Origin of the sequence: Gemmobacter nanjingensis (assembly GCF_014652195.1) — a bacterium.
GTDB classification, from domain to species: Bacteria; Pseudomonadota; Alphaproteobacteria; order Rhodobacterales; family Rhodobacteraceae; genus Gemmobacter; species Gemmobacter caeni.
This window is the reverse complement of sequence record NZ_BMYI01000002.1, coordinates 335203-563850: the sequence shown is the minus strand read 5'-3', so window position 1 is coordinate 563850 and position 228648 is coordinate 335203. Positions and strand designations below refer to the sequence as shown.

Annotated in this window: 210 protein-coding genes and 5 tRNA genes (1 of these 215 only partly in view); 108 read left to right on the top strand and 107 right to left on the bottom strand. The window is 64.7% G+C overall.

From position 1 onward, the window contains the following. Positions 1 to 382 precede the first annotated feature (382 nt). The 5 genes from IE126_RS07735 to IE126_RS07715 all read left to right on the top strand — a co-directional run bounded on the left by IE126_RS07735 (position 383) and on the right by IE126_RS07715 (position 2626). Positions 383 to 838, top strand: coding sequence for a hypothetical protein (locus IE126_RS07735; RefSeq protein ID WP_189380623.1), 456 nt, complete (start codon positions 383 to 385; stop codon positions 836 to 838). 67 nt (positions 839 to 905) lie between these two features. Next, entirely contained in the window at positions 906 to 1466 is a 561-nt protein-coding gene (locus tag IE126_RS07730; protein ID WP_189380622.1) for a hypothetical protein, read from the top strand. A 125-nt stretch (positions 1467 to 1591) separates the two neighbouring features. Further along, the gene (locus tag IE126_RS07725) at positions 1592 to 1780 is read left to right on the top strand and encodes a hypothetical protein (protein ID WP_189380621.1); all 189 of its coding nucleotides are present in this window, start codon (positions 1592 to 1594) and stop codon (positions 1778 to 1780) included. Next, on the top strand, positions 1780 to 1941 hold the full coding sequence (locus tag IE126_RS07720) for a hypothetical protein (protein WP_189380620.1): 162 nt from the start codon (positions 1780 to 1782) through the stop codon (positions 1939 to 1941). Before IE126_RS07725 ends, IE126_RS07720 begins: the two co-directional genes overlap by 1 nt. 100 nt (positions 1942 to 2041) lie before the next feature. Continuing rightward, positions 2042 to 2626: a hypothetical protein gene (locus tag IE126_RS07715; protein WP_108126729.1), complete on the top strand. Its 585-nt coding sequence runs from the start codon at positions 2042 to 2044 to the stop codon at positions 2624 to 2626. Between the two features lie 387 nt (positions 2627 to 3013). Here IE126_RS07715 and IE126_RS07710 read toward each other — a convergent pair. After that, positions 3014 to 3088, bottom strand: a tRNA-Gln gene (locus tag IE126_RS07710). A gap of 141 nt (positions 3089 to 3229) precedes the next feature. After that, positions 3230 to 3304, bottom strand: a tRNA-Gln gene (locus IE126_RS07705). An 82-nt stretch (positions 3305 to 3386) separates the two neighbouring features. Here IE126_RS07705 and IE126_RS07700 point away from each other — a divergent pair. The 3 genes from IE126_RS07700 to IE126_RS07690 all read left to right on the top strand — a co-directional run bounded on the left by IE126_RS07700 (position 3387) and on the right by IE126_RS07690 (position 7222). Then, positions 3387 to 4565, top strand: coding sequence for a BaiN/RdsA family NAD(P)/FAD-dependent oxidoreductase (locus IE126_RS07700; RefSeq protein ID WP_108126731.1), 1179 nt, complete (start codon positions 3387 to 3389; stop codon positions 4563 to 4565). Between the two features lie 118 nt (positions 4566 to 4683). After that, positions 4684 to 5379, top strand: a complete 696-nt coding sequence (gene rpe / locus IE126_RS07695; protein WP_189380619.1) for a ribulose-phosphate 3-epimerase — start codon at positions 4684 to 4686, stop codon at positions 5377 to 5379. 79 nt (positions 5380 to 5458) lie between these two features. Further along, positions 5459 to 7222, top strand: coding sequence for a SulP family inorganic anion transporter (locus IE126_RS07690; RefSeq protein WP_229825303.1), 1764 nt, complete (start codon positions 5459 to 5461; stop codon positions 7220 to 7222). Here the strand turns inward: IE126_RS07690 and IE126_RS07685 are convergent, their stop codons facing one another. Next, entirely contained in the window at positions 7223 to 8407 is a 1185-nt protein-coding gene (locus IE126_RS07685) for an NAD(P)/FAD-dependent oxidoreductase (RefSeq protein WP_189380618.1), read from the bottom strand. 210 nt (positions 8408 to 8617) lie between these two features. Here IE126_RS07685 and IE126_RS07680 point away from each other — a divergent pair, with 210 nt between their 5' ends. Next, positions 8618 to 9400, top strand: a complete 783-nt coding sequence (locus IE126_RS07680; RefSeq protein ID WP_158640433.1) for a helix-turn-helix transcriptional regulator — start codon at positions 8618 to 8620, stop codon at positions 9398 to 9400. 4 nt (positions 9401 to 9404) lie between these two features. Here the strand turns inward: IE126_RS07680 and IE126_RS07675 are convergent, their stop codons facing one another. From IE126_RS07675 to rpsB, 3 genes are all read right to left on the bottom strand, one after another. Continuing rightward, positions 9405 to 9845, bottom strand: a complete 441-nt coding sequence (locus IE126_RS07675) for a hypothetical protein (protein ID WP_189380617.1) — start codon at positions 9843 to 9845, stop codon at positions 9405 to 9407. Between the two features lie 115 nt (positions 9846 to 9960). Further along, positions 9961 to 10869, bottom strand: coding sequence for a translation elongation factor Ts (tsf, locus tag IE126_RS07670; protein WP_054303587.1), 909 nt, complete (start codon positions 10867 to 10869; stop codon positions 9961 to 9963). A gap of 70 nt (positions 10870 to 10939) precedes the next feature. Continuing rightward, the gene (gene rpsB / locus IE126_RS07665; protein ID WP_108126741.1) at positions 10940 to 11704 is read right to left on the bottom strand and encodes a 30S ribosomal protein S2; all 765 of its coding nucleotides are present in this window, start codon (positions 11702 to 11704) and stop codon (positions 10940 to 10942) included. 309 nt (positions 11705 to 12013) lie between these two features. Between rpsB and IE126_RS07660 the strand changes: the two genes are divergently transcribed. From IE126_RS07660 to IE126_RS07650, 3 genes are all read left to right on the top strand, one after another. Then, a complete protein-coding gene (locus IE126_RS07660) occupies positions 12014 to 12904 on the top strand; it encodes a PfkB family carbohydrate kinase (protein WP_108127379.1) in 891 nt (296 codons plus the stop codon). After that, positions 12901 to 13818 (top strand): pseudouridine-5'-phosphate glycosidase, encoded by a 918-nt coding sequence (locus tag IE126_RS07655; protein ID WP_189380616.1) that lies wholly within the window; start codon positions 12901 to 12903, stop codon positions 13816 to 13818. Before IE126_RS07660 ends, IE126_RS07655 begins: the two co-directional genes overlap by 4 nt. A 62-nt stretch (positions 13819 to 13880) precedes the next feature. Continuing rightward, entirely contained in the window at positions 13881 to 14597 is a 717-nt protein-coding gene (locus IE126_RS07650) for a DUF502 domain-containing protein (RefSeq protein WP_108126743.1), read from the top strand. Here IE126_RS07650 and IE126_RS07645 read toward each other — a convergent pair. Next, positions 14568 to 15602 carry a patatin-like phospholipase family protein gene (locus IE126_RS07645; protein WP_054303718.1) on the bottom strand — a complete coding sequence of 345 codons (1035 nt, stop codon included), beginning with the start codon at positions 15600 to 15602 and terminating at the stop codon, positions 14568 to 14570. The two genes, IE126_RS07650 and IE126_RS07645, sit on opposite strands and share 30 nt — an antisense overlap. A 37-nt stretch (positions 15603 to 15639) precedes the next feature. Then, positions 15640 to 16413, bottom strand: a complete 774-nt coding sequence (locus IE126_RS07640; protein ID WP_108126745.1) for a 3-hydroxybutyrate dehydrogenase — start codon at positions 16411 to 16413, stop codon at positions 15640 to 15642. A gap of 293 nt (positions 16414 to 16706) precedes the next feature. On the opposite strand from IE126_RS07640, the gene IE126_RS07635 reads away from it, so the two are divergent. Next, complete coding sequence (locus tag IE126_RS07635; protein WP_054303582.1) at positions 16707 to 18524, top strand: extracellular solute-binding protein; 1818 nt, start codon at positions 16707 to 16709, stop codon at positions 18522 to 18524. Between the two features lie 249 nt (positions 18525 to 18773). Here the strand turns inward: IE126_RS07635 and IE126_RS07630 are convergent, their stop codons facing one another. Continuing rightward, positions 18774 to 19397, bottom strand: coding sequence for a helix-turn-helix domain-containing protein (locus IE126_RS07630; protein ID WP_054303581.1), 624 nt, complete (start codon positions 19395 to 19397; stop codon positions 18774 to 18776). A gap of 66 nt (positions 19398 to 19463) precedes the next feature. Here IE126_RS07630 and IE126_RS07625 point away from each other — a divergent pair, with 66 nt between their 5' ends. The 4 genes from IE126_RS07625 (at position 19464) to IE126_RS07610 (ending at position 24606) form a co-directional block, all read left to right on the top strand. Next, positions 19464 to 20978 carry a class I adenylate-forming enzyme family protein gene (locus IE126_RS07625; protein WP_189380615.1) on the top strand — a complete coding sequence of 505 codons (1515 nt, stop codon included), beginning with the start codon at positions 19464 to 19466 and terminating at the stop codon, positions 20976 to 20978. Beyond that, positions 20975 to 21613 (top strand): DsbA family oxidoreductase, encoded by a 639-nt coding sequence (locus tag IE126_RS07620; protein WP_189380614.1) that lies wholly within the window; start codon positions 20975 to 20977, stop codon positions 21611 to 21613. Before IE126_RS07625 ends, IE126_RS07620 begins: the two co-directional genes overlap by 4 nt. Positions 21614 to 21615: 2 nt before the next feature. After that, complete coding sequence (locus IE126_RS07615; protein WP_054303578.1) at positions 21616 to 22812, top strand: Bcr/CflA family efflux MFS transporter; 1197 nt, start codon at positions 21616 to 21618, stop codon at positions 22810 to 22812. A 135-nt stretch (positions 22813 to 22947) separates the two neighbouring features. After that, the gene (locus IE126_RS07610; RefSeq protein WP_189380613.1) at positions 22948 to 24606 is read left to right on the top strand and encodes a calcium-binding protein; all 1659 of its coding nucleotides are present in this window, start codon (positions 22948 to 22950) and stop codon (positions 24604 to 24606) included. 47 nt (positions 24607 to 24653) lie between these two features. Here the strand turns inward: IE126_RS07610 and mfd are convergent, their stop codons facing one another. Then, positions 24654 to 28121, bottom strand: a complete 3468-nt coding sequence (gene mfd, locus IE126_RS07605; protein WP_189380612.1) for a transcription-repair coupling factor — start codon at positions 28119 to 28121, stop codon at positions 24654 to 24656. 52 nt (positions 28122 to 28173) lie between these two features. Continuing rightward, positions 28174 to 28698 carry a component of SufBCD complex gene (locus IE126_RS07600; protein WP_189380611.1) on the bottom strand — a complete coding sequence of 175 codons (525 nt, stop codon included), beginning with the start codon at positions 28696 to 28698 and terminating at the stop codon, positions 28174 to 28176. Positions 28699 to 28868: 170 nt separating this feature from the next. On the opposite strand from IE126_RS07600, the gene hemB reads away from it, so the two are divergent. Together hemB and IE126_RS07590 are read left to right on the top strand one after the other, a co-directional pair. After that, complete coding sequence (hemB, locus tag IE126_RS07595; protein ID WP_054303717.1) at positions 28869 to 29867, top strand: porphobilinogen synthase; 999 nt, start codon at positions 28869 to 28871, stop codon at positions 29865 to 29867. A 134-nt stretch (positions 29868 to 30001) separates the two neighbouring features. After that, the gene (locus tag IE126_RS07590; protein ID WP_108126758.1) at positions 30002 to 30550 is read left to right on the top strand and encodes a lipid-binding SYLF domain-containing protein; all 549 of its coding nucleotides are present in this window, start codon (positions 30002 to 30004) and stop codon (positions 30548 to 30550) included. 83 nt (positions 30551 to 30633) lie between these two features. On the opposite strand, the gene IE126_RS07585 is transcribed toward IE126_RS07590, so the two are convergent. Beyond that, a complete protein-coding gene (locus IE126_RS07585; protein ID WP_054303573.1) occupies positions 30634 to 31503 on the bottom strand; it encodes an NAD(P)-dependent oxidoreductase in 870 nt (289 codons plus the stop codon). Positions 31504 to 31582: 79 nt separating this feature from the next. Between IE126_RS07585 and IE126_RS07580 the strand changes: the two genes are divergently transcribed. Beyond that, the gene (locus IE126_RS07580) at positions 31583 to 34048 is read left to right on the top strand and encodes a penicillin acylase family protein (protein ID WP_189380610.1); all 2466 of its coding nucleotides are present in this window, start codon (positions 31583 to 31585) and stop codon (positions 34046 to 34048) included. Between the two features lie 231 nt (positions 34049 to 34279). Further along, entirely contained in the window at positions 34280 to 35317 is a 1038-nt protein-coding gene (locus IE126_RS07575) for a hypothetical protein (protein WP_189380609.1), read from the top strand. A 40-nt stretch (positions 35318 to 35357) separates the two neighbouring features. Here IE126_RS07575 and hflX read toward each other — a convergent pair whose 3' ends face one another. The 10 genes from hflX to dusB form a co-directional block, all read right to left on the bottom strand. After that, positions 35358 to 36632 (bottom strand): GTPase HflX, encoded by a 1275-nt coding sequence (hflX, locus tag IE126_RS07570; protein ID WP_308429973.1) that lies wholly within the window; start codon positions 36630 to 36632, stop codon positions 35358 to 35360. Between the two features lie 62 nt (positions 36633 to 36694). Further along, the gene (gene hfq / locus IE126_RS07565) at positions 36695 to 36928 is read right to left on the bottom strand and encodes an RNA chaperone Hfq (protein WP_054303569.1); all 234 of its coding nucleotides are present in this window, start codon (positions 36926 to 36928) and stop codon (positions 36695 to 36697) included. Positions 36929 to 37065: 137 nt separating this feature from the next. Further along, on the bottom strand, positions 37066 to 38580 hold the full coding sequence (locus IE126_RS07560; protein ID WP_054303716.1) for a potassium transporter TrkG: 1515 nt from the start codon (positions 38578 to 38580) through the stop codon (positions 37066 to 37068). A 17-nt stretch (positions 38581 to 38597) separates the two neighbouring features. Beyond that, entirely contained in the window at positions 38598 to 39974 is a 1377-nt protein-coding gene (gene trkA, locus IE126_RS07555; RefSeq protein ID WP_054303568.1) for a Trk system potassium transporter TrkA, read from the bottom strand. Positions 39975 to 40065: 91 nt separating this feature from the next. Beyond that, positions 40066 to 40419: a hypothetical protein gene (locus tag IE126_RS07550; protein WP_189380608.1), complete on the bottom strand. Its 354-nt coding sequence runs from the start codon at positions 40417 to 40419 to the stop codon at positions 40066 to 40068. 1 nt (position 40420) lies between these two features. Next, positions 40421 to 41830, bottom strand: a complete 1410-nt coding sequence (gene ntrX / locus IE126_RS07545; protein ID WP_054303566.1) for a nitrogen assimilation response regulator NtrX — start codon at positions 41828 to 41830, stop codon at positions 40421 to 40423. Then, a complete protein-coding gene (locus IE126_RS07540; protein WP_189380607.1) occupies positions 41827 to 44073 on the bottom strand; it encodes a sensor histidine kinase NtrY-like in 2247 nt (748 codons plus the stop codon). The genes ntrX and IE126_RS07540 overlap by 4 nt, the downstream gene beginning before the upstream one ends. 123 nt (positions 44074 to 44196) lie before the next feature. After that, a complete protein-coding gene (locus IE126_RS07535) occupies positions 44197 to 45561 on the bottom strand; it encodes a response regulator (RefSeq protein ID WP_108126772.1) in 1365 nt (454 codons plus the stop codon). Continuing rightward, positions 45561 to 46664 carry a two-component system sensor histidine kinase NtrB gene (locus IE126_RS07530; RefSeq protein ID WP_054303563.1) on the bottom strand — a complete coding sequence of 368 codons (1104 nt, stop codon included), beginning with the start codon at positions 46662 to 46664 and terminating at the stop codon, positions 45561 to 45563. Before IE126_RS07530 ends, IE126_RS07535 begins: the two co-directional genes overlap by 1 nt. Further along, on the bottom strand, positions 46661 to 47641 hold the full coding sequence (gene dusB / locus IE126_RS07525; protein ID WP_189380606.1) for a tRNA dihydrouridine synthase DusB: 981 nt from the start codon (positions 47639 to 47641) through the stop codon (positions 46661 to 46663). The genes IE126_RS07530 and dusB overlap by 4 nt, the downstream gene beginning before the upstream one ends. Positions 47642 to 47839: 198 nt before the next feature. On the opposite strand from dusB, the gene IE126_RS07520 reads away from it, so the two are divergent. From IE126_RS07520 to IE126_RS07510, 3 genes are read left to right on the top strand one after another with little or no spacing between them, the layout of a single operon-like run. After that, positions 47840 to 48964: a bifunctional 2-C-methyl-D-erythritol 4-phosphate cytidylyltransferase/2-C-methyl-D-erythritol 2,4-cyclodiphosphate synthase gene (locus IE126_RS07520; RefSeq protein WP_189380605.1), complete on the top strand. Its 1125-nt coding sequence runs from the start codon at positions 47840 to 47842 to the stop codon at positions 48962 to 48964. Further along, positions 48961 to 49458, top strand: coding sequence for a phosphatidylglycerophosphatase A family protein (locus IE126_RS07515; protein WP_189380604.1), 498 nt, complete (start codon positions 48961 to 48963; stop codon positions 49456 to 49458). The genes IE126_RS07520 and IE126_RS07515 overlap by 4 nt, the downstream gene beginning before the upstream one ends. After that, complete coding sequence (locus IE126_RS07510; protein ID WP_108126778.1) at positions 49455 to 49937, top strand: CinA family protein; 483 nt, start codon at positions 49455 to 49457, stop codon at positions 49935 to 49937. The genes IE126_RS07515 and IE126_RS07510 overlap by 4 nt, the downstream gene beginning before the upstream one ends. Here the strand turns inward: IE126_RS07510 and IE126_RS07505 are convergent. After that, positions 49899 to 50978, bottom strand: a complete 1080-nt coding sequence (locus IE126_RS07505) for an AI-2E family transporter (RefSeq protein ID WP_158640434.1) — start codon at positions 50976 to 50978, stop codon at positions 49899 to 49901. The two genes, IE126_RS07510 and IE126_RS07505, sit on opposite strands and share 39 nt — an antisense overlap. 12 nt (positions 50979 to 50990) lie before the next feature. After that, entirely contained in the window at positions 50991 to 51452 is a 462-nt protein-coding gene (locus IE126_RS07500) for a type II toxin-antitoxin system RatA family toxin (RefSeq protein WP_054303557.1), read from the bottom strand. A gap of 68 nt (positions 51453 to 51520) precedes the next feature. Here IE126_RS07500 and hpt point away from each other — a divergent pair, with 68 nt between their 5' ends. The 4 genes from hpt to IE126_RS07480 all read left to right on the top strand — a co-directional run bounded on the left by hpt (position 51521) and on the right by IE126_RS07480 (position 53698). After that, positions 51521 to 52066, top strand: a complete 546-nt coding sequence (hpt, locus tag IE126_RS07495; RefSeq protein ID WP_054303556.1) for a hypoxanthine phosphoribosyltransferase — start codon at positions 51521 to 51523, stop codon at positions 52064 to 52066. Continuing rightward, positions 52063 to 52557, top strand: coding sequence for a mismatch-specific DNA-glycosylase (locus IE126_RS07490; protein WP_054303555.1), 495 nt, complete (start codon positions 52063 to 52065; stop codon positions 52555 to 52557). The genes hpt and IE126_RS07490 overlap by 4 nt, the downstream gene beginning before the upstream one ends. Then, entirely contained in the window at positions 52554 to 52727 is a 174-nt protein-coding gene (locus IE126_RS07485) for a hypothetical protein (protein ID WP_170120515.1), read from the top strand. Before IE126_RS07490 ends, IE126_RS07485 begins: the two co-directional genes overlap by 4 nt. A gap of 83 nt (positions 52728 to 52810) precedes the next feature. Then, positions 52811 to 53698: a c-type cytochrome gene (locus tag IE126_RS07480; protein ID WP_189380603.1), complete on the top strand. Its 888-nt coding sequence runs from the start codon at positions 52811 to 52813 to the stop codon at positions 53696 to 53698. Positions 53699 to 53771: 73 nt separating this feature from the next. On the opposite strand, the gene lipA is transcribed toward IE126_RS07480, so the two are convergent. After that, positions 53772 to 54722 carry a lipoyl synthase gene (lipA, locus tag IE126_RS07475; protein WP_054303554.1) on the bottom strand — a complete coding sequence of 317 codons (951 nt, stop codon included), beginning with the start codon at positions 54720 to 54722 and terminating at the stop codon, positions 53772 to 53774. A gap of 105 nt (positions 54723 to 54827) precedes the next feature. Here lipA and IE126_RS07470 point away from each other — a divergent pair, with 105 nt between their 5' ends. Then, positions 54828 to 55508, top strand: a complete 681-nt coding sequence (locus tag IE126_RS07470) for an aquaporin (RefSeq protein ID WP_108126782.1) — start codon at positions 54828 to 54830, stop codon at positions 55506 to 55508. 32 nt (positions 55509 to 55540) lie between these two features. On the opposite strand, the gene IE126_RS07465 is transcribed toward IE126_RS07470, so the two are convergent. Continuing rightward, positions 55541 to 56662: a DUF6456 domain-containing protein gene (locus IE126_RS07465; protein ID WP_189380602.1), complete on the bottom strand. Its 1122-nt coding sequence runs from the start codon at positions 56660 to 56662 to the stop codon at positions 55541 to 55543. 230 nt (positions 56663 to 56892) lie between these two features. On the opposite strand from IE126_RS07465, the gene IE126_RS07460 reads away from it, so the two are divergent. Beyond that, positions 56893 to 57186, top strand: coding sequence for a DUF6477 family protein (locus tag IE126_RS07460; protein WP_108126786.1), 294 nt, complete (start codon positions 56893 to 56895; stop codon positions 57184 to 57186). Positions 57187 to 57255: 69 nt separating this feature from the next. On the opposite strand, the gene IE126_RS07455 is transcribed toward IE126_RS07460, so the two are convergent. After that, positions 57256 to 58806, bottom strand: coding sequence for a trimethylamine methyltransferase family protein (locus tag IE126_RS07455; protein WP_189380601.1), 1551 nt, complete (start codon positions 58804 to 58806; stop codon positions 57256 to 57258). Positions 58807 to 59061: 255 nt separating this feature from the next. Here IE126_RS07455 and guaA point away from each other — a divergent pair, with 255 nt between their 5' ends. The 9 genes from guaA to IE126_RS07410 all read left to right on the top strand — a co-directional run bounded on the left by guaA (position 59062) and on the right by IE126_RS07410 (position 67519). After that, complete coding sequence (gene guaA / locus IE126_RS07450; RefSeq protein ID WP_054303549.1) at positions 59062 to 60621, top strand: glutamine-hydrolyzing GMP synthase; 1560 nt, start codon at positions 59062 to 59064, stop codon at positions 60619 to 60621. Beyond that, positions 60618 to 60896 carry a putative quinol monooxygenase gene (locus tag IE126_RS07445; protein ID WP_189380600.1) on the top strand — a complete coding sequence of 93 codons (279 nt, stop codon included), beginning with the start codon at positions 60618 to 60620 and terminating at the stop codon, positions 60894 to 60896. The genes guaA and IE126_RS07445 overlap by 4 nt, the downstream gene beginning before the upstream one ends. Positions 60897 to 60968: 72 nt before the next feature. Continuing rightward, positions 60969 to 61862: a DMT family transporter gene (locus tag IE126_RS07440; RefSeq protein WP_189380599.1), complete on the top strand. Its 894-nt coding sequence runs from the start codon at positions 60969 to 60971 to the stop codon at positions 61860 to 61862. A 98-nt stretch (positions 61863 to 61960) separates the two neighbouring features. Next, the gene (locus tag IE126_RS07435) at positions 61961 to 63130 is read left to right on the top strand and encodes an OmpP1/FadL family transporter (RefSeq protein ID WP_054303546.1); all 1170 of its coding nucleotides are present in this window, start codon (positions 61961 to 61963) and stop codon (positions 63128 to 63130) included. Between the two features lie 116 nt (positions 63131 to 63246). Next, a complete protein-coding gene (locus tag IE126_RS07430; protein WP_189380598.1) occupies positions 63247 to 64116 on the top strand; it encodes an ATPase in 870 nt (289 codons plus the stop codon). Positions 64117 to 64140: 24 nt separating this feature from the next. Next, a complete protein-coding gene (gene metA / locus IE126_RS07425) occupies positions 64141 to 65064 on the top strand; it encodes a homoserine O-acetyltransferase MetA (protein ID WP_054303544.1) in 924 nt (307 codons plus the stop codon). Next, positions 65057 to 66001: an alpha/beta fold hydrolase gene (locus tag IE126_RS07420; RefSeq protein ID WP_229825301.1), complete on the top strand. Its 945-nt coding sequence runs from the start codon at positions 65057 to 65059 to the stop codon at positions 65999 to 66001. Before metA ends, IE126_RS07420 begins: the two co-directional genes overlap by 8 nt. A 29-nt stretch (positions 66002 to 66030) precedes the next feature. Then, on the top strand, positions 66031 to 66912 hold the full coding sequence (ppk2, locus tag IE126_RS07415; RefSeq protein ID WP_189380596.1) for a polyphosphate kinase 2: 882 nt from the start codon (positions 66031 to 66033) through the stop codon (positions 66910 to 66912). Beyond that, complete coding sequence (locus IE126_RS07410; protein ID WP_189380595.1) at positions 66905 to 67519, top strand: TetR/AcrR family transcriptional regulator; 615 nt, start codon at positions 66905 to 66907, stop codon at positions 67517 to 67519. The genes ppk2 and IE126_RS07410 overlap by 8 nt, the downstream gene beginning before the upstream one ends. Here IE126_RS07410 and IE126_RS07405 read toward each other — a convergent pair. From IE126_RS07405 to IE126_RS07385, 5 genes are all read right to left on the bottom strand, one after another. Beyond that, on the bottom strand, positions 67513 to 68523 hold the full coding sequence (locus IE126_RS07405; protein WP_189380594.1) for a capsular polysaccharide export protein, LipB/KpsS family: 1011 nt from the start codon (positions 68521 to 68523) through the stop codon (positions 67513 to 67515). The genes IE126_RS07410 and IE126_RS07405 overlap by 7 nt on opposite strands. Beyond that, the gene (locus tag IE126_RS07400) at positions 68523 to 69623 is read right to left on the bottom strand and encodes an ABC transporter ATP-binding protein (protein WP_189380593.1); all 1101 of its coding nucleotides are present in this window, start codon (positions 69621 to 69623) and stop codon (positions 68523 to 68525) included. The genes IE126_RS07405 and IE126_RS07400 overlap by 1 nt, the downstream gene beginning before the upstream one ends. Further along, positions 69620 to 70429 carry an ABC transporter permease gene (locus IE126_RS07395; RefSeq protein ID WP_054303539.1) on the bottom strand — a complete coding sequence of 270 codons (810 nt, stop codon included), beginning with the start codon at positions 70427 to 70429 and terminating at the stop codon, positions 69620 to 69622. Before IE126_RS07395 ends, IE126_RS07400 begins: the two co-directional genes overlap by 4 nt. Continuing rightward, positions 70426 to 71316: an ABC transporter permease gene (locus IE126_RS07390; RefSeq protein WP_054303713.1), complete on the bottom strand. Its 891-nt coding sequence runs from the start codon at positions 71314 to 71316 to the stop codon at positions 70426 to 70428. The genes IE126_RS07395 and IE126_RS07390 overlap by 4 nt, the downstream gene beginning before the upstream one ends. Before the next feature lie 313 nt (positions 71317 to 71629). Beyond that, positions 71630 to 73033: an aminotransferase-like domain-containing protein gene (locus IE126_RS07385; protein WP_054303538.1), complete on the bottom strand. Its 1404-nt coding sequence runs from the start codon at positions 73031 to 73033 to the stop codon at positions 71630 to 71632. A gap of 84 nt (positions 73034 to 73117) precedes the next feature. Here IE126_RS07385 and IE126_RS07380 point away from each other — a divergent pair, with 84 nt between their 5' ends. Continuing rightward, entirely contained in the window at positions 73118 to 73330 is a 213-nt protein-coding gene (locus IE126_RS07380) for a DUF1127 domain-containing protein (RefSeq protein WP_054303537.1), read from the top strand. A gap of 138 nt (positions 73331 to 73468) precedes the next feature. Here the strand turns inward: IE126_RS07380 and rpsI are convergent, their stop codons facing one another. The 4 genes from rpsI to IE126_RS07360 form a co-directional block, all read right to left on the bottom strand. Beyond that, positions 73469 to 73954, bottom strand: a complete 486-nt coding sequence (gene rpsI / locus IE126_RS07375) for a 30S ribosomal protein S9 (RefSeq protein WP_054303536.1) — start codon at positions 73952 to 73954, stop codon at positions 73469 to 73471. Positions 73955 to 73956: 2 nt separating this feature from the next. Continuing rightward, a complete protein-coding gene (gene rplM / locus IE126_RS07370) occupies positions 73957 to 74421 on the bottom strand; it encodes a 50S ribosomal protein L13 (RefSeq protein ID WP_054303535.1) in 465 nt (154 codons plus the stop codon). A 261-nt stretch (positions 74422 to 74682) separates the two neighbouring features. Next, positions 74683 to 75468 (bottom strand): SseB family protein, encoded by a 786-nt coding sequence (locus IE126_RS07365; protein WP_189380592.1) that lies wholly within the window; start codon positions 75466 to 75468, stop codon positions 74683 to 74685. Beyond that, positions 75455 to 76060, bottom strand: coding sequence for a uracil-DNA glycosylase family protein (locus IE126_RS07360; RefSeq protein ID WP_189380591.1), 606 nt, complete (start codon positions 76058 to 76060; stop codon positions 75455 to 75457). The genes IE126_RS07365 and IE126_RS07360 overlap by 14 nt, the downstream gene beginning before the upstream one ends. A gap of 109 nt (positions 76061 to 76169) precedes the next feature. Between IE126_RS07360 and IE126_RS07355 the strand changes: the two genes are divergently transcribed. From IE126_RS07355 to kdsA, 4 genes are all read left to right on the top strand, one after another. Then, a complete protein-coding gene (locus tag IE126_RS07355) occupies positions 76170 to 77381 on the top strand; it encodes a Na+/H+ antiporter NhaA (RefSeq protein ID WP_054303532.1) in 1212 nt (403 codons plus the stop codon). Positions 77382 to 77535: 154 nt separating this feature from the next. Then, positions 77536 to 78195: an ABC transporter ATP-binding protein gene (locus tag IE126_RS07350; protein WP_054303531.1), complete on the top strand. Its 660-nt coding sequence runs from the start codon at positions 77536 to 77538 to the stop codon at positions 78193 to 78195. 79 nt (positions 78196 to 78274) lie between these two features. Beyond that, on the top strand, positions 78275 to 79849 hold the full coding sequence (locus IE126_RS07345; RefSeq protein ID WP_308429972.1) for a capsule biosynthesis protein: 1575 nt from the start codon (positions 78275 to 78277) through the stop codon (positions 79847 to 79849). A gap of 10 nt (positions 79850 to 79859) precedes the next feature. After that, positions 79860 to 80690, top strand: coding sequence for a 3-deoxy-8-phosphooctulonate synthase (kdsA, locus tag IE126_RS07340; protein WP_189380590.1), 831 nt, complete (start codon positions 79860 to 79862; stop codon positions 80688 to 80690). Between the two features lie 61 nt (positions 80691 to 80751). Here the strand turns inward: kdsA and IE126_RS07335 are convergent, their stop codons facing one another. Together IE126_RS07335 and IE126_RS07330 are read right to left on the bottom strand one after the other, a co-directional pair. Then, the gene (locus IE126_RS07335; protein WP_229825299.1) at positions 80752 to 81756 is read right to left on the bottom strand and encodes a TDT family transporter; all 1005 of its coding nucleotides are present in this window, start codon (positions 81754 to 81756) and stop codon (positions 80752 to 80754) included. Positions 81757 to 81837: 81 nt separating this feature from the next. Further along, a complete protein-coding gene (locus IE126_RS07330; RefSeq protein ID WP_189380589.1) occupies positions 81838 to 82629 on the bottom strand; it encodes a phytanoyl-CoA dioxygenase family protein in 792 nt (263 codons plus the stop codon). A gap of 86 nt (positions 82630 to 82715) precedes the next feature. On the opposite strand from IE126_RS07330, the gene IE126_RS07325 reads away from it, so the two are divergent. After that, entirely contained in the window at positions 82716 to 83606 is an 891-nt protein-coding gene (locus IE126_RS07325) for a LysR family transcriptional regulator (RefSeq protein ID WP_189380588.1), read from the top strand. A gap of 39 nt (positions 83607 to 83645) precedes the next feature. After that, complete coding sequence (gene speB / locus IE126_RS07320; RefSeq protein ID WP_054303526.1) at positions 83646 to 84605, top strand: agmatinase; 960 nt, start codon at positions 83646 to 83648, stop codon at positions 84603 to 84605. Here the strand turns inward: speB (IE126_RS07320) and IE126_RS07315 are convergent. From IE126_RS07315 to IE126_RS07290, 6 genes are all read right to left on the bottom strand, one after another. After that, positions 84594 to 85373 carry a GNAT family N-acetyltransferase gene (locus tag IE126_RS07315; RefSeq protein WP_189380587.1) on the bottom strand — a complete coding sequence of 260 codons (780 nt, stop codon included), beginning with the start codon at positions 85371 to 85373 and terminating at the stop codon, positions 84594 to 84596. The two genes, speB (IE126_RS07320) and IE126_RS07315, sit on opposite strands and share 12 nt — an antisense overlap. Positions 85374 to 85517: 144 nt before the next feature. Further along, entirely contained in the window at positions 85518 to 86603 is a 1086-nt protein-coding gene (locus IE126_RS07310; protein ID WP_189380586.1) for an ABC transporter ATP-binding protein, read from the bottom strand. A 13-nt stretch (positions 86604 to 86616) separates the two neighbouring features. Next, a complete protein-coding gene (locus tag IE126_RS07305) occupies positions 86617 to 88236 on the bottom strand; it encodes an alpha-glucosidase (RefSeq protein ID WP_189380585.1) in 1620 nt (539 codons plus the stop codon). 7 nt (positions 88237 to 88243) lie between these two features. Continuing rightward, positions 88244 to 89371, bottom strand: coding sequence for a carbohydrate ABC transporter permease (locus IE126_RS07300; RefSeq protein ID WP_108126824.1), 1128 nt, complete (start codon positions 89369 to 89371; stop codon positions 88244 to 88246). Beyond that, positions 89371 to 90363, bottom strand: a complete 993-nt coding sequence (locus IE126_RS07295) for a carbohydrate ABC transporter permease (protein ID WP_054303521.1) — start codon at positions 90361 to 90363, stop codon at positions 89371 to 89373. Before IE126_RS07295 ends, IE126_RS07300 begins: the two co-directional genes overlap by 1 nt. An 81-nt stretch (positions 90364 to 90444) precedes the next feature. Then, positions 90445 to 91794: an ABC transporter substrate-binding protein gene (locus IE126_RS07290; protein WP_189380584.1), complete on the bottom strand. Its 1350-nt coding sequence runs from the start codon at positions 91792 to 91794 to the stop codon at positions 90445 to 90447. Between the two features lie 246 nt (positions 91795 to 92040). On the opposite strand from IE126_RS07290, the gene IE126_RS07285 reads away from it, so the two are divergent. The 3 genes from IE126_RS07285 to IE126_RS07275 are packed head-to-tail and all read left to right on the top strand — an operon-like array spanning position 92041 to position 95377. Next, positions 92041 to 93066 (top strand): LacI family DNA-binding transcriptional regulator, encoded by a 1026-nt coding sequence (locus tag IE126_RS07285; RefSeq protein WP_054303710.1) that lies wholly within the window; start codon positions 92041 to 92043, stop codon positions 93064 to 93066. Next, positions 93059 to 94375 carry a GH1 family beta-glucosidase gene (locus IE126_RS07280; protein ID WP_229825296.1) on the top strand — a complete coding sequence of 439 codons (1317 nt, stop codon included), beginning with the start codon at positions 93059 to 93061 and terminating at the stop codon, positions 94373 to 94375. Before IE126_RS07285 ends, IE126_RS07280 begins: the two co-directional genes overlap by 8 nt. Positions 94376 to 94426: 51 nt before the next feature. Next, entirely contained in the window at positions 94427 to 95377 is a 951-nt protein-coding gene (locus IE126_RS07275) for a glucokinase (protein WP_054303520.1), read from the top strand. Positions 95378 to 95430: 53 nt separating this feature from the next. Here the strand turns inward: IE126_RS07275 and IE126_RS07270 are convergent, their stop codons facing one another. The 13 genes from IE126_RS07270 to IE126_RS07210 form a co-directional block, all read right to left on the bottom strand. Next, positions 95431 to 96216, bottom strand: a complete 786-nt coding sequence (locus tag IE126_RS07270) for an FAD binding domain-containing protein (protein WP_054303519.1) — start codon at positions 96214 to 96216, stop codon at positions 95431 to 95433. 10 nt (positions 96217 to 96226) lie between these two features. Then, positions 96227 to 98599 carry a xanthine dehydrogenase family protein molybdopterin-binding subunit gene (locus IE126_RS07265; RefSeq protein ID WP_189380583.1) on the bottom strand — a complete coding sequence of 791 codons (2373 nt, stop codon included), beginning with the start codon at positions 98597 to 98599 and terminating at the stop codon, positions 96227 to 96229. A gap of 58 nt (positions 98600 to 98657) precedes the next feature. Further along, on the bottom strand, positions 98658 to 99143 hold the full coding sequence (locus IE126_RS07260; RefSeq protein ID WP_189380582.1) for a (2Fe-2S)-binding protein: 486 nt from the start codon (positions 99141 to 99143) through the stop codon (positions 98658 to 98660). Between the two features lie 40 nt (positions 99144 to 99183). Then, on the bottom strand, positions 99184 to 99705 hold the full coding sequence (locus tag IE126_RS07255) for a CoxG family protein (RefSeq protein ID WP_054303516.1): 522 nt from the start codon (positions 99703 to 99705) through the stop codon (positions 99184 to 99186). Between the two features lie 73 nt (positions 99706 to 99778). After that, a complete protein-coding gene (locus tag IE126_RS07250; protein WP_054303515.1) occupies positions 99779 to 101998 on the bottom strand; it encodes a hybrid sensor histidine kinase/response regulator in 2220 nt (739 codons plus the stop codon). Between the two features lie 6 nt (positions 101999 to 102004). Continuing rightward, positions 102005 to 103138 carry an FIST N-terminal domain-containing protein gene (locus tag IE126_RS07245; RefSeq protein ID WP_189380581.1) on the bottom strand — a complete coding sequence of 378 codons (1134 nt, stop codon included), beginning with the start codon at positions 103136 to 103138 and terminating at the stop codon, positions 102005 to 102007. Between the two features lie 7 nt (positions 103139 to 103145). Continuing rightward, positions 103146 to 103823: a response regulator transcription factor gene (locus IE126_RS07240; RefSeq protein ID WP_054303513.1), complete on the bottom strand. Its 678-nt coding sequence runs from the start codon at positions 103821 to 103823 to the stop codon at positions 103146 to 103148. A 99-nt stretch (positions 103824 to 103922) separates the two neighbouring features. Next, positions 103923 to 105554, bottom strand: a complete 1632-nt coding sequence (locus IE126_RS07235; protein WP_189380580.1) for an alpha-D-glucose phosphate-specific phosphoglucomutase — start codon at positions 105552 to 105554, stop codon at positions 103923 to 103925. After that, a complete protein-coding gene (glgX, locus tag IE126_RS07230; protein WP_189380579.1) occupies positions 105551 to 107668 on the bottom strand; it encodes a glycogen debranching protein GlgX in 2118 nt (705 codons plus the stop codon). Before glgX ends, IE126_RS07235 begins: the two co-directional genes overlap by 4 nt. After that, on the bottom strand, positions 107665 to 109095 hold the full coding sequence (gene glgA / locus IE126_RS07225) for a glycogen synthase GlgA (protein WP_189380636.1): 1431 nt from the start codon (positions 109093 to 109095) through the stop codon (positions 107665 to 107667). The genes glgX and glgA overlap by 4 nt, the downstream gene beginning before the upstream one ends. 143 nt (positions 109096 to 109238) lie before the next feature. Then, on the bottom strand, positions 109239 to 110513 hold the full coding sequence (gene glgC, locus IE126_RS07220) for a glucose-1-phosphate adenylyltransferase (protein WP_189380578.1): 1275 nt from the start codon (positions 110511 to 110513) through the stop codon (positions 109239 to 109241). 30 nt (positions 110514 to 110543) lie between these two features. Then, positions 110544 to 112739: a 1,4-alpha-glucan branching protein GlgB gene (gene glgB, locus IE126_RS07215; protein ID WP_189380577.1), complete on the bottom strand. Its 2196-nt coding sequence runs from the start codon at positions 112737 to 112739 to the stop codon at positions 110544 to 110546. A gap of 21 nt (positions 112740 to 112760) precedes the next feature. Next, positions 112761 to 115175: a glycogen/starch/alpha-glucan phosphorylase gene (locus tag IE126_RS07210; protein WP_189380635.1), complete on the bottom strand. Its 2415-nt coding sequence runs from the start codon at positions 115173 to 115175 to the stop codon at positions 112761 to 112763. A gap of 304 nt (positions 115176 to 115479) precedes the next feature. Here IE126_RS07210 and IE126_RS07205 point away from each other — a divergent pair, with 304 nt between their 5' ends. After that, the gene (locus tag IE126_RS07205) at positions 115480 to 115914 is read left to right on the top strand and encodes an RrF2 family transcriptional regulator (protein ID WP_054303508.1); all 435 of its coding nucleotides are present in this window, start codon (positions 115480 to 115482) and stop codon (positions 115912 to 115914) included. 5 nt (positions 115915 to 115919) lie between these two features. Here IE126_RS07205 and IE126_RS07200 read toward each other — a convergent pair whose 3' ends face one another. The 3 genes from IE126_RS07200 to IE126_RS07190 form a co-directional block, all read right to left on the bottom strand. After that, entirely contained in the window at positions 115920 to 116984 is a 1065-nt protein-coding gene (locus IE126_RS07200) for a dipeptidase (RefSeq protein ID WP_189380576.1), read from the bottom strand. A gap of 63 nt (positions 116985 to 117047) precedes the next feature. Beyond that, positions 117048 to 117443, bottom strand: coding sequence for a Cu(I)-responsive transcriptional regulator (locus tag IE126_RS07195; protein WP_054303506.1), 396 nt, complete (start codon positions 117441 to 117443; stop codon positions 117048 to 117050). Then, positions 117440 to 119860 (bottom strand): heavy metal translocating P-type ATPase, encoded by a 2421-nt coding sequence (locus IE126_RS07190; protein ID WP_189380575.1) that lies wholly within the window; start codon positions 119858 to 119860, stop codon positions 117440 to 117442. Before IE126_RS07190 ends, IE126_RS07195 begins: the two co-directional genes overlap by 4 nt. Positions 119861 to 120050: 190 nt before the next feature. On the opposite strand from IE126_RS07190, the gene IE126_RS07185 reads away from it, so the two are divergent. The 3 genes from IE126_RS07185 to IE126_RS07175 all read left to right on the top strand — a co-directional run bounded on the left by IE126_RS07185 (position 120051) and on the right by IE126_RS07175 (position 121071). Beyond that, a complete protein-coding gene (locus IE126_RS07185; RefSeq protein ID WP_054303504.1) occupies positions 120051 to 120254 on the top strand; it encodes a heavy-metal-associated domain-containing protein in 204 nt (67 codons plus the stop codon). Positions 120255 to 120483: 229 nt separating this feature from the next. After that, the gene (locus IE126_RS07180; protein ID WP_158640436.1) at positions 120484 to 120621 is read left to right on the top strand and encodes a hypothetical protein; all 138 of its coding nucleotides are present in this window, start codon (positions 120484 to 120486) and stop codon (positions 120619 to 120621) included. Between the two features lie 102 nt (positions 120622 to 120723). Next, entirely contained in the window at positions 120724 to 121071 is a 348-nt protein-coding gene (locus IE126_RS07175; protein ID WP_189380574.1) for a TfoX/Sxy family DNA transformation protein, read from the top strand. Between the two features lie 46 nt (positions 121072 to 121117). On the opposite strand, the gene ndk is transcribed toward IE126_RS07175, so the two are convergent. Beyond that, positions 121118 to 121540, bottom strand: coding sequence for a nucleoside-diphosphate kinase (ndk, locus tag IE126_RS07170; protein ID WP_054303502.1), 423 nt, complete (start codon positions 121538 to 121540; stop codon positions 121118 to 121120). A gap of 206 nt (positions 121541 to 121746) precedes the next feature. Here ndk and IE126_RS07165 point away from each other — a divergent pair, with 206 nt between their 5' ends. The 5 genes from IE126_RS07165 (at position 121747) to IE126_RS07145 (ending at position 125996) form a co-directional block, all read left to right on the top strand. Then, a complete protein-coding gene (locus tag IE126_RS07165; protein WP_054303501.1) occupies positions 121747 to 122016 on the top strand; it encodes a hypothetical protein in 270 nt (89 codons plus the stop codon). Positions 122017 to 122061: 45 nt separating this feature from the next. Continuing rightward, positions 122062 to 123915 (top strand): ABC-F family ATP-binding cassette domain-containing protein, encoded by a 1854-nt coding sequence (locus IE126_RS07160; protein ID WP_189380573.1) that lies wholly within the window; start codon positions 122062 to 122064, stop codon positions 123913 to 123915. A 128-nt stretch (positions 123916 to 124043) separates the two neighbouring features. Next, positions 124044 to 124664: a nitroreductase family protein gene (locus IE126_RS07155; RefSeq protein ID WP_054303499.1), complete on the top strand. Its 621-nt coding sequence runs from the start codon at positions 124044 to 124046 to the stop codon at positions 124662 to 124664. Between the two features lie 83 nt (positions 124665 to 124747). Next, positions 124748 to 125365 (top strand): MarC family protein, encoded by a 618-nt coding sequence (locus tag IE126_RS07150; protein ID WP_054303498.1) that lies wholly within the window; start codon positions 124748 to 124750, stop codon positions 125363 to 125365. Positions 125366 to 125423: 58 nt separating this feature from the next. Next, positions 125424 to 125996 (top strand): retropepsin-like aspartic protease family protein, encoded by a 573-nt coding sequence (locus IE126_RS07145; RefSeq protein WP_189380572.1) that lies wholly within the window; start codon positions 125424 to 125426, stop codon positions 125994 to 125996. On the opposite strand, the gene IE126_RS07140 is transcribed toward IE126_RS07145, so the two are convergent. Together IE126_RS07140 and IE126_RS07135 are read right to left on the bottom strand one after the other, a co-directional pair. Beyond that, positions 125986 to 126459, bottom strand: coding sequence for a DNA polymerase III subunit chi (locus IE126_RS07140; protein WP_189380571.1), 474 nt, complete (start codon positions 126457 to 126459; stop codon positions 125986 to 125988). The two genes, IE126_RS07145 and IE126_RS07140, sit on opposite strands and share 11 nt — an antisense overlap. Positions 126460 to 126463: 4 nt before the next feature. Then, entirely contained in the window at positions 126464 to 127933 is a 1470-nt protein-coding gene (locus IE126_RS07135; RefSeq protein WP_189380570.1) for a leucyl aminopeptidase, read from the bottom strand. A gap of 159 nt (positions 127934 to 128092) precedes the next feature. On the opposite strand from IE126_RS07135, the gene lptF reads away from it, so the two are divergent. From lptF to rsmA, 6 genes are all read left to right on the top strand, one after another. Continuing rightward, entirely contained in the window at positions 128093 to 129214 is a 1122-nt protein-coding gene (gene lptF / locus IE126_RS07130) for an LPS export ABC transporter permease LptF (protein WP_054303495.1), read from the top strand. Next, entirely contained in the window at positions 129211 to 130305 is a 1095-nt protein-coding gene (gene lptG, locus IE126_RS07125; protein WP_108126856.1) for an LPS export ABC transporter permease LptG, read from the top strand. Before lptF ends, lptG begins: the two co-directional genes overlap by 4 nt. Then, on the top strand, positions 130305 to 132467 hold the full coding sequence (locus IE126_RS07120) for an LPS-assembly protein LptD (RefSeq protein WP_189380569.1): 2163 nt from the start codon (positions 130305 to 130307) through the stop codon (positions 132465 to 132467). The genes lptG and IE126_RS07120 overlap by 1 nt, the downstream gene beginning before the upstream one ends. A gap of 53 nt (positions 132468 to 132520) precedes the next feature. Continuing rightward, entirely contained in the window at positions 132521 to 133729 is a 1209-nt protein-coding gene (locus IE126_RS07115) for a peptidylprolyl isomerase (protein WP_189380568.1), read from the top strand. Between the two features lie 3 nt (positions 133730 to 133732). After that, complete coding sequence (pdxA, locus tag IE126_RS07110) at positions 133733 to 134710, top strand: 4-hydroxythreonine-4-phosphate dehydrogenase PdxA (RefSeq protein ID WP_054303490.1); 978 nt, start codon at positions 133733 to 133735, stop codon at positions 134708 to 134710. 62 nt (positions 134711 to 134772) lie between these two features. Next, positions 134773 to 135612, top strand: a complete 840-nt coding sequence (gene rsmA, locus IE126_RS07105; protein WP_108126862.1) for a 16S rRNA (adenine(1518)-N(6)/adenine(1519)-N(6))-dimethyltransferase RsmA — start codon at positions 134773 to 134775, stop codon at positions 135610 to 135612. Positions 135613 to 135637: 25 nt separating this feature from the next. Here rsmA and IE126_RS07100 read toward each other — a convergent pair whose 3' ends face one another. The 9 genes from IE126_RS07100 to IE126_RS07060 all read right to left on the bottom strand — a co-directional run bounded on the left by IE126_RS07100 (position 135638) and on the right by IE126_RS07060 (position 144327). Then, complete coding sequence (locus tag IE126_RS07100; RefSeq protein ID WP_108126864.1) at positions 135638 to 136423, bottom strand: DUF4167 domain-containing protein; 786 nt, start codon at positions 136421 to 136423, stop codon at positions 135638 to 135640. Between the two features lie 234 nt (positions 136424 to 136657). Next, the gene (gene prmC / locus IE126_RS07095) at positions 136658 to 137491 is read right to left on the bottom strand and encodes a peptide chain release factor N(5)-glutamine methyltransferase (RefSeq protein ID WP_189380567.1); all 834 of its coding nucleotides are present in this window, start codon (positions 137489 to 137491) and stop codon (positions 136658 to 136660) included. Then, entirely contained in the window at positions 137488 to 138543 is a 1056-nt protein-coding gene (prfA, locus tag IE126_RS07090; protein ID WP_189380566.1) for a peptide chain release factor 1, read from the bottom strand. The genes prmC and prfA overlap by 4 nt, the downstream gene beginning before the upstream one ends. Positions 138544 to 138574: 31 nt before the next feature. Further along, positions 138575 to 139048 carry a DUF1499 domain-containing protein gene (locus tag IE126_RS07085; protein WP_229825292.1) on the bottom strand — a complete coding sequence of 158 codons (474 nt, stop codon included), beginning with the start codon at positions 139046 to 139048 and terminating at the stop codon, positions 138575 to 138577. After that, positions 139045 to 140010, bottom strand: a complete 966-nt coding sequence (gene speB / locus IE126_RS07080; RefSeq protein ID WP_189380565.1) for an agmatinase — start codon at positions 140008 to 140010, stop codon at positions 139045 to 139047. The genes IE126_RS07085 and speB (IE126_RS07080) overlap by 4 nt, the downstream gene beginning before the upstream one ends. 114 nt (positions 140011 to 140124) lie before the next feature. Then, positions 140125 to 140619, bottom strand: a complete 495-nt coding sequence (locus IE126_RS07075) for a Dps family protein (RefSeq protein ID WP_189380564.1) — start codon at positions 140617 to 140619, stop codon at positions 140125 to 140127. A gap of 81 nt (positions 140620 to 140700) precedes the next feature. Next, a complete protein-coding gene (locus IE126_RS07070; RefSeq protein ID WP_189380563.1) occupies positions 140701 to 142107 on the bottom strand; it encodes an aminotransferase in 1407 nt (468 codons plus the stop codon). A gap of 160 nt (positions 142108 to 142267) precedes the next feature. Further along, positions 142268 to 143110: an isocitrate lyase/PEP mutase family protein gene (locus IE126_RS07065; protein ID WP_189380562.1), complete on the bottom strand. Its 843-nt coding sequence runs from the start codon at positions 143108 to 143110 to the stop codon at positions 142268 to 142270. A gap of 53 nt (positions 143111 to 143163) precedes the next feature. Next, positions 143164 to 144327, bottom strand: a complete 1164-nt coding sequence (locus tag IE126_RS07060; RefSeq protein ID WP_054303480.1) for a M20 aminoacylase family protein — start codon at positions 144325 to 144327, stop codon at positions 143164 to 143166. Positions 144328 to 144455: 128 nt separating this feature from the next. On the opposite strand from IE126_RS07060, the gene mazG reads away from it, so the two are divergent. The 3 genes from mazG (at position 144456) to IE126_RS07045 (ending at position 147521) form a co-directional block, all read left to right on the top strand. After that, positions 144456 to 145250 (top strand): nucleoside triphosphate pyrophosphohydrolase, encoded by a 795-nt coding sequence (gene mazG / locus IE126_RS07055; RefSeq protein WP_229825317.1) that lies wholly within the window; start codon positions 144456 to 144458, stop codon positions 145248 to 145250. Positions 145251 to 145376: 126 nt separating this feature from the next. Then, positions 145377 to 146378 (top strand): Fe(3+) ABC transporter substrate-binding protein, encoded by a 1002-nt coding sequence (locus tag IE126_RS07050; protein ID WP_189380560.1) that lies wholly within the window; start codon positions 145377 to 145379, stop codon positions 146376 to 146378. A 195-nt stretch (positions 146379 to 146573) separates the two neighbouring features. Next, complete coding sequence (locus IE126_RS07045; protein ID WP_189380559.1) at positions 146574 to 147521, top strand: nucleoside hydrolase; 948 nt, start codon at positions 146574 to 146576, stop codon at positions 147519 to 147521. On the opposite strand, the gene IE126_RS07040 is transcribed toward IE126_RS07045, so the two are convergent. Continuing rightward, the gene (locus tag IE126_RS07040) at positions 147518 to 148567 is read right to left on the bottom strand and encodes a sensor histidine kinase (protein WP_189380558.1); all 1050 of its coding nucleotides are present in this window, start codon (positions 148565 to 148567) and stop codon (positions 147518 to 147520) included. The two genes, IE126_RS07045 and IE126_RS07040, sit on opposite strands and share 4 nt — an antisense overlap. Before the next feature lie 80 nt (positions 148568 to 148647). Here IE126_RS07040 and IE126_RS07035 point away from each other — a divergent pair, with 80 nt between their 5' ends. After that, positions 148648 to 149013, top strand: a complete 366-nt coding sequence (locus tag IE126_RS07035) for a hypothetical protein (protein ID WP_054303475.1) — start codon at positions 148648 to 148650, stop codon at positions 149011 to 149013. On the opposite strand, the gene iolB is transcribed toward IE126_RS07035, so the two are convergent. From iolB to IE126_RS07005, 6 genes are all read right to left on the bottom strand, one after another. Then, the gene (gene iolB, locus IE126_RS07030; protein WP_189380557.1) at positions 148998 to 149804 is read right to left on the bottom strand and encodes a 5-deoxy-glucuronate isomerase; all 807 of its coding nucleotides are present in this window, start codon (positions 149802 to 149804) and stop codon (positions 148998 to 149000) included. The genes IE126_RS07035 and iolB overlap by 16 nt on opposite strands. 75 nt (positions 149805 to 149879) lie before the next feature. Then, positions 149880 to 150776 carry a myo-inosose-2 dehydratase gene (gene iolE / locus IE126_RS07025; protein ID WP_189380556.1) on the bottom strand — a complete coding sequence of 299 codons (897 nt, stop codon included), beginning with the start codon at positions 150774 to 150776 and terminating at the stop codon, positions 149880 to 149882. Between the two features lie 10 nt (positions 150777 to 150786). Then, positions 150787 to 152661 (bottom strand): 3D-(3,5/4)-trihydroxycyclohexane-1,2-dione acylhydrolase (decyclizing), encoded by a 1875-nt coding sequence (gene iolD, locus IE126_RS07020; RefSeq protein WP_189380555.1) that lies wholly within the window; start codon positions 152659 to 152661, stop codon positions 150787 to 150789. Further along, entirely contained in the window at positions 152658 to 154565 is a 1908-nt protein-coding gene (locus IE126_RS07015) for a bifunctional 5-dehydro-2-deoxygluconokinase/5-dehydro-2-deoxyphosphogluconate aldolase (RefSeq protein WP_189380554.1), read from the bottom strand. The genes iolD and IE126_RS07015 overlap by 4 nt, the downstream gene beginning before the upstream one ends. 85 nt (positions 154566 to 154650) lie before the next feature. Then, the gene (locus tag IE126_RS07010; protein ID WP_054303470.1) at positions 154651 to 155481 is read right to left on the bottom strand and encodes a MurR/RpiR family transcriptional regulator; all 831 of its coding nucleotides are present in this window, start codon (positions 155479 to 155481) and stop codon (positions 154651 to 154653) included. A 155-nt stretch (positions 155482 to 155636) separates the two neighbouring features. Further along, the gene (locus IE126_RS07005; protein WP_054303469.1) at positions 155637 to 157007 is read right to left on the bottom strand and encodes a class II 3-deoxy-7-phosphoheptulonate synthase; all 1371 of its coding nucleotides are present in this window, start codon (positions 157005 to 157007) and stop codon (positions 155637 to 155639) included. Between the two features lie 143 nt (positions 157008 to 157150). Between IE126_RS07005 and IE126_RS07000 the strand changes: the two genes are divergently transcribed. Continuing rightward, a complete protein-coding gene (locus tag IE126_RS07000) occupies positions 157151 to 158173 on the top strand; it encodes a GlxA family transcriptional regulator (RefSeq protein WP_054303468.1) in 1023 nt (340 codons plus the stop codon). A 7-nt stretch (positions 158174 to 158180) separates the two neighbouring features. Here the strand turns inward: IE126_RS07000 and IE126_RS06995 are convergent, their stop codons facing one another. Further along, positions 158181 to 158573 carry a DUF805 domain-containing protein gene (locus tag IE126_RS06995; protein WP_189380553.1) on the bottom strand — a complete coding sequence of 131 codons (393 nt, stop codon included), beginning with the start codon at positions 158571 to 158573 and terminating at the stop codon, positions 158181 to 158183. A gap of 65 nt (positions 158574 to 158638) precedes the next feature. Further along, positions 158639 to 159742, bottom strand: a complete 1104-nt coding sequence (locus tag IE126_RS06990; protein WP_189380552.1) for a PQQ-dependent sugar dehydrogenase — start codon at positions 159740 to 159742, stop codon at positions 158639 to 158641. Positions 159743 to 159981: 239 nt separating this feature from the next. On the opposite strand from IE126_RS06990, the gene IE126_RS06985 reads away from it, so the two are divergent. The 7 genes from IE126_RS06985 (at position 159982) to IE126_RS06955 (ending at position 168370) form a co-directional block, all read left to right on the top strand. Continuing rightward, complete coding sequence (locus tag IE126_RS06985) at positions 159982 to 161166, top strand: ABC transporter substrate-binding protein (protein ID WP_054303466.1); 1185 nt, start codon at positions 159982 to 159984, stop codon at positions 161164 to 161166. Positions 161167 to 161293: 127 nt separating this feature from the next. After that, positions 161294 to 162085 carry an ABC transporter ATP-binding protein gene (locus tag IE126_RS06980; protein WP_189380551.1) on the top strand — a complete coding sequence of 264 codons (792 nt, stop codon included), beginning with the start codon at positions 161294 to 161296 and terminating at the stop codon, positions 162083 to 162085. Then, on the top strand, positions 162078 to 162788 hold the full coding sequence (locus IE126_RS06975) for an ABC transporter ATP-binding protein (RefSeq protein ID WP_054303464.1): 711 nt from the start codon (positions 162078 to 162080) through the stop codon (positions 162786 to 162788). The genes IE126_RS06980 and IE126_RS06975 overlap by 8 nt, the downstream gene beginning before the upstream one ends. 3 nt (positions 162789 to 162791) lie before the next feature. Beyond that, positions 162792 to 163802, top strand: a complete 1011-nt coding sequence (locus IE126_RS06970; RefSeq protein ID WP_189380550.1) for a branched-chain amino acid ABC transporter permease — start codon at positions 162792 to 162794, stop codon at positions 163800 to 163802. Next, positions 163802 to 165103, top strand: coding sequence for a branched-chain amino acid ABC transporter permease (locus tag IE126_RS06965; protein ID WP_189380549.1), 1302 nt, complete (start codon positions 163802 to 163804; stop codon positions 165101 to 165103). Before IE126_RS06970 ends, IE126_RS06965 begins: the two co-directional genes overlap by 1 nt. Positions 165104 to 165255: 152 nt before the next feature. Continuing rightward, positions 165256 to 167676 (top strand): GcvT family protein, encoded by a 2421-nt coding sequence (locus IE126_RS06960; protein ID WP_189380548.1) that lies wholly within the window; start codon positions 165256 to 165258, stop codon positions 167674 to 167676. A 160-nt stretch (positions 167677 to 167836) separates the two neighbouring features. Beyond that, complete coding sequence (locus IE126_RS06955) at positions 167837 to 168370, top strand: nucleotidyltransferase family protein (protein WP_189380634.1); 534 nt, start codon at positions 167837 to 167839, stop codon at positions 168368 to 168370. Positions 168371 to 168377: 7 nt separating this feature from the next. Here the strand turns inward: IE126_RS06955 and IE126_RS26265 are convergent, their stop codons facing one another. From IE126_RS26265 to ypfJ, 4 genes are all read right to left on the bottom strand, one after another. Next, positions 168378 to 173813, bottom strand: coding sequence for a Hint domain-containing protein (locus IE126_RS26265; RefSeq protein ID WP_189380547.1), 5436 nt, complete (start codon positions 173811 to 173813; stop codon positions 168378 to 168380). Between the two features lie 443 nt (positions 173814 to 174256). Next, complete coding sequence (locus tag IE126_RS06945) at positions 174257 to 177127, bottom strand: Hint domain-containing protein (RefSeq protein ID WP_189380546.1); 2871 nt, start codon at positions 177125 to 177127, stop codon at positions 174257 to 174259. An 877-nt stretch (positions 177128 to 178004) separates the two neighbouring features. Continuing rightward, positions 178005 to 178088 (bottom strand) — tRNA-Leu (locus tag IE126_RS06940). Positions 178089 to 178145: 57 nt separating this feature from the next. After that, positions 178146 to 178994: a KPN_02809 family neutral zinc metallopeptidase gene (gene ypfJ, locus IE126_RS06935; RefSeq protein ID WP_054303458.1), complete on the bottom strand. Its 849-nt coding sequence runs from the start codon at positions 178992 to 178994 to the stop codon at positions 178146 to 178148. A 131-nt stretch (positions 178995 to 179125) separates the two neighbouring features. Between ypfJ and IE126_RS06930 the strand changes: the two genes are divergently transcribed. Together IE126_RS06930 and IE126_RS06925 are read left to right on the top strand one after the other, a co-directional pair. After that, positions 179126 to 179707, top strand: a complete 582-nt coding sequence (locus tag IE126_RS06930) for a YqaA family protein (RefSeq protein WP_189380545.1) — start codon at positions 179126 to 179128, stop codon at positions 179705 to 179707. A gap of 21 nt (positions 179708 to 179728) precedes the next feature. Beyond that, complete coding sequence (locus IE126_RS06925) at positions 179729 to 180193, top strand: disulfide bond formation protein B (protein WP_189380544.1); 465 nt, start codon at positions 179729 to 179731, stop codon at positions 180191 to 180193. A 77-nt stretch (positions 180194 to 180270) separates the two neighbouring features. Here IE126_RS06925 and IE126_RS06920 read toward each other — a convergent pair whose 3' ends face one another. Next, a complete protein-coding gene (locus IE126_RS06920) occupies positions 180271 to 181434 on the bottom strand; it encodes a deoxyguanosinetriphosphate triphosphohydrolase (RefSeq protein ID WP_054303704.1) in 1164 nt (387 codons plus the stop codon). 109 nt (positions 181435 to 181543) lie between these two features. Between IE126_RS06920 and IE126_RS06915 the strand changes: the two genes are divergently transcribed. Continuing rightward, positions 181544 to 181891 (top strand): HesB/IscA family protein, encoded by a 348-nt coding sequence (locus tag IE126_RS06915; RefSeq protein WP_054303703.1) that lies wholly within the window; start codon positions 181544 to 181546, stop codon positions 181889 to 181891. Between the two features lie 20 nt (positions 181892 to 181911). Here IE126_RS06915 and IE126_RS06910 read toward each other — a convergent pair whose 3' ends face one another. The 3 genes from IE126_RS06910 to IE126_RS06900 form a co-directional block, all read right to left on the bottom strand. After that, positions 181912 to 182808 (bottom strand): DMT family transporter, encoded by an 897-nt coding sequence (locus IE126_RS06910; protein WP_189380543.1) that lies wholly within the window; start codon positions 182806 to 182808, stop codon positions 181912 to 181914. Then, entirely contained in the window at positions 182808 to 183899 is a 1092-nt protein-coding gene (locus IE126_RS06905; protein WP_189380542.1) for a DUF6902 family protein, read from the bottom strand. Before IE126_RS06905 ends, IE126_RS06910 begins: the two co-directional genes overlap by 1 nt. A 77-nt stretch (positions 183900 to 183976) precedes the next feature. Further along, positions 183977 to 184231 carry a hypothetical protein gene (locus tag IE126_RS06900; protein WP_108126918.1) on the bottom strand — a complete coding sequence of 85 codons (255 nt, stop codon included), beginning with the start codon at positions 184229 to 184231 and terminating at the stop codon, positions 183977 to 183979. A 350-nt stretch (positions 184232 to 184581) separates the two neighbouring features. Here IE126_RS06900 and xth point away from each other — a divergent pair, with 350 nt between their 5' ends. After that, the gene (gene xth, locus IE126_RS06895) at positions 184582 to 185391 is read left to right on the top strand and encodes an exodeoxyribonuclease III (protein ID WP_054303452.1); all 810 of its coding nucleotides are present in this window, start codon (positions 184582 to 184584) and stop codon (positions 185389 to 185391) included. Between the two features lie 21 nt (positions 185392 to 185412). After that, the gene (locus tag IE126_RS06890; RefSeq protein ID WP_189380541.1) at positions 185413 to 187203 is read left to right on the top strand and encodes an SLC13 family permease; all 1791 of its coding nucleotides are present in this window, start codon (positions 185413 to 185415) and stop codon (positions 187201 to 187203) included. On the opposite strand, the gene IE126_RS06885 is transcribed toward IE126_RS06890, so the two are convergent. Together IE126_RS06885 and dksA are read right to left on the bottom strand one after the other, a co-directional pair. Continuing rightward, positions 187179 to 188363, bottom strand: a complete 1185-nt coding sequence (locus tag IE126_RS06885) for an FAD-dependent monooxygenase (protein ID WP_054303702.1) — start codon at positions 188361 to 188363, stop codon at positions 187179 to 187181. The genes IE126_RS06890 and IE126_RS06885 overlap by 25 nt on opposite strands. 89 nt (positions 188364 to 188452) lie before the next feature. After that, on the bottom strand, positions 188453 to 188875 hold the full coding sequence (dksA, locus tag IE126_RS06880) for an RNA polymerase-binding protein DksA (RefSeq protein ID WP_054303450.1): 423 nt from the start codon (positions 188873 to 188875) through the stop codon (positions 188453 to 188455). A gap of 332 nt (positions 188876 to 189207) precedes the next feature. On the opposite strand from dksA, the gene IE126_RS06875 reads away from it, so the two are divergent. The 8 genes from IE126_RS06875 (at position 189208) to IE126_RS06840 (ending at position 195933) form a co-directional block, all read left to right on the top strand. Beyond that, complete coding sequence (locus IE126_RS06875) at positions 189208 to 189729, top strand: hypothetical protein (RefSeq protein WP_189380540.1); 522 nt, start codon at positions 189208 to 189210, stop codon at positions 189727 to 189729. A gap of 79 nt (positions 189730 to 189808) precedes the next feature. Then, positions 189809 to 190648 (top strand): AAA family ATPase, encoded by an 840-nt coding sequence (locus tag IE126_RS06870; protein ID WP_189380539.1) that lies wholly within the window; start codon positions 189809 to 189811, stop codon positions 190646 to 190648. Positions 190649 to 191465: 817 nt separating this feature from the next. Beyond that, complete coding sequence (locus tag IE126_RS06865; protein WP_189380538.1) at positions 191466 to 192860, top strand: DUF2927 domain-containing protein; 1395 nt, start codon at positions 191466 to 191468, stop codon at positions 192858 to 192860. 72 nt (positions 192861 to 192932) lie between these two features. After that, positions 192933 to 193097: a hypothetical protein gene (locus IE126_RS06860; RefSeq protein ID WP_054303446.1), complete on the top strand. Its 165-nt coding sequence runs from the start codon at positions 192933 to 192935 to the stop codon at positions 193095 to 193097. 4 nt (positions 193098 to 193101) lie between these two features. Beyond that, on the top strand, positions 193102 to 194283 hold the full coding sequence (locus IE126_RS06855) for a vWA domain-containing protein (protein WP_189380537.1): 1182 nt from the start codon (positions 193102 to 193104) through the stop codon (positions 194281 to 194283). After that, positions 194280 to 194618 carry a hypothetical protein gene (locus IE126_RS06850; RefSeq protein WP_189380536.1) on the top strand — a complete coding sequence of 113 codons (339 nt, stop codon included), beginning with the start codon at positions 194280 to 194282 and terminating at the stop codon, positions 194616 to 194618. Before IE126_RS06855 ends, IE126_RS06850 begins: the two co-directional genes overlap by 4 nt. Beyond that, positions 194615 to 195229 carry a DedA family protein gene (locus IE126_RS06845; RefSeq protein ID WP_054303443.1) on the top strand — a complete coding sequence of 205 codons (615 nt, stop codon included), beginning with the start codon at positions 194615 to 194617 and terminating at the stop codon, positions 195227 to 195229. Before IE126_RS06850 ends, IE126_RS06845 begins: the two co-directional genes overlap by 4 nt. A gap of 14 nt (positions 195230 to 195243) precedes the next feature. After that, positions 195244 to 195933, top strand: a complete 690-nt coding sequence (locus IE126_RS06840; RefSeq protein ID WP_189380535.1) for a M48 family metallopeptidase — start codon at positions 195244 to 195246, stop codon at positions 195931 to 195933. Here IE126_RS06840 and IE126_RS06835 read toward each other — a convergent pair. The 3 genes from IE126_RS06835 to IE126_RS06825 form a co-directional block, all read right to left on the bottom strand. Continuing rightward, the gene (locus tag IE126_RS06835; protein ID WP_189380534.1) at positions 195930 to 196481 is read right to left on the bottom strand and encodes an RSP_2648 family PIN domain-containing protein; all 552 of its coding nucleotides are present in this window, start codon (positions 196479 to 196481) and stop codon (positions 195930 to 195932) included. The genes IE126_RS06840 and IE126_RS06835 overlap by 4 nt on opposite strands. After that, on the bottom strand, positions 196481 to 197674 hold the full coding sequence (locus IE126_RS06830; protein ID WP_189380533.1) for an RSP_2647 family RNA methyltransferase: 1194 nt from the start codon (positions 197672 to 197674) through the stop codon (positions 196481 to 196483). Before IE126_RS06830 ends, IE126_RS06835 begins: the two co-directional genes overlap by 1 nt. 70 nt (positions 197675 to 197744) lie before the next feature. Then, a complete protein-coding gene (locus IE126_RS06825; protein WP_054303439.1) occupies positions 197745 to 198413 on the bottom strand; it encodes a DUF6778 family protein in 669 nt (222 codons plus the stop codon). Between the two features lie 265 nt (positions 198414 to 198678). On the opposite strand from IE126_RS06825, the gene edd reads away from it, so the two are divergent. Together edd and eda are read left to right on the top strand one after the other, a co-directional pair. Continuing rightward, on the top strand, positions 198679 to 200484 hold the full coding sequence (gene edd, locus IE126_RS06820) for a phosphogluconate dehydratase (protein ID WP_189380532.1): 1806 nt from the start codon (positions 198679 to 198681) through the stop codon (positions 200482 to 200484). A gap of 108 nt (positions 200485 to 200592) precedes the next feature. Next, the gene (gene eda, locus IE126_RS06815) at positions 200593 to 201234 is read left to right on the top strand and encodes a bifunctional 4-hydroxy-2-oxoglutarate aldolase/2-dehydro-3-deoxy-phosphogluconate aldolase (RefSeq protein ID WP_189380531.1); all 642 of its coding nucleotides are present in this window, start codon (positions 200593 to 200595) and stop codon (positions 201232 to 201234) included. Positions 201235 to 201237: 3 nt separating this feature from the next. Here the strand turns inward: eda and IE126_RS06810 are convergent, their stop codons facing one another. The 4 genes from IE126_RS06810 to IE126_RS06795 form a co-directional block, all read right to left on the bottom strand. Continuing rightward, the gene (locus IE126_RS06810; protein ID WP_054303436.1) at positions 201238 to 201456 is read right to left on the bottom strand and encodes a hypothetical protein; all 219 of its coding nucleotides are present in this window, start codon (positions 201454 to 201456) and stop codon (positions 201238 to 201240) included. Between the two features lie 111 nt (positions 201457 to 201567). Next, a tRNA-Asp gene (locus IE126_RS06805) sits at positions 201568 to 201644 on the bottom strand. A 31-nt stretch (positions 201645 to 201675) separates the two neighbouring features. Beyond that, positions 201676 to 201752 (bottom strand) — tRNA-Asp (locus tag IE126_RS06800). A gap of 112 nt (positions 201753 to 201864) precedes the next feature. Continuing rightward, the gene (locus IE126_RS06795; RefSeq protein WP_108127411.1) at positions 201865 to 202803 is read right to left on the bottom strand and encodes a pirin family protein; all 939 of its coding nucleotides are present in this window, start codon (positions 202801 to 202803) and stop codon (positions 201865 to 201867) included. A gap of 131 nt (positions 202804 to 202934) precedes the next feature. Here IE126_RS06795 and IE126_RS06790 point away from each other — a divergent pair, with 131 nt between their 5' ends. The 15 genes from IE126_RS06790 (at position 202935) to IE126_RS06720 (ending at position 219258) form a co-directional block, all read left to right on the top strand. Next, positions 202935 to 203135, top strand: coding sequence for a hypothetical protein (locus IE126_RS06790; RefSeq protein WP_054303700.1), 201 nt, complete (start codon positions 202935 to 202937; stop codon positions 203133 to 203135). A 67-nt stretch (positions 203136 to 203202) separates the two neighbouring features. Further along, entirely contained in the window at positions 203203 to 203703 is a 501-nt protein-coding gene (locus tag IE126_RS06785) for a DUF4405 domain-containing protein (RefSeq protein WP_108126940.1), read from the top strand. A gap of 126 nt (positions 203704 to 203829) precedes the next feature. Continuing rightward, positions 203830 to 205326, top strand: a complete 1497-nt coding sequence (locus tag IE126_RS06780) for a 4-hydroxyphenylacetate 3-hydroxylase family protein (protein ID WP_189380530.1) — start codon at positions 203830 to 203832, stop codon at positions 205324 to 205326. Positions 205327 to 205342: 16 nt separating this feature from the next. After that, positions 205343 to 206476 carry an aromatic ring-hydroxylating oxygenase subunit alpha gene (locus tag IE126_RS06775; RefSeq protein ID WP_054303433.1) on the top strand — a complete coding sequence of 378 codons (1134 nt, stop codon included), beginning with the start codon at positions 205343 to 205345 and terminating at the stop codon, positions 206474 to 206476. A gap of 28 nt (positions 206477 to 206504) precedes the next feature. Then, positions 206505 to 207773: a flavin-containing monooxygenase gene (locus tag IE126_RS06770; RefSeq protein WP_189380529.1), complete on the top strand. Its 1269-nt coding sequence runs from the start codon at positions 206505 to 206507 to the stop codon at positions 207771 to 207773. Positions 207774 to 207787: 14 nt separating this feature from the next. Further along, on the top strand, positions 207788 to 208204 hold the full coding sequence (locus IE126_RS06765) for a RidA family protein (RefSeq protein ID WP_054303431.1): 417 nt from the start codon (positions 207788 to 207790) through the stop codon (positions 208202 to 208204). A gap of 155 nt (positions 208205 to 208359) precedes the next feature. Then, positions 208360 to 209034 carry a DUF1028 domain-containing protein gene (locus IE126_RS06760; RefSeq protein WP_189380528.1) on the top strand — a complete coding sequence of 225 codons (675 nt, stop codon included), beginning with the start codon at positions 208360 to 208362 and terminating at the stop codon, positions 209032 to 209034. Next, the gene (locus tag IE126_RS06755; protein ID WP_189380527.1) at positions 209027 to 210523 is read left to right on the top strand and encodes an aldehyde dehydrogenase; all 1497 of its coding nucleotides are present in this window, start codon (positions 209027 to 209029) and stop codon (positions 210521 to 210523) included. Before IE126_RS06760 ends, IE126_RS06755 begins: the two co-directional genes overlap by 8 nt. A 44-nt stretch (positions 210524 to 210567) precedes the next feature. After that, positions 210568 to 211521: a LysR family transcriptional regulator gene (locus tag IE126_RS06750; RefSeq protein ID WP_108126949.1), complete on the top strand. Its 954-nt coding sequence runs from the start codon at positions 210568 to 210570 to the stop codon at positions 211519 to 211521. A gap of 189 nt (positions 211522 to 211710) precedes the next feature. After that, positions 211711 to 213792 carry an oxidoreductase gene (locus IE126_RS06745; RefSeq protein WP_189380526.1) on the top strand — a complete coding sequence of 694 codons (2082 nt, stop codon included), beginning with the start codon at positions 211711 to 211713 and terminating at the stop codon, positions 213790 to 213792. Positions 213793 to 213795: 3 nt separating this feature from the next. Then, positions 213796 to 214866 (top strand): ABC transporter ATP-binding protein, encoded by a 1071-nt coding sequence (locus IE126_RS06740; RefSeq protein WP_108126953.1) that lies wholly within the window; start codon positions 213796 to 213798, stop codon positions 214864 to 214866. Beyond that, positions 214863 to 215741, top strand: a complete 879-nt coding sequence (locus IE126_RS06735; protein ID WP_108126955.1) for an ABC transporter permease — start codon at positions 214863 to 214865, stop codon at positions 215739 to 215741. The genes IE126_RS06740 and IE126_RS06735 overlap by 4 nt, the downstream gene beginning before the upstream one ends. Beyond that, entirely contained in the window at positions 215734 to 216525 is a 792-nt protein-coding gene (locus IE126_RS06730) for an ABC transporter permease (RefSeq protein ID WP_108126957.1), read from the top strand. Before IE126_RS06735 ends, IE126_RS06730 begins: the two co-directional genes overlap by 8 nt. A gap of 29 nt (positions 216526 to 216554) precedes the next feature. After that, positions 216555 to 217583 carry an extracellular solute-binding protein gene (locus tag IE126_RS06725; RefSeq protein ID WP_108126959.1) on the top strand — a complete coding sequence of 343 codons (1029 nt, stop codon included), beginning with the start codon at positions 216555 to 216557 and terminating at the stop codon, positions 217581 to 217583. 52 nt (positions 217584 to 217635) lie between these two features. Then, on the top strand, positions 217636 to 219258 hold the full coding sequence (locus tag IE126_RS06720) for an amidohydrolase (protein WP_189380525.1): 1623 nt from the start codon (positions 217636 to 217638) through the stop codon (positions 219256 to 219258). Between the two features lie 33 nt (positions 219259 to 219291). On the opposite strand, the gene IE126_RS06715 is transcribed toward IE126_RS06720, so the two are convergent. Further along, complete coding sequence (locus tag IE126_RS06715; RefSeq protein WP_189380524.1) at positions 219292 to 219960, bottom strand: NnrU family protein; 669 nt, start codon at positions 219958 to 219960, stop codon at positions 219292 to 219294. A gap of 75 nt (positions 219961 to 220035) precedes the next feature. Here IE126_RS06715 and IE126_RS06710 point away from each other — a divergent pair, with 75 nt between their 5' ends. Then, complete coding sequence (locus IE126_RS06710; protein ID WP_189380523.1) at positions 220036 to 220782, top strand: sirohydrochlorin chelatase; 747 nt, start codon at positions 220036 to 220038, stop codon at positions 220780 to 220782. 45 nt (positions 220783 to 220827) lie between these two features. On the opposite strand, the gene mog is transcribed toward IE126_RS06710, so the two are convergent. The 8 genes from mog to IE126_RS06670 form a co-directional block, all read right to left on the bottom strand. Further along, positions 220828 to 221358 carry a molybdopterin adenylyltransferase gene (gene mog / locus IE126_RS06705; RefSeq protein WP_189380522.1) on the bottom strand — a complete coding sequence of 177 codons (531 nt, stop codon included), beginning with the start codon at positions 221356 to 221358 and terminating at the stop codon, positions 220828 to 220830. Continuing rightward, positions 221355 to 221855, bottom strand: a complete 501-nt coding sequence (locus IE126_RS06700; protein WP_189380521.1) for a DUF2478 domain-containing protein — start codon at positions 221853 to 221855, stop codon at positions 221355 to 221357. Before IE126_RS06700 ends, mog begins: the two co-directional genes overlap by 4 nt. A gap of 77 nt (positions 221856 to 221932) precedes the next feature. Beyond that, entirely contained in the window at positions 221933 to 222982 is a 1050-nt protein-coding gene (locus tag IE126_RS06695; RefSeq protein WP_189380520.1) for an ABC transporter ATP-binding protein, read from the bottom strand. Beyond that, entirely contained in the window at positions 222982 to 223773 is a 792-nt protein-coding gene (locus IE126_RS06690) for an ABC transporter permease (protein ID WP_054303416.1), read from the bottom strand. Before IE126_RS06690 ends, IE126_RS06695 begins: the two co-directional genes overlap by 1 nt. Further along, entirely contained in the window at positions 223770 to 224645 is an 876-nt protein-coding gene (locus IE126_RS06685) for an ABC transporter permease (RefSeq protein ID WP_054303415.1), read from the bottom strand. Before IE126_RS06685 ends, IE126_RS06690 begins: the two co-directional genes overlap by 4 nt. A gap of 97 nt (positions 224646 to 224742) precedes the next feature. Then, positions 224743 to 225843: an ABC transporter substrate-binding protein gene (locus IE126_RS06680; protein ID WP_189380519.1), complete on the bottom strand. Its 1101-nt coding sequence runs from the start codon at positions 225841 to 225843 to the stop codon at positions 224743 to 224745. A gap of 273 nt (positions 225844 to 226116) precedes the next feature. Further along, entirely contained in the window at positions 226117 to 227514 is a 1398-nt protein-coding gene (locus IE126_RS06675) for an aspartate aminotransferase family protein (protein ID WP_189380518.1), read from the bottom strand. Positions 227515 to 227625: 111 nt separating this feature from the next. Then, a complete protein-coding gene (locus IE126_RS06670; RefSeq protein ID WP_054303412.1) occupies positions 227626 to 227895 on the bottom strand; it encodes an usg protein in 270 nt (89 codons plus the stop codon). 232 nt (positions 227896 to 228127) lie between these two features. Between IE126_RS06670 and gyrA the strand changes: the two genes are divergently transcribed. Continuing rightward, positions 228128 to 228648, top strand: partial view of a DNA gyrase subunit A gene (gene gyrA, locus IE126_RS06665; protein ID WP_407646000.1) — the 5' portion only. It continues 2164 nt past the right edge of the window; 521 of the gene's 2685 nt are visible here — the first part of the coding sequence; the start codon lies at positions 228128 to 228130; the stop codon falls past the right edge of the window.

The following is a 228648-nucleotide window of genomic DNA, read 5'->3' as shown; positions in this document are numbered from 1 at the left end:
CTGAAATGCCGCACAAAAGGCCTGATAGAAGACCGCACTCGATCACACCTCAGGAAGCGTCAAAAGCAACTTGCATCACGGGCGGCAACCATAGAAGGGGGCGCAGTCCGCGACCGACCGGGGGAGGGCTTTGGAACAGGGTCTGAATCTGCGGAGCTCTTATGACCGGGGAAGGGTTTGGGTGTTCGTGTCGTTTTGCACGTTACTTAGTTTATATGTTATACAAGAAACATAATACTTAGAATGTTCTTATATACGGGCAAAACGACACGCTTTTCCTTCCCCGGCCATAACGTCAGTAACGGGCAAAACGACACGAATTTTCTTGTGCCGTCCCGGCGGGTATCATACTGTTATACCATTGCCCGCACAGGAGTAGCGCATGACCACAAACCTTATCCGTATCCCCGAGGAACACGCGGACCAGCTTCTCCAGATCGCCGCCGCCGAAGGCAAGACCATCGTGGAAGCCCTTTCCGGCATGATCCGCGCCAAGGTGGCCGAAGGCGTCATTCCCGCCGCCGTTCCCGGTATCAACGTCGCCAAAACGGGGGACGTTATCACCATCAAGACGGCGCGCGGTTTTGAAGCCGCTGTCCCGGTGAACCAAGGCCCGACGCTGGCCGACCTCTTGAAGAACCCCGGCGCAGCCTCCGACCCCGAGCGCAAGAAACGGTGGATTGAAGGTCTGGCCGCGATGTCCGGCATCAAGGTCAAGCGGTCTGGCAATAGCCTGACCCTGATTAACCCCATGACTGGCCGCGAGTATGCGCTGGCCCTGACTGTGGCCGCTGCTGTGGCGGATCAGATCGAACAGGAAGCGAACCGCGCGGCCTGAACGAAAACAGGGGCCACCGCGCCAACGGTGAACCCCTGAGAAGCCTTCATATTGCATGGAAGAACATATGCGGAATCCCGCTGAATCACAAGATGAATGGGAAGATGATGAGGGCCGCATCTGGCCCGTGGTCAAACTGACCGCCTATGACCGCCGCAGGAACGAACTGCGCGAGTTGGAGGCGAAGCGCGATGCCCTAGAGGCAAAGAGTGATCTGGACGACCGGGAACGCCAGACCCTCGCCACGCTGATTCCGGTAATAGCCAAGGCGCAGGAACGCTTTGAGCGTGAAGGTAAGCGCGCAAAGGAAGACCTTTGGCGCAAGCGCCGTGGTGTAGATGAATGGCGCGCGGGCGAGGGGCGCGACGATTACAACGCGAAGCGCCGAAAGGTGCGCCATCATCCGAATGCGGATTTGTCCGACATGACGCCGGATCAGAAGGCGCAGTATGAACGCGACCGCCGTTCGGATGCAAACTGGTTCAAGCGCCAGCGTGAAAAGGGCGTGAACGAAGCGGCCATCACGGCAGCCTATGCGGAACGGCTGGAAGTCAGGCGGCGGGAACGCGAGGAACGGGCAGAAGACGAAGCCGCCATGGCCGACATTCGGCGCCGGGCGATTGTCTGAAATAGCTATCCGGCTACCTAGCTGGATAGCTATATAACATATTGAAAATAAACAAATATGCCTCTTGACGGCGGATTCGTCGCCCGCCTAGGTTCCCGGTGCCGAGCAACACAAGGAACCCGACAATGCCGCACTTTATCCCCGATACCGCCTATGACCGCCTGCTGTCTGATCTGGCCGGGGCCTTCATGGCCGCCGCCACCAGCACCGGCACCGACCTGCGCGACAAGCTGGCCGAGGTGCTGGCCGCTGCGGACGTTCTGCCTGAGGCTTGCCGGGGGAATTTTGCGGAAGGGGTGGCGGTGGCGGCGTGATGGAAAGTTTTCAAAACGACTGTAATTTAGTCTGTTCACTGAAAATTCTGCCGCATATGGGGGCGAAAAATAAAAAACAGCCAAAAACGCAAAATCTTGAAATTGCCTACGGCAGAAAAATTCTGGCTCGTGCAGTCACGAATCACGGCAAAATGCCCTGACAGACGGCGGAAGGCCAACCCGGCCTCGGAAACTGAGAAGGCTTCCGCCCCTGTCCTGAGACTATCGACTACCAAACGCAATCAGACATGAGGTTCTGAAATGAACATTAAACTTTCGTCCATCACTGAAACCAACATCCAGAAGGAGGCCGATATGGCTATGGATAACACGAACACGCCCGAAACCGCAACCGCCGAGGCGGGCCACTTGGAGGCCGTCTATGGCGGTGGAACTCGGTTCGTCATGCGGGACGTCGCCTTTGATATGCTGTTGGACATGGACAGCCTTCAAAGTGCTGTGCGTCAGGCCTTGTGTGGCATCACGAACGGAACCACCGAAGCCTTTCTTGAGGTGTTTTCCGAATCCGAACATGCTGTCCCGGTGTATGAATTTTTTGTCGGTGAAACCGGCAAGTTTATGTTTGAACTGCGCGAGGCGACTGTGAAGGCCTTGACCCGGTCCGATACCGCCGCGCAGGCAGAGCTCGCGGATGTGCTGGTGCACTGGAATATTCTGCCGGAACGTCTGGCGGAGCTTTATCGCGCGACTGAGGAGGCCGAGCGTCTGGTGAATGACTTGGCCGAGAAGGCGCGGGGCGGCTCTGATATCGCGCTCGTGGCGCTTCTTACGGCTAAGGAATCTTGTCTGGCTATGGTCGCTGATATTGAGAAGCTGGCGGCCTGACCGCGACCAAAACGGGCGCCTTCACTGGCGCCCGTTTTTCTTTCCATCCCAACCGACATTCCTCGGCCCGCGCGTATGAATAGGTATGCGGTGGACACGCCGGGCCGAGGCTTCTGGCCGAATGTGTTGCGATCAGTCGGAAAGTGCGCGGGTCTATTCACGCCCATCAACCCCGACATTGCACGGCGGCAAAGTTCTCCGCTGCGCGGTGCCAGTTCTGGTTCGTTTCAAACCAATGGGAAGGGCGGGGCGTTTGCCTCGCCTTTTTCTTCATCCCGTGGAGAGTCGCAACTGTGGTTCCCGGCCCATGTGGAACACCCACAAGACTGTAACACATGGCGACACGGCCATGTTATTAAGTCTTTGATTTTAAAGGGAAAATTTGATTGGCTGGGGTGCTAGGATTCGAACCTAGGTATGGCGGTACCAAAAACCGCTGCCTTACCACTTGGCGACACCCCAACCGTGGGGCGGTGTTTAGTCAAAGCCGCGCCCCCTGACAAGAGGGTCTGAAAGGAATTTCGAAAGTTTTGTGAAATATGAAGGACTTGCGGGCCAAAGTTAAGTCTTTGGTGCACTGGGCAGGTCATACTGTGGAGGATTTGGCTGGGGTGCTAGGATTCGAACCTAGGTATGGCGGTACCAAAAACCGCTGCCTTACCACTTGGCGACACCCCAACCGTGCGGCGGTGTTTAGCCAAGCTTCGCGGAGGGTGCAAGAGGCTTTTGCAGGCTTTCCGACCTGTGCTAAGCCGCCCGCATGACCGAAGTGGATGCAATCATTCTTGGGGCCGGGGCGGCCGGGCTTTTTGCCGGGATCGAAGCGGCGCGGCGAGGCCGTCGCGTGCTGGTGGTCGATCATGCGAAGGCTGCGGGCGAGAAGATTCGCATCTCGGGCGGCGGGCGCTGCAACTTTACCAATCTCGACATCCGGGCCGAACGCTTTCTGTCGAGGAACCCGCATTTCGCGCTGTCGGCGCTGAAACGTTATACCCAATGGGATTTCATCGCGCGGCTGGATGCGGCGGGAATCGCCTGGCATGAAAAGACGCTGGGGCAGTTGTTCTGCGATGGCTCGGCCACTCAGATCGTGCAAATGCTGACCCGGCATCTGGCCCAGGCGGGTGGCATGCTGTGGCTCGGGACAGAGCTGGGGGCGGTGACGCGGGACGGGCCGGGTTTTCGCGTCGAGACCGCGCGCGGCGCGGTGATGGCGCAAAGCGTGGTGGTGGCGACGGGCGGCAAGTCGATCCCGAAGATGGGCGCGACCGGCTATGGCTATCGCATCGCCGAGAGCTTCGGTCTTGGGCTGGAAGAGACACGCCCGGCGCTCGTGCCGCTGACGCTCGCCGCGCAGGAGCTGGAGCGGACGAAGCTGCTGTCCGGCACGGCGGTGACCGGCAGCGCCAGCCATGGCCGCACGCGGTTCGACGAGGCGGTGCTGTTCACCCATCGCGGGCTGTCGGGGCCTGCGATCCTCCAGATCAGTTCCTATTGGCGCGAAGGTGATGCGATCACGCTGGACCTCGCAGGCGGTCAGGATGCCGGTGCGGTGCTGCGCGCCCAGCGGCAAAGCGGCGGGCGTATCGCGCTGCGCACGGCGCTGGCGCGGGTCGTGCCGGAAAAGCTCGCGCGGTATCTGGAGGAAGCTTCGGGCCTGACTGGCAATCTGGCCGATCAGCCGAACGCGGCGCTCGACCATCTGGCAGCGCTGGTCCATGCGCATCGCATCACGCCGGTGGGCAGTGAAGGCTATCGCACCGCCGAGGTGACGCTGGGCGGGGTCAGCACCGATATGCTGGATGCCCGCACGATGGAGGCGAAGGCTGTACCGGGGCTCTATTTCATCGGCGAGGTTGTGGATGTGACCGGCTGGCTGGGCGGCTACAATTTTCAATGGGCGTGGTCGTCGGGCTGGGCGGCGGGTCAGGTTATTTGAATCTGATAATGATGATTATGTAATATAAACTATCATGCGAAGCCTGAAAACCCTGTAACACTTGCATTCCGGCCCGGCGAAGGCCAAAGAACGATCAGCAGCCACAAGGACCGCGCCCATGACCTTCTCCCGCGCCATCAAGATCGCCCCGTCGATCCTTTCCGCCGATTTCGCCAATTTCGGTGCCGAATGCGAAGCCATCGAGGCGCAAGGCTGCGACTGGGTGCATGTCGATGTGATGGATGGACACTTCGTTCCGAATCTGACTTTCGGGCCAGCCACTTGCGCGGCGATCCGCAAGCACATCAAGGGCGTGATGGACGTGCATCTGATGATCGCGCCGGTCGATCCTTACATCGATGCTTTCGCCCAGGCCGGTGCCGATGTGCTGACCGCGCATCTTGAGGCCGGACCGCATATCCACCGCACGCTTCAGGCGATCCGCGCGCATGGCATCAAGGCGGGTCTGGCGCTGAACCCGGCGACCGGGCTGGATAGCCTGTCTTATCTGCTCGACATGGTGGATCTGGTCTGCGTGATGACGGTGAACCCCGGCTTTGGTGGCCAGAAGTTCATTCACAGCCAGGTCGACAAGGTGCGCGCCCTGCGCGCCATGATCGGCGACCGGCCGATTCACATTGAAATCGACGGCGGTGTAACACCGGAAACCGCGCCTTTGGTGGCGGCAGCCGGGGCTGATGTTCTGGTCGCGGGTTCGGGCGTGTTCAAGGGTGGCTCGGTTGCTAATCCGGCGCCCTATGGCGAGAATATCCGGGCCATCCGTGCCGCGGCTGAGGCCACCCGGCAAGCCTAATACATATTCAATACTTGCAATGTGATTTTTCCGGGGCTATTCCGGCCTGATCTGCCGTTCCGGCATGACGGAGTCTGCGATGCGCCTGAATCCACGCCGCTATCTGCCGATCCTGGATTGGGGATCGCGCTACACCGCCGAGACGCTGGGCAATGACCTGCTGGCGGCGGTGATCGTGACGATCATGCTGATCCCGCAATCGCTGGCCTATGCGCTGCTGGCGGGCCTGCCGCCCGAGGTCGGGCTTTACGCCTCGATCGCGCCCCTGGTGCTTTACGCGCTGTTTGGCACCTCGCGGACGCTGGCGGTCGGCCCGGTCGCGGTCGCGAGCCTGATGACGGCGGCGGCGGTGGCGCCGCTGGCGGCACAAGGCACGCCGGAATACCTTGGCGCGGCGGTGGCTCTGGCGATGCTGTCAGGCTTGATGCTGCTGGCGATGGGTGTGCTGCGGCTGGGGTTTCTGGCCAATTTCATCAGCCATCCGGTGATTTCCGGCTTCATCACCGCCTCAGGCATCCTGATCGCCGCCGGGCAACTTCCGCAGATCCTTGGCGTTTCAGCACGGGGCGAGACGCTGCCGCATCTGCTGTCCTCGCTCTGGGCAAAACTGGGTGACACCAAACCTTCTGCCCTCATGATCGGCGGCGCGGTCATCGCTTTCCTGTTCTGGAGCCGCACGCGGCTGAAACCCTTGCTGATCGCGCGGTTCAACCTCAGCGCAAGGCTGGCGGGCGCGCTGTCGCGCGCGGCGCCCATTCTGGCCGTGGCGCTGACCATCCTCGCGGTCAAGCTGTTCGCCCTGACGCTGCCGGTGGTGGGCGACATCCCGCGTGGCCTGCCCGCGCCCACCCTGCCCCCGTTCGACCCGGTTCTGTGGTCACAGATCGCGGTGCCCGCGCTGCTGATTGCGCTGGTCGGCTATGTGGAGACGATCTCGGTCGCGCAGACGCTGGCCGCCAAACGCCGTCAGCGTATCGACCCGGATCAGGAGCTGATCGCGCTGGGCGCCGCGAATGTCGGCGCCGCCGTCTCGGGCGGCTTTCCGGTGACGGGCGGTTTCGCGCGATCTGTTGTGAACTTCGACGCAGGCGCCGAAACCCCGGCGGCGGGCGCCTTCACCGCCGTGGGCATGGCCGCCGCCACACTGTTCCTCACGCCGCTGCTGGCCGATCTGCCGAAAGCCACGCTGTCGGCCACCATCATCGTCGCGGTGCTGAGCCTCGTCGATCTGGGCGCCCTGCCCCGGACCCTGCGTTACAGCCGCGCCGATTTTGCCGCCATGCTGGCGACCATTCTGGTGACGCTGGTTCTGGGGGTGGAAACCGGCATCAGCGCCGGGGTGGCGCTGTCGCTGGGGCTGCATCTGTGGCGGTCATCGCGCCCGCATGTCGCGGTGGTGGGTCAGGTGCCGGGGACCGAGCATTTCCGCAATATCGACCGGCATAATGTGGTGACGGCGACCGATGTGCTGTCGATCCGCATCGACGAAAGCCTTTACTTCCCGAATGCGCGCTTTCTGGAAGATCGCCTTTTGGCCGAAATCGCCGATAACCCCGGCCTGCGCCATATCGTGCTGATCTGCAATGCGGTGAATGTGATCGACAGTTCGGCGCTGGAGACACTGGAGGCGCTGAACGCCCGCCTGCGCGACGGCGGCGTGACGCTGCACCTGTCCGAGGTGAAAGGCCCGGTGATGGACCGCCTGTCGCGCAGCCATTTCCTGCACGAACTCAGCGGCCGGGTTTTCCTGACGCAGTATGATGCGATGGTGGCACTCGCACCCGCCCTCACCGCAGAAACCCGCGCGGCGGCACGGGTGGAAACGGCGAAGGCGGCGCGCTGATCAGACCACCGCGCGTTCGCGGAACGGGCGGTTTTCCAGCATCCGCGCGACCGACAGGTCGCTGAGGTCGATGCTCTGCCAGCCGCCGGTCAGCAGATGTTCGGCGATGCCGCGCCCGACGGCGGGCGATTGTTGCAGCCCGTGGCCGGAAAAACCGTTCATCAGAAAGAGGTTCGGCAGTTCAGGGTGCGGCCCGAGAATCGCGTTCTGATCCAGCGTGTTATAGGCGTAATGCCCGACCCAGTGGCGCACCACCTTCACCGCGTCGAACCCCGGCGCGCGATTGTAAAGCTGCTCCCAGATGACATCCTCGAACAGATGCAGGTCGGGGTCGAAATCATCCGGATCGCAGGGGCCATCGTCCTGCGGTACGGTGGCGGTGATCCAGTGTTCATGCTCGGGGCGCAGATAGTAGCCCGCATCCACCAGCAGGGGCGCCTCTGGGTGGCGGGCGTTCGGCGCGTCAATTACGAAGACGGTGCGCTTGCGCGGCTCCACCGCCAGATCGAGGCCTGCCCAGCGGCAGATCTCGGCCGCGCGGGTGCCGGCGGCATTGATTGCGGCGGCGCAGGCGATGGTGCCGCGCTTTTCCAGCGTCACCGCCGTTACCCGCCCGCCTTCCACCGTCAGCCCGGTGGCGCGGTCGGTCACGAACTCCGCCCCCTGCGCCCTTGCCGCCGCGCGGAAGCCTGCGAGCAGGCCCATATTGTCAAACCAGCCTTCATCGCGGCTGCCGAAAGAGCCTGCGGTGATGTCGTCCACCTGCATCCAGGGGAACCGCGCCTGCACCGCCTCGGGGGCCAGCACCTCGGTCGCGGCGCCGTGGGCGCGCTGCATCGCGGCCACTTCCTCAAGGATCATCCGCCCCTCGTCGCTGTGGCTGAGGAACAGATAGCCGTTTTCCCTCAGACCCAGCGAGCCAACGCCCGCCTCGACCCCAAGGCTTTCGCGGAAATCACGGATGAAGCCCACGCCAAAACGCGAGATTTCCACATTCACCGCCGTGGTGAATTGCTGGCGGATCGAGGCGACGGAAAGCGCGGTGGAGGCTTGTGCGAAGCTGGTGTCACGCTCCGCCACCAGAACACGCAGGCCGGGCTGCATCCTGGTCAGCCAGAACGCTGCCGAAGCGCCCATGACCGCGCCGCCAATGATGATCACATCATACCGATCCTGCTGTTCCATTGCCTGCCTCTGCACTGTTTGGCCCGTGCTATCGCAGTCCGCCTGCCGCTGCCAGCCCATCCGCGACATGCCCCGCTTGCCCGCGCCAGTCATAAACTTTTGATTGAACGGTCAGTATTTCGCGCGCATATGCCCGTGGGAAGGTCGACAGGCCGCAGTGGAACAGGCAGCCTTGAAACAGATGACTCGGACCTTGCGAAAGGCATGCTGGTGACGCGGATTCTTGACCTGCTGAACGGAATCGCGACGGCCAAACAGACGGCTGAAGTCTGGTCCATGGCGACCGGATTCTTTGCCGATCTCGGTTTTGCCCGCGTGAACTACGGCTTCAGCCGGTTCCGGCACGGGGCCTCAATGGGGCGGCCAGAGGATATGCTGTTTCTCAGCACCTTTGACCCCGGCTATGGCCAGATGTATTTCGGGGGCGGCTTCTATGCCCGCACGCCGCTCTATCGCTGGGCGCTGGAGCATGACGGGCTTTGCACCTGGCGCTGGGTGGCCGAACGTCACGCCGCAGGCCAGCTTGCGCCGGACGAGGCGCAATCGGTGGCGCAGAATGCGGCGCTTGGCCTGACCGCAGGCATCACCATCAGCTTCCCTGAGGCCAGCCCGCGCCAGAAGGGTGCGTTGGGTCTGGCCGCTGACCCAGGACTGAACCATGACGATGTGGATGCGGTTGTCGCAGGCGAAGGCGCTGCCTTGCAGGCCGTTGCCCATGCGATGCATCTGCGCATCTGTCACCTGCCCTTCACTCCGCAGCGCCGCACGCTTTCGCAGCGCCAGCGCGAGGCGCTGGAATGGGTGGCCGAGGGCAAGACCACGCAGGAGGTCGCGCAGCGCATGGGGGTTTCCGTCGCCATGGTGGAAAAGCACCTGCGGCTGGCCCGGCAGGCGCTCAATGTGGAGACCACCGCCCAGGCCGTCGCCAAGGGCACCCTGCTGAACGAAATCCTGCATCACCGCCTGTCGCCGGTTCTGCGCGCAGCGGAATAGGCGCTTACGGAAGAAGGCTGGTGCTGAAAGACTGGTTCAGGCGTTTGGACGCTTCGGTCATAGCGGCCAGCGGATGCCTCAGGAACCCTGCAAGCCCCGCGCCGGAAAAAACCACGCCGACATCCGTCGCCTTGCGCCCGCGCCGATCCAGCACGCAGGTCAGAACGCCCGCCGTATCGCCGTAGCGGCTGTGAAACTGCACATCCGGCCAGGTGCCGACCACCACGGTCGATGTTTCAAGGAAGGTGACCATCTTGGTCAACCGGACCCGGCGCAGCCCTTCATATTGCGGAAAGATCGCTTTCTGGAAGGCCGAGACACAGGCCTCGTCGCGTGCCTTCCAGTCAGCGGCACGGAGGCTGTAATCGCGCTTCACCGTGACTGTATCCGCAAGGGCAGAACTGGCACAGAAAGCGGCTGCAAACAGAAGGATGGAAAAGCGCAACGGGAAGCTCCGGCCAGGGAATCGCACACATGCACTATCGTCACCGGCGGGCCGCTGTCACCTGCAAAAGAAAACGGCGCCCGAAGGCGCCGTTTCTGTCGGTCTGGAAACCGGATCAGCCCTGAAGCGCCTTGGCAACTTCGGCGGCGAAATCCTCTTCCTTCTTCTCGATGCCTTCGCCGACGGCGACGCGGGCATAGCCGGTGATTTCAACGCCAGCCTCTTTCGCCGCAGCTTCCACGGTCAGGTCGGGGTTGATCACGAAGGCCTGACCCAGCAGCGTGTTCTCGGCGAGGAACTTCTTCATCCGGCCGGGAATGATATTGTTGTGGATCACCTGCTCGGGCTTCGGCTTGGCCGAAGTGGCGTTTTCTTCCAGCGCCTTGGCGGTCTGCACAGCCAGTTCACGCTCCAGCACGGTCGGGTCCAGCGTGGCTTCCGACAGCGACAGCGGCGCGGTGGCGGCGATGTGCATGGCGAATTGCTTGCCGATGGCCTGCGCCTTGGCAGCATCACCTTTCAGCGCGACCAGCACGCCGATCTTGCCCATGCCTTCGGTCGCGGCATTATGGACGTAGGAGACGACGGTATCGCCTTCCAGAACGTGCAGACGACGCAGGGTCATGTTCTCGCCGATACGGGCGATGGCATTGGTCAGCACCTGTTCCACGGTCTCGCCGTTCAGATCAGCGGCTTTCACCACTTCGATCGACTCGCCGGTTTGCAGGGCAACCTTGGTCACTTCGCGCACGAGGTTCTGGAAGTCCTCGTTCTTGGCCACGAAGTCGGTTTCCGAGTTGATCTCGACAGCCACGCCGCGGCCATTGCTGACGGCGACGCCGATCAGGCCCTCGGCCGCCACGCGGTCGGCCTTCTTGGCGGCTTTCGCCAGACCCTTGGTGCGCAGCCAGTCAACGGCGGCTTCCATGTCGCCATTGGTCTCGGTCAGCGCCTTCTTGGCGTCCATCATGCCCGCGCCGGTCGACTCGCGGAGCTCTTTCACCATCGCTGCGGTGATCGTCATGTGTATTCTCCCAGAAACGGATGATCCCGACGGGCTATGCGCCCGCCGGGTAACGTCTGTGCGACAAAGCTCAGGCTTCGGCGGCAGCCTCTTCCTCGGGCGCTTCTTCCAGCGCGCCAAGGTCGACGCCGGCGGCGCCAAGCTGAGCCGACATGCCGTCAAGCGCGGCACGGGCCATCAGGTCACAGTAGAGCGAGATCGCGCGGGCGGCGTCGTCGTTGCCCGGGATCACATAATCCACGCCCTTGGGCGAGCAATTGGTGTCGACCACGGCCACGACCGGGATGCCCAGCTTCTGTGCCTCGAGGATCGCCAGATCCTCTTTACCCACGTCGATGATGAACAGCAGGTCCGGCACGCCGCCCATTTCACGGATGCCGCCCAGCGAAGCCTGAAGCTTGGCCTGCTCGCGTTCCATGTTCAGACGCTCTTTCTTGGTCAGACCTTCGGCGCCGGTGGCCAGCAGTTCGTCGAACTGCTTCAGGCGCTGGATCGACTGCGAAACGGTCTTCCAGTTGGTCAGCGTGCCACCGAGCCAGCGGTGGTTCATGTAGTATTGCGCGCATTTCTCGGCGGCTTCGGCGATCGGCTTCTGGGCCTGACGCTTGGTGCCGACGAAGAGGATGCGGCCGCCCTTGGCCACGGTATCGCGCACGACTTTCAGAGCCTGGTCCAGCATCGGGACGGTCTGGGTCAGGTCGACGATATGGATGCCGTTGCGGTCGCCGTAGATGTACTGACCCATCTTCGGGTTCCAGCGCTGGGTCTGGTGGCCGTAGTGAACGCCAGCTTCAAGCAGCTGACGCATGGAAAACTCGGGGAGCGCCATGTCCATTTCCTTTCCGGTTTGCGCCTCGGCGAAGCCTTGAGGGATCTCTCCCAACCGGCGGACCCGCGGGGATGTCTCCCCCGAAAGCCCAAGCCTCGCCTGTGAAGTGCGCCGCCTTTAGCGCCTGTGCCGGAGGATTGCAACCCCTTGCCCGGCTTTCGCGCCTCTGGCACCTGTCGGATGCCTCCGGCGGGGATATTTTTGCCAAGATGAAGACACACCGTCCTCCGCTTTCATCTTGGCCTTAAATATCCCCGCCGGAGGCTCCCGCAAGCGTCACTTGCGCAAAGGCCGGGCTTGGGCGACAAGGCAGACATGACACCTGACATCCTTTGCATCGGTTCGGTCCTGTGGGACATCATCGGCCGCTCGCCCGCCGTCATGCGGGTAGGATCGGACGTGCCGGGCCGCATCACCCGGCTGCCGGGCGGCGTGGCCATGAACATCGCCATGACACTGCGCCGTTTCGGGCTGGTGCCGGGTCTGATCACCGCCATCGGCCGCGATGCCGAGGGCGAGGAGCTGGTGGCCGCCTGTGCCCGGATGGGCATGGTGACCGATCATATCTACCGCTCCGAGGATCTGCCGACCGACCGCTACATGGCGGTCGAGGGCGCAAACGGGCTGGTGGCGGCAATTGCCGATGCGCATTCGCTGGAGGCGGCGGGCGACAAGATCCTGCGGCCGCTTTCAGATGGACGCCTGGGCAGTGCATCCGCGCCCTGGGCCGGGCCGATCGCGCTGGACGGCAACCTGACCGAGGCGCTGTTGTCCGAAATCGCCGCTTCGCCGCTCTTCGCCCTGTCGGACCTGCGGGTCGCCCCCGCGAGCCCCGGCAAGGCCGAACGCCTGCGCCCGCTGATGGCGCATCCGCGCGCGACGCTTTATGTCAATCTGGAGGAAGCGGGGCTGCTTTGCGCCGCCGAATTCGCCGCTGCCCCCGCGGCGGCCGAAGGCCTGCTGGCCCGCGGCGCGCATCGGGTGCTGGTCACCGATGGCGGGCGGCCATGTGCTGAAGGCAAGCGGGGCGCTGGCGTCATCTCGGATCGCCCGCCCGAGGTGCTGGTGACGCGGATCACCGGCGCGGGCGACACCTTCATGGCCGCGCATATCGTGGCCGAACAGCGCGGCGCCAGCCGCGAACAGGCGCTGGCCGCCGCCCTGCGCGCCGCCGCCATCTATGTATCAGGAGAAATCGGATCGTGACCCTGCCGCTGACATTCACTCCCGAGGTCCGGGCCGCGCTGGACGAGGGCCGCCCCGTGGTGGCACTGGAATCCACCATCATCACCCATGGCATGCCGTTCCCACAGAATGTGGAAGCCGCCCGCGCGGTGGAGGCCGAAGTGCGTGCGCATGGCGCCGTGCCCGCCACCATTGCGGTGATGGACGGGCGCATCCACATCGGGCTGTCTGATGCGGCGCTGGATGCGCTGGGGCAAGCTCAGGGTGTCATGAAACTCAGCCGCGCCGATCTGGCGGCCTGTCTGGCCATGGGGCGCATGGGGGCAACCACGGTGGCTGCCACCATGATCTGTGCCGCGCTGGCGGGGATCGAGGTCTTTGCCACCGGCGGTATCGGCGGCGTGCATCGCGGCGCCGATACCAGCTTCGACATTTCCGCCGATCTGCCGGAATTCGCACTGACTGCGGTGACTGTGGTGGCAGCCGGAGCCAAGGCCATCCTCGACCTGCCGAAAACGCTGGAAGTTCTGGAAACCCAGGGCGTACCGGTCATCGCCTATGGTCAGGATGCCTTCCCCGCCTTCTGGTCCCGCGATTCCGGCCTGCGCGCGCCCCTGCGGATGGACAGCGCGGCCCAGATCGCGGCGGCACAGGTGATGCGCGGTCAACTGGGCCTCTCCGGCGGGCAACTGGTGGCCAACCCGATCCCGGCCGAGGCGGAAATCCCGCTGGACGAGATCGGCCCCGCCATCGAAACCGCGCTGGCCGAGGCCGAGGCGCAGGGCATCGCCGCCAAGGAGGTCACGCCCTTCCTGCTGGACCGCATCTTCACGCTGACCGACGGCCGCTCGCTGGATGCCAATATCGCCCTTGTTCTGAACAATGCCCGGCTTGCTGCGCAGATCGCGGGCGAAATCGTCCGCCTGCGGGCGTAACGCAGCGGCAAACGGTTGAAACCGCCGCGCGCAGCACCATGCTCGCGCGGCAGGAGTGCCCGATGACCCCCGATCAGCCCACCGAACCCCACCGCCGCCGCAGCCTGTTTGCCGGACTTCGGGCCAGCTTCCTGACCGGGCTGGTCGTGGTTCTGCCCATCGGGCTGACGGTCTATCTGGTCTATGCGGTGATTGGCTGGATCGACAGCTGGATCATCCCGCTGATCCCGCACAACTGGCGCCCCGAGGCGCTGATGGGGTATTACTTCGGCCCCGGCATGGCCTATCCGGTGCGCGGCGTCGGCGTGGTGGTGTTTCTGCTGTTCACCATCCTTGCCGGATGGGTGGCCAAGGGCCTGATCGGCCGCACGCTGATCGCCCGGACCGAGGCGCTGGTCGACCGGATGCCGGTCGTCCGGTCAGTCTATGGCGGGTTCAAGCAGGTCACGGAAACCTTCTTCGCCAAATCCGAGCGCAGCTTTGATCGCACCTGTCTGGTGGAGTTTCCCCGCCCCGGCTGCTGGGCCGTGGGATTTGTCGCCACCACGGCCAAGGGCGAGATCGCCGCGAAACTGCCGACCGACCGGCAGATGATCGCGGTTTTCGTGGCGCTGACCCCCTTTACCTCGGGCATCCTGCTGTATCTGCCCGAGGAAGATGTGATCCTTCTGGACATGAAGGCCGACGAAGCGGTGAAGCTGATCGTCTCAGCCGGGCTGGTGGCGCCGACCGCGAAAGATATGCGCGCCCTAGCCGAACAGGCCGCGCAGGTCGATTGAGCTTTCGCGGCCGATGCTGGCCTTGTGCCGGTGCAGGAAGCCCGCGCAGGCCTTGCGTCCCGCCGCCTTCAGCCGGGCCAGAAACGCCGGATCGGGGCTGAGCTTGCTGCCCGCGTCGAGTTCATTCATCAGCTTTTCATCCGACACCAGATGCAGGTTGATGTCCTTCATCGCGCCTTCGGGCATCCGCCCCTCGGCAATCAGCCGTTTGACAAAAGCGACCGAACGCAATTCGCCCAGCAGTGCGGCATTGAAACTGATCTCGTTGATCCGGTCCTGAATCTCGACCGGCGTCATCGGGATCGCGTCGCGCCGCAGCGGATTGATGGCGATGACGAGGATATCGTCGGGCAGATGCGGCAGATACAGCGGGAACAGCGCCGGATTCCCGGTGAAACCACCATCCCAGAACACTTCCATCTTGCCGGTCGCAGGATCTTCCAGCTCGATCGCCTGAAAGGCCGTGGGCAGGCAGGCAGAGGCAAGCAGCGTGGCCGGCGAAATCTCGGCGCCAGAGAACACCCGGATCTTGCCGCTGCGCACATTGGTGGCGCTGACGAACAGGTCAGGCCCCGCCGTGGAACAGACATGGGTGAAATCGAAACGCGCCACCACCTCGTGCAGCGGATTCTGCCAGAACGGCCCCCAGGAATAGGGGCTGAAGATTTGCGCCGCGATCCCGGCGGGGGAGACGGGCACCGCCGCCGCAGCGACCTCGGCCATGGCTGTCGCCATGGGAAAGGCCGCCGTGACCCAGCGCGCCACCCGCAGGTTGCCCAGCTGGCCGACATCGGTCCAAAGCCGGTCAAGGCTTTCGCGCGCGGCCTGCGGCCCGCCCTGCAACAGCCCCATCTTCAGCGCGGCCGCATTCAGCGCCCCCGCCGATGTGCCGGTGATCCCCGCGATTTCGATATCCGGCTCTTCCAGCAGCCGGTCGAGCACGCCCCAGGTGAAGGCGCCATGCGCGCCCCCGCCCTGCAAGGCCAGATTGAGGCGCAGCGTCACCGGGCCGCGCCCCTGCCGTTCATCGGGGCAGACTGCATCACATCGCGGTCCAGCCGCCATCGACGCTGATCGTCGTGCCGGTGATCTGGGCTGCGGCTGCGCTGGAGAGGAAGACCACGGTGCCGCCGATTTCCTCAACCGTGGCGAACTGGCGCGAGGGCTGACGGTCCAGCATGACTTCGCGGATCACCGTCTCGCGATCCATGTTGTGCACCTTCATCTGGTCGGGGATCTGCGCCTCGACCAGCGGGGTAAGCACATAGCCGGGGCAGATCGCATTGCAGGTGATGCCCTTGCCCGCGGTTTCCAGCGCCACCGTCTTGGTCAGGCCGACAACGCCATGCTTGGCCGCGACATAGGCCGACTTGAACGGCGAGGCGGTCAGGCCATGCGCCGAGGCGATGTTGACGATCCGTCCCCAGCCCGCCTTGCGCATGCCCGGCAGCGCGGCCGCCGTGGTATGAAAGGCCGAGGTCAGGTTGATCGCGATGATCGCATTCCATTTCTCGACCGGAAAATCCTCGACTGGCGACACGAACTGGATACCGGCATTGTTCACGAGAATATCGCAGCCGCCCGCCTTTTCGATCAGGCCACGGCAATCCTCGGCCTTCGACATGTCGGCGGCGATATAGCGCACATTCACACCATGTTCCGCCGCCAGTTTCGCGGCCAGCGCGTGATCCTCGTCGCGGTCGGTGAAGCTGTTGATCACCACATCGGCTCCGGCTTTTGCCAGTTCGATGGCGGTGCCAAGGCCGATCCCCGAATTCGATCCGGTGACGACCGCCCGTTTTCCCTTCAGCGTCATGTCGCTTCTCCTGTACTGGATACGCCGTCAACATAGGCGTTTGACGCGGCATCGCCAGCCTTTTCGTGCCGCATTGCAGCACAGTCCCGGGAACGTGAAAGCCAAAAAAAACGCCGGCACGAAGCCGGCGTTAAGTCTTTGAGGCAGGTTTCATACAGGCAAGAAACCTATCGAGCAGTGGCCCCTTTATACCGCGTGGCGCCGTGCAGTCCAAGTTAAAAGTTTGAAAATCCACGATTGCCGGAATAGTGTCCGGCCCAAGAAAAACAGGGCTGCGAAGGATTGTCGCCGGAATGATACAGGTTTTTTTCGGGAAATTTCGCGTGATCGCCCTAGCTGCGACGGCGATTCTCGGTGCGGCTCCGGTCTGGGGCGACTCACCCGCACATGGCATAGCTATGTATGGAGAACCTGCCCTCCCACCGGATTTTGTGTCCCTCCCCTATGTCAACCCCGAAGCGCCGAAGGGCGGCCGCATCGTGCTGGGGGAAAATGGCGGCTTCGACAGTCTCAACCCCTTCATCCTCAAGGGGGTGGCACCGCGCTACATCGCGCTCTACAGCACCGAAACCCTGCTGGCGCGCAGCTTTGATGAACCCTTCACCCTATATGGCTTGCTGGCCGAATCCGTGACCACCGATTCGTCGCGCAGCTATGTGGAATTCACCCTGCGCGAGGGCGCGCGCTTTTCGGATGGCAGCCCCGTCACGCCCGAGGATGTGCTGTGGTCTTTTGCGACCCTGGGAACCGAGGGCCATCCGAAATACGCGAATGCCTGGGCCGCAATCGCCAAATCCGAAATCACCGGCCCGCGCAGTCTCCGCTTCACCTTTTCCAGCCCCAACCGCGAATTGCCGCTGCTGCTGGGTCTGCGCCCGGTGCTGAAGAAGGCGCAATGGGAGGGCAAGGATTTCACCGCCTCCACGCTGGAGCCGCCCATTGGGTCGGGCCCCTATGTCGTCGCGGGTCTGGAGCCGGGGCGCTATCTCTCGCTCCGCCGGAACCCCGACTGGTGGGGCAAGGATCTGCCGGTCAATCGCGGACGGCAGAACTTTGATGAAATCCGGGTCGAATACTTCTCGCTCGACACGGCGCAGTTCGAGGCGTTCAAGGCGGGCGAGCTGTCGCTTTATCGCGAAACCAATCCGGTAAAATGGCTGCGCAACTTCGATTTTCCGGCAGTGACACGCGGCGACGTGGTGAAGGACGAAATCCCGCATGGCCGCCCCTCGGGGATCGAGGGTTTTGCCTTCAACACCCGCCGTCCGCTCTTTGCCGATTGGCGCGTGCGTGAGGCGCTGATCCTCGCTTTCGATTTTGAACAGGCCAATACGGTGCTGAATGACGGCGCTCTGCCGCGCATCGCCTCGTATTTCTCGAACTCGCCGCTGGGCATGCTGCCCGACACGCCCGCCGAGGGGCGCGAACGCGCCCTGCTGGAGCCTTTCGCAGGCGATCTGCTGCCCGGCACTCTGGAAGGCTACAGCCTGCCCAGGGGGGATGGCAGCGGCGCCAACCGCAAGAACCTGCGCGCGGCAACCAGACTGCTGGCCGATGCGGGCTGGACCGTGCAGGACGGCACGCTGCGCAACGCGGCGGGCACGGCGTTCAGCTTTGAAATCCTGCTGACCAACGGCCAGCTCGATATGATCGGGGCCGCCAGCATCTATGTCGAATCGCTGAAACGGCTGGGCATCAGGGCGCATGTCACCACCGTGGACAATGCGCAGTATGTCGAGCGGACAAATGCGTTCAACTTCGACATGACGCATTTCATCCGTGCGCTGTCGCTCAGCCCCGGAACGGAGCAGCGGCTTTACTGGGGATCGGCCGCCGCCACCGTGCCGGGATCGCGCAATTGGCCGGGCATCGCGTCGCCTGCTGTGGATGCCCTGATCGACGAAATGCTTTCCACCACCGAACCCGAGGAATTTGTCGCGGCGACACGCGCACTGGATCGTGTGCTTACAGCGGGTAGATATGTCGTGCCGCTGTGGTATTCTCCGGTCGCGCGCGTCGCGCATGACCGCCGCGTCACCCGGCCGGATCCTATGCCGCTTTATGGCGACTGGCCCGAGGTGACGCCGGATGTGTGGTGGCAGGCGCAGTAAGAAACAAGAACGAAGAAACCGAGGCAGAGTGTTATGAATATCTGGAAACTGACGGCGGTTCTGGCGCTGGCTGTTCTGGCGGGCTGCAATACCGTGGATGGCGTGGGCCGCGATATTTCGGGCGGGGCAAACCGGGTCGCAGGCTGGTTCTGACCGGAAATCCGTTGTTGCGAATGTCATGGAACAGGACGGCATCGCGGATGCCGTCTTGCCTTTTGCCATGTGCAACGGGAAAAGGTTGCCCGCTGGTCAGGGCAGCGAGGTGACCCAGAGGATGGTCGCATCCTCATCACTGAGCGAGATCACGTTATGTCCCATGGTCGCGTCATAATAGGCGCTGTCGCCCCGGCGCAGATCCACGGGTTCATAGAATTCGGAATAAAGCCGCACGATCCCGGTGAGGACATACAGGAACTCCTCGCCGTCGTGGCGCACCCAGCCGTCGAACTCCTCTGGTGTGCGGGCGCGGATGGTGGCGCGATAGGGAAGCATCTGCTTTCCCTTCAGCGGCCCCGCCAGAAGTTCGTGTTCATAGGTCGTGGTGGCATGGGCCTGCCCCTCGCCCGCCTTGGTCACTGCAAGACGTCCGTTCACCTGCGCCCGCGCGGGCGGGGTAAAGAGTTGCGGCACCGAAATCGCCAGCCCGCCGGCCAGCTTCTTCAGCGCCTCATAGGTGGGCGACATCTGCCCGTTCTCGATCTTCGACAGGGTTGACCGCGCCAGCCCGGCCCGTTCCGCCGCCTGTTCCAGCGTCCAGCCTTTCGCCTTGCGCAACTCCCGCACACGGGTGCCGAGGTCCAGCGGCTCGACAATCGTCTCCGCTCCGCTTTCGCGGGCAATACGGATCAGCGACGGGGGTTCGTTCCTGCTCATGGCACTGTGCATTACGGCAGGGCGCGGCGTCTTGCAACGCGCTCGCACGGGGAATAGCAAGGCCGGATGTTGTCCCTTACCGATCCTGGCGCGCCGATCCCGGTTCCGGCCGCGTTCAATCTGGCCGCGCATGTTCTTGCGGCAGGTGCTGCCACACCCGACAAGCCCGCGCTTCAGATCGTCCGCCCCACCGGCGCGGAGCGCTGGAGCTATGCGCGGCTGATCGCCGCCGTTCGGGGGGCCGCTACCGGCCTGCTGGCCGAGGGTCTGCATCCCGGCGACCGGGTGCTGCTGCGGCTGGGCAATGAACCGGCTTTCGCTGTGGCCTTCCTTGGCGCCATTGCCGCCGGTCTGGTGCCGGTGCCGACCTCGGCGCAGTTGACGGGAACCGAGATTACCGCGATGGCTTCCCGCCTGTCACCGCGTCTGGTGATCGCGGGGGACGGCGTCGCCCTGCCCGACCTGCCCGATATTCCGGTGCTGCCTGCCGCGCGGCTCGCCGCCATGACCGATCTGCCGCCTGCCGAATGGCACATGGACCGGGCTGACCGGCCCGCCTATATCGTCTTTACCTCTGGCACCTCGGGGCGTCCGCAGGCGGTGGTGCATGCGCATCGCGCTATTCTGGGCCGCGGGCTGATGCACCAGGGATGGGAGGGGCTGGGCCCCGACGACCGTCTGATGCATGCCGGCGCCTTCAACTGGACCTATACGCTCGGCACCGGGCTGATGGACCCCTGGACGGTGGGCGCGACCGCGCTGATCCCCGGTGCCGGGGTGACGCCCGCGCAGTTGCCTCTGCTGCTGAAGCGTTTCGACGCCACGATCTTCGCCGCTGCCCCCGGTGTGATCCGCCAGATGCTGCGCGGCACCCTGCCCGCCCTGCCGCGCCTGCGCCATGGTCTCAGCGCCGGGGAAACCCTGATCCCCGCCCTGCGCAGCCAGTGGCAGGCCGCCACCGGCACCGACCTGCACGAGGCGCTGGGCATGTCGGAATGTTCCACCTTCATCTCGGGCAGCCCCGACCGTCCGGCGCCCGTGGGCTGCGCGGGCTTCCCGCAGGCCGGGCGCCGCATCGCGGTGCTGGGAGACGCTGGCCCGGTGCCGCGTGGCACGCCCGGCACGCTGGCGGTGGGGGCAGATGATCCGGGTCTCATGCTCGGCTATCTGGATGCGCCCGAGGCGACCGAGGCGCGGTTCCGTGGCGGCTGGTTCCTCACCGGCGATCAGGTCTGCATGCGCGAGGATGGCGCCATCACCTATCTGGGTCGCGACGACGACCAGATGAACCCCGGCGGCTATCGCGTCTCCCCCATGGAGATCGAGGCCGCGCTGGCGCATCTGCCGGGCGTCGAGGATCTGGCGGTGACCGAGGTCGAGGTGTCGCCCGGCAACCGCGTCATCGCCGCCTTTTACACCGGCCTCACCGCGCTGGACCCCGCGCCGCTGGAGACCGCCGCCGCCGCGTCGCTGGCCCGTTACAAGCAGCCGCGTATCTGGCAGCAGGTCGCCGCCCTTCCCCGCAACCCCAACGGCAAGCTGAACCGCCGTGCGCTTGCCGCGCTCTGGACCCCGCAATGATCCGTCTCGATGTCTTCGCCGATCCCGTCTGCCCGTGGTGCTATCTGGGCAAGGCCCAGCTTGACCGCGCGCTGGAGGCCAATCCCGACCATCCGTTCACATTGGAATGGCATCCGTTCCAGCTGAACCCCGGCCTGCCCGCCGAAGGGGTGGACCGTGCCGATTACATGCTGCGCCTCTTTGGCACGCAGGAGCGCGCGGTGCAGGCGCATCTGCGGCTGGAAGAGCTGGGCCGCGAGGCCGGGGTCAATTTCGATTTCGCGGCCATCACGCGCGTGCCCAACACGCTGGACGCCCATCGCCTGATGCACTGGGCCGGGTTGGAAGGGCGGCAGGGCGCCGTGATCTCTGCCATGTTCCGTGCTTACTGGCGCGAGGGACGCGATATTGGCGACCGTGCGGTTCTGGCCGATCTGGCCGCAGGCTCCGGGATGGATCGCGCCATGGTCGCCCGGCTGCTGGACAGCGACGCCGACCGCGACACGGTGCTGAGCCGTGATGCCCATGCGCGCGAGCGCGGGGTGAATGCAGTGCCGACCTTCATCATTGCCGATACCTATGTGGTATCGGGCGCCCAGAAGCCCGCATTCTGGGCCGATGTGATCCGCGACATCGCGGAAAGAGGAGACGAGTGACCATGACGACGCGCAGGCTGTCACAACCCGAATTCATCGCCATGATCGCGTTTCTTTTCGCGCTCATCGCCTTCTCCATCGACGCCATGCTGCCCGCGCTGCCGCAAATCGCGCTGGAACTGACGCCCGACGCCACGAACCGCGCGCAGCTGATCGTGACCAGCTTCGTTCTGGGCATGGGGCTGGGCACTTTCTTTGCCGGGCCGCTGTCGGACAGTCTTGGGCGCAAGCGTGTCATCCTCGGGGGGGGAGCGATCTATGCGGTGGCGGCTATCGTCGCGCATTTCGCGCCGACGCTGGAAACCGTGCTGGCGGCGCGCGTGGTACAAGGCATCGGTGCGGCCGGGCCGCGTGTCGTGTCGCTGGCGCTGGTGCGCGACCTCTACAAGGGACGCGAGATGGCGCGGATCGTCAGCTTCGCCATGATGATCTTCACCCTCGTCCCCGCCGTGGCACCGCTGATCGGCAGTTTCATCATCGCGGGCTTCGGCTGGCGCGCGATCTTCCTTGGCTTCCTGTGCTTCGCGGCAGTGCCGCTGCTGTGGCTGACCCTGCGCCAGCCTGAAACGCTGCTGCCTGCCGCCCGCCGACCGCTGAGCGTGCCTGCACTGGTGCAGGCGCTGCGCGAGGTTCTGACCAACCGCATCGTGGTCATCGCGATGCTGGCGCAGACCTTCTGCTTTGCCGCGCTGTTCGGCACGCTGTCCTCGACCCAGCAGATCTTCGACACCACCTTTGGCCGCGCCGAAAGCTTTCCGTTCTGGTTCGCGCTGATTGCCATTCTGTCGGGCAGCGCCAGCGTCATCAACGCCACGCTGGTGGTGCGGCTGGGCATGCGGCTTCTGATCAGCACGACACTGGCCGCGCAGGTCGCCCTGTCGCTGTGTTTTGCCCTGATTTCCGCCAGCGGCCTGCTGCCCCCCGACCTTTACTTCGGTGTCTATGTGTTCTGGACCATCACCGTCTTCATGGTGGCGGGCCTGACGCTGGGCAACCTGAACGCCCTCGCGCTGGAGCCGGTGGGTCATATCGCCGGGATGGCGGCCTCTGTCACCGGCTCGCTGGCGACGGTGGTCGCGGTTGCAATCGCCGCCCCGCTGGGTCTTGCCTTCGACGGCACGCCCGTTCCGCTGGCCTTCGGGGTCTGTGCCCTGACGGCTGCGGGCTTCCTGCTGATGAAACTCATGCCGGGCCGCTGATTGCGGCCCGATTCTTTTTTCCATTCCCGGGCGAGTTTTCTGCGCCCGACAATGATTTTTCACATTTTCGCCCCGCTTGACCATTAACCACAGGGTCACAGGGGCAAGACACATCCATTTTGCAGAGGACAACACATGACGACCATTACCCTCACCGGCTTTCAGGTCGGTTACTCGGCCTCGACTCCGAATGCTATTTCTGCGTCGACCATCGACATCGTGGCGAATACCGGCTTCGGCTTCGAATACAGCTTCGATGCGCCCGTAAGCGGTGACTATTCTTCCATCACCATCACCAAGATCGTCGGTTCGGCCTATGGCGTGAACGTCGACGGCGGGCCGGTCAACCTGAATACCCAGGCGGCCATCGCCGAAGTGAACTGGGGCGGCACGAACTTCACCAAGATCATGCGCGTGACGACCTCGGACGGCAATGACCACTTCTTCGTCATCGACGGTGATGAACTGCCGGCTTTCGCGGATATCAACGCCTACAACGCTTTCCTGGCTGACGCCTATGCCAGCTCGGATGTGAGCGAATGGTCGAGCACCCGTCTCGGGCCGGGCTTCCGTCTGTATCCGAAAAACTTCGACTCGATGTCGGGCACGGCCGAAAACGATCTCATCATCGGGATCGACGGCGTGCATGACTGGAGCGAATCCTATCTGAGCGCGGGCATCGGCGATGACACCGTGTCCGGCACGGTGGGCGATGACAAGCTGCGCCTTGGCTCGGGTGCCGATATTGCGGATGGCCGCGGCGGCAATGACCGTATCTTCGGGGAAGCGGGCAACGACAGCATTAACGGCGGCAGCGGGGCCGATACCGTTGACGGCGGGACCGGCAACGACTCCATCAGTGGTGGCGCCGACAATGACCGTCTGCTGGGCCGGATCGGGGATGACACGATCAGCGGCGATGCTGGCAACGATTATATCCATGGCGGCTCCGGCACCAACCTGCTGGATGGCGGCACCGGCGACGACACCGTGACCGGCGGCAGTGGCGTCGACCAGATCTTCGGCGGCGTCGGCAACGACCGCGTTCTGGCCGGTGGCGGCAGCGATCTGGTGGATGGCGGCGATGGCAATGACAAGCTCAGCGGTGGCTCCGGCAATGACACGCTCTTTGGTGGCGATGGCAACGACACCGTCAGCGGCGGTTCCGGTAATGACGTGATCCAGGGCGGCGCGGGCACCAATACGCTCGCCGGCGATGCCGGGAACGATACGATCAACGGCGGCAGCGATGCCGACAAGATCACGGGCGGCTCCGGTAACGACCAGATCACCGGCCAGTCCGGGGACGATGTGATCAACGGCGACAGCGGCGACGATCAGATCGACGCGGGCCTCGGCAACGATACCGTTCTGGGCGGTGCCGATAACGATACGATGTTCCTGGGCGGCGGCAACGACCGTGGCGATGGTGGCAGCGGCAACGATGCGATCACCGGGGGCAGCGGCACCGATACGCTGATCGGCGGCACCGGCAACGACACGCTGGATGGCGGTTCGGGCGATGACCGGCTGAGCGGCGGTCGCGGTGCCGATACCTTCGTCTTCGGCGACAACGGCGGCTCGGATACGATCACCGATTTCCGCGATGGCGTCGACACGCTGCTGATCGACACCAACCTGGGTGTGTCGAACTTCACCGAACTGCGCGATCTGGGCGAGGCTGTGGGCCGCAACCTCGTGTTCACCTTCGAAACGGGCGACACGCTGACCCTGCGCAATACCAAGATCTCGCAGCTGGCGGGTGACGTGGTGTTCGACGACTTCCTGCTCTGACCGGCAGTCGACAGATGTGAAAGGCCCGGGCCAGCGCCCGGGCCTTTTCATTTGCCCTTCGGTTTCAGGATTTTTTCCGCCAGATCGCGCGCGATGCCGAAGGCGCCGCGGATGCGGTCGCCCTCGGTCGGCCAGTCGACGGCCAGCACGATCTTGTTGCCTGCGACCTTCGCCCCACCGCCCTGCGCCTGCAAATATTCCACCAGCCCCGCCGGATTGGCGAATTTGTCATTGTGGAACTGCACCGTGGCGCCTTTCGGCCCCGCATCCAGCCGCGAGATGCCCGCCTTCTTGCACATCGCCTTGATGCGCACGACCAGCATGAGCGTGTTCACCTCTTTCGGCAGCGGCCCGAAACGGTCGATCAGTTCGGCGGCGAAACCCTCCAGCTCCACCTTGCTCGCCAGATGGCTGAGCCTGCGGTAAAGCCCCAGCCGGATATCCAGATCGGGCACATACTCCTCGGGGATCAGCACGGGAACGCCAAGGTTGATCTGCGGCGCCCATTGATCGTCGACCGGCGCGAGGCCGGTAATCTCGCCCGATTTGATCTTGGAAATCGTCTCCTCCAGCATCTGCTGGTAAAGTTCGTAGCCGACTTCCTTGATATGGCCTGACTGTTCTTCGCCCAGCAGGTTCCCCGCCCCGCGCAGGTCGAGGTCGTGGCTGGCAAGGTTGAACCCGGCACCGAGGCTGTCGAGGCTCGCCAGCAGCTTCAGCCTCTTCTGCGCCTGCGGCGTCAGCGGGCTGCGCGGTTTGGTGGTCAGATAGCAATAGGCCCGGGTTTTCGACCGGCCGACGCGACCCCGGATCTGGTAAAGCTGGCTGAGGCCGAACATGTCGGCGCGGTGCACGATCATCGTGTTCGCGGTCGGAATATCGAGCCCGCTTTCCACGATCGTGGTGGCCAGCAGCACGTCGTATTTCCCGTCGTAGAACTCGTTCATCCGCTCATCAAGATCACCCGCCGCCAGCTGGCCATGCGCCGCGACATAGCTGACCTCCGGCACATGGGTCCGCAGGAAATCCTCAATCTCGGGCAGATCAGCCACGCGCGGCACCACGAAGAAGCTTTGCCCCCCGCGATAGCGTTCGCGCAACAGTGCCTCGCGCAGCGTCACGGTATCAAACTCGCTGACATAAGTGCGGATCGCCAGCCGGTCCACTGGCGGGGTGGCGATGATCGAGAGGTCGCGCACGCCCGTGAGCGACAGTTGCAGCGTGCGCGGGATCGGCGTCGCGGTCAGGGTCAGCACATGCACCTCGGCGCGCATTTCCTTCAGCCGCTCTTTGTGGCTGACGCCGAAATGCTGTTCCTCGTCGATGATCAGCAGCCCGAGGTTCCTGAACTTCACCCCCTTCGCCAGCAGCGCATGGGTGCCGACGCAGATGTCCACCGTGCCATCTTCCAGCCCCTTGCGGGTGGCGGCGGCATCCTTGGCGGAAACGAAGCGTGACAAGGGCCGCACCTCGATCGGGAAGCCGCGGAAGCGTTCGGCGAAGCTGCGGTAATGCTGGCGCGCCAGCAGCGTGGTCGGGCAGATCACCGCGACCTGCATCCCCGCCATGGCGGCGACAAAGGCGGCGCGCATCGCAACCTCGGTCTTTCCGAAACCCACATCACCCACGACCAGCCGGTCCATCGGATTGCCGGCCTCAAGATCCGCCACCACATCGGCGATGGCGTTCAACTGGTCGTCGGTTTCCTGATAGGGGAAGCGGGCGGCAAAGGCCTCCCACGCCGAATGCGGCGCCTCGAGGATCGGTGCATGGCGCAGGTGGCGTTCGGCCGCGATCCGCATTAGCCGGTCGGCAATCTCGCGGATACGCTCCTTGAGCTTTGCCTTCTTCGCCTGCCATGCCCCGCCGCCCAGACGGTCCAGCAACCCGTCCTCATGACCATAGCGGCTGAGGAGTTCGATATTCTCGACCGGCAGATAAAGCTTGGCGTCCTCGGCATAGACCAGATGCACATATTCATGCGGCGGGCCGGGGCGGTTGCGCGGCGGTTCGGGCACGCGCAGGGTTTCCAGACCGACGAAGCGCCCGACACCATGTTCGACATGCACCACCAGATCGCCGGGGCTCAGCGTGCCAAGGTCTTGCAGGAAGTTCTCGGCCCGTTTCTTGCGACGCGGTTTGCCCAGCAGACGGTCGCCCAGCACATCCTGTTCGGAAATCACCGCAAGGCCCGGCGCGGTAAAGCCCTCGTCCAGCGCCCAGACCGCGAGGAACAGCCCGCCCTTGCCTTCCGGCACTGCGCGCAGATCGGCGACTTCAGCGGTGGCCGAAAGCCCCTGATCCTCCATCAGCCCCTTCAGCCGCTCGCGCGCCCCCTCGGACCACGAAGCAATCACCACCTGCCGCTCTGTCCGCAGGCTGCGCACATGATCGGCCAGCGCACCGAACAGGCTCAGGCTTTCCACCTGCCGCTCGGGCGCGAAATTGCGCCCGATCCGCCCGCCCGCATCCAGAACGCCCGGACCGGGGCTTTGCGGCAAAGGCGAAAGCTGGATCACCCGATGCCCGGCAATCGAAGCCTCGAAGGCGGCGTCATCAAGATAAAGCGCCTCGGGCGGGCACGGTTTGTAAACCGTATCCATGCGCCCCTTGACGCCCAGATGCTCACGCCGCGCCTCATATTGATCGGCGATCCCCTCCCAGCGCGACAGCCGTGCGGGTGTCACCTGATCGTCCAGCATGACGCTGGCATCGGGGAGATAGTGGAACAGCGTCTCCAGCCGGTCATGGAACCACGGCAGCCAGTGCTCCATCCCCTGATGTTTGCGGCCCGCGCTGACCGCCTCATACAGCGGATCATCCGTCGTGGCACCGAATTCGATGCGATAGGTCTGGCGGAAGCGGGTGATCGCCGCCTCGTCCAGCATGACCTCCGACACCGGCGCCAGATCGACGGCCGTCAGCTTTTCGGTGGTGCGCTGGCTTTCGGGGTCAAAGCGGCGGATGCCATCCAGCACATCGCCGAAAAAATCAAGCCGCACCGGCCCACCCTCGCCCGGCGGATAGATGTCAACGATACCGCCGCGCAGCGCGTAATCGCCGGGTTCGGTCACGGTGGTCGTCGGTGAAAACCCCATGCGCGCCAGGTAGTCGCGCAAGGCGCCCTCGTTCACCCGTTCGCCCACACGGGCCGAGAAGGACGCCGCCCGCACCACCTCGCGCGCGGGCAGGCGCTGCGTCACCGCGTTCAGCGTGGTCAGCAGGATGAAGCGATCCGCCACCCCATGCGCCAGCAGCGCAAGTGTCGCCATCCGGCGGGCCGAGATTTCGGGATTGGGCGACACCCGGTCATAGGGCAGGCAGTCCCAGGCCGGGAAATCCAGCACCAGCGCATCGGGCGCCATGAAGGCCAGCGCGCGGCGCATCGCCTCCATCCGCTTGTCGTCGCGCGCGACATGCACCACGGCCCGGCCACGCGACAGTTCCTTCGCCAGCAGGCGGGCATCATATCCCTCTGGCGCACCGCCGAGGACGATCTTCATCTGTTCCGACATGAGCCCCGATCTAACCCCTGCGTCGCCGAAGTAAAGCCTTGCCCGGAACCGCCTAGCCCAGAACGCCGATATGCATGTTCTGGTACATCCCCCACAGCGAGGTCAGCAGAATGGCGATCATCCCGATCAGCTGCGTCCCCATCCGCAGATGCACCAGCCGCCGCACCAGCGCCTCGCCCCGGTGGTCGCCATCCGCGATGCGGTGGGCGCTGCGGACCGAAAGGGTCGAGACGACCACCATGGGACAGAACAGACAGAAGGCGGCCTGGGCGAACTCGATCCCGTAGTAAAAGCCCAGAACCACCAGCAGCGTCAGGATGAAGGCCACGAACCCCGCGATCCACAGACCCGAGACATGGGTGATGTAAAGCAGCCGGTTCACATTGACCCGCGCCATCGCCTCCAGATCCTCCAGCGCCTGACCGCCGCTGCGACGCGCGCGCAGCACTAGATCGAAGGGCACCCCCAACACCCAATGGCTTGTCATCGACCATTGCACCGCCAGCATGATCCAGAACCACAGGTTCGAGAATGACCGCATGTCGATCAGTTCGAATATGGTTTCATACCACTGCATGCAACTCTCCGGTCGTGTCCCGCCGTTCGGAAACGGCCGCCCCGGCAAATGGCGGGACTGCGGCATTCCTATCCTTGCAGCGCAGGCTTTTCCATGGCAGGCAGAAAAAAATCCGGCGCGGGGTGGCTGGCCCATCCCCGCAAATCAGGACTTGCCGCAAGGACATGACGATGCATCCCAGCCAGGCCGCCTTTCCCGCCACCCGTTTCCGCCGTGTCCGCCGCACGGAAAGCCTGCGCCGGCTGACACAGGAAAATGTGTTGACAACCAATGACCTGATCTGGCCGATCTTCATTCGCGACGGCGAGAATATCCGCGAACCCGTGATGTCGATGCCCGGTGTCGACCGGCTGTCGATCGACCTCGCGGTGCAGGCGGCGGAAGAGGCGGCGGCGCTTGGCATCCCGGCGCTCTGCCTCTTTCCCTATACCGATCCTTCTGTCAAAACCGAGACCTGCGAAGAGGCCTGGAACCCCGACAACCTGACCAACCGCTGCATCCGTGCCATCAAGGCGGCAGTGCCGGAAATCGCGGTGATGACCGACATCGCGCTCGATCCCTATAACTCCAACGGCCATGACGGCCTTGTGCGCGACGGCATCATCCTGAATGATGAAACGGTCGAGGCGCTGGTCCGCATGGCGCTGGCGCAGGCCGACAGCGGCGCTGACATCCTCGGCCCCTCCGACATGATGGATGGCCGGATCGGCGCGATCCGCGCGGCGATGGAAGCCGCGGGCCACAAGGACGTGGCGATCCTGTCCTATTCCGCCAAATATGCCAGCGCGTTCTACGGGCCGTTCCGCGATGCCGTGGGCGCCTCGGGCGCGCTGAAGGGGGACAAGAAGACCTATCAGATGAACCCCGGCAACAGCGACGAAGCCCTGCGCCTGATCGAGCGTGACCTGCGCGAGGGCGCTGATATGGTGATGGTCAAGCCGGGCATGCCCTATCTCGATATCTGTCGCCGCGTGAAAGACAGCTTTGGCGTACCGACCTATGCCTACCAGGTCTCCGGTGAATATGCGATGATCCGGGGCGCGGCCCTGAACGGCTGGATCGATGGCGAAAAGGCCATGGTTGAAAGCCTTCTGGGCTTCAAACGCGCGGGCTGCGACGGCATCCTGACCTATTTCGCCCCCGCCGTCGCGCGGCTCCTGCGGGCCTGACGGGCGGTCTTTCGCCGGAACCGGCCCTGCCGCCGGTCAAGGGCAAGTGACATGCGCCACCTGATCCGCTATATGTGGATTGGACGGCCCGTCAGAGGCCATGCGGCAGCGCCGCAAGCAATGAGAGGCAGAGCATGATCGACAGACGCACCTTTCTTCTGTGCTCGGGCGCGGCCTTCGCGCTGGGCGCCTGTGGCAATGGCGTGGGCGGGCGTGGCAGCGCCACCATCGACGCCCGTGTGGACGAGACGCGGAACTACCTGTTCAACCGCTACCCCGGCACGCGCGATCTCGCCTCCAAGGCTTACGGCGTGCTTTACATGCCGCTGGTGACCGAGGCGGGCTTCGGGATCGGCGGCGCCTTCGGTCGCGGGGCGCTGCGCATCAATGACGTGACGGTGGATTACTATTCCGCCGCGAAGGCCTCCATCGGGCTTCAGATCGGTGCTCAGCAATATGCCCATGCACTGTTCTTCATGACGCAGGATGCACTCAGCGATTTCCGCCGCTCGCCGGGCTGGGCTGCTGGTGCTGACCTGAAATACGCCACTCCGGAACAGGGCGCCTCCATTGGCAAGGACACGACCGAAATCGACCCGGTGATCGCGCTGGTCTTCGGTCAGGCGGGCCTGATCGCGGGGGCCACGCTGTCGGGCACCAAATACACCCGCATCATCCCGTAAAGCAAAAGGGGCAGGAAAACCCGCCCCATTTGCTTCTTGCCGAAATACTCCGGGGTCCGGGGCAGCGCCCCGGTCCTGTCGGTTCAGTCCCGCGTCAGGCGCCGGATCAGGCTCGACGTGTCATTGCGCCCGCCGCCCATGTTCTGCACTTCCTTGTAGAATTGATCCACCAGCGCGGTAACAGGCAGCGATGCGCCGATCTGGTCAGCGGTTTCCAGACAGATCTTCAGATCCTTGCGCATCCAGTCCACCGCAAAGCCGAAATCGAACTGACCGGCCAGCATGGTCTTGTGGCGGTTTGCCATCTGCCAGCTTCCGGCTGCCCCCTGACTGATCACCTCGACCACCGCCTCGCCGTCAAGCCCCGCCTTCTGCCCGAAGGCCAGCGCCTCCGACAGGCCCTGTACCAGGCCGGCAATGCAGATCTGGTTCATCATCTTGGCAATCTGCCCGGCGCCGCTGTCGCCCAGACGGCGGCAGATGCGGGCATATGCGGCTATCACCGGCTCGGCCCGGTCATATTCGGCCTGGGCGCCCCCGCACATCACGGAAAGCACGCCATTCTGCGCCCCGGCCTGCCCGCCGGACACAGGCGCATCGACGAAGCCCTTGCCTTCCCCGGCGGCGACCGCCGAAAGTTCACGCGTTACCTGTGCCGAAACCGTGGTGTGGTCGACGAAGATCGCACCGCGCTCCATCCCTGAAAAGGCGCCATCCGCGCCAAGGCAGACGCTGCGCAGGTCGTCATCATTGCCGACGCAGGCCATCACGAATTCCGCCCCCTGGGCCGCCGCGCGCGGCGTGGCGCCCCAGCCACCGCCAAATTCCGCAACCCAGGCCTTCGCCTTCGCCTCGGTCCGGTTATAGACCATCACCTCATGGCCCTTCGCCACCAGATGTCCTGCCATCGGATAGCCCATGACCCCAAGGCCGAGAAATGCCACCTTCGCCATCGTGAACCCTCCTGCAATTGCCCCCGGACGCAGGATCGACTAGGAACGCATCTCGGGTTCAAGGTCAAGGACGCGCCCCATGCTCATGGTTTTCCGCTGGATGCTCCGCATTTTCACGGGGCTTGTCGTTCTGGCCGGTCTGGCGCTGGTCGGGGCGTATTATTTCCTTTCGCGGTCCCTGCCGGATTACAACGAGGATTTTACCCTGCAGGGGCTGCATGCCCCGGTCGAAATCGTGCGCAATAATGACAATGTGCCGCATATCTTCGGCTCGGATGACCGGGACGTCTATTTTGCGCTGGGCTTCACCCATGCCCAGGACAGGCTGTGGCAGATGACCATGCTGCGCCGCACCGCGCAGGGGCGACTGTCCGAGGTCTTTGGCAACCGGACCCTGAAGATTGACGAGCTGATGCGGCGCTATGACCTCTATCGTTATGCGACTGAGGCGGTGGCCGTTCAGGATGACCCGACCCGCGCCGCGCTGGAGGCCTATGCAGAAGGCGTCAATGCCTGGATTTCCGAGGTGAATCGCGGCGCCCGCGGGCGTGGGGCGCCGGAGTTCTTCTTTTTCTCGAACGAGATCGCTGCATGGCAGCCCGCCGACAGTCTGGCCATCCTCAAACTGATGGCTTTGCAACTGACGGGCCAGCTGGAGGATGAGGTGATCCGCGCCCGGCTGTCGCTGACCCTGCCGGAACAGCGCCTGCGTGACATTCTGCCCGATGATCCGGGTCAGGCCATCGCCGCCCTGCCCGACTATGCGCAGATCGTGCCCGGCCCCTTCCCGCAGGGCGCCCCGCGCCGCTATGCGGAAGATCCGCTGTCGCCCTTCCCGCGCCGGGGCTTTTCGGGGGCCTCCAATGCCTGGGCGGCGGCTCCGTCACGGGCGGCTGCCGGTGGCACGCTTCTGGCCAATGACCCGCATCTGGGCTTCACGGCGCCGACGCTTTGGTATCTGGCCCGGCTGGAACTGCGCTCGGGCGGTGTGATCGGCGCGACGATTCCGGGCGTGCCCGTCGTGCTTGCGGGCCGGTCCGAGGCTTTGGGCTGGGGTCTGACCACTGCTTATGTCGACGATCAGGATCTGCATATCGAAGAGGTCAATCCCGCCAATTCCGAAGAATACCGCACCCCGGACGGCTGGAAGAAATTCGAAACCCGCCGCACCATCATTCAGGTCAAGGATGCGGCCCCGGTCACCATCACCCTGCGCTGGACCGACAATGGCCCGGTGCTGCCCGGCTCGCATTACGATCTGGCCACTATCACCCCGCCCGGCCATGTCATGTCGCTCAGCTGGACCGCGCTGACAGCGCAGGACACTTCGATGACCGCCGCCATCCGCCTGATGGGTGCAAAAAGCACTGCCGAGGCGATTGAGGCGGGCCGCCTGTTCGTGGCCCCCGCGCAGAATCTGATGCTCGCTGACCGCGAGGGCATCGCCATGCAGATCATCGGCGCGGTGCCGCAACGCGATGCGCGCAACCAGACCCGCGGCCGGATGCCCTCGCCCGGCTGGCTGGCCGAAAACCGCTGGCTCGGAACCTTTCCCTACGAGGAAAATCCGCGCTTCGTGAAACCCGCGACCGGCATTCTGGGCAATACCAACAACAAGACGGTGGACCAGCCCTTCCCCCGGCACCTGTCCTACAACTGGGGCGATACACAGCGCGTGCAACGCTGGCTGACGCTGATGAAGACGCGCGAGGTGCATACCCGTGAAAGCTTCATCGAGGCGCAGCTCGATACCGTCAGCCCGACTGCCCGCGCCATCCTGCCCCTGGTCGGCGCAGATCTGTGGTTCACCGGCGAGGCCGCCCCCGAGGGCACGCCCGAACGGCTGCGCCAGCGCGCGCTGGAACTGATGGCCAAGTGGAACGGCGAGATGAACGAACATCTTCCCGAACCGCTGATCTATCAGGCCTGGATGCGGGCGCTGCAAGACCGGCTGATCCGTGACGAGATCGGGCCGCTGGCGGATTCCTTCACCAAGATCGAGCCGGTGTTCCTGGAACGCGTCTACCGCAATATCGACGGCGCAGGTGCATGGTGTGATGTCATCCAGTCGGCACAGGTGGAGACCTGCACCGACATGGCCCGCATCGCACTGGATCAGGCGCTGCTGGAGCTGTCCGAGAAATACGGCCGCAATCTGGAAAGCTGGCGCTGGGGCGATGTGCATCAGGCGGCCCACGACCATCCGGTGCTGGGGAATGTGCCGATCCTGCGCTATTTCGTGAATATCCGCCAAAGCACCAGCGGCGACGACAATACGCTGATGCGGGGCAGCCCAAAGGGCACCGGCCCCGATCCCTGGCTGAACGTCCATGGTGCGGGTTATCGCGGCGTCTATGATTTCGCCGATCCCGACAGTTCGGTCTTCATCATTGCCACCGGGCAGTCGGGGCACCCGCTCAGCCGTCACTATGACAATCTGGGTGAACGCTGGCGGCGGGGCGAGTACATCCCGATGTCGCTCGACCCGGTTCTGGCCCGCGCGGCCTCGGTCGGCGACAGCCACCTGCGCCCGCCTGCGCCCTGAGCCTCACAAATTAGGGCGGAAATGCGGCGACATTCAGGCGCCACTTTTATCCTGCCTTGCGAACATCGCGCAAGGCATTGATAAAAATGAGAAATTTTCCGTGTCCGATATGGAAACGGACATTTTCCGACTGCCACATGGCGTCCATGCCTTGAATTTGCCACAAACCTCACGGGGGCGCAAAGAGTGACCGGACCTGCAAAGGGCCGCGCTCAGGCTATGGGGACAGTCATGGCAGACAGCAGACTATACGAATACAATCTTGAAGGCGTGAAGTTCACCGCCGAACTCTACATCGGCCAGTCGGGCGAGGTCGAAGCGAAGGTCACGATGCTGGAGGGGCATGCCGACTTCAATACGATGTATTGGGGCGACGATTCCTTCGTGGGCGACAGCGCGACGGTCGACAACCCGAACCACCAGCCGATCGACCTTGAGGCCGCAGGCATCAAGTGTCAGGACGTGCAATTCGACCACGCGCAGAAGATGTCGGCCCCCGGCTTCGAATGGGAAGGCGCGGACAAGCCGACCTATCTGGAAGCGGGCGAAACCGGTTTCGTCACGCTTTCGGGGGAAACCAACCTCGACAATGTGGATGTGCTGGGCTTCTGGGGCACCAACGCCTCGACCCCGGATGGCGAGATGAATGCGGTCGCCGGGGACGGTATTGCGGATTGCGGTGAAGACGACTGCGATCACGACCACGGCGGGGAAGATGACGAGGACGACGATGATTGCGACGGCGGCAAGTCGCATCACGGTGGCAAACATTGCGGTGGCAAGGATGACCACGGCAAGGACGACGATGACGACAAATCCTGCGGTGGCTGGGGCAAGTGGGATCGTGACGACGACCACGGCGGCAAAGGCGGCTGGGGTAAGGGCTCCGACTGGGGCAAAGGTCACGACTGGGGCAAGGGCAACGATTGGGGTAGGGGCAACGACTGGAGCCATGGCGGCAGCTGGGGCAAGGGCGATTGCGGCACCGGCAAGGATGTCGGCTGGGGCAAAGGCGCTTCCTGGGGTAAGGACTGGGGCCATGGCAAGGGCGGCGAGGCCGATTGCGGCGGCAGCAGCAAGGCCCTGGGCTGGTTCAAGCCGCTGGGCGGCGGTCTGGCCTCAAAGTTCATCAACCTCGATCCGGCCAAGTTCTATGAATCCTGCATGACCCAGAAAGATGCGGACGAAGATCAGGACCAGGGCCACCAGAACGAGGATGACGATGATCATCCCGGTGGCGGCCACGGCGGCTGGCACGCCTTCCTGTGACCTGAAACAGAACGGGCGGCCTCCTGGCCGCCCGATTTCATCACAGTTCGCGGTAGCGTTTTTCCTGCCGCGCGGTCCAGCGCACCCGGATGGCCCAGCCCTCTTCGCCCTGCACTTCTTCCTGCACCACGCCTTCGGCATGCAGCCAGGCGCGCCTGCGCCCCTCGGCAAAGCCAAGCATCAGATCACGGTCGGACTTCTCTTCATCAAATGCGCGGCTGACAGCCTCCAGCAGCGTATCAATCCCCTCGCCGGTCAGCGCCGAAACGGCGAAAACCCCGTCGCGCGTGGCACTTTGCGCCAGCAACGCCTCATGCGTGGTGGGGTCCAGCAGATCGAGCTTGTTCCAGACCTCGACCATCGGCGTTTCCGCCTTCACCCCGAGGCTTTGCAGGATATCAGCCACATCCGCTGCCTGTTCGGCGGTTTCGGGATGGGCAATATCGCGCACATGCAGGATCAGATCGGCCTCAAGCACCTCTTCCAGCGTGGCGCGGAAGGCGGCGACCAGTTGCGTCGGCAGGTCCGAGATGAAGCCCACCGTATCCGACAGGATCACCTTGCGCCCCGAGGGCAGCGTGACACCGCGCATCGTCGGGTCCAGCGTCGCGAACAGCATATCCTTGGCCAGCACCTCGGCCCCGGTCATCCGGTTGAACAGCGTCGATTTGCCTGCGTTGGTGTAGCCCACCAGCGCCACCACCGGAAACGGCACCTTGCGCCGGGCACTGCGGTGCAGTTCGCGCGTTTTCACCACCTTTTCCAGCTGGCGGCGAATGCGGATCACCTGATCGTCGATGGCGCGACGATCGGCCTCTTTCTGCGTCTCACCGGGGCCGCCGACGAAGCCGAAGCCGCCGCGCTGACGTTCCAGGTGGGTCCAGGCCCGCACCAGCCGCGTGCGCTGATAGCTGAGCGCCGCTAGTTCGACCTGCAAGACCCCTTCCCGCGTCCGGGCGCGATCCGCGAAGATTTCTAGGATCAGGCTGGTGCGATCCAGCAGCTTGACGCTCCATTCCTTTTCCAGATTGCGTTGCTGGATCGGCGAAACCGGGCCGTCGATCAGCACCAGTTCCACCTCTTCGGCGTGAAACTTCGCCTTCAGTTCGGCCAGCTTGCCCGATCCGAACAGCGTGCCGGGGTGCACACGCGGCAGGCGCACGACCTCGGCCCCCAGAACCTCCATCCCCGGCAGGGCGACGGCGAGCGATTCGGCTTCGGCCAGGCGAAGCTCTGGCAGGCGTCGGGACGATTCCGCCCGGATATCGGGGTGGAGAATCCAGGCACGCGTGGGTTGCGCGGCCGTCTCATGCAGATCAACCCCACCGTCGCGGGACGGCGGGGCGAAGCTGTCTTCATCCTCGGGAAGATCGGAAATCAGTCTTCACCCTCGTAAAGATTGATCGGCGCGCCCGGCATAATGGTGGAAATCGCATGTTTGTACACAAGTTGCGATTGACCGTCGCGGCGCAGCAGAACGCAGAAGTTGTCAAACCAGGTGATAACGCCTTGCAGCTTCACCCCGTTGATCAAAAAGATGGTAACCGGAACCTTCGCCTTCCGGACATGGTTCAGGAAAGCGTCCTGCAAATTCTGTTTATCGGCAGCCATTCTTTATTGCCTTTTTTTGTCGCGCGGTTCTGTCCGCCGCCCCTTCCCAGTCGTTCCGTCAGGCAGCGGAATCAGTATGTCTGGCAAATCTGCCAGATTCCAGCCCCAAAATCAGGCCGTTATCGCCCACATGAACATTACTTCCGCCATTGCTCGGGTGCCAGAAGCGCCAGAAGGGCCAGCGCCTCGACCCGCCCCAGCACCATGGCGAAGCCCAGAACCAGCTTGGCGGGCGTGCCAAGTGCCGAAAACAGAACGGCACTTTCTCCGGCGAAGCTGGCAATCGGTCCGGTGGTGGACAGGGCGGAAATCGCAAGGATCAGTGACTGGTCGAACCCCTGCCCGGTCAGCGTCAGCGCCGCGACAATGACCGCGATTGAAACGGCAAACAGCATGAAGAACACCCAGGCCAGCCGCGCGCCCTCTCCCCGCAGCCGCCGCGCCACCGTGCCCTGCCCGCCGATGGAATGCGGATGGATCAGCCGTTCCATCTCGCGCTGGCCATGGCGGAACAGCGCATAGACCCGCAGGAGCTTTACCCCGCCCGCCGTGGTGGCGACACCGCCACCGATCATCGCAAGGCCCAGAAGGATCAGCCCGTGCGTCTCCAGCCCCGACCAGAGCTGCGCTGCCGCCCATTGCGACGAAGGCAGCCCGGTGGTCGTCAGGAAGGACAGGGTGGTGAAAGCCGTGCCCCAGAGCACGCGCAGAAACGAGACGAGGTTCTGCCCCTCGGCATTCTCGATGGCACCGACCCAGTGACGCAGGAACAGCACGCCTGTGACCACGAAGACGATGGCAGCGGCCATGCGCAGTTCGGGGTCATGCGGCAGGCTGCGGGCGCGCTCGCCCAGGGCCGGGCCGGCCGGATAGGCGCGGCGGGTGATGGCGGGCAACAGGAACAGCGCGATCAGGATCTCGCCCGGAATGCCCGAACCGGAAACACCTGCATTGCCGCCGGGCATGATGCCGCTCGTCGAAACCGTGGCCATCGCCAGACACAGCGCGCGGAACCCGGCCTCGCCCATCAGCACAAGCCCGCACCACAATACCAGTGTGAACCCCGCATAGGCCGGGAAAAGCTGTACCGCGAAGCGGGTCACGCGTTGCGACGGGTCCGCGATGCGGGTGATCTGCGGTGCGCCTGCGCCCGGTGTGCCGCGCCCGGCCAGAACCTCCATCCCGCCAAGGTTCATCGGCAGCAGCACAGCGACGCCCATCAGCAGGATGAAGAAGCCACCCAGCCAGCCGACCAGTGCCCGCCACAGATGCAGCGAATCCGACAGCCTCCCCGGCGTTTCATAAACAGTGGCACCTGTGGTCGTGAAGCTTGACAGCATCTCGAACCAGGCATTGACGAAAGAGGTGTCACGCACCGCCTCGTTCAGCGGAACCGCCAGCATCAGCGGCAGCACCAGATAGGCCCCGACCAGCGCCTTCAGATGGCTGTGCCGGGCATCGCGCGGCTGCCAGTTGGCCGTGGCCAGCGCAATCATGCCGGTCAGGATGGAAAAGATCAGTGCGCCATAAGCAAAGGCGCGCCCCACCGGATAGTCGCGATGGGCAAAGGCATAGGCCGCAGGAACCAGCATCGCAGCCGTCGCAATCCCCATCAGGATCACAAGAAGCGGCAGGTTCAGCAGGCGGCGCATCGGCATCGGCCGCGCCCTCAGAAGAAGTCGATGGAGACTTGCAGCAGCCGCTCCACCTCGGGCACGTCCTTGGCCATGGCAAACATGGCGATGGCATCGCCCTCGTCGATGCGCAGATCGCCAGTGGGCTTCATCACCTTGTCGCCCTTCATCACCGCGCCGACCAGCACGCCTTCGGGAAACTCGATGTCGCGGATCAGCCGCCCGGCCAGCGGCGAAGTGCCCAGAACCTGCGCCTCGATCACCTCGGCCTCGGCATCGCCGATGGAATAGATCGCCCGCACCCGGCCATGCCGGATATGCCGCAGGATCGACGAAACCGTGGTGGCGCGCGGGTTGATATAGGCGTCGATGTCCAGCTCCGCCATCAGGGGCACCAGCGTCGGATCGTTCACCAGCGCAATCGCCATGGGGCAGCCCGCCGATTTTGCCCGGACCGAGACCAGCATGTTGGTCTTGTCGTCATCGGTCACCGCCAGCACCGCATCAGCACGGTCAATGGCGGCTTCCATCAGCAGGTCGATATCCATTCCATCGCCGTTGAGAACGATGGTGCGTTCCAGATTGTCGGCAGCAAATTCTGCGCGGGCGCGGCTTTTCTCGATCACCTTGGCGCGGATGCGGTCGGTTCGTGCCTCCAGCGCTTTGGCGACCTCCAGCCCGACATTGCCGCCACCGATGATGACCACCCGCTCCTGCTTCTTGGCGGCCTTGCCGAAGATATCCAGCGTGCGGCCCACATCGTCGATATGGGTGAAGACATAAATCTGATCTTCCGCGAACAGCTGGTCGCCCGGTTCGGGCGTAAACAGCCGCCCCTGCCGCCGCACGCCCACAACGATGGCGCGCAGGGTGGAAAAAAGCTCGTTCAGCTGCCGCAGCGGCGTGTTCAGCACCGGGCAATCCTCGGCCAGAACAATACCCAGAAGCTGCGCCCGGCCATCAAAGAAGCTTTCTGTATCGAAAGTCGTGGGCGCCGCCAGCCGCTGCATCGCCGCCTCCGCCACTTCCTTCTCGGGGCTGATCACCACGTCGATGGGCAGATGGTCGCGGCGGTAGAGATCGGAATAGATCGCATCCAGATAGTTCTGCGCCCGAAGCCGCGCGATCTTGCGCGGCACGTTGAACACGGAATGCGCCACCTGACAGGTGACCATGTTCACCTCGTCCGAATGGGTGGCGGCGATGATCATGTCTGCATCGCGCGCGCCCGCCCGGTCCAGCACATCGGGATAGCTGGCGAAGCCGGTAATCCCCTGCACATCCAGCGTTTCCGTCGCCCGGCGCACCAGATCGGCGCTCATGTCGACCACGGTCACATCGTTGCGTTCGCCCGAGAGGTGGCGGGCGATCTGCCAGCCCACCTGTCCCGCCCCGCAGATGATCACCTTCATCGGAAACTCCCGGCCCTGATCGGGTCAAGGCATGGCATGGGCGGCCGATGGGGTCAAGAAGCGCGCGGCCCTCCCTGACCTGTGGTCAGGGTCACCGCGTGTGAACCTCGTGCCCCTGCCCGGCTTCGCCTTCGATGCGCCAGACCCCTTCCAGCCGCCCCGGCCCTACCTGTCGCAGCACGCCCAGCAGATGCCCGCCCATGACCGAGCCGATGACCAGCCTGTCACCGTCGATCAGACAGATGCCTGGCATCGGGTTGTCGCCGTCGCCCGCATAGGTCGCGGTGCAGGCGCCGGTCGCGTCAGTGGCCAGTTCCATCACATCGGTATAGGACGAGCCATCCAGATCGGTGCCCGCCACGTCATAGATGCCCGGCAGGATCGGCTCGGCCAGCGCCGCGCCCGCCGTCAGGAAAACCAGACCGAGGCCGAAGGCGCCGCGCATCTCAGTCCTCGCCCTCGTCATCCTCGTCCATCTCGCCCGCGCCGCGCGCCTTGGCGCCGGTCACCACGCCAAGCGATTTCAGCTTGCGATGCAGGGCCGAGCGCTCCATGCCGACGAAATTCGCCGTCCGGCTGATATTGCCACCGAAACGGTTGATCTGGGTCAGCAGATATTCCTTCTCGAACAGCTCGCGCGCCTCGCGCAACGGCAGGGTGGCGAGCTGGCCCCCGATCACCAGCCGCCCGTCATCGCTGCCGCCGCTTTCCTGTCCCGGCAGCTCGCGCGCTTCGATGGGGCCGGAACCGTCACCGAGAATCAGGATGCGCTCGATCACATTGCGCAACTGGCGCACGTTACCCGGCCAGAGCATCGTTTGCAGCATCGCCTCGGCATCCGAGGTCAGCTCGCGCTGCGGCAGGCCCTGGCTGCGGTGGAACATCTCGATGAAATGCCGGGTCAGTTCCGGGATGTCATCGCGGCGTTCCTCCAGCGAGGGCACGGCAATCGGCACCACATTCAGCCGGTCATACAGCTCCTGCCGGAAGCGTCCGGCGGCAATTTCCGCCCGCAGGTCGCGGGTGGTGGAGCTGATGACCCGAAGGTCCACGCGCACCTTGTCTTGTCCGCCCGCGCGGGTGAACTGCTGTTCCACCAGAACACGCAGGATTTTCGACTGGGTGCCCAGCGGCATGTCGGCCACTTCGTCGAAGTAGACAATACCGCCATGCGCCTGCTCCAGAAGCCCCGGTTCGACACCGCGTTCAGGCGTCTCGCGACCGAACAGCACCTCTTCCATCCGCTCGGGTTCGATGGTGGCCGAGGTGACGGTGATGAAGGGCGCACCGGCACGATTGGAATGGGTGTGGATATAGCGCGCCGCCAGTTCCTTGCCCGATCCGGCCGGGCCGGTCAGCATGACCCGTCCGTTCGACTTCGTGACCTTGTCCAGCTGGCCCTTCAGCGCCCGGAAGGCCACTGACCCGCCCAGCATTTCCGACGAGGTCACATCGCGGCGGCGCAATTCGCTGTTTTCGCGACGCAGGCGCGAGGTTTCCATCGCGCGGCTGACTACGACCATCAGCTGATCAATGTTGAACGGCTTTTCAATGAAATCGTAGGCGCCCTGTTTGATGGCCGCCACCGCGATCTCGATATTGCCATGCCCCGAGATGATGACCACCGGCACATCCGGGTTGTCGCGCTTGACGGTCTTCAGAATGTCGATCCCGTCCATCCGGCTGTCCTTCAGCCAGATGTCGAGGATCATCAGCGCCGGTTGTTCGGCATTGATCTCGGCCATGCAGTCGTCGGCATTGGCCGCCAGCCTGACCTGAAACCCCTCGTCGCGCAGGATATCACCGATCAACTCGCGGATATCCCGCTCGTCGTCGACTATGAGAATGCTGCTCATGCGTCCTCCTGGCCTTCCGTGGCCGTTGTTCTGCCCCGTCCGCGTGCCGGCCGCACCGCCCTTGGCAGGCGGATTTCGGCCATGGCGCCGACGTGGGAATTGCCTTCGAACAGCGGGGCATCGGTCAGCACAAGCGCCCCGCCATGTTCCTCGATGATCTTCTTGACGATGGGCAGGCCGAGGCCCGTGCCCTTGTCGCGCGTGGTCACATAGGGCTCGAACAGCCGCGCGCGGTCGGGCGGCAGGCCGATGCCATTATCGGCGATGGTGATATGCGCTTCCTGCGCATCCACCACCAGTGCCACCCGGATTTCCGGGCGGTAGCCTTCGGGCGCGCCCTTCTCGATCAGCCCCTCGACCGCCTCGCCCGCGTTCTTGATCAGATTGGTCAGCGCCTGCCCGATCATGGTGGCATCCAGTTCCATCGGCAGCGGCGTGTCGGGCAGGTTGGCGGTCAGCGTGACATCGGGCAGCCCCATGTCCTGCAACACCACCGCATCGCGGACCAGCTTTACCAGATCGGTTTCGCGCCGGTCCGGTTCGGGCATACGGGCGAATTTGGAAAACTCGTCCACGATCCGGCGCAGGTCATTGGTCTGCCGCACGATGACTTCGGCATACTGGTCAAGGTCGGCCGCCTGATCACCCACCAACGGGCGGAACTTGCGCTTGATGCGTTCCGCCGAAAGCTGGATCGGGGTCAGCGGGTTCTTGATCTCATGCGCGATGCGGCGGGCAACGTCGCCCCAGGCCGCCATGCGCTGCGCGCTGACAAGCTCGGTCACATCGTCGAAGGCCACAACGAAGCCTTCCAGCTTGCCGCTGTCGTTGCGCCGCACGGCCATCCGCACCAGAAGGCTTTCCATGCGGCCATTGCGGGTCAGTCGGATCTCCTCCTGCACCGCCGCGCCGCCGCCCTGGCGCAGCCGGTCGAACAGCGCCGCAAACTCCGGCACCGCCACCGCCAGCGCCATATCCGACTGACCGTCGCGGAAATCGAGCAGCCGCTCCGCCGCGCGATTGACGAAATCCACATCGCCCTCGGCATCAAGGCCGATCACCCCGGCTGTGACGGAGGACAGCACGCTGTCGAACAGCCGCCGCCGCCGCTCCGATTGCCGGTGGCTTTCCATCAGCGCGTCGCGCTGGCCCTTCAGCTCGCGCGTCATGGTGTTGAACACCCGGCCGAGGGTGGCGATTTCGTCGTCGCCCTCCTCCTCGATCACCTGCACGTTCAGGTCGCCCTCGCCCACACGCGCCGCAGCCGAAGCCAGCCGCCCCACCGGCCGGCTGAGCCGTTCGGCAAACCACAGCCCCAGCCAGATCGCCGCCAGAATGAGGATCAGCGCGAACCCCAGATACAGCAGCCCGAATTCGAACAGGATGCGCCCGCGCGCCTTTTCGACCTGCTGATAGAAGCGCACGGTTTCCTTGGTTTCATCCAGCAGGCTCAGCAGATTTCCATCCACCTCGCGCGAGATATAGAGGTAACGGTCGGCAAAGGCATCCAGATGCACCAGCGCGCGGAATTCGTTGTTGTCCCAATCCTGTATAACGACAACCTCACCCTTCTGCGCGCGGGCGATCTCGTCCGGTGCGGGCTTTTCGAAGTCGAACAGATAGGATTTGTCGCCGCGCGTGCGCAGTTCACCACCGCCATCAATCAGGAAGGCCTCGCGCAATCCGCGCTGCACCCGCTCCTGCGCATCGGTCAGCACCGGGCGCAGCTGGTCATCCTCCAGAAAGAAGGTCGATTGCTTCGTGACATTGATATAGGCGGCCAGTGCCTCGGCATCCTGCACCAGCGCCTCGCGGTGTTCCCGTTCATAGGCTTCGGCAGCAGCCATCGAGGCCCCGACCACACGCTGCACCCGATCCGAGAACCAGCCCTCCAGCCCGACATTCACCGTCAGCACGGCGAAGACCGCCACCAGAACCGTGGGGATCAGTGCCACCAGCGCAAAGACCCCGGTCAGTCTGAGATGCAGTGCCGATCCGGCGGATTGCCTGCGGCGATCCGCGATCATGCGCATCACCCGCGCCAGAACGAGGGCGGCAACGACCAGTGCGTAAACAAAATCCGCCAGCAGGATGACCCGCAGGCTGGACGAGCTGGCGCCATCGTTCATCGGCCCAAGGACCAGCAGGGTCGCAATCACCAGCACCGGGGCCAGCACAACCAGACCAAGGGTCATGGCCGTCTGCACCCGCCGCTGTCGCCGCAACCGGGAAAGCCGGATCATCCAGCCGCTGTTCGCCGCAGCGCGCACTCTTGCCCCCAATCCGTCCGGGGCCCTGTGTCCCCGCAGCCATATCTTGCGGCGTGAGTCGGGCAAAACCCGAAAGACACGCCATATGTTGCGGTTTTACATCAGTTTGCGGCGGCGTGTCACGCGAATATCCAGCTCGGTGATCTTCTTGCGCAAGGTATTGCGATTGATCCCCAGAAGATCGGCACATTTCGCCTGATTGCCCCCCGTGGCATCCAGCGCAATCTCGATCAGGGGTGCCTCAACCTCGCGCAGGATCCGGCCATAAACGCCGGGCGGTGGCAGTTGCCCGCCGTGCAGATCGAAGTAGCGCTTCAGATGCCGCGCGACCGAAGCGGACAGTTTGTCGCTTTCGCCGATGCCCTTCATCGGTTCGGGCAGCGGCAGGCTGCCGATGGCCGATTCGACCTCGACGCGGCTGATCTCGGGTTCCGAGGAGGTCACCATCAGCCGCTTCAGCGTGTTTTCCAGCTGGCGCACATTGCCCGGCCAGCTATAGGCCCGCACCAGTTCGCGGGCCTCCGGCGAAAGCCGCCGCACCGCGCCGAAGTCACGCTCGCCCCGCGCAAGGAAATGCTCGGCCAGAAGCGGGATGTCATCCACCCGCTCCCGCAGGCTCGGCACATGCAGCGTTACGCCGCCCAGACGGTAGAACAGATCCTGCCGGAAGGCGCCCGCCTCCATCCGGCCCGCAAGATCGGCCTGCGAGGTTGCCATGATACGCGGCGCATTGTCGCCCAGCATGTCGAGCATACGGACGATGCGTGCCTGGGCCTCGTCATCCAGATCTGCCACCTCGTCGAACACAAGGCTGCCACCGCGCGCCCTGGACAAAAGCGTCGCAGGCCCTTCCAGCCCTTGCAGATCCGCGGCCTGCGCCACCACGAAAGGCATGGTGCGCCGGTCTGAAAAATCGTGGATCGCACGCGCGATGAGGCTTTTGCCGGTGCCGCTTTCCCCGGTGATCAGCACCGCCAGATCGGTGTTCATCACCCGCGCGACCAGCCGGTACAGCGCCTGCATGGCCGGCGTCCGCCCCACCAGCGGAAGGTCGTCGGCGGAATCGCGCGGCGCACTGGCCTGCTTGGCCGGGCGGCGCTTCACATCCAGTGCGCGGGCCGACCGCTTCATCAGATCGGGCAGATCAAAGGGTTTGGGCAGATAGTCGAACGCCTCGGCCTCAGCGGCCTGAATTGCCGTCATGATGGTGTTCTGAGCCGAAATCACGATAACCGGCAAACCGGGCCGCATCCGCCCGATCTTCGGCAGCGCCTCAAGCCCGTTGCCATCGGGCATGATGACGTCCGAAATCACCAGATCGCCCTTCCCCTCTTCGACCCAGCGCATCAGCGTCACCAGCGAGGAGGTCGCATGCACCTTGCACCCCGCGCGGGTCAGTGCCTGGGTCAGCACCGTGCGGATCGTGCGATCATCGTCGGCAACCAGAACCGTACCATCCATCAGCCAGCTTCCTTCTTCTGCAAGTCACGCGGCGCCACGGGCAGCGACACGCGGAATACGGTGCGGCCGGGGACGGAATCGACCCCGATCCAGCCTTCATGTTCGGTCACGATCTTCGACACCAGCGCGAGGCCCAGCCCCGTGCCGTTTTCCTTGCCCGAGACGAAGGGCTCGAAGATCTCGGCGGCGATGCCGGGCGGCAGGCCGGGGCCATCGTCGATGATTTCCACCTGAAGCGGCAGCGCCTTGCCGGTGCCATCCCGGCGGCGCAGGCGCAGCGACAGGTCATAGCGGGTGCGCAGCGTGATCGTGCCCCCCTGCGGCCCCGCCGCCTCAGCCGCGTTCTTGATGAGGTTGAGGAACACCTGCATCAACTGGTCGGGGTCGGCATGGGTCGGCGGCAGCGAGGGGTCGTATTCCTCGACAAAGCGCATCTTGGCGGCAAACCCCATCATCGCCGACTTGCGCGCCCGGTCCAGCGCGTCGTGGATGTTGACCACACGGCGATCCGGCGGACGGACATTGCCGAACTGCTCCACCTGTTCCAGCAGCTTCACGATGCGGCGGGTTTCTTCGACAATCAGATCGGTCAGTTCGCGGTCCTCTGCCGAGAGGCCCATGGACAGAAGCTGCGCCGCCCCGGCAATGCCTGCCAGCGGGTTCTTGATTTCATGCGCCAGCATCTCGGCCATGCCGATCGCTGATTTTGCCGCTGTCTTGGCCGCCCCTGCCCGGCCCAGCCGGTCGGCAATCTCGCGTGGGGAAATCAGCAGCATCAGCACATCGGGGTTGTCGGCCATCGGCGCGATCTGCACCGTGCATTGCACTGGCGGACGCTCGCCCGTCGTCACATCGACATCATTGATGAACAGTGCCGACTGGTTGGCACGGGCCCGCGCGAAAGCCTCGTCCATTTCGGCGTCGATATGAATGCGGTCAAAGACCGGCTGGCCCTTCAGGCTGCGGGCCGAGGCATTGAGAAACAGCTCAGCCGCCGGGTTGGTTTCCAGAATGCCGCTCTTTTCGTCGACCAGCAGCGCCGGAATCGGCATCGAGGCCCAGACGACACCCGGAACCGGATAGGGCTGCCGGTATCCTTTCATGCCGCCGCCCTTTCCTGCTGCCGGAAGGTCTCGCGCAGAGCGCGCGAAACCTGCGCAGGCACTTCGCCGGTGATGATAGGCCCTCGCGCAGCCTCAAGCCCCGCCACTTCCAGATACCAGCCCAGATGCTTGCGCGCGATGCGCAGCCCGAGGTCGACGCCATAGAAGGCCAGCATCGCCTCGTAATGCCCGATCACCAGATCGGCCAGGGCATCGCCCTGCGGCACCTGCGGCAGCGGTTTGCCATAAAGCGCCGCCGCCACCTGCGCCAGCAGCCAGGGTCGCCCCTGCGCGCCGCGCCCGATCATCACCCCATCGGCGCCGGACTGCCGCAGCGCCTCGGTCGCCGCTTCGGCATCCACGATGTCGCCATTGGCGATCAGCGGCACGCTCACCATCTGTTTTACCGCGCGGATCGCCGCCCAGTCGGCCTGACCCTTGTAGAACTGGCAGCGCGTGCGGCCGTGGATGGTGACCATGCGCACGCCTGCGGCTTCGGCCCGCCGGGCAAGTTCCGGCGCATTCATCAGATCATCGTCCCAGCCCAGCCGGGTCTTGAGCGTCACCGGAACCTGCACCGCGCCCACCACCGCCTCGATCAGCCGCAGCGCATGGTCCAGATCCTTCATCAGCGCCGAACCGGAATAGCCGTTCGTCACCTTCTTCGCCGGGCAACCCATGTTGATGTCAATCACGCGGGCGCCCTGTCCCTCGACATAGCGCGCGGCTTCGGCCATCCACCATGGATCACGCCCCGCAAGCTGCACCGAGGTCGCGGCCTCGCCAAAGCCCAGCTCCGCCCGCGCGCGGGCCAGCGGGCGGGCCTGCACGACCTCCTGGCTCGCGACCATTTCGCTTACGACCAGCCCCGCGCCGAACGAACCGACCAGCCGGCGGAACGGCAGATCGGTAATCCCGGCCAGCGGTGCCAGCAGCACCGGAGGGTCAAGCTGGATGTCGGCCAATTGCAGAGGCACCTTGGGCGTTCCTTGTCTGTTAATTCGGCAGCTACCCCTGCCACGGGCGGGTGACAACGGCAAGACGCCGCAAATCTGTGCGGAAAACCGACATCGCACAAATTATAGGCAATTATTAGCCCCGCTGCCACCGCATTGTCAGCACGCGGGCCTTGGCCTATGCAATGCGGCATAGACGTCAGGCCAAGGGAGACCCGCATGACGACAGCCGCCATCATCGTCGCCGCAGGGCGCGGCAGCCGCGCGGGAGGCGAGATTCCAAAGCAATGGCAAAGCCTTGCCGGGCGTCCTGTGCTGGCCCATACGCTCGATGCCTTTGCCGGGCTGCGCCGGGTGCTGGTGATCCATCCCGGGGATCGCGCGAGGGCCGGGGCTTTGGGCAGCGACGCCCTGCTGGTGGACGGCGCCGATACCCGAGCCGGATCGGTGCGCAACGCGCTGGAGGCTCTGGCGGGCAGCGATGTGACCCGCGTGCTGATCCACGATGGCGCACGCCCGCTGGTTTCCCCTGCGCTCATCGCCCGGATCGCCGCGGCGCTGGATCATGGCCCTGCCGCCGCCCCGGCGCTTGCCGTCACCGATGCGCTGTGGCGTGGCGAGGCCGGCGTGGTGAGCGGAACGCAGTCGCGCGAGGGGTTGTGGCGCGCGCAGACGCCACAAGGCTTTCGGCTGGCGGAAATCCTTGCCGCCCATCGCGCCCATCCCGGCGAGGCCGCCGATGATGTGGAGGTTGCGCGTGCAGCCGGTCTGCCGGTTGCCATCGTGCCCGGCGAAGAGGACAATATCAAACTCACCTTTCCCGGCGATTTCGCGCGGGCGGAGGCCATTCTGAAAGGGCGCGGCATGGAGATACGGCTGGGCAACGGTTTTGACGTTCACGCTTTCACCGAGGGCGATCACGTCTGGCTGTGCGGGGTAAAGGTGCCGCATGACAAGGCGCTGCTGGGCCATTCCGACGCCGATGTCGGGATGCACGCGCTGACCGATGCGATTTACGGCGCACTGGCACAGGGCGATATCGGGCGGCATTTCCCCCCGTCGGACCCGCAATGGAAAGGCGCCGAAAGCCATATCTTCCTGAGACATGCCATTGAAATGACGCGCGAAATGGGATTTGTGCTGTCCAACTGCGACGTGACCCTGATCTGCGAACGCCCCAAGGTTGGCCCGCATGCCGAAGCGATGCGTCGCGCGCTGGCTGCGATCATGGGGGTTGAGGTTCACCGCATCAGCGTCAAGGCGACCACTTCTGAACGGCTGGGGTTCACCGGCCGCGAGGAAGGTATCGCCGCCATCGCCACAGCCACGCTGGTGCAGCAATGATCCGGGTTCTGAATACCTTCTTCGGTCTTGGGCTGCTGCGCCCCGCGCCGGGCACCTGGGGCTCGGCCGGGGCCATCGTTCTGGGCGTTGCCATCGACCGATACCTTGGCTTCCCCGCATTGGTTCTGGCCACGATTCTGGTGACTTGTCTTGGTTTCCTCACCTGTCGCGCGGCGCTTGCCGACCGACCGGGCGAAGACCCGTCCGAGATCGTCATCGACGAGGTGGCAGGACAATGGCTCGCCCTCCTGTTCCCCGCCTTCGCCTTCTGGCAGCGCGGGCTGGAGGATTGGGCCGTGACAGCCTATCCCGGCTGGGTCGCGGCCTTCCTGTTCTTCCGCCTGTTCGACATCTGGAAGCCCTGGCTCGTCGGCCGGGCCGACCGGCGCGACGACTGGAAAGGCGTGATGCTGGATGACCTTTGGGCGGGGCTCTTCGCCGGCATCGCAGTCATCATTGCGGCAGGAATCGCCCATGGAGTGCTCATGCGATGAACGTTTCAGATCTTCTTGATCTTGCACGGAAATCCGGTGCGATCCTCGCAACTGCGGAAAGCTGCACAGGCGGCATGATCGCAGTGGCTCTGACCGATATCGCCGGGTCATCCGATGTGTTCGACCGGGGTTTTGTGACCTATTCCAATGCCGCCAAGCAGGATATGCTGGGTGTCCGCGCCGAGACGCTCGCCGCCCATGGCGCAGTGTCAGAGGAGGTCGCGCGCGAGATGGCTGATGGCGCCCGCGCGCATTCCCGTGCCACGCTGGCCGTCTCGGTCACCGGCATCGCCGGACCGGGCGGCTCAGAGTTCAAGCCGGAAGGTCGCGTCTGTTTCGGCCTGTCGCAGGAAGGCCGTGCAACCCTTTCCGAAACCGTGGAATTTGGTCCGCGTGGCCGAGCGGCGGTGCGCGCGGCCACGCGGGATCATGCGCTGGCGCTAATCGCGGCGGCCCTCGCCGATCCGCCCGTCGTTTGACAGCAGGATCGCGGCCGGACGGGTGAAGGGAATCGCGCCCAGAACCGCAAGGATGATCACCGTCATCGGCACAGCGAGCACTGCGCCCGGCAGACCCCAGAGCGAATACCAGGATGCAAGGCTGACCAGCACCATCATCGGGCTGAGGTTGATGCGGCGTCCCATCACATGCGGCTCAATCAGCGAGCCGATGATGAATTGCAGCGCCGACAGGATCGCCATGGTCAGGAAGGCATGCTTCAGATCGCCGGTCTGCGCCAGCGCCATCAGCGAGGGCGCCACCACCCCGGCGGCGGACCCCAGATAGGGCGTGTAGTTCAAGACCCCGATATAGATGGCCCAGAAGCCCGCCAGCTCGATCCCCATGATCTTCAGCCCGAAATAGGACAGCGCGCCGAGGATGATGTTGATGACGGTCTTGACCGCCAGAAAGCCGCCGATCCGGCTGTTTATATCGGTCGACAGCGCGATGAGCTGCGCGGCCCGGTCGCCCTGCGGATAGGCCATGTGCAGCTTCTTCACGAAGCCGGTGTATTCCAGCATCAGGAACGAGGTATAAAGCAGGATCAGCACGATCAGCCCGCCAAGGCTACCCAGGGCGCCCAGCGACTGCCGGGCCACGCCCTGAAGATCGACATTGCTGGTGACAATCTTGCTCAGCCCGCCGGGAATGTGCTTGTCGATCTCGAACCGCGCATCAAGTTCGGCCACCAGACCGAGGATATTGCTGGAATAGGCCGGAAGGCGCTGCACCAGAACCTCGCCATTCGAGCGCAGCGTCGCCACCAGCAGGAAGATCGCCACCACGAACAGTGCGAGCACCGCGCCATGTCGCAGGATCAGCGGCAGACGACGCAGGCCCGGTACCCGGCTCATCCAGTCCACCACCGTCCAGAGCACGAAAGCCACCACCGTGGCAAAGGCCAGCGGCACCAGTACGCCCTGCGCGATGTAAAGCATCCAGACGACAAGCGCGAACAGCCCCACCGCCGCAAATGCCGTGATCACGGCCAGTGGCCGCGTCTCGATGCGTTTGGTCATCATTCCTCCCGTTCAGGCCGTCCGGCCCGGGCCATAAAGTTCCACCGCGCGCCGCTCGAAGGCGCGCACCACCCGCTGCATGGCCTCGTTGAACACAACACCGATAATGCCCTGCAAGATCGCGTTGCGAAACTCGAAATCCACGAAAAACTCCACCTCGCAGCCACCTTCCACATCGCGGAAGGCCCAGTTGCTGCGCATATGGCGGAACGGCCCGTCCAGATATTCGGTGTCGATCCGCATGTCGGCAGGCCAGAGCGTGACCCGGCTGCCGAACCTTTCGCGAAACACCTTGAACGAGATCACCAGATCCGCCTCCATCAGCTCGCCCCCGCCCGCCACAGGCTTGCGCGACCGGATGCGTGCCGCCGCCGTCCAGGGCAGGAACTTCGGATAGGAGCCGACATCCGCCACGAGGTCATACATCTGCTGCGCCGTCCATGGCAGCACCCGTTTCTCGTGATGTGTGGGCATGTCACCCCTTTCCGCGATGGCCTTCCCCCGGTATTGGGAAATGGATGCAGGGAAATCAAGGGGGAGCCATGCCGCAGCGTCCTTATGTGATCGACCAGATGATCTCGGCCAAGGCCATTGCGGCGCGGGTCGAGGCGCTGGCGCGCGAGATCACCACGCATTTTTCCGGCACGGACAAGCTGGTGGTTGTGGGGCTTCTGCGCGGATCTTTCGTGTTCATCGCCGATCTGGTGCGCGAGATCGACCTGCCGGTCGAAGTGGATTTCCTTGAGGCGTCGAGCTACGGAAATGCCATGGAATCCAGCCGGGAAGTTCGAATTCTCAAGGACTTGCGCGGCGAGATTGCTGGCCGGGACGTGCTGGTGGTGGAAGACATCGTCGATACCGGCTTCACGCTGAGCCATGTCGTCCGGCTGCTGCGATCGCGCGAGCCGAAGCGGATGGAGGTTTGCGCCCTGCTTGACAAACCTTCGCGCCGCGAGGTCGATATCCGCGCCACCTGGACCGGATTTGAAATTCCCGATGAATTTGTCGTGGGTTACGGCATCGACTTCGCGCAACGAAACCGCAATCTGCCCTTCATTGGCAAGGTGCGGTTCACCGACCCGGAATGATCCTCCCGGATTACCTGCGCCCCGGCCTGCGGATCGTGTTCTGTGGCACTGCCGCCGGAACCGCCTCGGCCAGGCACGGGCATTACTATGCCGGGCCCGGCAATCGCTTCTGGCCGATGCTGCACGAAACCGGGCTGACCCCGCGTCGGTTGCGGCCTGACGAAGATCACCTTTTGCCGGATTACGGCCATGGACTCACCGATCTGGCAAAAACCGCCTTCGGGCCGGATGCCAGAATTCCGGCGCAAAGCTATGATCCGGTGTCCTTATTCGAAAAGATCAACGATGTTCGGCCCGCCGTTCTGGCCTTCACCAGCCTGACCGCTGCCCGATTGGCGCTGGGTCGCCCCGAAGCCGCCGCAGGCCCGCTGGCCAGCGAAAGCGGCCTGCCCGGAATCCGGCTTTTTGCTTTGCCTTCGCCCTCGGCCCTTGCGAAAAGCCATTTCAGCGCGACACCATGGCATCGGCTGGCAGAGGAAATACGCGGATGAACATGCACTGGCTGCTTCGTATGGCGCGCTGGGCGCGCAATCCTCCGTCAGAGGGACGGGTGAAACTGGTTCTGGGGGTGATTGCGGCCTGTCTGGTTCTTGCCGGGATCGAATGGGTCTGGGGCTGGCCTGACTGGCTGACGACACAGAAAATCCCGCGGATGCCGTGATCACGCAGCCGTGACCATCCCTGCGGGGTGCCGCGACGAAAAATTCGCGCTAGCATGAGCCGGATCATTCGATGGAGACGCCGATGCGCCTGCTGCCCAGCCTCGCTGCCCTCGCCCTGCTTGCCGCCGGGACCGGCTGGTGGCTCACCGCACCGAAGCCGCTGCCCGACAGTACCTTCGCCGGGGTAACCGGGGATGCCACCCATGGTGAACAGGTGTTCACCGCCGCAGGCTGCGCCTCTTGCCACATGGCGCCCGGGGCGGAAGGCGAAGCGCAGCGGGTCCTCAGCGGCGGGCAGCGCTTTGCCTCGCCGTTCGGCACCTTCCTCGCGCCCAATATCTCGCCCGATCCGACACAGGGCATTGGCGGCTGGACGCTGGCGCAATTCGGCAATGCCGTGATGCGCGGCGTGTCGCCCGAGGGCGAACATTACTACCCCGCCTTTCCCTACAGCGCCTTCAACAAGATGACGGTGCAGGATCTGGCAGATCTGAAGGCGTTCATGGATGCTCTGCCGCCCGATGCCACGCCCAGCCTGCCGCATGAGGTGGGCTTTCCCTTCAACATCCGGCGCAGCCTTGGCGGCTGGAAGCTGCTGTTCCTGCGCGACGACTGGGTGATCGACGGCACATTGAGCGAACCCGAAACCCGCGGCCGCTATATCGCCGAGGCGCTGGCGCATTGCGGCGAATGCCACACGCCGCGCAACCTGCTGGGCGGGCTGGAGCGTGGCCGCTGGCTGGCTGGGGCACCCAACCCTTCTGGCCAAGGCACGATCCCCAACATCACCCCCGCGAAACTGGGGTGGAGCGAGGATGAGATCGTCGAATACCTGACCTCGGGCTTCACGCCGGAGTTCGACAGCGTGGGCGGTCATATGGCGCATGTGGTGGAGAACATGAGCCGGTTGCCGGAGAGCGACCGTCAGGCGGTGGCCGCCTATCTGAAGAAAGTGCCCGCATCGGAATAAGGCGCGCTGCCGGAGGAGGGCGCCAAAATTCTTGAGCAAGAATTTTGGCCCCGGCCCCTCTGGCGCGCGCTGCTCAGGCCTGGCTCAGCTTCGCCAGCCGCGCCGCGCGCAGGCGCGCGAAATCGTCACCGGCGTGATAGCTCGACCGGGTCAGCGGCGTGGCCGACACCATCAGGAACCCCTTGCCGAAGGCTGCCTTTTCGTAAGCTGCGAATTCCTCGGGCGTGACGAAACGGTCGACCCGGTGATGTTTCGGCGTCGGTTGCAGATATTGCCCGATGGTCAGGAAATCGACATCGGCAGAGCGCATGTCATCCATCACCTGCCGCACACCCTGTGCATCCTCACCGAGCCCCACCATGATGCCGGATTTGGTGAAGATCGCCGGGTCCATCTCTTTCACCCGCTGCAACAACCGCAGCGAATGAAAATAGCGCGCGCCGGGCCGCACGGTCGGGTAAAGACCCGGCACGGTTTCAAGGTTGTGGTTGAACACATCGGGCTTGGCCTCAACCACGACCTCCAGCGCGCTTGCATCGCATTTCAGGAAATCCGGGGTCAGGATTTCAATGGTGGTCTCGGGTGCGCGATGGCGGATGGCGCGGATGGTCTGGGCGAAATGCTCTGCCCCGCCGTCGGCCAGATCGTCCCGGTCCACACTGGTGATGACCACATGCTTGAGGCCCAGCGTCTGCACCGCATGGGCCACGCGGCCGGGTTCGAACACATCCAGCGCATCAGGGCGGCCGGTCGCCACATTGCAGAAGCTGCATCCGCGGGTGCAGATGTCGCCCATGATCATCATGGTGGCGTGCCCCGCGCTCCAGCATTCGCCGACATTGGGGCAGCCCGCTTCCTCGCAGACCGTGACAAGCTTGTTCGCCTTCAGGATGTCGCGTGTATCCTTGTAGCCCTGCGAAGTGGGCGCCTTGACCCGGATCCACGAAGGTTTCTTCGGCTGCTCCTGATCGGGGCGGTGCGCCTTTTCCGGGTGGCGCTGATCGGGAAGCTTGAGGTCGCGCATCGGATTTTTCCCCCTGACGGCCGCGTGTCACCGGACATAAGCCTTTTGGCACGGGCTGACAACATGTCGTCGGCCCCCGAGGGATTGTAATCAGTGGAGGCTCTCATGCCCAAGAAAATCATTGCCGAGGCTTTCGGCACCATGGTCCTTGTCCTGTTCGGCTGCGGATCGGCCGTTCTGATGGGCGATCACATCGGAATGATGGGAATTGCGCTGGCCTTCGGCCTGTCCATCGTTGCGGCGGCCTATGGGATCGGGGCGATCTCGGGCGCGCATCTCAACCCGGCGGTGTCGCTGGGCATGGTGACGGCGGGGCGGATGCAGATCGGCGCCTTTGTCGGCCATGTCGCGGGTCAGGTCATTGGCGCGATCCTCGGCGCGGCGGTGCTTTATATGATCGCGAGCGGCCGCGCCGGATATTCGATTGCCGTAGACGGGCTGGGGCAGAACGGGTTCGGTCCGGGCTATCTGGGCGAATACGGTCTGGGTGCGGCGCTGGTCTTTGAATTCGTGATGACCTTCATCTTCGTGACGGTCATCCTTGGCGCCACCGGCCCCGGCTCGGTTGCCGGGTTTGCCGGTCTCGCCATCGGCCTGACGCTGGTGGGTATCCACCTTGTCGGCATCAATGTGACCGGCGTTTCGGTCAACCCGGCGCGCAGCCTTGCCCCGGCGCTGTTCGTCGGTGGCAAGGCGCTGGCGGACCTCTGGGTCTTCATCGTGGCGCCTCTGGCGGGCGGAGCGCTGGCGGGTATGGTCAACGCGCTCGGCTTCACCCGCGCCTGAGCGCTGCGTGGGCGGCCCTGCGCGGGGCCGCCTTATCCGATCAGCGGACCGGCGCGGCCATAGGTTTCATCATAATGCCGACGCAGCCGTTGCAGTGCGATCCGCAGTACGATCTTGCCCGAGCGCGCGGCCCAGCCCATGCGCTTTTCCGCGACCTCCAGCCCTTCCAGATGGCAGCAGACCCGCAGCGCGACGTCGCCCAGCCCCGGCCCCAGATCGCGCAGGGCAAGCGCCACGCGATCCCGCGCCGCCAGCGGCGCAGCTGAGCCCGGACGGGGCTCGACCATCTCGCCGGCAGGCAGGAACCCATCCCAGCCCTGCGGGATGCGCCCGCCGATCTGGGCCAGTTCGAAATCCTCGCGCAGGCGTTCCGCCGCCTGCACCAGTTCCGGCTCCAGAAAGGCGCGGCCATCCTTGTCGCGCCGTCGTGCCAGAACCGCGACCGGGCTTTCAGTCAGGGTATAACGCAGGCGCCGCGCCGCCGCGCCACCTTCGGCCTCCACAGGATCGGCAGTGCCAAAGGCTGCGGCAGCTTCGGCCAGACCAAAGACGCCGTGATGCGCCTGACGGCGGCGATCCTCCTCCTCCACCAGCCGTTTCAGCGCCGCGCGGCCCTGGGTGGTGATCTCGTAACTGGTCAGCCGTCCCTGCTTACGCACACCGATCCAGTCTTTCAGCGCGAAGGCCTGTGCCACCGCCCGGTCCAGAACCGCCGTCTGCACCATCTTGCCATCCCGCCCCGTGCGCAGGACAGCAGCCTTTTGCATTTCAGGGGCGATGGCCATGACGGCGCCGGGTTCTGCCATACGGCGCAGCACGCGCCGCGCCTCGCGGTCGATCCCGGCTTCATCCAGTGTGACGGGGGTCGGGCGGATCGGGGCGGTCATCTCGGGGGCGTCCTTTCTGTCGGGGTCCGGGGTTACGGAACCAGCCCCCTGCGCCCGCGCCAGTGCGGCCAGCGCCTCGTCCACCAGCGGATCATCGCGCCGCGCCTCGTAGCGGCGCACCTGACGCATGACGGTCGAGGCTGCAAGCCCCTCGCGCCGTGCCAGTTGCCGCAACGACAACCCGTCCTCGGTGTGGTCGAGATACAGCCGCACGGCATCCGGCAGCCATGCGGGTAGGGTGAAATCGGCACTCAGGTTCGGTTCCATGCTCTTTGTCCTGTGGCCCGCCCCCGGCCACCTGCCCCGTTCTTGGACATATGCAACCGTGGGTGGCTTTGGTTACCCGTTCGTTAACAAAAGCGCCAACGCCGGGATGAGCCGGATAATTGTTTACGATCCATGAACAAAAGCTGCGGCTTCCGCGCGGTGACTCCGGCGATGACGCAACGCGAGGTTGCGCCGTGTCATTGTTTCCAGATCGAACACGGGAGACTGCCATGACCGATTTCCGCGCCCTGCTTGCCGACCTGCGCCGCCCGCGCCTTCTGATCCGCGCCGCCCGCTACGGGATGACGGATTACCGCCGCGACCGGGATCTGAAACGGTTGTTGCGTCAGGACAAGCCACTGGGCCCGGAAAAGACCCTGCCCCGGCTGATCGACGAAGAGGAGCGGCTGGAAAGCATCCGCCGCGCGGGCGATGCCAGCTATTCGCTGAACCAACATATCGAGGTATTGATTGCGCTGATGTCGGAATTGCACCTGTTGCCACGCCCGCAACAATCGATCTGACCGGCCGACAGATGGCAAAAGGGCCGCCCCGTGCCGGGCGGCCCTTCATCGTTTCACATTTCGCGACGATCAGATGAAAGCGTCCGGCTCGGCCGCCTTCTTCTGCGCGACATAGGCGTCCAGCGCCTCGCGGATGCCCTCGTCCAGCGCCGGGGCCTGATAATCGCCCAGCAGCTTCTTCACCCGTTCCGAGGCCAGTTGCTCGGTGTCGCGGGCGCCTTCCTCGTCCCAGGTCTCGAAGGGCTTGTAGTCCAGCAGGTCCGAGCGCCAGAAAGCGGTCTTGAAATTCGCCTGGGTATGGGCGCAGCCGAGGTAATGGCCGCCCGGACCGACCTCGCGGATCGCATCCATCCCCTGCCCGTTTTCGTCCACCGAGACGCCCTTCGCCAGATGGTGCAGCGTGCCAAGCTGGTCGGCATCCATCACGAATTTCTCGTAGCTGGAAACCAGGCCGCCTTCGAGCCAGCCGCAGGCGTGCAGCATGAAGTTCACGCCCGCCAGCAGCGCCATGTTCAGGCTGTTCGAGGTCTCGTAAGCCGCCTGCGCATCCGGCAGTTTCGAGCCGCAGAACGACCCGCCCGAACGGTAGGGCAGCCCCAGACGCCGCGCGAGCTGGCCCGCGCCATAGGTGATATGCGCGGCTTCCGGCGTCCCGAAGGTCGGCGCGCCCGAGTTCATGTCGATCGAGGTCACGAAGGCGCCAAAGATCACCGGCGCGCCGGGACGGATCAGCTGGCTGTAGGCCACGCCCGCCAGAACCTCGGCCAGAACCTGCGTCAGCGTGCCTGCCACCGTAACGGGCGCCATGGCACCACCCACGATGAAGGGCGAAATGATCGCGGCCTGCCCGGCCTTGGCGTAAACCTCCAGCGCCCCCATCATCACGCTGTCAAAGGTCAGCGGGCTGTTGATGTTGATGAGGCTGGTCATCACGGTGTTCTGGTCGACGAAATCCGACCCGAACAGGATTTTCGCCATTTCGACCGAATCCGCCGCACGCACCGGCTCGGTCACAGAGCCCATGAAAGGCTTGTCCGACAGCGTCATATGGGCGTGCAGCATGTCGAGGTGACGCTTGTTCACCGCCACGTCGGTCGGTTCGCAAACCGTGCCGCCGCTGTGGTGCAGCCATTTCGACATATAACCCAGCTTCACGAAATTGCGGAAATCCTCGATGGTCGCATAGCGGCGGCCACCCTCACGGTCGCGCACGAAGGGCGGGCCGTAAACCGGCGCCAGCACCAGCGACTTGCCGCCGATTTCCACATTGCGCTCGGGGTTGCGGGCATGCTGGGTAAAGCTCGACGGGGCGGTGGCGCAAAGCTTGCGGGCCAGACCGCGCGGGATATGCACGCGCTCGCCGCGCACATCGGCGCCTGCCGCCTTCCACAACGCCAGCGCGCCGGGGTTTTCCAGGAAGTTGACACCGATCTCTTCCAGAACGGTTTCGGCATTCCATTCGATGATCTGAAGTGCTTCTTCGTTCAGGATCTCGAAATTCGGAATGTTGCGGCTGATGAAGCGCGCGGTATCGAAGCTGATCCCTGTCCGCTCGGCGCGCCGTGCCGCCCCGCCGCCACCGCCGCGTGCCCGACGCCCTGCCGTTGCCACATCGCTCATGTTCAAACCTCCGAAATGCGCGACCCCGCGCGCCGATCTTGCCCCTATATGCCGCCAAGCCGCGCCCGGCCGCCCCCTGTTTGCGTCGCATCCGTCCCAAAAACGACATCCGGCCCTGTCGTCCCGCCGACAACCGCCCTTTATCCTGGCACAAATATCCCACGGGGGTGCGGGGGTGTGAAACCCCCGCGTTCCGCCACCCGTCACAGGCGATTCCGCCTTGCGATTCTGGCCCTGCAAAGCTAATTCCCGGCCATGACACATCCGCATCAACGCCTCCTGATCATCGACTTCGGCAGCCAGGTCACGCAGCTTATCGCGCGGCGCCTGCGCGAGCTGAAAGTCTATTGTGAAATCCACCCGTTCAACCGCGTGAACGAGGCCTTCCTGAGGGAGTTCGCACCGAAAGCGGTGATCTTCTCGGGCGGCCCCGCCTCGGTCTATGCCGAAGGCGCGCCGATGCCTCCGGCGGGCGTGTTCGATCTTGGCGTGCCGATCCTCGGCATTTGCTATGGCCAGCAGGTGATGATGCACTGCCTTGGCGGCCATGTCGAAGGTGGCCATGGCACCGCCGAATTCGGCCGCGCCAGGGTTACCCCGACGGACGACCGGCTGCCGCTGCTGGAGGGCTGGTTCGCGGAAGGCCCCGAACAGGTCTGGATGTCGCATGGCGACCATGTGTCGAAAATCGCGCCGGGCTTTCAGGTCTATGGCACCTCGCCCAATGCGCCCTTCGCCATTACCGCCGATGTGTCGCGAAACTTCTATGCCGTGCAGTTCCACCCCGAGGTGCATCACACCCCGAAAGGCGCGAAACTCTACGAGAATTTCGTGCGTCTGGCGGGCTTCACCGGCGACTGGACCATGGCCTCCTACCGCGAGGATGCGATCCAGAAGATCCGTGATCAGGTCGGCGACCGCAAGGTGATCTGCGCGCTTTCGGGGGGCGTTGACAGCTCTGTCGCCGCGATCCTGATCCATGAGGCCATTGGCGAGCAACTGACCTGTGTGTTCGTCGATCACGGGCTGATGCGGCTGAACGAGGCCGAGGAAGTCGTGACGATGTTCCGCGAGGCCTACAACCTGCCGCTCATCCATGCCGACGAATCCGATCTGTTCCTCGGCGCGCTGGAAGGCGTGTCCGACCCCGAGGTGAAGCGCAAGACCATCGGGCGGCTGTTCATCGAAGTATTCGAGAAACATGCCAAGGCCATCGGCGGCGCTGATTTCCTGGCCCAGGGCACGCTTTACCCCGATGTCATCGAATCGGTGTCGTTCAGCGGCGGCCCCTCGGTCACGATCAAATCGCACCACAATGTCGGCGGCCTGCCCGAGAAAATGGGCATGAAGCTGGTGGAGCCGCTGCGCGAGCTGTTCAAGGACGAGGTGCGCGCGCTGGGTCGCGAACTTGGCCTGCCCGCCAAATTCATCGGCCGCCACCCCTTCCCCGGCCCCGGCCTCGCCATCCGCTGCCCCGGCGAGATCACCCGCGACAAGCTGGAAATCCTGCGCCGCGCCGATGCGGTCTATATCGACCAGATCCGCAAGCACGGGCTTTACGATGAAATCTGGCAGGCCTTCGCTGCCATTCTGCCGATGCGCACCGTCGGCGTGATGGGCGACGGGCGCACCTATGATTACGCCGTGGGCCTGCGCGCCGTGACCAGCGTTGATGGCATGACCGCCGATTACTATCCCTTCACCCACGATTTCCTTGGGGAAACCGCGACGCGGATCATCAACGAGGTCAAGGGCGTGAACCGGGTGTTCTACGACTGCACCTCGAAACCGCCGGGGACGATCGAACTGGAATGATCCGTCTTCGGGGCCAACTCGTCTGTGTCAGCGATACCGAACGCGCGGCCGTGCTGGCGCATGTGGCGGACCATGTTGCGCTGACGCGGGCCGAGCCCGGCTGTCTGAGCTTCGAGATCGCGGAAACCGACGATCCCTTCGTTTTCGAGGTGATGGAAAGCTTCCGCGACCGTGCGGCCTTCGACGCCCATCAGACCCGCACCCGCGACAGCGCGTGGTTTGCCGCCACGCGCGGCATCCTGCGCGATTTCCGCATCGAGGAAATCGGCGACTGATCCGGTTCGCAGGGCTGGACATTCCCCCCGCCGCGCGCCACCACTTTGCGGCGCGACGGGGAGGAACGGGCGATGCAGCAGCAACAACCGCTGAAGGCGGCGATCTGGATGATCGGCTCGATCCTGTCGTTTACGGCCATGGCCATCGCCGGCCGGGCCGTAGCCGGGGTGCATGACACGTTCGAGATCATGCTCTGGCGCTCGGTCACCGGCATTGTGCTCGTGGTCGGGGGGGCGGCGTTGTTCGGTCGGCTGGGCGAGGTGCAGACCAGGCGCCTGCCGCTGCATCTGGCCCGCAACATCTCGCATTTCACCGGGCAGAACCTGTGGTTCTGGGCGCTGACCAGCATTCCGCTGGCGCAGGTCTTCGCACTGGAGTTTACCTCGCCGCTTTGGGTCGTGCTGCTGTCACCTCTGTTCCTTGGAGAAAAGCTGACCCCGGTGCGCGCGCTGGCAGCGGGACTTGGTTTTGCGGGCGCACTGATCGTGGCGCGGCCGGATTTCGGGGCGCTCAATCCGGGCGTGGTGGCTGCCGCCGCTTCGGCCATCGGCTTTGCCGGATCGGTCATCATGACGAAACAGTTGACGCGCAATGAAAGCCTCGTGTCGATCCTGTTCTGGCTCACACTGATGCAGACCGGGCTGGGCCTCGCGGCCGCCGGGATGGATGGCCAGATTGCCCTGCCGACCCAGGCCACCCTGCCCTGGCTCGTGCTGATCGGTGCCTGTGGCGTCGTTGCGCATCTGTGTCTGACCAAGGCGCTGTCGCTGGCCTCTGCCTCGGTCGTCGTGCCAGTTGATTTTGCCCGCCTCCCGATCATCGCACTGGTCGGTATGGCGCTGTATCACGAAGCGCTTGACGCCTGGGTTCTGGTTGGCGGCCTGATCATTCTGGGCGCAAATCTTTTGAACATCCGGGCGGCCACCCGCGCTAATTTGTCACATCGTAACGTAACGAATCCCTGACGTGGCGTCATTGATTGACCGAAAAGCCCGGCACACCCTAGGCTTTCAGTCAACCGGCGGAGGATGCGGCCGGGTTTCAGGAATGAGGGGAGGACGTCATGAAAAGCATCATGACATCTGTTGCGGCTCTGGCCGCCTGCGCAGGCGCGGCGCAGGCCGGGGGAATTGACCGTTCGGGGCAGCCGATCGGCGTGATTTTCGAGACAGGCAACTACGTCGAACTGAGCTATGGTCAGATCAACCCGAGCGTGACGGGCAACGATCTGGCAATCTATGGTGGCCGTCCGACCGGCAGCGTGGCTGACAAGCACAGCCTGCCCGGACTCGCCCTCAAATACGACTTCAATGACAAGCTGTCGGGCGCCCTGATCTACGATCAGGCTTATGGGGCAGACATCCTGTATGATCCTGCGCAATCGGTGATGCTGGGCGGTACCGAGGCGAAGGTGAACAGCCAGGGCCTGACCGCCCTGCTGCGCTACAAGTTCAACGAGAATTTCTCGGTCCATGGCGGTGTTCGGGCTTCCAAGGCTTCGGGGCATGTGACGCTGAAGGGGCTGGCCTATGGCCCGGCTTTCAACCCGGCGGACCCGACGACCTATCGCTCGCTCAATGGCTATTCCGTCGATCTGGCCGATGACTGGGCCGCGGGCTATGTCATTGGCGCGGCCTATGAAAAACCGGAAATCGCGCTGCGTGTCGCGCTGACCTACTTCTCGAAGATCAGCCACAAGTTCGACTCGGTCGAAACCCTGCCCGGCGGTGCTGCGGCAGCGGCGGGCGCGGCCACGGTGGCCGCCATCACCGAAACCGATACGCCGCAGGCCGTGAACCTCGATTTCCAGACCGGCGTCGCCAAGGATACCCTGGTCTTCGGTTCGGTCCGCTGGGTGGACTGGAGCGATTTTCAGGTGGCGCCGAGCACCTTCTTCGGCCCCACCGCAGGCAGTCTGACCGATCTGGAAGACACCACCACCTACACGCTGGGCGTCGGGCGCCGGTTCAATGAAAACTGGTCGGGGTCGATCTTCGCGACGTGGGAGCCGGGTGGCAGCAAGCTCGTGTCGCCGCTGGCGCCGACGAATGGCTACAAGGGGATTGGTGTCGCGGCGGTCTATACCCGTGACAACATGAAGGTGACCATGGGCGCCCGTTACCTGCGCCTTGGCGATGCGGACCCGGAAACCGGCACGCCCGATGTGGCCCGCGCCAATATGCGCGACAACACCGCCATCGCCGTCGGTGTGAAGGTCGGCTTTACCTTCTGATCACCGGATCATCCCGACCGGAAAGCCCCGCACCCGTTGCGGGGCTTTCTTTTTCGCGTGTATCCGGTTTCGCCCCGCGTTAGGAAGACGGCAAGGATCAAGCGAAGGCGGTTGGAATGATCTACGGCTCGGCACAGGACTGGCGAAAGGCAGAGCGGCGGCGCGTGCTGATGTTCGGCATGTCGGGCCTTGGCAAGACGCATCTGTCTTCGATGCTGCGCGGTGCGGGCGGCTGGTTCCATTACTCCATCGACTACCGGATCGGCACCCGCTACATGGGCGAATTCATCGCCGACAACTTCAAACGTGAAGCGATGAAAGTGCCGTTCCTGCGGGAACTGCTGCTGACGGATTCCGTCTATATCGCCTCGAACATCACCTTTGATAACCTCGCCCCGCTGTCCACCTACCTTGGCAAGCCCGGCAATCCGGCGAAAGGCGGCCTGCCCTTTGCCGAATACATGCGCCGGCAGGACCAGCACCGCGAGGCCGAGGTGGCGGCGCTTCTGGATACCATGCGTTTCATCGACCGCGCCGATGACATCTATGGCTACGGCGATTTCGTCTGCGATTCCGGCGGCTCGATCTGCGAGGTGGTGGACCCGTGGAACCCGGCCGATCCCGTGATGACGGCGCTGTCGCAGAACCTGCTGATGGTCTGGATCAAGGGGTCTGATGCTCATACGGCCGAACTGGTCCGCCGCTTCGACCGGGCACCCAAGCCCATGTATTACCAGCCGCATTTTCTGGAACGAATGTGGGACGAATACCGCAGCATGACGGGCGAGGATGCCATGCAGGTCGACCCGGACGCCTTTGTCCGCTGGACCTATGCCCAGGCTCTTGCCCATCGCCAGCCCCGATATGCCGCCATGGCCGACTGGGGTGTGACGGTCACCGCCGAAGAGGTCGCCGAGGTGCGCGACGAGGCGGGTTTCATCGACCTGATCGCCAGGGCCATTGAAGCGCGCGCCCCGCGCACATAACTGCTCCGCCGAACGGAGAAAGACATGCCGATTACCCTGCCTGAAACCCTGCCCGCCTTCGATGTGCTGAGCCGCGAGGGCATCATGGTCATGAGCCCTGAGCGCGCCGCGCGTCAGGACATCCGCCCCCTGCGCATCGGCCTGCTGAACCTGATGCCCAAGAAGATCCAGACCGAGAACCAGTTCGCCCGGCTGATCGGCGCGACGCCCTTGCAGATCGACTTTCAGCTGATCCGCATGAGCGAACATCAGACGAAGAACACCGCCGCCGAACATATGGAAACCTTCTACCGCCCGTTCTCCGAAGTGGAGGAGACCGGCGAGAAGTTTGACGGCCTGATCATCACTGGCGCGCCCATCGAACATCTGCCCTTCGACGAGGTGACCTATTGGGAAGAATTGCGCCGGGTCTTTGCCTGGACGCAAACCCATGTGCATTCCACCTTCGGCGTCTGCTGGGGTGGCATGGCGATGATCTACCACTTCCACGGCGTGCAGAAACATATTCTGGATCACAAGGCCTTCGGCTGCTTCCGGCACCGCAACCTTGCCCCCGCCTCGCCCTATCTGCGCGGGTTCTCGGATGATTTCGTCATCCCGGTCAGCCGCTGGACCGAGATCCGGCAGCCCGAGGTAGCGGCGCGCCCGGCCTTGCGGACCCTGCTTGGCTCTGACGAGGTCGGCCCCTGTCTGGTTGAAGACCCGGCGCATCGCGCGCTCTATATCTTCAACCATTTCGAATATGACAGCGACACGCTGAAACAGGAATACGACCGCGACGTGGCGCAGGGCACGCCGATCAACGTGCCGATGAACTACTACCCCGACGACGATCCCTCCCGTCCGCCGCTGAACCGCTGGCGCAGCCATGCGCATCTGCTTTACGGCAACTGGATCAACGAGATCTATCAGACCACGCCGTTCAAGCCGGAGGAGATCGGTGCTTGAAAGCCTGATCGCCGGGGGGGCGCTGGCGGCTTTCGGGGCCTTTGGCACCCGCCGCCGTGCCGCCCGGCGCGAGGCACGGCGTAAGGCGGCCTTTCCCCCCCTGGGGCGGCTGGTGACCTTGGAAGGCCACAGACTGCATCTGTTGCAGATGGGCAGCGGTCCCGATCTGGTGATGATCCATGGAGCCAGCGCCAACCTGCGCGAGTTCGCCATGGACCTGGCGCCGCGTCTGGCGGGGCGGTTTCGCATCACGCTGATTGACCGGCCCGGCCTCGGCTGGTCAGATCCTGTGCCGGAAGATACGCCGGGGGAACAGGCGCGCCTGATGCGGCTGGCGGCGGAAAGCGCGGGCGTCGCCCGGCCACTGGTGCTCGGCCATTCCTACGGCGGCGCGGTGGCGCTGGCCTGGGCGTTGCAGGCACAGGTGTCCGGGGTGCTGATGCTGGCTGGGGCCGCGATGCCGTGGGAGGGCGGGCTCGGCTCCTGGTACCGGCTGACCGCCTCTGGCATGGGCCGTGCGCTGGTCATTCCGCTGGTCAGCGCTTTCGTGCCAGCCCGCCAGATCGACCGCAGCATCGCGGCCACCTTCCTGCCGCAACAGCCGCCGCCCGGCTATTCCAAGGCCGCCGGTGTCGGGCTTCTGCTGCGCCGCGACACACTGGCCCGCAATGCGCGTCAGGTGAATGCGCTGCTGCCGCAGATCAGGGCCATGCAACCACAGTACCATACAATTGGCGCGCCTGTAGAAATCCTGCATGGTGACGCCGATACAATCGTGCCGGCCCATGTCCATGCCGGGCCGCTGGCAGCCCTGTTGCCCGATGCGGCGGTCACCCTGCTGCCCGGCCTTGGCCATATGCCGCACCAGACCCACCCCGAGGCTGTCGAGGCCGCCGTGATGCGCCTTGCGGCCCGTGCGGGCCTGCGCCTAGAGTAACCCAGAGTTCGGTATCCGTGGAGACTGTGATGGACCTGCCCTTCGACGGCGCGATCAGCCGCTATTTTAAGGAAGACGCCCCGAAATCGGTGCGCAAGGCCATTGAACAGGGCGGCAAGAATGACATTCTGTCAAAGGGCTATGCCTACCGCGAGGAAATCTCGAAGAAGGACTACGAGGCGCGGATGGAGGCGCTGCAACCGCAGCTCGTACGCCTGCAATCCGACATCAAGGCAACCGGCAAACGGGTGATCCTTGTGTTTGAGGGCCGCGACGCGGCGGGCAAGGGCGGCACCATCAAGGCGCTGACCGAAAACCTCAACCCGCGTGGCGCGCAGGTTGTTGCGCTGTCGAAACCCTCGGACCGCGAAAGCTCGCAATGGTATTTCCAGCGCTATATCGACTGGTTTCCGGCCGCCGGAGAAATGGTGATCTTCGACCGCAGTTGGTACAATCGCGCGATTGTCGAGCCGGTCTTCGGCTTCTGCACCCAGAACCAGAAGGAAGGCTTCTTCCGTCAACTGCCGGAATTTGAACAGATGATCGTGCAGGAGGGCATCACCTTCCTGAAATTCTGGCTGGATGTCAGCCAGCCGGAACAACTGCGCCGCATGCTCGCCCGGGAAAGCGACCCGCTGAAACAATGGAAGCTGTCACCCATCGACGTCGAGGGGCTGACCAAATGGCAGCCCTATTGCGAGGCGATCGCCGAAACCTTCGAACGCAGCCACACCGGCTTTGCCCCCTGGACGGTGATCCGGTCGGATGACAAGAAACGCGCGCGCATCGCGGCAATCCAGACAGTGCTGAACGCACTGGAGTTCAAGGGCAAGGATCGCGGTGCCATCGGCCAGCCCGATCCGGCGATCTGCGGCGGGCCGGAAATGTGGTCTGACGGGGCGGATGACTAAGCGCGGCTATCATCACGGCAATCTGCGGCAGGCGCTGGTCGAGGCGTCGCTGGCGCTGATTGCGGAAAAGAGCCCGCAGGGCTTTACCTTGTCGGAAGCGGCAAAGGCGGCGGATGTGACGCCCGCCGCTGTCTACCGCCATTTCGCGGGGCGGGACGACCTGCTGGCCGAAGTGGCGCGGCAGGGCTATGAGATCTTTGCCGCGCTGATGGAATATGCCTATGACGACGGCAAGCCTTCGGCGCTGGCGGCGTTCGAGGCGACGGGTCGGGCCTATCTGGCCTTCGCCCGCAAATATCCCGGTCACTACATGGCGATGTTCGAAAGCGGGCTGTCGCCGCAGGCTTACCCGGACCTCGCGCTGGCCTCTGCCAAGGCGCGGTCGGTGCTGGAACGGGCGGCCGCGCATCTGTCAGAGCATATGCCGCCCGACCGGCGCCCCCCGGCCTCGATGTTCTCGGCCCATATCTGGGCGATGAGTCACGGCGTGGTCGAGCTGTTCATGCGCGGCAATGGCGCGAAAAGCCCCTTCCCGGCCGAAGACCTGCTGGAAGCCGGGATCGGGATTTATCTGCGTGGACTTGGCCTGTTACGGCCGGATCAGTAGAAACCGGCATCCTGACCAATGCGAAAGCCCTTGGCGCGGATGCGTTCCAATACAATCGGCAGGGCGCGGGGGTGATCCTCGATACAATTCTGCCTGAGGAACCAGGTCAGGAATTTCGCATGCGGCCAGTCGCGTGACATCGCCGCAGCGATGGCCTCGGCCAGTCGCGACGGATCGGTCAGCGTGATTGCGTTCTGCCCGAAATCGGTCTGCCCCGCCAGGACGACCGGCTTGCGATGCAGAAACGCCTCGAACCCCACGGCAGAAGTGACGGTCAGCACGCAGGCACAGACGGCCAGCAGATCGTGGATCGACGCATCGGTGACATAGATGCCCCGCCCCGGATCATGGCGTGCGCGCAGCCAGTCCAGCTCCTCGGGCGTATTGTTCGGATGCGGTTTGATACAAAGCGCGCGGGCGCCCTTTGTGGCAATCGCCGCCTCCACCAGTTCCGGCACTGTCAGGTAATGGCGGTGAAAGCGGGGCGGTTTGAAATCCTGCGCGAACAGCGCAAGGCAGCCCGCAGGCAGATCTTCCCCCCGTTCCGCTTGCGGGAACTTCGAGAAATTGGCGCCGATGAATTGCTCCGCCAGTCGCGCATGGAACTTCTGCGCGAAACGATCCGCCACCAGCCTTTCATCAAAGACACGCAGCCGGTGGCCGGAGTTGTTGCGACTGCCGATTTCATCGAAATACCAGTAGCCCCGCAGATAGCCGGGGACCGAGTGAAAGGCGTTGGGCGCGTATCCCGGCCGGTCTTCCATGAAGACATGCAGATGCCCACCCTGCGCCACCGCCAGGGACGCCCCCTCGGCACTATAGGGCACGACCTCGACGCCCCAGCCAGCCTCCGCCGCATGATCCGCCAGCGCGCCCAACAGGCGAAAGCCGCCACGGCACAGCGTGGCGGCCAGCTTGTCGCGAGCGTGGAAGATCAGCGTCGGCGGCAAGGCGTCCAGACGTGCGCGGGTCAGCCAACTGCCGTCCCGCGCCTGCAAGCGCATCAGCGGAACATCACCAGCGCGCCGGGGCTCCATGCCACGCGGGCACGGGTGGCGATTTCCAGCACCGGGCGGCCAAAGACGTTGCGCATCGAAATCCGCAGCGCCTCGGTGGTGCCATCCAGCTTCACATCGTAATAGGTCATGTCACCGAAATAGACGACCTCCTCGATGGTGCCCATGACCTCGCGGTCGGTGGCGGTCTGGCTGTCGTAGAGGATGGTCAGCGTCTCGGGGCGGAAGCCGACGACAGCGCCCTGCCCGGCCTCGCCCGCCATCACCTGATCGGTGCTCAGCGTCATGCGGCCGAAGCCCTGCGCCTCCACCTCGATGCCGCCCGCGCCTTCCGACAGAACCTCGGCTGGCAGAAAATTCATCGTGCCGATGAAATTCGCCACCTTCCGGCTGTTCGGACGACGATAGAGCGTTTCCGGGTCGGCAAGCTGGGCGATCTGTCCCTCGAACATCACGGCGATACGGTCCGACATGACCAGCGCCTCTTCCTGGTCATGGGTGACCAGAACGAAGGTGATGCCGACCTCGCGTTGCAGCTTGATCAGTTCAACCTGCATCTGTTCGCGGATTTTCTTGTCCAGCGCCGAAAGCGGCTCGTCCAGCAGCAGTACCTTGGGCTTGAGGATCAGCGCGCGGGCCAAAGCCACGCGCTGCCGCTGCCCGCCTGAAAGCGCATGGGCGGCGCGTTTGCCGTACCCCTTCAGGCCCACCATCTCCAGCGCCTCAGCCACAGCCTTGGCCTTTTCGTCCTTTGATCGCGGATCGCGGCGCAGGCCGAAGCCCACGTTTTCCTCGACCGTCAGGTGGGGGAAGATGGCGTAGCTCTGGAAGACCATGTTGGTCGGCCGCTTGTTGGCCGGAACATCGTCCATCTTCTTGTCGTCGATCAGCACCGCACCGGAGGAAATATCCTCGAACCCCGCGATGGTGCGCAGCAGCGTGGTCTTGCCACAGCCCGAGGGGCCCAGAAGCGAGAAGAACTCTCCCGCCTTGATCGTGGCGTTGATCCCGCGCAGGGCGTGGTAATCGCCATAATATTTATGGACGTCCCGGAACTCGATCATGTTCGGCTTTTCGGTCGTGGTCACAGGAAGCCTCCGGTATCCTTGCCGCCCGATTTTGCGATGCCGCGGCGGCGGAAATATTCAGCGATGGTCAGAAGAACGATGGAGATACAGACGAGGATGGTGCCAAGCGCCATCACCGCCGGAACCTTGGCCGGGAAGCGGAACTGCCCGAAGATATAGACCGACAGCACGGTCTGATTGCCGCCAAGGAAATAGGCGATGATGAATTCATCCAGGCTGATGGTGAAGCTGATCAAGAGCGACGAGATGATGCCAGGCATCACCAGCGGCAGAATGATCAGCCGGAAGGTCGAGGCCGGAGTTTCACCCAGATCATAGGCAGCTTCCTCCAGCGAGCGGTCAAGCGACTGGAAGGCCGAGGTCAGGATCGCCACCGCAAAGGGCGTGCAGATCAGCACATGCCCCAGAATGATGGTGAACAAGGACAGCGGCACGCCAATCGCGATCAGCACGACCAGCAGCGCCATCGACACGATCATTTCCGGCAGCACCATGGGCAGCATGATCAGGCCCAGGATGCCGGGCTTGCCCGGAAACTTGTAGCGGGTCGAGGCGCGGGCCGCGAAGATGCCGAGGATGGTGGAAAACACCGCCGCCGAAACCGCGATGGTCAGCGAATTGCGGAAGGCGATGAACAGGGTCTTGTCCGCCCACATCTCGGCGAACCAGTTGGTCGTGAACCCTTGCAGCGGGAAGGCAATGACGCGGCTGTCGTTGAAGGCAAACAGCGGCAGCAGCACGATCGGTGCATAGAGGAAGGCCAGATAGGCCAGCGCGTAAATGCGCAGCGACGGGTTCTTCCTCATTTGCTCTGCCCCCTCAGGAAGCGGCGGTTCAGCAGAAGGAACACCACCGATACCACGGTCACGATCAGCATGGCGGTCACCGCGATGGCCGATCCCAGCGCCTTGTCATTCTGCTTCAGCATGATCGCCTCGATCCGGTTGGCAATCATCGGAAGCTTGCCGCCGCCAATCAGTTCGGGCGTCACATAGTCACCGATGGTCGGGATAAAGACGATGAGCACCGCCGCAATGACACCTGGCATCGACAGCGGCAGCGTGACACGGATGAAGGTCATCAGCTTCGACTCGCCCAGATCCTGCCCGGCTTCCAGAAGCGAGCGGTCGATCTTTTCAAGGCTCACGAAGATCGGCAGGATGGCAAAGGCCGCATAGGCATGGGCCAGCGTCATGATCATCGAGCCGAGCGAATAGTTGATGATGGTCAGTGGCTCGCCGATGATACCAAGGCTCATCAGCCCCGAATTGATCACGCCGTTATAGCCAAGGATCACCTTCCACAGGAAGACGCGGATCAGGTAGGAGGTCCAGAACGGAATGGTGATCAGGAAGATCCACATCGACTTGCGTTCCGGCTTCACATGGAAGCTGACGAAATAGGCCACCGGATAGGCCAGCAACACCGTTACCAGCGTCACTACGCTGGACACCGTCAGCGACCGTATCATCAGCGCCTGGTCGATACGGCCGGTCCAGACCTTCAGGTAATTGTCGAAGGTCAGGCCCGAGGAGAGACCCACCTTGCTGTCGACCATCAAAGAATAAAGCACCACTGCCGCCAGCGGGGCGGCAAGCAGCAGGATCGCATAGATCGCCGTGGGCGATACGAGCGCAAGCCCGTTGGCCGCCTCGGAATTTCTGAAGCGGCCGCGTGCAGCCCCCTGTTCCATCATGCCCCCTGTCCAGAACGGCCCGGCACCTTGGGGCGCCTGTTGCCAATTGCTTGTTCCTTATACCCGATTTTCTGGCATAGGGCCGCTCACAAGAAAAGGGGAGAAATCGGATATCCGGCCTGCGAGGCCGGAACAGACCATGGACATATCTTTACAAGACCATGAAATCTCGCAAAAAATAATTTGATCATTTTTTCATGTGCCGCCAGGCCTGCCGCTGCGGAATTGCCGCAAAATCCGACAGGTCGGCCAGGCTTCGCACAAAGCCCGGCAGCCTTGAAAACAGCGCCGCAACCGGCATGGGCCGGAATCAGACCGCCATATCCGACGGCGGATGCCCCAGAAGCCGCGCCAGAGTCGCAACCGCGCTGGCATAACGATCCGCAGGAATTGCCCCCGCCAGCGCGATGCGCAGCGCATGCGGCGCCCGGCCATGGATCAGCGCATATTCATCGGCCTGCCGGATCAGCACGCCCTCCGCCTCCGCCTGCCGGGCGAAGGTCGAGGCCCGCCAGCCCGAAGGCAGCGGCACCCACAGGAAGGGCAACCCCGCCTGCCAGCGGATATCGAACCGCCCCAGCGCATTCACCGCCGTCATCAACCGGCTGGCAAACACCTCCTGCACCTTGCGGCGGATCTCCTGCGCGGCCCCGCTTTCCAGCAGTTCCAGTGCCAGATCCGACACCGGCCGCGCCAGCGCGAAGAACCCGTGCTGCGCCGTCAGCCGCCCCGCCTCGCCCATGCCTGAGGGGCAGACCACATAGCCGAACCGAAGAGCCGCCGAGACCGATTTGGACATCGACCCCACATACCACGTCCGTTCCGGCGCGATCGCATGCAGCGTGGGCAGATTGCTTTCCGTGATCGAATAGCAATCATCCTCGATGATCTGAAGGTCATAGCGGCGGGCGATGGCGGCGATTTCGGCGCGCCGCGCCGCCCCCATCCGGCAGGCCGTCGGGTTCTGCGCCTCGGGCGTCAGGACAAGGATCTGCGCACCATGGCGTCGGCAGGCGGCCTCCAGCGCGTCGGGCAACATGCCTTCGTCGTCGATTTCCACCCCCACCACATCGGCGCGCACCAGTCGCGCGGCATGACGGATGCCGGGATAGGCCAGATCTTCGGTCAGGATCACCGGCCGGTCGCCGCGCAGGCAACAAAGAAAGACCAGCAGCAGCGCATTCTGCCCGCCATGGGTCAGCGCGATATCCTCCGGCCCGAAGGCGCCCAGAAGACGGTCGGACAGCCAGTCACAAATGGCGGTGCGCAAAGGCGCCTCGCCCCGCTGCGAGGGATAATCATGCCAGGCCGCATCCAGCCCCTGCCCGATCTTCTGCAACGCTTCCGAAAAAGCCGCACCCTGACCGACATCGGGCAGTTGCGGCGACCGCAGATCAACCAGCCACGGCTCGTCACTGAGGTCACGCTCCTGAAACAGCGCCTGAGTCGGCCCCAGACGCGGCGCACGGGCGGCAACGAACGTGCCGCGCCCCACCGTCGCGGCCAGCAGCCCCTCCTGCGTCGCAAGCTGATAGGCGCGGCTCACCGTGCCCGGCGTCACATGCAGCCGCCAGGCCAGATCGCGCACGGTCGGGAGCTGCGCACCGGGCGCGAGCTCTCCCAGACGGATCGCCTCGCGCAATGCGCGGGTCAGGGCGAGATATTTCGGCCCCGGATGGCTGTCGAGGTCCGGCTGCCAATTTGTATCAGTCACAATCTAGCCCTCGCATTCGCCACGCCGCCATTGTATCAATGACGCATAACCGAAACCGAGGTTTGTATCAATACAAAAGGTGCCATGATGACCCGGACCGATCTGACCGCCCCCATGCTTTCGCTGCCGCCCGTGTCGCGGCTGGTGTTTGCCGTGGCGCATAAGGTGATGACCTGGGAACTGCGCCGTCAGGCGCGCCGTGGCATCGCAAAGCTCGACACCCATCTGCTGCGCGACATCGGCCTCGACCCGATGACCGCCGCGCAAGAGTCGCAAAAGCCGTTCTGGCGCGACTGACCCCATTCCCTTCCTGTCGTACCCCTGACTGGGCCGGTTTTCCGGCCCTCTTTTTTTGTCCGCTTTTGCCCGCGCACCCGCCGCAAAGCAAAAGGCCCGCGGAACACCGCGGGCCTTTCGTAAAACCGGAAAACCGGATCAGCGCTTCGAGAACTGGAACGAACGACGGGCCTTGGCCTTGCCGTATTTCTTCCGTTCCACAACGCGCGAGTCGCGGGTCAGGAAGCCCGCCGCTTTCAGCGCACCGCGCAGCGAGGGTTCGTAGAGTTGCAGCGCCTTCGAAATGCCGTGCTTCACCGCACCGGCCTGACCCGACAGACCACCACCGGCAACGGTGGCGTAAACGTCGAACTGGCCTTCGACATTGGCAACCTGGAACGGCTGACGCAGGATCATCTGCAGCACCGGGCGGGCGAAGTAAGCCGCCATTTCCTTGCCATTGACGGTGACCTTGCCCGAGCCGGGCTTGATCCAGACGCGGGCAACCGCGTCCTTCCGCTTGCCGGTGGCGTAGGAACGGCCCAGCGAATCGCGCTTCGGCTCACGCACGGGCGCTTCGGCAACCGCGGCAGCCTCGCCCGAGACGGCCGCTTTCAGATCGTCGAGGGATTTGATGTCAGCCATGATCAGGCGCTCCGGGTGTTCTTGGGATTCAGAGCCTTCACGTCCAGGACGGTCGGCTGCTGCGCTTCATGCGGATGCTCGGCCCCGGCGTAAACGCGCAGGTTGGTCATCTGCTGCTTGCCCAGACGGTTACGGGTGATCATGCGCTCGACGGCCTTGGTCACCACGCGCTCGGGATGCGCGCCTTCAAGCACTTCGCGCGCGGTGCGCGACTTGATGCCGCCCGGATGGCCGGTGTGCCAGTAGTAACGCTTGTCATTGCGCTTGTTGCCGGTCATCTGCACCTTGTCGGCGTTGATGACGATGACATTGTCACCCATGTCCATGTGGGGGGTGAAGGTCGGCTTGTTCTTGCCGCGCAGGATATTGGCGACAATCGTGGCGAGGCGGCCCAGAACGACGCCTTCAGCGTCGATCAGGATCCACTTCTTCTCGATATCCGCCGGAGTAGCGGTGAAGGTTTTCATATCAGACCCATGGAATTGTCGGGACGCGGACGCCCCTCTATCTCGGATGCGGGCTTTTCCTGCATTTCCACGCGCCGGTCAAGCGTCGCGCAATCAATAATTTCCAGCAAAAACATCGACATACGAAATAGGTATCAAAATACCCCAAAAATCCGCCTTCATCTTGGCCCAAATATCCCCGCCGGAGGCCCCCGGAACCGGGCGGCGCAGCCCGCCCGGTGACAGAAAAGCTTGCCGCCGCAGGCGGCGCCATCTCAAAAGTTACCGAAGCACCGGGGGTTTCGCAGGGTCCATGCCGGGCGCCTGCGGCGCGGGTGGCTCTGCCGCCACCGGCACCGGCAGGTCGAAGCGCAGCGCGACGCGGGCCATGGCTGCTACCACCGCCGTGTCCCCGTCCAGGAAGGCCACATCCATCTCGCCCGCCTCGACGCCCGAGAAGGTCAGCGCCTCGGCCGCCGCACGGGCGAGCGCGGTCTGTGCGCCTTCCACCGCATCGACGAAAGCCAGCATATGCCCCTGCCGCCCGCCCTCATAGATCACCGCCGCCAGCAGCGCATGCGCCGCCAGACCACCCGCTCGGGCGAGTTTCGCATCCAGCCCCTCGATCAGGCCTTGCGGCAGCCCGCGCGGTGGCTCGAACCGCTCGGGGCGCGCCTCGGCTTCCTCGGGGCCATGGGCCAGCGTTTCGGCCAGCCAGTCCACCGCGAAGGGTGGCAGCAGCATTGAGGACGGCGCCACCCCGAGATTCACCCCCAGCCCGATGCCCTGCCCGGCCAGCAGCCCGGCGATCACCCGCCCCGGCAGCGCCGCATAGGGCGCGGGCATGCCGGTGAAAGCGCCCAGCCGCTCCTCGGTGTCGAACACCAGAACCACCGGCCCGTCCTCAAGGTCAAAGACGCGCGGCGCCAGCGTCTCGCCTTCGGCTTCCTTTTCCAGCAGCAGGATCATCTCGCCATCGGCGAGCCGTTCATAGAACCGCAGGCGCGGCGCGTCATCGCCGTCAGGCGCGGCGGCCATGGCGTCGTAGGCAAGATCAAGCGGGGTCATCGGGGCCCTCCATCGCGGCGCGGATGCGGGCGCGCAGCTCGGGCAGCAGCTCGGCGGCGAACCACGGATTGCGTTTCAGCCACCCGCTATTGCGCCAAGAGGGATGAGGCAAGGGGATAATCCCGCGCGCCGCCGGGCTGCGCCAATCCGCCACCACCTGCGCAACGGCGCGGCGGTCGGCCAGATGCCACCGGATCGCCGCGCCGCCCACCGCCAGCACCAGCCGCGCTGCACGATGTTCGGCCAGCACCCGCGCCCGCCAGGTCTGCGCGCAAACCGGCGGCGGTGGCAGGTCGCTGCCCCTGGCATCGTAACCGGGAAAGCAGAAGGCCATCGGCAGGATTGCAATGCGGCTCCGGTCATAGAAGGCAGCCTCGTCCAGCCCCATCCAGTCGCGCAGCCGATCGCCCGAAGGATCGGTGAAGGGCTTGCCCGACTGATGCACCCGCAGCCCCGGTGCCTGCCCCGCGACGATCACCCGTGCCCGCGCGCCATGCCACAGCACCGGGCGCGGCACATGCGCGGTTGCCGTCGCCGCAAAGCGCGCAGCGCACAGCCGGCAGGCGGCGATTTCCGCGGCAAGTTCCTGCATCCCCTCCGGTGCCTCGTTGCAACACCGGCGCCGCCCCGCCCCTGCGTGCCGTTGCCGCGCCATACCCCCGAGGATAGGACAGCACAAAGACCAGCGCCATGGTGAACTGATGTATCGCGTTTCCAGCTTCATCCTGCATTTCGCCCGTGCCCTGCTGGCGGGCAGCCTCGTGGCGACCCTCTGGGTCAATCTCGATCCCGCCAGCTATTACGATGTGATGGAGCATGGGCTGTTCCCGCTGCCTTTCCCCGGCTGGATCGTTGCCGACCATGTGCGTGCGACCCTGATCACGCTGACTTCTGACCTGCTGATGGCTTTCTTCTTCTTCCTGCTGGGCAAAGAGCTTTGGGAGGCCAACATGCTGGAGCGCGGTGCCCTGCACGGGCGGCGCGGAGCGCTGCCCTTCATGGCCACCATGGGAGCGGTCGGTGGGGCGGTGCTGGTCTGGCTGCTGGTCTCTGCCCTGATCGAAACGGCGGAAGAGGCCAGTTTCGGCAGCGGCTGGGCGGTGCCCGTCGGCTGCGACGTGGTGATCGGCTATGCGATCGGGCGGCGGCTGTTCGGCCCGCAGCATCCGGCGCTGCACATGTTGCTGCTGATCACCATCGGGGCGGAACTGGCGGGGTTGCTGGCGCTGGCCCTGATGCGCCCGGACGAGGCGCTGCGCCTGCTGTGGCTGCTGCTGCCCCTTGCGGCGGCAGCGGGGGTCTGGCTGCTTTACGGTCGCCATGCTCGGTCGGAGCGGGAAACCGAACGTCAGCGGGCGCTGCACCTCTGGCCCTATGTAGTGGCAGGCGCGCTGAGCTGGACCGGCGTCGCGGCGGCAGGCCTTCCGGGCGCGCTGGGGCTGCTTCCGGTCATTCCGGCCATTCCGCATGCTCGTCGTGCCTTCGGCCTGTTCGCCGAGGCAGAGGAGTTTCTGCACGATCCGCTCAACCGCTTTGCCCATCTGCTGATGCGGCCGCTGGTGGGCGTGCTGTTCCTGTTCGGCCTGACGCGCGGCGGCATCGACCTTGGTGCCTTTGCTCCTACCACGCTCGTGACGCTTGCCGCCTTCTGGATCGGCAAGCCGCTGGGCCTGATGGCGGGCACGCTGATCGCGCTGCGCCTGTTCGGCCTGCCGCTGCCGCAGGGGCTGACCCTTGCCGACATGGCCCGCATCGGCGCCATCGCCGGAATCGGCTTCACCGTGCCGGTCCTGTCGCTGGATACCGCCATCCCCGGTGGCGCCATGGCCGAGGCCGCCCGCCTTGGCCTTGCCCTGACCCTGCTGGCGGGGCCGCTGCTTCTTCTGCTGTCCCGCGCCCGTCCGTCCCGCTGACGATTGCCAAACCCGGCCTGCGGCTGACATAATATAGCCTGATTGCTTTTGCATATCGGTGCGGTAAAGCGTGACGAGGTATTAAGGAATATGCCCTATCCGGGGAGACAACCGGAACGGATCGAACGCATCAGGCAGATGCGGTGAGGCCCCGATGATCGAGTTCGAGAACGTCAGCAAGTCCTTCTGGACCGGCAAGCAGCGCAAGGTCATCCTTGACCAGGCGTCGTTCCGGGTCGAGATCGGCAAATCGCTCGGCATTCTGGCGAAGAACGGCACCGGCAAGACCACCATCATCAACATGATGGCCGGGCTGGAAAAGCCTGACGAAGGCCGCGTCATCCGCACCTCGCGCATTTCCTTCCCTCTGGGCTTCATGGGCGGCGTGGTGAACAAGCACACCGCCACCGAAAACTCGCGCTACATCGCCCGGCTTTACGGCCTTGACCCCGATTACGTCGAAAGCTTCTGCCGCTGGCTGTGCGGGCTGAACGAATATTTCGACATGCCGGTGGGCACCTATTCCGCCGGGATGCGCTCGCGGTTCAGCTTCGCGCTGATGCTGGCGCTGGATTTCGACATCTACCTGATCGACGAGGGTATGCCTGCCACCACGGACCCCGAGTTCAACCGCAAGGCCGGGTCGATCCTGAAGCAACGTCTGCAAAACACCACCGTTGTCGTGGTCTCGCATCAGGCCTCGACACTGGAAAGATTCTGCCACCAGGCCGCCGTTCTGGCGGGTGGTCGGCTTTACATGTTCGACTCTCTGGAAGAAGCGAAACGTCTTTATGACTACAAAGCTAACGGCTAAGCGATTCCGCATTCGTCGCCCCGATCCGGTGCAACCGCTGCCCTCGCGTGCGGCGGAGAAGCCTGCGCCGAAGGACGGCATGCTGTTCGAGCAGCCGGAAGACGGTTTCGGCGACATGACCTTTGTCACGCCACGCCCGCAGGACCAGGGGACGACCCGCGATATCGGGCCGACCGATCTTGAGGCGATCCGTCGCGAGGGGCTGACCGGGCGGCAACTCCGGCTGGCACGCCGTCTGGCACAGAAGCATGAAATGCCCGCCACATCTGATTTCGATGCGGTGCGGCTGCTGCGGCAGGCGGGGATTGATCCGTTCCAGCGGACCAACCTGATCGAACTGGTTGGTGGCACTGAAACCGAAGCGGGCGGGGATGGCGGCGGGCTGCCGCCTGCGCCGGGCAGCCGCGCGCTGGTGCCCGAGGGCGACGGTGTAAAACTGCCGCAGACCATCAAGCCGGTGCAGGTTCCCTCGACCGAAGTGCGGGCCGAAACGAACCATGCGGCCGAAATCATGCGCATCCAGCGCGATCTGGCCCGCCGCCGCCGCCGCCGCGCGGCGCTGCTGTCACTGCGACTGATGTTCTTCATCGGCCTGCCCACGCTGCTGACAGGCTTTTACTTCTTCTTTGTCGCGACTCCGATGTATGCGACAAAAACCGAATTCGTGATCCAGCAATCCGGCGACAGCATGGGCGCGGGCCGCGCAGGGGGCCTGGGGGGCCTGCTGACAGGCACCGGCTTTGCCACCTCTCAGGATTCGATCACGGTGCAGGGGTATCTGCAATCACGGGATGCGATGTTGCGGCTCGACGCCGATCACGGCTTCCGCGCGCATTTCGAAAGCGACCAGATCGACCCGATCCAGCGCCTTGCCCCAGACGCCAGTTTCGAATCCGCCTACAAGGCCTATACCCGCCACATCCACATCTCCTATGACCCGAGCGAGGGCATCATCAAGATGGAAGTCGTGGCGGCCAACCCCGAGAAATCTGCCGAATTTGCCCGTGCCCTCGTCGGCTATGCAGAGGAACAGGTGGATCAGTTGACCCACCGCCTGCGCGAGGACCAGATGAAGGGTGCCCGCGAAACCTATGAGAATACCGAACGCGATATGCTGGCGGCACAGCAGAAGGTGGTCGACCTTCAGGAACGCTACAAGGTGCTCAGCTCCGAGGTCGAGGTCAGCCTGATCACCACGCAGATCGGCAATCTGGACACCCAGCTGACCGCCGACCGGCTGTCGCTGCAACAGATGGAAAGCAACGCCAATCCCAACAAGGCGCGGATGGAGCCGCTGAAACGCCGGATCGCCACGCTGGAAAGCGAAATCGCCAATCTGCGCGCCAAGCTGACCGAGGCGGGCGATGGCCAGCAAAGCCTTGCTGTCGTGCAGGGGGAACTGATGGTGGCGCAATCCGATGTGGAAACCCGCCGCCTTCTGCTGGCGCAGGCACTTCAGGCGATGGAGGCTGCGCGGATCGAGGTCAACCGTCAGGTGCGGTATCTCTCGCTTTCGGTGAGCCCGATTCCGCCGGACGAGCCCACCTACCCCCGCGCATTTGAATATACCATGGTTGCACTGTTCATCTTTGCCGGTATCTACCTGATGATCTCGATGACCGTCGCCATCCTGCGCGAACAGGTCTCGGCATAAGGAGAGACGGATGAAACAGGTGCAGATCGGCGGCTTGACCGCCGGTAACGACCAGCCGCTGCTGGTCATCGCGGGGCCCTGCCAGCTGGAAAGTCTGGACCACGCCCAGATGATCGCGGGCCGCATGGCCGAGGCCTGTGCGGCCGCCGGGGCGCAGTATGTGTTCAAGGCCAGCTACGACAAGGCCAACCGCACCAGCCTGAAAGGCAAGCGTGGTATGGGCATGGATGCCGGGCTGAAGGTGCTGGAGGCGGTGCGCGCCATGGGCATGCCGGTCCTGACCGACATCCATGATGCCGAACAGGCCCGCGCGGCAGCGCAGGTGGTGGATGTGATCCAGATTCCTGCCTTCCTCTGCCGCCAGACCGATCTGCTGATCGCCGCCGGGGAAACCGGCGCGGTGGTGAACATCAAAAAGGGCCAGTTCCTCGCGCCCTGGGACATGGCGAATGTGGCTGAAAAGGTGGAAAGCACCGGCAACGACCGCATCCTGCTGACGGAACGCGGCGTCAGCTTTGGCTACAACACGCTGGTCGCCGACATGCGCAGCCTGCCGACCATGGCGCGCTCTGGCTGGCCGGTGATCATGGATGCCACCCATTCGGTGCAACAGCCCGGCGGTCAGGGCGGCAGTTCCGGCGGGCAGCGCGAATTTGCCCCGGTCATGGCGCGCTGCGCTGTCTCCATCGGGATCGCGGGCGTGTTCATTGAAACGCATGAAGCGCCGGACAGCGCGCCTTCGGACGGGCCAAACATGATTCCGCTGGATCAGATGCCTGCGCTCATCGACAGCCTGATGGCTTTCGACCGGCTGGCGAAGGCCGATCCGCTGCGCGTCTGAACAAACCCTGCAACGCCCGGGACGCTCTGGCGCCTCCCGGCATCAATGGCAGGCGGAAGCCCTAGGCCTCTGCCGCGTTCGTGCGGGCAGCGAGGCTGCCCCCGGCCCAGGCTTTCAGCACCCGGAACAGCACCAGAGGGACCAGCCCCAGCGCCAGAACCAGAACGATGGTTCCGGTGACATCAAAGCCCTGAAGGAACAGCGCCGAGGCGAAAGCCGCCAGCGGGAAGGTAAAGGCCCCCCACATCGGGCTGAAACCGCTGACCGTGATCCAGCGGGCCGCCCCGACCAGCGCGAGGAAGATGGCCCCCGAGACGGCCAGAAACGCCAGGGCCCAGTCATTCAAGCCCAGAAGGCTCGCGACGCCGGACAGCAGGCAGGCAGGAGACAGGTGAATCGCCAGAAGCGGCCGAAGCGGCGCCGGCGGAATACGGCGGAACAGTTGCCACAGCGAAACCGCCCAAATCGCCAGCGCGGTCAGGCCGGTGGCGGCAAAGATCAGCAGCGACAACCCGATCAGCCCCAGGGGCGCGGCGCTCAGCCCGCCGATGATGAAGCCCACGAAATGCAGATGCCAGGCAGGGGTCACCTCGCGCGCCTCGGCCGGGCCGGTGGCAAAACTGTAGATCAGCGCAGCAGCCAGCGCGGCATGCAGACCAAGACCCGCAAAAAGCAGCCCCTGCGCGATGGCCGGGGCATAGGGCAGAATTGCGACGGAGGTCAGCAGCAAGCCCAGCGACCCCGCCGCAAGGCCCGCCCGGCCCGGCAGCACCCGCAGATCCTCGAACAACACCGAAGGGCGGCGGGTCAGCTTTACCAGATAGCCGAAGGCCGCGAACAGCCAGAGCGCGACGGCAGCACCCAGCACCATCTCGCCGATCTCCGCAGGCAGCCCCAGCGCCGGCAGCCCGCGCCGCAGGGCAAGACCCAGGCCAAGAGCGCCCATCAGAACCGGAAACACCGCGGGCGGCATCCGCGCGAACAGCGCCGGGCGGCGCGGCGGAAACTCGGGCGGCGGATAGACGCGCGGCCGGTTCATCTGCGGTGCGGGCTTGGGGTCGGGCATGGGCACCTCCGGTTCGGGTTGTCCCAGCCCTAGCCTATCGGAGGAAACCGCGAAAGTGCGGCAAAGCCGCACCCTGCCGGATCAGCGCAGATAGGGAAACCAATCCTCGCGCAGGCGCTGCCCCGGCTGCATCCCGTGCCCCGGATAGGGCGGCGAGGTTCGGCCCGGCCGCTCCACATAGCGCGCATCGTCCCCCACCAGCCGCAGGCTGAAGGCGCGCCGCCGCGTAGCGGCATTGTTGCCGCGCGCGCCATGCAGCGTGCGATAGTTGAAGGCCACGGCATCGCCCGGCTCCATCTGCCATTCGCGCACCGGCATGCCTTCGGCATCCGGGTCGGGGACCGGCATGTATTTTTCGCTGTCGGGGTAGAAGCTCGTCTCGGCCAGCCAGCGCGTCGGCAGCACTTCCTTTTCCCACCGATGCGAACCCGCGACACAACGCAGGCTGGCCTCGCGCACCGGGTCCAGCGGCGACCAGAAGCTGACCGTCTGCTGCCCCTCGACGAAGTAATACGGGCCGTCCTGATGCCAGGGCGTCGGTTTCGAGGTGCCCGGCTCTTTCACCAGCACATGATCGTGGAACATCTGCACCCGGTCAGACGCCATCAGCTTCGCCGCCACCTCGGCCACGGCGCTTTCGCGGATCACACGCTCGAACTCGGGAATGCGATCCCAGTTGCAATAGTCATCGAAGAAGCGGCCGCCCTCGCCGGGCTTGAGGTTCTCGGCCGCATAGGGACCTGGTTCGGCCATATTGCGCTCCACCCCGGCGCGCAGATCCTCCACCCAGTCGGCCCAGAGGCCACGGACCAGCACCACTCCTTCGGTCTGGTAGGTTTCGATCATTTCGGGGGTGATCTCGATCTTCGCCATCGCGGGCCTCCTGTTGCACTTGGCAGAAAGGTGACGCGTGGCTAACATAGTTTCAAATAATATCTTCGCATGTTCGAGATAGATAAATGCTATCAGTTACTCTGCGCCAACTGGAGTATGCCGTGGCCGTGGCCCGCAACGGCGGCGTAACAGCGGCCGCGCAGGCACTGAACATCAGCCAGCCTGCGCTGTCGGTCGCCCTGTCTCAGCTGGAGGCGCAGCTCGGCAAACCGTTGTTCCTGCGGCGCCCACGCGGCCCCGCCGTTCCCACCGCCTTTGGCCGCGATTTTCTGGAAGCGGCAGAGACCCAGCTGGCCTCCATGGCGCGGCTGATGGCGGGGGATGCCGCGCCCGCCGCCCCGGTGCGGCTTGCGGTGTTCGAGGATCTGGCGCCGGTGATCCTCGGTCCCCTGCTGGCAGCGCTGCCCGCCGACCTTCCCGTCACCCCCGGAGTGCTGGGGTTCGAGGCGATGACCGATGGCCTTGGTCGCGGCCAGATCGACCTTGCCCTGACATGGGATCTGGGCCTGCCGCTCAGCGTGACGCGGGAAGAGGTCGCCCGTGTGAAGCCGCATGCCGTCATGGGTCCGCGTCACCGGCTGGCGCTGCGCGCCGGGGTGTCGTTGGCGGAACTGGCCGATGTACCGCTTATCCTCGCCGATCAGGGGCTGTCAGTCGGGCATATGCGGGCGCTGTTCGCCCGGCGCGGCCTTACCCCCTGCATCGCCCATCGCACCGCGACGCTGGAGTTGATGCGCTCTTTCGCGGCCAACGGGCTGGGGGTCGGGCTCAGCTACACCGCGCCGGTGCCGGGACAAAGCTATGATGGCGCCGCGCTGGTAACGCGCCCGGTGCTGGATGCCGGTGCGGGCGAGCCACTGGTGCTTGCCGTCGCGCGCGACAATGCGCTGTCGCCTGCGGGCGAGCGGCTGGCCCGTCTGATCGCCGCGCGACGGGGCTTCTTGCCGAAAGGCTGAACCCCGGTCAGGATCGCCCGAAACAACAGGGAGATTCCGATGAGCGGCCACGCCTACGAGACCGGACGCCTCAACCTGCCCTTCGTGGGCATTTCCACCTTCGGCAAGCGCCCCTATCAGGCCGACTGGAGCCGGATCGAGGCCGATGTCGCCGTGATGGGGGCGCCGTTCGACTTCGGCACCCAGTTCCGTGCGGGCGCGCGCTTTGGCCCACGGGCGGTGCGCGAGGCGTCCACCCTGTTCAGCTTTGGCCATGCCGGCGCCTATGATCACGAGGACGATTGTACCTATCTTGGCAGCGATGTTCGCATCGTGGATATCGGCGACGCCGACATTGTGCATACCGACACCGAGACAAGCCACGCCAATATTGAGGCCGGAGTCCGCGCCATCCTGAAGGCAGGCGCCTTGCCCGTGGTGATCGGTGGCGACCATTCGGTGAACATCCCCTGCATCCGCGCCTTCGACGATCAGGGCCCGATCCACATTCTGCAAATCGACGCGCATCTGGATTTCGTCGATGTGCGTCACGGTGTCCGGCACGGCCATGGCAATCCGATGCGGCGCGCGGCGGAGAAGGATTATGTGACCGGGATCACCGCGCTGGGCATCCGCAATGTTTCTTCCACGACGCAAGAGGGATATGAGGCCGCGCGCGCCATGGGCGACGACATCCTCAGCGTGCGACAGGTGCGGAAGCTGGGTTGCGACGGGGTTCTGGCCCGAATCCCGAAGGGTGCGCGGCTTTACGTCACCATCGACATCGACGGCTTCTGCCCCTCGATCGCGCCGGGCACCGGCACACCTTCGCACGGCGGGTTCCTTTACTACGAGGTGCTGGAGATCCTGCAAGGTGTCGCCCGTGACCACGAGATTGTCGGCATCGATCTGGTCGAGGTGGCGCCAGACTACGACCCGAGCCAATCGACGGCCATCCTCGCCGCGCAGGTCTTGCTGAATTTCCTCGGTTTCATCTTCCATGCGCGGTCACAGCGGTAACACAAGGCCGGTCGGCCCAAGGTTCACCAGCCTGGCGCCCGTGCCGAGCTTGAACCCGGCAAGGCCCGGATTGCCCGCATCGACAGGCCCAAGGTCGATGCGGGTCACGCCGCGCCCCCGCAGCAGCAAAGCAGCGTGCCAGAGCATCGCGCGATGCGCCTCGCTCCGGCGCCCCTCTGCGCTGGTCCAGGCGATCAGATAAGTCGCCGCCGCGCCATGGATCAGGAACAGCATGGCAGCCAGCATCCCGCCCTTGCGGGACACATGCAGGATCAGCCGCTCCCCCCGCCAGGCGGCGAGAAAGGCGGCCCCCAGATTGCGGTAACCGCGCGCCCTGCCCTGCGCCATGTCCTTGTTCAAAAGGCCTTGCAGGATTGCATCGTGACCCTCTGAAATATCTGTGCATTCTGACCAATTCAGATGACCGCGCCATTTCGGGGCCAGTGCCTTGCGCAAGACCTCTGACGTCGGACTCACATCCCATTCTGCATGGTGCCGCGCCGTGATCAGCGGCAGAATCCCCGCTGCTGTGCTGGTCGCCACTGTCACCCCGGCATGACGTGCCAGAGGCGCGAGGCATATACTGGGCGGCGGTCGGTGAACCATCCGCAGGCCGCGCCGTGTAATCACCTGCACCGGGACGTTGTGCAGCAGCCCACGCTCTGCCCGCGCCCCGAGTCGTACCAGAGCCGCCCCATAGCTGCGGCTTTGCTGCAAGGGCGGCGCGGAGACCAGTATGTCCCATTCGGAATCGGTCAGACTTTTCATTCCGCCATTAACCGGCAGGAAAGTTTAAGATGCGATGAAGCGGTCATGGAGAAGTTGCCACAACCGCCTCGCCTGACACTTTGGGTGCCCACGCTGATCGCACTGGCGCTATCGCTGCTGTTCCTCGCCGGGCTGGCGCTTGTTTCAGCGATAGAGCAGCGAACGGCCGTTGTGGAACAGGTGCAGCTTGGCCGGATCGGCAGTCAGATGCACCGCGCTGTGCCGAAGCCCCTGATGGATACCCGGCAGCTTCGCCACCACCGGCGCCGCCTCGCCCGCGCGTTTGAAATAAAGCAGCGTCACCTCGCCAAGCGCCTCGGTAATTTCCACCTCGCCGGTGTAAAGCGCGGGGGTGTCACTGGGCACCATATCCTCGGGCCGCACCCCAAGGTTCACCGCCAGCCCCAGATCCGCGTCCCCGGTGGGGATCGCCGCGATGGCCTCGCCGCCGCCATCCAGCTTGACCCGCGTCTCGGCGCCGGTGGCGACAATCTTGCCGGGCAGCAGATTCATGGCAGGGCTGCCGATGAATTGCGCCACGAATTCGTTCTCGGGCCGTTCATAAAGCTCCAGCGGGGTGCCAACCTGTGCGATACCGCCACCGGCCAGAACCACGATACGGCTGGCCAGCGTCATCGCCTCCACCTGATCATGCGTGACGTAGATCATGGTCGATCCGGGCATCGCCTCTTTCAACTGTGCAATCTCGATCCGTGTCGCCACCCGCAAGGCAGCGTCGAGGTTCGAGAGCGGTTCGTCGAACAGATAGACCTTCGGGTCGCGCACGATCGCCCGCCCGATGGCCACGCGCTGCCGCTGCCCCCCGGAAAGCGCCTTGGGCAGACGATCCAGATAGGGTGTCAGTTGCAGGATGCGAGCGGCATTATCCACCGCCGCATCCATTTCGGCCTGCGGCTTCTTCGCGATTTTCAGCGCGAACTCCATGTTCTGCCGCACGGTCATATGTGGATAGAGCGCGTAGGACTGGAATACCATGGCGATGCCACGCTGCGCGGGCGGCACCTCGTTCATCCGCACGCCATCAATGGTGAAATCGCCGCCGGTGATGCGTTCAAGCCCGGCGATCATCCGCAAAAGTGTGGACTTTCCGCAGCCCGAGGGCCCGACAAACACGATCAATTCGCCCGTCTTGATGTCAAGGTCGATGTTCTTCAGAACCTTGACCTCACCATAGGCCTTCTCAACCCCGGTCAGTTTCAGATCGGCCATATGCGCCCCTCCCTCATACCCGACGGGCCAGGCAATAGTGCCATGGACCCAGGTTAGCCTTTCCCTCGATCACCGGCTGCGCGCCAAGAGCACCGCCAATCGCCTCCCACCGCCCGTCGGGCAGGTGAATGTCTTGCGATGCTTCTCCCAGATTGAACGCACAGAAGATTTCTTCCGCGCCCTGCCGGGTGAAGCGGATCACCGGGCCCTCGGCCGTGATTCCGGTCATATCGCCATAGCGCAGCACCGGATGGGCGCGGCGGAAGGCCAGCACGGCGCGGTAGAATTCCAGCATGGAGTCCGCCACGCCTGCCTGTGCGCCAACGGCCCGCGCCAGATGCGGTGCCGTCACCGGCAGCCAGGCGCGCGGACCCGCAGTAAAGCCACCCTGCGCATTGTCCTTCTGCCAGGTCATCGGTGTGCGTGCGCCATCACGACCCTTGAACTCGGGCCAGAACTCTATTCCGTAGGGGTCTTGCAGATCCTCAAAGGCAATTTCTGCCTCGGGCAGCCCCAGCTCCTCGCCCTGATACAGGCAAACCGAGCCACGCAGGCACATCAGGAGCGCGGTATAAGCCTTTGCACCCTCTTCCGAAAGTTGCCAGCGGGTGATGTGGCGCACCGTGTCGTGATTTGAATAGCTCCAGCACGGCCATGCATCCGGCGCAGCAGCGGCCATACGGGCAAAGGTCGCCTCCACCCCCTCGGCGGTCAGGCGCCTGGGTTGCAGCATCTCGAACGGGTAGCACATCTGCACCTTGTCGCCGCCCGAAGTATATTCGGCCATGATCTCCAGCCCGCGCTGCGCATCACCGACCTCGCCCACCGCGGCCGCACCGTAAGGCGCCAGAACGGAACGGAATTTCCGCAGAAATTCAAGGTTCTCCGGCTGGTTCTTGTCGAACAGGTGCATCTGGTGGTTATAGGGGTTCACCGCGGGCGCAATGGAATCGTTGCGCAGTTCCTTTGGCAGCGCAGGATTGTCTCGCAAGTATTTGTCTGCGAAATAGAAATTGATGGTGTCCAGTCGGAAACCATCCACTCCGCGTTCCAGCCAGAACCGCGCAACGTCAAGCTGCGCTTCCTGCACATCCGGGTTGTGGAAGTTCAGATCGGGTTGCGAGGTCAGGAAGTTGTGCAAGTAATATTGCTCGCGCCGTGCATCCCAACTCCAGGCCGAGCCGCCGAAGATTGACAGCCAGTTGTTCGGCGGCGTGCCATCAGGCTTCGGATCGGCCCAGACATACCAGTCGGCCTTCGGATTATCGCGGCTTTGCCGGCTTTCGCGGAACCACGGATGCTGGTCGGAACTGTGCGACAGCACGAGGTCGATCATCACCCGCAGACCCAGATCATGTGCCCGCGTCACCAGCGCATCGAAATCGGCCAGTGTGCCGAACATCGGATCGACGCCGCAATAATCGCTGACGTCATAGCCGAAGTCCTTCATCGGCGAGGTGAAGAACGGGCTGATCCAGATGGCATCGGCGCCGAGGGTCGCGATGTGATCCAGCCGCGAGGTGATGCCCGGCAGGTCGCCGATACCGTCGCCGTTGCTGTCCTGAAAGCTGCGCGGGTAGATCTGATAGATCACCGCGCCGCGCCACCAGTCGGGGTCTTTGGGAAGGGTCATGGGTCTCTCACTTCACGGAGCCGGCCAGCAGGCCGCGCACCAGGTATTTCTGCATTGCGAAGAACACGATCAGCGGCACAGCGATGGACACGAAGGCCGAGGCGGCAAGAATTTCCCACTCGCCCCCTTTCGACCCCATCAGCTCGCGCAGGAGGCCGGTCATCACCAGCTGGTCGGGGTTGTTGCCCAGGAAGACGGTGGCGACCAGCAGGTCGTTCCAGGTCCAGAGGAACTGAAAGATCGCAAAGGAGGCCAGCGCCGGAAAGCTGAGCGGAAGGATGATCTTGAGGAAGATCTGGAAGTCGGTCGCGCCATCGACGCGCGCGCTTTCGATGATCTCGCGCGGCAAGCCGACCATGTAGTTGCGCAGAAGGTAGATCGCCAGCGGCAGGCCGAAGCCGGAATGCGCGAGCCAGATCCCGATGTATTCCTTGCCGATGCCCAGTTGGTTGTGCAGCTTCAGAAGCGGGATCAAGGCCATCTGCAAGGGCACGACCAGCAGGCCCACCACAGCGGCGATCAGCAGCGCGCGGCCTGGAAACTCCATCCACGCCAGTGCATAGGCCGCGAAGGCCGCGATCAGGATGGGGATGATGGTGGCGGGAATGGTTACCGTCATGGTGTTGAGGAAGGCGCGGCCCAGCCCCTCCGCGAACATCACGCGGCGATAGTTGTCGAGCGTGAAGCGCGGCGGGGTGACGGAGCTGACGAAGATGCGGGGCGAGCGGCCCTCGAACTGCGCGGGCGCGGTCAGGCGGTAGTCCCCATTGGCCTGCACCGCCAGCTTTACCCCGTCCTTCAGATCGGCCTCGGCCCCCGGCGCGAAGGCATCCGGCGCGCGGGAGTTCACGCCGAAGGCCGTGACCTCGCCCCCTGCGCCGTCAAACACATTACCGTCGATCACCCAGAGCGGTCCGTCCTGCCGTTGCGTATCTGCATCCCCGGCGCGATAGACGATGTTCTGTTCAGCCGGGAACAGCGACCGCCACCAGCCCGAGGTGGTGATCTGGTCGCGATCACGAAAGGACGAGACCAGCAACCCGATGGTCGGCAGCACCCACAGAAGCACCAGCGCAGCGGTTGCCAGATGCACGGCCCAGACCAGCGAGGACTTGGTTCCTGCGATATTGTCCATCAGCGCATCTCCTTCCGGGCATTGCGGATGTTCCAGATCATGATCGGCGTCACCATCAGCATGATGACCAACGCCACGACCGAGGCGCGCCCGGTATCATTGCCGCGGAACATCCAGTCGAACATGAGGTTCGCCAGCACCTGCGTGCCCCACTGGCCATTGGTCATCGCCAGCACGATGTCGAAAACCTTCAGCACGGTGATGGTGATCGTGGTCCAGACCACTGCAATGGTGCCCCAGATCTGCGGCACCTTGATGCGGGCGAAGATCTGCAAGGGAGAAGCACCGTCGAGGATCGCGGCCTCCACCGTTTCCTCGGGGATGCCGCGCAGTGCTGCGGACAGGATCACCATGGCAAAGCCGGTCTGAATCCAGATCAGTACAATCATCAGCATGAAGCTGTTGCCCGGCTCCAGCGTCAGCCAGGTTTGAGGCTGCCCGCCCAGCGAGACCCAGATCGCGTTGAGCATGCCGATCTCGGTCTGGCCATCGCCGCGATAGTCGTAGATGAATTTCCAGATCACCGAGGCCCCGACGAAGGAAATCGCCATCGGCATGAAGATCATCGCCTTGGCAAAATTGCCCCAGCGGATACGGTCGGTCAGGGCGGCGGCGATCAGTCCGAAGAAGGTCGATGCGGCGGGCACCACCAGCAGCCACAGAAGGTTGTTGCGCATCGATTCCCGAAACTTGGAATCGCTGACCAGCCACGAATAATTGTCGAAGCCGACATAGGTCTGGCCGGTGGAATCGTGGAACGAATACCAGACCGACACGAAAACCGGATAGACCAGATAGACCGCCAGCAGCAGCACGGCAGGCAGCAGGAACAGCCAGGGCCGGATCTGGGCCGCACGGGCGATATTGCGCCCGGCATCTGCCCCGCGTGGTGGCAGCAGCGTATCGAGGATCAGGTTCGACAGAAAGAAATAGGCGACGCATCCGAAGACACCGATCACGATGGTGCCGCCCGCCATCAGTAGCTGTTCCATGTTTCCCCCAAGCCTCCAAGACAGCCGCAGACTCCCCGCCCGGATTGCTCCGGGCGGGATGCACTCGTTACATCGCGCGTTTTACTTCAGCGTATCCCAGGTCTTCTGGATCTCGGCCGCCACGGCCGCCGCATCCTTGCCACCGGAATAATCGACCATGCCGGTCCAGAAGGCCCCGGCGCCGATTGGTCCGGGCATCAGGTCAGAGGCGTCAAAGCGGAAGGTGGTGGCGTTCAGCAGGATGTCGCCCATCTTCTTCAGCGTCTCGTCGCCGTAAGCCTCGGGGTTGACGCCCTTGTGCGGGGTCAGGAAGCCCTTCTGCGCCATCCAGACCTCATGCGCGATGGGCGTTTCGAGGAACTGGATGAAGGCGCGCGCGGCGGGGCTGTCCTTCATCATCCCGAACACCGTGCCCGCGCCCAGCACTGGCTGGCCCAGATCCTTGCCCGCATAGGCCGGGAAGTAGAAGAAATCGGCATCCTGCCCGATCACCGTGCCTTCGGGGAAGAAGGACGGAATGAAGCTGGCCTGACGGTGCATGTAGCAGGCTGGCGGCGAGGCAAACAGGCCCTTCGGGCTGTCACGGAAATCGGTGGAGGCGACACCGCCCGCGCCCCCCGCCACCCAGGCATCGTTGCGCGCGAAGGCGCCGTATTCCTCGATGGCATTGACCACGATGGGATCATCGAACTTCAGATCATTGCTGACCCAGCGGTCATAATTCTCGGGCGTGGTGGTGCGCAGCATCATGTCCTCGACCCAGTCGGTCGCGGGCCAGCCGGTCGCCCCGCCCGAGCCAAGCCCGATGCACCACGGCGTGCCGCCGTCATCGACGATCTGCTGCGACAGCGCCTTCAGCTCCTCCATGGTCTTTGGCACTTCATAGCCCGCGTCCTCGAAATTCTCGGGCACATACCAGACCAGCGATTTCAGGTCGGCCTTGTAGAAGAAGCCGTAAAGTCCCGGCGTGCCATCCTTGCCGGGGAAGGTCGCCAGATCGACCCAGCTTTGGCCGGCAGCATAGTTTTCGGCCACCCATTTCGCGGTCTCGTCGCCCAGCGGCACCACAAAGCCCTTGCTGGCCAGATCGCGCAGCAGGCCAGGCTGCGGGAAAACCGCGATATCGGGCGGCGAGCCCGCCTGCGCGTCAATAACGATCTGCTGTTCAAAACTGTCGGAGCCGCTGTAATTCACCTTGGCGCCGGTTGCCGCCTCGAAATAGGCGATGACGCTTTCGACCAGATCCTTGTCAGGCCCAAGCCAGGGGCCAAGGATCGTCAGTTCCTGCCCCGACAGATCCTGTCTGAACGCCTCGAAGCTGTCCCAGTTCAGCCGCGCATCCTCGCCCGGCGCGAATTTCAGGTCACGCGCCCCGGCCTGCCCGGCCATCAGCGCCAGAACCGCCACACCGGCGCACAGGCTCCGTTTCATTGTCATCCTCCCGTTCCTCCTCCATCGGTGCTTCATTCCGGCACCGTCCCCGTCGCGGAATCACATTTCAAACCGCTTTGGATTGGCACAGCTAAGACATCCCCGGCCCGGCTGTCAACGAATCTTCGACAAAAGTCGCACGCAACCCTTGAGATCACGGCGGAAAAACAGATGATTTGGGCTTTGACGCCCCCGCCCCGGACGGCTAACATCCCGGCGAATTTGAAACGCTTTGGCTGCACGCACATGAATCTCAAGGAGCTGGCCCGCAAACTCGACCTGTCACCCACAACGGTGAGCCGGGCCCTGAACGGCTATCCCGAAGTGAACGAGGCCACTCGCGAAAGAGTAGCTGCCGCAGCCAAAAAATACAACTATCAGCCGAATACCCGTGCCATCCGGCTGGCGACAGGGCGCGCCATGGCCGTGGGCCATGTCATTCCGTTGGCGACACGGCACGAGATCGTCAACCCGGTATTCGCCGATTTCATTGCCGGTGCGGGTGAAGTCTATTCCCGCAACGGCTATGATCTGCTGCTGTCCGTCGTTTCGGACGATGATGAGGAACGCGCGTATCGCGAGCTCAAATCTCGGGGGACGGTCGACGGGGTGATCGTGCATTCGCCACGGATGCGCGATGAGCGCATTCCGCTGCTGCACGACCTTGGCATCCCCTTTGTCGTCCATGGCCGCGCCACCGACAGCCCGCGCCCCTACCCCTGGGTTGATGTGAACAACCGGCGCGCCTTCCAGCGGGCCACCGAATTCCTGCTGGATCTCGGCCATCGCAGGATCGCGCTGATGAACGGGCTGGAGTTCATGGATTTCGCGCTGCGTCGCCGGGCCGGATATGAGGCTGCGCTGGCTGCACGGGGCATTCCCGTCGATCCCGCGATCATGGCCAGCGAGGAAATGACGGAAACCAGCGGTCACCGGCTCGGGGCGGCGCTGCTGTCCGGCCCCAACCCGCCCACGGCCTTTCTGGTTTCGTCCATCATCATGGGCCTTGGCATCCGCCGCGCGATTGAAGAGCGCGGTCTGCAAATGGGCCGGGATGTTTCCGTCATCGTTCACGATGACGAGCTGAGCTATCTGCGCAACGGTGACGACCTGCCAATCTTCACTGCCACCCGGTCTTCCGTGCGCGAGGCCGGGCGGCAGGCGGCGGCCATGCTGATCGGGCTGATCCGGGGCGAGGCGGGGGCGCCGCGCGAGTTGCTGATGGAGGCAGAGTTGATCATCGGTCAATCCACAGGCCCGCATCGTGGCTGATCCGATCCCGCCGCGCGCCACCTTCCCGCCGGGCTTCCTGTTCGGTGCCGCCACCGCCGCTTATCAGGTGGAGGGCACGCGTTTCGGCGGCTGTGGCCCCTCGCACTGGGACACTTTCGCCGCCACCCCCGGCAATGTGGTGCGGGCCGAGGATGGCGCCACCGCCTGCGACCATTACCACCGCTGGCCCGAGGATCTGGACCTTGCCGCCCGCGCCCACATGGATGCCTGGCGCTTTTCGACCAACTGGTCGCGGGTGATGCCGGATGGCATGACGGTGAACCCCGAAGGTCTGGATTTCTATGACCGGCTGGTCGACGGCATGCTGGTGCGCGGGCTGAAACCATTTCTGACCCTGTATCACTGGGATCTGCCCGCTGCGCTGGCCGATCTGGGTGGCTGGCGCAACCGCGATACCTGCGCTCGTTTCGCCGATTTCGCGGAAATCGTGACCCGGCGTATTGGGGACCGCATCGCCGCCACGGCCACAATCAATGAGCCATGGTGCGTGGCTTGGCTGTCGCATTTCCTCGGAGCCCATGCGCCGGGCCTGCGCGACATCCGCGCCGCCGGCCGCGCCATGCACCACATCCTGCTGGCACATGGCATGGCGATGGAGCGGCTGCGCGGGCTGGGACAGCGCGATCTGGGAATCGTGCTGAACTTTGACCGTGCGGTGCCTGCCAGCGACGCCCCCGCCGACCTTGCCGCCGCTGCCCGTCAGGACGCGATCTTCAATCGCTGGTTCATCGAGGCGATCACGAAAGGCGCTTACCCGACCGAGGCGCTTGAGGGACTGGCGCCGCATCTGCCGCAGGGCTGGCAGAACGATATGGCGGTGATCCGTCAGCCGCTCGACTGGCTCGGCGTCAACTACTACACCCGCCACATCCATGCCGCCGCCCCCGGCCCCTGGCCCGCCACGCGCGAGGTGGAAGGCCCGCTGCCGAAAACCCAGATGGGATGGGAAATCCACCCCGAGGGGCTGGAACATTTCCTGACCCGCCTCGCCCGCGATCACGTCGGCAACCTGCCGGTCTATGTCACCGAAAACGGCATGGCACTGGCCGAGCCGCTGGACGATTCCACCCGCACGGCTTTCGTCGCGGCCCATCTGCACGCCACACAACGCGCCATCGCGGCGGGAGCCAATGTGCAGGGGTTCTTCTACTGGTCGATGCTGGACAATTACGAATGGGCCGAAGGCTATGAAAAGCGTTTCGGCCTCGTGCATGTTGATTTCGAGACCTTGGCAAGGACCCCGAAAGCATCTTATCACGCGCTCGCACAGGCATTGGCACACAACTGATGCCCCTACGGTTGCTCTGGCCCGGCATCCGCTTATGCAACGGAGGAAAGCATGAGTGACCCCTTCTCGCTGGTAGCCGACATCGGTGGCACCAATACCCGCGTGGCCCTTGCGGATGGCAAGACCATCCGGCCTGACAGCATCCGCCGCTTCCGCAACGCCGAGTTTCCGGGGCTGGAAACCATCCTGCGTCGCTATCTGGATGATGCGGGCGTGAAAGATTGCGCAGGCACCTGCATCGCGGCGGCAGGTCCGGTGCAGCATGGCATCGCGACGATGACCAACCTGAGCTGGACCATAGACGGCGCGGCGCTGACGCGTGCCACCGGCGCGGAACGCGTCGCGATCCTGAACGATCTTCAGGCGCAGGGCCATGCCCTTGGCCATATCGCCGAGGACAAGCTGGCCCGCATCATCGACGGCCCGGTGCAGTCAGAGGATGCGAAACTGGTGGTCGGTGCAGGCACCGGCTTCAACGCAGCGCCGGTGCATGACGCGCGCGGGGTGCGCATCGTCGCCGCCTCAGAATGCGGCCATATCAACATGCCCATTCGCACCGAGGCCGATCTGCGGCTCGCCCGTTTCGTGGAAACCGCTCACGGCTTTCCGGGGGTGGAGGATGTGCTGGCCGGTCGCGGGCTGGAGCGGCTTTACGCCTTCGTGCGCAGCGAAGCCGGTCATCCGGGCGAAAAATCCGCTGCCGAAATCATGGGGGCCCTCGCCGAAGGTGACCCGGAGGCCGAGGCTGCCGGGCGCCTTTACGTTCGCCTGCTGGGGGCCGAGATCGGCAATCTGGCACTGGTGCATCTGCCCTTCGGCGGCATTTTCCTGATCGGCGGTGTCGCCCGTGCCTTCCAGCCCTATCTGGAGCGGTTCGGTTTCACCGAAGCCTTCCGCGACAAGGGGCGTTTCGCGGGCTTCATGGCCAATTTCACCGTTTCGGTGATCGAGGATGATTATGCCGCACTGACCGGATGCGCCGTCTACCTCGATAACCTCTGAAAATGCAGAAAAGCCCGCCGGTTGGCGGGCTTTTCTTGTTTTCGTTATGAAGATCAGGCCGCAGCGACGGCGCGCCTGGTCAGCACCTTGCACAGATGCGCGCGATAGGCGCCGGTGCCATGCAGGTCGCTGATCATGTTGTCGCCCGACAGGCTCAGCCCCTCCAGCGCCTCGGGCGCGAAATTCGCGCTCAGCGCCTCTTCCGCCTCGGTCCAGCGGAACACGCCGTCATTCGACGCCCCGGTGATCGCCACCCGCACGCCATCGGCGTATTTGGCGACAAACACGCCCGTGAGGGCAAAGCGCGAGGCCGGCTGGTTGAACTTCACATAGGCCGCCTTCTGCGGGATCGGCAGACGCACGGCGGTGATGATCTCACCCTCTTCCAGCGCGGTAGCGAACATGCCCTGAAAGTAATCGTCCGCCGCAATCTCGCGCCGGTCGGTGACAATGGTTGCCCCCGAGGCCAGCGCCGCCGACGGATAGCAGGCCGACGGATCATTGTTGGCAAGGCTGCCACCAATGGTGCCCCGGTTACGCACCGCCGGGTCACCGATGTTCCCGGCCAGCGCCGCGAGTGCCGGATACTGCGCCGCCGCCTCGGCCGCCACCACCGCATGCGGCGTGGCCCCGCCGATCACCAGCGCACCGCCTTCCGCCTTGACGCCCTTCATCTCAGCAATGCCGGTCAGGCTGACCAGCATGTCGGGCTGATTCAGGCGCTGTTTCAGCGTCGGGATCAGGGTCTGACCACCGGAGAGCGGTTGGGCACCCTCCTCGGCCAGTGCCTTCACCGCCTCTGCGATGCTGGAGGGTTTGACGAATTCGAAGTTGTACATCCTGACCTCCTCAGCCGTTCAGCGCCGACCAGACACGGGCGGGCGAAACGGGCATGTCGATATGGGTGATGTCGGTGCGACCGGCACGATGGAAGGCGTCGATCACCGCATTGACCACGGCGGGGGGCGAGCCGATGGCCCCGGCCTCGCCGCAGCCCTTCACCCCCAGCGGGTTGTGGGTGCAGGGCGTGACGCAGCTGTGATCCACCTTGAAGAACGGCACATCCTCGGCGCGCGGCATGGCGTAATCCATGAAGGACCCCGACAGAAGCTGGCCGTTTTCATCGAAAACGCAGTTTTCCATCAGCGCCTGGCCAATGCCCTGCGCCAACCCGCCCTGCACCTGGCCTTCAACGATCATCGGGTTGACGATATTGCCGAAATCGTCCGCCGCGCTGAAGGCCACGATCTCCACCTTGCCGGTTTCGGGATCGACCTCGACCTCGCAACCATAGCCGCCCGACGGATAGGTGAAGTTGGACGGGTCGTAGAAGGCGGTTTCCTCCAGCCCCGGCTCCATGCTTTCCAGCGGGTAGTTATGCGGCACATAGGCGGCCAGCGTCACCCCCGACCAATCCACCGACTTGTCGGTGCCCGCAACCGAGAACTTGCCGTCCTTCAGCTCGATATCCGCTTCAGACGCTTCCAGAAGATGCGCCGCGATCTTCTTGGCTTTATTGATGATCTTGTTCGTCGCCTTGACGATAGCCGACCCGCCGACTGCAAGGCTGCGCGACCCGTAGGTGCCCATGCCCATCGGCGTGTTCGAGGTATCGCCATGCACGATCTCGATCTGGCCTGCGTCAATGCCGATCATCTCGGCCACCACCTGTGCGAAGCTGGTCTCGTGCCCCTGACCGTGGCTGTGTGAGCCGGTAAAGACCGACAGCGAGCCGGTGGCATTCACCCGGACCGTGGCGCTTTCGTAAAGCCCCGCGCGGGCGCCAAGCTGCCCCACGAGGTTCGAGGGCGCGATGCCGCAGGCTTCGATATAGTGCGCTACGCCAAAGCCGCGCCACTTGCCCCGCGCCTTCGCCTCGGCTGCGCGCGCCTCGAAGCCCGCGTAATCCGAGATTTCCAGCAGCTTATCCATCGTGGCGTGATAGTTGCCGGTATCGTAGACCACGGCGACCGGGGTCTGATAGGGGAACTGGTCGGGCTTGATGAAGTTCTGGCGGCGCAGCTCTACCGGGCTGACACCCAGCTCACGCGCGGCCTTGTCGACCAGGCGTTCCAGCTGGAAGGTCGCCTCGGGGCGCCCCGCGCCGCGATAGGCGTCGACCGGCACGGTATTGGTGAACACCGCCTTCACGTTCACATAGATCAGCGGCGTCCGATAGTTGCCCGCCATCAGCGTGCCGTGCAGCCAGGTCGGGATCGACGGTGCGAAGGTCGAGAGGTAAGCCCCCATATTCGCGTAGGTTTCCGTCCGCAGCGCGGTAAAGTTGTTGTCCTTGTCCAGCGCCAGTTCGATCTTGGTCACGTGGTCACGCCCCTGCGCGTCGGAAATGAAGGCCTCCGAGCGGGTCGATGTCCATTTCACCGGCCGGTTCAAGGTCTTGGCGGCGAAAGTAACGAAAGCCTCTTCGGCATAGTGATAGATCTTCGACCCGAAACCACCGCCGACATCCGGCGCCACCACACGCAGTTTGTGTTCAGGGATACCCAGCACGAAGGCGCCCATCAGCAGGCGGATGACATGTGGGTTTTGCGAGGTGGTATAAAGAGTGTGCATGCCACCGGCGCTGTCGAAATCGCCGACGGCGACGCGCGGTTCCATCGGGTTGGCGACCAGACGGTTGTTCACCAGTTCCAGCGTCGTGACATGGGCCGCGTTCTTGAACGCCTCTTCCACCGCAGCCTTGTTCTCCTCGACAAAACCCCAGTCATAACAGAGATTTGAGCCGATCTCCTCATGTACCTTCGGCGCATCGGCCGCAATCGCAGCCTTCATGTCCAGCACCGGGGTCAGTTGGGTGATATCCACCTCAACCGCCTCTGCCGCGTCGCGCGCCTGTTCCAGCGTTTCGGCCACCACAACGGCGATGGGGTCGCCGACATGGCGCACCTTGCCCTCGGCCAGAACCGGGTGCTTGGGCTCCAGCATCGGCTTGCCGAAACGATCGGTCACCTGCCAGCCACAGGGAATGCCGCCCACACCCGCGAAATCGGCGGCGGTGAATACCTTCAGCACACCGGGCATCGCCTCGGCTGCCGCCACATCCACCTTGTTCAGCATGCCATGCGCCACATCCGAGCGCACAAACCAGGCATGGGCCTGGCCGCGGATATTGATGTCGTCCGTATAGCGGCCCTTTCCGGTCAGGAACCGCACATCCTCGCGCCGCTTGGTGCTGGCGCCGATGCCACCGTCTTTCGGCATGAATACCTCCCTTATAGCGATACGTCAGAAACGCACCGCAAATCCCTGTTCCTGAAGCTTATTCCGCTGCAATCTGCCCGACATCCTGCCCCGAGGCCGCCAGCACCGCCTTGACGATGTTGTGGTAGCCCGTGCAGCGGCAGATATTGCCTTCAAGATGGTGCCGCACCTCGGCTTCGGTCGGTTTGGGGTTGTCGGCCAGCAGGGCGGCCGCGCTCATCACCATGCCGGGGGTGCAGAAGCCGCATTGCAGGCCGTGGTGATCCTGAAACGCCTGCTGGATCGTCGACAGCGATCCGTCGGCATTCGCCATGCCCTCGATGGTCTTGACCTCGGCGCCCGCCACGTCCTGCGCGAAAGTGGTGCAGCTTTTCACCGCCTTGCCGTCGATATGCACGACACAGGCGCCGCATTGCGAGGTGTCGCAGCCGACATGGGTGCCGGTCATCCCCAGCCCCTCGCGCAAAAAGGTGGAAAGGAGCGTGCGCCCTTCCACCTCGCCGGAAACGGACTTGCCGTTCACCGTCATCGAGACTTTCGCCATTTCTTCCTCCCTGGCTTTATTGCGTGCTGGGTTGCGGTTCTCAGCTGATCAGCTTCTTGAACCAGCCCTTTTTCTGTTCCGGCGCGGCCTCGTCGGCGGCGGCTTCGGCCTCGGGTTCTGCCGGGCCTTCGACGGCCTGCTGGAACCGTTCGAAGAATTCATCGGCCATCTTCTTGGCAAAGCCGTCGATGATGCGGCTGCCAAGCTGCGCCAGCTTGCCCCCGACATTGGCCTCGACCTCATAGCTCAGGCGCGTGCCCTCGGGGATCGGCTCGAACCGGACCCTGGCGCCGCCCTTGGCAAAGCCCGCAGCACCGCCCTTGCCCTCGCCCGTGATGGTCAGGCTTTCGCCTTCCACAATGTCAGAAATGGTCACGACGCCCGTGAATTTCGCCTTCACCGGGCCGACCTTCTGCACCACCACGGCCTCATAGCCATCCGCGACGCTGCCGGTCACGCTTTCGCAGCCCGGCACCGCGGCACGCAGCATTTCCGGGTCCAGAATGGCGTCCCATACCGTTTTCGGATCGGCCTTGATGTCGCGCTGGTCTGTGAGTTGCATGGAAATCCCCCTCGTTCTGACCTACGCTAACAGCAATCCGGCGCAGGCCGCTATCAAACCATAGTCGTAAGTCTCACATCCCCGTGGGGAGTCGGGCAAGCCAGGATTCCAGCGCGCGCGGGTCCAGTGGTTTCAGGAACAGTTCTGCCCCCAGATCGAGGCAGGCGCGGCGGATGCCGGTTTCGCGGCCCGCCGTGATCAGGCTGACCGGCAGATGCGGGTGCCGTGCGCGGATCTCGCGCAGGAAATCAAGGCCCGAGCGGCCCTCGCCAAGCTGCTGGTCCACGATGAACACATCGGGCAGGATACCGATTTCCTCGATCAGCGCCTCGGCCTCTTCGGCATTGGCGGCGTCCAGCACCGTCATGCCCCATTTTTCCAGCATCAGGCCAAGGGCACGGCGCAGGTCAGGTTCATTCTCGATCAGAAAGACAATGCGATCCGGCGTGGGCCGCGCGGCAGGTTCGATGCGTGGCGGGGCGGGCAGTGCCTCCACTCCCGGTTCGGCACGGGCAAGCTGCACCATGAAGCAACTGCCACGCCCCGGCTCGGATTGCAGGCCAAGCGGATGGCCAAGCGCCGCGCAGGCGCGTTCGACGATGGCAAGGCCCAGCCCCATGCCTTCAGAGGCCGAGGCCGGGGCATCCAGCCGGTGAAACTCGCGGAAGATGGCGTCCTGATCTTCCTCCGCGATGCCGGGGCCGGTATCGCGCACCTCCAGCCGGATCAGCCCGCCCTGCCGCCGCACGCCCACCAGAACCCGACCCTGCATCGTATAGCGCACAGCGTTGCCGATCAGGTTTTGCAGGATGCGCCGCAGATAGGCCGGGTCCGACACCACAACGGCCGAACTGGGCATCACGGTCAGCCGCAGCCCCTTGGCGGCGGCGATGGCGGCAAATTCCTCGCGCAGCGGATCGAGCACCCGGTTTAGCGTCAGCGCGCGCGGCGTCACCGCCAGACGGCCACTTTCCAGCTTGGAAATATCCAGCAGCGCACCAAGGATGCCTTCTACCTGCACCAGCGCGTTCTGGGCCTTGGTCACCGCCTCTTCCGCCGCCGGGTCCAGTTCCTCCGCCGGGATCGAGCCGATGAACAGCTTGGCTGCCGACAAGGGTTGCAGCAGGTCATGGCTGGCTGCCGCGACGAAACGCGCGCGGCTGGCATTGGCGCGTTCGGCATCGGCCAGCGCATCGGCCAGCTCCAGCGTGCGTTCGGTCACGCGCGCCTCCAGCGTTTCATTCACCGCAGCCAGCGCCGCCCGCGCCGCGCGTTCGGCGGTGATGTCGGTGAAGCTGAGCACGAAGCCGCCATCCGGCATTTCCTGCGCATCGGCCTGAAGGATGAACGGCCCGCGCCGCAACTCGAAGCTCAGCGTCTGGCGTTGCTTCGCCGACGCCCAGGAGCGCAGCACCTCGGCCGTCATGCCATCGCCAAAGCTCGCCTCGGCACCAAAGCGTTCCATCAGCGTATCGAAGGTGACACCCGGGCGAAAGCGCGTCACGGGAATCGCCAGCAGATCACCCAGTCGCGCGTTCCAGCCCACCAGCCGGGTCGCGCTGTCGAAAATGCAGACCCCCTGGCTGATGTGATCCAGCGTGGCGCGGATGATGCGGGCCTGATCGTCCAGCATCTTGCCGCGTTCCTCGCGCTCCAGCCGGATGATATCGGTCACATCGGTTTGCAGGATCACGGTGCCGCCATTGGCGGTCCGGTGCTCTGAAACCTGCAACCAGCGGTCCCAGATCAGGCGCACGTTGAAGATGACATGCCGGTCCTGATGCCGCCGGCGCCGGCGCACCGCCCAGTCCTGCGGCGTTTCGCCTGCGGGCAGCGCCATGAAGCGCGAGCGGCTGACAAGGTCGATATAATCGTCAAAGGCAAGACCGGGGCGCAGATGGTCACGCAGGTCGAGCATCTGCATGCAGAAGCGCGAGTTGCACATGACCAGAACCTCGTCGGGGCCGAACAGGGCAAAGCCTTCCTGCACCGTCTCGATGGCATCGGCGAGGTTGCGTCGCGCGGCTTCGGCCTCGTGATTGGCGTCGGCCAGCCGGGCGTTCGACTGGTTCAAAAGGTCCAGCGCGCGTTCCAGATCACGGGTACGCGCGCGAACCTGATCTTCCAGCAGGGCCGCACGCTGGAACTGGGCATAGGCGGCACCGCTGTCATCGGTCACCTGCTCGACCCGGCGCATCAGCACCTCGGCAATGGTCATCAGCTTTTCTCGCTGACGTTCCGGCGGATCGGCGGGGTTCAGCAGGCTGGCGGCCCGCGGCGTCCGGTCAGGCATCGCGTCTCAGACCCCCGGCGGGTAGATGGCGACGCCGGTCATGGTCTGGTTCACATGCATGGAATTGAGCTGCTCGCCATAGGTGGAAAAACCGACCACCCGATGATCGCGCAGAATGGCGGACAATGCACCGGATTTCTGTTTCTCCATCGCCTCCATCCGGCGCAGGATGCAATCGCAGGCCAGAATGGCCGCTGGCGCGCTGCCGATGGCAAGCGCATCCAGCTCGCGCTGAAGGTGGGTCACCATGTCCTGCGGCTCGGCCAGCGTCAGCACGAGCCCCTCGTCGATGGCGGAAAAGAACACCAGATCGCCGTCAGGCGCGACGCGCTGGATGGCGCGCACATGATGTCGCCCGCCGATCCGCACCACCACCGGATGGGCGGCGAAGGTGAACGTATCCAGTTGGCCCGGATCTTTCCCCAAAAGCCGCGCATATTCCCGTGCAGCCGGTTCGGCATTGATGCAGCGCACGGTGCGGTTCGCCGGATTGGCTTCAGTCACCACCATGCGGGTTTCGGTCGGCACCAGATGATCCAGGTTGAACACCTTCACCCGGCAGCGTGACCGCACCATGGCAAGCACCGCCGCATTGCGCAACGCACGGCCCTCGTGGATCACGAATGTCTCGCGGAAGCGCGTGCCGTCGGCAGCCGATCCGCCAAACAGCGGCACCGGCCCAAGGCCCGAGGCCAGCGCGGCGGTCAGTTCATCTTCGCGGGTGGACAGGCCGTCGACCATGAGAAAGGCAAATTCATGTTCCCAGGTCGGTGCGCGTTCCGCCAGCCCGTGCCGGCTGCGGATCAGCCGCCCGATCAGCGCGTCACGTTCGATGGTGGCCAGATCGGGAATCAGCAGGATGTCTGTGGCGAAATATTCGGCATGAAGCCCGAAGGCCACGATACTGCCTTCCGCATAGCCATCCGCCGAAATCTCGCCCGCCGTGGTGCAGCCGATCACCGGCGCGTCAAAGGCGTCTTCGGCCAGCAGTGCCGCCAGATCGGCCTCGGGCGAGATGAACAGGAAGATGCAGGCGAACGGTCCCGCCCCCAGATCTGCCGCCAGACGCGCAGCGGCGCCGGGCGTTTCCGCAGGCACCTGCGCCGTTGTCACCAGCCCCTCGCCGATCCCCCCCAGCACCGGCGCCTCAGCCGTTTTCCGGCATGATGGCGCTGAAGCTCGCCTCGCCCGCGATCAGTACGGCCTGCGTGCGGCTTTGCACCCCCAGCTTGCGCATGATGGCAGTCACATGCGCCTTCACCGTGGTTTCGGCAATCGACAGATCATAGGCGATCTGCTTGTTCAGCCGCCCTTCGCAGATCAGTTGGAGGATCTTTGCCTGCTGCCGGGTCAGAAGCGCCAGCCGCGCCAGCGCCTGTTCGCGCGAGGTCACCGGCCCATCCTCGTCATCGGGGGGCACATAACCTTCGGGCTGATAGATACCGCCTGCCCGCACCGCCTCGAACGCGGCGCGAAATACCTCTCGCCTTGCGTGTTTTGGCACGAAACCCGCCGCGCCTGCCTGAAACACCGCCGCGATGACCCGGTTATCGGCAAGGCTTGACACCACCAGCACGGGCGCCGAGCCCGCCGCAGCCTTCAGCCGGATCAGCCCGTCAAGGCCGGTCACATCCGGCAGGTTCAGATCCAGCACGACGATATCGGGCATCGGCGACAGTTCCAGCCGCGCCAGCGCCGTTTCCAGCCGGTCCACCGTTTCGACCTGCGCCACCCCTGCCACGGCGCGCAGCGTGATCGACAGCGCGTCGCAGAACAAAGGATGATCGTCGATGATCAGCGCCGTATTCACCACACGTTCCGCCATGGCAAGACCTCCGTTCCTGCGATCAGTTTACCCCGGCGCGGGCGGGTGGCAAGCAAGCCGAAAGTCGTGGTTTCAACCAAACTTCCGGCCTGTCCGACCTCAGGTCACCACATCCGGTTCGGTCCGTCCGGTATGCGCGGCGATCTTCGCCAGCGCATGTGCCGCGCGGATCACCGGGGCCAGCGCCTCTTGCGGATCACGGTCCAGCCCCTCCGGCCCCGGCGTATAGCGTTCCAGATAAACCCGCAGCGTCGCGCCTTCCGTCCCGGTGCCGGAAAGCCGCATCACGATGCGCGAACCATCGGTGAACAGGATACGCACGCCCTGCTTCTGGCTGACCGAGCCGTCGACCGGATCGGTATAGGCGAAATCGTCGGCACCCGCGATCTCCATGCCCTCCACGCTTTGCCCCTTCAGGCCCGCGAGGCTGGCCCGCAACTCAGCCATCATCGCATCGGCCTTGTCGGTGGCAATCGCCTCGAAATCGTGGCGGGAGTAATAGTTACGGCCGAATCTTGCGAAATGTTCGGCCATGATCGTGGCGACCGATTGCTGGCGCACGGCCAGAATGTTCAGCCACAGCAGCACCGCCCAAAGCCCGTCCTTTTCGCGCACATGGTCTGACCCGGTGCCAAAGCTTTCCTCGCCGCAAAGCGTGGCGCGGCCCGCGTCCAGCAGGTTGCCGAAGAACTTCCACCCCGTCGGAGTTTCATACTTGCCGATTCCCAGCGCATCGGCCACCAGATCGGCGGCGGCCGAGGTCGGCATCGACCGCGCAACGCCCGCCAGCCCCCGCGCATAGCCGGGCGCCAGATGGGCATTGGCGGCCAGCACCGCCAGACTGTCCGAGGGCGAGACATAGACGCCGCGCCCCACCACCATGTTGCGGTCGCCATCGCCATCGGATGCTGCGCCGAAATCGGGGGCATCGGCTCCCATCATCTCGGCCATCAGCTCGTGCGCCCATGTCGGGTTCGGGTCGGGGTGCATGCCGCCGAAATCCGGCAAGGGCGTGCCATGGGTCACGGTGCCCTTGGCCGCACCAAGGCGGTTTTCCAGAATTTCCGTGGCATAGGGGCCGGTTACGGCGCACATCGCATCAAAGCGCATGCGGAAGCCGCCCGCAAACATCGCCCGGATCGCCGGGAAATCGAACAGGGTTTCCATCAGCGCGGCATAGTCGGTCACGCTGTCAACCACCTCGACCGCCATGCCATCCACCGTGGTGGCCCCGATGCGGCCAAGGTCGATATCCGCCGCGTCGGAGATGCGGTATTCGGTGATCTCGGTCGTGCGCCGGAACATGGCCTCCGTCACCGCCTCGGGCGCCGGACCACCGTTGGCCATGTTGAACTTGACGCCGAAATCCTCCTCGGGTCCGCCGGGGTTGTGACTGGCAGACATAATGATGCCGCCATCGGTTTTATTGAGCCGGATCAAATGGCTGGCCGCCGGAGTTGACAGCACGGCATTCTGACCGACGATCACCTTCGCCGCCCCGTTGGCTGCTGCCATCTTCAGGATGGTCTGCGCCGCGCGGTCGTTGAAATACCGCCCGTCACCGCCCAGAACAAAGGTCTTGCCCGCCGCGCCGCCAATGGCGTCGAAAATGGATTGCACAAAGTTTTCAAGATAATGCGCCCCCATGAACACCGGGGTTTTCTTGCGCAGGCCCGAGGTGCCCGGCTTCTGCCCGGCGATCGGCTGGGTGGCGATGGTCAATACGGTCATTCTGATCCTCGATCGAAGTCTGCCGAAAAGACAAGCACGGAATGCGCCGGAACCTCAAGCCCCGGCACGGCGGGTTCCCGCCCGGCATCCGGGCGGGTGGTATCCAGTTCCAGTTGCCAGCCCGGCGCGGTATCGGGCAGCGTCAGCTTCACCGCAGACCCCGTATTGAACACGGCGAAAATCGCCTCACGGTCGGTCAGGTCGCCTTCGGCAGCGCGGCGCAATTCGACGCAAAGACAACGGAAGGCCGGGTCGTGCCAGTCCTCGGGCCGGGGCGTGGCGCCATCGGCGCGGCGCCAGATCACATCGGGCAGCCCATCCACCGCACGCGGCAACCCGTGCAGAAAGCGCCGCTGCCGCAACACGCGATGGTCCTGCCGCAGCGCGATCAGCCGCGCAACGAAGGCGGCCAGCCCGTCATCCGCCCGCGCCCAATCCACCCAGCCGATCTCGTTATCCTGCGCATAGGCGTTGTTATTGCCCTGCTGGCTGTTGCCGATCTCATCCCCCGCGAGCAGCATGGGCACGCCCTGCGACAGCATCAGCGTCGCCAGCAGGTTGCGCTTGCGCAGACCCCGCGCGGCGTGGATCGCGGGATCGTCGCTTGGCCCCTCCACCCCCATGTTCGAGGAGTGGTTGTCGTCATGGCCGTCGCGATTGTCCTCGCCATTGGCGAAGTTGCGCTTGACGGTGAAGCTGACCAGATCCTCCAGCGTAAAACCGTCATGCGCGGTCACGAAATTGACCGAGGCGCAGGCGGTGCGCCCGGCCTTGTCAAACAGTTCGGCACTGCCCAGAAGCCGCCGCGCCAGATCGGGCACCACGCCCGCATCGCCGCGCCAGAGCCTCCGGATGCCATCGCGGAACCGGTCGTTCCATTCGCTGAACGGATGCGGGTAATTGCCCAGCTGATAGCCGCCGGGGCCGATGTCCCACGGCTCTGCGATCAGCTTCACGCGGGCCAGCACCGGGTCTTGCCGGATCGCATCGAAAAAGCCGCCGTTCGGATCGAAGCCATGCGGCTCGCGCCCCAGAACCGAGGCCAGATCGAAGCGAAAACCATCGACATGCATGACCTCGACCCAGTAGCGCAGGCTGTCCATCACCATGCGCAGCACCATCGGATGCGACAGGTTCAGCGTATTGCCGGTGCCGGTGTCATTGACATAGAAGCGCCCGCCATCGCGCAGGCGGTAGTAGCTGCGGTTGTCCAACCCGCGGAACGACAGTGTCGGCCCCAGCTCGTCACCTTCACCGGAATGGTTGTAGACCACGTCGAGGATCACCTCGATCCCCGCCGCATGGAAGCGGCGCACCATGGTCTGAAACTCCCAGACCTCGCCCTTGGTCATGTAGCGCGGTTCGGGCGCGAAGAAGCCGATGCTCTGATAGCCCCAGTAATTGCGCAACCCTTTCGCCACCAGAAAACGGTCATCCAGAAAGGCATGGACGGGCAGCAGTTCGATGGCGGTGATGCCCAGCTTCACCAGATGCTCCAGCACCGCATCCGAAGCGAGGCCAAGGAAACTGCCGCGCAGCGCCTTTTCAACCCCCTTGTGCAGCGCGGTCAGCCCCTTCACATGCGCCTCGTAGATCACTGTCTCGTGCCAGGGACGGCGCGGCGCACGATCCGGTCCCCAGTTGAATGACGGGTCCACCACCACCGATTTCGGCACGGCAAAGGCACTGTCGCGAGGGTCAAAGGACAGATCGGCGCGCGGGCTGCCAACCTTGTAACCCATCAGCGCATCCGACCATTTCAGCCGCCCCGAAAGCTGCCGCGCATAAGGGTCCAGCAGCAGCTTGCTCGGGTTGAAGCGATGGCCGCCTTCGGGGGCGTAAGGCCCGTGCAAGCGAAAGCCGTAATGCGTGCCCGGGGTCAGCCCGCCGATATGGATATGCCAGATGTCGCCATCCCGGTCGCGCAGCGGTATACGGCACAGCTCACGCCGGCCATCGGGAGAAAACAGGCACAGCTCCACCCGTTCGGCATGGGCTGAGAAGAGCGCGAAATTCACCCCCTCACCATCGAAATTCGCCCCCAGGGGCCAAGGGCGCCCGGGGGTCAGCGTATGCCCGGACAGCCGGTCGGGAAGGCCGTGCGCCGCGATCATGGCCGCAGGATACCGTCATACAGCCGGGCATAGGCCGCGGCCGAGGCCGCCCACCCGACCGGCTGCGCCATGGCGCGGCGGCGGATCTGCGCCCAGAGTTTCACATCGGCATGAAGCGCCGCCAACTGCCGCAGCGCGCCCGCGAAGGCGGTGGCATCGGTCGGGTGGAAGATGATGCCGGTCGCCGTTCCCGCCGCCAGCGCCGCCGGATTCGCCGTAATCACCGTATCGGCCAGCCCGCCCACCGCCGCGACCACCGGAATGGTGCCATAGCGCAACCCGTACATCTGCGTCAGCCCGCAGGGCTCAAACCGCGAGGGCACCAGCACCGCATCGCCGCCCGCGAACATCCGGTGGCTCAGCGCCTCGTCGTAGCCGATCCGCACGCCGACCCTGCCGGGGAAGCGCGCTGCCAGATCCAGCATCGCCGCTTCCAGCGCCGGGTCACCGGAGCCGAGCATCACCAGCCCACCGCCCGCTGCGATGAATTCAGGCAGCACCTCGGGCAGCAGGTCCATACCCTTCTGGTCGGTCAGGCGGCTGACCACGATGGCCAGCGGCCCCGGCACCTCCTCCAGCCCGAATTCGGTGCAAAGCGCGGCGCGGTTCGCGACCTTGCCCCTGATCCGGGTGGCGGTATAGGGCACCGCCTCGGCCTCGGGCGACCAGACGCTTTCGTCCACGCCGTTCAGGATGCCTTGCACCTCTGCCGCGCGCGCCGCCACGATGCCTTGCAGCCCCATGCCGAATTCGGGGCGCATCAGCTCCTCTGCATAGCGGGGCGAGACCGTGGTGATGCGATCCGCCGTCACCATCCCGGCCTTGAGGCTGGACAGCCCGCCGTAATACTCCAGCGAGGCGGCGTGGAACTCATGCGCGGGCAGCCGCAGCGTGGACAGCATCGAAGCCTCGGCCCAGCCCTGGAAGGCGATATTGTGAATGGTCATCACCGTCGCCACATCGCGCGGGCCTCCGAAGGCAAGATAGGCGGGGGCGAAGCCCGCCTGCCAGTCATGCGCATGCAGCACCTGCGGGCGCCAGCCATCGACCAAACCATGCCGCGCGATTTCTGCCGCGACCCAGCTCAGCGCGGCAAAGCGCTGGGGATTGTCCGGCCAGTCCGCACCGCCGCTGTTATAGGGGCCGCCTTCGCGGTCATAAAGATGCGGCGCGTCCAGAAGCAGCACCGCAATCCCGTCGACCTCGCCCGCCTTCACCACGCCACGCCCGCCGAACAGATCGTCCCGCGCGAAAACCTCGGGCCAATCGGCGCAAAGCGGGCGCAGGGTGCGATAGGCAGGCAAAAGCACCCGCATCTCCCATCCCTGCCCGGCCAACGCACCGGGCAGCGCCCCCACCACATCGGCCAGCCCGCCGGTCTTCACAAGTGGCACGCATTCCGACGCCACAGACAGCACCCGCTTCATCGTCATCCCCGGCCCCTCATTTTCTGTCCATAAATATCCTGGGGGGTCGCAGATCGTGCGCCATCGGTTCAAGACCGATCGGCGACGGGCAAAGCCCCCGGGTCTTTGAAATCAGGTCACGCCCCCAATTTGGCGTGTTGCCCCTACAGCTTCGCCCGTGACCAGCGGTCGATCATGTCCTGCGTGATCAGCACCACGCCGCCTTCGCTGCGCCGGAACCATTTCGCATCTTCCTCCGGGTCTTTGCCGATCACCAGACCCTCGGGGATTTTCACGCCGCGGTCGATGACGCAATGGCTCAGTTCCGCACGGCGCCCCACATCCACCTGCGGCAGCGCGACCACATGGTCAAGCGAAGCCCAGCTATGGGTGCGGCAGCCGGTGAACAACAGGGAATTGCGCACCTCCGACCCCGAGACGATGCAATCGCCCGAGACGAGCGAGGACACTGCATAGCCGCGCCGCCCGCCATCCTCGTCATGGATGAATTTCGCCGGCGGCACCAGTTCGGCATAGGTCCAGATCGGCCATGAATTGTCGTATAGATCCAGCTTCGGCACGAAATCCGTGAGGTCGATGTTGGCCTGCCAGAAAGCGTCGATGGTGCCGACGTCGCGCCAGTAGGGTTCGTCCTCCAGCCCGGTCGTCACGCAGCTTTCGCTGAAGCGATGCGCCATCGCCTTGCCGTTCTTCACGATGTCGGGGATCAGGTCATTGCCGAAATCGTGGCTGGAATTCGTATCTTCGGCATCCTTCAGCAGCAGGTCGCGCAGGAAATCCCAGTTGAAGACGTAGATCCCCATCGAGGCGAGGCTATTTGCCGGATCGCCCGGAATGGTCGGCGGATCTTTCGGCTTTTCCAGAAAATCGGTGATCCGCCCGTCGCCATCCACATGCATCACGCCGAAGGCCGTGGCCTCGGCCTTGGGCACCGTCAGGCAGCCGATGGTGACATCGGCGCCGGTCGCCACATGCTGCACCAGCATGATTTCGTAATCCATCTTGTAGACGTGATCGCCCGCAAGGATGATGACGTATTTCACCCCGTAACTGTCCACGATGTCGATATTCTGCGCCACCGCGTCGGCGGTGCCCAGATACCATTTGCTTTCATCGACGCGCTGGCTGGCGGGCAGGATGTCGAGATATTCGTTGCGTTCGGCGCGAAAGAAGTTCCAGCCGCGCTGCATGTGGCGGATCAGGCTGTGCGCCTTGTATTGCGTGGCAATTGCCATCTTGCGCACACCCGAGTTCAGCGCATTCGACAGCGCGAAGTCGATGATCCTGGTCTTGCCGCCGAAATAGACCGCAGGCTTGGCGCGCCGGTCGGTCAGCTCCTTCAGGCGCGAGCCGCGTCCGCCTGCCAGCACGAAGGCCATGGCCTGCGAGGAAAGTCTCTGGTTCGGTCTTGCCTTCATGGTGTCCTCCTCCGGGCCTCCTCGCCCGCACTAATGAATGTCTTGCCGCAAAAAGACTGCCGACAGCGGCGGAAGCGTGATTTCGGCGGAATGCGCCTGCCCGTGATGCGGCACGGCTTCGGCGGTCACGCCGCCCATGTTGCCAAGATTGCCGCCACCATAGATTTCGGCATCGGTGTTCAGCGCCTCGGTCCAGGCACCGCCTGCGGGCAGCCCGATGCGCAGGCGCCGCTCCACCGGCGTCATGTTCACCGCCACAGCCACCTGCGCCTCGCCCGGCGCGCCCTTCCGCAGCCAGGCATAGGTCGATCCCTCGGCATCATTGGCCTCAAGCCACTGGAACCCTTCGGGGCGGCAGTCGTTCACATGCAGCGCCGGTGTCGCACGATACAGCGTGTTCAGATCGCGGATCAGGCGCTGCATGCCCCGATGCTGCGGCCCCTCGCCCGGGTCATCCAGCAGATGCCAGTCAAGGCTCTGGCTGTAGTTCCATTCCCGCGCCTGCGCGAATTCGCAGCCCATGAACAGCAGCTTCTTGCCCGGGTGCCCCCACATGAAGCCGTAATAGGCGCGCAGATTTGCGAACTTCTGTTCACCATCACCCGGCATCCGCGCCAACATGCTGCCCTTGCCGTGCACCACCTCGTCATGGCTGATTGGCAGGATATAGTTTTCCGACCACGCATAATGCAGGCCGAAGGTCATCTGGTGATGGTGGAACTTGCGATAGACCGGATCGCGGCCGATATAGGCCAGCGTATCGTTCATCCAGCCCATGTTCCACTTGAAGCCGAAACCCAGCCCGCCCCAATCCGCCGGGCGCGACACGCCCGGAAAGGCGGTGCTTTCTTCGGCCACCGTCACGATGCCGGGGCATTCGCCGTAAGCCACCGTGTTCATCCGGCGCAGCATGGCGATGGCCTCGTAATTCTCGCGCCCGCCATCCTTGTTGGGCACCCATTGCCCCTCGCCTCGCGAATAATCGCGGTACAGCATCGAGGCCACGGCATCCACGCGCAGCCCGTCGATGTGGTATTCCTCAAGCCAATACAAGGCGTTGGACACGAGGAAATTCTGCACCTCGGTCCGGCCGTAATTGTAGATCAGCGTGTTCCAATCCTGATGGAACCCCTCGCGCGGGTCGGCATGTTCGTATAGCGCGGTGCCGTCGAACCGGCCCAACCCATGCGGATCGGTCGGGAAATGCCCCGGCACCCAGTCAAGGATAATGCCCAGCCCCTTCCGGTGCGCCGCATCCACCAGAGCGCGGAACTCGGCGGGCGTGCCGTGACGAATGGTCGGTGCAAACAGCCCGACCGGCTGATAGCCCCATGAGCCGTCGAAAGGATATTCCGACACCGGCAGAAGCTCCAGATGGGTGAACCCCATGTCGGCGGCATAATCGACCAGTTGTTCGGCAAGCTCGGTATAGCTGAGCATCCGGTTGCCCGGCGCGCGGCGCCAGCTTCCCAGATGCACCTCGTAGACCGAAATCGGCGCGTCAATGGAATGGCGGCCCTTGCGGTGGTTCATCCAGCCCGCATCGCCCCAGTCCGCCCCGTCAATCCGCCGCACGACCGAAGCATTCTGCGGCGCGTGTTCGCTGCCAAACCCCACCGGATCGGCTTTCAGCGGCAGAACCTGCCCGTCCGGACCGCGGATTTCGTATTTGTAGACGGTGCCTTCACCCAGTCCGGGGATGAAAGTCTCCCACACGCCGGTCGCGCCGCGGCGGCGCATCGGGTAGCGGCGGCCATCCCAAAGGTTGAAATCCCCCACCACCGAAACCCGCTCGGCATTGGGCGCCCAGACCGCGAAATGCGTGCCCCCTGTGCCCTCATGGTCGATCACATGCGCGCCCAGCACCTGCCAGAGCCGCTTGTGGGTGCCCTCGCCCAGCAGATATTCGTCCATCTCGCCCAGCACAGGGCCAAAGCGGAACGGGTCGTCCCAGTCCCAGCTCGCGCCGCCACCTTCCGCGCGCAGCCGGTAGTCGGCGGAAGGCACTTCCCCCGCGAACAGCCCCTGCCCCAGCGCCTGCAATTCCAGCGGATCAGGCGTCAGCGCCCAGACCCGCTCCGCCCCCGGCTGGAATACACGCAGCACAAGGCGCTTGCCTTCGTGGTGCGGGCCCAGCACGGCGAAGGGATCGCCATGCCGCCCCTCGACCAGTGCGGTCGCCTCGGTCGCCGCGATCCAGCCGTCTCCTCCCCGAGCCTTGGCCATCGCTTCCTCCCGTTTCCGCCCTCAAAGGGCCGGTTCGACGGACCAGACATCCGCCATATAGCCCCGGATCGTGCGGTCCGAGGAAAAGAACCCCGACCGCGCGGTGTTCAGCGCGGCCATGCGCAGCCAGCGCATCCGGTCGGCATAGGCGGTATCCACCTCGGCCTGCGCGGCGCGGTAGGCGTCGAAATCCGCCGCCACGAGGAAATAATCGTGGTGCCAGACCCGGTGCACCAGTTGATGATAACGCGAAGGATCGCCTTCCGAGAACCGCCCTTCCGCGATCATCTGCAACACATCCTGCAAGGACTGGCTGGCGAGGATGGCATCGCGGGCATGATCGGGGTTGGCGCGGCGTTTCACCACCTCCTCCGCCGTCAGGCCGAACAGGAAGAAATTATCGGCCCCCACCTCTTGAAGGATTTCCACATTGGCGCCGTCAAGCGTGCCGATGGTCGGCGCGCCATTCATCATGAACTTCATGTTGCCAGTGCCCGAAGCCTCTTTCCCGGCGGTCGAGATCTGTTCCGACAGATCGGCAGCGGGGATCAGGCGTTCGGCAAGGCTGACGTTGTAATTCGGCGGATAGACCACCTTCAGCCGGTCCCCGACCAGCGGATCGGCGTTCACCACCGCCGCCACATCATTGATCAGGTGGATGATTTCCTTCGCCACCACATAGCCCGGCGCGGCCTTGCCGCCGAAGATCTTGACGCGCGGCACCCAGTCCTTTTCCGGGTTCTGCCGGATGTCGTGCCAGCGCGCGATGGTTTCGAGGATGTTCAGAAGCTGGCGCTTGTATTCATGGATGCGCTTCACCTGCACGTCGAACAGCGCATCGGCCGAGACGCTGACGCCGCAATGCGCCTGCATCCAGCCCGCCAAAGCCTGCTTGTTCTGCCGCTTCGCCGCGCCGAAGGCCGTGAGGAACCCCGCATCGGCAACATGCGGCTCCAACTCCTTCAGCCGGTCCAGATCGGCCTCCCAGCCTGCGCCGATCGTGTCGGTGATCAGGCCCGCCAGCGGGCGGTTGCACATCTTCAGCCAGCGGCGCGGAGTTACGCCATTGGTTTCGTTGATTATACGCGGGTGCAGCTTTTCCAGTTCGGGGAACAGGTTCTGCTTCACAAGATCGGAATGCAGCGCGGAAACACCGTTCACCTTATGCGCCATGATGAAGGCCAGTTCGCCCATCCGCACCTCATGGTGCTTGACGATGCCCACATAATGCGGCGGGTGGAAGGTGCGGCGGTGCCAGCTGTCAATGCGCTCGACGATCTGCATATGGCGCGGCAGGACATTCCCGAAAGTATAGGTCGCCCAGCGTTCCAGCGCCTCGGGCAGCAGCGTGTGATTGGTATAGCCGAGACAGGCGCGCGCCACCTCCATCGCCGGGTCGAACTCCATCCCGTGCTCATCCATCAGGAGCCGCATAAGCTCCGGCCCCGCGATGGCAGGATGGGTGTCGTTCATCTGGATCGCCACATGGCGCGGCAGGTCAGCCACGGCATAGCCCCCTGCCAGATGCCGGCGCAGGATGTCTTGCAGCGCGGCGGAGGTCAGGAAGAACTCCTGCTTCAGCCGCAATTCCTTGCCCTGATAAGTGGTATCGTCAGGATAAAGCACCCGGCTCAGCGTGCGGGCCAGCGCCTCGGGTTCGGCGGCGGCGGCGTAATCGCCGCGGTTGAATCGCTCCAGATCGAACTGCGTCGTGGGCTTCGCCCCCCACAGCCGCAGCGTATTGGCCCATTTGCCTTCCCAGCCGATGACCGGCGTGTCATAGGCTTCGGCCAGTACGGTTTCGCCGGGCTGCCAGACCTCGCGGCCGTCGCGGGTGATGATCTCGCCCTTGAAACCGATGGTATAGGCGGATTCCGGGCGTTCGAATTCCCAGGGATGGCGTTGGCTCAGCCAGTCCTCGGGCGTTTCAACCTGACGCCCGCTTTCGAACCTTTGCCGGAACAGCCCGTGTTCATAGCGGATGCCATAGCCATAGGCCGGGCAGCCCACCGTCGCCATGCTTTCCATGAAACAGGCCGCCAGCCGCCCCAGACCGCCATTCCCCAGCGCGGCATCGGGTTCATCCTCGACAATCGCGCGGAAATCCTGCCCCAGTTCGGCCATGGCGCTTTCCGCAATGTCGCGCAGGCCGAGGTTGATCGTCGCATCCTCCAGCAGACGCCCGATCAGAAATTCCATCGACAGGTAATAGACACGCTTGTGCCCCGTCTCCCATGTCTTGCGGGTCGAGGCGAACCACGGCTCCACGATCCGGTCGCGAATGGCAAAGCTCAGCGCCATGCGCCAGTCGTAAAGGCTGGCATGATCCGCGTCCTTGCCCAGCGTGAAGGTCAGGTGGCGCAGGATGTCGGCCCTGAGATGCGTTGGCGTCAGCTCTGTCACGTCATGTTCCAATCTGTCGAATGCCCGCCCCATCAGAGCGGGAACCACCGGCGGCGGCAAGACGGCGGAGAATTGCCCGCCCGGTGGTTCCACACCGGAACGCTGCTCCGGCGCGGTCTGCTGAAATCCTGACCTCTGTTAGCGCAATCATTTTCAGAAATCACTCAAAATTTTGAGCGTTTTTCCAGACGGATAGAAGAATCAAACCGATTTGGAGCGATTGCAACGATTCGTGCGCGGTTTCGCGCCGGGGAATTGCGTTATCTGATCCAGATCATTTTCTGCCGCGCCGCGCCGGGCATAATGCGCCGGTCACCCAAAAAGCCGAAAGCGCCACATGAGACTCACCATCCGCACCAATCTGGCCATGCGCACCCTGATGTTCTGCGCGGTCAATCCGGGGCGCATCGTCCGCAAGGCCGAAATCGCCGCCGCCTGCAATGCATCCGAGAACCATCTGGCGCAGGTGATACACCTGATGGCCCAGAAGGGATTTCTGCGCACGGTCCGGGGCCGCTCCGGCGGGCTGACGCTTGCGCGGCCCCCTGAGCAGATCGGGCTGGGCGAGGTGTTCCGCGCCTTCGAGGGCGAATTGCCGCTGACCGAATGTTTCGCGCGTGGCAACAATACATGTCCGCTTGCCGGATGTTGCCGCCTGAAATGTGCGCTGGCCGAGGCAGCGGACGCCTTCTATGGCTCGCTGGACCGGCTGCGCCTGTCGGACATGACCGAAGGCAATGACGCGCTGGAACGGCTGCTGAAAGTGGCCTGACCCGCTCAGCCGCCCCAGGTTTCGCGCAGGACGCGCATCCAGTTGCCCCAGCGCAGCTTTTCGATCAGCGCGGCATCATAACCATGCGCCGCCATCGCCTCCAGGAGGCGCGGCAGGCCTGCGGCATCGCCAATCCCGTCGGGAACGGCGGCACCGTCGAAATCCGATCCGAAGCCCACGCAATCCTCGCCCAGCCTGTCGATCAGATGGTCAAGGTGCTGCATCACCGGCGCCCAGCCCATGTCGGTGCCGCGTTTGCCGTCTGGGCGCAGGAACACCGTGGCAAAGTTCAGCCCCACCATGCCCCGGCTTTCGCGGGTCATCGCCAGTTGCCGGTCGGTCAGGTTCCGGGTCGAGGGGGTCACGGCATGGGCATTGGAATGGGTGGCGACCAGCGGCGCATCGGACAGCGCGGCCACATCATTGAACCCCGCCTCGTTCAGGTGGCTGAGGTCGATCAGGATGCGCAAGGCATTGCATTCGCTCACCAGCCGTTTGCCCGCAGCCGTCAGCCCCGGCCCGGTATCGGGGGAGCCGGGAAACCTGAATGGCACGCCATGGCCAAAGATGGTCGGCCGCGACCAGACCGGCCCGAGCGAGCGCAGCCCCATGGCGTGAAAGGCGTGCAGCGCGTCCAGCCGTTCGTCGATCGCCTCGGCCCCTTCCATATGCATGACACCCGCGATGGCGCCGTCGGCCTGCGCAGCCTCGATCTCGGCCACGCTGCGGCACAGACGAAACGCCCCGCCGGAAGACCGCGCCATCCACAAAAGATGACCGGCCATAGACAGCGCGACCGGCTGCGCCACGCCCAGCGGGATCATCGCGGGCAGCTCGATCTCATAGGGCGGGTTGTCCATCATCGCGTCGTAATCCGGCGCGCCGGGAGCTGAGGGGCTGGGGATATAGATGGCGAACAGACCGCCCGCGAAGCCGCCCGCCTGCATGCGCGGCAGGTCCAGATGGCCCTGCCCCTCGCCCGTAAGCCAGATGGCCTCGCGTTTGCCCGGCGCCATTTGCAGGCGCAGCAGGATGTCGTTGTGGCCATCGAATACCGGCGCGGCGGTCATTGTGCCTCTCCCCTTCCCTTGTTTCGGGGGAGCCTGCCACGGGTGGCAGGGGAAGGCCAGAGCCTAACCGCCCGAGGGTGCGGCAAGCCCGCCGAGGATGGGGCAATCGGGCCGCTCGTCGCCCGCACAGGCGGCAACAAGATCGGAAAGCGTGCGCTGCATGGCCCGCAGTTCGGCAATTTTGGTGCCGATCTCCACCAGATGCGTGCGGGCAAGTCGTTTGACATCGGCGCTGGCGCGATCCTTGTCGTCGTAAAGCGCCAGCAGGCGGCGACAATCATCGATGGTGAAACCAAGGCTTCGGGCACGACCGATGAAAGCGAGCTTGTGCAGATCGGTTTCGGCAAAGACACGATAGCCGTTGGCCTGGCGGCGCGGCGCAATCAGGCCGATTTCCTCGTAATAGCGGATGGTCTTGACCGGCAATCCGGCGCGGGTGGCGACCTCCTTGATGTTCATGGCCTGACCTCCACCGCCTTCAGCCGCCGCAGGCGCAAAGCATTGGTCAGCACGAAGACGGATGACAGCGCCATCGCCCCGGCGGCGAGCATCGGCGAAAGCTGCGGCCCGCCAAAGGGCACCAGCCCCCCCGCCGCCACAGGGATCAGCGCGGCGTTGTACCCGAAGGCCCAGCCAAGGTTCTGGCGGATATTGCGCATGACGGCCCGGCTGACGGTGATCGCGGTCGCGACCCCGGCGGGCTGGCCCGAGATCAGCACCACCTCTGCCGCCTCGATGGCGACATCGGTGCCGGTGCCGATGGCGATGCCGACATCCGCCGCCGCCAGTGCGGGGGCATCATTGATGCCATCCCCCACGAAGGCCACGCCGGGGCGCATGTCTTCCACCGCCGCAACCTTGCCGCCCGGCAGAACCTCTGCCGCGATGCGGCTGATCCCCAGTTCGGAGCCGATGGCCGCCGCCACGCGCTGCGCATCGCCCGTCACCATGGCGCTGTCCACGCCCAGATCGGCCAGCGCGACGACCGCGCCCCGCGCGCCGGGCTTCACCTTGTCGGCCACTGCGAGCACACCCAGGACCTTGCCCTCGACCGCCAGATAGATCGGGGTCTTGCCCTGAACGGCAAAGCCCTCGCCCTCGACCCGCCAATGGTTCGGCAGATCGGGGAACATCCGCGCCGCGCCAAGCGCCACGCGCTGCCCTTCCACTGTCGCCTCGGCGCCATGGCCGGGCGTGGCACTGAAATCGCGCGCAGCCGGAACCTCCAGCCCCTGCGCGGCAGCGGCCTGCACCACCGCAAGCGCCAGCGGATGTTCCGATTGCGCCTCGACCGCCGCCGCCAGACGCAGCAGATGCGGCGAGGCCGGTTTCAGATCGGTCAGCACCGGCTTGCCCTCGGTCAGCGTGCCGGTCTTGTCAAAAGCCACGGTCTGCACCCCGGCAAGCGTCTGCAACGCCTCGCCCCGCCGGAACAGCACGCCCAGTTCGGCGGCGCGCCCGGTGCCCACCATGATGGAGACCGGCGTGGCCAGCCCCATCGCACAGGGGCAGGCGATGATGAGGACGGAGACCCCCGCCACCAGCGCCTCGGCCAGACCGGGGCCGAAGATCAGCCACAGGATCACGGTCAGCACCGCCAGCCCCATCACCACCGGCACGAACCACAGCGTGATACGATCCACCACCGCCTGCACCGGCAGTTTCGCGCCCTGCGCCTGTTCCACCATGGCGATGATGCGCGCCAGCGCCGTATCGGCGCCGACATGGGTTGCCCGCATCACCAGCGTGCCAGTGCCGTTGACCGTACCGCCGGTCACCCGGTCGCCCGGGGCTTTTTCCACCGGCATCGCCTCGCCCGTCAGCATGGCCTCGTCCACCGCTGATCGACCCTCCTCGACCTCGCCGTCCAGCGGGATGCGCTCGCCGGGGCGGATCATCAGCCGGTCACCGGGCCGCACCTGCGCCACCGGCACATCGGCAAAACCCTGCGGCCCCTCGACCCGCGCATGGCTGGGCTGCAGGCCGATCAGCCCGGCAATCGCGGCCCCCGCCTGCCCGCGCGCCCGCGCCTCAAGGATACGACCGATCAGGATCAGCACGACGATCACCGCCGCCGCCTCGAAATAGACCGCCCGCGCCGCAGCGGGCAGCAGATGCGGCGCAAAGGTCGCCACGGTGGAATAGCCCCAGGCGGCGGCAGTGCCGACCGCGACAAGGCTGTTCATGTCAGGCCCGCCGCGCAGCAGCGCCGGAATGCCCTTGGCAAAGAAGCGCCGCCCCGGAAACACAAGAACCAGCGTCGCCAGCACGAATTGCGCGATCCACAGCATCTGTTGCGGCATCAGCCCCATCAGCCAGTGATGGAAGGCGGGCACGGCATGGCCCCCCATCTCGGTCAGGAAAACCGGCAGGGTCAGCAGCCCGGCGATCCAGCCGTCGCGCTTCAGCGCGGCATATTCGCGGGCACGGGCATCGGGCGCGGCCTCCTCCGGCGGGGTGGCGGCAAAGCCTGCCCGGCTGACCACCTCGGCCAGCTTTTCAGCCGTCGTCGCGCCCTCCCATACGGTGATCTGCGCCCGACGGGCCGCCAGATTGGCGGTGGCGTCGACCACGCCGGGCTGCGCTTTCAGCACCCGTTCGACCCGCCCGGTGCAGGAGGCGCAGGTCATTCCCTCGACCGACAGGGTCAGTGTCGCCTGCCGCACGGGATAGCCCGCCTTGGCCAGCGCCCCGGCCAGCGCGGCCGGTTCTGCCGGTGCGGCAAAGCGGATGTCGGCACTTTCATCGGCAAGATTCACCCGCGCCGCACTGACGCCCGGCTGGGCTTTCAGCACCCGCTCGACACGGGCAACGCAGGAGGCGCAGGTCATCCCCTCGGGGCGCAGGCGCAGGGTGGATTCGGCTGGATCGGTCATGGCGGTTTCCTTTCGCCATCGGATATGGGGCCTCCAGTAACTGGAAGGTCAAGACCCCCGTTTCAACCGCCCCCGGAACGTGGCAATTCGCCGCCGTCCCCCCGCCGCCCCTTGACGCCGCCGCCCGCAGGCGATCCAGTTACGCCATTCCGCAACGCGTATCATGCCCGGCGGCATGGAGGAGCAGACGATGGCTGTCACCCTTTCGATTCCCGACATGAGCTGCGGTCACTGCCGCGCCTCCATCGAAGCCGCACTGAAGCCGCTGAACGGTGTGACCGGGCTGAGCTTCGACGCCGAGGCCCGCACGGCAACCATTGAAGGCGATGCGCCGGTAGCGGTTCTGGTGCAGGCGCTGGACGGAATCGGCTTTCCGGCCAGCCAGAAGGCCTGAAACCGACGGGAAATCGCGACTTCCCGCCGATGTGTGACAGTTTTGCATGGGATACAGGCTTTTCACAGGCTTGTGTCCCCGCCGCTTCGTGGCCTGCCTTGTTTGCCCGGCGTTTCGGACGTATTTCCGACAAACAACGCCACTTCCCGGCCTCACGCGCGACAGAAAGCGCTGTCAGTCTCCGAGAACTGGTACAAGTATAGTCGTGCCAAGGATACGGAGCATCATCATGGCAAAGACCCCGTCGCAATCCCAGCCGCAGCAAGGCGGCGCGTCGGTTCCCGCGCAACAGCAGGGCCAGAGCAGCGGCTCCGCCCCGCAGCAGCAGGGCGGCACCCCGATTATCCGGGACTGGGCGTCGATCTGAACCCGCCGATCTTCGACATCCGCGTGTCGGTGAGAACGAGTTGAAACAGCCGGGGCCAGCCGTAAGGTTGGCCCCAACTTTTTCCTTGTGCGCGGTGCCGCAATGCCTGACCCCGTCTCCTCGATCCCCAACCTTGGCCCGGCCTCCGAGGCGGCCTTTGCCCGTGCGGGCATCCGCTCGGCCGGAGAGATCCGGGCCATGGGGGCGGACGCAGCCTATCTGGCGCTGATGCGGTCCGGCACGCCGCCACATTTCATCGGGTATTATGTGCTGGTCATGGGCTTGCAGGGCCGCCCGTGGAACGATTGCAAGGGCGAGGAAAAGAAGGCCCTGCGCAGCCGCTTCGACGCGCTGAAGGCCGAGGCGCTGGCCACGCCCGCGCTGTCGGGCCTGCCCCGCGCGCTGGACGAGGCGCTGGATCTGATCGGTGTAAGACCTGCGCGCAAATGAACAGGCCGCCCCAAAGGGCGGCCCTCATCGGCGAACCGGGCGGCAATCAGCCAACCAGTTCAAGACCCGAGAAGAAGAAGCCGACTTCGCGCTTGGCCGAGTCGGGGCTGTCCGAACCATGGACCGAGTTTTCGCCGACCGACAGGGCGAATTCCTTGCGGATGGTGCCTTCTGCGGCATTGGCCGGGTTGGTCGCGCCCATCACTTCGCGGTTCTTCGCAATGGCGCCTTCGCCTTCCAGAACCTGCACGACGACCGGCTCGGACGACATGAATTCGCACAGTTCGCCGTAGAACGGACGCTCCGAATGCTCGGCGTAGAACTGGCCGGCTTGCGCGGCGGACAGGTGGATGCGCTTCTGCGCGACGATGCGCAGGCCCGCTTCCTCGAATTTCGCGTTGATCTTGCCGGTCAGGTTGCGCTTGGTGGCGTCGGGCTTGATGATCGACAGGGTGCGTTCGATGGCCATGAGGCTCTCCATGTGAATAGGCGCGGGATGTGGCCCCCCGCGCCGGTTTTGTGGGCGCCTCCTACCATGCGACGGCGATATTGAAAAGCCCGTGACGCATGCGCGTCGCTTCCCGCCCGCTCTGCGGCGGAAGCTGCGACAAAGCGGTGCATTGCGATATCGCACTCTTTTAGTAAGGATATCTGCAAGCAAACGGAGTTTCCGCCATGCGCGTCTGCGCCACCGCCCTTTTCGCCCTTCTAGCCACCCCGCTGGCCGCCGATCCCTTCGTGATGACCTATGAAGCCTTCGAGCAGGCGGTGCCGCATATCGACCTGCTTGCCTGCCCCGTGGATCTGGACGGGCCGGGCCGGTTCTGCCGCCTGACCACCCATAATGACGCACTGAATGTCTTCGTCTTTTCCGAAGATGGCGACCAGCCGCTTGTCGCGCTGAAAAGCTGGCCTGCCGATCTGCTGGCCGGTTTGATGGATTAGCGGCGCATTGCCGTTCCCGGCCCAAGCTGTTAGGGGCTGGGCACCATGCTTCGGATATCAGACATCACCTATTCTGTCGAAGGCCGCCCTCTGTTCGAGGGCGCTTCGGCCACCATTCCGACCGGCCACAAGGTTGGCCTCGTAGGGCGGAACGGCGCGGGCAAGACCACGCTGTTCCGGCTGATCCGGGGCGAACTGGCGCTGGAAACCGGCGAAATTGCCCTGCCCGCCCGCGCCCGTATCGGGGGCGTCGCGCAAGAGGTGCCTTCGTCCTCCACCTCGCTGCTGGAGACGGTGCTTCAGGCCGATACCGAGCGCAGCGCCCTGCTGGCCGAGGCCGATACCGCCACCGACCCGCATCGCATCGCGGAAATCCAGACCCGTCTGGCCGATATTGATGCCTGGAGCGCGGAGGGCCGCGCCTCGGCCATCCTGCGCGGGCTTGGCTTTGACGCCGAGGCGCAATTGCGCCCCTGCTCCGATTTCTCGGGCGGCTGGCGAATGCGGGTGGCGCTGGCGGGCGTGCTGTTCGCGCAGCCTGATTACCTGCTGCTGGACGAACCGACCAACTATCTGGATCTGGAAGGCGCGCTGTGGCTGGAAAATTATCTTCAGAAATACCCCCACACCGTCATCATCATCAGCCATGACCGGGGCCTCTTGAACCGCGCGGTGCAGGGCATCCTGCATCTCGATAACCGGAAGCTCACCTATTGGCAGGGCGGCTATGACCAGTTCGCCCGTCAGGCCGCCGAACGCCGTGCGGTTCAGGCGGCCGAGGCCAAGAAGGTCGAGGCGCGGCGCGCGCATCTGCAAAGCTTCGTGGATCGGTTCAAGGCCAAGGCCTCGAAAGCCGTGCAGGCGCAAAGCCGGGTGAAGATGCTGGAAAAGCTGACCCCCATCACGCCGCCGGAAGAGGCGCGCAAGATGGTCTTCACCTTCCCCGAGCCGGAAGAACTGTCGCCTCCCATCATCAATATGGAAGGCGCAAGCGTCGGCTACGGCGGCAAGGCCATCCTGCGCCACCTGTCGTTGCGCATCGACCAGGACGACCGCATCGCGCTTCTGGGCCGCAACGGCGAGGGTAAATCCACGCTGTCGAAACTGCTGGCGGGCAAGCTGCCGGTCATGGGCGGTGAACTGCACCGCCATGGCAAGCTGCGCATCGGCTTTTTCGCACAGCATCAGGTTGAAGAGCTGCATATCGACGAAACGCCCCTGCAACATGTGCAGCGGCTGCGCCCCGAGGAACATCAGGCCCGGTTGCGCGCGCGTCTGGCGGGCTTCGGGCTGATGGCGGAACAGGCGGAAACCGTGGTGGGGCGGCTGTCCGGCGGGCAGAAGGCGCGGCTGTCTCTGTTGCTGGCCACCATTGACGCTCCGCATCTGCTGATCCTTGACGAACCGACCAACCACCTGGACATCGAAAGCCGCGAGGCACTGGTCGAGGCGCTGACCGAATATCGCGGCGCGGTGATCCTCGTCAGCCACGACATGCACCTTCTGAGCCTTGTCGCCGACCGGCTGTGGCTGGTGAAGGCGGGCGCGGTCACGCCCTACGACAAGGATCTGGAAAGCTACCGCGCCGAATTGCTGGCCGGGGACGAGCCCGCGAAACCGGCGGCGAAGCCTGCGGAAAAGCCGAAACGCGCCAGCCGTGATGAAATCCTGCTGCTGCGGGCCGAGGTCCGCAAATGCGAGGAACGTCTGGGCAAGCTGAACGACATGCGCGACAAGCTCGCCGCCAAGCTGGCCGACCCCGAATTGTACGAGGACAGCCGCAAGGGCGATCTGGCGGTCTGGAACAAGAAATACGCCGAGGTGATGGAGGCGCTGGACCGCGCCGAGGCGCTGTGGCTGGACGCGCAGGAAGCGCTGGAAACCGCCGGGGCGGGCTGAAGCCCCGCCCCTTGGCGCATGGGTGAACGCGAGCCCTGCATGGGCGCACAGTTTGCCCGGTTGTGCCGCCAAGCCTTTGGGCACACATACTTGCTGCAACCGCATCATAGTTCGGAAGAGGCAAGACGATGACCAACGCAACCCTGCAAACCCTGAAAAAACGCCGCACGCAATATGCGCTGGGCAAGAAGCTGCCGCTCTCGAACGAGGCCGTCGAGGCGCTGATCAAAGAGGCCGTGCGGCTTTCGCCCTCGTCCTTCAACTCGCAAAGCTCGCGCGCCGTGATCCTGTTCGGCGAAGCCTCGGAACGGTTCTGGGAAATCACCACCGAAGCCCTGCGCGCCATCGTCCCGGCCGAGGCTTTCGGCCCGACCGAAGGCAAGATGAAAGCCTTCGCCGCCGGTGCGGGCACCGTGCTGTTCTATGAAGACCAGGCCACCGTGAAGGGCCTGCAAGAGCAGTTCCCGCTTTACGCCGATGCCTTCCCCGGCTTCTCGGAGCATTCGGCGGGCATGGCGCAGCTGGCGGTCTGGAACGTTCTGGCCGATGCCGGTATCGGCGCAAGCCTTCAGCACTACAACCCGGTTGTCGATGCGGCCGTCGCGAAAGAGTTCGACATCCCGTCCAGCTGGAAGCTGCGCGCGCAGATGCCGTTCGGCTCGCACGAGGGCGGGTTCGGTGACAAGACCTTCATCGAGGATGACAACCGCTTCCGCACCTTCGACAGCCTGGCCGTCGCCGCCGAATGATCGCAGCGGGGCGCCTGCCACGGGCGCCCCATTGCCTTGCGCCCCGATCCGGTCCACCATGCGCCGCGCGCACAGGGCAGGACATGATCGACACCGCTTTTCTGATTACCGCTTTTGCCACCCTGTTCGTGGTGATCGACCCGCCGGGTCTGGTGCCGCTGTTCATTGCGCTGACCCGCGGCATGGATGTCGAACGCCGCCGGTCCATGGCGCTGCGGGCCTGCGTCATCGCCACCATTCTGCTGACGGCCTTCGCGCTGATGGGCGAGGCGCTGCTGGGATTCATCGGCATTTCCATGCCCGCCTTTCGCATCGCGGGCGGCATCCTTCTGTTCCTGACCGCGCTGGACATGCTGTTCGAACGCCGCACCCAGCGACGCGAGGGGCAACAGGCGGACCCTGACCATGATCCTTCGGTCTTTCCGCTGGCCACGCCGCTGATCGCCGGGCCGGGCGCCATCGCCACGATGATTCTGCTGATGGGGCAATCGGGTGGTGGCTGGCTGGGGGCGTCGCAGGTGCTGGGTCTGCTTCTGGCGATGATGGTGGCCACCTTCCTGTTCCTGCTGGCCGCCCCGCCCATCGAACGCGCGCTGGGCCGCACCGGAACCGTGGTCATCACCCGGCTTCTGGGCATGTTGCTGGCGGCGCTGTCCGTCCAGTTCGTCATCGACGGGGTGCGCGGCACCGGGCTGATCTGACGCCGCGCCCTTGCACCCTGCCCGCCTGCGCCCCAGATCGGGGGAAAAGGAGACCCCGATGGACGGCGATATGACCGCGCGCATTCTCTACCTCAGCCTGCTGGTGGCCGCTGTCGGCGGCTGGGCCATTGTTGAATATCGCGGTCGGCTCGGCGCCGGTCTGCGCACGCTGGCGGCATGGGGGATGATCGTAGTCGGGCTGATGGCAGGCTATGGCCTCTGGACCGACATGCGCAGCAGCATCCTGCCGATGCAGCAGGTTGAAGGCCAAAGCATCCACATCCCCCGCGCCGCAGACGGGCATTTCTACCTGACGCTGGAGGTCGGCGGTCGCAGCGTCCCCTTCATGGTCGATACCGGGGCCACCAATATCGTGCTGTCGGCCCGCGATGCAGCGCGGCTGGGCGTGACGACCGAGGGTCTTGTCTACATGGGTGAGGCCAATACCGCCAATGGCACCGTGCGCACTGCGCGGGTCTGGCTGAAGGATGTGCAGCTTGGCCCCTTCCATGACGACAGCGTCACCGCCTATGTGACCGATGGCGCAATGGATGGCTCGCTTCTGGGAATGGATTACCTGCGCCGCTACCGGATGGAGATTGACGGCGACCAGATGATCCTCAGCCGGTAGCTTCCGCCAGCCGTTCGGTCTGCATCTGCCAGCGGCCGGATTCCTCGGACCAGTATTGCAGATGTGCCCCCTCGCCCGCGAGCCGCTTCCAGAGGCCCCGCGCCGCATTCACTGCGCCCTGATCCTGCCCGTCGAACAGAACCCAGACCCTTTCGAGCCCGGCCGCCTCGCCCGGTTGCGGCTCGGCCCCGTCCACCAGCATCAGCGCCCTTGCGTCATTGGCGACCGGGCCAAGGCCCAGCAGCAGCGGCTGCGCCGCCTCGCGCCCTGCGCCTTCAAGACCATGCGGCAGGAACCCGTCTTCCGGTTCCAGCCACAGCTTTTCGTCCAGCCATTCCAGCCGTCCGCGATCGGTGCCGCGCAACATGACGCGCCAGCCCTGACCCAGCGCCCGCCCCGCAAGCTGCGTCACCGTTTCCGGCACGCCGCTGCGGGTCAGGTGGTAGAACAGCACACGCGACATGCGCTTACTTCTCGAACCTGTCGCGGATCATCCGGTTCAGCGCGGCGACGCCCCAGCCGGTCGCCCCTTTGGGCGCCAGTGCCGTATCGGCCTGCAACAGCGCCGTCCCGGCGATGTCGAGGTGAATCCACGGCGTTTCCGCCTTCACGAAGCGTTGCAGGAACTGCGCCGCGGTGATCGAGCCGCCATCGCGCCCGCCGATATTCTTCATATCCGCGATGCGCGATTTCAGCTTGGCGTCATAAGCGTCACCCATCGGCATGCGCCACGCGCCCTCGCCCTCGGCTTTTGCCGCCTTCAGGAACTGTTCGCAGAAGGCATCGTTGTTCGAGAATACGCCGGTGTTTTCATGCCCCAGCGCCACGATGATCGCGCCGGTCAGCGTGGCGAGGTCGATCACGCCGCAGGGGTTGAAACGTTCCTGCGCATACCACAGCACATCGGCCAGAACGAGCCGCCCCTCGGCATCGGTGTTGATGACCTCGATGGTGTCGCCCTTCATCGAGCGCACCACATCGCCCGGACGCTGCGCGCGCCCGTCGGGCATGTTTTCCACCAGCCCGACCAGACCCACGACATTGGCCTTGGCCTTGCGCAGTGCCAGCGTCCGCATCACGCCCGCCACCACACCGGCGCCGCCCATGTCCATCGTCATTTCTTCCATACCGCCCGCGGGCTTGATGGAAATGCCGCCGGTATCGAACACCACACCCTTGCCGACCAGCGCCAGCGGGGCCTCGTCCTTCGCGCCGCCGCGCCAGTGCATGGCGACGACCTTGGACGGGCTTTCCGAGCCCTGCCCCACGCCCAGAAGCGCGCGCATGCCCAGTTTTGACAGATCCTCTTCCTCCAGGATCTCGACATCCAGACCCAGTTCCTGCATCGCGGCTAGACGGGCGGCGAAATCATAGGTGGTCAGCACATTGGCCGGTTCGTTCACCAGATCGCGGGTGAAGAACACGCCTTCCGCCAGCGCGGCCAGCGGCGCCGCCTCGGCCGCCGCCGCCTCGGGGTTCGGCACCATCAGCGTCACCGGGCCAGGCGCTTTCGCCGTGCCGGTCTTGTGCGCGGTGAAGTCATAGGCCCGCAGCGCCAGCCCGAACGAGAGTTCCGCCAGATGGCGCCCGCCTTCGGCCAGAACCAGCGTCCCTGCCTCGGACAGCGCGCGGCCGATGGCGCCGCCCGCCTTGCGCGCCTGTGCCACATCGGCCTTGCGGTCCAGCTTCACCACCTGCACCGCCTCGGCCACCAGACCCGCGGGCCAGGCCAGAACCGTGCCCTCGCCCGCTTTCTGATCCACAAAGGCCGGCGCCGCCAGATAACGCGCCAGCGCGCCCTTCATCAGCCGGTCAAGCCGCCGCCCGGCTGCGCCCAGCTTGCCGCCCTCGTCCACCACCACGACAATACGGCCCGTGGCCTTGGCCAGCGCCTCGGCATCGACGGGCTGGAACTGGATCGGAACGGGATGCGACATATTCATTCTCCGGCTGTCGGTCTTGCCCGCCACCCTGAAACCGGGCAGGCTTTCGCCGCGAGGCTAGCCGCCCGCGCCGTCCTTGACCAGATAGCAGTTTTCCCCGCCGGGGATTTCGGCTAGCGTCGCGCCCGTTCCGGGGTTGAAGCGAGGGTCCGCGTGTCGAGATTCGACAGATATCTGCTGTCGCATTTGCTGGCGTTGTTCGGGTTCTTCTCGCTGGTGCTGGTTGCGATCTACTGGGTCAACCGGGCGGTGGGGCTGTTCGACGAGCTGATCGGCGACGGCCAGTCGGCGCTGGTCTTCCTTGAGTTTTCTCTGCTGACCCTGCCCAATGTCATCCGTCTGGTACTGCCGATTTCCGCATTTGCGGCAACTGTTTACGGCGTGAATCGCCTGATGGCCGACAGTGAGCTGATCGTGATGCAGGCCACCGGCTTTTCCTCGTTCCGGCTTGCCCGGCCCGTTCTTTGGTTCGGGCTGATCGTCGCACTGATGATGCTGGTTCTGATGCACGTTCTGGTGCCCGCCAGCCGCACCATGCTGGCCAGCCGGTCGGCGGAGATCGCGGAAAACGTGACCTCGCGCTATCTGTCAGATGGCGAGTTCATGCATCCGTCAAAGAATGTGACGCTGTTCATCCGCGAGATCACCGAGACCGGCGAATTGCGTGACCTGTTCATCGCCGATGATCGCGACCCGGCGGCGCGTGCCGTCTATACCGCCAGCCGCGCCCTGCTGGCGCGCAGCGATACCGGCCCCAAGCTGATCATGTTCGACGGTATGGTGCAGAACCTGTCCGGCACCGAGCGTCTGTCAGTGACCCGGTTTCAGGATTTCACCTATGACCTTGGCCGGCTGATCGAAACCGGCGCCCTGCCGCATCGCGATGTCGAGGATCTCTCGACGCTTGACCTGCTGCGCGCCGATCCCGCGCTGCTGGCCGAAACCGGCGAAAGCCGCGCGGCTTTCCTCAGCGAGGCGCATGCGCGGTTTGCCATGCCCTTCCTGGGCACGGCGGCGGCCCTGCTGGGCTTTTCGGCACTGCTTCTGGGGGGATTTTCACGCTTTGGCCTGTGGCGGCAGATCGGCATCGCCGTGGGGCTTCTGATCTTCGTGCAGCTGATCCACACCACCGCCATGTCGCAAAGCCTGCGCGACCCGATGGCCTGGCCGCTGGTCTATGCCGCGCCGCTGACCGGGCTTGCGATCTCGCTTTTCCTTCTGTGGTGGTCGCAACGCCCGCGCAGGCGACCCAAACCGGCGGAGGCCACCACATGACGCTGAGCCTTTATGTCGCGCGGCGCTTCCTGTGGATGTTCGTCCGGGTATTCCTGATCTTCTTCGGCATCCTCATGCTGATCGACATGCTGGAGCAGCTGCGCCGGTTTTCCGACAAGGGCGCCGGTCTGGCGCAGGCGGCGCAACTGGCGCTGATGAATGTGCCGGACAGCCTTTACCGCATCCTGCCGCTCATCATGATCCTGTCCGCCATCGCGCTGTTTCTGGGCCTTTCGCGGTCGTCGGAACTGGTGGTGGTGCGCGCGGCGGGCCGGTCGGGCTTGCGGTTCCTGATGGCGCCGGTCATCGTATCCCTGCTGATCGGCGCCTTTGCGGTTGCGGTGCTCAATCCGCTGGTGGCGGCGACGACCAAGGAATATGACGTGCTTTACGCACGCTATGCACGGGGAGCGGAACGGGTGCTGTCGGTATCGGACGAAGGGCTCTGGCTGCGTCAGGGCGGCGGCGGGTCGCAGACGGTGATCCATGCCGCCCGTGCCAGCGCCGATGGAACCCGGCTGTTCGACGCGACCTTCCTGTCTTTCGACGCGACCGGCGTCCCGCGTGAGCGGGTCGAGGCCGCAGAGGCCCGGCTGGAACCCGGTGCCTGGGCGCTGACCGAGGCCCGGCGCTGGTCGCTGGATGCGGCCAACCCCCAGTCGGCGGTTGAAACCATGGCCAGTGGCACGTTCGCCTCGGATCTGACGGCGGCGGCCATCCGCGACAGTTTCGGCAGCCCCTCGGCCATTCCGGTCTGGGAACTGCCTTCCTATATCCGCGGGCTGGAACGCGCGGGCTTCACAGCGCGCAACCATCAGGTCTGGTTCCAGATGCAACTGGCGCTGCCGCTCCTGATGACCGCCATGGTGCTGATCGCGGCGGGCTTCACCATGCGCCACGCGCGCTTCGGGCGCACCGGCATGCTGGTGATGTTCGCCATTCTTGGCGGTTTCGCCATTTTCTTCTTGCGCAACTTCGCGCAGGTGCTGGGTGAGAACGGCCAGATCCCCGTGGCCATGGCCGCCTGGACCCCGCCGGTGACCGCGACGCTTTGCGCCATCGGGCTTTTGCTGCATCTGGAGGACGGCTGATGGGCTGGCGCGCTTCCCTTTTCGCGCTGGCTCTGGCGCTGCTGCCCCTCGGCGGCAATGGCCAGACGGTCGACCGTGCGACCCTGACCGCCAATCAGGTGTCGGTCAGCGGCGACAGCCTGCTGGTGGCGCAAGGCGATGTCGAGGTGCAGTATCGCGGCCAGCGGCTCAGGGCGCAGCGCATCACCTATGATCGCGCCGCCGACCGGCTGCGGTTCGAGGGACCGATCTACCTGACCGATGACAACGGCAATTTCGTCCGCGCCGAAACCGCGGATCTGAGCGCCGATCTGACCGAAGGGGTGATGAATTCCGCCCGTATGGTGCTCAACCGGCAGATGCAGATTGCCGCACGGCAGATGTTCCGCGCGGGCGGGCGATATACACAGCTCACGGACACCGTCGCCTCCTCCTGTCAGGTCTGCACCATTGACCCGGTCCCGCTGTGGGAGATCCGGGCGAGGCGCGTGGTCCACGACCAGCTGGAGCAGCAGCTTTACTTCGACCGGGCGCAACTGCGCTTTGCCGGGGTGCCGGTGTTCTATCTGCCGCGCCTGCGCATGCCCGATCCGACGCTGGACCGGGCGACCGGGGTGATGATGCCCGACATCCGCACCACCTCGGGTCTCGGCACCGGGATCAAGCTGCCGTATTTCATCACGCTCGGGTCGTCACGCGACCTGACAGTGACCCCCTATCTGAGCACGAAGAACGGTCGCACGCTGGAACTGCGCTATCGCGAGGCCTTCCGCACCGGCCAGATCGAGGTCACCGGCGCCACCTCGCGCGATGACATCCTGCCGGGCGAGGCGCGCGGCTATCTGCATGCCAGCGGCGATTTCGCGCTGCCCCGTGACTTTCGCCTGACCTTCCAGGCCGAAGCGGTCAGCGACCCGGCCTATCTGCTGGATTACGGCATTTCCGACAAGGACCGGCTGGACAGCCGGATCGAGGTCAGCCGCACCCGGCGCAACGAATATATATCGGGCCGGTTCATCAACTTCCGGTCGATCCGTGACATCGACGGCGTGCCGGAAAGCAATGCGACGCTGCCGACGCTGATCGGGGATTTCACCCTGCACCGCCGCTTTTCCGGCGGGCCGCTGGGCGGCGAGGCGGGGCTGATGTTCCAGACCCATTCGCATTACCGCACCTCCACGCTGGATTATGACACCGACGTGGATTCCGATGACATCGCCGATGGCCGTGACATGTCGCGCGCCTCGTTGCGGCTGGACTGGCGCCGCAACTGGGTGACCGGGCCGGGAATTGTCGTCTCGACCATGGCGGAGGTTTCTGCCGATCTTTACAACATCCGGCAGGATGCCACCTATGGCGGCACGCACAGCCGTCTGCATGGGGCAACCGGGCTTGAACTGCGCTGGCCCTGGGTGGGCGGCACCGCGGACGGCGCCACGCATGTGATCGAGCCGGTGATGCAGCTGGTTCTGGCCAGCCGTGATGGCAGCGATATCCCCAACGAGGACAGCGCGCTGGTCGAGTTTGACGAGGGCAATCTGTTCGCGCTGGACCGTTTCGCAGGGTCAGACGCCCATGAAGACGGCGCGCGGCTGAATGTGGGTCTCAGCTGGACCCGCTATGCCCCTTCGGGCTGGAGCCTCGCGCTCGCCGGGGGCCGGGTGTTCCGGCGCGAGGATTTCGGCCAGTTCAGCACCGCCTCGGGCCTTGATGGCGTCACCTCGGACTGGCTCGCCACCGCGCAGGTCACCGTGCCGGGCGGGCTGTCACTGACCAACCGCGCGCTGTTCGACGGTGCGTTCGGCATTACCAAGGCCGAATTCCGGCTGGACCTCGACCGCGAGAAATACGCGCTCAGCACCTCCTACATCTGGTTGCAGGCTGATGCCGCGGAAAACCGCATCGCCGACACGCAGGAGCTTTACCTGAACGGCCGATATGCGCTGACTGATACATGGACCGGCAAGCTGAGCGGCCGTTACGATTTCGAGGCCGACCGAGCCACCCGCGCGGGCCTGGGGCTCGAGTTCCGCAACGAATGCCTTCTTGTCGATCTTTCCCTCTCGCGCCGCTTCACCTCCTCGACTAGTGTGAAGCCAACTACGGATTTCGGCCTTTCGGTCGATCTGCTCGGTTTCGGCGGCAGCGCCAAGCCCGGTCCGGCCCGCAAGTGCCGGGGCTGAACTGCCATGAACCGCCAGATCGCCGCGAAGGCCATAGCCAAGAGACTGCCCGAATGACCCGAGTTCTGCCCCTCCTGACCGCAAGCTTCCTCGCGCTGGCCGCTGTTTCCGGCCCCGGAGCCGCCCAACAGAACCTGTTCGCACCGCGGATCATCATCAATGACCGGGCGGTCACCGAATACGAATACCAGCAGCGCCTGCTGTTCATGCAGATCCTGCGCGCGCCGGGCGATCTGGAAAAAGAGGCGATGAAGGGGCTGATCGAAGACCGGCTGCGCCTTCAGGAGGCCAAGCGGATCGGCGTCAAGCCGACCGAGGCCGAGGTGCGCAAGGGCATGGAAGAATTTGCCAGCCGCGCTAACCTTTCCGCCGATGAATTTCTGAAGGTCATCGGTCAGGCCGGAATCGCGCCCGAGACCTTCCGCGATTTCGTAACCGCCGGGATGGTATGGCGCGAGGTGGTGCGGGCGAAATACGGCGCCACCACCAAAGTGACTGAGGCCGAGATCGACCGCGCGCTGGAAGCCGAAACCCGCAAGACCGCGCTGACCGTTGCGCTGTCGGAACTGATCATCCCCGCCCCTCCGGGTCAGGAGGATGCGGCGATGGCGCAGGCGCGCAGCATTCAGGGGCAGATCAATACCGAAGGTGGCTTTGCCTCGGCCGTGGCGCGCTATTCCGCCGCAGCATCGCGGGATCGGGGGGGGCGGCTGGCGCCGATGCCGCTGAGCAACCTGCCGCCGCAGATCGCCAGCGTCATCCTCGCGCTTGGTCCCGGTCAGGTTTCAGCTCCGATCACCATTCCGGGTGGGGTTGCCCTGTTCCAGCTGCGCGACGTGACCGCCTCGAAAGAGGCGAGCCCGGCGATGGTGCAGGTGGAATATGCCCGGCTGCGCCTGCCGAAGGCCGAGACCACCGCCACCGATTTCGCGCGGATCCGGGCCAATGCCGATACCTGCAAAGATCTCTATACCCCGGCGCGCGGCCTGCCGGAAAACCAGCTTCAGATCGAGACCAAGCCGATGTCGGCGGTTCCCGCCGATCTGGGGCTGGAACTGGCGCGGCTGGACCCGGGCGAAAGCGTGCTGCGTGATCTGGGGGGGGCCACCGAAATGCTGATGCTGTGTTCGCGCCAGCCGGTCAGCGAAACGCCGGTCGACCGCAGCGCGATCCGCAACCAGATCCTCAACCGCAAGGTCGAGGCGCAGAGCGACCTTTATCTGGCTGAACTGCGCGCCAATGCCCTGATCCGCGAGCCCTGAGCCATGGCCGATCTGGCGCCGGTGGCGCTGAGCTGTGGCGAGCCTGCGGGCATCGGCCCGGAAATCGCAGTGAAGGCGCGTGCCGTTCTGGGGCGCGCCTTGCCTTTCTTCTGGATCGGCGATCCCCGGCATCTGCCTCAGGGCACCGATTTTACGGAAATCGCCCGCCCGGCAGAGGCGGTCGCTGTGCCGCCCGACCGGCTTCCGGTTCTGCCACTGCCCTTCGCCGCCCCTGCCACCCCCGGCGTGCTGGAACCTGCCAATGCGGCGGGCGTCATCGCCGCGATACGGCGGGGGGTAGAACTGGTGCAGACGGGCGAGGCTTCCGCGATCTGCACCGCCCCCCTGCACAAGAAGGCGCTGAAGGACGGCGCGGGATTTGCCTTTCCGGGTCATACCGAATTTCTGGCTGATCTCGCAGGCGGCGCCGATGTGGTGATGATGCTGGCTGCGCCGGAATTGCGTGTGGTGCCGGTCACCATCCACATCCCGCTGGCCGAGGTTCCTGCTACGCTGACCGCTAATCTGCTGGAGCGGGCCATTCGCATCACCCATGCCGGGCTGGTCCGCGATTTCGGAATTTCCGCACCGCGTCTTGCGGTGGCCGGGCTGAACCCCCATGCGGGTGAAGGCGGGGCCATGGGGCATGAGGATGCCACCGTGATCGCGCCGGTGGTCGCCCGGCTGGCGGCCGAAGGCATGGCGATCTTTGGCCCGCTGCCCGCCGATACGATGTTCCATCCACGCGCCCGCGCCGCCTATGACGTGGCGATCTGCATGTATCACGATCAGGCGCTGATCCCGATCAAGACGGTGAATTTCGACGGCGGCGTGAATGTGACGCTGGGCCTGCCCTTCGTGCGCACCTCGCCCGACCATGGCACGGCGCTCGACATTGCCGGGCGGGGCATTGCCGAGCCGTCAAGCCTTGTGGCGGCGCTGCGCATGGCGCATGACATGGCGGCGGCGCGGGGCCGGTAAGCCCCGGGGGGTTGCCCCGGACCCGGGATATTTGGACCAGAATAAAAGCAGGAGCCGGTTTCATGGCGACGATCGACGGTTTGCCGCCGCTGCGCGAGGTTATCCGGGCGCATGACCTGGTGGCGAAGAAGCAGCTTGGGCAGAACTTTCTGCTGGATCTGAACCTGACCGCCAAGATCGCGCGGCAGGCGGGCGACCTTTCGGGCTGCGATGTACTGGAGGTCGGGCCCGGCCCCGGCGGCTTGACGCGCGGGCTGTTGGCGGAAGGTGCGCGGCGGGTGCTGGCGGTGGAGAAAGACGCTCGCTGTCTGCCCGCGCTGGCCGAGGTTCAGGCGGCGTATCCGGGCAAGCTGGATGTCATCAACGGCGATGCGCTGGAGGTCGATGTGCTGGCGCATCTGACACCGCCGATCCGCGTGGTGGCGAACCTGCCCTATAATGTGGGGACCGAACTGCTGATCCGCTGGCTGACGCCCGCGAACTGGCCACCGTTCTGGGAAAGCCTGACGCTGATGTTCCAGAAGGAAGTGGCCGAGCGGATCGTGGCGAAGCCGAGGGGCGACCACTACGGGCGGCTCGCGCTTCTGGCGCAATGGCGCTGCGAGGCGAAGATCGTCCTGCATCTGCCGCCCGAGGCATTCACCCCTGCGCCCAAGGTGCATTCGGCGGTGGTGCATCTGACCCGGCTGCCGGGGCCGCGCTTTCCGGCGGATGAGAAGATCCTGAGCCGGATCACCGCCATGGCCTTCAACCAGCGACGCAAGATGCTGCGGTCCTCACTGAAGGGGCTGGGGCCGGACATCGAAGCGCGGCTGGAGGCGGCGGGGATTGCACCGACGGCGCGGGCGGAGGAAATCCCGCTGGAAGGGTTCTGCGCCCTGGCGCGCGAGATGGCAAAATGAAAACGGGGCCGCGTGGCCCCGTTTCTTATTCTGCGGCTTCCGGCTTTTCCGCCTCGGTCTTGGGTTTCGGCGTGCGCGGCTTGCGCGGGGCAGCCGGCTTGCGCGGCTTCGGCGCCTCGGCAGCGGGGGCCTCGGTGGCCGGGGCTTCCGGGGCGGCCGTCACCGGCGCCGAAGGTTCGGCAGGTGCTTCGGGCGTGGCCGCGGGTTCGGCGGCGCCTTCAGTGCCTTCGCCACGCGGGGCACGACGGTCGTATTGCGGACGCGGGCCACGGAAATCGCGGCGGCTACGGTCGCCCTCGCGGCGCTGGTTCTGCCCTGCCTGCGGCTGCCCCTCGCGCTTCATTTCCGGCGTTTCGACCAGCGTGCTTTCCTCGTCAGCGGTCAGCGTCATGGCCTCTGCCGGAACCTCGGGCTGGTCGCCTGCCCCCGGGTCGCGGGCATCGTTCCGGTCGCTGCGGTCCTGATGGCGGGGATTGCCGCCGGACTGGCCGTTGTTCTGGCCGCCGCCCTGCTGGTTGTTGTGGTTCTGATATTGCTGCTGACGCGCCTCTTGCTCGGCCGCCAGTTCGCGTTGCGCCTCGCTGAGCATACGGGTGTAATGCTCCGCGTGCTGAAGAAAATTCTCGGCGGCGACGCGGTCATTCGAGAGCTGCGCGTCACGCGCGAGAATGAGGTACTTCTCGATGATCTGCTGCGGCGTGCCGCGCACCTTGCCTTCGGGGCCGGAGCTGTCGAAGACACGGTTGATGATGTTGCCCATCGTGCGCGGGCGGTTCGACTTCGAACGCGAGCGGGATTTAGAGGATCTCATCTTGTCCTATGATCCGGTAGTCCGGGGTGACTGGCCGACCTGCATCGTCTGCCGCGCGAGGGAAATTCCCTCCGGAGGTATGCTGTCATGCTTTCAGCTTGAAAACGGGGAGCGAGCCAATCGCCCCGCCGCTGAAACCGGAGTAACCATGCGACGTGCTGCGTGACAAGCAGATTCTGCGCAGAAAATTGGGGAAAACCTCGATTTTGTGCCAAAATGGCCGGAAGTCGCCGGTCATTGCGGTGCAATGGCGGAAACGACGCGGTGGCGATTGTCCAGATCGGTGAGGATTCGTGCCTGTGCCAGACCGGCGGCGGTGAACAGCGCGGCAACGGCGGCCCCCTGTGTCGGGCCGATTTCCACCAGAAGCCTGCCCTGCGGCAGCAGATGGTCGCGCGCACCGGCTGCGATGGCGCGGTAGGCATCCAGCCCGTCGCCACCGGGGGTCAGGGCCAGATGCGGCTCCCATTCGCGGACCTCGGGGGAAAGCCCGGCCATTTCATCGGCGGCGATATAGGGCGGGTTGGAGACGATCAGATCGAAGCGACCGCTGATCGGGGCGAACCAGTCGCCTTGCAGGAAGGACGCGCGGTCCGTGAGGCCGAGGGCCACAGCATTGCCGCGCGCCACCTCCAGCGCGGCGTCCGACAGGTCGGTCGCAATTCCCGTCGCCCCGGACCGTTCTGCGAGCAGCGTCAGCAGGATCGCGCCCGAACCGGTACCAAGATCCAGAATACGGGAGAACGGCGCGGCCAGGGCTTCGGCGACCAGCGTTTCGGTTTCGGGGCGCGGGTCCAGCACATCACGGGTGACGCGGAAACTGCGCCCCCAGAACTGTCGCTGCCCGGTGATCTGACTGACCGGCTGACGCGCCAGACGCGCGGTCACGGCCTCTTCCAGCCGCATCGCCGCCGCTTCGGGCAGCGGATCATGCAGCGCCAGCATCACCCGGTCGGCTGAGATCTCAAGCGCATGCGCCATGAGAAGCCGGGCATCCCGTGCGGCATCGGGCAGACCGGCGGCCGTCAGGCGGGCGACAGCCTCGCGATAGGCCAGGGCAGCGGTCACGCCTCCATCTCCGCCAGTTTGGCGGCCTGATCATGCGAAACCAGCGCCTCGATCACCTCGCCCAGATCGCCCTGCATAATCTGCGGCAGGGCGTAGAGCGTCAGGTTGATGCGATGGTCGGTCATCCGCCCCTGCGGGAAGTTGTAGGTACGGATGCGCTCGGAACGGTCGCCGGACCCCACCTGCGCCTTGCGGTCGGCGGCGCGGGCCGAAGCGGCCTTGTCACGCTCCATCTCGAACAGACGGGCACGCAGCACCTGCATCGCGATGGCGCGGTTCTGGTGCTGCGACTTCTCCGACGAGGTGACGACGATGCCACTGGGGATATGGGTGATGCGCACAGCCGAGTCGGTGGTGTTGACGTGCTGGCCACCTGCCCCGCTGGCGCGCATCGTGTCGATGCGGATGTCGGTGGCGGGGATGTCGATGTCGACCTCCTCGGCCTCGGGCAACACGGCGACGGTAGCGGCAGAGGTATGGATGCGGCCCCCCGCCTCGGTTTCCGGCACGCGCTGCACGCGATGGGTGCCCGCCTCATATTTCAGCCGGGCAAAGACGCCCTCGCCCTGCACATGCGCGGTGAATTCCTTCAGCCCGCCAAGATCGGAAAGCTGCTGTTCCAGCACCTCGAAGCGCCAGCCCATGCGTTCGGCATAGCGTTGGTACATCCGGGCCAGATCACCGGCGAAAAGGCTCGCCTCCTCGCCGCCGGTGCCGGGACGGATCTCAAGGATCGCCGGGCGCGCATCGGCGGCATCTTTCGGCAGAAGCGCCAGACGCAGGGCCTGCTCCATCTCGGGGATGCGGTCTTTCAGGCGGGGAAGCTCTTCCTCGGCCAAGGCGCGCATTTCGGGATCGGTCAGTATGGCCTCGGCCTCGGCCAGATCGGCCAGGGCACTGCGATAGGCCACGATTTCCGCCACCACGGGTTTCAGATCGGCATATTCGCGGCTGAGCGCGGCAATCTCGGCCGGGGCGGCGCCCTGTCCGAGCTTCGCTTCCAGATATTCGAAGCGGCGGGTGATCTGGTCGAGTTTATCGAAGGGAACCATGCGACCGATGTGGCGCGAAGGCCGCGCGCGGTCAAGAGGCGGATGGGGACAGCGCGGCCAGCCAGCGTTCGGCGCGCGCCCGGTTCACCCCCATATCGGAATAGCCAAACCGCGCGCGGGACCAGAGCCTGAGGCTGGCGCCTTGCGGTGTGGCGAAGGTTTCGACCGTGATGACATCGGGAAAACCCCAAAGGGCAGACCGCTGCACAAAGGTCATGCGCCCTTCCGCCGGGCTGCCCGCGATCAGGGTCGTGCGCGGCTCGGCCAGCGCCACGGCTTGCAGACGTTCGGCCAGTTCCCAGTCTGTCAGGCCAGGGAACACCGGGGCGGCGATCTCGCCGCCCTCGGGTCGCACCCGCACGTCATTCGGCTTGCCGGTGCGCAGAGGCTCGGCAAGGCTCACATGCCAGTCCGCCGGATCAAGCGGCGCGAACCGCACCGCCAGCGCGAGGCACAGCACAGCCAGCAGCGGCAGACCAAAAGTGACGGCGAGGATCAGTTTCATCGCCGGGTCTTGGCCCAATGGTGCAGGCAGAGGATTTCATAGGCGACATGGGCGCCTGCAATGGCCGTGGCCCCGGTGGTGTCATAGGGCGGCGAAACCTCGACCACATCGCCCCCGACGAGGTTAACCCCCGCCAGATCGCGCAGGATCGCGGCGGCCTGCCAGCTTGCCAGCCCACCCCAGACCGGCGTGCCGGTGCCGGGCGCGAAGGCCGGGTCCAGCGCGTCGATGTCGAAGGTCAGATAGACCGGATGGTCGCCGACGATGGCTTTCACCTTCTCGACGATCCGCGCCACACCGATTTCATGGCATTCGCGGGCGTCGATGACATTCATCCCCAGATAATCGTCGCAGAAGGTGCGAATGCCGATCTGGACGGATCGTTTCGGGTCCACGATGCCGGTCTTCACGGCCTTGTACATCATGGTGCCGTGGTCGATCCGGGTCAGGTCGTCATCGGCCCAGAGGTCGGAATGGGCGTCGAAATGGATCACACTCATCGGGCCGAATTTCTCGGCATAGGCCTTGAGGATTGGCCAGGTGATGAAGTGATCGCCGCCCAGCGTGATGCTGGCGGCGCCCGCGTCGAGGATCGTGCGGATGTGATCGGTCAGCCGGTCGGGGAAATCCGCGACCTTGGCGTAGTCAAAGGCGAGATCGCCGTAGTCGATCACCGCCAGATCCTCCAGCGGATCGGTGCCCCAGCCCTGCGGCGGATCATAAGGTTGCAGGCTCGATGCCTCGCGGATGGCGCGGGGACCGAAGCGTGTGCCGGTGCGGTGCGTCACCGCCTGATCGAAGGGCACGCCGGTCACGGCGACATCCACCCCCGTCAGTTCCTTGGTATATGTCCGGCGCAGAAAACTGGTGGCACCGGCAAAGGCGTTTTCAAAGGCATAGCCGCGCGGGCTTTTACGGGTGAAGGCGGTATCGACTTCGTTCTTGGCATCTTCAAGGGCCATGGAACGCTCCTCGGGTCTGAAGGTCGTCATTCTGGTCATCGGAGACGCGCCGGATCCGGGTGCGGCGAGATTGCCGCCCCGGTCGCCAAAGTCAAGCCTTGCGGCAGAATTTGATCATTTTGCAGTAGCGCGCAGCATCCAGGCTGCCTTTTCATGCGCAGCACAACGCCCGGTCAGCAGATCGGCCGTGACCGGATCATTGCCCTTTTCGGACGCCGCAATCACTTTGCGCATCCGCTTGGCCACCGCCTCATGATCCGAGGCCAGATCCTCGATCATCTCATGCGCCGAGGGCAGCTTGGCCGGGTCGCTGATGATCGAGCCTTTGGCCATGGCATCCAGCTGGAACGGCGCCAGACGACCCAGCGCGCGCATCCGTTCGGCCAGATCATCGGCGGCCCGGAACAGGTCGTTATACTGTTCCTCGGTCAGCAGGTGGATCGGATGGAACAGCGGCCCTTCCACATTCCAGTGATAGGCATGGGATTTGAACAGCAGCCGGTAGGTATCGGCCACGGCCTGCGACAGGCCCTCGGAAATGGCCAGCACATTCACAACCCCGGTGTCGATCCGGTCGGCCTGCGGGACGGTGTCCAGAACATCGGTCATGGCAGTCTCCTTTCCTGATGGCCGGGGCGGGATGCCCCGGCGGTCAGTCAGGCAACGTGCATTGCCGCCTGCGGGTTCCGCTCAACCCAGTTTCACGCCTTCGCGCACCAGATCGTCGGCCACCTGCCGGATGGCACGCTCCAGCGTATCGCCCACCATCCCGACATCCTCGGCCGTCAGGGTCAGCGGCGGCGACATCACGTTCAGATGGCCCAGCGGGCGCACCATCAGGCCCATCGCCTCGCAGGTGTCGGCAATCCGGGTGCCCACGTCCAGATCCTCGGGCAGAAGCGCCCTGGTGGCCTTGTCGGCAACATTCTCGACGCAGATCATCAGCTTGCGGCCGCGCACCTGCCCGACCATGGGCAGCGCCTCCAGCGCCTTCATCCGCGCTTCGAACAGCGCACCCACGCGGGTGGCATTGCCCAGCAGGTCTTCCCGCTCGATGATCTCGATGTTCTTCAGCGCGGCGGCGCAGGCGACGGGATGGCCGGAATAGGTGAAGCCGCTGGTGAACCAGCGCGCGCCATCCGCCGCCATGGCCTGCCAGATCCGGTCGGAAAAGATCAGCGCGCCCAGCGGTAGATAACCCGAGGTCAGCCCCTTGGCGCAGGTGATCATGTCAGGCTGGATGCCGAATTCTGCCTCGCTGGCGAACCAGTGGCCCAGACGTCCGAAAGCGGTGACCACCTCGTCGGCCACGAACAGGATGTCATGCTGTCGGCAGATCGCGGCCATGCGTTGCAGATAGCCTTCGGGTGGCACGATCACCCCGCCCGAGGCCTGAATCGGCTCGGCGAAGAATCCGCCGACCTTCTCGGGGCCGATCTGGGCCAGTTTCGCCCCGAACTCCGCCACCAGCCAGTCGCAGAAGGCGGCCTCGTCCATGCCTTCCGGCGCGCGATAGGGGTTCGGCGCGGTCAGGTGATGGATGCCGGTTTCCTGATAGCGGAAGAATGGCACGCGGTCGCCGGGGCGCTTGCCCACCGATTGCGAGATATAGGTGGAGCCGTGATAGCTGTAATCCCGCGCGATCATCTGCGTCTTTTCAGGTCGCCCCATCGCGGTCTGATAGTAATGCACCATGCGATAGGCCGTATCGACAGCAGTGGAACCCGAGGTGGTGAAATGCACCCGGTTCAGATCGCCCGGCGCAAGGCTGGCAAGCTTCGCCGCCAGCAGCGCCGCCGGTTCGTTGGTCGTGTCAACGAAGGTGTTGGAAAAGGCGAGCCGCGTCACCTGATCGGCTATCGCCTCGGCCATCTCGCGTCGGCCAAGGCCGATATTGGTGCACCACATGCCGCCGATCGCGTCGAAATAGCGCCGCCCCCCGGCATCCCACAGCCAACAGCCCTCGCCCCGCGACATCACCAGCGCCCCCTTCTCCTCGAAGGGGCCAAAGTTGGTCCAGGGGTGCAGGTGATGGGCCTTGTCCATCGCCTGCACATCCTGTGGGCTGGGGCTATTGCGGGGAAAATCGGCGGTCATCACTTGCTCCGTTGCGGTTGGCGTCAGGAGCGACTGTAGCATTTTGATCAAAATTCGGCCAGCCGGAGCCACCTACCAAAGGCTGCGGTTGCATAGATATGGTGGCCTAAAGGTTGATCCACCACGATATGCCGAAGCCGCCCGCTTTAAAGCGATTCGGCTAGGCCAGCCGATCCGGCAGGCGGCGATCCGACATCAGCGCCGAAACCTCCGCATCCGGCATCGCGGCAGCAGCATAGTCAAAGCAGCCCTCGCTCAGGATCTGTCTGGCAGCAGCCTGCACCGCGCCAAAGCCCGTGCGGAACAGTGACCCGCCCAGGCTGATGCGCTTCACCCCGGCCCCGGCCAGTTCCGCTACGGTAAAACGTGCCCCGGTCAGGCCCATCACCACATTGACCGGACGGTCGACCGACGCACAGACACTGCGGATTGCCGCCAGATCACGCAGGCCCGGCGCGAACAGCACATCGGCGCCCGCATCGGCAAAGGCTTGCAGACGCGCGATGGTGTCATCCAGATCAGGGCGCCCCCACAGAAAGTTCTCGGCCCGCGCGGTCAGCAGAAAAGGCTGCCCCTGCACCGCCTCGGCAGCGGCGCGCACCCGTTCCACCGCATGTTCAAAGGGAAAGATCGGGTCGGTGGCGTCGCCGGTCGTATCTTCGATGGAACCGCCCGCCAGACCCGCAGCAAGCGCCAGACGCAGGGTTTCGGCGCAATCCTCCGGCGCCGGACCAAAGCCATCCTCCAGATCGGCGCTGACCGGCAGGTCGGTCGCCGCCGCAATTTCGGCTGCATTCTGCAAAACGCCCCGGCGGCCAAGCGCCCCGGCGGAATCGCGCAGGCCTTGGGCATAGGCATGGCCCGCGCTGGTGGTCGCAAGGGCCGCAAACCCCGCCGCCGTCAGCAGACGGGCCGAGCCTGCATCCCAGGCATTTGCCACCACAAAAGCGCCGGGCGCCTGATGCAGCGCCCGGAACCGTTCAAACTTTGCCGGCTGGTCCATGTGACATCTCCCTTTTCAGGAAGTCTGGGCCAACCGGAACAAATTGGAAACACCTATTTCGCAGGCAGCGCGGTTTCCACCAGCCGGGCAAAGAAGCTGGCCCCGACCGGCGCCGCCTCGTCGTTGAAATCAAAGGCCGGGTGATGCAGCCCCGCGCCCGGCCCGGTTCCGAGGAACAGATAGGCGCCTGGCCGCGCCTCCAGCATATAGCTGAAATCCTCGGACCCCATCTCGCGCCCGGCCTCGGCATTCACCAAAGCAGGGCCGACGACCTCGCGCGCGACCGAGGCCGCGAAATCGGCCTGATCGGCATGGTTGATCGTGGGCGGATAGCCCCAGTCATAATCAATCCGCGCGGTGACATTGAATGCTGCGGCATGCCCTTCGATGATCTCGTAGATCCGTTTTTTCAGCAGCGCCCGCACCTCGGGTTTGAAGCAGCGGATGGTGGCGGCGAACATCGCCTCTTCCGGCACGATATTGCTGGCCGTCCCGGCATGGATCATGGTGACAGACAGCACCGCCTCATCCATCGCAAAGATGTTACGCGACAGGATGGTCTGCAACCCCTGTACCATGGAAACCACGGCCGGAATCGGGTCGATGCATTCATGCGGGGTCGCCGCATGGCCGCCGCGCCCGGTGACATGGACAACGGCAGTATCGACCGAGGCCATCAGCGCCCCGCGTGTGGTCTGGAACTGGCCGAAGGGCAGACCCGGCGCATTGTGGATGCCATAGACCTCGGCGATGTCGAACCTGTCCATCACCCCTTCCTGCACCATGACATTGCCGCCGCCGCCGTCCTCTTCGGCCGGTTGGAACAACAGCGCCACCCGGCCCGAAAACCGCCGCGTCTCGCACAGGTATTTTGCCGCGCCCAGCAGCATGGTCACATGGCCGTCATGACCGCAGGCATGCATCTTGCCCGACACTTTCGAGGCATGTTCCGCCCCTGTCGCCTCGTCGATAGGCAGCGCATCCATATCGGCGCGCAGCCCGATGGTCCGCCCGCCATCCTGCCCGTTGATGATGGCCACGACGCCCGAGGTCGCGATCCCTTCGTGGATTTCATCCACCCCCATCTCGCGCAGGCGCTCCACGATGAAGGCCGCCGTCTGGTGGCACTGGAATTCCAGTTCGGGATACTGGTGCAGATGCCTCCGCCATCCCTTCATCTCTTCGGCGAAATCGGCGATGCGGTTCAGGACTGGCATAAGGTGGACTCCCGGCACGTTTCAGGTCTAAGCCCGGAGGGAAGCCGAAAACCGGAGCCTCCGCAATGCCCAAGCGTCCCCTGCCCCGATCCGAAAGCGACGCCCTCGTGCATGACGCCACGGCAGGCATGCCCCGCCTGCTGGAGATCATGGCCCGCTTGCGTGCACCTGACGGCTGCCCCTGGGACCGCGAACAAGACTTTACCACCATCGCCCCCTATACGCTGGAAGAGGCGCATGAGGTCGCCGATGCCATCGCGCGCGAGGCATGGGACGAGCTGCGGCTTGAACTGGGCGACCTGCTGTTCCAGTCGGTCTATCACGCGCAACTGGCGGAAGACGCGGGGCTTTTCGCCTTCGAGGATGTGGTTTTGGCGATTTCCGACAAGATGGTTGCCCGGCATCCCCATGTCTTTGGCGACGAAAGCAACGCGAAAAGCGCCGAACAGCAGACGGCGGATTGGGAACGGGTCAAGGCCGCCGAACGCGGCCCGGCCCGCACGCTGGACGGTGTGGCCATGGCACTTCCGGCGCTGACGCGGGCGGTGAAGCTGCAAAAGCGCGCGGCGCGGGTAGGGTTTGACTGGCCCTCGACCGCCGAGGTCGTCGACAAGATCGTCGAGGAGGCGCAGGAACTGAGCGAGGCCCGCGACCGGCTGACCGAGGCCGAGGTCTTCGAGGAATTCGGCGATCTGATGTTCGTCGTAGCCAATCTGGCGCGGCACCTGAAGATCGACCCTGAGGCCGCGCTGCGAGCCGCCAATGCCAAATTCACCCGCCGCTTTGGCCGGATCGAGGATTGGCTGGCCGAGTCAGGCCGCAGCCCCGCCGACAGCGACCTCGCGGAAATGGACGCGCTGTGGAACCGGGCCAAGGCGGAGGAAAAGGCAAGAGGCGAGAGGCAGACGCCAAATTCGGCGTGAACGAATATGCAAATTTCTTCCCGAAGAAATTTGCCCGCTCAATTCCGACTCGTTCAGTCAGGCATTGACCCAAGTGAAAGACTCGGGTTATCACGGCGCCAGAATTTTTGACAAAAGAGGTCAACAATGAAGCGCGCCCTGCTGGCACTCGCCCTCTGCTCGACGGCCCTTCCCGTCTTCGCGGACGAAGTGAACATCTATTCGCACCGTCAGCCCGAACTGATCCAGCCGCTGCTGGACGCCTTCACCGCCGAGACCGGCATCGAAACCAACGTGGCCTTCGTGGACAAGGGCATGGTGGAACGTCTGGTGGCCGAGGGCGACCGCTCGCCCGCCGATCTGGTGCTGACCGTTGACATCGCCCGGCTGAGCCAGGTGGTCGAGGCCGGTGTGACCCAGGCCGTCCAGTCCGACGTTCTGAATGCCAATATCCCGGCCGAGTTCCGCGACAAGGATAATCACTGGTTCGGCCTGACCAGCCGCGCCCGCATCGTCTATGCCTCGAAAGAGCGCGTGAAGGACGGCGAGGTCACCGCTTACGAGGATCTGGCCGATCCGAAGTGGAAGGGCCGCATCTGCTCGCGCTCGGGGACGAATGATTACAACATTGCGCTGCTGTCGGCCTATATCGCCCACCACGGCAGCGAAGCCGCGACGCAATGGGCCGAAGGTCTGAAGGCCAATCTGGCGCGCAAGCCCACGGGCAATGACCGCGATCAGGTCAAGGGCATCTGGGCCGGCGAATGCGACATCTCGATCGGCAATACCTATTACATGGGGCAGATGCTGGCTGACCCGGAGCAGCAGGAATGGGCCAATTCCGTTCGCATCGTCTTTCCGGTGTTTGAAGGCGGCGCCACGCATATGAACATCTCGGGCGTTGCCATGACCAAGGCCGCCCCGAACCATGATGCGGCTCTGAAGCTGATGGAATGGCTGTCGTCGGACGAGGCGCAGCGCATCTATGCAGAAACCAACAACGAATTCCCGGTGAAGCCGGGTGTGCCTGCGTCGGAACTGGTGGCAAGCTGGGGCACCTTCACCCCCGATGGCCTGTCGCTGGCCGATATCGCCGGGCACCGCGCCGAGGCGCTGAAGATCATGGAACAGGTCGATTTCGACGGCTGATCCCGGATCCTGCTCCGGCACGGCAGACGGGCGCCTCTGGCGCCCGTTTTTACTATATGGTCAAATGTCCGCTGCCAGAATAAACCTTGCAGGCCGCTGACATGCCAGGCAGGATCGCCGATAAACTCCGGGTTGAACGTGCAACTCCGGCCCTGCTATGCCAGCGTGTCCGACAGAGTCGCACAGGAGAGACCGATGCCTCAAGGCCCGCGCAAGATCATCATCGACACCGATCCGGGGCAGGACGATGCCGTGGCGATCCTGCTGGCGCTTGCCAGCCCCGAAGAGGTGGAGGTTCTGGGCATCTGCGCCGTGGCGGGCAATGTGCCGCTGGCGCTGACCGCCCGCAATGCGCGCATCGTCTGTGAACTTGCGGGCCAGCCCGGCGTGAAGGTCTTTGCGGGTTGCGACCGGCCGCTCAGCCGCAAGCTGGTGACGGCCGAATATGTGCATGGCGCGACCGGGCTGGACGGGCCGCAACTGCCCGATCCCGTGATGCCATTGCAGGACCGGCATGCCGTCGATTTCATCATCGAGACGCTGCGGGCCGAACCCGCGGGAACCGTCACGCTTTGCCCGCTGGGGCCGCTGACCAATATCGCCACCGCCCTGCAACGCGCGCCAGACATCGCCTCGCGCATTCAGGAAATCGTGCTGATGGGCGGCGCCTATTTCGAGGTGGGCAATGTTACCCCGGCGGCGGAGTTCAACATCTATGTCGACCCGCAGGCGGCGGATATCGTGTTCCGCTCCGGCGTGCCGCTGGTGGTGATGCCGCTCGATGTGACCCATAAGGCGCTGACCACCCGCCCCCGGATCGAGGCCTTCCGCGCCATGGGCACCGAACCGGGTCGCATGGTGGCGGAATGGACCGACTTTTTCGAACGTTTCGACGTGCAGAAGTATGGCAGCGAAGGCGCCCCGCTGCATGACCCCTGCGTCATCGCCTGGCTGATCCGGCCCGAGTTGTTCACCGGGCGGCACATCAATGTCGAGATCGAAACGCAGTCCGAGCTGACACTGGGCATGACCGTCGCCGACTGGTGGGGCGTGACCGACCGCAAGCCCAATGCACTGTTCATCGGGGATCTGGATGCCGACGGTTTCTATGCGCTGCTGACCGAGCGCATCGCCCGGCTTTAACCCAGCGGCAGAACCACGGTGAAGGTGCTGCCCTGCCCTTTTTCACTTTCGATGCGCAGCCGTCCGCGATGACGGTTGACGATATGCTTGACGATGGCCAGCCCCAGCCCGGTGCCCCCTTTCTCGCGCGAGCGGTGGGTATCGACCCGGTAGAACCGTTCGGTCAGGCGCGGCAGGTGCTGCGCCTCGATCCCTTCGCCCCTGTCGCGCACCGCCACCGAGACCGCACCGCCCGGCGATCCGGGCAAAGCCGCCTCGCGGCCGATGCTGACGGTGACCAGCTTGCCGGGCGTGCCGTATTTCACCGCATTCTCGACGAGATTGTGAAACACCTGGGTCAACTGGTCCGCATCGGCCCTCAGCTTCACCGGCGCCGAGCCGCCGGTCAGTTCCAGCGTCACCCCCGCCTGTTCGGCCATCGGGCGCAGCGTCGTCAGCACGCTGGCCAAAAGACCCGACAGATCGACCACGCCCTCGGGCCGCATACGCTCCTGCGATTCCACCCGGCTGAGCGACAGAAGATCGCGCACCAGCCGGGTCATCCGTTCGGCCTCGCGCGACATGATGCCCAGAAACCGCTCGCGGGCATTGGCGTCGTTCTTCGCCGGACCTTGAAGGGTTTCGATGAACCCCAGCAGCGCGGTCAGTGGCGTGCGCAGCTCGTGGCTGACATTGGCCACGAAATCCCGCCGCAACTGGCCGATCAGCTCCTGTTCCGTCACGTCGAAGAAACTGCACAGCGCCCCGCCTCCCGGCGTCGGGCCGACGGTGATGTCATAGACCACCTCATGCGCGCTGGGGCTGAGATTGCAGCGCAGATGCTGTTTCTCGCCGCCGTGCATGACTTCTTCGATCGCGGCCACCAGCGCCGGCTGGCGCAGGCTCAGCCCGAAATGCCGCCCGACGGCCTGTGGCCCCAGAAGGACCACCGCCCGCGCATTGGCCACACCGATCCGCATGTCGGGGCCGACATGCAGCATCGGCAGGGGCACCGCCTGCATGAAAGCCTCGCGTTCCGCCACGATCCGCGCCGTTTCACCATCCATGTCCTGCATCCGCTCGGGCCTCCCGGGTTGAGGCAGGCTTACCGCCCTCCTGCCCTTGCCGCAACAGGAAGCCCTGCCCGATGACCGAACACCCGCCCGATCCCCCGCAGAATGTGCTGGTCATCGACTGCCCCGAGGCCATGCGGATCGCCGAAAACCTGGAGCCGCCGCCGATGGTCATTTCCATCGCCTTCCGGCAGCTCAGCCGCACGCTGCTGGAGGTTGTTGCCCCGGATTGCGTCGCCCTGCCGCTGCTGGGCAGCGGCTTTGACGCGGTGCAGGTGATCGAGCGCCTGCGGACCTTCGGCTACACCGGCCGGATCTGCGCCATCGCGCCGGACCTGCCCGATGCGGCCCTTGTCGCGGCAGAACTGACCGCGCTGGCCGACGGCCTTCCGGTTCATGTGATCACGCCGGGGCAATACCCCGGTTACAGGTCGCGCTGATAGATCCAGTCATGATCCGGGTCGTTCCGGAACCGCCATTTGCGCAGCGGCCCGGCCATGACGTTGAGGTAATACATCTCATAGCCATAGGGCACGCCGCAGGGATGATGCCCCTTCGGGACCAGCGTGACATCATGGTTCCGCACCGCCATGGTCTCGTCCAGGCTGCCATCCTCGGTATAGACCCGCTGCACGCCGAAGCCCTGCGCCGGGTTCAGCCGCATGTAATAGGTCTCCTCCAGATAGGTCATTCGGGGGAAATCATCCTCGTCATGGCGATGACTGGGATAGCTTGACCAGTTACCGGCGGGGGTGAAAACCTCGGTCACCAGCAGGCTGTCAGCGACCTCCTGCATCTCCATCGCGATGTTGTTGACGAAACGCGTGTTGGCACCCTTGCCGCGCGGGGTCAGCGTGATGCCGTCAGGCCCCAGCCGCCGCACCGGATGACCACCCTTGCCCGGCGCGGAACAGACTGCCAGCGTGCAGGAGGTGGTGGCCTCCGCCGACCAGTTGCTGCCGTTCGGCACATAAAGGCAATGCGGCGGCGTCTTCTCGAAAACATCCATCCTCTCGCCCATTTCACCGAAGGCAATACCGGCGGCCGTCAGCCGGGCCCTGCCCTCGACCAGCACAAGGATGACTTCACGCGTGCCCGTCGTCTCGGCCACGCGGTCCCCCGGCTCAAGGCGATAGAGACCGAAGCCCACATAGCCCCAGCCCGCGCTGTCGGGGGTCACGTCATGCACCTTGCCGCGTGTACCCTGCGGCCGCGCCAGAAGATCGCCCATCCTTCGCCCCTTCATCTGTTCCAAAATATCCTCGGGGGTACGGGGGGGCAGACAGCCCCCCGTCTTCGTCACCCCTCACATCAGCCCGCTGGCCCGCGCCAGCCGTTTCAGCGTAGCGAGGCCCAGCGTCTGATACATCAGCGGATTGCAGCGCCTCGGGTCCTGCTCCGCCTCGATCACGATCCAGCCGTCATATCCGGCGGCCTTGAGTATCCGCATCAGCGGCGCGAAATCCACCCCGCCTTCCTGATCCCCCGGCACCGTGAAGGCGCCCGCCCGCACCGCCTGCAGAAAGCTCATCTCCTCCGTCCGGGCCCGGTGCACCACATCGGGGCGGATGTTCTTGGCATGGAAATGCCGGACCCGGCCGATATGGCGGCGCAACACCGCTTCGGGGTCGCCACCGCCAAAAGCGCAATGCCCGGCATCGAACAAAAGCTGCACATGCGGCCCCGTCGCCGCCATAAGCGCGTCGATGTCCTCCGGCGTTTCAATGATCGTGCCCATGTGGTGATGATAGACCAGCGTTACCCCTTCGCCCGCCAGATAGGCCGCGAAAGCCTCCAGCCGCGCCCCGAAGGCGTGCATCCCGGCCGCGGACAGCATGGGCCTCTCGCGCATTGGCCGTTCCGCCTCGCAATGGATCGCGTTCGAGGTTTCGCAGACGATGCAGACCTTGCAGCCATTGTGCTTGAGTTTTGCCAGATGGCCCTGCACCGCCGCGATTTCATCGGCCACCGTGCGGGTCAGCAGCTCCGAGGAGTACCAGCCCGAGACGAAGCGCAGCCCGTACCCCGCCAGCAACGCGCGCAGCGCCTCCGGGTCGTCGGGCCAGCGATGTCCGTTCTCGATCCCGTCAAAGCCGATCTGGCGTCCGGCCTCGTCAAGGATCAGGGCAGTTGGAATATGCGCGCCGATGCTGGGATCGTAGTCATTGGCCCAGGCGATCGGATTGGTGCCAAAGCGGATCATGGCTGCGTCCTCAGTTCGTCAGCCGCGCGCGGGCGGTGTTGGCGATGTAGCGCTCATAGGCCTCCCGCATCGTGTCACGGTCGCCCACTGCGGGAACCGCCACTTCCCAGAAATGACCGTGCGGGCCCGCGACTGTCTCGATGCCGGTGCCCGGAAAATCACGGGCGGTGGTCTCGATCACGATGACGGTGGGTTTCTGCCGGCCCCGTGCTTCGCGGATGGCGCGCTGCAAGCCTGCCAGACCCGCCACCTTCACCGCATGCGCCCCCATCGAGGCCGCATGGGCCGCATAGTCGATCCGGGGCTGATCCTCGATCAGGCAGTCCTCGTAAAGATTGTTGAAGGCCGCCCCGCCACAGCCCAGTGTTTGCAGCCGGTTGATACAGCCATATCCCCGGTTGTCGGTCAGGACCACGGTAAAGGGGATGCGCCGCATCACCGCCGTGGCCAGTTCGGCATTGGCCATCATGTAGCTGCCATCGCCCACGAAACAGATCACCTCGCGCGCAGGCTGCGCCAGTTTGAGCCCCATGGCCCCGGCCAGTTCATACCCCATGCAGGAGTATCCGTATTCCATGTGATAGCCGCCCGGCGCCGCCTGCCACAGCAGCTTCAGCGCGCCCGGCATGGTTCCGGCGGCGCAAAGGGCGATGGTCGCCTCCGTACTGACCGCCTGCACGGCGCCGATCACCTGGGCGTCACTGGGCAGCGCATCCTCCGCCACCGGGGCGCTGCAATGGGCATCGACTGCCCGCAGCCAATCGGCCCGCGCCGCGGCGTCGACGCCGGCGCAATAGCCTTCCAGCAACGGCGACAGCGCCTCCAGTGCGATCCTGGCATCGGCCACAAGGCTCAGGGCACCATGCTTGGCCGCGTCATAACCATGGACGTTGATCGAAACCAGCCGCGCATCCGGCGCGAACAGCGTGCGTGAGCCGGTGGTGAAATCCTGCAAGCGCGTGCCAATGCCGATCACCAGATCCGCCGCGCGCAACGCCGCGTTGGCGGCGGCAGAGCCATCGACGCCCGCTGCGCCAAAGTTCATCGGATGGGCCTGCGCCAGCGCCGACTTGCCCGCCTGCGTCTCGGTCACCGCAATCCCATGGCGGCTGGCGAAAGCCGCCAGCACGGCCTCGGCGCCGGAATAGATCACCCCGCCCCCGCAAAGGATTACCGGACGCTCTGCCGCCCGGATCTGCGCCGAAACCTCTGCAAGCTCTCGGGCATCCGGGGCCGGACGCCGGATGTGCCAGACCTTCGGCGCAAAGAAGGCCTCCGGCCAGTCAAAGGCCTCGGCCTGCACATCCTGGCAGAACGCAAGGCAAACCGGGCCGCAATCCGCCGGATCGGTCATCACCCGCAAGGCACGGGGCAAGGCGGTCAACAGGTGTTCGGGCCGCTGGATGCGGTCGAAATAGCGCACCACCGGGCGGAAACAGTCATTCGCGCTGACCGTGCCGTCGTCGAAATCCTCGACCTGCTGCAAGACCGGATCGGGGCGGCGACTGGCAAATACATCCCCCGCGATGAACAGGACCGGCAGGCGGTTCACATGCGCCAAGGCCGCCGCCGTGACCATGTTGGTCGCCCCCGGCCCGATGGACGAGGTAACGGCATGGGCCTGACGCCGTGCCCGTCCCTTGGCGAAGGCGATGGCGGCATGGGCCATGGTCTGTTCGTTCTGTCCCCGCCAGGTCGGAAACGGCGTATTGCCGCAAAGCTGCCCGTGCAGGCCCTGGTGCAATGCCTCGCCCAGCCCTGCCACATTGCCATGGCCGAAGATCGCCCAGCAGCCTTCGATGAAACGTTCGCCCTCGGCGGTCATCTGGACCGACAGCCATTTCACCATGGCCTGCGCGGCGGTCAGCCGGATGGTCTGTGTCATGCTCCCGCTCCGTTCTGCGCACGCGCGCTGTCCCAGACCTGACAAAGACCCTGATACCGGGCCACCATCGCCGCAATCGCTTCGGCATCGCCGATCTCGCCCCGGAGCCAGCGCCGGGCGGCATCGGCAAAAATGGTGCGACCCACGGCGAAACCGCGCACCAGATCGTGCCGCGCCGCAAGGGCAAAGCTCTCGGCAAGCTGGTCTGCCGGGGCATCCAGACCCAGGACGACAATGCCGCGCACATGCGGGTCATTTTCCGTGATCGCTGCGCAGGCCTTTTCCCAGGCGACGGCAGAGGTGAAGGGTTCCAGCTTCCACCAGTCAGGATAGATCCCGATCTCGTAAAACCGCCGGATCAGCCGGGCCGAGGTGTCATCTTCCACCGGCCCCACCTTGGAGGGAATGATTTCCAGCAACATTTCCAGACGGTTGCGGCGGCAGGCGTGGAACAGACGCGTCACCGTCGCCTCCTGTTCCGCCCGCGTCTCGGGCGGGTCATCAGGGTGGCAGAAGCACAGAACCTTCACCACCTGCTCCAGCGGCCATTCCGAAAGCCCGCCGTAATCCGGCCCGATCTCGGGTTCCAGTTCCAGCGGCCGCGAGCCCGGCCATTCCACCGGACGCCCGATCCACAGCCCCGAACCGGCAGCCGCGTAAAGCGCCTGTCGCCCCAGACGGCCATCGCAGAGGATGCCATAGCCTGGCCTCCCGGCCTGAACGCTTTTCGCAGCTTCCAGACACAAGAGCTTGAACGCGCCTATCTTTTCGGGCGTCGCGCCATCCATCGCCTCCATCTGCATCCGGTGGTCGAAGGCGAAGACCCGCATGGTGGACCAGTCGCCATGGCGATTGGTCGCCCAGTGCACCTGCTCCAGCGCCGCATCCTTGCGCAGCGCCTTTTCCCGCACCCCGCGGCTGAGGAAGTAATTCATCTCCTCAAGGCTTGGGTAGGCCGGGGTGCAGCCATGGCGGCTGACGGCAAAGGCCCCGCAGGCATTGGCGTACTTCAGCGCGACCGGCCAGCTTTCGCCATCCAGCCAACCCTTCAGCAGACCCGACATGAAGCCGTCGCCCGCCCCGAGCACATTGAATACCTCGATGGGGAATCCGGGGCCGGTTTCGCCGTCCTCCAGTTTATCAGGAATGGCGCCGGTGAAGGCCACCGCCCCAGCCGCCCCGCGCTTGCAGACCAGAACCGCGCCCGAAACCGCCCGCACGGCCCGGAGCGCTGCCACCGTATCGGTACTGCCACCCGCGATGTGAAACTCCTCTTCCGTTCCGACGATCAGGTCGAACAGATGCAGCGTGGATTGCAGCTTCGCCGTCACCGCCGCACTGGCGATGAAGCGGTTCTCGCCATCGCCATGCCCGGACAGACCCCAGAGATTCGGGCGATAGTCGATATCCAGCGCGGTCTGCGCGCCGCTTTCGCGCGCCAGATACAGCGCCTTCAGGACCGCTGCCTCGGTCCGGGAATGGCTCAGATGCGTGCCGGTCGCCACAACGGCGCGCGCCTCAGCGATGAAGGACGGGTCAATATCATCTTCGCACAGCGCCATATCGGCACAGTTCTCGCGGTAGAAGATCAGGGGGAACTGGCTGTCATCGCGGATGCCCAGCAGAACGAGCGCGGTCAGCCGCTGGGGATCTGTCTTCACCCCGCGCACATCGACACCCTCGCGCGCCAGTTCCTCGCGGATGAAGCGCCCCATGTGTTCGTCGCCGACACGCGTGATCAATGCCGATTTCAGCCCCAGACGCGCGGTGCCTGCCGCCATATTGCAGGGGCTGCCACCGATGTATTTCTGGAACGATCCCATGTCCTCCAGCCGGCCACCCACCTGTGCGCCGTAAAGGTCGACCGACGACCGGCCAATGGTGATCACATCCAGCGTCTTCATCCACCCCTCCCTGCCTGCCGCACCCAAAAGGCGCGACTCCCTTAATGGAATATTTATTCCATTTTGATCTGCAAAGAAAGCAGTTTCACGCGCTGTCCCGCGCACTCCCCACGGAAACGGCCAGGGCCAGAGCGAGCGCAATGGTTGCCGAAAGCGAACGGAATGCCCCGAAATCCACCTCTGGCACGGTCAGGATGGCATCCGAAAGCGGCACCAGCGGGCTTGAGGCATGATCGGTGATTGCCACCACTGCAACGCCCCGCTCCCGCGCCTCGGTCGCCAAAGCCAGCGTTTCCTCGGAATAGGGCGCGAAGGTGATGGCGACCAGCGCATCGCCCGCGCGCAACGCAAACCTGTGATCGAGCTTGCCCGCCCCATCGTGCAACATCGCCGGAACGGACATTTTCTCAAAGACATACGCAAGATAGCTCGACACCGGATAGGCCCGGCGGAATCCGGCGACATGCAGCATCCCGGCCCCGGCCAACAAAGCGACCGCCCGCGCGAGCGCGGCTTCGTCTGTCGCTTTCGCCAGGGCCTCAAGGCTCTGCCGCCCTGCCTCGACAAATTCCGCCAGAAGCGCTGCCGGGCTGCCCGCCCCGTTCTGCTTCAGGTTTTTCAGCCGCGTTGCATAATCCGGCCGCCCCGGCGCATAGGCCTCGCGAAACAGCTTCTGCATTTCGGAAAAGCCTGAAAACCCGAGGATCTGGCAGAAGCGCATCAGGGCCGAGGGCGGCACATCCGCCCCCGCCGCCAGTTCCGCCACCGTCGACACGGCGATCCGGTCCACATTCGCGGCGATGTGATCGGCGCATTGGCGCAAACGCTTGGGCAAATCGCCCCCGATCTGCGCCAGACGATCGTGAAACTCCTCGACACTGGCAGGCGCCGCTACCGACGCGTCAACATTCGACATGGATCACTCCCCGACAGATTGACTGCAGGCTAGCAGAATTGGAAAATTTATTCCACAACGAAGCACTGCCGACCCCGATCATGCCCGCATCAAAGCAAACGGCGCGAGGGTTGCCCCCCGCGCCGTCCGTTTCATCCGATCCAGGCTGATCCGGATTACATCGCCACGCGGCGCTGGTCGTCGCGGCGCGCAGTCAGCTCCTCGGAGACGAGGAAGGCCAGTTCCAGCGATTGCGAGGCGTTCAGACGCGGGTCGCAGGCGGTGTGGTAGCGGTCGCTCAGGTTCTCGTCCGTTACAGCCCGCAGGCCGCCGGTGCATTCGGTCACGTCCTGGCCGGTCATCTCGAAATGCACGCCACCCGGAATGGTGCCCTCAGCCTTGTGGATCGCGAAGAACTCGCGCACCTCGCGCAGCACCGAATCGAAGGGCCGGGTCTTGTAGCCCGAGGCCGCCTTGATGGTGTTGCCGTGCATCGGGTCGCAGGACCAGACGACATTGGCACCTTCTTCCTGAACGGCCTTGATCAGGCGCGGCAGATGCTCGCCCACCTTGCCGGCACCGAAGCGCGCGATCAGGGTCAGCCGGCCAGCCTCGTTCGCCGGGTTCAGCTTCGCCATCAGCACCTTCAGATCCTCGGCCGTGGTCGAAGGGCCGCATTTCAGGCCGATAGGGTTCAGCACGCCACGGCAGAATTCGACATGGGCGCCGTCGGGCTGACGGGTGCGGTCGCCGATCCAGATCATATGGCCGGAGCCCGCCACATTCTGCCCGGTGATGGAATCGACACGGCAAAGCGCCTCTTCATACTCCAGCAGCAGCGCCTCGTGGCTGGTGTAGAAGTCTACCCGGCTCAGTTCATGCGCGGTGTCGGAATTCACCCCGGCTGCATTCATGAAGTCGAGCGCGTCCGAGATGCGGTTCGACAGTTCGCGGTAACGCTCGGCTTTGTCATGTTCGGCAAAGCCAAGAGTCCAGCTGTGAACGCGGTGGATGTCGGCAAAGCCGCCGGTCGAGAAGGCGCGCAGCAGATTCAGACTGGCCGCCGCCTGGGTATATGCCTGCAGCATCCGTGCCGGATCGGGCACGCGGGCATCGGCAGTGAAGTCGAAGCCGTTGATGATATCGCCACGGTAGCTCGGCAGCTCTACGCCGCCCGCCACTTCGGTCGGCGCCGAACGCGGCTTGGCGAACTGGCCCGCCATGCGGCCGACCTTGATGACCGGCACCTTGGCGCCATAGGTCAGCACGACCGCCATTTGCAGCATGACGCGGAACGTGTCGCGGATATTGTCGGCGCTGAATTCGGCGAAGCTTTCGGCACAGTCGCCGCCTTGCAGCAGGAAGGCCTTGCCCTCGGCAGCCAGTGCAAGCTCTTTCTTCAGACGGCGCGCCTCGCCCGCAAAAACGAGGGGCGGATATTTCGCAAGCTGTGCCTCAACGGCAGTGAGTGCGGCCTGATCCGGATAGTCCGGCATCTGGACCCGCGGCTTTGCGCGCCAATCCGATTTTTGCCAGCCCTTCGTCATGGGGTGTCTCCGTGCGTTAGCGGTAATCCGACTGCCTATAAGGAGTCGTGTCGGAAATGCAAAGAGCCAAGCAAGGATCGCCCCTTGAAGGGGGGGCTGTTTCCTGCCTAGATGTGCCGAAATCGACGCAAACGGGTCGCATGATGTCCAGCCTGCCGCGCAAAGCCACGTCTATCGCCAAGGATGCAGCGCCGCGCCGCTTCATTTTCCTGTTGCTGGACCGTTTTACCATGCTGTCTTTTGCCGGCGCGATCGAACCCCTGCGCATCGCCAACCGCGTTGCGGGGCGTCAGATTTATACCTGGAAACTGGCGGGCGAAGGCGGGATGGAGGCGACCTGTTCCAACGGCGCATCCTTCAAGCTCGACATGGGGCTGGACGAGATCGACCGCGAGGATACCCTGCTGGTCTGCGGTGGCATCGACATTGGCCGGGCCACCACGCGCGGCGTCACCGGCTGGCTGCGGCGCGAGGCGCGGCGCGGCGTGGTGATGGGGGGGCTGTGTACCGGCGCCTATTCGCTGGCCAAAGCCGGGCTGCTGGAGGGGCGCAAGGCCACGATCCACTGGGAAAACCAGGACGGATTTCTGGAAGAGTTCGAAGAGGTCAAGCTGACCAAATCGGTCTTCGTGATCGACGGCAACCGGCTGTCCACCGCCGGGGGGACCGCCTCCATCGACCTCATGCTGAAGCTGATCGCCGCCGACCATGGCGAGGATCTGGCGAATACCGTGGCTGATCAGCTGATCTACAGCTCGATCCGCACCGATCAGGATACGCAGCGTCTGTCGATCCCGACCCGGATCGGCGTGCGGCATCCCAAGCTCAGCCAGGTCATCCAGAAGATGGAAAACAACATCGAAGACCCGATGAGCCCGGCCGATCTGGCCGAGGAAGTGGGCATGTCCACCCGGCAGCTGGAGCGGCTGTTCCGCCGCTACCTGAACCGCAGTCCGAAGCGGTATTATATGGAATTGCGGCTGCAAAAGGCGCGCAATCTGCTGATGCAGACGGATATGAGCGTGATCAACGTGGCCCTGGCCTGCGGCTTTGCCAGCCCGTCGCATTTTTCGAAATGCTACCGGAGCCACTATAATACCACGCCCTACCGCGAGCGCGGAACCCAGAGCGGGATGCCCGGAATCGGGACGCGGCTGTCGATCTGAGGTCGCGTCAGACGGCCAGCGGGTCCGGCCCATAGGCATTCGGACCCGCCGTGCCGCGCAGGCTGGCCCAGGCAAGCAGGAACAGCACCCCGATCATAGGGATCAGCCCCAGCAGCAGCCACCAGCCTGATTTGCCAAGATCATGCAGCCGCCGCGCCCCGAGCGCCAGAATCGGCAAAAGATTCACCAGATGCCAGATCGCCCCCAAAAGGCCCGGCGAATAGGTATAACGCATCATGCCCGGCCCCGTTATCATCTGGCTGGTACCGTCGATCTGCGAGATCAGTGCCGCGACAACGATCTGAAACGGCACGAACCACCAGAAGTCCGACCGCGCCGCGCGGCCCTCAAAACTGGCATAATTGCGATAGGCCGATTTCACGGCATCGACAGCGGTCATGCGGGCCTCCGGGCAATACGGTCCAAATCTGGCGCAGACAGCGCCCGCCGTCCAGCACCTTTGCCTCAGGGCGCCATGCGATAAAGCGCGCCGTTTTCCACTGACAGGAACCAGATCGCACCATCCGGCCCTTCGGCCACATCGCGCAGACGGCCGGTTTCCTCCGCGGCGATACGCTCTTCGGCAAATCCGGTCCCGGCAGGCCTGTCGGGGTCCAGTCGGCTGAGGAAACCGCTGTTCAGGCTGCCGGTGAACAGATCGCCCGTCCAGTCAGGCACCAGCGCGCCGGAATAGACCATCAGGCCAGAGGGCGCTATGGAAGGGTCCCAGTAATGCAGGGGCTGCTCCATCCCCTCTTTCCGGGTGCCCTCGCCAATGGGGCTGTCATCATAGTTCACGCCGTAGCTGATGACGGGCCAGCCATAGTTGCGCCCCGGCTGCACTGCGTTCACCTCATCCCCGCCGCGTGCGCCATGTTCGACGGTCAGCAAGCGCCCATCCGGCGCCAGCTCGGCGCCCTGAACATTGCGGTGCCCCAGCGAATAGACGCCGGGTTGCCAGCCCGGCAAGGACGTCGCCGGGCTGCCGTCGCGGTTCAGGTGGATGATCTTGCCAGCCGCCTTCGTCGCCTGCTGCGCCGCCATGCCCGCAGGGCCGGTGCCCCGGTCGCCGGTGGTCAGGAACAGCGTGCCATCCGGCACCTCCACCAGCCGGGCGCCGAAATGCCGCCCGCCGCGATAGCCCTCGGCGGTAAACATCAGCCGGAAATCCTCCAGCCGCGTCTCATCCTGCGAGAGGTGGCCGCGCCCCACGGCGGTCGCCGCACCGCCCTTCACGGGCGCGGCGAGGCTGAGCCAGATTTCACGGCTTTGCGCGAAATCGCGCGGCACCAGAACATCCAGCAATCCCCCCTGCCCACGGGCGAAAACCTCAGGCAGCCCCGCGATGACCTGGCGCGTCTCGCCCCGCAGCAAGGTCAGTTGGCCTGCCCGCTCGGTCACCAGCACCGCGCCATCCGGCAGGAAGGCCAAAGCCCAGGGCTCCTCGAATCCGGTGGCAACCGGGGAAATCTGCATCACGCCGGCCGAAGTCTGCACTTCGCCCGCGATCACACCACCCGCGAGCATGACGCCCAGACCTACAACCGCCGCATAGCGAAAATGACGCATCGTCAACTCCTTGCCCTGTCGGTCAGAGTTAGGCCGGAGCCGCCGCATGACCAGCAAATCGCCGGATCATACGGGCGAAATGACGAAACCCGGCCTTTTCTCTTGCGGGAACCAAACCGCACGGCAATCTGGCGTCAGTCTGCGCGGAGGATCGGCATAAGCCTGTCAATTGGGCACTTTCCTTTTATCCTCCTGCATTCTAGCCTTGGACACAGACACGTCCGACATGGGAGTCAAAAATGAAAAAACTGCTGCTTGCCACCGCGGCGACCGCTCTTGTTGCGGGGGCCGCATCGGCCGAAGAAGTGAAGATCGGTGTTCTGCTGGGCTTCACCGGCCCGCTGGAATCCACCGTGCCGAACATGGCCAACGGTGCGGAACTTGCGATGAAGGAAGTCAGCGAATCCGGCAAGCTGCTGGATGGCGCGACCGTCACCCCGGTGCGCGGCGACACCACCTGCGTCGACGCCGCTGCGGCACAATCGGCAGCCGAGCGTCTGGTGACCTCTGACAAGGTTTCCGGCATCGTCGGCGGCGACTGCTCGGGCGTGACCGGCGCAGTCCTGCAAAACGTCGCCCGCCCGAACGGCATTGGCATGATCTCGCCCTCGGCGACCTCGCCCGCGCTGTCGGCGGCCGAAGATGACGGCCTGTTCTTCCGCACTGCCCCGTCCGACGCCCGTCAGGGCGAGGTGATGGCCGACATCATCTCGGACCGTGGCGTGAAGGAAGCTGCTGTCACCTACACCAACAACGACTACGGCAAGGGCGTTGCCGAAAGCTTCCAGAAGGCTTTCGAGGCCAAGGGCGGCAAGGTCACGCTGGCCGCGCCGCATGAAGACGGCAAGGCCGACTATTCGGCTGAAATCGCGGCGCTGTCCTCGGCTGGCGGCGAGGTTCTGGTGGTTGCGGGCTATGTCGACCAGGGCGGCAAGGGCATGATCCAGGCTGCGGTCGACTCCGGCGCCTTCTCGACCTTCTTCCTGCCCGACGGCATGTATGGTCAGAGCCTGATCGACGCCATCGGCGCGCCGCTGAACGGCTCCTACGGCGACGTGCCCGGCACTGACAGCCCCGGCGCGGCGAAATATGTCGAGATCTCGAATGCTTCGGGCTTCGACGGTGCCACCGCCTATTCCGGCGAAAGCTATGATGCGGCGGCGCTGATGATGCTGGCCATGCAGGCGGCTGGTTCGACCGACTCGAAGGAATGGTCGAAGAAAGTGTTCGACGTGGCCAACGGTCCGGGCGAGCAGATCCTGCCGGGCGAACTGGGCAAGGCGCTTGACCTGATCAAGGAAGGCAAGGACATCGACTACGTTGGTGCCACCGCCGTGGAACTGATCGGGCCCGGTGAATCCGCTGGCAACTTCCGCGAATATTCCGTCACCGACGGCGCTTTCGTGACCGACAAGTTCCGCTGATCGCGGTCGATACGACCATAAGGTGCGGCCCGGGTGCTCCCCGGGCCGTTGCCGTAACGCATGTGCCACAGGGCTATCGGGGACCAACTCCGAAGCACGAACCCGGCACCTTGGGGGAAGATAACGGATGATCGTTGTCGAAAATCTGCACAAGCATTTCGGGGGCTTCCATGCCGTCGACGGTGCCTCGCTCGAAATCCGGAAAGGCTCGATCACCGGGCTGATCGGTCCGAACGGCGCGGGCAAGACCACACTTTTCAATGTCATCGCCGGAAGATACCAGCCGACCTCGGGCCGCGTCCTGATGGCGGGCGAGGATATCACCGGCCTGCCGCCGCACGAACTGTTCGGCAAGGGCCTGTTGCGCACCTTCCAGATCGCGCATGAGTTCGGCTCGATGACGGTGCGCGAGAACCTGATGATGGTGCCCGCGCTGCAATCGGGCGAACGGCTGTGGAACGCCTGGTTCCGCCGCAGCTCGGTCGCCGCCGAAGAGGCGCGCATCCGCGACAAGGCGGACGAGGTGCTGGAGTTCCTGACCATCAGCCATCTGGCCGACCAGAAGGCCAGCCAGATCTCCGGCGGGCAGAAGAAGCTGCTGGAACTGGGCCGCACCATGATGGTGGATGCGAAGATCGTGTTCCTTGACGAGGTGGGCGCAGGCGTGAACCGCACGCTGCTGAACACCATCGGCGACGCCATCGTGCGGCTGAACCAGGAACGCGGCTACACCTTCTGCGTCATCGAACATGACATGGATTTCATCGCCCGCCTCTGCGACCCGGTCATCGTGATGGCCGAGGGCAAGGTGCTGGCGCAAGGCACGGTAGACGAAGTGAAGAACGACGAACGGGTGATCGAGGCCTATCTGGGCACCGGCCTGAAGAACAAGGTAAAGGAGGAAGCCGCCCATGGCTGAGCCCTTCCTGATCGGCGACGGTATGACCGGCGGCTATGGCGCGGCCGACATCCTGCACAACTGCACCATTGCGGTGGAAAAGGGCCAGATCGCGGTGATCGTGGGCCCGAACGGCGCGGGCAAATCCACCGCCATGAAGGCGGTCTTCGGCATGCTGAAGCTGCGCGGTGGCCGTGTGGTGCTGGATGGCGAGGATATCACCACGCTCACCCCGCAGGCGCGGGTCCACAAGGGCATGGGCTTCGTGCCGCAGACGCACAACATCTTCACCTCGATGACGGTGGAGGAAAATCTGGAAATGGGCGCTTTCATCCGCGAGGACGGCTTCGCCGATACCATGGCGCAGGTCTATGACCTGTTCCCCATCCTCAAGGAAAAGCGCCATCAGGCGGCGGGTGAGCTTTCGGGCGGCCAGCGGCAGCAGGTGGCGGTCGGACGCGCGCTGATGACGCGACCCAAGGTGCTGATGCTGGATGAACCCACGGCAGGCGTATCGCCCATCGTGATGGACGAGTTGTTCGACCGGATCATCGAGATCGCGCGCACCGGCATTTCCATCCTCATGGTGGAACAGAATGCCCGGCAGGCGCTGGAGATCGCGGACAAGGGCTATGTCCTTGTGCAGGGCGCCAACCGCTTCACCGACACCGGCAAGGCCCTGATGGCCGACCCGGAGGTCCGCCGTTCCTTCCTCGGGGGCTGAGCCATGGATATTCTCAACGCCCTCGTGGCTTTCCTCAACTTCGTGTTCATTCCGGGCCTCGCTTATGGCAGCCAGCTTGCGCTGGGTGCGCTGGGTGTGACGCTGATCTACGGCATCCTGCGGTTTTCCAACTTCGCCCATGGCGACACCATGGCCTTTGGCACCATGGTCACCATCCTCGTGACCTGGTGGTTTCAATCCATCGGTATCGGATTTGGTCCGCTGCCCACCGCCCTGCTGGCCCTGCCCTTCGGCATTGCCGCCACAGCGACGCTGCTGCTGCTGACAGATCGTGCGGTCTATCGCTTCTATCGCAAGCAGAAGGCCGCACCGACCATTCTGGTGATCGTCTCGCTGGGGGTGATGTTCGTGATGAACGGCATCGTCCGCCTGATCATCGGGGTCGAGGATCAGAACTTTGCCGATGGCGCACGCTTCCTGATCACCGCAGGCGATTTCAAGACCATGACCGGCCTGACTGAAGGTCTGGCCATCAAGACGACGCAGGCCGTGACCGTGGTGACCGCCGGGCTGACCGTGGCCTTCCTGTTCTGGTTCCTGCAAAAGACTCGCACCGGCAAATCCATGCGCGCCTTTTCCGATAACGAGGATCTGGCGCTGCTGTCGGGCATCAACCCCGACCGCGTGGTGCAGGTGACCTGGATTCTGGCAGCCGCCATGGCGACCATCGCGGGCGTGCTCTATGGCCTCGACAAGAGCTTCAAACCCTTCACCTATTTCCAGCTTCTGCTGCCGATCTTTGCCGCAGCCATCGTCGGCGGTCTGGGCAGCCCGCTGGGGGCGATTGCCGGGGGCTTCGTGATCGCCTTTTCCGAAGTGATGGTGACCTATGCCTGGAAAAAGGTGGCGACCTATCTGCTGCCTGACAGCATGGCGCCGGATGGTCTGCTGCAACTGATGTCGACCGATTACAAATTCGCGGTCAGCTTCTCGATCCTCATTCTGGTGCTGATCTTCATGCCTACGGGCCTGTTCAAGGGGAAATCGGTCTGATGTCGAAGAACCTTTATCTCTTCGCGGGCGTTGTGGCGCTGTTTCTGTTTACCGGGCTGGTGCTGACCAGCTGGAACCAGACGCTGCTGATCCTGAACTTCGCACTGGTCTCTTCCATCATGGCGCTGGGGGTGAATATCCAGTGGGGCTATGCGGGTCTGTTCAACACCGGCGTCATGGGCTTTGCCGCGCTGGGCGGTCTGGCCGTGGTGCTGGTGAACTCGCGCCCCGTGCCCGAGGCATGGTCCGCTGGCGGCTTCGGCATTCTTGCCGGTCTCGCCCTGGGCGCCCTGACGATCGCCGCCACGATCTTCCTGCGCCGCCGCATGGTTAAGGGCCGCGCCCGCAGCCTTGCAACGGTCGCGCTGCTGGTCGGGGGCTTCTTCCTGTTCCGCGCGGTCTTTGACCCGGCTGTCGATGCGGTGGAGGCGATCAACCCGACGATCCAGGGCAACCTTGGCGGCCTTGGCCTGCCGGTTCTGCTGGCCTGGCCTGCGGGTGGCCTGCTGGCCGCACTGGCCGCCTGGGGCATCGGCAAGACGGCGCTTGGGCTGCGGTCCGACTATCTGGCCATCGCCACGCTGGGCATCGCCGAAATCATCGTTGCGGTGATGAAGAACGAGGACTGGCTGGCGCGCGGCGTCAAGATGATGGACCTGAAGGAACGGCCCTGGCCGGTGCCTTACGAGGTCAGCCTGCAACAGAATCCACGCTTCCTTGAACTGGCGACGAACTGGGGCTTTGATCCGGTTTCGGCCTCGTCTGTGGTGGTGAAGCTCTGCTACATGGTGATGATCCTCATCGTTCTGGGCCTCTTGATCTGGCTGTCGGAACGCGCGCTCAACAGTCCCTGGGGCCGCATGATGCGCGCCATCCGCGACAACGAAGACGCCGCCCGTGCGATGGGCAAGGATGTGACGAAGAAACACCTGCACATCTTCATCCTCGGCAGCGCGGTCATCGGCATCGCGGGCGCCATGCTGACCTCGATGGACGGCATCCTGAACCCCGGCACCTACCAGCCGCTGCGATTCACCTTCCTGATCTGGGTCATGGTGATCGTGGGCGGCTCGGGCAACAACTGGGGCGCGCTGCTGGGCGGCCTGCTGGTCGGCTGGCTCTGGCTGATCGTGGAAACGCTCGGGCCGATGGTCATGGGCGGTATCACCGCCGGAATGGCCCCCGGCCCGCTGAAATCGCATCTGGTAGACAGCGCGCAACATATGCGCCTGCTGACCATGGGCATCATCCTGCTGCTGGTGCTGCGCTTCAGCCCGCGCGGCCTGATCCCCGAGAAGTGAGCGAAAGCGATACGATCCGGCAAGGGGCGCCTGCGGGCGCCCCTTCGCATTTCCGGGAGCGCCAGATATTTGCGACACATTCGCGTCGCAAAACCGCATGACCCTTTGCCCTGCCCCGGCCATTCTGGCGCAAACCCGCAGGGAGTCCCTCCATGAAAACCCATACCCGCGTTCTGGTCATCGGCGGCGGAGTCGTCGGCTGTTCGGTCCTTTACCACCTGACAAAGCTCGGCTGGTCCGATGTCATGCTGGTGGAACGGTCGGAGCTGACCTCGGGCTCAACCTGGCATGCGGCGGGCGGCTTTCACACGCTGAACGGCGACACCAATATGGCGGCGCTGCAGGGCTATACGATCCGCCTGTATAAAGAACTGGAAGAGATCACCGGCATGTCCTGCGGTCTGCACCATGTCGGCGGCATCACGCTGGCCGACAATGCGGCGCGGTTTGAACAGCTAAAGGCCGAACGCGCCAAGCACCGCTACATGGGGCTGGATACCGAAATTCTCGGCCCGGCCGAGATCGAGAAATTCACCGACGGGATGGTGAACCTCGAAGGCATCATCGGCGCGCTCTACGATCCTCTGGATGGCCATCTGGACCCGTCGGGCACCACCCATGCCTATGCCAAGGCCGCACGGATGGGCGGGGCCGAGATCGTTCTGCACAACCGCGTGCTGGAAACCAACCCGCGCCCCGATGGGTCATGGGAGGTCGTCACCGAAAAGGGCACGATCATCGCGGAACATGTGGTGAATGCCGGCGGCCTCTGGGCGCGCGAGATCGGCGCGATGGCGGGCGTCTACCTGCCGCTCTTGCCGATGGCGCACCAATACCTCGTCACCGACGACATTCCCGAAATCATGGACATCCTGAAATCGGGCCGCGAATTCCCGCATGTGATGGACCCCGGCGGCGAAAGCTATCTGCGGCAGGAAGGGCGCGGTCTGTGCATCGGCTTCTATGAAAAGCCGTGTGAGCCGTGGAGCGTTGACGGCACACCGTGGAATTTCGGCCATGAACTCCTGAACGAGCAATGGGACAAGATCGAGGACAGCGTCGCCTTCGCCTATCGCCGCTTCCCGGTGCTGGAACGCTCGGGCGTGAAGCGGGTCATCCATGGCCCCTTCACCTTCGCCCCCGATGGCAACCCGCTGATCGGGCCGGTGCCGGGGCTGCGTAACTACTGGTCCGCCTGCGCGGTGATGGCAGGCTTCAGCCAGGGCGGCGGCATGGGCCTTGCACTGGCGCAATGGATGATCGAGGGCGAGGTCGAGCGCGACCCGCGTGGCTTCGACGTGGCACGCTTCGGCAACTGGACTTCGCCGGGCTATACCGTGCCGAAGGTCATCGAAAACTATCAGATGCGCTTCAACGTGTCCTATCCGAACGAGGAACGCCCCGCTGCCCGGCCCTTCCGCACCACGCCGATGTATGACATCTTCGACGGTATGAATGCCGTCTGGGGCCAGCAATACGGGCTGGAAGTGGTGAACTATCACGCGCTGCCCGGCGAGCCGCGGCTGGAAACGCCGACCTTCAAACGCTCCAACGCCTGGGAGGCGACGCGTCAGGAGGTGCTGGCGGTGCGCGAGGGCGTCGGCATCAACGAGGTGCAGAACTTCGGCAAATATCTGGTGAAGGGGCCGAAGGCGCGCGCCTGGCTCGACCGGATCATGGCAGGCGCGATCCCGAAACCGGGGCGGCTGTCGCTGACGCCGATGCTGGCGGAAAGCGGCAAGATCATCGGCGATTTCACCGTCTCCTGCCTGTCAGAAACCGAATTCCAACTGACCGCCAGCTATGGCGCGCAGGGCTGGCACGGCCGCTGGTTCGAACAGCATCTGGAAGAGGGCGTGACGGTCGAGAATATCTCGGACGCGCGCTCGGGCTTCCAGATCGCCGGGCCGAAGGCGCGCGAGTTGCTGGCCCGTGTCACCCGAGCCGATGTCAGTGCCGAAGCCTTCCGCTTCATGGATGTGAAGCGCATGACCATCGGGATGGCCAATTGCATCGTGCAGCGCGTCAGCTACACCGCTGATCTGGGGTTCGAAATCTACACCGACCATATGTCGGTGCGGCACCTCTGGCATACGCTCTGGTCCGCCGGGCAGGATCTGGGCCTGCGGCCCTTCGGCATGCGGGCGATGATGTCGCTGCGGCTGGACAAATGGTTCGGAAGCTGGGGGCGCGAGTTCAGCCCGGATTATACGCCGGCCGAAACCGGGCTTGACCGTTTCATGCGCTGGAACAAGGACTTCATCGGCAAAGCCGCCGCGCTGGCGGAAAAGGAGGCCGGGCCGAAGCGGCGTCTGGTCAGCTTCATCGTCGATGCAGCGGATGCCGATGTGGTGGCATGGGAGCCGATCTGGCTGGACGGCGCGGTGGTGGGTTTCTGCACCTCGGGCGGGTTCAGCCACTGGACCGGGAAATCGGTCGCCATGGGCTTCCTCCCCGCCGACAAGGTGCAGGACGGGCTCGTCTGTGAGATCGAAATTCTGGGCGAACGCCGCACCGCAACAGTACATCTGGCACCGCTGTGGGATGGGGATGGCGCACGGATGCGCGGCTGACACACCACGCGCAGCTTGACAGGCGGGCGCAAAATCCGTCGAAAGCTTCTGCAAATTTCTTCAGCAGGAAATCTGCCCCCGGTCCCGGCCGGGGGTTTCTGTCAGGGAGGGCGGAGTGTTGCTGACGACCGTGATCCTTGCCGCTGGCGCGTCCAGCCGGATGCGTGGCGGCGACAAGCTGCTGGAAGTGGTGGAGGGGCAGCCCCTGCTGCGCCGCCTCGCAGAGGCCGCGATCCGCGCGGGCGGGCCGGTGCGCGTGGTGCTGCCAGCAGACCGGCCAGAGCGGCAGGCGGTGCTAAAGGGTCTGGCGGTCGGGATCGTGATTGCCCGTGACGCCGCCAGCGGCATGTCGGCCTCGCTGCGTGCAGGCATTGCCGGGCTGGACGGCCCGGTGATGATCCTGCCCGCCGATATGCCGGAACTGGACCGGGAAGCGCTGCGACAGATGCAGGCCGCGCAATCCGCTGCGCCGGAGGCAATCCTGCGCGGAGCCAGTGGCGACACCCCCGGTCATCCGGTGATCTTTCCGGCGGATCTGCTGCCGGAACTGGCCCGGCTGAATGGCGACGAAGGCGCGCGTGCGGTTATCGCCGCCCATCGCGGGCGCCTGCGGCTGGTTCCGCTGCCCGGCCGGGCAGCGCTGACCGATCTGGACACGCCCGAGGACTGGGCGCTCTGGCGGCAGGGGCGTTAGCCCCCCCTCAGGCCATCAGCAAGACCCGCGCCTCATGTGCCCGCAGGCTGCGCCTGGCCGACAGGAACGGGCGATACTGCCCGGCTGCCAGTTCGGGGAACAGCGCCAGAAGTTCATTGCGCTGTGCATCATCCATGCCCGCCAGCGTCATGTCGCCGGGCTGGAAGCTCTCGCTCCAGGCGCCATCGGCCCGCACGATTTCGTGCCGGTCGAACATCAGGTGAATATAGCTGACCTGCTGCGGCATCGCTCGCGTGACTCCGGACAGGCCGGTCAGGTGGGTCGCTGCCACCAGAACCTCATGCTCGCCGAACAGCATCTCCGCCCGGTGGCCGGTAAACAGGATGCGGTGCTGCGGGCTGACCATCATGTCGCGCAGCGGCAGTTCCCCCCCCAGCGCACCGCGCGCGATGCGCACAGGCGCGAAATTGGGATGGGCCTGCAATTCGGCCCCCGATAGATCGCGGCGCCCGATCCAGCGGACTGGCTGATAGCCGTTGTCACGGGTGAGAACCAGATCACCTTCCTCAAGCTGTTCCACCCGAACCTCGCCCCGCTCTGTCACGATAAGGCTGCCCGGCGTGAAACAGGGTATGACCTTCTCGATATCAGTGAAGGTCATAGTCCCGATGACATTGCCGTCGGTATCAAGGAACTGGACGGTGCCATTTTCGGGATTGGCACTGTCGTAGATGATGTTCGTCAGATCCTTGCCCCAGGCGCTGAGGTCAAGGGTGTCGAAATCATCGCCGCCGTTCCCGCCATCGACCACCGCGCCGATCCCGGCCCCGGCGCCAAGGGTGATCGTATCGCGGTCATCGCCACCGGCAACGGTATCGGCTCCGCCGTCAAGCTGGATGTTGTCATCCCCGGCGCCACCGTCGAGCAGATCATTGCCCGCGCCGCCGCTGAGCATGTCATTACCCGCGCCGCCGTAAAGCTGATCGTCGCCCGCATCGCCGGACAGCATGTCATTGCCGATACCGCCGGTCAGCAGGTCATTGTCCAGCCCACCGAACAGCCGGTCATTGCCGTCGCCGCCATCCAGCGTATCGGCCTCGCTGCCACCGTAAAGCGTATCGCTGCCACCGCCACCAGACAGGCTGTCGGTGCCGCTGCCGCCGGTCAGCGAGTCGTCGCCCGTGCCGCCATCAAGGACGTCATTGCCCTCGTCGCCCTGCAACACGTCATTGTCGGCGCCGCCCGCCAGCGTGTCATCGCCCAGACCGCCGACCAGTGTATCCTCTCCGGCGTCGCCCAGCAGCGAATCCGAACCGCCCTCGCCATAAAGGGCATCGTCCCCCTCGCCGCCATAGACCGTGTCATTGCCCGCGCCGCCTTCCAGCAGGTCATTCCCGGCCTCGCCATAAACCTGATCCGCGCCATCGCCTGCGCGCACGGTATCGTCGCCAGCGCCCGCCTTGACCACGTCGTCGGCATTGCCGAACTGGTTGTCATTGGCGTCGATCATATCGCCTTCAGGGTCGCCCGTGTAAGACCCGTCGATCAGATCATTGCCCGAGGTGCCCTCGACGATGAAATCGGGCGGGAAAACCTGTGCGCCATCCACGAACAGATTTTCGATGTTGAAGAACTGGAGCGTTTCACCCGAGGCGTAATGCACCACGCCGTTTTCGGGGTTCAGCAGATCCCAGGCGATATGGTCGATGTTCGTGACATGAAGCGTATCATTGTCGGTGCCGGTGGTGACTGCCTCGCCACCATCGACATAGTCGCCTGCGCCGCCATAGAAGACGTCGGCGTCCTCCTCGCCCAGCATCGTGTCGTTGCCGGTGCCGCCGTAGATCGTGTCATTGCCGTCCGAGCCTTGCAGCAGGTCGTCGCCTTCATCGCCATGAACGATGTCATCGCCACCCGAGCCGGTAACGCTGTCGTTGCCCGCGCCACCAAAGACGGTGTCGGTGCCATAGCCGCCAAAGACGTGATCGTCGCCAGCGCCGCCAAAGACCGAGTCGTCATCGGCCCCGCCATAGACAGAATCGTTCCCCGCACCGCCATAGACCACATCATTCCCGGCGTCGCCGCGCAGGAAGTCATCCCCGTCGCCGGCATCGAGCGAGTCATTGCCCGCATCGCCCTGCATGTAGTCATTGCCGTCGCCGCCCAGAACGGTGTCGTTGCCGTCACCGCCATAGAGGTTGTCATTGCCGGTGCCACCGATGATGGAATCATGGCCCGCCCCGGCAAATACCTCGTCATTGCCGCTTCCGGCGTCGATGTAGTCATTGCCGGTGCCGCCCGTGACGAAATCGGCGCCGCCCCCGGTGAAGATCTGGGTATTGCCGGTCGCGGCCGAGGCATTGACGTTGTCGTTCAGGTCAGTGGTGACCAGTTGCTCCATCTCGGAAAAGGTGCCTGAAGCACCGCTGCCGAAGGTGAAGCTGCCCGATTCCGTCCCGCTGAAGTTGACGTTGACGCCCGATCCGGCTGCCGTCAGCTCAAGCCGGTCCAGATCACCGGGATTCTCGCCGCCCACTGCCGTCACGGTGCCCGCATCGCCCGCAATGGTGAACACGTCATTGCCGGTGCCGCCATAAAGCGTGTCGTTGCCGGTGCCCCCGGTGGTCAGCCCTGCCGTGAGTGTATCATTGCCCGCGCCGCCATAGACCAGATCATCCCCGGCGTCACCGGCCAGGCTGTCATTGCCGTCGCCCCCATCCAGCGTGTCATTGCCGTCGCCCCCGGCCAGGACGTCATTGCCGGTTTCGCCCAGCACGCTGTCATTGCCCGCGCCGCCCGCAACCGTATCGTTGCCGGTGCCGCCATAAACCGTATCATTGCCCAGGCCCGCAGCGATCTGGTCATCCCCGCCATAGCCATAGATCGTATCGTTCAGCCCGTCGGTCCCGTCGATCTGATCGCCGTTCACATCGGTATAGCCGGGATTCATCACATCGTTCCCGGCCGTGCCGTCCACCGGCCCGGCAAAGACGATCCGCTCGATCTGGCTGAAGGTCAGCGTACCGCCCGAGGCCAGCGCGATAGTGCCGGATTCGTTGTCGCCGCCCGCATAGGTGATGGTCGAACCCGCCTCGACCACCAGCACGTCATTGTCATTGCCGGTTTCGCCGCCAATGATCGTGTCGCCCGCGCCACCCCAGATCGTATCGGCATCCGCGCCGCCGGTCAGCAGGTCATTGCCCGCCCCGCCATAAAGCACATCATTCCCCGCGCCGCCGTCCAGGGTATCGTTGCCGGTGCCACCATCGACTGTATCATTGCCCGCCCCCGCGATCAGCGAGTCATTGCCATCGCCCCCGCTGACAGAGTCGTTGCCCGCCCCCGCATCAATCGTGTCATTGCCCGCCCCGGCAAGGATCGAGTCATTCCCCGCCCCGGTCGCCACGCTGTCGTTGCCGACGCCGCCGTAGACGGTATCGTTGCCTGATCCGAGCGTGATGCTTTCAATCTCGCCAAACCCGGCGGTACCGCCGGTTGAGGACAGCGTGCCCGCTTCGGCCCCCGTGAAGGTCAGCGTCACATTGGTGGTCAGCGCCGAGGCGTCGATGCTGTCGCCCGTGGTTTCAGAGGTCTCGCCGCCGAGGATCGTGTCATTGCCATAGCTGCCGGAGAGGACGAACTTGTCATCTCCCGCGCCACCGCTTTGCACATCCGCGCCGCCGCCGCCGGTGATCGTGTCATTGCCGATGCCGCCATAAAGGCTTTCGGCCCCGGAGCCGCCGGTGATGCTGTCATTGCCCGCCCCGCCGTCCAGCAGGTGCCCGGTCGTGCTGGAGGCGGCGTTGATCGTGTCGTTGCCGCTGCCCCCATAGACGTTCTCGATCTCCGAGAAGGTGGTGGAGCCGCCGGTATAGGTTGCGGTGCCATTCTCGTTGCCCGAGAAGGTCACGTTGATGCCGGTGGAGATAAGGCTGCCGTCCAGCGCGTCGCCCGCCGTTTCGCCGGTTTCGCCGCCCACTACGGTGTCTGACTCGCCAGTGCCACCATTTGTCAGGTAGAAGCGGTCATCCCCGGCCCCGCCGGACAGGCTGTCATTGCCAAGGCCGCCATTCAGCGTGTCATTCCCCGCATCGCCGAACAACGTGTCGTTCCCGGCATCGCCCAGCAGCGAGTCATTGCCGTCGTCGCCGTGGATCAGATCGTTTCCGGCCCCGCCGGAAATCGTGTCCGCGCCCTCGTCGCCATACAGCCGGTCCGACCCGTTGCCGCCGGAGATCGAGTCATTGCCACTGCCGCCATAGACAATGTCATTTCCCTCGCCGGAGGTGACGGTATCATTACCTGCCCCCGCATAGACAAGGTCGGCGTTGCCGGTCGTGCCCTGCACTCCCAGACCGTCATTGTTGTCGATCCGGTCGCCATCCGGGTCGCCGGTATAGTTCGTGTCGATCACGTCATTGCCCGACGTGCCCGAAACGATGCCATCCTTCGTCACCGAGGTCGAAGTATGGATGGTGACGAAGCCAACATCGGTATTTCCCATCCCGTCGGAAACGGTATAGGAAAACGGTTCATTCCCGGTCGTCCCGTTCGAGAAAATGGTGATCGTGCCATCCGCGTTCAGCCGGACCTGCTGGCCTGACGGCAGGGTGATCGTCTGCCCCGCCACGACATTCTGGCCATTGATCTTGGTGATGGTCAGGTTCGAGCCGGAGGGATGTTCGTCGTTCGCCAGAATGTCGAAGCTGCGCGACGAATTGGTCAGCAAGTTGACCGTATCATCATTGGCCAGCGTATAGGTCTGCACGCTGTCGCCCATGATGAGCAGGTTGGAATCGTAGACCGCGTCGCCGCCATCCGCGATGCCGATCTTGATCGTGTTCACCTGCCCCGCATTCACCGGCGCCTTGATCGACAGCACATAGGTCAGGCCGTCCATCTCGGTGTTATACTGATCGGCGGTATTGTCGCGATAAAGGTTCTTGTTGAAGCCAGAGTTCACCGTATCGATGGCCACATTGCCCGAGGTCGAGACACTGATCGGGGCGAAAACCCCGTTGACCCAGACGCCGAAGGCATCGTTGACGCCCTGGTTGATGTATTCCGGGTATTCCTCCGAGGCGAACACGAACTGCATCGTGATCATGTCACCGTCAGGCACGAAGCTGGCCTGAAGGATCGCGCCGTCATAGGTATTGACCCCGGACACCGCATTGAGTTGCGCGTCGCCGTCCACACCGCCGGCCATGTCGGTGCCGGTGTTGGTATTGACGTTGGTGTTTGTCGTCCCCGAGCTGTTGGTGAAATCCGCCGCATTGCCGGTTGACAGGATCACCCCGGTGTCCGTGGGCGAAACCCCCGCAATCGTGGTCAGCGCGCCGGTATAGGTCGCCGAGGAAGCCGCCGCCCCGCTGTAGGTCGCCGTACCGCTGACAAGCTGGACGCCATTCCCGAAGATGGCATTGAACATCTGCTCCGCAGTTGCGGCGGTATTGATCGAAAGTTCGGTTGCAACCGGCATGGCGTCACTCGTTCACGGTTTGAGGGAGGGAAGGCGGAAAAGAAACGGCGGCAAGCGGGCATGTTCCGGCACCCCGCCAAAGCGGCGGGCGGTTCGGCAACAAAGGCAATCCGGGGCTTGCGTGACCCATTATCCGATCCATTTCTAAATTCATGTCCGCCCCCATCCGCCCCTGCGGGCAGACGACAGGCTGGTACAGGATCGGCTTAGGCGCCGATCATGGCTGAATAGTGGTTCTGGATGGACAGATTATTGACTTCGTGCCCTTTGGAGGCACCGAATACGGCAAAATAAAGACACTGTATTTAAAAATAAAATCAATAAGTTGCCGCGCGATCTTCGTTTCCCTTGCGGAAACTGCCTGTGTATCTTTTTTCAAGACCTGAAAGCAAAAAGGAGCCCGGAAGGGCTCCTTTTCTGAAGGTATGCGCTGGCCGCGCCGGTCACTTCACCAGCAGGCGCGCCTCGTGCTTTTTCAGCGTGCGCCGCGCCGCGCCGTAAGCCTCGCGGCCGACATCGGATTTCAGCTCGGGGAAGAGCTCGTAAATCTCGTTGCGCTGCGCATTGCCCATGCCGTTGAGCGTATAGTCGCCCGGCTGGAAGCTTTCGGTCCAGGCGCCATTCGACAGAACGACCTCGTGGCGGTCGAACATGAAGTGGATATAGGTCGTCCCCATGCTGTCCACCTCGTGCACCCCGCGCCCAGCGACCAGATGCTTGGCGGCCACCAGAACCTCGTGCTCGTCGAAGTAAAGCGCGGTACGGTCGTTGGCCACCAGAACACGGTGGTTCGGGCTGACCATCATGTCGCGCTCCGGCAGGCCGTTGCCGAGGCTGCCCTTGCGGATCAGGATCGGCTTCAGATGCGGGTTCAGCGACAGGTCGGTCCAGTTCAGCGCCTTCTGGCCCACCCAGCGGATCTGCTGGATGCCGTTGTCGCGGGTGATGACCCGGTCACCGGCTTTCAGCTCTTCCACCGGCACCTCGCCACGCGGGGTCGCGATCAGTGTGCCGGGGGTGAAGCAGGGGATGACATTCTCGATATTCGTGAAGGTCATCGTCCCGGTGACATTGCCATCGGCATCAAGGAAATCGACGGTGCCGTTTTCCGGGTTGTCGGCGGCATAATGCACCACCAGCGGACCGGCGCTGCGCAGGTCGAGCGTGTCGTAATCGTCACCCCCCTCGCCGCCGTCGATCACATCGCCGATCCCGTCATTGGCCGAGCCGATGACGAAGGTGTCGCGATCATCGCCACCCGACAGGCTGTCTGCCCCCTCGCCGCCGAGGATCGTGTCATTGCCCTCGTCGCCGTAGATGGTGTCCTGATCAATGCCGCCGTCCAGCATGTCATTGCCGACACCGCCATAGAGGACATCATTGTCGTCCATCCCGAAGATGGTGTCGTTGCCCAGACCGCCATAGATCGTGTCCATGCCATTGTCGGGGCGCAGATCGGTCGCATCGGGAATGTTCAGCTCGTCCGGGTAGGACGGATCAAGGCCGCCATAGGCAAGGTCATCGCCATGGCCAAGGTGGATCAGGTCGGCCCCTTCGCCGCCGATAACGGTATCATCGTCGCGGCCGCCATAGATCGTGTCGGCGTCGATGCCACCGTCGATCAGGTCGTTCTCGTCACCGCCGTAGATCAGATCGGCATCATCGCCGGTCCGGATCGTATCATCGCCATCGCCACCATAGACGGTGTCCATGTCGTTGAACGGATTGGCGTCATCCGGGTAAAGCCCCGGATAGCCCATATCCGGGCGCGGAATGCCGGTGGCAGAAGTGTCGATCAGGTCATTGCCCTGGCCGCCGCGCACGATATCGCGGCCATTGCCGCCATAGATCGTGTCATCGCCATCCCAGCCCACGATCGAGTCATCGCCCGGCCCGCCATAAACCAGATCATTGCCCGCTCCGGCAAAGACCGTGTCATCGCCCAGACCGGAATAGACGGTGTCATCACCTTCGCCCGCGCGCACGCGGTCATCATTCGGGTCGTCGCCCGGAATGATCGCGTCATTGGCGTCGATGCGGTCGCCATCCGGGTCGCCGGTATAGCTGGTGTCGATCAGGTCATTCCCGGCCGTGCCATCGACCCAGCCGTCGCGCGGCGGCGGGGCCACCGTGACGGTCACCGTGGCGGTGTCGGTCAGGCCATCGGGATCGGTGATGGTGTATTCGAAGGTCGCATCACCCGAGAAGCCCGCGTTGGGGGTGAAGGTGATCGTGCCATCGGCATTCACCGTCACCGTACCATCCGGCGAGGTTCCTGCCGAAACCACCGACAGCGGATCATTGTCGACATCGGTGTCATTCGCCAGAACGGCGATGACCACCGGCGTACCCGCATCGGTGTTGGCGTGATCGTTCACCGCATCCGGCGCGTCGTTCACCGGGTTCACCGTCACCGTCACGGTGGAGGTTGCGGTATTACCGTCGGGATCGCGGATTTCGTAGGTGATGGTATCCGTGCCGTTGAAATCGGCGTTCGGCACATAATGCAGCGTGCCGTCGGGATTGACCGTGACCGTGCCGTTCGTCGCCGAGCCGGTCGTCACCGTCAGGGTCTGGCCCTGCGGATCGGTGTCATTGGTCAGCACGTCGATATCGACGGGCACATCCTCGTCGGTTTCGGCGGTGTCGGGATTGGCAACCGGGTCCTGCGACTGGTTGTCGACGGTATCGGAGATCGAGAAATACTCGACCGAACCCGCAAAATGCTGATCAATGTTGTTCAGCATGTTGGGGTTGGAATGCGCCTGCCCCGCGCCGATCATCCAGGGCTGGTCAATGCCCTCGCTGCTCTGGTCCATGGTCAGGCCGGGCGGAACCGCATCGTCAAAGCTGGTGCCCTGGGTGAAGTTTTCCAGATCCAGATGACCGCCGTTGGCCGCATCCCAGGAATAGGTCAGCTTGATCTCGTCGCCCGGCGCCGAGAAACCCGGCCCGGTGGTGAACACAGTCGAGCTGGTATCCGTTTCATGCGTGATGACGATGCTGCCATCGTCCAGCAGCTCCACCCGGTAGCCACCGGGGGTTTCGCCGACGCTGTCGCGCGACAGGATGGTCTGGGTGCCCGAAACCGGGTTTTCCGACGAGGAAAACTGGATTTCCAGCGTCCCGCGATCCAGCTGGAAGGCCGGGTTCGGATAGATCTTCACCAGATCATTGTCACCGTCCAGAACAGCGCGGGTGCCGTCAGAAGCGGCTCCGTTCAGGTAAATCCCGTCCTGCGCCCCGTTGTCGAGAGCCGAGTCGCGGGCGTGGGTGTCCGTATCCTCGAAATTGTAGAGCGCGAAAACCGGCATCGTCTTTTCCCCGTTTCAGCGCGGCCCGTACGGCCCCGCCCGATCAAATGGACCCTTGCGGGCATGTGACCGGCACAAACCACGAGGGCGTGCCGGGAAGCCAACCGTTCAGAGTTCGGAGAAGAAAAAGTGCCTGAAATCCGGCATCACGAAGCGGCGCGTAAAATACGCGCACAGCAAAATGATTGTACGAAGCCTGGCAGCTCTTTTCACAACTCCTGCGTCAACTGACGCGCACCCTTTACGGCCGCCCCCACGGCCAATGTCCTTCCCAGAAAGACATCCTATGGATACCTCTTGTTCGGCGTGTCGAAAAGTAAATTCTCCACATTTTCGCCGCTTAGCGCGCATTCCGGACACGTCACCGCCCAGTCTTCGCCATATTTTTGCCCCATTTGACGCTGGATTGTTCGCGTGATGGACGCAGTTCCGGCGCGTTCACGGATACGAAAATGCGCGTCTTTATTGGGACTTTTCGTCACATCCCGACGCATCCTCTGGTCGGCTCCGCACAGGACTGTTCCCACGGCGGAAACAGTGGCTCCGCCTTACTTTACGGTAACCAGGACCAGAGTTTTGCCATGATGTTTAACCTTCCGTTCACTCCGAAGAACCAATCCGGCGCTCTGACAGGGATAGGACAGGCTAGGGAGACGGCCCGAAAAGCCGAAATCCGAATCACACGCAGAATCACGGCGAAAAGAAGGCAGGATCGGAGCGGGGTATGCCCGCCGCAAAACCTGTGCGGGAATTCGCCCGGACGGGCGACCGTGCAGCGGCGATTTTCGCCACCTCGCGCGGCGCGGGTCAGAGGGCCTGGAACTTTCGCTATCGGGTCGTACGGGGCGCGGCACCGTTGCGGCAGGCCGGTCCCGATTGGTGCGGGCGGTGGGACTCGAACCCACACACCTTGCGGTAAGGGTGTTTGAGACCCTCGCGTCTACCATTCCGCCACACCCGCATCGCCAACCGATCTATGGGGCGGCGACGGGGCTGTCAAGCGCGGCCGCGTGCTGTGTCAAAGCTGCCGGGCAGCGAAGGTGTCGCATTGCCCCATGTCGCCCGAGCGATAGCCGCGCAGGAACCAGCGTGACCGCTGTTCAGAGGTGCCATGGGTGAAGGTATGCGGCATCGGGCGGCGCCCCGCATTGCGTTGCAGCGTGTCGTCGCCAATCTGCCGGGCGGCCTTCACCGCCTCCTCGATATCGCCTTCCTCCAGCGTGCCGAACCGCGCATCGGCCTCGCGCGCCCAGATGCCGGAAAGGCAATCGGCCTGAAGCTCGATCCGAACCGAGATCGCGTTGCTTTCAGCCTGGCTGGATTGCGCCCGCACCTGATTGGCGCGGTTCAGGATGCCGATTTCGTTCTGCACATGGTGCGCGACCTCATGCGCCACCACATAGGCCGCAGCGAAATCGCCACCCGCGCCCAGTTGCTGCGACATGGTAGTGAAGAAATCGGTATCCAGATAGACCTTGCGGTCGGTCGGGCAGTAAAACGGGCCGGTCGCGCCGCTGGCATCGCCGCAGGGCGAAGGCGTCACGCCCTTGAACAGCACCAGCACCGGCGGACGATATGCCTTGCCCACCTGTTCGGGAAAAACGTGGCCCCAGACCTCCTCGGTATCGGCCAGCGTGACCGAGACGAACTCGCCCGCCGCCTTGTCAGCGGGGCTGAGATCGGCCTGCGTGGTCTGGCTCTGCGGCGCCGAGCCTGCGCCCTCCAGCAGCGGGGTGACATCGATGCCAAGGAAATAGCCGATCAGCAGAACGGCGATCACGCCGACACCGCCCATGGCCCCGCCGGCGCTGCGCATGCCGCGACGATCCTCGATGTTGCGGCTGCCGCGCCGACCTTTCCATTCCATGTGAAACTCCCTGCCCCGTTACGCCTGCGACCCTCAGGCGCAGATTACCCCGATGCCGCCGCATCGCAAGCGGCTTGACCTCGCCCCTCCGGCGTGATGAACCCCAACGGACAACAGGCGGGGCGGTTCCGATGATCAGGCGGCTGTATGACTGGACCATGGCGCTCGCGGGCCATCGCCATGCCCTGCTGGCGCTGGCAGCCGTGGCCTTCATCGAAAGCTCGGTCTTTCCGATTCCGCCGGACATCCTGTTGATCCCGATGATCATTGCCGCCCCGCAACGCGCCTTCCTTTACGCGCTGGTGGCCACCGTGGCCTCGGTACTGGGCGGTCTTGCGGGCTACGGGATCGGCTTTTTCCTGTTCGACACGGTGGGCGAGCCGGTGCTGGCCTTCTATGGCATGACCGCCGAGTTCGAGACATTCAGTGAAAGCTACAATGCCTGGGGCGCCTGGGCTGTGCTGATCGCGGGGGTGACGCCCTTTCCCTACAAGGTCATCACCATCCTGTCGGGCACCACGCAACTGTCGCTGCCGGTGTTCATCGTCGCCAGTATCGTGGCGCGGGGGCTGCGGTTCTTCATCGTCGCGGCCCTGCTGTGGAAATTTGACGCACCGATCCGTGATTTCATCGAGCGGCGGCTTGGGCTTATGTTCACGCTGGCGCTGGCGCTGCTGATCGGCGGTTTTGCCGCCGTCAAATATCTCGGCTGACCGCCCCGGAAGGAGACCGCCATGACCTATTCCCGCTTTCTGGCGCTTGTCGCCGCCGGAGGCTCTGCCGCCCTGCTGCTGGGCGCGCTGGCCTTTCAGTATATCGGCGGGATGGCGCCCTGCCCGCTGTGCCTGTGGCAACGCTGGCCGCATGTCGCGGCGGTGGTCATCGGTCTGCTGGCCGTGGCTTTCGGCACGCGGGTTCTGGGCTGGCTGGGCGCGCTGGCGGCACTGACCACTGCGGGCATCGGCATCTTCCATGTCGGGGTCGAGCAGAAATGGTGGGCCGGTCTGGCCAGTTGTTCTTCCGGCTCGATCACCGGCCTCAGCGGGGCGGACCTGCTGAACACCGATATTGCGGTCGGTGCGGTGGTGCGCTGCGACGCGATTGCCTGGAGTCTGTTTGGCATTTCCATGGCGGGCTGGAACGTGATCATCTCGCTGTTGCTGGCGCTGATCTGGGTGGCGTCGGCGCGACGCGGCTGACGAAGAAAGGGGGCTGTCTGCCCCCTCGCCCCTGCGGGGCTCACCCCCGAGGATATTTCAACCAAGGTAAAAGCCGATCAGCCGAACAGGCGGCCGTGTTCCTGAATAGCAAAGCGGTCGGTCATGCCGGCGACGTAATCAGCGACGATGCGGGCCAGTTGCGTGTCATCTGTCGCGGCTTCGATATCGGCGCGCCATTCCTCGGGCAGCAGATCGGGACGGCGCAGGAACAGCGGGAACAGATCGTCCAGCATCGCCGTTACCTCGGTCCGCATCTTCACCACTGAAGGCGCGCGATACATGCGGTGGAACAGGAAGCTGCGCACCGCCTTCAATTCCTGATACAGCGGTTTCGAGAAGCGGATGATGGTGGTGCCCATGTGCCGGATGTCATCGACCGATTTCGGCTGCGCGGCTTCCAGCCGGTTCTGCGCAACATGGATCACATCCTCGACCATGCGGCCGAAGACGCGGCGCAGCGCCTCGTGCCGTCGGCGCATCTTTTCGAGACCGGGGTAAAGCCGGTCCACCTCCTCGAAGGCGGGGGCGGTCACCGGAAGCTCCATCAGGTCTTCCTCGGTGAACAGGCCAGAGCGCAGCCCGTCATGCAGATCGTGGTGGCTGTAGGCCACATCATCGGCGATGGCCGCCACCTGTGCCTCGGCACTGGCATGGGTGTCGAGACCCAGATCCCAGTCGGCATTCACCTCGGCCAGCGCATAGGGCAGCGGGCCTTCATGCTTCTTGTCGGCGAAGGGGCCGATCACCGGACCGTTGTGCTTGGCAATGCCCTCAAGGCTTTCCCAGGTCAGGTTCAACCCGTCGAAACCGGCGTAGTGCCGTTCCAGCTTCGTCACGATGCGCAAGGCCTGGGCATTGTGGTCAAAGCCGCCATAGGGCTGCATCAGCCGGGCCAGCGCATCTTCGCCGGTATGACCGAAGGGTGTATGGCCAAGGTCATGCGCCAGCGCCACGCATTCCGCCAGATCGGTGTTCAGGCCCAGCACGCCGGAAATCGTACGCGCGACCTGCGCCACCTCGATAGAATGCGTCAGGCGGGTGCGGTAGTAATCCCCCTCGTGTTCGATGAACACCTGCGTCTTGTGTTTCAGCCGGCGGAAGGCGGAGGAATGGATGATGCGGTCACGGTCACGCTGGAACGGCGAACGGAAGGTGGACATGCCCTCGTCATGGCGCCGCCCGCGCGAGGCTTCGGGCAGGCAGGCGAAGGGGGCGAGGATCTGGGTCATGGTCGCAGGTCGTTCTTCCGGTCGGTTGGCAGAGGCTTGTTTGGCAAACCTGCTGCCCCTATATGATGAAAACCCCATGAAGGATATGGAAATTCCGACGATGGACCTTCAGCTTCCCGCAGATGCGGCCCTGCCGCGTGTCACCGACCGGGCCTTTGCCCGTCTGGCCGAGATCGCCGAGATGACGGGCGAGCGCAAGGCATTGCGCGTCGCGGTCGAGGGCGGCGGTTGTTCGGGCTTCCAGTATGACATCCGGCTGGACGATGCGGCGGGCGACGATCTTGTGCTGGAAAAGGATGGCCAGCAGGTGCTGGTCGATCCGGTGTCGCTGCCCTTCCTGCAAAATGCCGTGGTGGATTTCACCGAAGAGCTGATCGGCGCGCGCTTCGTGATTGAAAATCCGAATGCCTCGTCCAGCTGCGGCTGCGGCACGTCCTTCTCGATCTGATCTTTCCCGATCCCGACGGGTCAGCGCGCCGGCGCGGCGCGCTGGCTGTGGATCAGCCACAGCCCCGAGGCAACGACCAGCGCAGAGCCCACCCAGAGATGCGCGCCGGTGAGTTCGCCGAACAGATGTTCGCCGAGCAGTACCATCCACAGGAACTGGACATTGGCGATCTGCATGACGACATAGGCGGGCAGCATCCGCAAAATGATGACCATCAGCCAGCGCGTGCCGACGATGAACAGCGTATATGCGACCAGCAACGCCAGATCCGCCCAGCCCATCGGCTGCCAGACGAAGGGTGCCACGACCGCGCCGAGAATCATGCAGGCGAGTTGAGCATAGAAGACCTGCGCCATGGAATGCGTGTGGCTCTTGCAGATCCGCCGCGACAGGACGATGGAAGCCGAGCCCGACAGGCTGGCGGCAAGCCCGATCCAGTGACCGGGGGTGATACCGCCCAGACCTTCGGGAAACAGGAACAGCATCCCGGCCAGCCCCAGCCCCAGCGCGCACCAGACTGCGGGCGCCAGCCGCTCGCGCAGGATCAGGCCAGACAGGACCGCGCCAAAGATCGGCATGATGGCGATGAAAACGAAGATTTCCGCGAAGGGCAGAAAGCGCAAGGCATAAAAAAAGCCGGTCGTGCTGATGGCCCCGAGGGTCGAGCGCAGCGCAACCAGCCAGGGGCTGCCGGTGTGGAACACGCGGCTGCCCTGCCCCGCCGCCGCCGTACCCAGACCGACCAGCACCGCAATCAGACCGGACAGCAGCATCAACTGCGGCGCGGCATAGGTTGCGATCAGATCCTTGGCTATCGCATCGGCGCTGACGGAAATGAGCGTGTTCAGCACAACAAGCCCCGCCCCGATCAGGGCGGTTTTCTGCAAGACCGGGCGCAGTCCAACCTCTGCGGTCATCAGGCCCCCTTCCGCACGGCGCCGTGCGCCAGAACTGGCCGGGCAAAGGTTGCGAAAAACGCCTCGAACTCCGGTCCCTCCGCCATGGCCCCGTCCGCGATTTCCAGTGCTTCGGGCGACAGCCGCCCCGCGCAGGCCCGCCGCATGGCAGGGTAATCCGCCTCGCGCCGTCCTCCAAGGGCCATAAGGGCCTGCGACCATTCGCGCAGCGGAGAGATCAGGGGACGCACCAAAGAAAATCGCATAGGACCAACCGGGTAATCTTCGCCAAAGGCGGTTTCTCCCATAGTCCCCATCAACCAGCGATTGACAAGAAAATTATGGTAGGCGTCGGAAGAATCTTCACAGACGCCCGCTTCGATGCGGAAGGCCGCAGATTCCCGGTGCAAATGGCCCAGCCACAGCGGCGGGACCGGCAGTCCGGCATAGCGCAGGGCGATGCAGACCTCGCCCAGAAGGTCTCCGTTCTGTTCCAGCCAGGCCAGATTTCCCAGAACATGAAGCGATTGTTGCGCGGCCTTTGGCAGGTGCAGCGGACGGCGGCCATATTCGGACAGGTAAAACACCGCATGCAGCAGATCATAGGCGGCGCGCGGATTGGGCAGGGCAAAAGTTTCGGGTCGGGACATGAAGCCGGTGAGCCGCGCGTCAAGCCCCGGCAGATCGACGGCCTGTCCCGCGCGCGCCATCAGAAAACGGCTTTCGGCGCGCTGGAGATCGTTCACCTCCATTCCGATCCAGCCTTCGGAGGCGATGCGCGCGCCCATCCGCGCCGCTGTATCGCCCGGCTGGCCCAGATCCTCCAGCCAGACCGCGACACCCAGCATCATGCGGTAATATTGCGGGTGAAAGGCAAGCTGATCCTCCAGCCCGTCATGGAAAGGCTGGTAGACCGCAAGCGCTGCCTCGGGCACATCGTGGTGCAGCGCCGAAAGGACCATCAGAAGTTCGGCGTTCTCCTTCAGCCACCACGCATCGCCCTGGCGCCTGCGCCCGGTGGCAAAGCCCGACAGCAGTGAAACAAGCCCGCCGGTTGCGCCCATGGCAGGACGGGCCGCGCGACGCGCGGCGAAACTCACGATGTTGGTCATTGGCCCTCTCCGGCAGATTGCCCGGCAGGAAAGCCCCCCTTTGGCGCCGGGCCCAGGCGAAAAGGGGGGCTGTCAGATCAGTTGGAGCAGGGCATCAGCGCGACGCCGGCGCCTGCAACCATGGTCTCGCCTTCGATGTTCGAGCAGGGCATCAGATCGGCGGCCACGCCGGTTTCGATGTTCGACGCCGGCATCAGCGCCACGCCGCCACCCAGGATCATCTCGGTGCCCTCGATGTTCGAGCAGGGCATCAGATCGGCGCCAAGACCCATGGTCATGTCCGCCACATCGGCCGCTTCGGTGACTTCGACGAATTTACGCAGTGCGCTCATGATAAACCCCCGTGGTTCGAGCAGTGTTTGCCCCCTGAGCCTTGCACCTAGTAATTGATTTTTCAAAGAAAATTGCATTCACAGGTTGTATCCAGCCTTATCCACATGCCGGGCTGGCAACAACTATCGGATAGAGTTAACCAATTGGGCGAAATTATGACTTATCCACGCGTCAGTCTCATGCGAACAATCCACAGCCCCGGCCGGAAAGCATGATTCGCGAATATTAACAAAGCCTTAATTCCACAGCATTTCCGAGCGGCACTCCCGGCGCACCGCATCGGGGTTGCGGTCTGTCCCCTCGCGGGCGATAGAGGTCTGGCCAGATGTCCGACAGAAGCGGAGAGCCGATGAAACTCGCAACTTTCAACATCAACGGGATCAAGGCCCGGATCGAGGCCCTGCCCCGCTGGCTGGACAGCGCCCGCCCCGATGTCGTGGCCTTGCAGGAAATCAAGTCGGTCGACGAAGGCTTTCCGCGCGCCCTGTTCGAGGACATGGGATACCGCGTCGAAACCCACGGGCAGAAAAGCTTCAACGGTGTCGCCCTGCTGTCGCGCCTGCCGCTGGAAGATGTGACACGCGGTCTGCCCGGCGCGCCCGAAGACGAACAGGCCCGCTGGATCGAGGCGAGCGTGATCGGCGAGAAACGCGCCGTCCGGTTCTGCGGGCTGTATCTGCCGAACGGCAACCCCGTCAGCTTCGGCCCCGATGGCGCCCCTGAGGCCGAGGGGAAATACGGCTACAAGCTCTCGTGGATGGCGCGCATGCGCCAGCGCGCGACCGAACTTCTGGCGACGGAAGAGCCGGTGGTGATGGCCGGTGACTACAACATCATCCCGCAGCCCGAGGATGCGGCGCGTCCCGAGACCTGGACCAAGGATGCGCTGTTCCTGCCCGAAAGCCGCGCGGCTTTCCGCCGGATCGTGAATCTCGGTTTCACCGACGCGTTCCGGGCGCGGGTAACAGGCCCCGGCCATTACAGTTTCTGGGATTATCAGGCGGGCGCATGGGAACGGAACAACGGCATCCGCATTGACCACTTGCTCCTCTCTCCGCAGGCGGCAGATCTGTTGCGTGACGTGCAGATCGACCGGGCGGTGCGGGGCGGCGAAAAACCCTCCGATCACGTCCCGGTCTGGATCGACCTCGACGCCTGATCCCCCGGAACAGGAGCTGCGATGACCACGGACCAAGGGCTCAGCCTGCTTCTGATCTGCGCCACCGTTCTGTTGTTCCTCAGCGGGCGCCTGCGGCATGACATCGTGGCGCTGTCCGCCCTGATTGCTGCCGTGGCCGTTGGTCTGGTTCCGGCAGACAGGGCCTTCGACGGCTTCGCGCAGCCTGCCGTGATCACCGTGGCCTGCGTTCTGGTGCTGAGCCGGGCCTTGCAGGTTTCGGGGGCTGTCGACTGGCTCGCGCGGAACGCGCTGCCATCTTCGGGCGGGCCGGTGCGCACGCTCCTGACGCTCTGCGGGCTGGGCGCGTTTCTCTCGGCCTTCATGAACAACGTCGGCGCATTGGCGCTGCTGATGCCTGTCGCGCTTCAGATCGCACCGCGTGCGGGGCTGACCGCGGGTCAGGCGCTCATGCCGCTGGCTTTCGGCACGGTTCTGGGCGGGACCGTCACGCTGATTGGCACGCCGCCCAACCTGATCGTCGCGGGTTTTCGCGCACGCTCGGGCGAGGCACCTTTTGCCATGTTCGATTTCACCCCCGTCGGTCTGGCGGTCACACTGGCCGGACTTGCCTTCATCACGCTGGTCGGCTGGCGGCTGGTGCCGAAACGACAGGGCAGCACCGGCGAGGATTTCGATACCGGCGCCTATATGGCAGAGCTGACCGTCCCGCCCGAGGCCGCGGCCATCGGCATGACGCTGGCAGAGATCGAGGCGAAGCTGGCAGAGGCCGGAGGCCAGATCGTCGCGATGGAGCGGCGCGGCACCTGGCTGACCGCACCGCGCGCCAGCCGCAAGGTGATCGAGGGCGACCTGCTGGTGATGGAGGCCGATCTTGCCACGCTGATCGAGGCGGCACAGCCGCTGGGTCTGAAGCTGGCGGAACGCGATCCCGAACAGGAAAGCCGCCGCAACGATGAGGTTCTGCTGCGCGAATATGTGGTGCGGCCTGACAGTGCCCTGGCAGGATCGACCCCCGCCGACCTTGGCCTGCGCTCGCGCTATGGCATCAACCTGCTTGCCGTCGCGCGCAGTGGCCAGCGTGCCGCGACCCGGCTGCGGGAATGGCGCATCCGGGCGGGGGATGTGCTGCTGCTGCAGGGACAGGCCGAGGCACTTTCAGGCTTCAGCGCCCATGCGGGCTTCATTCCGCTGGCCGAGCGTGATCTGCATCTGCCGCGCCCGCGTCAGGCGCTGCTCGCCTCGGGCATCATGGCGGCGGCGGTTGCGGCAGCGGCACTGGGTCTCGCCCCGCCCGCCATCGCCTTTACCTGCGGCATGCTGGCGGTGATGATCACCCGCCTCGTGCCGCTGTCCGATGTCTATGACAGCATCGACTGGTCAGTCATCGTGCTGCTGGCGGCGATGATGCCGGTCGCCGATGCGATGGAAAGCTCGGGCGCGGCAAAGCTGGTTGCGGAAACCCTGATGACCCATGTGGCGCAGGGCAATGCGGTTGTGGCGCTTGGGCTGATCCTTGTCGTGACCATGACGCTGTCGGATGTGATGAACAACGCGGCCACCGCAGCCGTCATGTGCCCTATCGCCCTCGGAGCGGCCAGCGCGCTGTCGGTGAATCCCGATGCCTTTCTGATGGCGGTGGCCATCGGCGCGTCCTGTTCCTTCCTCACCCCCATCGGCCATCAGAACAACACCCTGATCCTTGGCCCCGGCGGATTCCGCTTTGGCGACTACTGGCGGCTGGGCCTGCCGCTGGAGGCAGTGGTAGCCGCCGTGGCGATTCCGGTCATCCTCTGGGTCTTTCCGCTTCAGGCGGTCGCGTCGAACCCGTGAACCCAGTCATAGCGGGCCAGCCCCGCACCCGGTGCCACCCTGCCGCCAATCCTGAGGCCAAGATGCGCCACCTCGCGCACCACGCCCCGCAGGTGATAGGCGCGGGCATTGCTGTTCGCTGCCGCAACGATCTTCGCACAGCGCGGGGCGCGGGCGGCGGTATAGGCCGCCAGCGCAGTTTCACCCGGCCCGTGCCGGTCCAGCAGATCGGCCAGCACCCAGGCATCCTCCAGCGCCATATTGGCGCCCTGCGCCAGAAACGGCAACGTCGGATGCGCCGCATCCCCCAGAATGGCGGCAAACCCGGCAGGCAGCACCCTGCCCCAGCTTTCTGCCACCGGATGACGGAACAGCCCCCAGAGCCACAGATCCTCCACCCTGTCCAGCCAGCCGCGCACGCGCGGGCCGAATTCCTCGAACGCCAGACGCAGCGCCAGCGGGTCGTCACGCAGGTTCCAGCCCTCGTCGACCCAGCGGTTCCGTTCTTCCACCGCCACGATATTACGCAGCCGCCCGCCGCGCAGCGGATAGCTGACCAGATGCCGCCCCGCGCCCATATGCACCTCGGCCACCGGCGCGGTGTCGGTGGTTTCGGGGATCACCGCCCGCCAGGCCACCTGCCGGGTAAAGAACGGCGCCACCACGCCGGTCAGCGCCGCGCGCAGGCGGGAATGCAGCCCGTCCGCCCCGATCAACAGGGCAGGCCGCAGTTCGACGCCCTGCGCCGTCATCAGGCTGGGCTGATCGCCGGACAGATCCACCTTCTCGATCTTCTGAAGCAGGCGGATCTGCACCCCGGCCGCCCGTGCGGCAGCCGCCAGCAGCTCGATCAGGTCGGCCCGGTGCGTCAGATGCCAGGACAGACCGGGCCGCAGCCGCGCCAGATCCATCCGCAGGACGGTGCCACCACCATAGCCGTCACGCAGTTCCACCGCCTGCGCCTGTGGCGCCACCGCAGCCAGCGCCTCGCCCAGACCCAGCGCGCGCAGCACGGCCACGCCGTTGGGGGTGATCTGCAATCCGGCACCGACCTCGCGGATCGCTTCGGCCTGTTCCAACACGGTGACGCTGGCCCCGCGCCGCGCCAGCGCAACGGCCAGCGCAAGCCCCGCGACACCCGCCCCCAGAACCGTGATCTCGGTGCCGTTCAGCCGTCCCATCCATCCCCCGAACATGCAAAAGCCGGACCTGAGGGTCCGGCCTCACACTGCCGTTCCACCCGCGCCACCGCAAGCGGCAGCGGCTGCGTTCAGTCGTCGCGGTGAACCTTTTCGCGACGCTCGTGCTTTTCCTGAGCTTCCAGCGTCATGGTGGCGATGGGGCGGGCGTCCAGCCGCTTGAGGCTGATCGGCTCGCCCGTCATCTCGCAATATCCATATTCGCCATTTTCGATCCGGCGCAGCGCCGCGTCGATCTTGGAGATCAGCTTGCGCTGCCGGTCGCGGGTCCGCAGTTCCAGCGCCCGGTCGGTTTCCTCGCTGGCGCGATCCGCCAGATCGGGAACGTTGCGCGCGCTTTCGGTCAGGTTGTCCAGCGTCTCGGCACTCTGATCCAGAAGCTCCTGCTTCCAGACCAGAAGCTTGCGGCGGAAATATTCCAGTTGCCGTTCATTCATGAACGGCTCGTCCTCCGCGGGGCGGTAATCGTCGGGGAGAAACATCTCTGCCTTCATCGCAGCACTCCACATAGGCGATCTGCGCCGGATTCGGCCGACCAAGGCCGGAAGGCGCGTCGTGTGCGCCCTCGTAACGGAAGCGTCAGGCATTGTCACTAGCCGTTGCGCCGATTTGGCGGCGGCACGGCACGCTTGTTAACGATTTGCAGGCGGCGGACAGCGGGACCACCTGATTTCCGTCCCGGACTACAAGAAATATGGCGCGCGACCCCAAGCTCTTCTGTCTATTGTGCCGCCCTGTGCTAGACATCGGCCAAGGCTTTTCCCGCGGGCCCTGAGTTTCCTCATGCGGGATACACCAAATCACCTTTCCTCCAGCGGACCCGGACATGATGCCCAAGATCCATTTCCTGTGCGCCGTGCTTGCCCTTACGGCAGCACCCGCCCTTGCCGAAACCCCCGATTATTCCGCAGGCGGCGGCAAGGTCTACGCCTCGGTCCGGGGCTGGACCGTCGTGCAAAGCGACCGCTACGGATGTTCGGCCTATCCCGAGGCCATGCCCATCGTCTTCAACACCCCGCCCGCAGGCGGCTGGCAACTGATCTTCCCCTACAGCACTTCGGGCGGAGAAGGCACATTCGCGGGTTCCATCGACGTCGACAAGTCCAGCTTCACGGAAGAGTATTACGGCGATGGCGAGTGGATGTATTCATCCTTCCCACTGAACATGCGCAAGGCGGTAGCCGCCGGAAGCCGTATCTATGCCAATATCGGCCCGGCGGTCGCGGATGTCGGTCTGGACGGGGCCACCGCTGCCATGCTGAAGGTCGAGGAATGCTGGCAGAACCTGACGGGGTGGAGCACCGCCACATCAAGCCGCGCCGGAACCTTCGCCCTATCGGGCGACTGATCGGCCGTCCCTGCCCTTGCCCTCGTCGGCCCGAGGGCTTACCCCTCGGTCCGGTATCCGCTTCACGAAGGACAGTCCCATGCGTTTCGACGGCACCGCCGATTATGTCGCGCCCCCCGATCTGGTCGTCGCGGTCAATGCGGCGGTGGCGCTGCAACGCCCGCTGCTGGTGAAGGGCGAGCCCGGAACCGGCAAGACCGAACTGGCGCGGCAGGTGGCCACTGCGCTGGGTCTGCCCTTCATGGAATGGAACATCAAGTCCACCACCAAGGCGCAGCAGGGGCTTTACGAATACGATGCCGTCTCGCGCCTGCGCGACAGCCAGCTTGGGGACGAGCGCGTCCATGACGTGAAGAACTATATCCGCAAGGGCAAGCTCTGGCAGGCATTCGAGGCCGGAGGGCGCGTGGTTCTGCTGATCGACGAGATCGACAAGGCCGACATCGAATTTCCGAATGATCTGCTGCAAGAGCTCGACCGTATGGAGTTCCACGTCTACGAGACGGGCGAGACGATCCGCGCGCAGCATCGCCCCGTGGTCATCATCACCTCGAACAATGAAAAGGAACTGCCCGACGCGTTTCTGCGCCGCTGTTTCTTCCACTACATCCGCTTCCCCGAAATCGACACCTTGCGCGCCATCGTCAACGTGCATTTCCCCGGCATCAAGGAGGCACTGCTGACCACCGCGCTGACGCAGTTCTACGAAATCCGCGAAACGCCGGGACTGAAGAAAAAACCTTCCACCTCGGAAGTGCTGGACTGGCTGAAGCTCCTGCTGGCCGAGGATCTGGGCCCCGAGGATCTCAAGCGCGACGGGCGCAACCTGCTGCCGCGCCTGCATGGGGCACTGCTGAAGAACGAACAGGACGTTCATCTTTTCGAAAGACTCGCCTTTATGGCGAGGGGGCGAGGCTGATCCACGGCAAAAATGCGGGGCCTGTGGATAGTTTCAACAACGCCCCGCAAACCCTTGCCCAACCGCAAGAATCAGCGCCATAGATTCGCCGCTTCCGCCACAATCACGCCACAATTAAGCCAATTTCACCTCACTAGCGCCAAAATTAAAGAAACATTCTGAAATATTCCGTGATAACCGCATCGCAAATCTGGCGCGCGGTCCTCACGCGACCGCGATGGATTGTGGCGCGCCCTAATGCCGTCACGCCCCAGGATTTCCCGAGATTGACATAAATCGGCCCCGGTGCAGACACTCTGCTCACGTTCTCTGACTGCAATGAAGAACGTGACAACAACAAGCACAGGTCGAGCGGAGACATGACCCCTGTAACGTGCAGCCCGCTGCGCCAGTCGATGGCGTATGCGCAAAATTCCGGCCCCGCTGCTGCGGCGGCGCCGGTGGGCTGTGCCGTGACACGGGTTCCGGTTCTGCAAACGTCCTGTGACACCCCGCCCCCGGCCCTGCCGGCCGGGATGCGGGTTTCGCGCCGGTCGGGGGACCGGGGCGATGCCGGACAGTCGGGCAGAAAGGCGGCGGGGGCCGCCCATCTGACCGGCAGGACGGCGAAGGGTGCCGGGGATCTGCGGTTCATCCTGTCTCGGGGGAGACAGGACGCAGGCTCCGGTTTCCGGGGGACCGGCCGGGCTGGCGATGCGGGGGCATCGTCACAGGGTCAGGCACGGCCCCGCACAACCGGGGCCATGATCCGGCGCATCTGTCTGCTCCGCCGGATCGCGGTCTCATACGACCACCGCACTCACGGGGCTGCCAACCCATGCGTATCACCGCCGTACTCGCGCTCGCCGCACTGACCGCCTGCGCCCAGACACCCGATTCCGGCTATCGCGCCGAGGTCTCGATGAACCGGCTGGTCGAACAGCCGGGTTCATCCGTCACCAGCGCGGTCAACCTGTTTTCGGGCCAGACCCCGCAGCGTGTCAGCCGCTCGAACGCGGAAATCGCACAGGATTTCCTTGATCTCGAATTCCGCATGGAAAGCGGGCGCGCACTGCCGGTTCTGACCCGGTTCGAGGGCGGCCCGATCACCGTCGCCCTGACCGGACAGGTGCCACCCACAGCCGAGGCCGATCTGGCGCGGCTGATCTCGCGCTTCCGCAACGAGGCGGGGCTGGATGTGCGCCGCGCCAGCGGACCGGCGAATATCAACGTGGTCTTCGTGCCGCGCAAGACCATCCGCGCGACCTTCAGCAATGTTGCCTGTTTCGTGGCACCCCGCGTTGCATCTTGGGAAGAATACAAGGCTGCGCGCGGCACTGGCACGCTGGACTGGACAACGCTGCGTCAACGCGAGCGGCTGGCGATCTTCGCCCCGGCGGATTCCACCCCGCAAGAGGTGCGGGATTGCCTGCACGAGGAAATCGCACAGGCCATGGGGCCGCTGAACGACCTGTACCAACTGCCGGACAGCGTGTTCAACGACGACAATTTCCACACCGTCCTGACCAGCTTCGACATGCTGATGCTGCGCGTCCACTATGCGCCGGAACTGCGCAGCGGCATGACACGCGAGCAGGTGGCGGGAGTGCTGCCCGGCCTGCTGGCGCGGCTGAACCCCACCGGCGCCACCGGCCGCACCCATCAGGGGGGCCAGACGCCACGGGCCTGGATCCGCGCCATGGAAACCGCGCTTGGACCGCGTGGCAGCGTCTCTGCCCGCAATGCCGCCGCACATGAGGCGCTGGCCATCGCCCATGCGCAGGGCTGGCAGGCGAGCCGTCTGGCTTTCTCCTGGTTCGCTGTCGGGCGTCTCAATGTCAGCAACGATCCGGTGGCTGCGGCCAATGCCTTTGCCAATGCAGAACGTATCTACCGCCGCCTGCCGGGCGCGCAGATCCAGGCCGCCCATGTCGACATGCAGCTTGCCGCCCTGGCGCTGAGCCAGGCCAACCCGGCTCAGGCCATCGCCTTTGCCGACCGCGCGATCCCGGTGGCGCGTCAGGCGCAGAACGCCTCGCTTCTGGCGACCGTGATGCTGGTCAAGGCGCAGGCGCTGGAGGCGCAGGGCAACGTGGCGGCGGCGCGGGCGCTGCGGCTCGACAGTCAGGGCTGGGCACGGTATGGCTTCGGCTCGGATGCGGCGACGCGGGCCCGGATGCGTGACATCGCATCGCTGGTGCCCTCGAAACTGCGGCAGTTGTTCAGGGGCTGAGGGGCCGCGCGCCCCCTGCCCGTCCGCGATGGCGCCCCGGCGCCGCGCGGCAGCAGCAGGAGAGGCTGAGGCATGATCGTCATTACCGCCGCGATATTCGGGGCGCTTCTGGGTGCCGGACGCGCCCGCGCCCATGGCGGGCGGCTGGCTGACATGCTGCAATGGGGCGGCAGCTTCGCCATCCTGTTCGCAGTTGTCGGCATGATCGTTACCATCATCATCGAAAGGTCGATCTGAGCCGATGTTCCTGCCGTTCTTTGAAACCCTCCGCCGCACCGGCGTTCCGGTCTCGCTGCGCGAGTATCTTGGGTTTCTGGAAGGCATGGCCGCAGAGCTCGCTACCTATGATGCGGAGGCGTTCTACTACCTCGCCCGCACCGCCATGGTGAAGGACGAGCGCCATCTGGACCGTTTCGACCGCGCCTTCGCCGAAAGCTTCAGGGGTCTGGATGCCATCACCGCCGATCAGGTGCTGGAGGCGATCGACCTGCCGGGCGACTGGCTGGCGAAGCTGGCCGAAAAGCATCTGACACCCGAGGAAAAGGCCCAGATCGAAGCCTTGGGTGGCTTCGACAAGCTGATGGAAACGCTGAAGAAGCGGCTGGAGGAACAGAAGGGCCGCCATCAGGGCGGCAACAAATGGGTCGGCACCGCCGGCACCTCGCCCTTCGGTGCCTATGGCTACAACCCGGAAGGCGTGCGCATCGGGCAGGATCAAAGCCGCCACCAGCGCGCCGTGAAAGTCTGGGACAAGCGCGAGTTCCGCAATCTGGACGACAAGGTGGAACTGGGCACCCGCAACATCAAGGTCGCGCTGCGGCGTCTGCGCCGCTGGGCGCGCGACGGTGCGGCGGATGAACTGGATCTGGACGGCACCATCCGCGCCACTGCCGATCACGGCTATCTGGACGTCCAGACCCGGCCCGAACGGCGCAATGCGGTGAAGGTGCTGCTGTTTCTGGATGTCGGCGGCAGCATGGACCCATACATCCGCGTGCTGGACGAATTGTTCAGCGCCGCGAAGGCGGAATTCAAGCATCTGCGGCATTTCTACTTCCACAACTGCCTTTACGAAGGGGTGTGGACCGACAACATCCGCCGCTGGGATCAACAGACCCCGACATGGGAGGTGCTGCGCACTTATGGCGCCGATTACAAGGCGATCTTCGTGGGCGATGCCTCGATGTCGCCTTACGAGATCCTGCATCCCGGCGGCGCCAATGAACACTGGAACCCCGAGGCGGGTCAGGTCTGGCTGGAACGCGCCTGCGCACAATGGCCGAACCATCTGTGGATCAACCCGGTCCGCGAGGAACACTGGGGCTACACCCAATCCATCCGGCTCATCCAGGGCATCTTCGCCAATCGCATGGTGCCGATGACGCTGGAAGGCATCTCGCGCGGGATCAAGGAACTGCGATGATCCCGCTTGCCCGTCGCCATCCGAAGCTGTTCGCGGCCTTCGTGCTGGCGCTGGTGCTGGCGCTGTTCTTCGCCGGGCGGATCGTGGTGCGGGCGGTCTACTGGTCACAGCACCGGGAAGAAGCCGTGGCCCCCTGGATGACCGTGGGCTATGTCGGGCGCAGCTGGCGGCTTGACCCGCGCACCATAGATGCAGAGGCGGGCCTGCCGCCGCCGGAAGGGCGGCCGCTGACGCTGGAACAGATTGCCGCCGGTCGTGGTGTGCCGGTGGCGCAGGTGATTGCCGAGGTCGAGGCCGCCATCGCCACCCTGCGCGCTGCGCCGCCAAAGCCATGACCGACTGGCTGCTGGCGCTTGTGCCCACCTGGGGACTGTGGCTGATCGGGCTTTGCACCTATGCCTCCTGCCTTGCCCTGCCCATCCCGGCCTCAGTGGTCATGCTGGCGGCAGGCGGCTTTGTCGCCTCGGGCGATCTGGTGCTGTGGCAGGTGATCGGCGCGGCACTGCTGGGGGCGACACTGGGCGACCAGACCGGCTATCTGGCGGGCCGCACCGGCGGGGTTGCGCTGGTGGAAAGGCTGGGCCACGAGGGCAGCCGCGCTGCGATCCTGACCCGCGCCCGCGACCTGATGCAGCGGCGTGGCGGTATCGCGGTCTTTCTGTCGCGCTGGCTGTTTTCGCCGCTGGGGCCTTATGTCAACCTGATCGCAGGCGCCATGCGACAGGGCTGGGCCGCCTTCACCCTTTGGGGCGTGGCGGGTGAAGCGGTCTGGTGCGGGCTTTATATCCTCATGGGCCGCGCCTTCGCGGGCAATCTCGCGGTCGCTTCCGATCTGCTTGGGTCCGTGCTGGGCCTTGTCGCCAGCGGTGCGGCGGTGCTGGGTCTGGGCTGGTGGCTGCTGACGCTGGCCCGGCGCGAGCGGGATTTGCCCCACAGGCCGGACTGATCCATATTCCCTCCATGCTGAAATTCGCCCCCATCCTTCTGGCCATCGCCTATGCCCTGCTGATGTATCGCTTCTCGGTCTGGCGCAGCGCGAAAGAGCTTGATGCCCGGTCGCATCCGCTGCGCGATGCGGGGCTGGAGCCGGTGATGCACCGCATGGCAAGGGCGCTGGAGATTCCGCGCATCACCGTGCATGTCTATGACGTGGCGCCGGTCAATGGCCTCGCGGCTCCGGACGGGCGCATCTTCCTGACCTCGGGGTTCATGCAGAAATACCGCGCGGGCGAAGTGTCGGCGGATGAGCTTGCCAGCGTCATCGCGCATGAACTTGGCCATGTCGCCCTGGGCCATACCCGCCGCCGGATGATCGACTTCACCGGGGCCAATGCGGTTTTCGTGATGCTGACCGCGCTGCTCGCGCGGTTCGTCCCGGTTTTGGGCATCTGGATCGCCAACCTGATTTCCACCGCTCTGATGGCCCGGCTGTCGCGGCGCGATGAGTTCGAGGCCGATGCCTATGCCTCGGCCCTGCTGGTGAAGGCCGGGATCGGCACCGCGCCGCAGAAATCGCTGTTTCGCAAACTGGCCGGGCTGACCGGGAGCCGTGGTACCGCCCTGCCCGCCTGGCTTCTGAGCCACCCTGCTGCCGAGGAGCGCATTCGCGCCATCGAAACCAACGAGGCGCGCTGGAAAGTGAACGGCTAGACGCCCCCGGCGCCAAATGCCTTGGCGAAGCGGTTCAGCTTCACCCGTTTCAGCAGGGCTTTCAGCGAGACGGGCTGCCCCGCGCGCCGTTCCGCCTCGGCATGAACCCTGGCGATGACCGCGCCCACCTCGGCAGGGTTACGCGACCAGAGTTCCCAGACGAACCCGTCGGGGTCACGACGCTCGATCCCCTCGGCCGCCAGAACATGCCGGGGGAAATCGCTGGCGTTGAAGGTGAGGATGGCATCGGCGCCCGACGAAATCGCCACCGCCAGAACATGCAGGTCGTTTTCATCCGGCAGCACCAGCCGCGCCTCGATATTTGGCTGCGCACGCTGCATGGCGCGGGGGAAAGCCGTCCGCATCAGCAGCCCCTCGGCCCGCGCCTCGGCCTGCGCATCAGCGCCAAGACGGATCACCGCCCGCGCCCATTCCTCCAGAATGCGTTCCGACCAGACGGGTTCGTAAAGCCCGCGGGCTGCCATCCCCAGCAGGATGTCGCGCAACACGCTGGGGAACAGCACGCAGGCGTCCAGAACGACGCGCATCAATCCAGCCGGAAGAACACGGCTTTCAGATAGCCGCTTTCCGCAAGCTGCGGCAGCAGCGGATGATCCGGCCCGGCAAAGCCCGTATGGATCACCTGCGCCCGCCGCCCGCCGCGCCCGATGCCGCGTGCGCTGGCGTTGCGGAAAGCGGTCAGATCGGCGGCATGGGAACAGGAACACAGCACCAGATAGCCGCCCGGCGCCACCAGAGGCGCGGCAAGGCGGGCGATGCGTTCATAGGCGCGCAGGCCCGCCTCCAGCGCGGGCTTGGCGGGTGCAAAGGCGGGCGGGTCGCAGATCACCAGATCGAATTGCGCGCGCTCCCTGCCAAGCGTTTCCAGAACGTCAAAGGCATCGCCCTGCCGGGTGCTGAAGCGGTCCGCGACGCCCGTCGCCTTTGCACCCTCTGCGGCCAGCGCCAGCGCGGGCGCACTGGCATCCACCGCCAGCGCGCTTTCCGCACCACCCGCCAGCGCCGCCAGCGCAAACCCCCCGACATGGGTGAACATATCGAGCACCCGCGCGCCTTTCGCCAGACGTGCGGCAAAGGCGTGGTTCGGCCGCTGGTCGAAGAACAGGCCGGTTTTCTGCCCGCCCAGCACATCGGCCATATAGGTCGCGCCATTCATCTGGACCGGCACCGGCGCGTCGATCCCGCCCGACAGCACAGCCGTCTCCTCGGTCAGCCCCTCCAGCCCGCGGGCGCGGCCCGTGCCGTTCTTGATGATCGTGCCGACCCCGGTCACGGCGCGCAGCGCGGCGGCCAGCGCCTCCAGATGCGCCTCGGCCCAGGCGGCATTGGGCTGGATCACCGCCACATCGCCGAAACGGTCAATCACCACGCCGGGCAGGCCATCGGCCTCGGCATGGACCAGCCTGTAAAACGGCGCGTCGAACAGCCGCGCGCGCATGTCCAGCGCCCTGTGCAGACGGGCGGCGAACCAGGCCTCGTCGATGACCGCCTCGGGGTCGCGATCCAGCATACGGGCGATGATCTTCGATTTCACATTGACGGTGACAAGGCCCAGCGGCCGCCGTTCGCCATCTTCCAGCACGGCCAGCGAACCGGGCTCCAGCGCCTGGGTGCGCCGGTCGGTCACCAACTCGTCGGCATAGACCCAGGGAAAGCCATGGCGGATCGCCCGCGCCTCGGCCTTGGGTTTCAGTCTTACGGTACGGCGGGTCTCGGTCATCGGCTCACATGCGAAAAAGGGGGGCAATGCCCCCCTCTAGCCTGTCACGGCCGGTAACGAAAGCCCGGCGTCAGTAAAGTGCGGCGACCGTCCCGGTCGCGAGCGTGCTGTTGCGCGACATCGGCGCGGTGCTTTCCGGCATCGGGATCGACAGTTCCTGGCGGATCACCTCGGCCAGACGTTCCTCGATGACCACCCGCATGGTGCGCCCCGCCGCCTCTTCCGCAATGGCGCGCGTGCCACCCGCGCCCTTGGCATCGGCCCAGACCTTGCGCGGCTTCTCGATCACCGCGCCGGTCGCCGCATCGCGCACCGTCAGGATGAAATGCACCGAATGCACACCGCCAACCGTGTAGCGTGTCTTTTCCGTCAGCGAATGGAAGCGCGTGAGTTCCACATCCAGCATGACCTTCGGCCCCTGATGCATCGCGGCCGTGCCCTTGGCAAAGCCCTCTTCCAGAATGGCCTGCACCTGAGTGTAACGATCCCCCAGCACATCCCCCCGCCAGACGATGTCGGCAATCGGGTAGAACATGTTGGCTTCCGAGACCCGCAGGTCGCGCGGCACCGACACCCGGATGCCCTGCACGTCATATTTAGATGCCATCACCACGGGGTTCTTCGTCGCCACGGTGATGCCGCCCGGCGTGGTGCCACTGCGCGACGCCACACCGCCGCCGCAGGCCGACAGACCGAAAGCAAGCCCCAGGGCAATCATAATCCGAATCGCAGATTTCATTTCCAACCTCCGGCTTCTCCGGTTGCGCTTTCATCTGTTTTCCTGCTGGATCGGGGCGGAATTGCGTTGGACTCGGCGCATTGTTGCGGAAAGCCCGGGGAATTACTGTGCCCTTTGAAAGCGCCGGACGATTGACGCGGGGGCGTGGACAGTCCAGACTCGCCTTCTCGCCGGAACCTGCCGATTGCGGGTCCGGCGGGGAACATGGGTTGTTAGCGCTAACAAAATCTGCTACATCACCGGCACCGCAAGAACGGAGCCCGCCATGACGCTGAACGCCACCATCGCCCGCGTGACCGACCGGATCCGCGCAAGGTCCGAGGGGCCGCGCGGCGACTACCTTGACCGGATGCGCGCCGCCGCCAGCGCAGGCCCGGCCCGCGCCCATCTGACCTGCGGCAATCAGGCCCATGCCTATGCGGCGATGGAAACCGACAAGGCCACACTGGCCGCCGGTCGCCAGCCCAATCTGGGCATCGTCACCGCTTATAACGACATGCTGTCGGCCCATCAGCCCTACGAGGATTTCCCGAAGCTGATCCGCGAGGAGGCGCGCCGCAACGGCGCCACCGCGCAGGTCGCAGGCGGCGTGCCGGCCATGTGCGACGGCGTGACTCAGGGCCAGCCGGGGATGGAGCTGTCGCTGTTTTCCCGCGATGTGATCGCGCTGGCCTCGGGTGTGGCGCTCAGCCACAACACCTTTGACGCGGCGCTGTTTCTGGGGGTCTGCGACAAGATCGTGCCCGGCCTCATCATCGGCGCCGCCACCTTCTCGCATATCCCCGCCGTCTTTGTGCCCGCAGGCCCGATGACCAGCGGCCTGCCGAATGACGAAAAGGCCAGGGTGCGCCAGCAATTCGCCACCGGCGAAGTGGGACGCGACAAGCTGATGGAGGCCGAGATGGCCTCCTATCACGGGCCGGGCACCTGCACCTTCTACGGCACCGCCAATACCAACCAGATGCTGATGGAGTTCATGGGCCTGCACCTGCCGGGCAGTTCCTTTGTCAACCCCGGCACGCCCCTGCGCGCGGCCCTCACCCGCGCCGCCGTGGCGCGCGCATCGCAGATCACCGCGCAGGGCAATGATTACCGCCCGGTCGGCGAGATCCTGGACGAGCGCGCCTTTGTCAACGGGCTGGTGGGCCTGATGGCAACCGGCGGTTCGACCAACCTCGTGCTGCACCTGCCCGCTATGGCCCGCGCCGCCGGTATCCACCTTGATCTGGAGGATTTCGACGACATCTCGAACGTGGTGCCGCTGATGGCCAAGGTCTATCCCAACGGACTTGCCGACGTGAACCATTTCCACGCCGCTGGCGGACTTGGCTACATGATCGGGCAATTGCTCGACGCGGGGCTGCTGCACCCGGATGCCCGCACCATCATGGGCGACGGGATGCAGCCCTATCGGATGGAGCCGCGCCTTGCGGGCGAAACCCTTGAATGGGTGCCAGCCGCCTCTGAGACGCTGAACGACCGCATCCTGCGTCCGGCCAGTGCGCCCTTCGCCGCCACCGGCGGGCTGAAGCAACTCAGCGGCAATCTCGGTCGCGGGGTCATCAAGGTCTCAGCCGTCGCACCCGAACGCCATGTGATCGAGGCCCCGGCCCGCATCTTCCACGATCAGGAGGCTGTGAAAACCGCCTTCAAGGCGGGAGAGTTCACCGCGGACACCGTTGTCGTCGTCCGCTTCCAGGGCCCGCGTGCCAACGGGATGCCGGAACTGCATTCGCTGACCCCCACGCTTTCAGTTTTGCAGGAGCGCGGGCTGAAGGTGGCGCTGGTCACCGATGGCCGCATGTCGGGCGCCTCGGGCAAGGTGCCCGCCGCCATCCATGTCAGCCCCGAAGCCGCCACCGGCGGCCCGCTGGCAAAGCTGCGTGACGGCGACATCGTGCGGCTCGACGCCATCGCCGGCACGCTGACCGTTCTGGCCGAGGATTTCGACAGCCGCACGCCGGTCACCGCCGACCTTTCCGCCAACAGCCACGGCATCGGCCGCGACCTGTTCGAGGCCTTCCGCCGCAATGTCGGCAATGCCACCGAAGGCGCCGCCGTCGTCGTCTGATTCCGCCCCGGCGGGGCATGGGCGCAGAATTGCCCTTTCATCCTGGCCCCAATATCCCCGCCGGAGGCATCCACCCCATCCACCTGCCCCAACGCCCGGAACATCGCCATGACCCCCGCCGAAGCCTCTGCCCGCGCCGCCGAAATCTGCCGCCTTGCCCCCGTGATCCCGGTTCTGGTGATCGAGGAGGTCGGCCATGCCGCTCCGCTGGCGCGCGCGCTGGTCAAGGGCGGCCTGCCGGTGCTGGAAGTCACGCTGCGCACCCCGGCGGCGCTGGAGGTCATTCGCGCCATGGCCGATGTAGAGGGCGGCGTCGTGGGGGCGGGCACCCTGCTCACCCCCGCCGATGTGAAAGCGGCCAAGGCGGCTGGTGCCACTTTCGGCGTCTCGCCCGGTGCGACGGAACGGCTGCTCGACGCCTGCGAAGAGCACGACCTGCCGTTGCTGGCCGGGGCCGCCACCTGTTCCGAGGTCATGACGCTGATGGAGCGTGGCTATACGGTGCAGAAATTCTTCCCGGCAGAGGCGAATGGCGGCGCTGCCGCGCTTGCCGCCATCGGTGCCCCGCTGCCGCAGGTAAGCTTCTGCCCGACCGGCGGCATCACGCTGGCCAAGGCCGCCGATTACCTGAAGCTGAAGACCGTGCTTTGCGTCGGCGGCAGTTGGGTTGCGCCCAAGGCAATGATGCAGGCGGGCGACTGGGCCGGGATCGAGGCGCTGGCCGCCGAAGCCGCCGCCCTGCCGCGCTGAGCCTTACTTCAGCGCCATCCGCACCAGCTTCGCGCCCATCAGGATGAAGGGCGCGGCATGCAGCAGCAGGTCGAAGATGTCGATCGGCTTCGCCAGTGTGCCCGAGGCCAGCATCTTCAGCTTTTCCCAGATATGTGGCTCGGGCACGAAAGGCGCGAGCCCCAGCGTCAGCGCGGCGAGGATCAGCAGGTTCAACGGCATCTGGTCGAGAAGGTTCAGCATCTTCGGCCCCAATTCATATTCACACCCATGAATACGAAAACCGGCAGCGATGCAAGCCACAACGAAAAACCCGCCGGGCAGATGCCTCAGGCGGGTTATTTTCGTGTGAAGTGGCGCGGTTGACGGGGCTCGAACCCGCGACCCCCGGCGTGACAGGCCGGTACTCTAACCGACTGAGCTACAACCGCGCGATCACACATCCGGGGCGCTGGCGGGCGGTGGCGCGGTTGACGGGGCTCGAACCCGCGACCCCCGGCGTGACAGGCCGGTACTCTAACCGACTGAGCTACAACCGCATTGCCGCCCGGGCCAGCGCCCGGATGTGGGGGTGTATTACGGGGCCACGCCGCCGCCGTCAAGCGCCCCCGATGCGATTTTTTCACATTCTCGCATCTTCCTGAAATCCGGTCACTTTTCCGGCGCCGGGATGAACTCGGCATCGTCGCCCGGCGGCAGCCGGAACCGGCCATGCGCCCAGTCCCCGGCGCGCCATGCCTCTTTCGCCGCCTCGATCCGTTCCTTGCTGGAGGCCACGAAATTCCACCAGATATGGCGTGATCCTTCCATGGTGGCGCCTCCCAGAACGATCAGCCGCGCACCGGAAGCCCCGGCTTTCACGGCGATCCGGTCACCGGGACGGAACACCAGCATTCGCCCCGCCTCAAAGCTTTGTCCCGCCACCGTCACCTCACCGGTGAGCACATAGACCCCGCGGTCCTCGTGATCGTCCGGCAGCGGCAGTACGGCACCCGGCGCCAGCGTCGCATCGGCATAGAGCGTCTCCGAGGCCAGCGGCACCGGCGCCCGTTCGCCCCAGCCATGGCCGAGGATCAGCCGCAGATGCTTGCCCTCACCCTCCAGCTCCGGCAGATCGCCCCTGGGCGTGTGATGGAAGGCGGCGGGGTCGTCCTCACGCTCCACCGGCAACGCCATCCAGCTTTGCAGCCCCAGCATGGCATGCGGCTTCTCGCGCAACTCGCCATCAGTGCGTTCGGAATGGGTGATCCCGATACCGGCGGTCATCAGGTTCACCGCGCCCGGCTCGATCCAGCGGTCGGTGCCAAGGCTGTCACGGTGATGCAGCTTGCCCTTCAGCAGATAGGTCACGGTCGCCAGCCCGATATGCGGATGCGGGCGGACATCGATGCCCTGCCCGGTCAGAAACTCGGCCGGGCCCATCTGGTCGAAGAAGATGAAGGGGCCGACCATCTGGCGCTGCACGGCCGGCAGGGCGCGGCGCACCTCGAAACCGCCAAGGTCACGGGCGCGGGCAACGACAACGGTTTCAATGGCGTCCACGGCATCGCCAACGGGGATATCGGGGTCCAGTGCGGGGTTCCAGCTCATCTCGTCCTCCTGTGTGTTGCAGGAAAGATAGGCCGGATTGCGACGCCGCGCATCTGCCGCGATCGCCGAAGTCCTGTGCATGGCTGCGCCGCAGTCTTGACCCCGCCGCAGGATTGGACGAGATCACCGCCATGAAGGCAGAACTTTCCGAAGACGGGCAAAGCTTCACGCTGACGCGCGGCGCATGGTCGAACAGCTATCCGCTGGCCGATCTGCCGAAATGGCTGGCCTTCTATCGCAAGCAGCCGCTCGATTTTCCGAAATCGGGTGATTCCTATGCCGCGTCGATTGCGGCGCTGGAGGCACTGGCCGCCCGCCTGGGTCAGGGCTGATCCGCGACGGAAACCCGGCTGCGCGGCGTATCAGGAGAACTGAACCTGATACACCGGAATCCTCCTCATGAAATCGCTGTTTCTTCGTTATGCGACCCCGTTCACCACCGGGCTGTTCCTCGTATCGCTCGTGTCCGGGGTGGCGCTGTTTCTTCACATCGGCCCTGCGGCCTTCCATGGCATGCATGAATGGCTCAGCATGGTGCTGATCCTGCCCTTCGTGCTGCATCTCTGGCGGAACTGGCGGCCGATGACGGCCTATTTCCGCCATACCCCAATGATCGTGGCGCTGGCGGCCTCAGTTCTGGCCGGGGCCGTATTCTTCCTGCCGTCCGGCAGCGCGCAGGGCGGGCGTCCGCCTCAATTCGCCGTGGCGAACCGGCTGCTGGCGGCCACGCCCGCCGAAGTTGCGCCCGCGCTGGGTCTCAGCGAAACCGGGTTGCGTGACCGCCTGACGGCCGCCGGGTTTGCCGTGCCCACCGGGGCCGAGACCCTGCACGATCTGGCCATCGCCGCCGGGCAGGAAGACAGCGCGATTCTGACGGTTCTGGCCAGTGCCGGGAACTGATTGCAGCGCCAGAGCACCTGGATCGGCCAGATTAGGAAAAACCTAATCCAAGCTGACAAACAGTTTGCTTTCGCCTGACATGCCGGTGCGGCACTCTGGGGGCGATCCCAAAGGACTCCCGCAACCATGATCCGCACTGGCACAGAATACCGCGAGTCGATCCGAGACGGACGCGAGGTTTTCGTGAACGGGGACCGGGTTGCGGATGTCACGAGTCATCCCGCCTTCCGGTCGATGGTCGAGATTCGTACCCGGATGCAGGACATGGCCCACGCGCCGGACACGCGCGACCTGATGACCGTCACCCGCAACGGCGAGGCGCAGGTGCTGCTGAACGCCCTGCCCTTCGCGCAGGCCGACTGGTGGGCCAAGCGCCGCGCCACAGATGCGGTGCTGGATATGGCGGGCGGCATTGTCACACGGATCGGTGACGAAACCGTGGGCGAGATGTGGTCGCTGCACGATTGCGCCGCTGCGCTGAACGACATCGACCCGCGCTTCGCCCCCAATATCATCGCCCATGTCGACCGGGCGGTCTCCGCCGATCTGTTCCACGTCTCGGGCAATGCCGGGCCTGCCACCGATGGCACGGAAATGGCACTGCGTGTGGTGCGCGAAACCGATGCGGGCGTGGTGGTGCGTGGCGCCAAATACGAAACCGCAGCCGCCTATGCCAATCAGGCCTTCATCAAGCCGACGCTGACGAATTGGGGCGATGCCGAACAATCCAGCCGCGCCATCGGCTTTGTCTGCGACATGGCCACGCCGGGGCTGAAATTCCTTTGCCGCGAGAGCTTTGCCACCCGCTCCCCGGCAGAGGATTACCCGCTGGCCAGCCGTCTGGACGAGGCGGATACGCTGCTGATTTTCGATGATGTGCTGGTGCCGTGGGAAAACGTGCTGTTTTACCGCCATACCCGCGCGGCCATGCAGGTCCGGGCAACACTTCACCGTTATTCGGCCTTCGCCTTCGTGCAACGCAACCTGCGCCTGGCTGACATGCTGATCGGGGTGGCGCTTCTTGCCACCCGTCGCAGCGGACTGAACCGGCAACAGCCGGTGCAGGAGAAGCTGTCGCAGCTTGCGCTGTATCGTGAGACCATCAACGCCCATCTGACGGCGGCGATCACGCTGGCCGAACGCTCGCCCGCCGGGCTGATGATGCCGAACCAGAGCCTGCTTTATGCGGGCAGGATGCAGGCGGTCAGCCAGTTGCCCGCCATGATCCACCTGACCCGCGAATTGTGCGGCGCCCAGCTTGCGCTGATGCCGGACGCCGCCGCCTTCCGCGCGCCCGACACCGCCCGCTGGCTCGACCGCTGCTATGCCGGTGACGACTGGACCGCCAAGGACCGCCGCCGCCTGATGGCCTTCGCGCGCGACCTTCTGAACTCCGATTACGCCGGTCACCGGCTGACGTTCCAGCTTTTCGCACAAGGCCCGCCTTTCGCGCAGCTTGCCGCCGTCTACCGCAATTTCGACTGGGAAGGACCGCTGGCGCTGGTGAAAGACTGCGCCGGGCTTTCTGAAAGCATATCCGAACGGGACAGCCTGAGCGCAGGCGACTCGACCGTGTCGAAATGGTTCGCAACCGTGGCCCCGCAGGGCGTGGCCGCTCATTAGGAAAGGACAAGCGCAGATGAACCGCCATGCCCCGCTGAGCCCCGCCGCCGAACTGCATGCCAATGTCTCGGTCCCGTTCGAGCGCGCATTCGCCATGCCGAAAGCGGTCTATACCTCGCCCGAGTTTCTGGCGCTGGAACAGAAACACGTCTTCGCACAGGACTGGCTGTGCGCCGGTCGCGCCGAAAGCCTGCCTGATGCGGGCGATTATCTGACCATGGAAATCGCGGGCGAGCCGGTTGTGGTATTGCGCGACCGTGACGGCGCCATCCGCGCGATGTCAAACGTCTGCCGTCATCGCATGTCCACCCTGTTGCAAGGTCGCGGCAAGGTGCGGGCCATCACCTGCCCCTACCATGCCTGGACCTACAACCTCGACGGCAGCCTGCGCGGGGCGCCCGCGATGACGCTGAACGAAGGCTTCTGCAAAGAGGCGCTTGGCCTGCCCGCCATCCGCTGCGAGGTCTGGCAGGGCTGGATCATGGTCACGCTCAACCCCGAGGCACCCGCCCCGGCAGAGGCGCTGTCCGAAGTGACCGATCTTATCGCCCCTTTCGACATGACCGGCTATCGCGAGACCTTCCGCGAAAATTTCCGCTGGGCGACCAACTGGAAGGTGCTGGCCGAGAATTTCATGGAAAGCTACCACCTGCCGATGTGCCACGCCGGCACCATCGGCGGCGCGTCAAAGCTGGAGGAAATGGTCTGCCCGACCGGCGGCGCGGGGTTCAACTACCACTGGATTCTGAAGAATGATTCCGTACCGCTGGCACTGGCGCATCCGTCGAACACCACGCTGGAAGGCGATGACCGGCGCAAAACCTGGCTGCTGGCGATCTACCCCTCGCTGCTGATCACGCTGACACCGGGCTATTTCTGGTATCTCTCGCTCACCCCCGACGGGCCGGGCCATGTGCAGGTGCTGTTCGGCGGCGGCATGTCGGAAGACTGGCTGGCAGATCCGGCGGCGGAGGCGCATCTGGCCTCGGTACGTGCGCTGCTCGACGATGTGAATGTCGAGGACAAGGGTTGCACCGAGAAGGTCTATCGCGGGCTTTGCTCGGACCTCGCGCAGCCCGGCCCCCTCAGCCATCTGGAGCGGCCCAATTTCGAATTCGCCCAATACCTTGCCCGCCGCATCCCGGCCTGAGGCACGACCGATCTCAAGGATGGAACCCATGTCAGTCGAAAGAACCGAGGCGCTGGTGGTCGGCGCCGGACAGGCGGGAATCGCCGCCAGCGAACATCTGACCCGTGCGGGCGTGCCGCATCTGGTGCTGGAAAAGGACCGCATCGCCGAACGCTGGCGCAGCTGCCGCTGGGATTCGCTGGTGGCGAACGGCCCGGCCTGGCACGACCGCTTTCCGGGGCTGGAATTTGACGCCGACCCCGATGCCTTCGTCGGCAAGGAGGGGGTGGCCGACTACCTTGCGGCTTACGCCCGCAAATATGACGCCCCCATCCGCTGTGGGGTCGAGGTGAAGGGCGCGACCCGCCTGCCCGACCGCGCGGGCTTCCGCGTCGAAACCTCGCAAGGCGTGATCGAGACGACCTATCTGATCTCGGCCACCGGCGCGTTCCAGACCCCGGTCATCCCGCCGCTGGTGCCGGAAAGCGCCGGGATCACCCAGATCCATTCCAACAGCTACCGCAACCCCGCGCAATTGCCCGAAGGTGGCGTGCTGGTGGTGGGTGCAGGATCGTCCGGCGTGCAGATCGCGGACGAACTGCTCGCTTCCGGGCGCAAGGTCTGGCTCTCGGTCGGGCCGCATGACCGCCCGCCGCGCGCCTATCGCGGCCGTGACTTCGTCTGGTGGCTGGGCGTGCTGAACAAATGGGACGCCGACGCGCCGGAAGGCGCCGAACATACCACCATCGCGGTCAGCGGTGCCCATGGCGGCGCGACGGTCGATTTCCGCAAGCTCGCCGCGCGCGGCATGGTGCTGCTGGGCCGGACCGAAAGCTTCGAAGGTGGCAGGCTGCGCTTCGCCGATGACCTTGGCACCAATATCCGCCGGGGCGATGCCAATTATCTGTCGCTGCTGGCCGAGGCCGATGCCTGGATCACCCGCAACGGCCTGTCCCTGCCCGAGGAACCGCAGGCCCGCGAGATCGGACCCGACCCCGCCTGCATGACCGACCCGATCCATGAACTTGACCTGAAGGCTGCTGGCATCACCACGATCCTCTGGGCCACCGGCTTCAGCAATGATTTTGGCTGGCTTCAGGTCGATGCGCTGGATGACAAGGGCCGCCCCCGGCACCAGCGCGGCGTGTCGTCGGAACCCGGCGTCTATTTCCTCGGCCTGCCCTATCAGTCGCGGCGCGGATCCTCCTTCATCTGGGGCGTCTGGCACGATGCGAAATTCGTGGCCGACCATATCGCCAAGCAACGCAGCTACCTTGCCTATCGCGCGCCCGGCGAAACCGCCGCCGCCGCAGAATGACCCGGAGAGACCCAATGGCCCACACCCGTTACCGCAAGTTCAACACCCGCGACACCTACCCCGAGCAGCGCCTCGACAACGACCTCTGTCAGGCGGTCGCAACCCGCGGCGGCACGACGCTCTGGATGCGTGGCCAATGCCCGCAGGATCTGGACACCGCGCAGAATATCGCCTCGCACGACCCGGTGGAACAGACCCACAAGGTCATGCAGAACATCCGCCAACTGGTCGAGGAAGCCGGCGGAAAGATGGAACATGTGGTGAAACTGGTGGTCTACCTGACCGATGTGCGCCACCGCGAGGCGGTCTACCGGACCATGGGCGAATATATCAAGGGCGTGCACCCGGTCTGCACCGGCCTGACCGTGGTGGCGCTCGCCCGCCCCGACTGGCTGGTGGAAATCGACGCCACCGCCGTCATCCCTGATTGATCCCACAGGACCGGGGGTTTCACACCCCCGGACCCCCGTGGGATATTTCTGGACAAAAAATGAGCCTGTAAGGCGCCCTCGCCATTTTCTGTCCGAAAATATCCTCGGGGGTCCGGGGGCAGACAGCCCCCGGCGTTTTCCGAAAGAGACCCGGCATGACCTTTTCCCTTGTCGCCCGCTGCGCGAAGACCGGCCAGTTCGGCATGGTGATCTCCTCCTCCTCCCCCGCCGTGGCGGCGCGCTGTGCGCATGTGCGGGCGGGCGTGGGCGTGGTGGCGAGCCAGAATGTCACCGATCCCGCGCTGGGGCCGCTGGTGCTGGAGGCGCTGGCCTCCGGCCTTGGCGCGCAGGCGGCGCTTGAGGCGGTGACGGCTGGCCGCGCGCATATTGATTACCGGCAATTGCTGGTCATCGATGGCAGCGGCGCGACCGCAATCCATTCCGGGCGGCAGGTATTGGGTATCTGGGCCGAGGCGCAGGGGCAGGATTGTGCAGCGGGCGGCAACCTTCTGGCCAATGACGGCGTGCCCGCTGCCATGGTGGCGGGGTTCGAGGCGGCCACCGGCCATCTGGGTGACCGCATGATCGCCGCCCTGCGGGCCGGGCTGGCGGCGGGTGGCGAGGCCGGGCCGGTGCATTCGGCGGGGCTGAAGATTGCCGACCGGCTGGACTGGCCGCTGGCCGATCTGCGCTGCGACTGGACCGAAGCCTGCCCCATCGAGGCGGTGGCGACGGCCTGGGAGGTCTACAAGCCGCAGATGGCCGCCTATGTGCAACGCGCCGAAGATCCGACGCAGGCGCCTTCCTACGGAGTTCCCGGCGATGAATGACGTGACGCAATTCACCCGTGCCGACTGGCAGGCGCGCGCTGCTGCGCTGCGCTTCCGCAATCAGATCTGGATCGACGGGCGCGCCGTGCCCGCCGCCTCGGGGGCGCGGTTCGAAAGCGTCAACCCGGCCACCGGCGCCGTGCTGACCGATGTGGCGCGGGGGGGAGCGGAGGACATCGACCGCGCCGTCGCCTCGGCCCGCCGCGCTTTCGAGGATGGCCGCTGGAGCCGCAAGACCCCGGCTGAGCGCAAGGAGGTGCTGTTGCGTCTTGCTGCGCTGATCCGCGAGAACGTGCCGGAGCTGGCGCTGCTGGACAGCCTGGACATGGGCAAGCTGGTGAAGGATGCCTCCACCATCGACGCCCCCGGTTCGGCGCATTTCTTCCAGTGGCATGCCGAGGCGATCGACAAGATTTACGACGAGATCGCCCCGACCGGCGGCCGCGATCTGGCCATGGTACGGCGGGTGCCGCTGGGGGTGGTCGGTGCCGTGGTGCCGTGGAACTTCCCGCTGGATATGGCAACATGGAAGCTGGCGCCGGCGCTGGCCACCGGCAATTCGGTCGTGCTGAAACCGGCCGAGCAATCGCCGCTGTCGGCGCTGCGTCTGGCGGAACTGGCCGCCGAGGCCGGTCTGCCCGATGGCGTTCTGAACGTGGTGCCGGGCTTTGGCGAGGATGCCGGGCAGGCACTGGGCCGTCACGCGGATGTGGATTGCCTCGTTTTCACCGGCTCGACCGCCGTGGGCAAGATGTTCCAGCGTTATGCCGGCGAGTCGAACATGAAGCAGATCTGGCTGGAAACCGGCGGCAAGAGCCCGAACCTGATCTTCCCCGATGCCGATCTGGACGCCGCCGCCGACATGGCCGCCTTCGGCATCTTCTTCAATCAGGGTGAGGTCTGTTCGGCCAACAGCCGGATGCTGGTCCATGCCTCGATTGCCGAGGAAATGATCGAACGCATGGCCGCCCGCGCCGCGCAGGCGCAGCCGGGCGACCCGCTGGACCCGGCCTCGGCCATGGGGCCGCTGGTGGACCGCAAACATGCCGATACGGTGATGGGATTCATCGCCAGCGGCAAACAGGCCGGGCGGCTGGTCTGCGGTGGCGAGCGGATCGCGCGCGACGCCTCCGATGCCTATGTGCAGCCCACCATCTTCACCGATCTGCGCCCCGACGCTCGCGTGGTTCGGGAGGAGATCTTTGGCCCGGTGCTGACCATCCAGACCTTCAAGACCGAGGACGAGGCGCTGGCCATGGCCAATGACTCGCCCTATGCGCTTGCCGCCTCGGTCTGGACCCGCGATCTGGGGCGGGCGCTGTCGGTCTCGGACCGGCTGAATGCGGGGACGGTTTCTGTGAACACGGTCGATGCGCTGAGCGCGATGACCCCGTTCGGCGGCATGAAACAATCGGGCTTCGGGCGTGATCTGTCGATCCACAGTTTCGACAAATATTCCGCGCTGAAGACGACTTGGATCAAATACTGATCCGGGTTAGGCTATCCCTAACCTGATCACGGCCGAGGTAAGCCATGCCCTTGCGATTCACCCTGCGGCAGCTGGAATACCTCGTTGCCGTGGGCGAATGCGGCTCGATTGCGCTGGCATCGGAACGGGTGAATGTCTCCTCGCCGTCGATTTCCGCCGCGATTTCGCAGTTAGAGCAGGAATTCGGCCTGCCGCTGTTCGTGCGCCGCCATGCGCAGGGCCTGTCGCTGACGCAGGGCGGCAAGCAGTTCGTGGAACAGGCGAAAGTGGTGCTGGCACAGGCCGCGCGGCTGAACGATTTGGCCAACAGCATCACCGGCAAGGTGCGCGGCCCGCTGAACGTGGGCTGTCTGCTGACCTTCGCGCAGGTGGTTCTGCCGCAGCTCCGGCGGAGCTTCGTCGATGCCTGGCCGGAGGTCGATTTCCACCAGTTCGAGCGCAACCAGTCGGAAATCTTTGACGGATTGCGCAATGCGACGCTGGATCTGGCGCTGAGCTATGATCTGAACATCCCCGCAGATCTGGAATTCGTGGCGCTGGCGACGCTGCCCCCTTACGCTGTCTTGCCCGATACGCATGAGCTTGCGCACCTGGCCGCAGTCTCGCCCGCCGAACTGGCGGACTATCCGATGGTGCTGCTCGACCTGCCGCTGAGCGCCGAATATTTCCTGTCTTTCTTCACCGAAATCGGTGTGCGGCCGCAGATTGCTGAACGCACCCGCGACATGGCGGTGATGCAAAGCCTTGTGGGTCAGGGCTTCGGCTATTCCATCGCCAATATCCGGCCCTGGTCGGACAACAGCCCCGACGGGCGGCGGCTGCGCTATGTGCCGCTGACCGGGCCGGTCAGGCCCATGCGGCTGGGGCTGGTGCTGTCGGAAGGGGCCAGCGCCTCGCAGACGGTGCGTGCCTTTGTCGACCATTGCCGCGCCAATGTCAGCGCGGAGCGCGCCGCCGGGCTGCGGCTGCGGCTGGACGGGCCGCAGCGCGATTTCTAGGCTTCCCCGGTTGCACAAGACCACGCCACTTCGCCCAAAGCGAAGGCATGACCACCTTGCGTTAGCCGCAGCCTAATTCCAGCTTCCGAAGGCGATTATTTACCCGAAGCCCCCTGCCGGGTTCTGCTGCGGCAACCCCGCGTCCCATCGACGCCCCTTCCCGCCCCTCTCAAGACGGAGCCCGGAGCCTTGCGCGATCCCCGCTACGACATCCTGTTTCAGCCCATGGCCATTGGCCCGCTGACCGCGAAGAACCGTTTCTATCAGGTGCCGCATTGCAATGGCGGCGGCTACCGCGATCCATCCGCCGCTGCGGCGATGCGTGGCATCAAGGCCGAAGGCGGCTGGGGCGTGATCTTTACCGAACAGACCGAGATGCACCAGACCTCGGAAATCACGCCCTTCATCGAGCTGCGGCTGTGGGAGGACAAGGATATTCCCGGCCTGCGCAAGATGTCGGAGGCGATGAAGACGCATGGCGCGCTGGCGGGTATTCAGCTTGCTTACAGCGGTATCAACGGGCCTAATTTCTACACCAAGGAGGTGCCGCTGGCGCCGACCGCGCTGCCGATCCGCACCTTCACCAATGATCCGGTGCAGGCGCGCGCGATGGATAAAAGCGACATCCGCAATCTGCGCCGCTGGTTCGTGAACGCGGCGAAACGGTCAAAACTGGCGGGGTTCGATCTGATCTGCCTTTACGGCGCGCATGGATTCGGCATCTTCCAGCATTTCCTCAGCCGCGCCACCAACCAGCGGTCCGACGAATATGGCGGCAGTCTGGAAAACCGCTCGCGATTTGCGCGCGAGGTGGTGGCAGATATGCGCGACGCCGTGGGCGATACCATGGCGCTGACGATGCGGGTCAGCCTTGACGAAAGCATCGGCGATCTGGGCTTTTCCAATGCCGAGGTGCGAGAGTTCATCGAGATGAACGCCGATCTGCCCGACCTGTGGGATCTGGCGCAGGGGACGTGGGAAGATTGCTCCGGCCCATCGCGCTTCAAGGAGGAAGCCGCGCAAGAGGTGCTGGTGAAGGGCATCCGCGAACTTTCCTCGAAACCCGTGGTCGGCGTGGGCCGCTTCACATCGCCCGATGTGATGGCGCGGATGGTGCGGCAGGGCACGCTGGATTTCATCGGCTGCGCGCGCCCCTCCATCGCCGATCCCTTCCTGCCGAAAAAGGTGGAGGAAGGCCGGATCGAGGACATCCGCGAATGTATCGGCTGCAATATCTGCATCACCGGCGACATGACCATGTCGATCAGCCGCTGCACCCAGAATCCCACCTTCATGGAGGAATGGCGCAAGGGCTGGCACCCCGAAAAGATCGCCGCGCGGGGCGAAAGCGAGAATGTGCTGGTGATCGGTTCCGGCCCCGCCGGGCTGGAGGCGGCGCGGGCGCTCAGCCTGCGCGGCTATGACGTGGCGCTGGCCGAGGCGGGCGATGCGTTCGGCGGTCGTGTGGCGCGCGAACGCTTGCTGCCCGGCCTGTCGGCCTGGGGGCGGGTGATGGATTACCGGCTCTATCAGATCGGGCAGCGGCCGAATGTGCAGATGTATCCGGGATCGGAACTCGGCGTCGAGGAGGTGCTGGACTTCGGGTTCCAGAACATCTGCGTCGCCACCGGCAGCCAGTGGCGCGCCGATGGTGTGGCGCGGCAGCATGTGGTGCCAATGCCGGGCTTGGGCAGCCTGCCCGCCTTCACGCCCGATGACCTGATGACGGGGCGGATGCCCGCGGGCCGCGTCGTGGTCTATGATGACGATCACTATTACATGGGCGGCGTGCTGGCCGAGCTTTGTGCCAAAGCCGGTTGCGAGGTCACGCTCGTCACCCCCGCCGCCTTCGTCTCGGACTGGACGCGCAACACGCTGGAACAGGGCGCCATTCACCGCCGTCTGGCGGAGGCAGGCGTGAAGATCGTGCTGAATACGGGCGTGACCGCCCTGCGCGCCGACGGGGTGGAGGCCAACTGCGCCTATACCGATGCCCGCCGGGTGATCGAGGCGGATGCGGTGGTGCTGGTCGCCTCGCGCGCCTCGAACGATGCGCTTTACCACGGGCTGAAGGCGCGGCGGGCCGATTGGGCCGATGCCGGCATCCGCAGCGTGCAGATCATCGGCGACGCCGCCGCCCCCGGCCCGATCGCCTGGGCGACCTATGCCGGCCACCGCTATGCCCGCGAACTCGATACCGGGGTCTGGGGCGAGGACTGGGGCGATACGCTGTCCTTCCGGCGCGAGATCACCGAACTGGCGGTGGATTGAGCCATGGAACGCAAGAAAGCCATCGAGGTTCAGAACGTCGCCAAATCCTTCGGCACCTTTCAGGCGCTGAAGGGGGTCAGCTTCGACATCTACGACAACGAATTCTTCACCATGCTGGGGCCGTCGGGCTGCGGCAAGACCACGCTTCTGCGCATGATTGCCGGGTTTGAAAGCCCGACCTCCGGCACCATCCGCCTGCATGGCCGCGACATCCTTGACCAGCCGCCGCACAAGCGCCGGGTCAACACGGTGTTCCAGAGCTACGCCCTGTTCCCGCACATGACGCTGGAGGCGAATATCGCCTTCGCGCTGGAAAATCTGGGCTGGGAAAAGGCGCGCATTCGGGACCGCGTGGCGCAGATGCTGGATCTCGTCCACATGACGCAATTCGCCCGCCGCCGCCCGGCGCAGCTTTCGGGCGGGCAGCGGCAGCGCATCGCACTGGCGCGCGCGCTGGCCTCGGAACCCGAGGTGCTGCTGCTGGACGAGCCGCTTTCCGCGCTGGACCTGAAACTCCGACAGGCGATGCGGGACGAGTTGCGCGCCTTGCAGCGCGCCACGGGCATCACCTTCATCTTCGTGACCCACGATCAGGAAGAGGCGCTCGACATGTCCGACCGCATCTGCGTGCTCGGCGCGGGCGAGGTGCAGCAGATCGGCGCCCCGAACGAGATCTACGAAGACCCCGAAAACCGCTTTGTCGCGGATTTCATCGGCGAGACGAATTTCCTGCCCGCCGAGGTGGTCTCGGTTGAGGGCGACCGGGCCACGGTGACAACGCCGCTGGGGCCGGTCACCACCTGGCACAAGGGCGCGGTGGCGGGGGCGCCGGCGATGCTGTCCCTGCGCCCCGAAAAGATCGGGATGGAGGATCAGGCGCAGGGCCACGCGCTGCATGGCACGATCACCGGACGCAATTACATGGGCGGCTATACCCATTACACGGTCACGGTGAACGGCATCGAACTACGGGTGTCGAAGCGCAACGCGGTGTCGCATGGTGCGAGCCTTGCCGTCGGCGCCCCGGTGCGACTGGCATTCCGCCCCGACAGCGCCCGGGTGCTCGCACGATGAGCTGGCGCGATTTCCGCATCTGGGGCCTTGCCCCCGCCTGGGTCATCATGGCGCTGACGCTGGTCTTGCCCATCGCCATCGTGGTGCTGGTGAGCCTTTCCACCCGCGGCGCCTATGGCGGGTTTGACTGGGGCCTGTCCTTCGACAGCTACGCGAAGATCCTGTTCGAGGAGGATTGGGACGGCAACCTTGCCTTTACCCCGCAATACCTGGCCATCATCGGGCGCACGCTGTGGCTTGCCGGGCTGACGACGCTGATCTGCGCGGTGCTTGCCCTGCCCGCCGCCTATGTCATCGCGCAGGCCCCGGCGCGCTGGAAGGCGGTGCTGGTCTATCTGGTCACTCTGCCCTTCTGGGTGTCGATGATCGTGCGGGTCTATGCCTGGATCATCATTCTGGGCAATGACGGGGTGATCGAGAAAACGCTGCGCGGACTTGGCCTTGTCACCGATATGGACAGCCTTCTGTTCACCAATGGCGCCATGCTCACGGGGTTGGTCTACAGCTATATCCCGCTGATGATCCTGCCGGTTTTCGCCAGTATCGAGAAGCTGGACCCCGCACTGATCGAGGCAAGCCACGATCTTTACGGCTCGCGCTGGGTCACCGCGCGGCGGGTGATCCTGCCCCTGACCCTGCCGGGGCTGATGGCTGGCGCGGTGCTGGTCTTCGTGCCCTGCCTTGGCGCGGTGCTGGAGCCGATCCTTCTGGGCGGCGGCAAGACCATGATGATGGGTAACCTGATCCAGACCCAGTTCGGCGGCGGGCGCAACTGGCCCTTCGGTGCGGCGATTGCCGTCACACTCATGGTGCTGGTGATGGTGTTCCTGATGCTGAACGCGCTGCGTGCGCGGCGGGAGGTGGGCCATGCGTGACGTGCGGCGCTATCCCGGCGCGCGGATCTTCACCGCGCTGTTCTTCGTCTGGCTTTATCTGCCGATCCTTGTGGTCATCGCCTACAGCTTCAACGAAAACCGCCTCGCCTCGGTCTGGACCGGGTTTTCCTGGCGGTGGTATGAAAGTGCTCTGCAAAACCGGGCGCTGCTGGATGCGGTGCAGATCTCGCTGACCGTGGCCGGCATCGCCACCGCCATCGCCACTACGGTCGCCCTGATGGCGGCGCTGGTGCTGGTGCGGGGGCGTGAGGTGAAACTGCGGCGACTGTCGGAGACCGTGGTGAACCTGCCGCTTCTGCTGCCGGAAATCGTGCTGGCGGTGGCGGTGCTGATCCTGTTCTCGCAGATCGGGTTGCAGAACGGCCTTCTGAAACTGGTGATCGCGCATTCCGCCTTCTGCATCCCCTTCGCCTTCCTCCCGATCCGCGCCCGCCTGCAAGGAATGGAGGCCGACTTCGAGGAAGCCGCACAAGATCTTTACGCCTCGCCCTGGGTCACCTTCCGCCGTGTCACCCTGCCGCTGATCGCACCGGGGGTCTTTGCCGGGGCGATGCTGGCCTTCGTGATCTCGATGGATGATTTCATCACCTCGAACCTGCTCAACTCCGGCGGCTCGACCACGTTGCCGGTCTATATCTTCGGCCTGATCAAGCAGGGCACCACGCCCGAGCTGAACGCGATTTCCACGCTGATCGTGCTGGGCTCGCTGATCCTTGCCACCACAGCCCTCGTGCTGACCTTCCGCAACCCCGACCGGGCATGAAGACCCGACCATCCTGACAGGAGAGACAGATGACCAGAACCACCCGCCTTCTTGGCCTGACCGCCGCCCTTGCCACCCTGCCGCTGGCCGCCATGGCCGAGGGAGAGCTGCATATCTACGCATGGTCCGACAGCATCGCCCCCGATCTGGTGGCAAAGTTCGAGGCCGAGACCGGCATCAAGGTCACCATGGACGGCTTCAACGCCAATGAGGACCTGCTGACCAAGTTGCAGGCCGGGGCCTCGGGCTATGATCTGGTCACGCCCTCGCAGCATTTCGTGCGGCTCATGATTGATCAGGGGTTGCTGGAAGATATCGACGCCCATGACCTCGCCGCCTATCAGGCCGTCGATGAAAAATGGCGCGGCCAGTGGTGGGATGAAACCAACGAATATTCCATTCCGCTGGCCTATGGCACCGCTGGCTTCACAGTGAACCGCGACCAGTACAAGGGGCCGGTGGATAGCTGGTCTGTGTTCTTTGAGCCGACGGAAGACCTGAAGGGCAAGATCGCGCAGCTTTCCTATCCCGACGAAATCGTGGGCGCGGCGCAGCTTTACCTTGGCATTCCCTTCTGCACCGAGGACTCGGCCGAAATGAAGCGCGTCTACGACCTGCTGGCCGCGCAGAAGCCCTTCGTCGCCGCCTATACCAGCGACAATATCGAAAACCGGATCGGCGGCGGTGAAGTGGCGATGCATTTCTGGTGGGACGGCAATTCGATGAAGACCCGCGCCAATGATGGCGCGCCCATCGAATATGCCATGCCGAAAGAGGGGCTGGTGGGCTGGCTGGACAGCTTCGTGGTGCCGAAGGGCGCGTCGAATGTCGAAAACGCCAAGAAGTTCATCGACTTCATGTCGACGCCTGAAAATGCGACGGCGCAGTACAATTACTACGGCCATTCCGCTCCGGTGAAGATCGACACCGCCACCGCGAAATACACGCCGGAGAACGCGCCCGAGCTGTTCCCGACGGTGAAGGTGGAATTCTCGCGCGCCTGCTCGCCCGCCGCGCAGGATCTCGTGACCAAAGTCTGGACCCAGCTTCTGCAATGATCCCCTCGCCCGGCGGCGCCTGTCGCCGGGCCTTTTTTCACCGGAGACAGCCATGGACCTCGTGATCCGCAATGCCCGCAGCTTCCCCGAAGGTGCCGCCGTGGCGCTGGCGGTACAGGACGGCCTGATCGCATGGGTCGGGCCGGACGCAGAGACTCCGGCTGCCGCGCGTGTCATCGACGCGGGCGGTGACACGCTGCTGCCAGCCTTCACCGAAAGCCATGTGCATCTGTTTCTGGGCGGCACCGCGCTTGGCCAGCTGAACCTTGCAGCGGTCAGTGACACCGCAAGCTTCCATTCGGCGTTGCGCCGTTTCGCAGAAACACTGGCCCCCGGAGAATTCCTGTGCGGCTACGCCGCGAATTACGAGATGCTCGGCCCCGGCTCCCGGCCCGACCGGCATGCGCTGGATGCGGCAGTGGCGGATCGGCCTGTGTTCATCACCTCGACAGATTACCACGCGGCCTGGGCCAATACGGCGGCGCTGCAACTGGCCGGCATCCTGTCGGGCGCTGAAACACCGCCGGGGTCTGAAGTGGTGATGTGGCCGGACGGCCTCGCCACTGGCGAACTGCGCGAAGGCGCGGCGATGGAGCTGGTCCGCCGTCTGACGCCGACTGGCGGGCGTGACAGCACGGCCATGATCGGGCAGGAACCGCCCGGCACACCCGATGCCGCGATGCGCGCCCGCGACAAGGCCACCATCCTGCTTGCCTGCCATGAGCTTGCCCGCCACGGCATCACCAGCGCGGTGAACATGGATGGCAACCTTTATCAGGCCGGGTTGTTCACAGAACTGGCCGAGGAATTGCCGATCCGGGTCAAGCTGCCGATGAACCTGACCGAGGATCAGGACAAGGCCCGTGTCGCCGCCCTGATCGCACAGGCGCAGGCCGCGCCGGTCGGGCGGCTGGAATTCGGCATGATCAAGATGTTCATGGACGGGGTTTATGACACCTGGACCGCGCATGTGGTCGGCGGCTACCCGGACGATCCGGCCCATGATGGCCCGCGCCTGATTTCCGCCCCCGCCTTCGCGCGGCTTTGCACCATGGCCGATGCGGCGGGGTTGCAGATCGCGGTTCATGCCGTGGGCGATGGCGCGGTGCGCGCGGTGCTGGACGGCTATGAAGCCGCCCGCACCGCCAACGGCCCGCGCGACAGCCGCCACCGGATCGAACATATTGACACGATCACCGAAGCCGACCTGCCACGTCTGCGCGATCTTGACGTTATGGCCTCGATGCAGCCGGTGCATCCGCCGGGCAGCGCGGGCCTGCCGCTGGAGCCGACCATCAGCATCATGGGTCGCGCCCGCTGGCCCACCGCCTTCCCCTGGGCGCGGATCGCGGCACAAGGCACCCCCCTGGCCTTCGGCACGGATTGGCCGGTCTCGCCGCTTGATCCGCTGCACTGCCTGCATTGCGCGATGGCCCGCCGCCCCTGGGCGCCCGGCATGCCCGACCAGCGGCTGCACCTTGCCGATGCCCTTGCCGCCTATTCCGCAGGCGGCGCCTACCTCGGCTTTGCAGAAAACCGTCGTGGCCAGTTGCGCGTCGGGATGCAGGCCGATGTGATCCTCGTCACCGGCAGCCTTACCGCGCTGGCGGAACGGGCCGATGCCGCCCGCGTCACCCTGACCCTGCGCGAGGGCGAGGTGATCTGGCAAGCCTGACCCGCGCCCTGGCCTCCGGGGCGCGCGGCATCGTCAGGGTTGTGGGCTGACCCCGATCACCGGCTCATGCAGGTGCCACAAAACCGCCCAGACCACGATGGCCAGCCCGATCCGCCACCATTCAGGCCGCCAGCCGCGCCAATCCCCTGCGAAAGGCAGGTTGGAGGTTCCGCGTGACAGTTCCGCCCAGGCCCCTGCCCCCCAGAGCCGGCGGTTACGGGCATCAATGGCCAGCATGCCGAGGGCCGAAAAGCCAGCGAACAGCCCAAAGAGAATCACATGGGCCAGATCACCGTTCACCACCAGATGCACGCCTGACCAGATCAGCAGCGCCCAAAGCAGCGGATGCCGGACCAGCCCGGCCACACCGGGCCGCGCCGGGTCGAAGCCCGAGGCCCTGCCCCCAAAGCTCAGCGGATTGGCCGCCCCCAGCGCGAGCGCGACCAGCAGCAGCGCCACCGGCATCGCAAGGTTGGCAAGCCAGCGCATCCAGATCGCCTGATCCCACAGCGGCACAAAGGGCGCCCGCCCGGCCGCCGCGATGACCCAGATCAGCAAAACCAGTGACAGCAGACCAAAGGCCGCACCATAGCCCGCCCGACCCAGCCGCGCCACCAGCGCCCCGCGCAAACCGGGACGCGACGGCACCATATGGCTCCCCAGAAATGCCACCATCGCCAGGATGAATTCTGTCCAGCCCATGACTTACCTCCCCGTCAAGCCTTACGCCCTTCGCCAGCGCTGGACAATCGCCGCGCCGCACCTATCTTCGGCGCCATGCCCGACGCCCTTCTCATCGCCCATGGCTCACCCGCCGATCCCGAACCGCAGGAACGCGCGCTTCAGGCGCTGGCAGCGCGGGTGCGTCTCTGGTGCCCCGGCTGGCGCATCCGTGGCACCACGCTGGCGCTGCCCGGCGCGCTGGAACGCGCGGTTGCGGCCCTGCCCGATGCGGTGATCTTCCCCTTTTTCATGGCCGAGGGCTGGTTCACGCGCAAACAATTGCCCAAACGGCTGGCCGAGGCCGGAATGACCGCACCGCGTCAGCTTCCGGCCTTCGGCCATAGTGCCGGACTGACCGCCCTCGCCCGCGAGATCGCCCTGCAAGCCGCCCGCCAGCATGGCCTGCCCGAGACCGCGACCCTGCTTCTGGCCGCTCATGGCAGTCAGGTCTCCCGCGCCTCCGCCAACCGGACCGAGGAAATCGCCGCGACCCTGCGCACAACCACCACCTTCCGCGTCGTGACCGGCTATGTCGAGGAAACCCCGCTGCTGCACGATGCCGCCCGGATTGACGGCCCTGCCCTGTGCCTGCCACTTTTTGCCACGCGCGCGGGCCATGTCGCACAGGATGTGCCCGAGGCGCTCGCCGCCGCCGGTTTTTCCGGCCCGTTGCTCCCCGCCATCGGCGAATCCCCGGAAGCGGCCCGGCTCATCGCCGACGCGCTTCAGAGTTTTCTGTCCGAAAATATCCCTGCCGGAGGCACCCGAGCCGATCCGGCACAGCCGGTCGGCGAGACATAGGCTTGCACGGCCCGCAAGGGACGTGCTCCGCCTGAAAGGCGCCGGTCACTTCGCGGGACGGAACGCCTTGCAGACCTCGGGATCGGTCTCGATCCAGCCCGCCCCCATCAGGTCAAGGCAATAGGGCACCGCCGGAAATACCGCGTTCAGACAGGTGTCAATGGCCGAGGGCTTGCCCGGCAGCGTGATGATCAGCGTCTTGCCCCGTGTGCCCGCTCCCTGACGCGACAGAATGGCGGTCGGCACCTCGCGCAGCGACACTGCGCGCATCAGCTCGCCAAAGCCCGGAAAGACCCGCTCTGCCACATCTTCCATCGCCTCGGGCGTCAGGTCGCGCGGGCTGGGACCAGTGCCGCCTGTGGCAAGGATCAGGTCTGCGCCGCCTTCATCAGCCCAGCGACGGAACGCGCCAGCGACAACCTCGCGCCCGTCGGGCACGATCTCGCGGATGATCTCCAGCTCCGAGGTCACCGCCCGGCGCAGCCAGGCCTCGATGGCCGGGCCGCCCCGATCCTCATACTCACCGCGCGAGGCGCGGTCGGAAACCGTCAGAACCGCAATCCGGGCCGCTGTCATTGTCCGCCCTCCACCAGCACCTGCGAAAGCCAGCGTGCCACCGCTTCTGGCGGCACCGGCTCGGCCAGATCGCCCGCAAAGGCATGGAAGGCACCCAGATTGGTCGCATTGACCCCGATCAGCACCGGCAGGCCGTCTGCCACGGCATCGGCGACCATCTGGCGAAAGCCCCTCCCCTCGGATTCATGCTTGCCGAACTTGTTGATGATCAGCAAACGCGCGCCCTGCATCCGGCCCCCGACCTCGGCCACAGCCGTCTCCAGCGCCCCCGCGTCCAGACGGCAGCCGCTGGACCCGGCGCCAAGCTTCTGACTTATCCGGATGACCGGCCCGTCGGGCAGCACCTGCACATCCATTTCGCAGTCCACGCCGCAATCGACATTGTTCTGCACCGCCCCGGCCACGGCGACGCCCTCGGCCAGCAGACCGCGCGCCAGATCGGCCAGCAGCCGGTCGGTCGCCCCGCGTTCTTCCAGCGTCACATATCCGATGCGCATGCCGTTACCCTTCCGTTGCTTCGCAAGGAATGCCTCCGCCGCAGATCAAGCGCAAGCCGCCTTTCGCGACGAAACGCTCAGCCGCCCAGAACGATCAGATCGCGCGACGACAGGCTCAGCTCGACCGCCGCGCCCGGTGCGGGCGGGGGTTGGTCGGCCCGGTTGAACGTGTCCAGCGCCACGGGCATGCCCGCGACATCGGCCCCAATGCGAATGACCGATCCAAGGAAATGCACATCGCGCACCGTGGCAGGCAGGATCACATCGTTGCCCTCGCGGCGGCCCAGATACAGCGCCTCGGGCCGTGCCGCAAGATCGACGCTTCCCCCCGAGACCGGCGCGGGCAGCGTGACAGGCACACCGCCCAGACGAACCCGCCCCGCGGCACCATCCTCCACCGTGGCGGTGAAGGCATTAAGCTGGCCGACAAAGTTCGCCACGAACCGTGTGGTCGGCCGGTTGTAGATCTCGAACGGGGGGCCAACCTGATCAGCGATGCCGCCGTTCATCACCACGATGCGGTCAGAGATCGACAGCGCCTCTTCCTGATCATGGGTCACGAAAATCGTGGTGATCCCCAGCTCGCGCTGAATCTCGCGGATTTCATTGCGCAGCGAAACCCGCACCTTGGCATCCAGCGCCGAAAGCGGTTCATCCAGCAACAGCACCTGCGGTTTGGGCGCCAGCGCGCGGGCCAGCGCCACGCGCTGCTGCTGGCCGCCCGACAACTGGAACGGATAGCGCGCGCCCAGATCGGGCAGGCCGATCAGGCGCAGCATCTCGGTCACGCGCGCAGAAATCTCGTCACGGCCCGCGCCCTTGATCTTCAGCCCGAAGCCCACATTTTCCGCCACGGTCATGTTGGGAAACAGCGCATAGGCCTGAAACACCATGCCGATATTGCGCTGGTTCGGCCGCTTGCCCACCACATCGGTGCCTCCGATGCGGATCGCGCCCGACGACGGGGTTTCAAACCCCGCCACCATGCGCAGCACCGTGGTCTTGCCACAGCCGGAGGGGCCCAGAAGCGAGATGAACTCCCCCTGCCCGACATCGAGGTTGAAATCCTTCACCACACGGTTGGAGCCGAAGGATTTTTCCAGATGCGAAAGTTCGAGGAAGGCCATCAGCGCGCTACCTTGCTGTGCTTTGAAAAACGGGTGACAAGCTGGATCAGGCCCATGCAGGCCCAGGTGATGCCAAAGGCGATCACCGCCAGCGCGAAGGGCTCGTAAGGCTTGTTGGCGCCGATCCGTTGCAGATACGGGCCAAAGGCCGGACGATCCAGCAGCGCCGCGAGGGTGAATTCGCCGATCACGATGGCGAAGGTCAGGAAGGCCCCCGACAGCACAGCCGGAATGACATTGGGCAGGATCACCCGGCCAAGGATGGTGACCCAGCCGGCGCCAAGGCTTTGCGCCGCCTCGGTCAGCGTCGCCACGTCAATCGTACGCAGGCCGGTGTCGACGGCGCGATACATATAGGGCAGCGCCAGGATGGTATAGCCGAAGGCGAGCAGCAGGTTGGTGCCCATGATGCTGCCGGTCAGCGGCAGCCAGCTGGAGGTATTGTAGAGCCGGATATAACCGAAGACGATCACGATGGCCGGAATGACCAGTGGCATCAGCGTGATGAATTCCACATAGGGCCGCGCCCAGGGCATCTTCAGCCGCACCCAGAAGGCCGTGGGCACTACGATCAGGATACCCAGCGCGATGGTGACCAGCGCCATCATCACCGAATAGCCGAAGGTCGCCTGAAACTCCGGGTCGGCGATGACCTTGGCATAGGCATCAAGGCTGTAGACCCCGCGCCGGGCCTTGAGGCTGAATTCGGTCAGGCCCAGCAGCGGCAGGGCGAAATAGGTCAGGCCGAAGATCAGGACGATCCAGCCGGTGAGGCGGCCCCAGAGGCTCATTTCATCCACCTTTCGGCCCGAATGCGCAGCCAGATGTAAACGATATTGGCGATGGCAGTGACCACGATCATGCCAAAGGCCATGGCATAGCCAAGGTTCGGATTGCCCAGCACATCGCCCCGGATCTGCGCGAAAAGCTGGATCGGCACGATGTTCAGCGCCGAGCCGGTCAGTGCGATGGCGGTCGCCACGGCGCCGAAGGCATTGGCGAACAGAAGCGCGAAAGTGCCCAGCAGCGAGGGGAACAGGATCGGAAAGGCCACCATGCGCCAGTATTGCGCGGTGGTGGCGCCCAGAACCTCGGCCGCCTCTTTCCATTCGCGCCGCAGCCCCTCCAGCGCCGGGGTGATGATGAGGATCATCAGGGGGATCTGGAAGAACAGATATGTGACCGTCAGCCCCCAGAAGCTGAGGATCGAGAAACCGAGATCACGTTGCAGCACGATGCCGAAATTGTTGCGCAAAAACAGCGTGACAAGGCCGACCGGCCCGAAAGTCGCCAGAAAGGCGAAGGCCAGCGGCACGCCCGCAAAGTTCGAGGCGACGCCTGAAAAGGTCATCAGTGGCGCCTTGATCGCCTTTGGCACCGCGCCAAAGACCACCGCCGCCGCCATGCCAAACCCGATCAGGCATCCCAGAGCCGAGGAGGCGACAGAAATCTTGATGGAAATCCAATAGCTTGACGGGATGGTCCCGGTGTTCAGGTCGCGCAGATTCTGAAGTGTGAACCCACCACTACGGTCCTGAAAGGCACCGATGACGATATACATGGTCGGCAGGATCAGGAACAGCGTGACGAAGATGACAAAGGGCAGAAGCCCCAGCCATGTCAGCGGCAGGCGCCGCCGGGGCGCGGTGGATGCGGTGCTCATGCGGCGCGGGTCTCCGGCTGTGCGGGCGCTGGGTTCCGGGGCGAAGGAACGGGAAACCCGGCCCGCGCAACGCGGGCCGGGCCGGATACATCAGACCTTACTGGACGTTGGCGCCGACGACGGCATCCCAGCCGCCGGTCACGGCCGCCTTGTTGGCGTTCACCTCGTCCAGCGTCGGGAAGTAGGCGGCTTCATAGGCCGCGGCCGGGGGCAGCTTGGCCATGGCATCGGCATCCAGCTTGCCCGCCGCCGACATCGCGTTGAAGCGCGCCGGGTGGCAGTAGCCCTTCAGCCAGAGGTTCTGGCCTTCATCCGAATACAGGTATTCCATCCACAGCTTCGCGGCATTCGGATGCGGCGCATAAGCCGAGATGCCCTGAACGTAGACACCCGCCAGAACGCCCGACTTCGGCACGACCACCTCGACCGGCGGGTTGCCGGCAAGCTCGTCCGACCAGGCAAGGGCGTTGTAGTCCCATGCCACGACGATCGGCGTGGCGCCCTGCGCGATGGTGCCCGCCTTGCCGATGACCGGGACGAAGTTGCCCGCCTTGTTCATCTCTGCAAAATAGTCGAGCCCGGCCTTGCCCGCAGCTTCGCCCGAGGCGGCACCCGTCGAGAGGCCAGCAGCCAGAACGCCGAGAATCGCCTGGTTCGAGGCGCGCGGATCGCCCGCCAGTGCCACCTGACCGGCATATTCCGGCTTCAGCAGATCCGACCAGTCGCCCGGAGCATTGGTCACCAGGTCCTTGTTCACGATGAAGGACATGACGCCGTAATAGTCGCCATACCAGTGGCCTTCCGGATCCTTGATGCTGTCCGGGATGTCATCCCAGGTCGACACCTTGTAGGGCATCAGCAGCCCTTCGTCCTTCATCGAGGGACCATAGGCCAGACCCACGTCGACAACATCCGGGGCCTGCGGGCCCTTGTTGTCCTTGTTGGCCTTCACGGCCTCCACCTCGTCAGCCGAACCCGCATCGGGGTTCAGTTCGTTCACCTGGATTTCCGGGTATTTGGCCTTGAAGCCGGCGATCACGTCGCCATAGCCACACCAGCTGTGCGGCAGGGCGATGGTGGTCAGCATCCCTTCGGCCTTTGCCGCGGCCTCCAGATCGGCCATCGCATCGGCCGAGACCAGACCCGTGGATGCCATCAGCATCCCCACGGTCACGGCGGCGGTGAGTTTCATCTGCATTCCGGTCAACTCCCTTGGGGCCACATCGGCCCATTTCGTCTCAGTCGGGTCTTATTCTTGGCATGTGACAGTTTTGTTTCACCGCCCTGCCAGATGATCTAAGCGCGGAAGAAAGTCTCGCGCAATGAATCTGTTACGTCGCTGTTACTTTTTCTTCACGCGCCGCGCGCATGAATGATCGTTTTCACGCCGAAATGCGCAAAAAAGCGAAACGGGCACCTTTGGGGTGCCCGTCTGCATCTTCGTTTCGCAGCGTTCGGGGCCGAATCGGCCTCAGGCTTCGGTGAACAGCCGCTCGGCCCTGACCTCGGCATAGGCTGCATCCAGCGACCTGGTGGCGCGGTCGATCAGCACGTCGATCTCCTCAGTCGTGATGACCAGCGGCGGCGAGATGATCATGCGGTCATAAACATGGCGCATGATCAGATTGTTGCGGAAGCAATGTTCGCGGGTGCGGAAACCGATGGTGCCGGGCTTGGCCGCGAACTTTGCCCGCGTGGCCTTGTTCGGCGTCAGCTGGATCGAGCCCATGAGGCCAACAAGGCTGGTCTGCCCCACCATCGGGTGTTCACCCAGCTTGTGCCATTTCTCGGCCAGATAGGGATGCGCCACGTTGCGGACGTGGTCAATGATGCCGTCCTCCTCGATGATGCGCAGGTTTTCCAGCGCGACGGCCGAGGCGACGGGATGCCCGGAATAGGTATAGCCGTGGTTGAAATCATCATCGGCATTGCCGATGACATGCGCCACCTCGTCACAGACGATGGATCCGCCGATGGGCTGATAGCCCGAGGACAGGCCCTTGGCGATGGTGATGATATGCGGCTTGATCCCGAAGGTTTCGCAGGCGAACCAGTTGCCGGTGCGGCCAAAGCCGGTGATGACCTCGTCCACGATCAGCAGGATACCGTATTTATCGCAGATGCGCTGGATTTCCGGCCAGTAGGTCGAGGGCGGCACGATGACGCCACCCGCCCCCTGGATCGGCTCGCCGATGAAGGCCGCCACCTTGTCGGCGCCGACTTCGAGGATCTTCTCCTCCAGTTCGCGGGCGCGCAGCAGGCCGAAATCTTCCGGCGTCATCTCGCCGCCCTCGGCCCACCAATGCGGCTGGCCGATATGTTCGATCCCGTCGATCTTGCCGCCCGCCGCATGGATGTAGGGCATACCCCCAAGGCTGCCGCCACCCATGGTGGAGCCGTGATAGCCGTTCTTGCGCGCGATGATCACCCGACGCTCGGGCTGACCCTTGATATCCCAGTAGCGGCGCACGAGGCGGATATTGGTGTCATTGGCCTCGGACCCCGAAGAGGCGAAGAACACATGGTTCAGGTCACCCGGCGCCAGTTCCGCCAGCTTCGCGGCCAGCGCGATGGCGGGCACATGGGTCGTCATGAAGAAGGTGTTGTAATAGCTCAGCTCACGCATCTGGCGCGCGGCGGCATCGGCCAGTTCACCCCGGCCGTAGCCCACGTTCACGCACCACAGACCGGCCATGCCGTCAATGATGCGGCTGCCCTCGCTGTCGGTCAGCCAGACGCCCTGCCCCGAGGTGATGACGCGCACGCCCTTCTTCGCCAGCGCCCCGTCCGAGGTGAAAGGGTGCATGTGATGCGCCGCGTCCAGCGCCTGAAGCTCTGCCGTCGGCAGGTGGTTGGTGATCTTGTTCATTCTCGGCCTCGTCGTCAGAAGTGCGGAACCCGGATGCGGATTCGACGGATTGCCCCCACCTTACGGGCTTCGTGTGACAGGCGCAAGAATTTGATCAAATTAAACCTGCCGTCAGTGCAGCCGGAATTCGCCGACCATGTTGCGCCACTCCCCCGGCCCGATCAGCTTGCGATGGGTGAAGCGGACGGAATGCAGCGGCCCCTCGATCTGTTCCTGCCAGAATTCGACAAAGCGGAACAGACGCGGGTAATCCGGCGCCAGATCGTAGTCCTGCCAGATGAAGCTGTTCAGCACATGACGGAAATCCGGCATCCGGTAATAGAATTCCGCAGTCGTCAGGCCATAGCCCTTCAGCATCAGTTCCGTCTCTTGGTGGTCCATATCATGCCTCCACGTTTCTTCTTGTGGAATCATCCTGCCAAATCCGGGTTATTTTTCAATGAAAACAGTTTGTTGTCAGACCGCCTCCCCGGCTGCCAGATCGCGGCCAGATGCGCGGTTGCACCCCATATCTGCGATGGTCTATAGTGCCGCCAACTAGATCCGGGGCCTTGAAACCCCAAGTCAGAAGAAGGCGCCCCGCGTGTCCGATCAGCCGGAAGATATTGAAAACATGGAAGAACCGCCGCGTGGCACCTATGATGGCCCGCAGGTTTCCATCGAAAAAGAGATGAAGACGGCCTATCTCGATTACGCGATGAGCGTGATCGTGAGCCGTGCCATCCCCGATCTGCGCGACGGCCTGAAACCTGTGCATCGGCGCATTCTTTACGCGATGCACGAAACCGGCAACACGCATGACAAGCCCTATCGCAAGTCGGCGCGTCCGGTGGGCGACGTGATGGGGAAATACCACCCGCATGGCGATGGCGCGATCTATGACGCGCTGGTGCGGATGGCGCAGCCCTTCAGCATGTCGCTGAAACTGCTGGACGGTCAGGGCAACTTCGGCTCGATGGACGGCGATAACGCCGCCGCCATGCGTTATACCGAAGTGCGGATGGACAAGCCTGCCGCCTTCCTGCTGGCCGATATCGACAAGGATACCGTCGATTTCCAGGACAATTACGACGGTAAGGACAAGGAACCCACCGTCCTTCCCGCCCGCTTCCCCAATATGCTGGTCAATGGCGC

Coding starts and splice junctions, on each gene's coding strand:
- IE126_RS07735 (WP_189380623.1), top strand. CDS start 383: ATGACCACAAACCTTATCCGTATCCCCGAGGAACACGCGGACCAGCTT.
- IE126_RS07730 (WP_189380622.1), top strand. CDS start 906: ATGCGGAATCCCGCTGAATCACAAGATGAATGGGAAGATGATGAGGGC.
- IE126_RS07725 (WP_189380621.1), top strand. CDS start 1,592: ATGCCGCACTTTATCCCCGATACCGCCTATGACCGCCTGCTGTCTGAT.
- IE126_RS07720 (WP_189380620.1), top strand. CDS start 1,780: ATGGAAAGTTTTCAAAACGACTGTAATTTAGTCTGTTCACTGAAAATT.
- IE126_RS07715 (WP_108126729.1), top strand. CDS start 2,042: ATGAACATTAAACTTTCGTCCATCACTGAAACCAACATCCAGAAGGAG.
- IE126_RS07700 (WP_108126731.1), top strand. CDS start 3,387: ATGACCGAAGTGGATGCAATCATTCTTGGGGCCGGGGCGGCCGGGCTT.
- rpe (WP_189380619.1), top strand. CDS start 4,684: ATGACCTTCTCCCGCGCCATCAAGATCGCCCCGTCGATCCTTTCCGCC.
- IE126_RS07690 (WP_229825303.1), top strand. CDS start 5,459: ATGCGCCTGAATCCACGCCGCTATCTGCCGATCCTGGATTGGGGATCG.
- IE126_RS07685 (WP_189380618.1), bottom strand. CDS start 8,407: ATGGAACAGCAGGATCGGTATGATGTGATCATCATTGGCGGCGCGGTC.
- tsf (WP_054303587.1), bottom strand. CDS start 10,869: ATGACGATCACCGCAGCGATGGTGAAAGAGCTCCGCGAGTCGACCGGC.
- rpsB (WP_108126741.1), bottom strand. CDS start 11,704: ATGGACATGGCGCTCCCCGAGTTTTCCATGCGTCAGCTGCTTGAAGCT.
- IE126_RS07660 (WP_108127379.1), top strand. CDS start 12,014: ATGACACCTGACATCCTTTGCATCGGTTCGGTCCTGTGGGACATCATC.
- IE126_RS07650 (WP_108126743.1), top strand. CDS start 13,881: ATGACCCCCGATCAGCCCACCGAACCCCACCGCCGCCGCAGCCTGTTT.
- IE126_RS07640 (WP_108126745.1), bottom strand. CDS start 16,413: ATGACGCTGAAGGGAAAACGGGCGGTCGTCACCGGATCGAATTCGGGG.
- IE126_RS07635 (WP_054303582.1), top strand. CDS start 16,707: ATGATACAGGTTTTTTTCGGGAAATTTCGCGTGATCGCCCTAGCTGCG.
- IE126_RS07630 (WP_054303581.1), bottom strand. CDS start 19,397: ATGAGCAGGAACGAACCCCCGTCGCTGATCCGTATTGCCCGCGAAAGC.
- IE126_RS07625 (WP_189380615.1), top strand. CDS start 19,464: ATGTTGTCCCTTACCGATCCTGGCGCGCCGATCCCGGTTCCGGCCGCG.
- IE126_RS07620 (WP_189380614.1), top strand. CDS start 20,975: ATGATCCGTCTCGATGTCTTCGCCGATCCCGTCTGCCCGTGGTGCTAT.
- IE126_RS07615 (WP_054303578.1), top strand. CDS start 21,616: ATGACGACGCGCAGGCTGTCACAACCCGAATTCATCGCCATGATCGCG.
- IE126_RS07610 (WP_189380613.1), top strand. CDS start 22,948: ATGACGACCATTACCCTCACCGGCTTTCAGGTCGGTTACTCGGCCTCG.
- mfd (WP_189380612.1), bottom strand. CDS start 28,121: ATGTCGGAACAGATGAAGATCGTCCTCGGCGGTGCGCCAGAGGGATAT.
- IE126_RS07600 (WP_189380611.1), bottom strand. CDS start 28,698: ATGCAGTGGTATGAAACCATATTCGAACTGATCGACATGCGGTCATTC.
- hemB (WP_054303717.1), top strand. CDS start 28,869: ATGCATCCCAGCCAGGCCGCCTTTCCCGCCACCCGTTTCCGCCGTGTC.
- IE126_RS07590 (WP_108126758.1), top strand. CDS start 30,002: ATGATCGACAGACGCACCTTTCTTCTGTGCTCGGGCGCGGCCTTCGCG.
- IE126_RS07585 (WP_054303573.1), bottom strand. CDS start 31,503: ATGGCGAAGGTGGCATTTCTCGGCCTTGGGGTCATGGGCTATCCGATG.
- IE126_RS07580 (WP_189380610.1), top strand. CDS start 31,583: ATGCTCATGGTTTTCCGCTGGATGCTCCGCATTTTCACGGGGCTTGTC.
- IE126_RS07575 (WP_189380609.1), top strand. CDS start 34,280: ATGGCAGACAGCAGACTATACGAATACAATCTTGAAGGCGTGAAGTTC.
- hfq (WP_054303569.1), bottom strand. CDS start 36,928: ATGGCTGCCGATAAACAGAATTTGCAGGACGCTTTCCTGAACCATGTC.
- IE126_RS07560 (WP_054303716.1), bottom strand. CDS start 38,580: ATGCGCCGCCTGCTGAACCTGCCGCTTCTTGTGATCCTGATGGGGATT.
- trkA (WP_054303568.1), bottom strand. CDS start 39,974: ATGAAGGTGATCATCTGCGGGGCGGGACAGGTGGGCTGGCAGATCGCC.
- IE126_RS07550 (WP_189380608.1), bottom strand. CDS start 40,419: ATGCGCGGCGCCTTCGGCCTCGGTCTGGTTTTCCTGACGGCGGGCGCG.
- ntrX (WP_054303566.1), bottom strand. CDS start 41,830: ATGAGCAGCATTCTCATAGTCGACGACGAGCGGGATATCCGCGAGTTG.
- IE126_RS07540 (WP_189380607.1), bottom strand. CDS start 44,073: ATGATCCGGCTTTCCCGGTTGCGGCGACAGCGGCGGGTGCAGACGGCC.
- IE126_RS07535 (WP_108126772.1), bottom strand. CDS start 45,561: ATGGATGGTACGGTTCTGGTTGCCGACGATGATCGCACGATCCGCACG.
- IE126_RS07530 (WP_054303563.1), bottom strand. CDS start 46,664: ATGAAAGGATACCGGCAGCCCTATCCGGTTCCGGGTGTCGTCTGGGCC.
- IE126_RS07520 (WP_189380605.1), top strand. CDS start 47,840: ATGACGACAGCCGCCATCATCGTCGCCGCAGGGCGCGGCAGCCGCGCG.
- IE126_RS07515 (WP_189380604.1), top strand. CDS start 48,961: ATGATCCGGGTTCTGAATACCTTCTTCGGTCTTGGGCTGCTGCGCCCC.
- IE126_RS07510 (WP_108126778.1), top strand. CDS start 49,455: ATGAACGTTTCAGATCTTCTTGATCTTGCACGGAAATCCGGTGCGATC.
- IE126_RS07505 (WP_158640434.1), bottom strand. CDS start 50,978: ATGACCAAACGCATCGAGACGCGGCCACTGGCCGTGATCACGGCATTT.
- IE126_RS07500 (WP_054303557.1), bottom strand. CDS start 51,452: ATGCCCACACATCACGAGAAACGGGTGCTGCCATGGACGGCGCAGCAG.
- hpt (WP_054303556.1), top strand. CDS start 51,521: ATGCCGCAGCGTCCTTATGTGATCGACCAGATGATCTCGGCCAAGGCC.
- IE126_RS07490 (WP_054303555.1), top strand. CDS start 52,063: ATGATCCTCCCGGATTACCTGCGCCCCGGCCTGCGGATCGTGTTCTGT.
- IE126_RS07485 (WP_170120515.1), top strand. CDS start 52,554: ATGAACATGCACTGGCTGCTTCGTATGGCGCGCTGGGCGCGCAATCCT.
- IE126_RS07480 (WP_189380603.1), top strand. CDS start 52,811: ATGCGCCTGCTGCCCAGCCTCGCTGCCCTCGCCCTGCTTGCCGCCGGG.
- lipA (WP_054303554.1), bottom strand. CDS start 54,722: ATGCGCGACCTCAAGCTTCCCGATCAGCGCCACCCGGAAAAGGCGCAC.
- IE126_RS07470 (WP_108126782.1), top strand. CDS start 54,828: ATGCCCAAGAAAATCATTGCCGAGGCTTTCGGCACCATGGTCCTTGTC.
- IE126_RS07465 (WP_189380602.1), bottom strand. CDS start 56,662: ATGGAACCGAACCTGAGTGCCGATTTCACCCTACCCGCATGGCTGCCG.
- IE126_RS07460 (WP_108126786.1), top strand. CDS start 56,893: ATGACCGATTTCCGCGCCCTGCTTGCCGACCTGCGCCGCCCGCGCCTT.
- IE126_RS07455 (WP_189380601.1), bottom strand. CDS start 58,806: ATGAGCGATGTGGCAACGGCAGGGCGTCGGGCACGCGGCGGTGGCGGC.
- guaA (WP_054303549.1), top strand. CDS start 59,062: ATGACACATCCGCATCAACGCCTCCTGATCATCGACTTCGGCAGCCAG.
- IE126_RS07445 (WP_189380600.1), top strand. CDS start 60,618: ATGATCCGTCTTCGGGGCCAACTCGTCTGTGTCAGCGATACCGAACGC.
- IE126_RS07440 (WP_189380599.1), top strand. CDS start 60,969: ATGCAGCAGCAACAACCGCTGAAGGCGGCGATCTGGATGATCGGCTCG.
- IE126_RS07435 (WP_054303546.1), top strand. CDS start 61,961: ATGAAAAGCATCATGACATCTGTTGCGGCTCTGGCCGCCTGCGCAGGC.
- IE126_RS07430 (WP_189380598.1), top strand. CDS start 63,247: ATGATCTACGGCTCGGCACAGGACTGGCGAAAGGCAGAGCGGCGGCGC.
- metA (WP_054303544.1), top strand. CDS start 64,141: ATGCCGATTACCCTGCCTGAAACCCTGCCCGCCTTCGATGTGCTGAGC.
- ppk2 (WP_189380596.1), top strand. CDS start 66,031: ATGGACCTGCCCTTCGACGGCGCGATCAGCCGCTATTTTAAGGAAGAC.
- IE126_RS07410 (WP_189380595.1), top strand. CDS start 66,905: ATGACTAAGCGCGGCTATCATCACGGCAATCTGCGGCAGGCGCTGGTC.
- IE126_RS07405 (WP_189380594.1), bottom strand. CDS start 68,523: ATGCGCTTGCAGGCGCGGGACGGCAGTTGGCTGACCCGCGCACGTCTG.
- IE126_RS07395 (WP_054303539.1), bottom strand. CDS start 70,429: ATGAGGAAGAACCCGTCGCTGCGCATTTACGCGCTGGCCTATCTGGCC.
- IE126_RS07390 (WP_054303713.1), bottom strand. CDS start 71,316: ATGGAACAGGGGGCTGCACGCGGCCGCTTCAGAAATTCCGAGGCGGCC.
- IE126_RS07380 (WP_054303537.1), top strand. CDS start 73,118: ATGATGACCCGGACCGATCTGACCGCCCCCATGCTTTCGCTGCCGCCC.
- rpsI (WP_054303536.1), bottom strand. CDS start 73,954: ATGGCTGACATCAAATCCCTCGACGATCTGAAAGCGGCCGTCTCGGGC.
- rplM (WP_054303535.1), bottom strand. CDS start 74,421: ATGAAAACCTTCACCGCTACTCCGGCGGATATCGAGAAGAAGTGGATC.
- IE126_RS07365 (WP_189380592.1), bottom strand. CDS start 75,468: ATGACCCCGCTTGATCTTGCCTACGACGCCATGGCCGCCGCGCCTGAC.
- IE126_RS07360 (WP_189380591.1), bottom strand. CDS start 76,060: ATGCAGGAACTTGCCGCGGAAATCGCCGCCTGCCGGCTGTGCGCTGCG.
- IE126_RS07355 (WP_054303532.1), top strand. CDS start 76,170: ATGTATCGCGTTTCCAGCTTCATCCTGCATTTCGCCCGTGCCCTGCTG.
- IE126_RS07350 (WP_054303531.1), top strand. CDS start 77,536: ATGATCGAGTTCGAGAACGTCAGCAAGTCCTTCTGGACCGGCAAGCAG.
- IE126_RS07345 (WP_308429972.1), top strand. CDS start 78,275: ATGCTGTTCGAGCAGCCGGAAGACGGTTTCGGCGACATGACCTTTGTC.
- kdsA (WP_189380590.1), top strand. CDS start 79,860: ATGAAACAGGTGCAGATCGGCGGCTTGACCGCCGGTAACGACCAGCCG.
- IE126_RS07335 (WP_229825299.1), bottom strand. CDS start 81,756: ATGCCCGACCCCAAGCCCGCACCGCAGATGAACCGGCCGCGCGTCTAT.
- IE126_RS07330 (WP_189380589.1), bottom strand. CDS start 82,629: ATGGCGAAGATCGAGATCACCCCCGAAATGATCGAAACCTACCAGACC.
- IE126_RS07325 (WP_189380588.1), top strand. CDS start 82,716: ATGCTATCAGTTACTCTGCGCCAACTGGAGTATGCCGTGGCCGTGGCC.
- speB (WP_054303526.1), top strand. CDS start 83,646: ATGAGCGGCCACGCCTACGAGACCGGACGCCTCAACCTGCCCTTCGTG.
- IE126_RS07315 (WP_189380587.1), bottom strand. CDS start 85,373: ATGAAAAGTCTGACCGATTCCGAATGGGACATACTGGTCTCCGCGCCG.
- IE126_RS07310 (WP_189380586.1), bottom strand. CDS start 86,603: ATGGCCGATCTGAAACTGACCGGGGTTGAGAAGGCCTATGGTGAGGTC.
- IE126_RS07305 (WP_189380585.1), bottom strand. CDS start 88,236: ATGACCCTTCCCAAAGACCCCGACTGGTGGCGCGGCGCGGTGATCTAT.
- IE126_RS07300 (WP_108126824.1), bottom strand. CDS start 89,371: ATGGACAATATCGCAGGAACCAAGTCCTCGCTGGTCTGGGCCGTGCAT.
- IE126_RS07295 (WP_054303521.1), bottom strand. CDS start 90,363: ATGGAACAGCTACTGATGGCGGGCGGCACCATCGTGATCGGTGTCTTC.
- IE126_RS07290 (WP_189380584.1), bottom strand. CDS start 91,794: ATGAAACGGAGCCTGTGCGCCGGTGTGGCGGTTCTGGCGCTGATGGCC.
- IE126_RS07285 (WP_054303710.1), top strand. CDS start 92,041: ATGAATCTCAAGGAGCTGGCCCGCAAACTCGACCTGTCACCCACAACG.
- IE126_RS07275 (WP_054303520.1), top strand. CDS start 94,427: ATGAGTGACCCCTTCTCGCTGGTAGCCGACATCGGTGGCACCAATACC.
- IE126_RS07270 (WP_054303519.1), bottom strand. CDS start 96,216: ATGTACAACTTCGAATTCGTCAAACCCTCCAGCATCGCAGAGGCGGTG.
- IE126_RS07265 (WP_189380583.1), bottom strand. CDS start 98,599: ATGCCGAAAGACGGTGGCATCGGCGCCAGCACCAAGCGGCGCGAGGAT.
- IE126_RS07260 (WP_189380582.1), bottom strand. CDS start 99,143: ATGGCGAAAGTCTCGATGACGGTGAACGGCAAGTCCGTTTCCGGCGAG.
- IE126_RS07255 (WP_054303516.1), bottom strand. CDS start 99,705: ATGCAACTCACAGACCAGCGCGACATCAAGGCCGATCCGAAAACGGTA.
- IE126_RS07250 (WP_054303515.1), bottom strand. CDS start 101,998: ATGCCTGACCGGACGCCGCGGGCCGCCAGCCTGCTGAACCCCGCCGAT.
- IE126_RS07240 (WP_054303513.1), bottom strand. CDS start 103,823: ATGGCGGAACGTGTGGTGAATACGGCGCTGATCATCGACGATCATCCT.
- IE126_RS07235 (WP_189380580.1), bottom strand. CDS start 105,554: ATGACCGTATTGACCATCGCCACCCAGCCGATCGCCGGGCAGAAGCCG.
- glgX (WP_189380579.1), bottom strand. CDS start 107,668: ATGATCGCGGCGCACGGCCTTCCCGACCGGCTGTCCGGGCATACGCTG.
- glgA (WP_189380636.1), bottom strand. CDS start 109,095: ATGAAGCGGGTGCTGTCTGTGGCGTCGGAATGCGTGCCACTTGTGAAG.
- glgC (WP_189380578.1), bottom strand. CDS start 110,513: ATGAAGGCAAGACCGAACCAGAGACTTTCCTCGCAGGCCATGGCCTTC.
- glgB (WP_189380577.1), bottom strand. CDS start 112,739: ATGGCCAAGGCTCGGGGAGGAGACGGCTGGATCGCGGCGACCGAGGCG.
- IE126_RS07210 (WP_189380635.1), bottom strand. CDS start 115,175: ATGGGGCGGGCATTCGACAGATTGGAACATGACGTGACAGAGCTGACG.
- IE126_RS07205 (WP_054303508.1), top strand. CDS start 115,480: ATGAGACTCACCATCCGCACCAATCTGGCCATGCGCACCCTGATGTTC.
- IE126_RS07200 (WP_189380576.1), bottom strand. CDS start 116,984: ATGACCGCCGCGCCGGTATTCGATGGCCACAACGACATCCTGCTGCGC.
- IE126_RS07195 (WP_054303506.1), bottom strand. CDS start 117,443: ATGAACATCAAGGAGGTCGCCACCCGCGCCGGATTGCCGGTCAAGACC.
- IE126_RS07190 (WP_189380575.1), bottom strand. CDS start 119,860: ATGACCGATCCAGCCGAATCCACCCTGCGCCTGCGCCCCGAGGGGATG.
- IE126_RS07185 (WP_054303504.1), top strand. CDS start 120,051: ATGGCTGTCACCCTTTCGATTCCCGACATGAGCTGCGGTCACTGCCGC.
- IE126_RS07180 (WP_158640436.1), top strand. CDS start 120,484: ATGGCAAAGACCCCGTCGCAATCCCAGCCGCAGCAAGGCGGCGCGTCG.
- IE126_RS07175 (WP_189380574.1), top strand. CDS start 120,724: ATGCCTGACCCCGTCTCCTCGATCCCCAACCTTGGCCCGGCCTCCGAG.
- ndk (WP_054303502.1), bottom strand. CDS start 121,540: ATGGCCATCGAACGCACCCTGTCGATCATCAAGCCCGACGCCACCAAG.
- IE126_RS07165 (WP_054303501.1), top strand. CDS start 121,747: ATGCGCGTCTGCGCCACCGCCCTTTTCGCCCTTCTAGCCACCCCGCTG.
- IE126_RS07160 (WP_189380573.1), top strand. CDS start 122,062: ATGCTTCGGATATCAGACATCACCTATTCTGTCGAAGGCCGCCCTCTG.
- IE126_RS07155 (WP_054303499.1), top strand. CDS start 124,044: ATGACCAACGCAACCCTGCAAACCCTGAAAAAACGCCGCACGCAATAT.
- IE126_RS07150 (WP_054303498.1), top strand. CDS start 124,748: ATGATCGACACCGCTTTTCTGATTACCGCTTTTGCCACCCTGTTCGTG.
- IE126_RS07145 (WP_189380572.1), top strand. CDS start 125,424: ATGGACGGCGATATGACCGCGCGCATTCTCTACCTCAGCCTGCTGGTG.
- IE126_RS07140 (WP_189380571.1), bottom strand. CDS start 126,459: ATGTCGCGTGTGCTGTTCTACCACCTGACCCGCAGCGGCGTGCCGGAA.
- IE126_RS07135 (WP_189380570.1), bottom strand. CDS start 127,933: ATGTCGCATCCCGTTCCGATCCAGTTCCAGCCCGTCGATGCCGAGGCG.
- lptG (WP_108126856.1), top strand. CDS start 129,211: ATGACGCTGAGCCTTTATGTCGCGCGGCGCTTCCTGTGGATGTTCGTC.
- IE126_RS07120 (WP_189380569.1), top strand. CDS start 130,305: ATGGGCTGGCGCGCTTCCCTTTTCGCGCTGGCTCTGGCGCTGCTGCCC.
- IE126_RS07115 (WP_189380568.1), top strand. CDS start 132,521: ATGACCCGAGTTCTGCCCCTCCTGACCGCAAGCTTCCTCGCGCTGGCC.
- pdxA (WP_054303490.1), top strand. CDS start 133,733: ATGGCCGATCTGGCGCCGGTGGCGCTGAGCTGTGGCGAGCCTGCGGGC.
- rsmA (WP_108126862.1), top strand. CDS start 134,773: ATGGCGACGATCGACGGTTTGCCGCCGCTGCGCGAGGTTATCCGGGCG.
- IE126_RS07100 (WP_108126864.1), bottom strand. CDS start 136,423: ATGAGATCCTCTAAATCCCGCTCGCGTTCGAAGTCGAACCGCCCGCGC.
- prfA (WP_189380566.1), bottom strand. CDS start 138,543: ATGGTTCCCTTCGATAAACTCGACCAGATCACCCGCCGCTTCGAATAT.
- IE126_RS07085 (WP_229825292.1), bottom strand. CDS start 139,048: ATGAAACTGATCCTCGCCGTCACTTTTGGTCTGCCGCTGCTGGCTGTG.
- speB (WP_189380565.1), bottom strand. CDS start 140,010: ATGGCCCTTGAAGATGCCAAGAACGAAGTCGATACCGCCTTCACCCGT.
- IE126_RS07075 (WP_189380564.1), bottom strand. CDS start 140,619: ATGACCGATGTTCTGGACACCGTCCCGCAGGCCGACCGGATCGACACC.
- IE126_RS07070 (WP_189380563.1), bottom strand. CDS start 142,107: ATGACCGCCGATTTTCCCCGCAATAGCCCCAGCCCACAGGATGTGCAG.
- IE126_RS07065 (WP_189380562.1), bottom strand. CDS start 143,110: ATGGACCAGCCGGCAAAGTTTGAACGGTTCCGGGCGCTGCATCAGGCG.
- IE126_RS07060 (WP_054303480.1), bottom strand. CDS start 144,327: ATGCCAGTCCTGAACCGCATCGCCGATTTCGCCGAAGAGATGAAGGGA.
- mazG (WP_229825317.1), top strand. CDS start 144,456: ATGCCCCGCCTGCTGGAGATCATGGCCCGCTTGCGTGCACCTGACGGC.
- IE126_RS07050 (WP_189380560.1), top strand. CDS start 145,377: ATGAAGCGCGCCCTGCTGGCACTCGCCCTCTGCTCGACGGCCCTTCCC.
- IE126_RS07045 (WP_189380559.1), top strand. CDS start 146,574: ATGCCTCAAGGCCCGCGCAAGATCATCATCGACACCGATCCGGGGCAG.
- IE126_RS07040 (WP_189380558.1), bottom strand. CDS start 148,567: ATGGATGGTGAAACGGCGCGGATCGTGGCGGAACGCGAGGCTTTCATG.
- IE126_RS07035 (WP_054303475.1), top strand. CDS start 148,648: ATGACCGAACACCCGCCCGATCCCCCGCAGAATGTGCTGGTCATCGAC.
- iolB (WP_189380557.1), bottom strand. CDS start 149,804: ATGGGCGATCTTCTGGCGCGGCCGCAGGGTACACGCGGCAAGGTGCAT.
- iolE (WP_189380556.1), bottom strand. CDS start 150,776: ATGATCCGCTTTGGCACCAATCCGATCGCCTGGGCCAATGACTACGAT.
- iolD (WP_189380555.1), bottom strand. CDS start 152,661: ATGACACAGACCATCCGGCTGACCGCCGCGCAGGCCATGGTGAAATGG.
- IE126_RS07015 (WP_189380554.1), bottom strand. CDS start 154,565: ATGAAGACGCTGGATGTGATCACCATTGGCCGGTCGTCGGTCGACCTT.
- IE126_RS07010 (WP_054303470.1), bottom strand. CDS start 155,481: ATGTCGAATGTTGACGCGTCGGTAGCGGCGCCTGCCAGTGTCGAGGAG.
- IE126_RS07005 (WP_054303469.1), bottom strand. CDS start 157,007: ATGACGAAGGGCTGGCAAAAATCGGATTGGCGCGCAAAGCCGCGGGTC.
- IE126_RS07000 (WP_054303468.1), top strand. CDS start 157,151: ATGTCCAGCCTGCCGCGCAAAGCCACGTCTATCGCCAAGGATGCAGCG.
- IE126_RS06995 (WP_189380553.1), bottom strand. CDS start 158,573: ATGACCGCTGTCGATGCCGTGAAATCGGCCTATCGCAATTATGCCAGT.
- IE126_RS06990 (WP_189380552.1), bottom strand. CDS start 159,742: ATGCGTCATTTTCGCTATGCGGCGGTTGTAGGTCTGGGCGTCATGCTC.
- IE126_RS06985 (WP_054303466.1), top strand. CDS start 159,982: ATGAAAAAACTGCTGCTTGCCACCGCGGCGACCGCTCTTGTTGCGGGG.
- IE126_RS06980 (WP_189380551.1), top strand. CDS start 161,294: ATGATCGTTGTCGAAAATCTGCACAAGCATTTCGGGGGCTTCCATGCC.
- IE126_RS06975 (WP_054303464.1), top strand. CDS start 162,078: ATGGCTGAGCCCTTCCTGATCGGCGACGGTATGACCGGCGGCTATGGC.
- IE126_RS06970 (WP_189380550.1), top strand. CDS start 162,792: ATGGATATTCTCAACGCCCTCGTGGCTTTCCTCAACTTCGTGTTCATT.
- IE126_RS06965 (WP_189380549.1), top strand. CDS start 163,802: ATGTCGAAGAACCTTTATCTCTTCGCGGGCGTTGTGGCGCTGTTTCTG.
- IE126_RS06960 (WP_189380548.1), top strand. CDS start 165,256: ATGAAAACCCATACCCGCGTTCTGGTCATCGGCGGCGGAGTCGTCGGC.
- IE126_RS06955 (WP_189380634.1), top strand. CDS start 167,837: ATGCGTGGCGGCGACAAGCTGCTGGAAGTGGTGGAGGGGCAGCCCCTG.
- IE126_RS26265 (WP_189380547.1), bottom strand. CDS start 173,813: ATGCCGGTTGCAACCGAACTTTCGATCAATACCGCCGCAACTGCGGAG.
- IE126_RS06945 (WP_189380546.1), bottom strand. CDS start 177,127: ATGCCGGTTTTCGCGCTCTACAATTTCGAGGATACGGACACCCACGCC.
- ypfJ (WP_054303458.1), bottom strand. CDS start 178,994: ATGGAATGGAAAGGTCGGCGCGGCAGCCGCAACATCGAGGATCGTCGC.
- IE126_RS06930 (WP_189380545.1), top strand. CDS start 179,126: ATGATCAGGCGGCTGTATGACTGGACCATGGCGCTCGCGGGCCATCGC.
- IE126_RS06925 (WP_189380544.1), top strand. CDS start 179,729: ATGACCTATTCCCGCTTTCTGGCGCTTGTCGCCGCCGGAGGCTCTGCC.
- IE126_RS06915 (WP_054303703.1), top strand. CDS start 181,544: ATGGACCTTCAGCTTCCCGCAGATGCGGCCCTGCCGCGTGTCACCGAC.
- IE126_RS06910 (WP_189380543.1), bottom strand. CDS start 182,808: ATGACCGCAGAGGTTGGACTGCGCCCGGTCTTGCAGAAAACCGCCCTG.
- IE126_RS06905 (WP_189380542.1), bottom strand. CDS start 183,899: ATGACCAACATCGTGAGTTTCGCCGCGCGTCGCGCGGCCCGTCCTGCC.
- IE126_RS06900 (WP_108126918.1), bottom strand. CDS start 184,231: ATGAGCGCACTGCGTAAATTCGTCGAAGTCACCGAAGCGGCCGATGTG.
- xth (WP_054303452.1), top strand. CDS start 184,582: ATGAAACTCGCAACTTTCAACATCAACGGGATCAAGGCCCGGATCGAG.
- IE126_RS06890 (WP_189380541.1), top strand. CDS start 185,413: ATGACCACGGACCAAGGGCTCAGCCTGCTTCTGATCTGCGCCACCGTT.
- IE126_RS06885 (WP_054303702.1), bottom strand. CDS start 188,363: ATGGGACGGCTGAACGGCACCGAGATCACGGTTCTGGGGGCGGGTGTC.
- dksA (WP_054303450.1), bottom strand. CDS start 188,875: ATGAAGGCAGAGATGTTTCTCCCCGACGATTACCGCCCCGCGGAGGAC.
- IE126_RS06875 (WP_189380540.1), top strand. CDS start 189,208: ATGATGCCCAAGATCCATTTCCTGTGCGCCGTGCTTGCCCTTACGGCA.
- IE126_RS06870 (WP_189380539.1), top strand. CDS start 189,809: ATGCGTTTCGACGGCACCGCCGATTATGTCGCGCCCCCCGATCTGGTC.
- IE126_RS06865 (WP_189380538.1), top strand. CDS start 191,466: ATGCGTATCACCGCCGTACTCGCGCTCGCCGCACTGACCGCCTGCGCC.
- IE126_RS06860 (WP_054303446.1), top strand. CDS start 192,933: ATGATCGTCATTACCGCCGCGATATTCGGGGCGCTTCTGGGTGCCGGA.
- IE126_RS06855 (WP_189380537.1), top strand. CDS start 193,102: ATGTTCCTGCCGTTCTTTGAAACCCTCCGCCGCACCGGCGTTCCGGTC.
- IE126_RS06850 (WP_189380536.1), top strand. CDS start 194,280: ATGATCCCGCTTGCCCGTCGCCATCCGAAGCTGTTCGCGGCCTTCGTG.
- IE126_RS06845 (WP_054303443.1), top strand. CDS start 194,615: ATGACCGACTGGCTGCTGGCGCTTGTGCCCACCTGGGGACTGTGGCTG.
- IE126_RS06840 (WP_189380535.1), top strand. CDS start 195,244: ATGCTGAAATTCGCCCCCATCCTTCTGGCCATCGCCTATGCCCTGCTG.
- IE126_RS06835 (WP_189380534.1), bottom strand. CDS start 196,481: ATGCGCGTCGTTCTGGACGCCTGCGTGCTGTTCCCCAGCGTGTTGCGC.
- IE126_RS06830 (WP_189380533.1), bottom strand. CDS start 197,674: ATGACCGAGACCCGCCGTACCGTAAGACTGAAACCCAAGGCCGAGGCG.
- IE126_RS06825 (WP_054303439.1), bottom strand. CDS start 198,413: ATGAAATCTGCGATTCGGATTATGATTGCCCTGGGGCTTGCTTTCGGT.
- edd (WP_189380532.1), top strand. CDS start 198,679: ATGACGCTGAACGCCACCATCGCCCGCGTGACCGACCGGATCCGCGCA.
- eda (WP_189380531.1), top strand. CDS start 200,593: ATGACCCCCGCCGAAGCCTCTGCCCGCGCCGCCGAAATCTGCCGCCTT.
- IE126_RS06810 (WP_054303436.1), bottom strand. CDS start 201,456: ATGCTGAACCTTCTCGACCAGATGCCGTTGAACCTGCTGATCCTCGCC.
- IE126_RS06795 (WP_108127411.1), bottom strand. CDS start 202,803: ATGAGCTGGAACCCCGCACTGGACCCCGATATCCCCGTTGGCGATGCC.
- IE126_RS06790 (WP_054303700.1), top strand. CDS start 202,935: ATGAAGGCAGAACTTTCCGAAGACGGGCAAAGCTTCACGCTGACGCGC.
- IE126_RS06785 (WP_108126940.1), top strand. CDS start 203,203: ATGAAATCGCTGTTTCTTCGTTATGCGACCCCGTTCACCACCGGGCTG.
- IE126_RS06780 (WP_189380530.1), top strand. CDS start 203,830: ATGATCCGCACTGGCACAGAATACCGCGAGTCGATCCGAGACGGACGC.
- IE126_RS06775 (WP_054303433.1), top strand. CDS start 205,343: ATGAACCGCCATGCCCCGCTGAGCCCCGCCGCCGAACTGCATGCCAAT.
- IE126_RS06770 (WP_189380529.1), top strand. CDS start 206,505: ATGTCAGTCGAAAGAACCGAGGCGCTGGTGGTCGGCGCCGGACAGGCG.
- IE126_RS06765 (WP_054303431.1), top strand. CDS start 207,788: ATGGCCCACACCCGTTACCGCAAGTTCAACACCCGCGACACCTACCCC.
- IE126_RS06760 (WP_189380528.1), top strand. CDS start 208,360: ATGACCTTTTCCCTTGTCGCCCGCTGCGCGAAGACCGGCCAGTTCGGC.
- IE126_RS06755 (WP_189380527.1), top strand. CDS start 209,027: ATGAATGACGTGACGCAATTCACCCGTGCCGACTGGCAGGCGCGCGCT.
- IE126_RS06750 (WP_108126949.1), top strand. CDS start 210,568: ATGCCCTTGCGATTCACCCTGCGGCAGCTGGAATACCTCGTTGCCGTG.
- IE126_RS06740 (WP_108126953.1), top strand. CDS start 213,796: ATGGAACGCAAGAAAGCCATCGAGGTTCAGAACGTCGCCAAATCCTTC.
- IE126_RS06735 (WP_108126955.1), top strand. CDS start 214,863: ATGAGCTGGCGCGATTTCCGCATCTGGGGCCTTGCCCCCGCCTGGGTC.
- IE126_RS06730 (WP_108126957.1), top strand. CDS start 215,734: ATGCGTGACGTGCGGCGCTATCCCGGCGCGCGGATCTTCACCGCGCTG.
- IE126_RS06725 (WP_108126959.1), top strand. CDS start 216,555: ATGACCAGAACCACCCGCCTTCTTGGCCTGACCGCCGCCCTTGCCACC.
- IE126_RS06720 (WP_189380525.1), top strand. CDS start 217,636: ATGGACCTCGTGATCCGCAATGCCCGCAGCTTCCCCGAAGGTGCCGCC.
- IE126_RS06715 (WP_189380524.1), bottom strand. CDS start 219,960: ATGGGCTGGACAGAATTCATCCTGGCGATGGTGGCATTTCTGGGGAGC.
- IE126_RS06710 (WP_189380523.1), top strand. CDS start 220,036: ATGCCCGACGCCCTTCTCATCGCCCATGGCTCACCCGCCGATCCCGAA.
- mog (WP_189380522.1), bottom strand. CDS start 221,358: ATGACAGCGGCCCGGATTGCGGTTCTGACGGTTTCCGACCGCGCCTCG.
- IE126_RS06700 (WP_189380521.1), bottom strand. CDS start 221,855: ATGCGCATCGGATATGTGACGCTGGAAGAACGCGGGGCGACCGACCGG.
- IE126_RS06695 (WP_189380520.1), bottom strand. CDS start 222,982: ATGGCCTTCCTCGAACTTTCGCATCTGGAAAAATCCTTCGGCTCCAAC.
- IE126_RS06690 (WP_054303416.1), bottom strand. CDS start 223,773: ATGAGCCTCTGGGGCCGCCTCACCGGCTGGATCGTCCTGATCTTCGGC.
- IE126_RS06685 (WP_054303415.1), bottom strand. CDS start 224,645: ATGAGCACCGCATCCACCGCGCCCCGGCGGCGCCTGCCGCTGACATGG.
- IE126_RS06680 (WP_189380519.1), bottom strand. CDS start 225,843: ATGCAGATGAAACTCACCGCCGCCGTGACCGTGGGGATGCTGATGGCA.
- IE126_RS06675 (WP_189380518.1), bottom strand. CDS start 227,514: ATGAACAAGATCACCAACCACCTGCCGACGGCAGAGCTTCAGGCGCTG.
- IE126_RS06670 (WP_054303412.1), bottom strand. CDS start 227,895: ATGGACCACCAAGAGACGGAACTGATGCTGAAGGGCTATGGCCTGACG.